The organism is Hymenobacter arcticus, from assembly GCF_054779975.1.
Genome location: NZ_BAAGXF010000006.1, coordinates 1 through 230,686, shown reverse-complemented (window position 1 = coordinate 230,686; position 230,686 = coordinate 1). Strand labels below are relative to the sequence as shown.

At 60.6% G+C, this 230,686-nt stretch carries 182 protein-coding genes and 1 tRNA gene (1 of these 183 cut by a window edge); 88 read left to right on the top strand and 95 right to left on the bottom strand.

Annotated features, from left to right (window positions below; genetic code table 11):
• The 4 genes from ACYVGC_RS12920 to ACYVGC_RS12905 all read left to right on the top strand — a co-directional run.
• Positions 1–949: the 3' portion of a HAMP domain-containing sensor histidine kinase gene (locus tag ACYVGC_RS12920; protein ID WP_460584242.1), read on the top strand. 497 nt of this gene lie to the left of the window's left edge; the window shows 949 of its 1,446 coding nt (coding positions 498–1,446); its start codon lies beyond the left edge, outside the window; it ends in the stop codon at positions 947–949.
• A 139-nt stretch (positions 950–1,088) separates the two neighbouring features.
• Complete coding sequence (locus tag ACYVGC_RS12915; protein WP_460584241.1) at positions 1,089–3,113, top strand: DUF4394 domain-containing protein; 2,025 nt, start codon at positions 1,089–1,091, stop codon at positions 3,111–3,113.
• Positions 3,114–3,498: 385 nt separating this feature from the next.
• The gene (locus ACYVGC_RS12910) at positions 3,499–6,726 is read left to right on the top strand and encodes a SusC/RagA family TonB-linked outer membrane protein (protein WP_460584240.1); all 3,228 of its coding nucleotides are present in this window, start codon (positions 3,499–3,501) and stop codon (positions 6,724–6,726) included.
• Positions 6,727–6,738: 12 nt separating this feature from the next.
• Entirely contained in the window at positions 6,739–8,238 is a 1,500-nt protein-coding gene (locus ACYVGC_RS12905) for a RagB/SusD family nutrient uptake outer membrane protein (protein ID WP_460584239.1), read from the top strand.
• Between the two features lie 179 nt (positions 8,239–8,417).
• On the opposite strand, the gene ACYVGC_RS12900 is transcribed toward ACYVGC_RS12905, so the two are convergent.
• Positions 8,418–9,188: an RDD family protein gene (locus tag ACYVGC_RS12900; protein WP_460584238.1), complete on the bottom strand. Its 771-nt coding sequence runs from the start codon at positions 9,186–9,188 to the stop codon at positions 8,418–8,420.
• A 96-nt stretch (positions 9,189–9,284) separates the two neighbouring features.
• On the opposite strand from ACYVGC_RS12900, the gene ACYVGC_RS12895 reads away from it, so the two are divergent.
• The 9 genes from ACYVGC_RS12895 to ACYVGC_RS12855 all read left to right on the top strand — a co-directional run bounded on the left by ACYVGC_RS12895 (position 9,285) and on the right by ACYVGC_RS12855 (position 20,693).
• Positions 9,285–10,235 carry a stage II sporulation protein M gene (locus tag ACYVGC_RS12895; protein WP_460584237.1) on the top strand — a complete coding sequence of 317 codons (951 nt, stop codon included), beginning with the start codon at positions 9,285–9,287 and terminating at the stop codon, positions 10,233–10,235.
• Between the two features lie 167 nt (positions 10,236–10,402).
• Positions 10,403–11,443 (top strand): DUF7544 domain-containing protein, encoded by a 1,041-nt coding sequence (locus tag ACYVGC_RS12890; RefSeq protein WP_460584236.1) that lies wholly within the window; start codon positions 10,403–10,405, stop codon positions 11,441–11,443.
• A 281-nt stretch (positions 11,444–11,724) separates the two neighbouring features.
• A complete protein-coding gene (locus ACYVGC_RS12885; RefSeq protein WP_460584235.1) occupies positions 11,725–12,549 on the top strand; it encodes a DUF4129 domain-containing protein in 825 nt (274 codons plus the stop codon).
• 123 nt (positions 12,550–12,672) lie between these two features.
• Positions 12,673–13,746, top strand: coding sequence for a glycosyltransferase family 4 protein (locus ACYVGC_RS12880; protein WP_460584234.1), 1,074 nt, complete (start codon positions 12,673–12,675; stop codon positions 13,744–13,746).
• Between the two features lie 11 nt (positions 13,747–13,757).
• The gene (locus ACYVGC_RS12875) at positions 13,758–15,104 is read left to right on the top strand and encodes a DUF4350 domain-containing protein (RefSeq protein ID WP_460584233.1); all 1,347 of its coding nucleotides are present in this window, start codon (positions 13,758–13,760) and stop codon (positions 15,102–15,104) included.
• A 212-nt stretch (positions 15,105–15,316) separates the two neighbouring features.
• On the top strand, positions 15,317–16,348 hold the full coding sequence (locus ACYVGC_RS12870; RefSeq protein ID WP_460584232.1) for an AAA family ATPase: 1,032 nt from the start codon (positions 15,317–15,319) through the stop codon (positions 16,346–16,348).
• A gap of 132 nt (positions 16,349–16,480) precedes the next feature.
• A complete protein-coding gene (locus tag ACYVGC_RS12865) occupies positions 16,481–17,824 on the top strand; it encodes a DUF58 domain-containing protein (protein WP_460584231.1) in 1,344 nt (447 codons plus the stop codon).
• A gap of 110 nt (positions 17,825–17,934) precedes the next feature.
• The gene (locus ACYVGC_RS12860; protein WP_460584230.1) at positions 17,935–19,872 is read left to right on the top strand and encodes a beta-N-acetylhexosaminidase; all 1,938 of its coding nucleotides are present in this window, start codon (positions 17,935–17,937) and stop codon (positions 19,870–19,872) included.
• A 605-nt stretch (positions 19,873–20,477) separates the two neighbouring features.
• The gene (locus tag ACYVGC_RS12855) at positions 20,478–20,693 is read left to right on the top strand and encodes a hypothetical protein (protein ID WP_460584229.1); all 216 of its coding nucleotides are present in this window, start codon (positions 20,478–20,480) and stop codon (positions 20,691–20,693) included.
• Between the two features lie 19 nt (positions 20,694–20,712).
• On the opposite strand, the gene ACYVGC_RS12850 is transcribed toward ACYVGC_RS12855, so the two are convergent.
• From ACYVGC_RS12850 to ACYVGC_RS12835, 4 genes are read right to left on the bottom strand one after another with little or no spacing between them, the layout of a single operon-like run.
• Entirely contained in the window at positions 20,713–21,672 is a 960-nt protein-coding gene (locus ACYVGC_RS12850; RefSeq protein ID WP_460584228.1) for an XdhC family protein, read from the bottom strand.
• Between the two features lie 7 nt (positions 21,673–21,679).
• Entirely contained in the window at positions 21,680–22,264 is a 585-nt protein-coding gene (locus ACYVGC_RS12845; protein ID WP_460584227.1) for a hypothetical protein, read from the bottom strand.
• Between the two features lie 11 nt (positions 22,265–22,275).
• The gene (pucL, locus tag ACYVGC_RS12840) at positions 22,276–23,124 is read right to left on the bottom strand and encodes a urate oxidase (RefSeq protein WP_460584226.1); all 849 of its coding nucleotides are present in this window, start codon (positions 23,122–23,124) and stop codon (positions 22,276–22,278) included.
• Between the two features lie 42 nt (positions 23,125–23,166).
• Entirely contained in the window at positions 23,167–23,616 is a 450-nt protein-coding gene (locus ACYVGC_RS12835; RefSeq protein WP_460584225.1) for a hypothetical protein, read from the bottom strand.
• Between the two features lie 116 nt (positions 23,617–23,732).
• Here ACYVGC_RS12835 and allB point away from each other — a divergent pair, with 116 nt between their 5' ends.
• From allB to ACYVGC_RS12790, 9 genes are all read left to right on the top strand, one after another.
• Positions 23,733–25,067, top strand: coding sequence for an amidohydrolase family protein (gene allB, locus ACYVGC_RS12830; RefSeq protein WP_460584224.1), 1,335 nt, complete (start codon positions 23,733–23,735; stop codon positions 25,065–25,067).
• A 126-nt stretch (positions 25,068–25,193) separates the two neighbouring features.
• Entirely contained in the window at positions 25,194–26,444 is a 1,251-nt protein-coding gene (locus tag ACYVGC_RS12825) for a M20 family metallo-hydrolase (protein WP_460584223.1), read from the top strand.
• A 134-nt stretch (positions 26,445–26,578) separates the two neighbouring features.
• On the top strand, positions 26,579–27,325 hold the full coding sequence (gene allE / locus ACYVGC_RS12820; protein WP_460584222.1) for a (S)-ureidoglycine aminohydrolase: 747 nt from the start codon (positions 26,579–26,581) through the stop codon (positions 27,323–27,325).
• A 260-nt stretch (positions 27,326–27,585) separates the two neighbouring features.
• Positions 27,586–28,089, top strand: coding sequence for a 2-oxo-4-hydroxy-4-carboxy-5-ureidoimidazoline decarboxylase (gene uraD, locus ACYVGC_RS12815; RefSeq protein ID WP_460584221.1), 504 nt, complete (start codon positions 27,586–27,588; stop codon positions 28,087–28,089).
• Positions 28,086–28,424, top strand: a complete 339-nt coding sequence (uraH, locus tag ACYVGC_RS12810) for a hydroxyisourate hydrolase (RefSeq protein ID WP_460584220.1) — start codon at positions 28,086–28,088, stop codon at positions 28,422–28,424. The genes uraD and uraH overlap by 4 nt, the downstream gene beginning before the upstream one ends.
• 72 nt (positions 28,425–28,496) lie before the next feature.
• Entirely contained in the window at positions 28,497–29,927 is a 1,431-nt protein-coding gene (locus ACYVGC_RS12805) for a DUF6986 family protein (protein WP_460584219.1), read from the top strand.
• 362 nt (positions 29,928–30,289) lie between these two features.
• The gene (locus ACYVGC_RS12800) at positions 30,290–30,973 is read left to right on the top strand and encodes a hypothetical protein (protein WP_460584218.1); all 684 of its coding nucleotides are present in this window, start codon (positions 30,290–30,292) and stop codon (positions 30,971–30,973) included.
• 70 nt (positions 30,974–31,043) lie between these two features.
• Complete coding sequence (locus ACYVGC_RS12795; RefSeq protein ID WP_460584217.1) at positions 31,044–32,072, top strand: hypothetical protein; 1,029 nt, start codon at positions 31,044–31,046, stop codon at positions 32,070–32,072.
• A 67-nt stretch (positions 32,073–32,139) separates the two neighbouring features.
• Entirely contained in the window at positions 32,140–33,159 is a 1,020-nt protein-coding gene (locus ACYVGC_RS12790; RefSeq protein WP_460584216.1) for a hypothetical protein, read from the top strand.
• 256 nt (positions 33,160–33,415) lie between these two features.
• On the opposite strand, the gene ACYVGC_RS12785 is transcribed toward ACYVGC_RS12790, so the two are convergent.
• From ACYVGC_RS12785 to ACYVGC_RS12680, 22 genes are all read right to left on the bottom strand, one after another.
• Positions 33,416–33,949: a DUF5063 domain-containing protein gene (locus ACYVGC_RS12785; RefSeq protein WP_460584215.1), complete on the bottom strand. Its 534-nt coding sequence runs from the start codon at positions 33,947–33,949 to the stop codon at positions 33,416–33,418.
• A gap of 14 nt (positions 33,950–33,963) precedes the next feature.
• Positions 33,964–36,252: a xanthine dehydrogenase molybdopterin binding subunit gene (locus ACYVGC_RS12780; RefSeq protein ID WP_460584214.1), complete on the bottom strand. Its 2,289-nt coding sequence runs from the start codon at positions 36,250–36,252 to the stop codon at positions 33,964–33,966.
• A gap of 129 nt (positions 36,253–36,381) precedes the next feature.
• Positions 36,382–37,914, bottom strand: coding sequence for a 2Fe-2S iron-sulfur cluster-binding protein (locus ACYVGC_RS12775; RefSeq protein WP_460584213.1), 1,533 nt, complete (start codon positions 37,912–37,914; stop codon positions 36,382–36,384).
• A gap of 84 nt (positions 37,915–37,998) precedes the next feature.
• The gene (locus ACYVGC_RS12770; protein WP_460584212.1) at positions 37,999–41,790 is read right to left on the bottom strand and encodes a hypothetical protein; all 3,792 of its coding nucleotides are present in this window, start codon (positions 41,788–41,790) and stop codon (positions 37,999–38,001) included.
• A gap of 226 nt (positions 41,791–42,016) precedes the next feature.
• Positions 42,017–42,466, bottom strand: a complete 450-nt coding sequence (locus tag ACYVGC_RS12765; protein WP_460584211.1) for a hypothetical protein — start codon at positions 42,464–42,466, stop codon at positions 42,017–42,019.
• 157 nt (positions 42,467–42,623) lie between these two features.
• Entirely contained in the window at positions 42,624–46,391 is a 3,768-nt protein-coding gene (locus ACYVGC_RS12760; protein WP_460584210.1) for a sensor histidine kinase, read from the bottom strand.
• Positions 46,392–46,562: 171 nt separating this feature from the next.
• Positions 46,563–46,808 carry a hypothetical protein gene (locus tag ACYVGC_RS12755; protein ID WP_460584209.1) on the bottom strand — a complete coding sequence of 82 codons (246 nt, stop codon included), beginning with the start codon at positions 46,806–46,808 and terminating at the stop codon, positions 46,563–46,565.
• A gap of 35 nt (positions 46,809–46,843) precedes the next feature.
• Positions 46,844–47,425 (bottom strand): DUF420 domain-containing protein, encoded by a 582-nt coding sequence (locus ACYVGC_RS12750; protein WP_460584208.1) that lies wholly within the window; start codon positions 47,423–47,425, stop codon positions 46,844–46,846.
• The gene (locus ACYVGC_RS12745) at positions 47,409–48,101 is read right to left on the bottom strand and encodes a hypothetical protein (protein WP_460584207.1); all 693 of its coding nucleotides are present in this window, start codon (positions 48,099–48,101) and stop codon (positions 47,409–47,411) included. Before ACYVGC_RS12745 ends, ACYVGC_RS12750 begins: the two co-directional genes overlap by 17 nt.
• A gap of 10 nt (positions 48,102–48,111) precedes the next feature.
• A complete protein-coding gene (locus ACYVGC_RS12740; protein ID WP_460584206.1) occupies positions 48,112–48,465 on the bottom strand; it encodes a cytochrome C oxidase subunit IV family protein in 354 nt (117 codons plus the stop codon).
• A 92-nt stretch (positions 48,466–48,557) separates the two neighbouring features.
• Positions 48,558–49,334, bottom strand: coding sequence for a cytochrome c oxidase subunit 3 family protein (locus tag ACYVGC_RS12735; RefSeq protein ID WP_460584205.1), 777 nt, complete (start codon positions 49,332–49,334; stop codon positions 48,558–48,560).
• 44 nt (positions 49,335–49,378) lie between these two features.
• The gene (locus ACYVGC_RS12730; protein ID WP_460584204.1) at positions 49,379–49,969 is read right to left on the bottom strand and encodes a cytochrome c oxidase subunit 3; all 591 of its coding nucleotides are present in this window, start codon (positions 49,967–49,969) and stop codon (positions 49,379–49,381) included.
• 93 nt (positions 49,970–50,062) lie between these two features.
• Positions 50,063–50,914, bottom strand: a complete 852-nt coding sequence (gene cyoE / locus ACYVGC_RS12725) for a protoheme IX farnesyltransferase (protein WP_460584203.1) — start codon at positions 50,912–50,914, stop codon at positions 50,063–50,065.
• A gap of 91 nt (positions 50,915–51,005) precedes the next feature.
• Entirely contained in the window at positions 51,006–52,142 is a 1,137-nt protein-coding gene (locus ACYVGC_RS12720) for a COX15/CtaA family protein (RefSeq protein WP_460584202.1), read from the bottom strand.
• Positions 52,143–52,265: 123 nt separating this feature from the next.
• On the bottom strand, positions 52,266–54,134 hold the full coding sequence (locus ACYVGC_RS12715; protein ID WP_460584201.1) for a cytochrome c oxidase subunit I: 1,869 nt from the start codon (positions 54,132–54,134) through the stop codon (positions 52,266–52,268).
• A 30-nt stretch (positions 54,135–54,164) separates the two neighbouring features.
• A complete protein-coding gene (locus tag ACYVGC_RS12710; RefSeq protein WP_460584200.1) occupies positions 54,165–55,262 on the bottom strand; it encodes a cytochrome c oxidase subunit II in 1,098 nt (365 codons plus the stop codon).
• 90 nt (positions 55,263–55,352) lie between these two features.
• Positions 55,353–56,660, bottom strand: coding sequence for a quinol:cytochrome C oxidoreductase (locus ACYVGC_RS12705; RefSeq protein WP_460584199.1), 1,308 nt, complete (start codon positions 56,658–56,660; stop codon positions 55,353–55,355).
• Between the two features lie 7 nt (positions 56,661–56,667).
• Complete coding sequence (locus tag ACYVGC_RS12700; RefSeq protein WP_460584198.1) at positions 56,668–57,423, bottom strand: c-type cytochrome; 756 nt, start codon at positions 57,421–57,423, stop codon at positions 56,668–56,670.
• A complete protein-coding gene (locus tag ACYVGC_RS12695; protein WP_460584197.1) occupies positions 57,423–58,007 on the bottom strand; it encodes a DUF3341 domain-containing protein in 585 nt (194 codons plus the stop codon). The genes ACYVGC_RS12700 and ACYVGC_RS12695 overlap by 1 nt, the downstream gene beginning before the upstream one ends.
• Entirely contained in the window at positions 58,000–59,478 is a 1,479-nt protein-coding gene (gene nrfD / locus ACYVGC_RS12690; protein ID WP_460584196.1) for an NrfD/PsrC family molybdoenzyme membrane anchor subunit, read from the bottom strand. Before nrfD ends, ACYVGC_RS12695 begins: the two co-directional genes overlap by 8 nt.
• A 49-nt stretch (positions 59,479–59,527) precedes the next feature.
• Positions 59,528–62,593 carry a Fe-S-cluster-containing hydrogenase gene (locus ACYVGC_RS12685; protein ID WP_460584195.1) on the bottom strand — a complete coding sequence of 1,022 codons (3,066 nt, stop codon included), beginning with the start codon at positions 62,591–62,593 and terminating at the stop codon, positions 59,528–59,530.
• 112 nt (positions 62,594–62,705) lie between these two features.
• On the bottom strand, positions 62,706–64,013 hold the full coding sequence (locus ACYVGC_RS12680; RefSeq protein WP_460584194.1) for a cytochrome c3 family protein: 1,308 nt from the start codon (positions 64,011–64,013) through the stop codon (positions 62,706–62,708).
• Positions 64,014–64,441: 428 nt separating this feature from the next.
• On the opposite strand from ACYVGC_RS12680, the gene rpsF reads away from it, so the two are divergent.
• The 6 genes from rpsF (at position 64,442) to priA (ending at position 72,683) form a co-directional block, all read left to right on the top strand.
• Complete coding sequence (rpsF, locus tag ACYVGC_RS12675; RefSeq protein WP_283564000.1) at positions 64,442–64,825, top strand: 30S ribosomal protein S6; 384 nt, start codon at positions 64,442–64,444, stop codon at positions 64,823–64,825.
• Positions 64,826–64,844: 19 nt separating this feature from the next.
• The gene (gene rpsR, locus ACYVGC_RS12670; RefSeq protein WP_283563999.1) at positions 64,845–65,114 is read left to right on the top strand and encodes a 30S ribosomal protein S18; all 270 of its coding nucleotides are present in this window, start codon (positions 64,845–64,847) and stop codon (positions 65,112–65,114) included.
• A gap of 9 nt (positions 65,115–65,123) precedes the next feature.
• The gene (gene rplI, locus ACYVGC_RS12665; protein WP_283563998.1) at positions 65,124–65,567 is read left to right on the top strand and encodes a 50S ribosomal protein L9; all 444 of its coding nucleotides are present in this window, start codon (positions 65,124–65,126) and stop codon (positions 65,565–65,567) included.
• Between the two features lie 77 nt (positions 65,568–65,644).
• Positions 65,645–67,954 carry a GSCFA domain-containing protein gene (locus ACYVGC_RS12660; RefSeq protein WP_460584193.1) on the top strand — a complete coding sequence of 770 codons (2,310 nt, stop codon included), beginning with the start codon at positions 65,645–65,647 and terminating at the stop codon, positions 67,952–67,954.
• Positions 67,955–68,013: 59 nt separating this feature from the next.
• Complete coding sequence (locus tag ACYVGC_RS12655; RefSeq protein WP_460584192.1) at positions 68,014–70,065, top strand: thioredoxin domain-containing protein; 2,052 nt, start codon at positions 68,014–68,016, stop codon at positions 70,063–70,065.
• Between the two features lie 71 nt (positions 70,066–70,136).
• A complete protein-coding gene (gene priA / locus ACYVGC_RS12650; RefSeq protein WP_460584191.1) occupies positions 70,137–72,683 on the top strand; it encodes a primosomal protein N' in 2,547 nt (848 codons plus the stop codon).
• Between the two features lie 113 nt (positions 72,684–72,796).
• Here priA and ACYVGC_RS12645 read toward each other — a convergent pair whose 3' ends face one another.
• Positions 72,797–73,465 carry a hypothetical protein gene (locus ACYVGC_RS12645; RefSeq protein ID WP_460584190.1) on the bottom strand — a complete coding sequence of 223 codons (669 nt, stop codon included), beginning with the start codon at positions 73,463–73,465 and terminating at the stop codon, positions 72,797–72,799.
• Between the two features lie 208 nt (positions 73,466–73,673).
• Between ACYVGC_RS12645 and ACYVGC_RS12640 the strand changes: the two genes are divergently transcribed.
• Positions 73,674–74,459, top strand: coding sequence for a class I SAM-dependent methyltransferase (locus ACYVGC_RS12640; protein WP_460584189.1), 786 nt, complete (start codon positions 73,674–73,676; stop codon positions 74,457–74,459).
• A 150-nt stretch (positions 74,460–74,609) separates the two neighbouring features.
• Here ACYVGC_RS12640 and ACYVGC_RS12635 read toward each other — a convergent pair whose 3' ends face one another.
• On the bottom strand, positions 74,610–75,899 hold the full coding sequence (locus ACYVGC_RS12635; RefSeq protein ID WP_460584188.1) for an aminopeptidase P N-terminal domain-containing protein: 1,290 nt from the start codon (positions 75,897–75,899) through the stop codon (positions 74,610–74,612).
• Positions 75,900–76,064: 165 nt separating this feature from the next.
• Between ACYVGC_RS12635 and ACYVGC_RS12630 the strand changes: the two genes are divergently transcribed.
• The gene (locus tag ACYVGC_RS12630) at positions 76,065–76,742 is read left to right on the top strand and encodes a phosphatase PAP2 family protein (protein ID WP_460584187.1); all 678 of its coding nucleotides are present in this window, start codon (positions 76,065–76,067) and stop codon (positions 76,740–76,742) included.
• A 66-nt stretch (positions 76,743–76,808) separates the two neighbouring features.
• On the opposite strand, the gene ACYVGC_RS12625 is transcribed toward ACYVGC_RS12630, so the two are convergent.
• Complete coding sequence (locus ACYVGC_RS12625) at positions 76,809–77,879, bottom strand: fatty acid desaturase family protein (RefSeq protein WP_460584186.1); 1,071 nt, start codon at positions 77,877–77,879, stop codon at positions 76,809–76,811.
• A gap of 361 nt (positions 77,880–78,240) precedes the next feature.
• Here ACYVGC_RS12625 and dnaE point away from each other — a divergent pair, with 361 nt between their 5' ends.
• Together dnaE and trxA are read left to right on the top strand one after the other, a co-directional pair.
• Positions 78,241–81,957, top strand: a complete 3,717-nt coding sequence (gene dnaE, locus ACYVGC_RS12620) for a DNA polymerase III subunit alpha (RefSeq protein ID WP_460584185.1) — start codon at positions 78,241–78,243, stop codon at positions 81,955–81,957.
• A gap of 50 nt (positions 81,958–82,007) precedes the next feature.
• Entirely contained in the window at positions 82,008–82,406 is a 399-nt protein-coding gene (trxA, locus tag ACYVGC_RS12615) for a thioredoxin (protein ID WP_460584279.1), read from the top strand.
• Between the two features lie 106 nt (positions 82,407–82,512).
• On the opposite strand, the gene ACYVGC_RS12610 is transcribed toward trxA, so the two are convergent.
• A complete protein-coding gene (locus tag ACYVGC_RS12610) occupies positions 82,513–82,695 on the bottom strand; it encodes a hypothetical protein (RefSeq protein WP_460584184.1) in 183 nt (60 codons plus the stop codon).
• A 203-nt stretch (positions 82,696–82,898) separates the two neighbouring features.
• The gene (locus ACYVGC_RS12605; protein WP_460584183.1) at positions 82,899–83,201 is read right to left on the bottom strand and encodes a hypothetical protein; all 303 of its coding nucleotides are present in this window, start codon (positions 83,199–83,201) and stop codon (positions 82,899–82,901) included.
• 188 nt (positions 83,202–83,389) lie between these two features.
• On the opposite strand from ACYVGC_RS12605, the gene ACYVGC_RS12600 reads away from it, so the two are divergent.
• Complete coding sequence (locus ACYVGC_RS12600) at positions 83,390–83,752, top strand: hypothetical protein (protein ID WP_460584182.1); 363 nt, start codon at positions 83,390–83,392, stop codon at positions 83,750–83,752.
• Between the two features lie 96 nt (positions 83,753–83,848).
• Positions 83,849–85,768, top strand: a complete 1,920-nt coding sequence (locus ACYVGC_RS12595) for an SPFH domain-containing protein (protein WP_460584181.1) — start codon at positions 83,849–83,851, stop codon at positions 85,766–85,768.
• 162 nt (positions 85,769–85,930) lie between these two features.
• On the opposite strand, the gene ACYVGC_RS12590 is transcribed toward ACYVGC_RS12595, so the two are convergent.
• Positions 85,931–86,416 (bottom strand): Lrp/AsnC family transcriptional regulator, encoded by a 486-nt coding sequence (locus tag ACYVGC_RS12590; RefSeq protein ID WP_460584180.1) that lies wholly within the window; start codon positions 86,414–86,416, stop codon positions 85,931–85,933.
• 627 nt (positions 86,417–87,043) lie between these two features.
• On the opposite strand from ACYVGC_RS12590, the gene ACYVGC_RS12585 reads away from it, so the two are divergent.
• Together ACYVGC_RS12585 and ACYVGC_RS12580 are read left to right on the top strand one after the other, a co-directional pair.
• Positions 87,044–88,372, top strand: coding sequence for a hemolysin family protein (locus tag ACYVGC_RS12585; RefSeq protein ID WP_460584179.1), 1,329 nt, complete (start codon positions 87,044–87,046; stop codon positions 88,370–88,372).
• A 101-nt stretch (positions 88,373–88,473) separates the two neighbouring features.
• A complete protein-coding gene (locus ACYVGC_RS12580; protein ID WP_460584178.1) occupies positions 88,474–88,845 on the top strand; it encodes an RDD family protein in 372 nt (123 codons plus the stop codon).
• An 821-nt stretch (positions 88,846–89,666) separates the two neighbouring features.
• Here ACYVGC_RS12580 and ACYVGC_RS12575 read toward each other — a convergent pair.
• From ACYVGC_RS12575 to accD, 7 genes are all read right to left on the bottom strand, one after another.
• Entirely contained in the window at positions 89,667–90,182 is a 516-nt protein-coding gene (locus tag ACYVGC_RS12575; RefSeq protein ID WP_460584177.1) for a gamma carbonic anhydrase family protein, read from the bottom strand.
• Between the two features lie 22 nt (positions 90,183–90,204).
• Entirely contained in the window at positions 90,205–91,194 is a 990-nt protein-coding gene (locus ACYVGC_RS12570) for a radical SAM protein (protein WP_460584176.1), read from the bottom strand.
• Between the two features lie 123 nt (positions 91,195–91,317).
• A complete protein-coding gene (locus ACYVGC_RS12565; protein WP_460584175.1) occupies positions 91,318–92,097 on the bottom strand; it encodes an endonuclease III domain-containing protein in 780 nt (259 codons plus the stop codon).
• 155 nt (positions 92,098–92,252) lie between these two features.
• Entirely contained in the window at positions 92,253–92,966 is a 714-nt protein-coding gene (locus tag ACYVGC_RS12560; RefSeq protein ID WP_460584174.1) for an OmpA family protein, read from the bottom strand.
• 187 nt (positions 92,967–93,153) lie between these two features.
• Positions 93,154–93,429 carry a YMGG-like glycine zipper-containing protein gene (locus ACYVGC_RS12555; RefSeq protein ID WP_460584173.1) on the bottom strand — a complete coding sequence of 92 codons (276 nt, stop codon included), beginning with the start codon at positions 93,427–93,429 and terminating at the stop codon, positions 93,154–93,156.
• Positions 93,430–93,584: 155 nt separating this feature from the next.
• On the bottom strand, positions 93,585–94,331 hold the full coding sequence (locus ACYVGC_RS12550; protein ID WP_460584172.1) for an OmpA family protein: 747 nt from the start codon (positions 94,329–94,331) through the stop codon (positions 93,585–93,587).
• A gap of 144 nt (positions 94,332–94,475) precedes the next feature.
• On the bottom strand, positions 94,476–95,321 hold the full coding sequence (accD, locus tag ACYVGC_RS12545) for an acetyl-CoA carboxylase carboxyltransferase subunit beta (RefSeq protein WP_460584171.1): 846 nt from the start codon (positions 95,319–95,321) through the stop codon (positions 94,476–94,478).
• Between the two features lie 244 nt (positions 95,322–95,565).
• On the opposite strand from accD, the gene ACYVGC_RS12540 reads away from it, so the two are divergent.
• The 3 genes from ACYVGC_RS12540 to ACYVGC_RS12530 all read left to right on the top strand — a co-directional run bounded on the left by ACYVGC_RS12540 (position 95,566) and on the right by ACYVGC_RS12530 (position 98,053).
• Entirely contained in the window at positions 95,566–96,570 is a 1,005-nt protein-coding gene (locus ACYVGC_RS12540; protein ID WP_460584170.1) for an OmpA/MotB family protein, read from the top strand.
• 79 nt (positions 96,571–96,649) lie between these two features.
• Complete coding sequence (locus tag ACYVGC_RS12535; protein WP_460584169.1) at positions 96,650–97,192, top strand: hypothetical protein; 543 nt, start codon at positions 96,650–96,652, stop codon at positions 97,190–97,192.
• 6 nt (positions 97,193–97,198) lie between these two features.
• The gene (locus ACYVGC_RS12530) at positions 97,199–98,053 is read left to right on the top strand and encodes a hypothetical protein (protein WP_460584168.1); all 855 of its coding nucleotides are present in this window, start codon (positions 97,199–97,201) and stop codon (positions 98,051–98,053) included.
• A gap of 81 nt (positions 98,054–98,134) precedes the next feature.
• Here the strand turns inward: ACYVGC_RS12530 and ACYVGC_RS12525 are convergent, their stop codons facing one another.
• From ACYVGC_RS12525 to ACYVGC_RS12505, 5 genes are all read right to left on the bottom strand, one after another.
• Positions 98,135–100,939, bottom strand: a complete 2,805-nt coding sequence (locus ACYVGC_RS12525; RefSeq protein WP_460584167.1) for a TonB-dependent receptor — start codon at positions 100,937–100,939, stop codon at positions 98,135–98,137.
• 541 nt (positions 100,940–101,480) lie between these two features.
• Positions 101,481–102,476, bottom strand: coding sequence for an MBL fold metallo-hydrolase (locus tag ACYVGC_RS12520; RefSeq protein WP_460584166.1), 996 nt, complete (start codon positions 102,474–102,476; stop codon positions 101,481–101,483).
• A 42-nt stretch (positions 102,477–102,518) separates the two neighbouring features.
• Positions 102,519–103,139, bottom strand: a complete 621-nt coding sequence (locus tag ACYVGC_RS12515; protein WP_460584165.1) for an SGNH/GDSL hydrolase family protein — start codon at positions 103,137–103,139, stop codon at positions 102,519–102,521.
• Positions 103,140–103,305: 166 nt separating this feature from the next.
• Positions 103,306–104,019, bottom strand: a complete 714-nt coding sequence (locus ACYVGC_RS12510) for an SIMPL domain-containing protein (protein ID WP_460584164.1) — start codon at positions 104,017–104,019, stop codon at positions 103,306–103,308.
• An 88-nt stretch (positions 104,020–104,107) separates the two neighbouring features.
• Positions 104,108–105,247 carry a trans-sulfuration enzyme family protein gene (locus ACYVGC_RS12505; protein WP_460584163.1) on the bottom strand — a complete coding sequence of 380 codons (1,140 nt, stop codon included), beginning with the start codon at positions 105,245–105,247 and terminating at the stop codon, positions 104,108–104,110.
• Positions 105,248–105,432: 185 nt separating this feature from the next.
• On the opposite strand from ACYVGC_RS12505, the gene ACYVGC_RS12500 reads away from it, so the two are divergent.
• The 5 genes from ACYVGC_RS12500 (at position 105,433) to ACYVGC_RS12480 (ending at position 108,316) form a co-directional block, all read left to right on the top strand.
• Positions 105,433–106,026, top strand: coding sequence for a DUF2167 domain-containing protein (locus ACYVGC_RS12500; protein WP_460584162.1), 594 nt, complete (start codon positions 105,433–105,435; stop codon positions 106,024–106,026).
• 1 nt (position 106,027) lies between these two features.
• A complete protein-coding gene (locus ACYVGC_RS12495) occupies positions 106,028–106,345 on the top strand; it encodes a DUF2167 domain-containing protein (protein ID WP_460584161.1) in 318 nt (105 codons plus the stop codon).
• 136 nt (positions 106,346–106,481) lie between these two features.
• Positions 106,482–107,141: a TVP38/TMEM64 family protein gene (locus ACYVGC_RS12490; protein ID WP_460584278.1), complete on the top strand. Its 660-nt coding sequence runs from the start codon at positions 106,482–106,484 to the stop codon at positions 107,139–107,141.
• Positions 107,142–107,264: 123 nt separating this feature from the next.
• Positions 107,265–107,338 (top strand) — tRNA-Arg (locus ACYVGC_RS12485).
• A gap of 438 nt (positions 107,339–107,776) precedes the next feature.
• Positions 107,777–108,316 carry an RNA polymerase sigma factor gene (locus ACYVGC_RS12480; protein WP_460584160.1) on the top strand — a complete coding sequence of 180 codons (540 nt, stop codon included), beginning with the start codon at positions 107,777–107,779 and terminating at the stop codon, positions 108,314–108,316.
• A gap of 186 nt (positions 108,317–108,502) precedes the next feature.
• Here ACYVGC_RS12480 and ACYVGC_RS12475 read toward each other — a convergent pair whose 3' ends face one another.
• Entirely contained in the window at positions 108,503–109,366 is an 864-nt protein-coding gene (locus ACYVGC_RS12475; RefSeq protein ID WP_460584159.1) for a DNA/RNA non-specific endonuclease, read from the bottom strand.
• 209 nt (positions 109,367–109,575) lie between these two features.
• On the opposite strand from ACYVGC_RS12475, the gene ACYVGC_RS12470 reads away from it, so the two are divergent.
• The 3 genes from ACYVGC_RS12470 (at position 109,576) to ACYVGC_RS12460 (ending at position 112,729) form a co-directional block, all read left to right on the top strand.
• The gene (locus tag ACYVGC_RS12470; RefSeq protein WP_460584158.1) at positions 109,576–110,592 is read left to right on the top strand and encodes an NAD(P)/FAD-dependent oxidoreductase; all 1,017 of its coding nucleotides are present in this window, start codon (positions 109,576–109,578) and stop codon (positions 110,590–110,592) included.
• Between the two features lie 82 nt (positions 110,593–110,674).
• Positions 110,675–110,998 carry a 2Fe-2S iron-sulfur cluster-binding family protein gene (locus ACYVGC_RS12465; RefSeq protein ID WP_460584157.1) on the top strand — a complete coding sequence of 108 codons (324 nt, stop codon included), beginning with the start codon at positions 110,675–110,677 and terminating at the stop codon, positions 110,996–110,998.
• A 228-nt stretch (positions 110,999–111,226) separates the two neighbouring features.
• The gene (locus ACYVGC_RS12460; RefSeq protein ID WP_460584156.1) at positions 111,227–112,729 is read left to right on the top strand and encodes a glycoside hydrolase family 28 protein; all 1,503 of its coding nucleotides are present in this window, start codon (positions 111,227–111,229) and stop codon (positions 112,727–112,729) included.
• A 153-nt stretch (positions 112,730–112,882) separates the two neighbouring features.
• On the opposite strand, the gene ACYVGC_RS12455 is transcribed toward ACYVGC_RS12460, so the two are convergent.
• From ACYVGC_RS12455 to ACYVGC_RS12430, 6 genes are all read right to left on the bottom strand, one after another.
• Positions 112,883–113,536, bottom strand: coding sequence for a hypothetical protein (locus tag ACYVGC_RS12455; protein WP_460584155.1), 654 nt, complete (start codon positions 113,534–113,536; stop codon positions 112,883–112,885).
• A 140-nt stretch (positions 113,537–113,676) separates the two neighbouring features.
• Positions 113,677–119,826: an alpha-2-macroglobulin family protein gene (locus ACYVGC_RS12450; protein WP_460584154.1), complete on the bottom strand. Its 6,150-nt coding sequence runs from the start codon at positions 119,824–119,826 to the stop codon at positions 113,677–113,679.
• 303 nt (positions 119,827–120,129) lie between these two features.
• Positions 120,130–120,642: a hypothetical protein gene (locus ACYVGC_RS12445; RefSeq protein ID WP_460584277.1), complete on the bottom strand. Its 513-nt coding sequence runs from the start codon at positions 120,640–120,642 to the stop codon at positions 120,130–120,132.
• An 11-nt stretch (positions 120,643–120,653) separates the two neighbouring features.
• Positions 120,654–121,685 carry a rod shape-determining protein MreC gene (mreC, locus tag ACYVGC_RS12440; RefSeq protein WP_460584153.1) on the bottom strand — a complete coding sequence of 344 codons (1,032 nt, stop codon included), beginning with the start codon at positions 121,683–121,685 and terminating at the stop codon, positions 120,654–120,656.
• A gap of 167 nt (positions 121,686–121,852) precedes the next feature.
• A complete protein-coding gene (locus tag ACYVGC_RS12435) occupies positions 121,853–122,878 on the bottom strand; it encodes a rod shape-determining protein (protein ID WP_283563957.1) in 1,026 nt (341 codons plus the stop codon).
• Positions 122,879–123,057: 179 nt separating this feature from the next.
• Positions 123,058–124,650, bottom strand: a complete 1,593-nt coding sequence (locus tag ACYVGC_RS12430; RefSeq protein ID WP_460584152.1) for a cation:proton antiporter — start codon at positions 124,648–124,650, stop codon at positions 123,058–123,060.
• 160 nt (positions 124,651–124,810) lie between these two features.
• Between ACYVGC_RS12430 and ACYVGC_RS12425 the strand changes: the two genes are divergently transcribed.
• The 4 genes from ACYVGC_RS12425 to ACYVGC_RS12410 all read left to right on the top strand — a co-directional run bounded on the left by ACYVGC_RS12425 (position 124,811) and on the right by ACYVGC_RS12410 (position 127,117).
• Positions 124,811–125,134 (top strand): ArsR/SmtB family transcription factor, encoded by a 324-nt coding sequence (locus tag ACYVGC_RS12425; RefSeq protein WP_460584151.1) that lies wholly within the window; start codon positions 124,811–124,813, stop codon positions 125,132–125,134.
• Between the two features lie 68 nt (positions 125,135–125,202).
• Positions 125,203–126,009, top strand: a complete 807-nt coding sequence (locus tag ACYVGC_RS12420) for a sulfite exporter TauE/SafE family protein (protein ID WP_460584150.1) — start codon at positions 125,203–125,205, stop codon at positions 126,007–126,009.
• Positions 126,010–126,139: 130 nt separating this feature from the next.
• Entirely contained in the window at positions 126,140–126,703 is a 564-nt protein-coding gene (locus ACYVGC_RS12415; protein ID WP_460584149.1) for a YeeE/YedE family protein, read from the top strand.
• A 6-nt stretch (positions 126,704–126,709) separates the two neighbouring features.
• On the top strand, positions 126,710–127,117 hold the full coding sequence (locus ACYVGC_RS12410) for a DUF6691 family protein (RefSeq protein ID WP_460584148.1): 408 nt from the start codon (positions 126,710–126,712) through the stop codon (positions 127,115–127,117).
• 343 nt (positions 127,118–127,460) lie between these two features.
• Here ACYVGC_RS12410 and purH read toward each other — a convergent pair whose 3' ends face one another.
• Entirely contained in the window at positions 127,461–129,008 is a 1,548-nt protein-coding gene (purH, locus tag ACYVGC_RS12405) for a bifunctional phosphoribosylaminoimidazolecarboxamide formyltransferase/inosine monophosphate cyclohydrolase (protein ID WP_460584147.1), read from the bottom strand.
• 232 nt (positions 129,009–129,240) lie between these two features.
• On the opposite strand from purH, the gene ACYVGC_RS12400 reads away from it, so the two are divergent.
• The 3 genes from ACYVGC_RS12400 to ACYVGC_RS12390 are packed head-to-tail and all read left to right on the top strand — an operon-like array spanning position 129,241 to position 131,853.
• Positions 129,241–130,476, top strand: coding sequence for an acyl-CoA dehydrogenase family protein (locus ACYVGC_RS12400; RefSeq protein ID WP_460584146.1), 1,236 nt, complete (start codon positions 129,241–129,243; stop codon positions 130,474–130,476).
• 29 nt (positions 130,477–130,505) lie between these two features.
• Positions 130,506–131,237: a PIG-L deacetylase family protein gene (locus tag ACYVGC_RS12395; protein WP_460584145.1), complete on the top strand. Its 732-nt coding sequence runs from the start codon at positions 130,506–130,508 to the stop codon at positions 131,235–131,237.
• 10 nt (positions 131,238–131,247) lie between these two features.
• A complete protein-coding gene (locus ACYVGC_RS12390) occupies positions 131,248–131,853 on the top strand; it encodes a class I SAM-dependent methyltransferase (protein WP_460584144.1) in 606 nt (201 codons plus the stop codon).
• A gap of 24 nt (positions 131,854–131,877) precedes the next feature.
• On the opposite strand, the gene ACYVGC_RS12385 is transcribed toward ACYVGC_RS12390, so the two are convergent.
• From ACYVGC_RS12385 to ACYVGC_RS12350, 8 genes are all read right to left on the bottom strand, one after another.
• A complete protein-coding gene (locus tag ACYVGC_RS12385) occupies positions 131,878–133,113 on the bottom strand; it encodes a glycosyltransferase family 2 protein (RefSeq protein WP_460584143.1) in 1,236 nt (411 codons plus the stop codon).
• A gap of 226 nt (positions 133,114–133,339) precedes the next feature.
• The gene (locus ACYVGC_RS12380) at positions 133,340–134,614 is read right to left on the bottom strand and encodes a BamA/TamA family outer membrane protein (RefSeq protein WP_460584142.1); all 1,275 of its coding nucleotides are present in this window, start codon (positions 134,612–134,614) and stop codon (positions 133,340–133,342) included.
• A 129-nt stretch (positions 134,615–134,743) separates the two neighbouring features.
• Complete coding sequence (locus ACYVGC_RS12375; RefSeq protein ID WP_460584141.1) at positions 134,744–137,212, bottom strand: outer membrane beta-barrel protein; 2,469 nt, start codon at positions 137,210–137,212, stop codon at positions 134,744–134,746.
• Between the two features lie 305 nt (positions 137,213–137,517).
• A complete protein-coding gene (locus ACYVGC_RS12370) occupies positions 137,518–138,477 on the bottom strand; it encodes a geranylgeranylglycerol-phosphate geranylgeranyltransferase (RefSeq protein WP_460584140.1) in 960 nt (319 codons plus the stop codon).
• A 112-nt stretch (positions 138,478–138,589) separates the two neighbouring features.
• Positions 138,590–138,784, bottom strand: a complete 195-nt coding sequence (locus ACYVGC_RS12365) for a cold-shock protein (RefSeq protein ID WP_223651647.1) — start codon at positions 138,782–138,784, stop codon at positions 138,590–138,592.
• A gap of 106 nt (positions 138,785–138,890) precedes the next feature.
• A complete protein-coding gene (gene iscX, locus ACYVGC_RS12360) occupies positions 138,891–139,127 on the bottom strand; it encodes a Fe-S cluster assembly protein IscX (protein ID WP_460584139.1) in 237 nt (78 codons plus the stop codon).
• A 106-nt stretch (positions 139,128–139,233) separates the two neighbouring features.
• Complete coding sequence (locus tag ACYVGC_RS12355; protein WP_460584138.1) at positions 139,234–139,566, bottom strand: 2Fe-2S iron-sulfur cluster-binding family protein; 333 nt, start codon at positions 139,564–139,566, stop codon at positions 139,234–139,236.
• A gap of 106 nt (positions 139,567–139,672) precedes the next feature.
• Entirely contained in the window at positions 139,673–140,494 is an 822-nt protein-coding gene (locus tag ACYVGC_RS12350) for a DUF2520 domain-containing protein (RefSeq protein ID WP_460584137.1), read from the bottom strand.
• 230 nt (positions 140,495–140,724) lie between these two features.
• Between ACYVGC_RS12350 and ACYVGC_RS12345 the strand changes: the two genes are divergently transcribed.
• Positions 140,725–143,493: a T9SS type A sorting domain-containing protein gene (locus tag ACYVGC_RS12345; RefSeq protein ID WP_460584136.1), complete on the top strand. Its 2,769-nt coding sequence runs from the start codon at positions 140,725–140,727 to the stop codon at positions 143,491–143,493.
• 217 nt (positions 143,494–143,710) lie between these two features.
• Positions 143,711–145,657 (top strand): T9SS type A sorting domain-containing protein, encoded by a 1,947-nt coding sequence (locus ACYVGC_RS12340; RefSeq protein ID WP_460584135.1) that lies wholly within the window; start codon positions 143,711–143,713, stop codon positions 145,655–145,657.
• A 201-nt stretch (positions 145,658–145,858) separates the two neighbouring features.
• On the opposite strand, the gene ccsA is transcribed toward ACYVGC_RS12340, so the two are convergent.
• Complete coding sequence (gene ccsA, locus ACYVGC_RS12335; RefSeq protein WP_460584134.1) at positions 145,859–148,441, bottom strand: cytochrome c biogenesis protein CcsA; 2,583 nt, start codon at positions 148,439–148,441, stop codon at positions 145,859–145,861.
• Positions 148,442–148,556: 115 nt separating this feature from the next.
• Between ccsA and ACYVGC_RS12330 the strand changes: the two genes are divergently transcribed.
• The gene (locus ACYVGC_RS12330) at positions 148,557–151,325 is read left to right on the top strand and encodes a response regulator (RefSeq protein WP_460584133.1); all 2,769 of its coding nucleotides are present in this window, start codon (positions 148,557–148,559) and stop codon (positions 151,323–151,325) included.
• A gap of 85 nt (positions 151,326–151,410) precedes the next feature.
• Here the strand turns inward: ACYVGC_RS12330 and ACYVGC_RS12325 are convergent, their stop codons facing one another.
• The 8 genes from ACYVGC_RS12325 to ACYVGC_RS12290 all read right to left on the bottom strand — a co-directional run bounded on the left by ACYVGC_RS12325 (position 151,411) and on the right by ACYVGC_RS12290 (position 160,091).
• Positions 151,411–152,163: a LytR/AlgR family response regulator transcription factor gene (locus ACYVGC_RS12325; protein WP_460584132.1), complete on the bottom strand. Its 753-nt coding sequence runs from the start codon at positions 152,161–152,163 to the stop codon at positions 151,411–151,413.
• 354 nt (positions 152,164–152,517) lie between these two features.
• On the bottom strand, positions 152,518–152,958 hold the full coding sequence (locus ACYVGC_RS12320; protein WP_460584131.1) for a cytochrome c maturation protein CcmE domain-containing protein: 441 nt from the start codon (positions 152,956–152,958) through the stop codon (positions 152,518–152,520).
• A 42-nt stretch (positions 152,959–153,000) separates the two neighbouring features.
• On the bottom strand, positions 153,001–153,252 hold the full coding sequence (locus tag ACYVGC_RS12315) for a CcmD family protein (protein WP_460584130.1): 252 nt from the start codon (positions 153,250–153,252) through the stop codon (positions 153,001–153,003).
• A complete protein-coding gene (locus ACYVGC_RS12310; protein WP_460584129.1) occupies positions 153,224–153,901 on the bottom strand; it encodes a cytochrome c biogenesis protein in 678 nt (225 codons plus the stop codon). Before ACYVGC_RS12310 ends, ACYVGC_RS12315 begins: the two co-directional genes overlap by 29 nt.
• A gap of 34 nt (positions 153,902–153,935) precedes the next feature.
• A complete protein-coding gene (locus ACYVGC_RS12305; RefSeq protein WP_460584128.1) occupies positions 153,936–154,559 on the bottom strand; it encodes a methyltransferase domain-containing protein in 624 nt (207 codons plus the stop codon).
• Positions 154,560–154,660: 101 nt separating this feature from the next.
• Positions 154,661–155,338, bottom strand: coding sequence for a heme exporter protein CcmB (locus ACYVGC_RS12300; protein ID WP_460584127.1), 678 nt, complete (start codon positions 155,336–155,338; stop codon positions 154,661–154,663).
• 164 nt (positions 155,339–155,502) lie between these two features.
• Positions 155,503–158,739: a hypothetical protein gene (locus tag ACYVGC_RS12295; RefSeq protein ID WP_460584126.1), complete on the bottom strand. Its 3,237-nt coding sequence runs from the start codon at positions 158,737–158,739 to the stop codon at positions 155,503–155,505.
• Positions 158,740–159,005: 266 nt separating this feature from the next.
• On the bottom strand, positions 159,006–160,091 hold the full coding sequence (locus tag ACYVGC_RS12290) for an NAD(P)/FAD-dependent oxidoreductase (RefSeq protein WP_460584125.1): 1,086 nt from the start codon (positions 160,089–160,091) through the stop codon (positions 159,006–159,008).
• Positions 160,092–160,172: 81 nt separating this feature from the next.
• On the opposite strand from ACYVGC_RS12290, the gene ACYVGC_RS12285 reads away from it, so the two are divergent.
• The 5 genes from ACYVGC_RS12285 to ACYVGC_RS12265 all read left to right on the top strand — a co-directional run bounded on the left by ACYVGC_RS12285 (position 160,173) and on the right by ACYVGC_RS12265 (position 168,617).
• A complete protein-coding gene (locus ACYVGC_RS12285; protein WP_460584124.1) occupies positions 160,173–160,817 on the top strand; it encodes an MBL fold metallo-hydrolase in 645 nt (214 codons plus the stop codon).
• A 47-nt stretch (positions 160,818–160,864) separates the two neighbouring features.
• Positions 160,865–161,593, top strand: coding sequence for a CDP-alcohol phosphatidyltransferase family protein (locus ACYVGC_RS12280; protein ID WP_460584123.1), 729 nt, complete (start codon positions 160,865–160,867; stop codon positions 161,591–161,593).
• 90 nt (positions 161,594–161,683) lie between these two features.
• Complete coding sequence (porU, locus tag ACYVGC_RS12275) at positions 161,684–165,793, top strand: type IX secretion system sortase PorU (RefSeq protein WP_460584122.1); 4,110 nt, start codon at positions 161,684–161,686, stop codon at positions 165,791–165,793.
• Between the two features lie 117 nt (positions 165,794–165,910).
• A complete protein-coding gene (gene porV / locus ACYVGC_RS12270; RefSeq protein WP_460584121.1) occupies positions 165,911–167,152 on the top strand; it encodes a type IX secretion system outer membrane channel protein PorV in 1,242 nt (413 codons plus the stop codon).
• Between the two features lie 154 nt (positions 167,153–167,306).
• Positions 167,307–168,617: a M16 family metallopeptidase gene (locus ACYVGC_RS12265; RefSeq protein WP_460584120.1), complete on the top strand. Its 1,311-nt coding sequence runs from the start codon at positions 167,307–167,309 to the stop codon at positions 168,615–168,617.
• A 152-nt stretch (positions 168,618–168,769) separates the two neighbouring features.
• Here the strand turns inward: ACYVGC_RS12265 and ACYVGC_RS12260 are convergent, their stop codons facing one another.
• Positions 168,770–169,726 carry a hypothetical protein gene (locus tag ACYVGC_RS12260; protein WP_460584119.1) on the bottom strand — a complete coding sequence of 319 codons (957 nt, stop codon included), beginning with the start codon at positions 169,724–169,726 and terminating at the stop codon, positions 168,770–168,772.
• Between the two features lie 277 nt (positions 169,727–170,003).
• Here ACYVGC_RS12260 and ACYVGC_RS12255 point away from each other — a divergent pair, with 277 nt between their 5' ends.
• The 4 genes from ACYVGC_RS12255 (at position 170,004) to ACYVGC_RS12240 (ending at position 173,389) form a co-directional block, all read left to right on the top strand.
• On the top strand, positions 170,004–171,068 hold the full coding sequence (locus ACYVGC_RS12255) for a glycosyltransferase family protein (RefSeq protein ID WP_460584118.1): 1,065 nt from the start codon (positions 170,004–170,006) through the stop codon (positions 171,066–171,068).
• Positions 171,069–171,170: 102 nt separating this feature from the next.
• Positions 171,171–172,442 carry a phosphopyruvate hydratase gene (eno, locus tag ACYVGC_RS12250; RefSeq protein ID WP_460584117.1) on the top strand — a complete coding sequence of 424 codons (1,272 nt, stop codon included), beginning with the start codon at positions 171,171–171,173 and terminating at the stop codon, positions 172,440–172,442.
• Positions 172,443–172,600: 158 nt separating this feature from the next.
• Complete coding sequence (locus ACYVGC_RS12245) at positions 172,601–172,915, top strand: FtsB family cell division protein (RefSeq protein WP_460584116.1); 315 nt, start codon at positions 172,601–172,603, stop codon at positions 172,913–172,915.
• A gap of 66 nt (positions 172,916–172,981) precedes the next feature.
• The gene (locus ACYVGC_RS12240; RefSeq protein ID WP_460584115.1) at positions 172,982–173,389 is read left to right on the top strand and encodes a hypothetical protein; all 408 of its coding nucleotides are present in this window, start codon (positions 172,982–172,984) and stop codon (positions 173,387–173,389) included.
• Positions 173,390–173,393: 4 nt separating this feature from the next.
• On the opposite strand, the gene ACYVGC_RS12235 is transcribed toward ACYVGC_RS12240, so the two are convergent.
• From ACYVGC_RS12235 to ACYVGC_RS12205, 7 genes are all read right to left on the bottom strand, one after another.
• Positions 173,394–174,194, bottom strand: coding sequence for a DUF2490 domain-containing protein (locus ACYVGC_RS12235; RefSeq protein ID WP_460584114.1), 801 nt, complete (start codon positions 174,192–174,194; stop codon positions 173,394–173,396).
• A 30-nt stretch (positions 174,195–174,224) separates the two neighbouring features.
• Positions 174,225–175,415, bottom strand: a complete 1,191-nt coding sequence (locus ACYVGC_RS12230) for an anhydro-N-acetylmuramic acid kinase (RefSeq protein WP_460584113.1) — start codon at positions 175,413–175,415, stop codon at positions 174,225–174,227.
• Positions 175,416–175,507: 92 nt separating this feature from the next.
• On the bottom strand, positions 175,508–175,840 hold the full coding sequence (locus tag ACYVGC_RS12225; RefSeq protein ID WP_460584112.1) for a nucleotide pyrophosphohydrolase: 333 nt from the start codon (positions 175,838–175,840) through the stop codon (positions 175,508–175,510).
• 9 nt (positions 175,841–175,849) lie between these two features.
• Positions 175,850–176,305 carry a D-aminoacyl-tRNA deacylase gene (gene dtd, locus ACYVGC_RS12220; protein WP_460584111.1) on the bottom strand — a complete coding sequence of 152 codons (456 nt, stop codon included), beginning with the start codon at positions 176,303–176,305 and terminating at the stop codon, positions 175,850–175,852.
• Positions 176,306–176,455: 150 nt separating this feature from the next.
• The gene (mltG, locus tag ACYVGC_RS12215; RefSeq protein WP_460584110.1) at positions 176,456–177,547 is read right to left on the bottom strand and encodes an endolytic transglycosylase MltG; all 1,092 of its coding nucleotides are present in this window, start codon (positions 177,545–177,547) and stop codon (positions 176,456–176,458) included.
• 76 nt (positions 177,548–177,623) lie between these two features.
• Positions 177,624–179,576, bottom strand: coding sequence for a peptidase associated/transthyretin-like domain-containing protein (locus ACYVGC_RS12210; protein WP_460584109.1), 1,953 nt, complete (start codon positions 179,574–179,576; stop codon positions 177,624–177,626).
• Positions 179,577–179,674: 98 nt separating this feature from the next.
• Entirely contained in the window at positions 179,675–180,856 is a 1,182-nt protein-coding gene (locus ACYVGC_RS12205; protein ID WP_460584108.1) for a ribonuclease D, read from the bottom strand.
• A 298-nt stretch (positions 180,857–181,154) separates the two neighbouring features.
• On the opposite strand from ACYVGC_RS12205, the gene ACYVGC_RS12200 reads away from it, so the two are divergent.
• From ACYVGC_RS12200 to ACYVGC_RS12185, 4 genes are all read left to right on the top strand, one after another.
• Positions 181,155–184,232 carry a SusC/RagA family TonB-linked outer membrane protein gene (locus ACYVGC_RS12200; RefSeq protein ID WP_460584107.1) on the top strand — a complete coding sequence of 1,026 codons (3,078 nt, stop codon included), beginning with the start codon at positions 181,155–181,157 and terminating at the stop codon, positions 184,230–184,232.
• Between the two features lie 46 nt (positions 184,233–184,278).
• Complete coding sequence (locus ACYVGC_RS12195) at positions 184,279–185,676, top strand: RagB/SusD family nutrient uptake outer membrane protein (RefSeq protein ID WP_460584106.1); 1,398 nt, start codon at positions 184,279–184,281, stop codon at positions 185,674–185,676.
• A gap of 347 nt (positions 185,677–186,023) precedes the next feature.
• Entirely contained in the window at positions 186,024–189,050 is a 3,027-nt protein-coding gene (locus ACYVGC_RS12190; protein ID WP_460584105.1) for a SusC/RagA family TonB-linked outer membrane protein, read from the top strand.
• Between the two features lie 21 nt (positions 189,051–189,071).
• Positions 189,072–190,544, top strand: a complete 1,473-nt coding sequence (locus ACYVGC_RS12185) for a RagB/SusD family nutrient uptake outer membrane protein (protein ID WP_460584104.1) — start codon at positions 189,072–189,074, stop codon at positions 190,542–190,544.
• A gap of 55 nt (positions 190,545–190,599) precedes the next feature.
• Here the strand turns inward: ACYVGC_RS12185 and ACYVGC_RS12180 are convergent, their stop codons facing one another.
• From ACYVGC_RS12180 to ACYVGC_RS12170, 3 genes are all read right to left on the bottom strand, one after another.
• Positions 190,600–191,076, bottom strand: coding sequence for a hypothetical protein (locus ACYVGC_RS12180; protein WP_460584103.1), 477 nt, complete (start codon positions 191,074–191,076; stop codon positions 190,600–190,602).
• Positions 191,077–191,240: 164 nt separating this feature from the next.
• Positions 191,241–193,421: a ferrous iron transporter B gene (gene feoB, locus ACYVGC_RS12175; protein ID WP_460584102.1), complete on the bottom strand. Its 2,181-nt coding sequence runs from the start codon at positions 193,419–193,421 to the stop codon at positions 191,241–191,243.
• 11 nt (positions 193,422–193,432) lie between these two features.
• A complete protein-coding gene (locus ACYVGC_RS12170) occupies positions 193,433–193,714 on the bottom strand; it encodes a FeoA family protein (protein WP_460584101.1) in 282 nt (93 codons plus the stop codon).
• A gap of 263 nt (positions 193,715–193,977) precedes the next feature.
• On the opposite strand from ACYVGC_RS12170, the gene ACYVGC_RS12165 reads away from it, so the two are divergent.
• Both ACYVGC_RS12165 and ACYVGC_RS12160 read left to right on the top strand, forming a co-directional pair.
• Complete coding sequence (locus tag ACYVGC_RS12165; RefSeq protein WP_460584100.1) at positions 193,978–194,865, top strand: carboxypeptidase-like regulatory domain-containing protein; 888 nt, start codon at positions 193,978–193,980, stop codon at positions 194,863–194,865.
• Between the two features lie 441 nt (positions 194,866–195,306).
• The gene (locus tag ACYVGC_RS12160) at positions 195,307–196,206 is read left to right on the top strand and encodes a peptidase associated/transthyretin-like domain-containing protein (RefSeq protein WP_460584099.1); all 900 of its coding nucleotides are present in this window, start codon (positions 195,307–195,309) and stop codon (positions 196,204–196,206) included.
• Positions 196,207–196,466: 260 nt separating this feature from the next.
• Here the strand turns inward: ACYVGC_RS12160 and ACYVGC_RS12155 are convergent, their stop codons facing one another.
• The 3 genes from ACYVGC_RS12155 to ACYVGC_RS12145 all read right to left on the bottom strand — a co-directional run bounded on the left by ACYVGC_RS12155 (position 196,467) and on the right by ACYVGC_RS12145 (position 201,507).
• A complete protein-coding gene (locus ACYVGC_RS12155; protein WP_460584098.1) occupies positions 196,467–197,120 on the bottom strand; it encodes an OmpA family protein in 654 nt (217 codons plus the stop codon).
• A 239-nt stretch (positions 197,121–197,359) separates the two neighbouring features.
• Positions 197,360–198,760, bottom strand: coding sequence for an alpha/beta hydrolase (locus ACYVGC_RS12150; protein WP_460584097.1), 1,401 nt, complete (start codon positions 198,758–198,760; stop codon positions 197,360–197,362).
• A 143-nt stretch (positions 198,761–198,903) separates the two neighbouring features.
• Entirely contained in the window at positions 198,904–201,507 is a 2,604-nt protein-coding gene (locus ACYVGC_RS12145) for a type III PLP-dependent enzyme domain-containing protein (RefSeq protein WP_460584096.1), read from the bottom strand.
• A gap of 139 nt (positions 201,508–201,646) precedes the next feature.
• On the opposite strand from ACYVGC_RS12145, the gene ACYVGC_RS12140 reads away from it, so the two are divergent.
• The 10 genes from ACYVGC_RS12140 to ACYVGC_RS12095 all read left to right on the top strand — a co-directional run bounded on the left by ACYVGC_RS12140 (position 201,647) and on the right by ACYVGC_RS12095 (position 209,298).
• Positions 201,647–202,492 carry an endonuclease/exonuclease/phosphatase family protein gene (locus ACYVGC_RS12140; RefSeq protein ID WP_460584276.1) on the top strand — a complete coding sequence of 282 codons (846 nt, stop codon included), beginning with the start codon at positions 201,647–201,649 and terminating at the stop codon, positions 202,490–202,492.
• Positions 202,493–202,845: 353 nt separating this feature from the next.
• Entirely contained in the window at positions 202,846–203,019 is a 174-nt protein-coding gene (locus ACYVGC_RS12135; RefSeq protein WP_460584095.1) for a hypothetical protein, read from the top strand.
• 194 nt (positions 203,020–203,213) lie between these two features.
• Positions 203,214–203,519, top strand: coding sequence for a hypothetical protein (locus ACYVGC_RS12130; RefSeq protein ID WP_460584094.1), 306 nt, complete (start codon positions 203,214–203,216; stop codon positions 203,517–203,519).
• A gap of 322 nt (positions 203,520–203,841) precedes the next feature.
• Positions 203,842–204,033, top strand: coding sequence for a hypothetical protein (locus tag ACYVGC_RS12125; RefSeq protein WP_460584093.1), 192 nt, complete (start codon positions 203,842–203,844; stop codon positions 204,031–204,033).
• A 113-nt stretch (positions 204,034–204,146) separates the two neighbouring features.
• A complete protein-coding gene (locus ACYVGC_RS12120; RefSeq protein WP_460584092.1) occupies positions 204,147–204,338 on the top strand; it encodes a class I lanthipeptide in 192 nt (63 codons plus the stop codon).
• A gap of 49 nt (positions 204,339–204,387) precedes the next feature.
• Positions 204,388–204,576 carry a class I lanthipeptide gene (locus tag ACYVGC_RS12115; protein ID WP_460584091.1) on the top strand — a complete coding sequence of 63 codons (189 nt, stop codon included), beginning with the start codon at positions 204,388–204,390 and terminating at the stop codon, positions 204,574–204,576.
• Between the two features lie 27 nt (positions 204,577–204,603).
• Positions 204,604–204,807 carry a class I lanthipeptide gene (locus ACYVGC_RS12110; RefSeq protein ID WP_460584090.1) on the top strand — a complete coding sequence of 68 codons (204 nt, stop codon included), beginning with the start codon at positions 204,604–204,606 and terminating at the stop codon, positions 204,805–204,807.
• A 115-nt stretch (positions 204,808–204,922) separates the two neighbouring features.
• Positions 204,923–205,120, top strand: a complete 198-nt coding sequence (locus ACYVGC_RS12105) for a class I lanthipeptide (protein WP_460584089.1) — start codon at positions 204,923–204,925, stop codon at positions 205,118–205,120.
• Positions 205,121–205,208: 88 nt separating this feature from the next.
• Complete coding sequence (locus tag ACYVGC_RS12100) at positions 205,209–208,406, top strand: lantibiotic dehydratase (RefSeq protein ID WP_460584088.1); 3,198 nt, start codon at positions 205,209–205,211, stop codon at positions 208,404–208,406.
• Positions 208,396–209,298 (top strand): efflux RND transporter periplasmic adaptor subunit, encoded by a 903-nt coding sequence (locus ACYVGC_RS12095; protein ID WP_460584087.1) that lies wholly within the window; start codon positions 208,396–208,398, stop codon positions 209,296–209,298. Before ACYVGC_RS12100 ends, ACYVGC_RS12095 begins: the two co-directional genes overlap by 11 nt.
• Positions 209,299–209,352: 54 nt before the next feature.
• Here ACYVGC_RS12095 and ACYVGC_RS12090 read toward each other — a convergent pair whose 3' ends face one another.
• The 9 genes from ACYVGC_RS12090 to ACYVGC_RS12050 all read right to left on the bottom strand — a co-directional run bounded on the left by ACYVGC_RS12090 (position 209,353) and on the right by ACYVGC_RS12050 (position 221,844).
• Entirely contained in the window at positions 209,353–210,072 is a 720-nt protein-coding gene (locus tag ACYVGC_RS12090) for a LytR/AlgR family response regulator transcription factor (protein WP_460584086.1), read from the bottom strand.
• Positions 210,063–211,178, bottom strand: a complete 1,116-nt coding sequence (locus ACYVGC_RS12085; RefSeq protein ID WP_460584085.1) for a sensor histidine kinase — start codon at positions 211,176–211,178, stop codon at positions 210,063–210,065. Before ACYVGC_RS12085 ends, ACYVGC_RS12090 begins: the two co-directional genes overlap by 10 nt.
• A 95-nt stretch (positions 211,179–211,273) precedes the next feature.
• Positions 211,274–213,460 (bottom strand): peptidase domain-containing ABC transporter, encoded by a 2,187-nt coding sequence (locus tag ACYVGC_RS12080; RefSeq protein WP_460584084.1) that lies wholly within the window; start codon positions 213,458–213,460, stop codon positions 211,274–211,276.
• Positions 213,461–213,532: 72 nt separating this feature from the next.
• Complete coding sequence (locus tag ACYVGC_RS12075; RefSeq protein ID WP_460584083.1) at positions 213,533–214,480, bottom strand: LLM class oxidoreductase; 948 nt, start codon at positions 214,478–214,480, stop codon at positions 213,533–213,535.
• Between the two features lie 63 nt (positions 214,481–214,543).
• Positions 214,544–215,548, bottom strand: a complete 1,005-nt coding sequence (locus ACYVGC_RS12070; RefSeq protein WP_460584082.1) for a hypothetical protein — start codon at positions 215,546–215,548, stop codon at positions 214,544–214,546.
• Between the two features lie 198 nt (positions 215,549–215,746).
• Complete coding sequence (locus tag ACYVGC_RS12065; RefSeq protein WP_460584081.1) at positions 215,747–216,970, bottom strand: glycoside hydrolase family protein; 1,224 nt, start codon at positions 216,968–216,970, stop codon at positions 215,747–215,749.
• The gene (locus ACYVGC_RS12060) at positions 216,967–218,196 is read right to left on the bottom strand and encodes a glycoside hydrolase family protein (protein ID WP_460584080.1); all 1,230 of its coding nucleotides are present in this window, start codon (positions 218,194–218,196) and stop codon (positions 216,967–216,969) included. The genes ACYVGC_RS12065 and ACYVGC_RS12060 overlap by 4 nt, the downstream gene beginning before the upstream one ends.
• Positions 218,174–220,582 (bottom strand): outer membrane beta-barrel protein, encoded by a 2,409-nt coding sequence (locus tag ACYVGC_RS12055; RefSeq protein ID WP_460584079.1) that lies wholly within the window; start codon positions 220,580–220,582, stop codon positions 218,174–218,176. The genes ACYVGC_RS12060 and ACYVGC_RS12055 overlap by 23 nt, the downstream gene beginning before the upstream one ends.
• A 419-nt stretch (positions 220,583–221,001) precedes the next feature.
• On the bottom strand, positions 221,002–221,844 hold the full coding sequence (locus ACYVGC_RS12050; RefSeq protein WP_460584078.1) for a Rossmann-fold NAD(P)-binding domain-containing protein: 843 nt from the start codon (positions 221,842–221,844) through the stop codon (positions 221,002–221,004).
• 101 nt (positions 221,845–221,945) lie between these two features.
• On the opposite strand from ACYVGC_RS12050, the gene ACYVGC_RS12045 reads away from it, so the two are divergent.
• The 3 genes from ACYVGC_RS12045 to ACYVGC_RS12035 all read left to right on the top strand — a co-directional run bounded on the left by ACYVGC_RS12045 (position 221,946) and on the right by ACYVGC_RS12035 (position 226,341).
• Positions 221,946–222,239, top strand: a complete 294-nt coding sequence (locus tag ACYVGC_RS12045; RefSeq protein ID WP_460584077.1) for a hypothetical protein — start codon at positions 221,946–221,948, stop codon at positions 222,237–222,239.
• Between the two features lie 471 nt (positions 222,240–222,710).
• The gene (locus ACYVGC_RS12040; protein ID WP_460584076.1) at positions 222,711–225,296 is read left to right on the top strand and encodes a YfhO family protein; all 2,586 of its coding nucleotides are present in this window, start codon (positions 222,711–222,713) and stop codon (positions 225,294–225,296) included.
• A gap of 139 nt (positions 225,297–225,435) precedes the next feature.
• A complete protein-coding gene (locus ACYVGC_RS12035; RefSeq protein WP_460584075.1) occupies positions 225,436–226,341 on the top strand; it encodes a 1-aminocyclopropane-1-carboxylate deaminase/D-cysteine desulfhydrase in 906 nt (301 codons plus the stop codon).
• 17 nt (positions 226,342–226,358) lie between these two features.
• Here the strand turns inward: ACYVGC_RS12035 and ACYVGC_RS12030 are convergent, their stop codons facing one another.
• Positions 226,359–227,579, bottom strand: a complete 1,221-nt coding sequence (locus ACYVGC_RS12030) for a hypothetical protein (RefSeq protein ID WP_460584074.1) — start codon at positions 227,577–227,579, stop codon at positions 226,359–226,361.
• 104 nt (positions 227,580–227,683) lie between these two features.
• On the opposite strand from ACYVGC_RS12030, the gene ACYVGC_RS12025 reads away from it, so the two are divergent.
• Positions 227,684–228,319: a DUF4230 domain-containing protein gene (locus ACYVGC_RS12025; RefSeq protein WP_460584073.1), complete on the top strand. Its 636-nt coding sequence runs from the start codon at positions 227,684–227,686 to the stop codon at positions 228,317–228,319.
• 102 nt (positions 228,320–228,421) lie between these two features.
• Here the strand turns inward: ACYVGC_RS12025 and ACYVGC_RS12020 are convergent, their stop codons facing one another.
• Positions 228,422–228,910, bottom strand: coding sequence for a regulatory protein RecX (locus ACYVGC_RS12020; RefSeq protein WP_460584072.1), 489 nt, complete (start codon positions 228,908–228,910; stop codon positions 228,422–228,424).
• A 139-nt stretch (positions 228,911–229,049) separates the two neighbouring features.
• Between ACYVGC_RS12020 and ACYVGC_RS12015 the strand changes: the two genes are divergently transcribed.
• Positions 229,050–229,904, top strand: a complete 855-nt coding sequence (locus ACYVGC_RS12015) for a DMT family transporter (RefSeq protein ID WP_460584071.1) — start codon at positions 229,050–229,052, stop codon at positions 229,902–229,904.
• Between the two features lie 96 nt (positions 229,905–230,000).
• A partial coding sequence (locus ACYVGC_RS12010) for a ferritin-like domain-containing protein (protein WP_460584070.1) occupies positions 230,001–230,686 on the top strand: 686 nt, incomplete at its 3' end.

Here is a 230,686-nt window from a genome sequence, read left to right as displayed (position 1 = left end):
CCCCGCCGCGCCCCTCAACCAAGCCGTGGCGCGGGTGCGGCGCACGCTGCTGCTGGGGCTGCTGGGCAGCCTGATGCTGGCGGGCGCGCTGGCCCCGCTGGTGGCGGGCGTGGTGCTGCGGCCGCTGCGGCGCATGGCAGCGCAGGCCCGCCGCATTCAGCAGGCGCAGGATATCCGGCCCTTGCCGGTGCCCGCCACCGGCGATGAAGTGCAAGAGCTCGCCGAAACGCTCAATCAATTATTAGCCAGATTATCAGAGCAGGCCACGGCGCAGGCTAATTTTCTGGCGGCGGCGGCCCACGAGCTGCGCACGCCGCTGGCCACCCTGCAAACTGGCCTCGACGTGAGCGGCCGCGACCCGGCGCTGCCCGCCGCCACCCGCGCCGCCCTGGCCGGCCACGATGCCGAGCTGGCCCGCCTGGGCCGCCTGGTCGATGACTTTCTATTGGTAGGCCGGCTGGGCGCGGGCGCGGCCCCACCCGTGCGCCGCCAGCTGCTGGCGCTTGATGAGCTGGTGCTTACCCTGGCCGACCGCGAGCTGCCGCGCTTTCGGGCGGCCGGGCGGCTGCTCACTATTGAGCTGCCCGAGGAAGCCGACGCCGCCAGCCTGAGCGCCGACACCGATGCCGACCAGCTGACCACCATCCTGCTCAACCTGCTTGACAATGCCCGCAAGCACGGCGCGCCCGGCACCCCCGTGGTGCTGCGGCTGCGGGCCGCGGCGGCCGGCTGGGGCCCCACCGTGGAGGTAGCCAATACCCTGGCCGCGCCACTGGGTTCGCGCCTGGCGCAGCTCACCACCGCCTGGTACCAAGCCGACCCGCTGGCCCCCGGCACCGGCCTGGGCCTCTGGATAGCCGGCCGGCTGGCGCAGGGCCTGGGCCTCAGCCTGCGGCTGACGGAAACCGGCGCGCAGCTAGCTGCGCTGGTTGGGTTCGGTAAGCAGTGAGAAGCAGCGCATTAAATTCGAATTAAAATTCATAAAGTGTTCATCCGACCTGGTATGTTTTGGCGTAAGTGGGACTAAGTTTAAGCTCAGTTAGCTGGGCAACTTACTGAATTTCATCCTTTCCCCCTCTTACCAGTTCATGCGTACACTTTCTACTTTCGATTTTGGGGCAGCTACCCGCCGCGGCTTGGCGCTAGGCTTGCTACTAGCCGGGGCCACGGCCCTGCCCGCCGCCGCCCAAACCGTTTATGGCCTCTCGGTGGGCACGGCAGGTGCTGTTAGCCTGGTTACGTTTAGCGCAACGGCCCCCGGCACGTTCACGGCTACGCTGCCGGTGACGGGCCTCACTACCGGCCAAACCCTGGTGGGCCTCGACACCCGCCCCAACACGGGCCAGCTGTTTGCGCTGGGTTACAACCCCACCGGTACGCAGTCGCAGCTTTATAGCCTGAACGCCACTACCGGCGCCCTCACGGCCGTGGGTGCCGCGCTCACCACCCTCAACCTGGGTACCACCACCAACCGGATTGGCTTCGACTTTAACCCCACCGTGGACCGCATCCGGGTAACGGGCAGCAACAACACCAACTACCGCCTCAACCCCAACAACGGCGCGCTGGCCGCCACCGACTTACCACTCAACTACAACCCCGGCAACCCCACGGCTAACCCCGTGGTGCCTGCCGACGCCAACGCCGGCCAAACGCCCGTTATCGGGTCGGTGGCCTACGGCAACTCGTTCATTGGGGCTACTACTACGGTGCTCTATGACATTGATGAGGCCAAGAGCCTCTACACGGTGCAGAACCCGCCCAACGATGGCACCCTCAACAGCCGCACGGCGCTGACGGTCAACACGTCCACGGCCCTGGCTACCGACCTAGACATTTACTTTAGCCCGACCACCCGCGCCAACGCGGCCTACCTGACCATTGCCAGCGGCACGGCCGCCGCGCCTACCACTCAGTTGTACACCCTCGATTTTATCACGGGGGCCAACATGGTGGCCGTAGGAGCCGTGGGCCCGGCCGGTACGCTGGTGACCGACATTGCGTTTGCTATTGACCGCCCGGCCACGCTGCCGGCCGTAATGGGGCAGTTGGCCTACGCCCTGGCCGGCACCAACCTGCTCACGTTTGATACCGCCGTGCCTACCACCATTCGCACCTCAACGGGCATCACGGGCATGGACGCTACCCAAACCCTGGTAGGCCTGGATGTGCGCCCGCTCACCAACACGCTGTATGCCCTGGGCTACAACAGCGCCGCCGCCGCCGGCGTGGCCAACGCGCAGATTTATACCCTCAACGGGGCTTCGGGCGTGGCTGTACCAGTAAGCGCCGCCATTCGCCTGGAGCTGGGCACGGGCAGCATTGGCTTCGACTTCAACCCCACCGTGGACCGCATCCGGGTGGTGGGTGCCAATCGCACCAACTACCGCCTCAACCCGATTGATGGCACGATTGCCGCCACCGATGGCCAGCTGGCTTACGCCACGGGCACGGCTACGCCCAGCATCGGGGCCGCGGCGTATACTAATAGCTTCATGGGGGCTACTGCTACGTCGGGCACCACGCTCTACGACTACGATGAGCTACTTAATACGCTCAATACCCAGCTGCCTCCCAACGATGGTACGCTCAACAACGTGGGCACCTCGGGCATCACGGTGAACGCCACTGCCCCCAACGTAGACCTCGATATTTACAGCACCGGCGTGGGTGTGAACACCGCCTACCTGGTGGCCAACACCGGCACCTCGGCCAGCACGTCGCTCTACACCGTGAACCTGACCACTGGCATGGTCACGTTGGTGGGAGCCATCGGCAACGGCATTGCCGCCCGCGACATTGCCATTGCCGGCGCTACCGGCGTGGTTACGGCCAGCCGCCCCAGCGAGCTAGCTACCACCTTCACCCTGTTCCCCAACCCCGCCGCCAGCGCCACCAGCCTCAGCTTTGGCCTGCCCCGCGCCGCCCACGTGGAGCTCACGGTGACCGACGCCCTCGGCCGCACGGTGGATAAGGTGGACGCCGGCCAGCTCGCCGCCGGCCCCCAGACCCTGCGCTGGAGCCGCCACGGCCAGGCCCCCGGCCTCTACCTCTTCCGCCTCAGCTTCGATGGTCAGGCCGCCGGCACCCGCCAGGTTGCCCTCACCGAGTAGTCGTTCGGCTCAAGAAATAGATACTATAAGAAAGGCCGGCCCCGTGTGGGGCCGGCCTTTCTTTTTGGGTTAGGGCGTTGCTGACTAACCAAAGCGGTCCTAAAAAAGCTTTTAAACATAGCGCTATAACCCGTGATTTCACCCTGACTGATAGCACTTTACTGGTAAGCGTTCACTTACTCCTTCATTAAGTAACTTTTTTCATTACTTAGTACAAAGTTATTTTTCCAAGATTAATTTATTGTTAATCAATTTGTTACACATCATCCACATCTATAAAAGCCTTAGTAAAAGACCTTTATTCAACAAGAATACGTGCAGATGCCCAAATTACGCCAGTATATTCGCCGAGTTAGTTTTCACTTTACGTTCACAAAACCTACCCATGCAAAAACTCTTACTTTTGTTTTTCTCACTGGTCTTTGCACTGACGGCAACTGACCTAAAAGCGCAGAACCGCTCCGTATCGGGAACGGTAGCCGGGGCTGATGGCGCGGGCATTCCCGGCGTTACGGTATTGGTAAAAGGCACCAGCCTGGGTACCTCTACCAATGCCGATGGCAAGTACGACTTATCGGTACCTACCTCGGCCACTACCCTCATTTTCTCCTACGTGGGCTACGATACCAAGCAGGTAGCCATTGGCAACCAAGGCACTATCAATGTGGCGATGGCAAGCACCGAAACCGGCCTCGACGAGGTGGTGGTGGTGGGCTACGGCACGCAGTCGCGCCGCGACCTTACGGGCTCGGTGGCTACCATTTCGGGCAAAGAGATTGCCACGGCCCCAGTGCAGAGCTTCGACCAGGCTTTGCAGGGCCGCGCGCCGGGCGTGAACATCACCACTCCCAACGGCGTGCTGAACAACCCACCCGTTATCCGCATCCGGGGCGTGAACTCGATTTCATTGAGCTCGTCGCCGCTATTCGTTATCGACGGTATTCCTACTTACTCGGGCAATAACTCGGCCGTGGGCAACGTGCCCAACAACCCACTCGCCAGCATCAACCCCGAAGACATTGAGAGCGTGGACGTGCTGAAGGATGCTTCGGCCACCGCCATCTACGGCTCGCGGGCCGCGGGCGGTATTATCCTGGTAACCACCAAGCGGGGCAAAAAAGGCCAGGGCCACATCTCCTACGATACCTGGGTGGGCGTTACCAAGCCCGTGCGCCTCTACGACGTGCTGAACGCGGCCGATTACATGACCATTAAGAACGAGGCCGTTGCGAACCTGAACGCCAACCGCCGGGCAATTGGGCAACCCGCCACCAATAATGAGAACAGCTTTAAGCCTACCCTGGACGCCAATGGCAACGTGGTGGACACGCGCTGGTACGACTACATCTACCGCACGGGCGTGTCGACCAACCACAACCTGAACTTCTCGGGCGGCACGGATAAGACCACCTACTACACGTCGGTGAACTACTCGAACCAGAAGGGCATGTTGCAAAACAACGACTTCCGCCGCTACGCCGCCCGCGTTAACGTGGACCACACGCTGTTCAACCGCTTCACCACGGGCGTGCGCTTCAACTACTCCAACTCGCGCAATGCGGCCCCCAACTCGGGCTCGGTAGCCGATGGTGCTTTCGGCACGGCCGGCCTGGGCCGCCTGCCCCTGGTGCTGCCCCCCAACATCTCGGCCTACAACCCCGACGGTACCTACAACACGAGCGGCGCGGGCGTTGGCCCAGGGGCTAACATCAACCCCACCAGCGCCACGCAGGCGCCCCTGCTGCCCGGCTACTACAACCCCGTAGTGGATCTGGACAACAACTACTTCACTTCGGAGAACAACACCATTCAGGGCAGCGTTTATGCTAACTATGAAGTTATCAAGGGTTTAAACCTACGCACTATGTTTGGTATCGATAACATCTCGTTTGAGGATAAGTCGTTTGCCACGGCCATCGCGGGCGACGGCTTCTCGACTGGGGGCTCGGCCAGCAACTACTACCGCACCAACAAGCGCTGGAACTGGCAGAACACGTTGCAGTACGACCACACCTTCAACGAGAAGCACAACCTGTCGGTACTGCTCGGCAATGAACAGCAGAAGACCGACGTGCTGCGCTGGGGTGCCACCCGCACCCAGGTAGCCGACCCGTTCTTCACCACCTTCCAGGGTAACTATACCAACATTGCGGCTTCGGGCAACTCGCAAGGCACCAGTTACCTGGTATCGTTCTTTGGCCGCGTCAACTACAACTACGCTCGTAAGTACCTACTAACCGTTAACGCCCGGCGAGACGGCTACTCGGCCTGGGCCAAAAAATTTGGTAACTTCTACGGCGCTTCGGCGGGCTACGCCGTGTCGGAAGAGGACTTCTGGAAAAACTCCGGCGTGGGCCGGATAATTGATTTCCTAAAAGTGACGGGTAGCTTCGGCAACGTAGGCAACAATCAGGGTATTACAGACTTCGCCTCGCTCCAATTATACGGTTCAGGCTTGTACGGGGCCAATGCCAATATCTACTACGCCAACGCGGGCAACACCAGCGTAACTTGGGAAATAAGCAAAAAAACGGATGTCGGCCTCTCGTTTGGCCTGCTCCAGAGCCGCCTGACGGGCGACTTCGCTTATTACCACAACTTGGTGGATGGCCTGATTCTGGACGTGCCGCAGTCCCCTTCCAAGGGCATTCCCAATAACGGCCCGGCCAACGTGGGTACCATCATCCCGATCAACGTAGGCGTCATGTCGAACGAGGGTGTCGAAATCAGCCTGCGCTTTAACGCCATCCAGAACAAGGCCCTTACCTGGACGGTGAGCGGCAACATTACAACCCTGAAAAACCGCATCCGCTCGCTGGCCTACGAGGGCCAGCCGGCCATCGGCACGGCTACCTCGGGCCTCGAAACGGTGAACTACACGCAGGTGGGCCACTCGGTGGGCGAAATCCTGGCCGTGCAGTCGCTCGGCGTGAACCCTGCCAACGGCCAGCGCATCATCAAGAAGCTCGACGGCACCCTGGTGCAGTACAACTACCAGGGCACCACCGGCGCCGGCTCGACGGGCTGGACCAAGGTATCGGATGGCACCAACACCACGGCCCCCACGCAGCTCGGCGACGGCCTGTACTATGGCCCCGTGTTGCCCACCTGGTACGGTGGCCTGGATAACACCTTCCGTTACAAGGGCTTAGACCTGGGTGTGTTCATCCAGTTTTCGGGTGGCAACTATATCTACAACGGCACCAAGGCCGGCCTGCACGACCAGCGCTTCTGGAACAATGCCACAGACATCAAAAACCACTGGACTTCGCCCTCCGAAACACCCAACGCCACCTACCCCCGCGTAGTGTATGGCGACAACGTATCGAATGGCTCGGCCCTGATTATGTCGTCCAACGTGGAGCGTGGTGACTTTGCCCGCCTGCGCAACGTGCAGTTGGGTTACACCTTCGCTTCAACTTTGCTCAGCCGCCTGAGCGTGGCCAGCGCCCGCGTATATGTGCAGGTGCAGAATGCAGCTTTGGTGACCAAGTACTCGGGCATCGACCCCGAAATCTCCACCAACGGGGCCAGCAACACGGGCGCGGGCGTTGACCGCAACTCGGTGGGCCAGGCCCGCACCTACACCGCAGGCTTCAACATCGGCTTCTAATCGTATTCTATAATGAAATTCGCACTAAAAAAGACGACGGCCGTCGTATGCACCGCTTTGCTGGCGTTCGGTACCTTCTCTTGCCAGAATGACTTGCTGAGCCCCTCGCCCCAGATTCAGTTTTCGGACCAGGTGGTGTTCAGCTCACCCGACCGGATTGCCTTGCAGGTCAACAGCTTGTATAGCTTCGTGAAAACCGGTAACTTCCTGGGAGGCCGCATGCAGATTTACGGCGACATCCGGGCCAACGACTTCATCAACCGGACGTCCAATGCCGTGACGGGCCTCAGCGTGTGGAACCACACGGAGACCGAGCAGTCACAGAACGACGTGACCAACGCCTGGGCCTACGGCTACGGCGCTATCAACCAAGTCAATGTGTTTTTGGCTGGCCTCGATGCCAACACCAGCAAGTTTGTAGCGCCCACCTTTCCCAGCACCTTTGCCACCACAGTGCTCAGCTACCGGGGCGAGGCGCGCCTGCTACGGGCGCTCTGCTACTATTCGCTGCTCCAGCTCTACGCCCGGCCCTACACCGATGGCGGAGGCACGCGCCCCGGCCTGCCCCTGCGCCTGAAGGCCGAAACCGGCTCCGATAACAACAACCTGGCCCGTAGCACGGTAGGCGAGGTATACGCCCAGATTTTGGACGATTTGACCTTTGCCGAGCAAAACCTGCCCCTGACCTACGGCGCCTCGGCCACTACCCTGAACGTGACGCGGGCGCACCGCAACACGGCCATCGCCCTCAAAACGCGGGTGTACCTGAGCATGGGCCGTTACGCCGACGTTATCACGGAAGCCAATAAGATAGTGCCAGCTACGGCCCCATTTGCCGCCCCCACGGGCGTAGCCAATGCGCTAAATGCTTCGGTAGCAGCCGTATTTGCTACGCCGCAGGAAACTACCGAGAGCATTATGGCTTTCCCCTTTACGGCCCAAGATGCCCCCGGCACCCAAAACCAGCTGGCCTATTACTACTTACCTACCTCTTTGGGCGGCAACGGTGAATATGGCCTGAACACTACCACCGGGGGCCTCGTAGCCGATACCCGCTGGGAAGCCACCGACGCCCGCCGCACCAATTTTGTGGTTCGCTCGGGCACGGAGACGTTCCTGCGGAAATACCCCACCGGCACACCCTATACCGATAAGGCCCCGGTTATTCGCTACGCCGAAGTGCTGCTCAACCTGGCCGAGGCCCGCGTGCGCTCTACCAACAGCGTAGATGCCCAGGCCCTGCTGCTACTCAACGCCGTGCGCAGCCGCTCAGCGGCCACGGCCTACACGGCCACTGGCCTGGGCTCGGCAAGCGCTGCCGCCGATGCGCTGGTACTAGAACGCCGCATCGAGTTTTTGGGCGAAGGCCTGCGCAACAACGACCTCATGCGCCTCAATGCCACCATTCCGGGCAAAGGCCCCGTGGGTGCCGTGGAGCCCAACAACTCGCTGTACGTATGGCCCATTCCGGCCAGCGAGCTGGCTACCAACCAGGCTATGACCCGCAACTAAGAAGTAGCGCTAGCGCTTCAAGCAAAAAGGCTTACCCACATGTGGGTAAGCCTTTTTTTATCGGGCTATCCCGTAGCGTAGGCATTAACGGCAGCCGGAGTAATATGCCGGCCTGAGGTTGCCGAAGCTCGGCGTTTTATTCCAGTTTTCATTACCTCAATAGCTTCATTAGCAGCCCACTACGCCTGCGTTACCAGGTGCGCGTGGTCGCGCAGAATAGTGCGCAGAAAAGCTTCATCGGGCAGGTCGCTGCTCACGTGCAGCAGCTGCTTGATTTTGGTGGCCGTTTCGTGCAGCAGCAGGTAGTTTTCGTGCTGCAGGCTGCGGCCCAGCAGCTGGCGCAGCAGGGTCACGTCGTGGTCGCTGAGGTCGGCGGCCTGGGCGAATACCGGTTGGTAGCCCACCGGCGCTATGGGCGCGGCCAGGTCGGTGAGCTGGCCGGGCCGGGCGCGCAGGCTGATAACGCTGGTGCCGGCGGCCAGGTCGCCGAGGCGCTGGCCCTTGCCGTTGAGGGCAATGGTGATAACGGCAATAACGCCGTAGCCAAACCCAAAATCGACGATGCGCAGCAGCCAGCGCAGGAAGTAGTCGCCGAGGCGCGGCGCGGTGCCATCCAGGCGCACCACGCGCAGGTGCTGGGCCTTTTTGCCCAGGCTCTGGCCGTTGAAAAATATCTCACAAGCCAGGTTATAGAAGATAAACGGGGCCACGATGATGATGCCCAGCAGCACGGCCAGGGCCACGCCCAGCAGCTCGGCTGGGTTGCGGTAATTGAGGTCGCTGTGCTGGCCCCCTTTGATACCCACGGCCACGGCAATGGCCACCCAAAGGCCGCCCCAGGCCAACAGAATCAGGTAATCGAGCAGCGTGGCCACGATGCGGCTGCCGATGCTGGCCACCTCGTATTCGAGCGTTACGTTTTGGGTGGTGTGAATGCGAATGGTTGCCATAAAGCCCGCTATGCTGAAATGAGCCGAAAAATACGCCTTTCTACCTAAGTGCGTATTCGGCCGCTGCCTACCTTTAGGCCCTAACCCCGCCAACTTATGCGCGAAGCCGTTTTTTTGCGTCAAAACCAGGCGCGCTGGCAGCAGTACGATGCCCGCCCGCCCGCCACGCCCGACGAGCTGGCCGCCCGCTTCGTGGCCCTCACCGACGACCTGGCCTACGCCCAAACTTTCTATCCCGGCTCGGATACCACCACGTATCTCAACGCGCTGGCCGGCCGGCTGCACCAGTCACTGTACCGCAACAAGGCCGAGCAGCCGCGCCGCATTGCGCAGTTTTGGGCGGTGGAGGTGCCGCTGGTGGTGGCCCGGCACCAGGTGGCGCTGGCCTGGGCCATGGGCTTATTCGTGCTGTTCACGGCGCTGGGGGCGCTATCGGCGGCCTACGACGCCGATTTTTTGCGCGTGGTACTCGGCGACGACTACGTGAACCAGACGCTGGCCAACATCCGGCGCGGCGACCCCATGGCCATTTACAAGTCGGGCGGCTCGGCGGCGATGTTCGTGGGCATTGCCATGAATAACCTGCTGGTGGCGCTGCGCACCTTTGCCCTGGGCCTCACATTGGGGCTGGGCACGCTGTATTCATTGGTGAATAACGGGCTGATGCTGGGCGCGTTCCAGTATTTTTTCTATCAGCAGCACGTGCTGCTGCCCTCGCTGCTCACCATCTGGATTCACGGCACGCTCGAAATCCCGAGCATTGTGCTGGCCGGCGGGGCGGGCTTCATTTTGGGCGGCGGGCTGCTGTTTCCGGGCACCTACTCGCGGCGCGAGTCGCTGGCCCGCGCCGCCCGCGACGCCGTGAAGCTGGCCCTGGGTTTGGTGCCCGTCATTGTGGCGGCCGCCTTCCTCGAAGGCTTCGTGACGCGCCACACCGAAATGCCGCTGGCTCTGAGTGTCAGCATCATCGGCGGCTCGGCGACGTTTATAGGCTGGTACTTTGGTATTTACCCGCGCCGGGTGCAGCGCCTGGCCCGCAATAGCTAGCGCCGGGCTGTAGAGACGCATCTTTGCGTCTCGTCGTTGAACAGCTTGTTGGTGAACGCTTAAACAACTAAACAACGACGAGACACAAAGATGCGTCTCTACAGCGCATTTACCAATTTCAACTAATTCTCTGTCAATAAGTTGTCACTACTTTTTCTGCTCTCTCCATGAAAAGCACTTTTACCAGCCCGGCCGACTTTTGGCAAGAGCGCGACTTTGGCGCTAAGATTTCGGCGGCCTTCGATTTTATCGGGGCGCACTGGCGAACACTAGGTAAGTGCCTGATTTACTTTGTGTTGCCCGGCACCCTGCTCATGGGTATTGGGCTGGGCATGTTCACCAATTCCATGTTCGACTTTACCGGGCACACCCTTGCCGCCCAGCGAGCCGGGGTTGTGCCCAGGACTACCAACCCGTTTGCCCAGTTTGGTGCGCTGGGTTTTAGCGGGCTGGGGCTGGCCATGCTGGGCGGTATGGTGGCTTTTTTGCTGCTTGTAGGCACGGTGCACGGCTACGTGCGGGCGCGGCTGCGGCTGCCGGCCGCCGTGCCCGTTACGCCCACCGAAGTGTGGGCCGAGCTACGCGCCCGCATGGGCCGCATGCTGGCCATTATTGGGCTGCTCATGGGTAGCTACGTGGCGCTGGTGGTGGGCGTGCTGGCGCTGATAGGCGGGGCCGTGGGCCTCAGCAAAATGCTGGGCACCGGCTCTTCGGGGCTGGCTTGGGGGTTTTTGCTGATACCAATTATTTATTTTCTGGTGATTTACGCCGCCATTGCGCTGAGCTTATTTTTTCCGGTGCTGTGGTTTGAAGACCGGGGCGTGTTTGCGAGCGTGGGCCGGTGCTTTCAGCTTATTCGGGGGCGCTGGTGGGCCACGTTTGGCCTCATTCTGGTGGCCACGCTGCTGCAATCGACGCTGGCCGTGGTGTTTGCCATTCCGCAGTACGCCGTCATGTTTGGCAAGATGTTGCAGCTACCGGGCCTCAACTCCGACGTGCTGGGGCTGGTGGCCCAGTGCTTTTACGCGGTGGGCATCGTCATGACCTATACCCTGCCCATGCTGGCGCTGGTGTTTCAGTACTTCAACCTGGTAGAGCAGCGCGAGGGCCACGGCCTGCGCCTGCTCGTGGGCCAGCTGGGCCAGCCCCAGGTGGCACCGGTGGCGCAGTCGGGCCACTACCGGCCCGACGAGGAAGGCGAATACTAAGTTGCCAGCCGTTGGCTGTTAGCTGTTCACTCCATTAACAATGAAGCTGTTTAGGAAGTCGTCAGGCCATCATGCTCATCTGGCGTCCACGCAGTGAAGCATCTCTACCGCTTCATCTGGACCGTTCAACGAAGCGGTAGAGATGCTTCACTGCGTGGACGCCAGATGAGCATGACGGTCAATTTTAAATTTTCAGACTTCCTAAACAGCTTCAATGTGTTATTGCCTACGCAATACGCGTTTAGCTTTGGATAAGCACTTAATTATTGATTGCTAAGTAATTGCAAACCATTATCACTTTAGCTAAACGCGGCCGGCGCACCCTGCTGCTGCTGGCCCTGGCGGCCGGCGGCCCGCCGGTAGCCCGGGCGCAGGGGCCGCCCGCGGTGCTGCGCCGCCTGGCCCAGGCGCGGGCCGATACCACCACCGCCCCGCCCCTGCCGCCCGAGGTGGCGGCCCCCGCGGCGGTGCGCCGCCCCGCCGCCGCCCGCCTGCGCGAACTGCGCGGCCAGCGCGATTTCCAGTACACCGAGGTGGCCGAGGAGCCGGCCACGGCCAGCTGGTGGCAGCGGCTGTTAGCTTGGCTCTTTCGGCTGCTAAACGGTGTGCAGAGCACCACGGGCGGCCGCGTGGCCTGGAACACCATCATCTACGGGCTGCTGGGCGCGGGAATAGTATTTGCGGTGCTCAAGCTGCTGCAAGTGGATATCACGCGGGTGTTTGGGCGCGCGCCGCGCCGGGGGCCGCTGGCCTACGATACCACTCAGGAGAACATTCACGAGCTGAATTTTGCCGAGGCAATTGCCCAGGCCGAGGCCACCGGCAACCTGCGCCTGGCCGTGCGCCTGGGCTACCTGCACCTGCTCAAGCAGCTCACCGACCGCGACCTCATTGCCTGGCAGCCAGACAAAACCAACCAGGCCTACCTACTCGAATTGGCCGCCAGCTACCCAGCCGCCCACCCGGCGTTTGCCCAGCTCACGCGGCAGTTTGAGTACAGCTGGTACGGCGAGCTGCCGGTGTCGGCCGCCGGCTACCAAGCGGTGCGCGCCGACCAGCTTCGGCTGGGCCAGCAGCTGAGTGGGGCGCGCGCCCAACCCGCCTGATTTTTCGCGTTGCTTTTCCGACAAGGTTTCGGCCGAAAACACGCTGACCTCATCTACTACACAACTCCTTGTTTGCCAACACGAAAGCTAACAGCCATCAGCTACTAGCTAACAGCTTACCAAATGTCGCTTCCCCGAATTTTGCTTGACTGTGAGCCGCTTAGGGACCGCAACAGTGGCTTCAGCCACTTTGTGGTGCCGCTGGCCCACGAGCTCATTCGCCAAAACCACCGCTATCAACTCACCTGCTACGTGCCACCCCGCGAGGTGGGCGGCCTGGGCCGGCAGGGCGTGCGCTACCTCACGCAGCGCAGCTTCCACAAGTACGTCAACCCGCCCAGCTACGGCTACCAGCTGTGGCACACCACCTCGCAGTTGAGCTGGTACGTGCCCACCAGCCCCTTCACCAAGGTGGTGCTCACGATTCACGACCTCAATTTTCTGCACGAAAACGCCGATGAGCGCACCTACACCCGGCAGCTGGCCATGGTGCGTCGCAACATCAAACGCGCTGATTACTTGGTAACTATCTCCGACTTCGTGCGCCAGGACGTGCTGCGCCACGCCGACCTGCTGGGCTACACCGGCCGCCAACCCCTGCGCTACGTGCGCCGCGGCGTGGAGGCCCTGGCGCCCCTGCCCACCGGCCACGCACCGGCCTACGTGCCGCGCCGGCCGTTCTTCTTCGCCCTGGGCACCATCAATGCGAAGAAGAACTACCACGTGCTACCGGCTCTTTTGCAAGGCAATGACAATGAGCTGCTTATTGCCGGCAGCTTTGCCGAGGCCGACTACGTGGCGGCCATCCGGGCAGCGGCCGCGCAGGCCGGCGCGGCCGACCGCGTAACGGTGCTCACCGGCATTAGCGAGGCCGACAAAACCTGGTATTACCAGCATTGCCAAGCCTACTTGCAACCCTCACTGGCTGAGGGCTTTGGCCTGCCAGTGGTGGAGGCCATGCAGCTGGGCAAGCCCGTGTTTTTGAGCCGCCTCACCTCGCTGCCCGAGGTGGGTGGGGCGGCCGCATATTACTTCGACGACTTTGCGCCCGCCGCCATGCGGCAAGCGCTGGCCACGGGGCTGGCCCGGCACTCGCCCGCCCGCGCCGCCGAGGCCCGCGCGCAGGCCGGGCAGTTTAGCTGGGCGCAGGCCGCGGCCGACTATCTGGCTATCTATCAAGACTTACTGGGCCGTTAACCTTCTCGCACGTGACTACTTTTCGCTGGTATTTGGTGGGGCTGCTGACGCTGTTTGGGGCCTACGTGGCGCTCGAATACTACCGCCCCAAGCCGCTCGACTGGTCGCCCTCGCTCAGCAGCAAGGACAAGATTCCGTACGGCACCTTCGTGCTTTTCGACGCCCTGCCCCAGGTGCTGGGCACCGACTCGGTGGCCAGCGTGCGCCAGCCCATCTACAACCAGCTGCTGGGCGCGGAGGAGCCCCGGCTGGAGGGCGGCCGGCCCACCAACGTGACTTTCGACAACGACTCGGCCGATGCCGCCAACGACCAGGCTGCCGCCGAGCTGGAGGCCGCCGCCCTGCCCCTGGCCAATACGCAGGCACAGTATATCTTTATCAATCAAAATTTTAGCGCTAGCGCACTGGAAACCAATGCCCTGCTGCGCTTCGTAGCGCAGGGCCACAACGTGTTCATTGCGGCCGAAAGCTTCGAGCGCACCAGCCGGGGCACCACCCTGGCCGACTCGCTGGGCTTCCGCACCTACCCCACCGACTCCTCCTTTACGCACGTGCTGGCCCCCCGCGAGGGCCGGGCCGACTCGGTGCCGCTGCACATGCTACGCGCGCGCACTGGCAATCCGCCCACCTACTGGTTTGGCCAGGCCGCGGCCAGCTACCGGCTGGCGCTCACGGCACGCCGCGCCCACCGCGGGGCCACCCTCGCCGCCGATGCCCAGGGCCGGCCGGTGCTGCTGCGCCTCGACCACGGGCGCGGGCATTTTTACCTGTGCTCGGTGCCGCTGGCCTTTGGCAATTACTGGGTGCTGCGGCCCCGCACCGCCGACTTTGCGTTTGCGGCGCTCTCCTACCTGCCCGCCGGCCACCCGGCCTGGTGGGACGAGTACCAGAAGCAGGGCCGCGCCGGCGAGCAGTCGGTGCTGCGCGTGGTGATGGCCCACCCGGCCCTGCGCACGGCCTACTACTTGCTGCTACTCACGGGGTTACTATTCGTGCTGGTGGAGGCGCGCCGCCGCCAGCGTATCATCCCCACCCTTAAGCCATTGCCTAATACCACACTGCTGTTCACGCGCACCGTGGCGGGCCTCTACCAGCAGGGGCGCAACCACAGCCGCATTGCCGAGAAGAAAACGGCGCTGTTTCTCGACTATCTGCGCACCCGCTTCCACGAACCCGCCCCCAACCTAGCCGACGAAGGCTTCCGCGAGCGCTTGAGCCAGAAGTCGGGCGTGGCCCGGCCCCGGGTCGATGAGCTGGTGCGGCTCATCAACTTCGCCCGCACCGCCCCCGCCGTCACCGACCGCGAACTCCTTACCTTGAGCCGCGCCATCCAGGATTTCAAGCACGAATCACGGTGAAAATTGACTTTTGCACTGTACCGGGAAACAGCTTTTTTGGTGAATTGCACTTTTCTAATAAAGTGCCTTTTAGATGCGTAGAGGGCTATTTTTCAGAAGCTTTTGACTCGTTTAAGCTTTCGGCGAGCTGGCAAGTTAACCCGCTGGCGAATAGACTTCGTTGCTTCGCCTCAATTTTTAAGTAGCTTATCGGCCCACCCGGCCCCTCACTAATGGAAAACGAAACGCCCCTTTCACCCTCGGAAAACCAGGTGCCCGCCGCGGTCGTCCCCGAACCCACCCTGGCCCCGCGCACCGACCTCTCGCACCTCACGGCCCGCACCGAAGCCGTGCGCCAGCAAATAGGTCAGGTAATCGTGGGCCAGCAAGATTTGCTGGAGCTGCTGCTCACGGCCCTGCTCGCCGATGGTCACGTGCTGCTCGAAGGCGTGCCCGGCGTGGCCAAAACGCTTACGGCCAAGCTCCTGGCCCGCACGCTGGCCGTGCCGTTCAGCCGCATCCAGTTCACGCCCGACCTCATGCCGGCCGATGTGCTGGGTACCAGTATTTTCCGGCCGGCGCAGGGCGATTTTGAGTTTCGGCCCGGCCCCATTTTCGCCAGCGTGGTGCTGATTGACGAAATCAACCGCGCCCCGGCCAAAACGCAATCGGCCCTGTTTGAGGTGATGGAGGAGCGCACCGTAACCCAGGATGGCACCACCCACCACATGACCACGCCCTTCGTGGTGCTGGCCACCCAAAACCCTATCGAACAAGAAGGTACCTACCGCCTGCCCGAGGCGCAACTCGACCGCTTTCTCTTCAAGCTGAACGTGGGCTACCCCACGCTGGCCGAGGAAATCCAGATACTCCAGGGCCACCACGGCGGCTTCGGCGGCACGCCGCTCGACAAGGTGCAGGCCGTGCTCTCGGCCGAGGACCTGGCCGCCCTGCGCCAGCAAGTGGGCCAGCAGCGCGTGGAAGCCAACGTGCTCGAATATATTGCTAAAATCGTGGGCCAAACGCGGGCGCACAAGGCGCTGTACCTGGGGGCGTCACCCCGCGCCAGCATTGCCCTGCTCAATGGGTCCAAGGCCCTGGCCGCCCTGCGCGGCCGCGACTTCGTGACGCCCGAGGACGTGCAGTTTCTGGCCGCGCCGGTGCTGCGCCACCGCATCATGCTCACGCCGGAGCGGGAGATGGAAGGCGGCACGCCCGATGAGGTGGTGCGCGCCATTGTGCAATCGGTGGAGGTGCCGCGGTAAAATCGTTTGTCATGGCGAGCCTGCGAAGCAAGCGCACCAGAACGATACCCGCACGACTCGCTCTGGTGCGCTTGCTTCGCAGGCTCGCCATGACAAACGATTGTTTTGCAACGCGATGCACAAGTCAAACATATGAGCCTTTTCCTCACCCGTCGCTTCTTCTACCTCTTCGCCGCGCTCATCGCCGGCTTCGTAGTGGCGTTTTTCCTACCCTGGCTGCTGGGGCCGATGACCATTCTACTAGGTGCGGCGGGGCTGCTAACCTTGCTCGATGCGGCGCTGCTGTATGCGCCCACTGGGGGCGGCAGCCCGGTGGTGGGCCGGCGCACGCTGGGCGATAAGCTCTCGAATGGCGACGACAACGAAATCCGGCTTTTTCTGGAAAGCCGCTATCGCTTTGGTATCCAAGTAGAAGTGATTGACGAGATTCCGCACCAGTTTCAACGGCGCGATGTGCTGTTTATCACCAGCATTGAGCCAGGACGCACGCAGGTTATCACCTACCAGCTGCGGCCCACCAAGCGAGGCGAGTACGAGTTTGGGGCCCTAAATGTGTACGCGGCCTCGCCGCTGGGGCTGGTGCGCCGGCGCTTTCGCTTCGACCAGAGCCGGGTGGTGCCCGTGTACCCCTCCTTTTTGCAGATGCGGCAGTACGAGTTGCTGGCCATCCACAACCGCCTCACGGAAGTAGGCATCAAGCGCATTCGGCGGGTGGGGCAGAGCACGGAATTTGAGCAGATACGGCCCTACGCCGCCGGCGACGACCCACGCACCATCAACTGGAAGGCCAGCGCCCGGCGCGCCGGCGGCGGAGCCGATACGCTGGTAGTCAACCACTTTCAGGACGAGCGCGCTCAGCAAGTGTATTGCCTCATCGACAAGGGCCGCGTGATGCGGATGCCCTTCGCGGGCCTGAGCTTGCTCGACTACGCCATCAATGCCACGCTGGTCATGAGCAACATCGCGCTCATTAAGCACGACAAGGCCGGCCTCATCACCTTCGCTAATAAGCCCGGCGCGGTGGTGGCCGCCGAGCGCCGGCCGGGCCACCTGCGCACCATTCTGGAAGTGCTTTTTCACCAGAAAACGCAGTACCTCGAAACCGACTACGAGCGCCTCTACGCCACGGTGCGCGCTAAGATTAAGCAGCGCAGCCTGCTAATTTTGTTTACCAATTTCGAAACCTTGCAGGGAATGGAACGGCAATTGCCCTACCTGCGTGGCCTGAGCAAGGCGCACTTGCTGCTGGTGGTTTTCTTCGAAAACACCGAGCTGCGCACCTTTCTCGACGCGCCGGCCAACACCACGGCCGACGTGTACAACCAAACCATCGCCGAAAAATTTCAGCAGGAAAAGCGCCAGATAGTGCTGGAGTTGCAGCGCTACGGCATTCAGGCGCTGCTAACGCCGCCGCACCTGCTGACGGTAAACACGCTAAATAAGTACCTGGAATTCAAAGCCAGGGGGTTAATATGAGTTTTTTAACGCGAAGTTTCGCGAAGGACAAAGCGAAGTTTAATAAAGCCAGTCCTAGTGCCGTACGCGCGGCTTTACCCAACTTCGCTTTTCCCTTCGCGAAACTTCGCGTGTTCCTTCTGCTTTTGCTGGTGCCGCCGCCCGCCCACGCCCAGCGCCCGCTGCTGCCGGTACCGGCGCAGGCCACCTGGCAGGCGGGCCACTACCGCTTCACCGCCGCGCCGCTGCTAGCGCTGCGCCGCCAGGTAACGGGCCCGGCTGGCTCTACCGATGAAAGCTACCGGCTGCGCGTGACGGCCACGGGCGCGAGCCTCACGGCCGTATCGGCGCTGGGCATTCAGCGCGGGCTGGCTACGTTTCGGCAGGTGCTGGAGAGCACGCCACGAGGCTGGCGGGCGCAGTTTTGCGACATCCAGGACCGGCCGCGCTTTGCCTGGCGCGGGCTGCTGATTGACCCGGCGCGGCACTTCCTACCGGTGGCCGTCGTCAAGCGCAATATCGACGGTATGGCCGCCGTGAAGCTCAACGTGCTGCACTGGCACCTGAGCGACGACCAGGGCTGGCGCGTAGAGAGCAAGCTATTTCCGCGCCTGCACACCGTGGCCGGCGCCACCGGCTACTACACCCAGGCCGAGGTGCGCGAGGTGGTGCGCTACGCCGGCCGGCTCGGCATTCGGGTGGTGCCCGAGTTTGATTTGCCCGGCCACACCGGCGCGCTGCTGGCCGCTTACCCACGCCTGGGCAGCAACGACTCCATCAAGGCGGTGCCCACGCGCTGGGGCACCAGCCAAAACTGGGCCCTGCTCGACCCCACCCGCGAGAGCACGTACGCCATGCTCGACTCGGTGCTGACTGAAATGAGCGCATTGTTTCCGGATAAGTATTTCCACATCGGCGGCGATGAGAACGACGGACGGCAGTGGCGGCACAACCCACGCATCGTGGCCTTTATGCAGGCCAAAGGCTTCGTGAAAGCCGGCACCACCGTGCCCGACAAGCACCAGCTCCAGAACTACTTCAACCGCCGCATGCTCACCACCATCCAAAAGCTGGGCAAAACGATGGTAGGCTGGGATGAAGTACTGGGCCCCGACCTGCCCGTGCCCATCGTGGTCGAAACCTGGCGCGGCCCCAAGGGCGTGCTCGATGCCGTGCGCCTGGGCCACCCCGCCCTGCGCGCCCACGGCTACTACCTCGACCTCAACTACTCGGCCGCCAGCCATTACGCCGCCGACCCGCTGCAAGGCGTGCCCGACTCGCTGGCTGGCCGCGTGCTGGGCGGTGAGGCCGCCATGTGGAGCGAATTTGCCGACAGCGTTATCTACGAAAGCCGGGTGTGGCCCCGCGCCGCCGCCGTGGCCGAGCGCCTCTGGAGCCCCGCCGACCTCACCAAGGATGTGCCCGATATGTACCGCCGCCTAGCCTTCGTGAGCGAGGAGTTGGAGGCGCTGGGCCTGCGCCACCGCCGCGCCCCGGCCGCCCTGCTGCGCCAGTTGGCCGCGCCCTATTCCGCCGGCCTTCCCGCGCTGCAAACCCTGGCCGCCATTATCGAGCCTGTAAAAGACTACAAGCGTCATTTTCAGGGCCTTATATACACTACTGAAACGCCTCTGACGCGCCTCGTCGATGCCGCCCCGGCCGAGTCGGACGCCGCCCGCCGCTTCAGCACCACGGCCGATAGCCTGTTGGCCAGCCTCAGCATTGGGGTGCCCACGTTTCCGGCCGCGCCGCCGGTTTTGTCGCCCGCCGCCAAGCGCCAGTTGGCCAGTCTGCAAGGCCAGGTTGCCAGTTGGCAACGCGCTACCGAGGCCTTGCCCGCCCTGTTTGTAGTGAGCCCTAGCCTGGCCGAATACGCGCCGCTCGCGGCCCAGCTCAGCATTGTCACCGATTTGCTCAGCCAGCGTCTCACGCAGTTGGCGCAGGGCCAAGCCCCGCTACCCGCTTGGCAGGCTGCCGCCAAGCTTCAACTCGACGCTGCCCAGAAGCCCGCCGGCCAAGCCGAGCTGGCGATTATTGGTGCGGCGCGACGGCTGGTGGCACAGCCTTAGCCTATCAAAGTAGCTTGCAAGTACCACTTATACAGCTGACCTACAAATTATTAAATTACGACGGCAATTCTGCGCACAGTAGCTGACCTGGGATTTCTCACAAGTTGCACGGCATCCCCCAAAGCCGTTTTACCCAGGTTTTCTTATAACCATCGACCTCATAATTCCTGGATTGTAGGCTGGCGACCGCAGTACGGCGATGGGCAGCCCGATGGCTGCGTGGTTGGCCTTGGTCAAAAGGTTGGTTCAACTGTTAATTGGCGAGCTTGTCAACCGCCACTTTTTACACGAGAACAGGTACTGACAGTGCGTGCTCTATGCCCACGACGGGCAATTCAATTAGCGGGCTTTTCCAACAAGCTGCTAGCGCTGAGCCACTTTACTATGCCCAGGTTAGGGCGCGGCACGTCGCAGTTGCCATTGCCTTGCACACAAACCCCGCGGGTTATTTTAGCTTCAGCCGCTCCCAAAGCATGCAGCGCTTTACGGTTACTTGTATTGGCTCCAGAACGCTGACGGTGAATCTTGCCCCAAAAGTGCGCAAACCGCACGGGCCTTCCCCGTCTTCAACTAACCGGTAACCAACCTTCTTACGTAGAAATCCTATGCAAACGAACCCCTCCCTGCCGCCCCAAGATGCCGACAAGCCCGCCGATGACCACCTGCTGGAAGAACTGGCAGCCTTAACCGGCCTCTTCAGTCCATCGGTGCTTTGGCACAACGAGGAAAAGCTCGATGCGTTGCTTGAGCAGGAAGCGCTTGAGAAGAAAGCCAAGCTGCACCAGTCAGCACCTAACCCCGCCGAACCAACATACGCATAACTACTTAATAGGCAGTTACTTATAGTGCATTACGCGTTGCAATCAGCTCAGCTGCTACGCTCACGGCAATTTCTTCGGGCAGGCGGCTATTGATAGCCACCCCGATGGGACCGCGCAGCCGGGCCAGGTCAGCGGCCGCAAAGCCTTCTTCAGCCAGCACCCGGCGCAATTCGGCTACTTTGGTAGCACTGCCCATCACGCCGAGGTATCGGTACTCGTGGCCCAGCAAGCGGCGCAGGGCCACGACATCGGTGCGGTAGCCCACGGTCATAACTACCACGTAGCGACGCGGGCCAATTGGCACGCTTAGCACCTCATAATCAACCTGTTGCTTGTAGTGCGCGTAGTGGTTGGCAGCCAGCGTGGGCAGGTCGGCGCGGTCATCGAGCACCGTTATCTCAAACCCCAGATTACTAGCTATTTGCGATAAAGCCAAGCTCACGTGCCCGCCGCCCACAATGGTGAGCTGGTCGCGGAAGCCCAGCTGCTCAGCGTAGCGCCAACTGGGGCCAGGTTGGTAAGCGTAAAAGTCAGGTGGCAGCTCGCTGGCCAGTTGCAAGTCCGCAGCTACACTTACCTCCCAGGCCCCAGCGGCAAGCTGCTGCAAAGCCGCTTCAATAGCCGCCACTACTGGCAAATCACTGGTTTTCAAGGGCCACAGCAGCACCTCCTGTTCGCCAGCACACATCATACCCGAGCGGTCGGCCGGGGCCTCCCGCCGGTGAATCTGGGGGCGCAGCAGCGGCGAGTAGTCGCCCGCCCGCAGGCGCTGGCGGGCCAGCTCCACCCACTTATGCTCCATAATGCCCCCGCCAATGGAGCCGGCTACCGCCTCAGCCGTCACCACCATTTTGAAGCCTTGGCGGCCGGGGCTGCTACCCTCACTGCGCACCACGCACAGCAGGGCGGCCGGCTGGCCGGCGCGCAGGGCGGTGGCAGCTAGCGTCCAGGTGGGGAGGTCACGGGGGGCGTTGGGCATTAGATGATTACTCAGCCATTGCGGCTACGATTTGTCGGTGAGTAAGCGTACCAGCCTCATCCAGCCAATGATAGCTACCAAAAATCTCAACGCTAATTGCCTCTTCCATTATCAGTTCAAACTGTTTTGGTATCCAACAAAATAAATTAGGTACTCTTCTATCCTGCCGCCTAATATCGTGGTCTAAATAAAACCAAGTATCAATAGGCAGAGCATCACTCCCGTCTATAAAGCCGTTAGTCTGAAATTCGGCTGCACCGTCGCAGGTGGTAATCTGGGTTTCAAAGTAAAGTATTCTACCTAGCCCCTGAAAATTTGAAAAGGTGACATTTTGCTTTATTACTTCTTCGCGCTGCTTGATAGATTGTTGCAGGGCCTGTTCAAACTTATCAGGTCCATAGTCGTCTACGCTCCAGCTTATGCCATTTTCATTGTACGTATACAAAGGCTGACCGTAAATCACAGGATTGATTTGGCGAAATATTGCACTATTTTCCAAGTCATTATACTGACCATTAAACTTTTGCATTAGGTGTTCAGTCCAGGCTATCACCTGCTTCAGGCGCGGCACAAAAACGGCTAAATCCAGCATATCCTTCGCAATTACCCCCGCACCACCGTGCCCGTGATATAGCCAAACGGCGCGTCGGTCGCCACAAATACTTCATTGGTATTCTCCTGGCCGAAGGGCGTAAGGTTGAACGGGATATGGTGCTTATTGGGCATGATGAGGCTAACCTCTTTTACCTCAATGTTTTCCTCCAGAATATTTTCACCAATGGCGTAGAGCGTGTGCTGCACCGAAAGGCTCTGGTGCTCGGAAAACGTGCGCAGTAAACAGGTTCTGGCCTTCTGGTACAGCGCCTCAAAATCGAGGTCGGCCCTGGTGTACTCCCACTCGGCTTCGCACTCGGTAGCCAGGATGCGGTCGGTGGTTTCGGGCAGCACTGTGTACTCGTCTTTAGGATAGCCCACGAAGCCGGAGTCGGCAGTTTTGAGCAGCATTAGGCCCTTGAGACCAGCCCAAACGGTGCAGGTGCCGTCGGCGCGCAGCACTACTACGGCGCGGCGCTTCTCCGAGCCGCCGCCGGTGAAGGCGTGCGCGTGCGCTTGCCCATCAAAACTCATGCGCTGCCACAGGTGCTCGATGATTTCGATGCGCACCTGGCTTATCTGCGGGTTGCGCGTGATGAAATGCCGCGCCAGCACCAGCGCGTAGGCCTCGATAGTACCCGTAAAATGTTCCTTCGCCAGGGCGTACACAGTGTTCTTCTGGGTGTCGGTAGGCAGGATTAACGCATTGTCGCCCAGCGTGTGGGCCGCGTCGAAGTTACCCGTCAGCTGCACGCTCACCGACACCTGCCGAAACTCGTGGTGGTCGGCGTGGCGAATGACGCGCGAAAGGTTGACGGCGTTTTTACCGTAGGCGTTGGCAGCGAGTTTGATGGGCATTTTGTGCGTAAAAAAAGGCGATTACTTTCGGGGAAATCAGGGTTAAACGTCGTTTTCTTCTTCGGGCTCAGCGGCTTCCATCTCTTTGATATAGCGGCCGCAACCTACTAGCAAATCGAGTAACGTGGCGTATTCATCGGCGGCGGAATACGACACGTTGCTGGCATCACCCACGCAGAACTTACCTGCTGACCAGCGAATTACATCCATATGCCCTAAGCTCAGCCACAACTCTTTCTGCGGCCACCACTCAAAAATCAGCACATCATCGCACGAAAAAAAGCCCAGGCAGAACTCATAGGAGAAGGCATTAGCGACTTCATAAAAATCCGCTAATTGCTGTATCACCTCTGCTGGCACGCCTTGCGCCGCGGCCCGCCGCTCAAACGTGGCGAGAGCTAGCTCGCCGGCCGGGCGAATGAGGTAGTAATCGGGCTGTTCAGCCACCAAATCAGTCAGAAGCACCTGGATGATTTGCTGCGTGGCATTCATAAAACAGCGGAGCTTACTGCCACCAGTGGGCAAGCTACCGGCTGTGTCAAAGGCTTATCGGCGCGTAGCTTGCGGGGCAAAAAAAGAGCGGCAAGATAGTCGCCAGTCGCTTCCCTATGGCTCCTTTATTCCTGAAAAGCACCGCTGTCGTCACGCCCGCCGGCCAGCGCCCGGCCCTGCTGGTGCTGCAAGCCGGCCGCATCGCCGACGTGCTACCCTACGACGCGGCCGTGGCCGGCCCAGTGCTCGACCTGGGCGATGCGGCCATTCTGCCCGGCGTCATCGACCCGCACGTGCACCTCAATGAGCCCGGCCGCACCGAGTGGGAAGGCTTCAACACGGGCACCCGCGCCGCGCTGGCCGGCGGCCTTACTACGCTGGTAGACATGCCGTTGAACTCGTCGCCCGTTACTACTTCGGTTGAGAATTTACGAATAAAACAAGCCGCCACCCAGGGCCAGCTGCACACCAATGTCGGCTTTTGGGGCGGCATTGTGCCTGGCAATGCCGCCGAAGTTGAGCCGCTGATTGCGGCCGGCGTGCTGGGGTTTAAGGCGTTTTTGACGCATTCGGGCATCGACGATTTTCCGAATGCCACGGAGGCCGATTTGCGGCGCGTGATGCCCATGTTGGCCCGCCACGGCCTGCCGCTGCTGGTACACTGCGAGCTGTCGCAGAACAACGACGAGTGGAAAAAGGGCGACACCCGCTCGTACCGCAACTACCTCGCTTCGCGCCCCAAAAGCTGGGAGGATGAGGCGATTAGCTTGATGATTCGGCTGTGCGCTGAGTACCGCTGCCCGGTGCACATCGTGCATTTATCATCGGCCAACTCGCTGGCCGCCATTGCCGAAGCTAAAGTGCAGGGCCTGCCCCTAACCGTGGAAACGGGCCAGCACTACCTGTTTTTCAACGCCGAGGACATTGCCGACGGCCAGACGCAGTTCAAGTGCGCGCCGCCCATTCGGGAGCGGGCCAACAACGAGCAGCTGTGGCAGGCGCTGCAAAGCGGCCTCCTCGACTTCGTAGCCACCGACCACTCGCCCGCCCCGCCCGACCTCAAGCAGCTGGCCAGCGGCGACTTTGCCAGCGCCTGGGGCGGCATTGCGTCGCTGCAACTGGCCTTACCCGTGCTCTGGACCGCCGCGCGCGCGCGCGGCGCTACCCTTCCCGACCTGGCCCGCTGGCTCAGCAGTAACCCCGCCAAGCTCATCGGCCAGGCGCACCGCAAAGGCCAGATTACCAGGGGCTACGATGCCGATTTGCTGGTGCTGGCCACCGACCAAACGTTTACCGTGACCGAGGCGCTGCTGCACCACCGCCACAAGGTATCGCCCTACCTGGGCCGCGAGCTGGCGGGCGTGGTAACGCATACTTTCCTAGCGGGCGAGGAGGTTTTTCGGCACCCCGATTTTTTGCACCTCAACAAAGGGCAGCTGCTGACACGCTAAAAACTCAGCGCACCTCAGCGCTTTACCACCGCGCACCTCAGCGGGAACTTCTTGGAAGCTGTTCGGTAAGTTACCGCTGAGGTGCGCCGTAGTAAAGCGCTGAGGTGCGCTGAGCATATTTACACTATGATTACCTACCAAACCCGCACTGCCCATATCCTCAGCCGCATCGAGCAGCTGGCCGCCATCAGCGAAGACGCTACGGGCGCCACCGTCACGCGCCGGTTCGGCACACCGGCTTTCCTAAAGGGACGCGACCTGGTGCAGGGCTGGTTTGAAGCCGCCGGCCTGCCTACGCGCCTCGATGGTATTGGCAACCTGCGCGGGCGGCTGGCCAGCTCCCGGCCGGGGGCCAAAACCTTCGTGCTGGCCTCACACATCGACACGGTGGTGAATGCCGGCAAGTACGACGGGCCGCTGGGCGTTTTGATGGGCCTCGATTTGGTGGAAAACATTATTAACCAACAGGTTGACCTACCCTTCAACCTGGAGCTGATTGCCTTCAGCGACGAGGAAGGCGTGCGCTTTCATACCACCTACCTGGGCAGCAAAGTGGTGACCGGCGCTTTTGAGCCCGACCTTTTGCAAAGAACTGATGCCGAAGGCATTACCCTGGCCCAGGCCATTGCCGAAATGGGCGGCAATGCGGCCACGCTCACCACCGACGCCCTGCCGGCCGCCGAGTGGCTAGGCTATTTTGAGCTGCACATTGAGCAGGGGCCGGTGCTGTGGGAAAGTGGCCAGCCGGTGGCGCTGGTCACGGCCATTGCTGGGCAGCAGCGCGTGGAGCTGACCTGGCAGGGCATGGCTGGCCACGCGGGCACTGTGCCCATGCCCATGCGCCAGGATGCGCTGGCCGCCGCCGCCGAGTTTGTATTGGCCGCCGAGGCCTTTGCGCTGGCGCACGGCCGGGGGCTGGTGGCCACGGTGGGCCAGCTGCGCATTCCGTACGCGGCCAGCAATGTTATTCCGGGCCAGGTTATCCACAGCTTCGACCTGCGCAGCCCCGACGCCGGCCAGCTGGCCACGGCCTACGCCGATTTGCAGGCCCAGGCCGAGGCTATTGCTGCCCGGCGCGGCGTGGGGCTGGGTTGGCAGCTGGTGCAGGCCACCGCGCCCATCACCTGCGATACGGGCCTGAACGACTTGCTAACCCAGGCCATCGCCGCCAGCGGCCACGAAGTGGTGCGCCTGGTCAGTGGCGCGGGCCACGACGCGGTGCCCGCTTCGGCCGTAGCGCCGGCCACCATGGCCTTCATCCGCTGCTACAAAGGCATCAGCCACAACCCGTTAGAAGCCGTAGAGGCGGCCGATGTGGCGGCGGCGCTGGAAGTGGCCGAGCGGTTTTTGCTGGAATTAAGAATGCTTCATGACTAAATCGTCTGTCATGCTGAACGCAGTGAAGCAGCTCTACCACTTCATCTGCATCGTTCAATGAAGCGGTAGAGCTGCTTCACTGCGTTCAGCATGACGACCTACTTTTAACCTTTCTGCTACCCTTTCACCGCCCTATGGAACTAGGCTCCCTCACCCGCTCGGTCGTGCGGCGCAACCACGCCATTATCGCGCCCGATGGCTACATCAACAGCAACGTGCCCGGCTGGACGGGCTGCACCACCAACGTCATCATCAACGAGCAGATGGGCGCGCGCCTCTGCCAAACGCTCGTTACGCTCACCGACGCGGGCCAGTTGACGGGTGCCACCGAGGCCAGCCAGATTTTTTTCTACGTGGTGCAGGGCCAGGTGCAAGCCACCATCGGCGACGACAGCCGGATTCTCACGGTCGGCAAGTTTGTGTACGTGCCTATTGGCCAAAGCTATACCTTCAAAAACCCCACGGCCGGCACGCAGGTGCTCACCTTCCACAAAGTATATGAGCCGCTGGCGGGCCAGGCCACGCCGGGCGTGCACTGGGGCGAGAAGGACGACAGCAAAGCGCCCATCTATCTAAACGACGACGCGCTGCGCATCCAAGAGCTGCTGCCCAATGAGCTGGGCTTCGATATGGCCGTCAACATCTTCACCTACCAGCCCGGCGGCCAGTTGCCGATGGTGGAAACCCACATCATGGAGCACGGCCTGCTCTACTTGCAGGGTCAGGCCATTTATATGCTTGACCAGCAGTGGTATCCGGTAAAAAAAGGCGATTCCATCTGGATGGCCCCGTTTTGCCAGCAGTGGGCCGCTTCCATTGGCAAGGAGCCGTCGGTGTACATCTATTATAAGAACGTGAACCGGTTTCCGACGGTGGTGTGATGAGCTTACCTGACCGCCTAGTAGCAACAGCAGCCTGGTTGGAAATTGCCGCTTCACCTACCCTTATTGGGGTAGCAGTAGGGAGCCTTGCAGCACTAGCATTGGGCGGCATGATGGGGATAGGTACCGGGGCAATGATAACTGGCCTTGGCCTGATAGTCGGGATTAGGCTAGCTGAAAAAGCCCGCCGCCAAACCGGCACCGTAGCCTTTATTTCTAGAATTCGGGCGCACCCTGAATTGCGCGAATTTCCTAATCCGATGACGCTCCACACCCTCAACGCCCTTCCGCCCACCGCCCGCGCCGAGGCCCTGGCTACCTGCTGCGGAGCCACCGCCTGGGTCACGGCTCTGAACCAGCAGTTTCCCTTTGCCACAGCCGAAGCGCTGTTTGCTGCCGCCGACCAGGTTTGGCAAAACCTGGCTGAAGTCGACTGGCGCGAGGCATTCACCCACCACCCCAAAATCGGGGATGTGAACGCCCTGCGCGAGAAATTTGCCAGCACCGCCACCTGGGCGGCCGGCGAGCAGGGCGCGGTAAAGCAGGCTCCTCAAGCCACTCTGGAGGCTTTGGCGGCGGGCAACGACACCTACGAGCAGAAATTCAGCTACATCTTCATTGTGTGCGCCACCGGCAAGTCGGCCGCTGAGATGCTGGCGCTGCTGCAAGCCCGGCTGCCAAATGAGGACAGCCAGGAGATTAAAATTGCCATGAGCGAACAGGCCAAAATCACGCGCCTGCGCCTCGAAAAATTACTCGCATGAGCCAAATAACCACCCACATCCTTGATACTACGCTGGGCCGGCCCGCGGCCGGCGTTACCATCGTGCTGCACGACTGGACGCACGACGGCTGGCGCGAAATTGCCCGTGGCCTCACCGATGCCGACGGCCGCCTGGCCGATTTGCTGCTGCCGGAAGAGCGGCTGGCGCACGGCGCGTACCAGCTTCGCTTTTACACCCAGCAATACTTTGAGCAGCACCACATTACCGGGTTTTATCCGTTTGTAGACATCTGCTTTGTGGTGACGGACGACACGCACTACCACGTACCGCTGCTGCTCAATCCCTTCGGCTACAGCACCTACCGCGGCTCGTGAACCTCTGCGTTCCTTTTGCGAAACCCGCTGCGTCTTCTGCGGTGAAACCATCCGGCACCTTCCCCTATTCTCATGAAACTTAGCCTTCAAGATACCGATACTACCGCTTTGCTCGACCAGCTTGGCACGGCCAACCTGGCTTTCCAGAAAACCTACCCCGGCGACCGGCCCGACCGCCAGCCCGTGCACACTGTGTACGGCGGGGCCAACCTGTTCAAGGCTGATACCTGCGTGCGGATGGGCGAAATTGCCCTGCGCAACCTCCAGACCTACGCCCCCAACTTCGTGGAGCTGGCCCGCGTGCTGCAACTGGCCGGCCATGAACAACTACCTGTCTTAGAGAAAGATATCCACGCCCTCACCGACTACCTCGACAAGCTGCCCGCCGCCGAGCGCCGCCAGGAGCCCGCCTGGCTGGCCTACACCGTGTACAACAAGATTGTGCAGAAGCTCAAAACCGAGGGCGTCGAGGACTTCCGCGTCGATTTTGAGGACGGCTTCGGCAACCGGCCCGATGCCGAGGAAGACGCCACCGCCGTGCAAGCCGCCCACGAAGTAGCCAAGGGCATGGCCCAAGGCACGCTGTCGCCATTCATCGGCATCCGCATCAAGCCCTTCACCGAAGACCTAAAGGCGCGCGGCGTGCGCACGCTCGACATTTTCCTGAGCACCCTGCTCGAAGCTACTGTCGGTAAGCTGCCGGCCAATTTCGTCATTATGCTGCCCAAGGTGACCATCCCCGAGCAGATGACCACGATGGTGCGCTTGTTGGAACTACTAGAAAAAGCTAACAACCTGGCTCCCAACACGCTCAAAATGGAAACAATGGTGGAGGCCACCCAGATTGTGATGGACGAGGAGGGTCGCAATCCGCTCATGCGCATCATCCGGGCCAGCGAGGGGCGCTGCATTGCGGCGCACTTCGGCACCTACGACTACACGGCCTCGGCCGGCATCACGGCCAAGTACCAGACTATGGCGCACCCCGTCTGCGACTTTGCCCACCACATGACCAAGGTAGCGCTCGGCGGCACCGGCATCTTCCTCAGCGACGGCGCTACCAACGTGATGCCCATTGGCCCGCACCGGGGTGATAACCTGAGCTTTGCGCAGCTGCGCGAAAACCAGAAGGCCGTGCACAGCGGCTGGCGCCAGGCCTACCACCACACCATGCATTCGCTCATCGGCGGCCTCTACCAGGGCTGGGACCTCAACCCCGCGCAGCTGCCCATGCGCTACGCGGCCACCTACAACTTCTTCCTCAACTCCTACGAAAGCGCCGTGCACCGCCTCAAAACCTTCGTGGACCGGGCGGCCATCTCGACCCTCACCGGCGATATTTTCGACGATGCCGCCACCGGCCAGGGCCTGCTCAATTTCTTCCTGAAAGCCCTGAACTGCGGCGCCCTCACGGAGGAAGACATTGTGCCCACCGGCCTCACCATCGAGGAAATCGAGACGCGCTCGTTCTACCGCATTCTGGCCGGGCGGCGCAAGGCCTAGCGGGGCACTAGTATCCTGGTTTTATGGAAAGGCCCTGGTTGCCGGTTGCTACCCAGTTTGTGGGGTGGCAACCGGCAACCAGGGCCTTCTTATTGATGATGAACACATCGCGCTATCAACCAACCAAATGACACCGGGTAGGCTATCATCTTGCTGCTAATCAAGTACTTAGTATAATAATGACAGGCTACAGCACCCCATGCGCATGACGCTTTTTTGGCTGATTGCCGGCCCGCCGTGAGGCAAGCTGCCAGCATAACCCAACGCGGGGGCCGGCCGAGTTGCTCAGGCCGCAAAGGATAAGCTCCTCTTATATCCTTGCAACTTTGTAACATTGTGCCCGCTACCTTGCTCCCGACGCCATGCCTGAACCAGATAATCTCGGCCACAAGATTCTCAGCTTTTTCATTAAAGACGCTGAGCCTACTAGTTCGACCCCACCCCAGGGCAACGCGGCGCCCCGGGTACCGGCGGGGACCATGCCCCCGGCCCCGAGCGCGCCGCCAGCCGGCGGGGCCCCGCCGGCCCCGGATGCCAAGTTTGCTGAGCACCTGGCCGGCGTGCTGGCCCAAAACAACCCGCCCGGCCCCGACTACTTCGAATTCAGCGAAACGCTGCGCAGCCTGGCGGGGCTGGGGCTGACGGAGGAAAAGCAGTTTCAGGCGGCCTGGGCCAGCTATAAGGCCATGGGCGGGGCCCCGCAGGTGGCCGCCCTTGCTACCACCGGCCAACACTACCTCACGGTGCTGGCGGCCGACCGCGATGCGTTTGGCAAAAGCGTAGAAAAGGCCATTGCCGAGCGCGTGGGCGGCCTGCAAAAAGAACAGCAGCAGCTGCAAGCCGACAACGAAGCCCTGGCCCGGCAGCTAGCCGAAATCGAGCAAAAGCTGGCCGCCAACAATGCCCGCCTAGCGGCCATCGGTGGGGAGGTGACCGAGCAAAGCGGCCGCCTCAACCAAAACCGGCAGAACTACGAGGGCACCTACGCGCACTTCACGCAGCGCATTCAAGACGACCTCCGCAAAATCGCGCAGTACTTGCAGTAGGGCCGCCGGGCCGGCGCACCGGTACCCAACGCCTATCTTGGCTTCCTCATTTCTTCTTCACCTTCTCCGTATGGCAACTCCTGATTTTACGCAGCTCGGCGGTACTACCGATGCCGAGCGCCGCTCCTTTTGGGCGCGCCCCGAGGGGGTGCTGGGTTTGGTGGTGCTGGCGGCCCTGGTGGGCGCGGGCTTGTTTTACTTCAACGAGGTAGTGAAATTCCTCATCGAGGTGGCGGCCAATACCCTGCACCTGGCCTTGCTGCTGGGGGGGCTGGCGCTGCTGGTGTTTCTGGCCACGAGCCGCGACATCCGCACCGGGCTATTCTTTTTGTTTAAGACGCTGATGCGCAAAATCACCGGGCTTGTTATTCAGCTCGACCCCATTGCCATCCTCAAAATCTACATTGAAGACCTCAAGCAGAAGCGCCAAAAAATGCAGGGCCAGATTGATACCCTGGCCGGGCAAATGGTGAAGCTCAACAAGAAAATCAACGAGAACAACGACGAAATCAAGCAGAAATTTGCCGAGGCCAACAAGGCGACCAGCCTGGCCGACCGGCCTGGCATGAAGGAAGCCGCGCAGCTGGCCACCATCGAGGGCGCGGGCTTGCAGCAGATGAACGAGAAGCTGCTGCCCCTGCAGCGCAACATCAAAATGGTGCTGGCCTTTATGGAAAAGGTAAACCGGAGCGCCGACTACATCATCAAGGAAACCGAAATCAAGGTGCGCCTCAAAGAGGTCGAATACAAGATTGTGAAGGAAAGCTCAAGCGCGCTGCGCACGGCGGTGAGCATTTTTAAGGGCAACCCCGACAAGAAGTTTTACTTCGATGAGTCGCTGGAGTACATCCAGGACGACATGAGCCAGAAGCTGGGCGAAATGAAGCGCGCCATGGACATGTCGATGGATTTCATCAATTCGGTAGACGTGCAAAACGGTATTCTGTCCGACAAAGGCGAGGCCATGCTGCAAGCCTACAACCAGGGCGCGTTTAAGCTGGTAAGCCTCGAAACCCAGCCCGAAGCCACCACGCTGAGCTCGCGCGGGGCCACGCCCTTTCCGGCCAAAGACGCGGGCTACCAGGACCTGCTGAACTAGCCCCGCCGCCGGGCGGCACCCACGCCCCGAACCTGCCCATTCTTCCCTTTACCTTACTTCTTTCTCCATGCAACGCATCACCCTGGCTGGCCGGCTCATCATCACGCTTCTCGTGGTGGCCGCCGTGTATTTTGGCTTCCGCTACTTCGCTGGCTCCCGCCTCGCGCCGGCCGTAGTCACTACCACGCGCACATCGCCAACTGCCGAAACCGCTACCGACACGGTAACTGAAACCGATGCCGAAACGGGTGGCACGCCGTTCAGCAAAGGCAGCCCGGTGGCGGCTTTTGCCTACGAAGCGCCGGCACCCGTCAATGGCAAGCTCAAGGGCGTGGTGGAGCTGGGCGCCAGCGGCTTCAACTCGTTTATCGTGCGCATCGACCAGGACCGCCGCTGGAAGCTGGAAAAAGCCGACTTCGGCAACAGCCTGGTAATGGAGAACATGGCCTCCGACGAGGATGTGCGCAAGGGCCTGAAGGCCTACATCGGCCAGATGCTGGACTATGGGGTGAGCGGCCGCGACATTCACTTCGTAGTGAGCTCCGGGGCCCAAAAGGCCGCGGGCACGGCCAAAATAATCAAGGCCCTAAAAAGCCTGAACTACGTGGTAAACACCGTGACGCCCGAGAAGGAAGGCGTGCTGGGGCTGCGCTCGGTGCTGCCGCCCTCCTACGCCGGCAAGGCGTTCGTAACGGACATTGGCTCGGGCAATACCAAGATTTCGTGGCTGGCCGGCGGCGCGCCCACATCGGTAGAAACCTACGGAGCCAAATACTTCGAGAAAAGCACGGCCGATGCCACGGTGGCCACTGAAGTGAAAGCCAAAGCCGGGCAGGTGCCCGCCACCCTGCGCCAAACATGCTTCATTATCGGGGGCGTACCATTTGAAATGGCCAAGAAAGTGCGCAACGGCAAGGAGCGCTTCACCGTGCTAAAGGCGGCTGACGCGTACCAGCTGGATAATGCCAAGTCGAAGGCCGGGCTGAACATCTACAAGTCAATTGCCGAGGCCACCAGTTGCAAGCAGTTCGTGTTCGACTGGGATGCCAACTTCACCATTGGCTACCTGCTCACGCTGCCCCAGTAAATTGATATAATGGGCGTAATGCAGAAAAAGGCGGGGCGTATGCTCCGCCTTTTTCTATGTGCTAAAATTTCCGACTTTCAGGCAAGTTGGCACTACTGCTTACTTTCGTTGAGTAGTTAATGCACTTACAATCAGCACTATAATTCGTTATAAGCAACAGCTTGCATGGTAGCGGCTGGTATTGCTGAGCGACATGAGCCCACCGCACCTAGGAAGAAGCCAGGGGTGGGGCTACCCACCTTCATCCCGCGCAGTTTTACGGGTATTGTGCCGCCTCCATTTTCTGAATGAAGTAATGCAGCGCTCTTATCGCATTGACGCAGTGGTCACTCCAATGGTGTACGAAATCAAACTTGAATCGCCAAACCGCATCTTCCTGGCTGTCTATAGTCTGTAAATCAAAGACTATCAACGCGTGGCTTAAGTCCTTGTAGATGTCACCTAAATCATCGAGCAAGTCACCACAGACAGCTTCCGTATCAACCTCACTCGTCGGGTCAAACACGCTCCAATAGTATCGACTATCACCTATTTTTTCAGCTACAACTCGAAGAATTTTCGGCAGGTCAATCTCCTCGGTTTTGTGGTCAATATTACTTTGCAAGTCTATCCAATCCAGATTCAAAGCAGCGGTATATAGGTCGAGTAATAGTAACTGAACCTGCGGCAGAAATACCGCTGGCGTCACTGGTTGTTGGTTTTCTATAAGCAAACAATAACGTCTGGCTATTAGAATAAACTTCTGAAAGATCTCAGCAGCAAGCGCTTCTGCTAGTCTAACTGTTTTCATGGGCAAACAACTACCTAGCTAGCTGACACTTGCTCAACCTCCTCCGCCACAAACGCCGGGTATAGCCCGCCGAGCACCCGCTCGGGCGTCATAGGAGCTACTAGTGGCAGGGCCACGCCGGGCTGGAACGCGCGCACGGCGTCGCGCAGGGCGAAGTACGCTCCGATACCGTACATGAGGGGCGGCTCGCCCACGGCTTTGCTACGCAGGATGGCGTTGGGGTGGCCGGGCGTGTCGAGGAAGTGCACGTCGAGCACGGCGGGCACCGAGTAGAGGTCAGGTATCTTGTAGCTGTTCAGCGAGTTACTGAGCAGGCGGCCTTCGTCGCTGTAGCTCACCTCTTCCAGCGTCATCCAGCCGATGCCCTGCACCGCGCCGCCTTCTATCTGGCCGCGGTCGATGGCGGGGCTGAAGCTCTGGCCGAAATCGTGGGCGATGCGCACGCTGTCGATGGTGTAGGTGCCGCGCAGGCAATCGACGGTGGCCGTGGTGAGGGCCGTGCCGTAGACGTGATAGGCGAAAGGGTGGCCTTGCTCGACGCTGGCGTCGAAATGCACGCCGGGCGTGGCGTAGTGGGCGTTTTCGGTGAGGGCCACGCGCCGCACGAAGGCGCTGCTTACCAGCTTCTCCCAGGTGGTTTCGGCCGGGATGCCAGCGGCCAGCACCTGCTCGTTTTCGATGGTAATGCCTTCGTAGTCGGTGGCAAACTCGGTGCTGGCGTGGCGTAGCAGGCGCTCGCGCAAGGCTTGGCAGGCCAGTTGGGTCGCCTTGCCGTTGAGGTCGGCGGTGGCGCTGGCGGCGCTGGGTGAGGTATTGGCCACGCGGGTGGTATTGGTAGTTTCGATTTTGATGCGGTTAATCGAAATGCCCAGCGTGGTCGCCGCCACCTGCGCGATTTTAGTGTTCACGCCCTGCCCCATCTCCACCGCGCCGGTGCTGATGCCCACTGAGCCATCGGTGTAGATGTGCACCAGCGCCCGCGTCTGGTTCATAAAGGTTTTGGTGAACGAGATGCCAAAGCAAATAGGCATCATCGCCAACCCTTTCTTAAACAACTGGTTAGCCTGGTTGAACTTCGTAATCGCGGCCCGCTCGCCGGCCAGGTCAAACAACTCGGCGGCCGTGTCCCAGGCCTGCTCGGCGTGGCACATTTCGGCCGGCTGGCGGTACGGAAACAGGTCGCCCTCGCGCAGCAAATTGCGCCGCTGAATCTCACTGGGCAGCACGCCCAGTTCCTCCGCCGCTTTGGTGATGGCCGACTCGATGACGAACATCCCCTGCGGTCCACCGAAGCCCCGAAACGCCGTATTGGGCGGCAAGTTGGTGCGGCACGAGTTGGCCGTGGCCGTCACGTTGGGGATGCAGTAGGCGTTGGTGGTATGAAAGAGCGTGCGCTCCAGCACGGCCGGCGAAAGGTCGGCCGAGGCCCCCGCGTTCTGGTAGTACGTGACCTCGTAGGCCATAATTTTCAGCTCCTTGCTCAGCCCGATTTTGAAGTCGGACGAGTATGGGTGGCGTTTGCCGGTCATGCGCATGTCGGCCATGCGGTCGAGCACAAGCTTCACTGGCTTTTTGACAACAAACGCGCCTAGCGCAGCCAGGCAGCCCCAGGGCGTAGCTTGGTCCTCCTTGCCGCCAAAGCCGCCGCCGAGGCGCGTCACGTCCACCTCAATCTGATGCATCCCGATGCCCAGTACCACGGCGCAGTGCCGCTGCACGGCCGTCGGCCCCTGGGTCGAAGAAATGATTTTCACACCCCCTAGCTCAGTCGGGAAAGCATACGCGCCCTGCGTTTCAATGTACAAATGCTCCTGCCCGCCGCTCTCGGCTACCCCCTCAAACACGTGCGCGCACTCCGCAAAGGTGGTCGCCGAATTGCCGATGCGGAAGGTGCGCGGCGGCACAATTAGCTCGTCCTGCGCGGCGGCCTGGCGCGGGTCGGTGATGATGGGCAGCGGCTCGATAGCAGCCGTGATGAGCTTGAGCGCAGCGTACGCCTGCGCCTCGGTGCGGGCCAGCACCAGCGCCACCGGCTGCCCCCGAAAATGGACGTGGCCCTCGGCCAACAGCGGCTCGTCGGGCACGATGCCGCCGATTTGGTTGCGGCCGGGAATATCGGCCGCCGTGAGAATACGCACCACACCAGGCGACTTTTTTGCGGCCCCTAGGTCGAGACTATTGAGTATGCCGTGGGCCAGCGGCGACTCGTACACGGCCGCGTAGAGCGTGCCCTGCTGCGCGGGCACATCGTCGAGGTACTGCGATTCGCCGCGCACGTGGCGCTGGGGGTCGAGGTGGTTCATGGCTTGGGTATTACTTTTTGCCACCTGTCATGCTGAGCTTGCGAAGCATCTTATCCCCGTCGAACTACTTTGTTCTAGCGTGATAGGATGCTTCGCAGGCTCAGCATGACAAACGATTTTATTTCCTTCTTAAATCAATTCGGCCAGCGTCATTTCCGGCGCAAAACGCAGGAAGTGCGCCCACAGCAACTGCCTCAGCAATAGCCGTTTATAAGCCGCCGTGCCGCGCACATCGCCGATGGGACTGATTTCTTCCTGCATCACCTCATTGGCGCCGGCCACCGTTTCGGCGCTCAACTCGCGCCCCAGCAGGTACTCGCCCGTGCGGGCGAGCAGCAGTGGCACCGGCCCCACCCCACCGGCCGAAAGGCGAGCAGCGACAATAACGCCCTTTTCAACCCGCAGCCAAGCGGCGGTATTCACGCTGGCAATGTCGAGGTGGGTGCGCTTAGACACCTTTTCAAAATTGAAGAAATCGTCTGAGCGAGGAGCCGGGAAGCTGATTTCGATTACTTGCTCGTCGGCCGCTTTGGCCAGCTTCTTATAACCCAGGTACAGCTCGGCCAATGGCACGGCGCGGGTGGCACCGCTGGCATCGGCCAGCGTCACGGCGGCCCCCAGCGCCAAGAACAGAATGGTTAAATCACCAATGGGTGAGGCGTTTACGAAGTTGCCGGCTACGGTGCCCATGTTGCGAATGGGCGTGCTTGACACCAGCTTGAGGTAGTCGGGCAGACGCGGCAGCAGGCCAAGCATCAGCTCCGATTCGAGTAGCTGGGTGGCGGTGGTGGCGGCCCCCAGCACTACGCGGCCGGCCCCGGCTTCGTGCCGAATGCCGCGCCGGCCATTTTGGTCAAACAGCAGGCGCACGGGCTGCTGGCGCAGCTCATCAAGGCGCTGCACCAGCAGGTCGGTGCCGCCGCTGAGCAGCGGGTGGGTGGCGTGTGGGAAATGGTTGCTATCGTGGCCGTTCTGGCTTTGAAAGTGGCCGTTGGGCGAGGTTGAAACGGCGCTGCCGTTGCGGAGATGGCCGTTGCTGCTGGCGGCAACTGGCGCTTCGGCGGCGGCAGTGTCGGCGCGCAGGGCGGACAGCTGCGCCGGCATTTCGGCAAAGTAAGCGGGCACGAACTGCTTGTCCATGAGCCACTTTACGCTATTGATGCTAGGGCGCTCGGCCAGCTCGGCAGTGAGGGCGGCGGCGGCACGCTCCAGCGACTTGTAGCCCGTGCAGCGGCAGATATTGCCGTCGATGGCGGCGCGGGTGTTTTGCTCGGTGGCGGGCTTTTCGGCCAGGCTGTGGCCGGTAAGCGACATCACGAAGCCAGGCGTGCAGAAACCGCACTGTGAGCCGTTGTGGGTTACAATGGCCTGCTGCACCGGCGTGAGCTGGCCGCCGGCCTGGTTGATGCCTTCGACTGTGACCACGTGCTTGCCGTGCACGTTGCCGAGCGGCGTGAGGCAACTCGTCATACTTTGATAGGCAATGCGTTGGCCATCGGGGATTAGCTCGCCCACCAGTATGGTACAGGCCCCGCAATCGCCTTCGCGGCAGCCGATTTTGGTGCCCATCAGGTGTTCATGGTAGCGCACAAAGTCGAGCAGCGCGCTGGCGGGCGGCTCGGTGGTGTGCACGGGCTGGTCGTTGAGGAAGAAGGTTATCATTGGCAAAACCCAGTTAGCCAGGTGGTAAAAGGATTTCCAAGTTACTGCCGGCGCTGGCTTTGGGCAACGGGGCCGGGCTTTTTCTCAAAACAGCACCGCTACCTGCATGCGCCCAGTGTGCACGATGCCCAGGCCGCTGGCCTTACGGCCATCATAGGCCACGTTGATATTGAGGCCATTAGCCAAACGCTGCTCCAGGTTGAGGTTCCAGGTATAGTTGGTGCCGGGGCGCAGGGCTTGCAGGATTTCGAGGCCTACCACCGATGCTAAATCACCCTCGAAAGTCACCCGCGTGACGTGCGTGGCGGCCGTGACGGTGCGCTTGCTCACCTGGCTCACGCGGGCTTCGAGGCCCAGGTCGTCGAAGGTGGCGTTGCTGTCGGCGTCGCGGGTGGCCAGCGTGTTGGCCTTGCTGGTGTGCAGCAGGGTGCTGGTGAGGCGCAGCGCCGGGCTGGGCTGGTAGCTGATTTCGGGCTGCGCGGTGTAGATGAGCAGCCGGAAATTGCGGGTGGCCGAGTACGTGGCCTGGGCCTCGCGCACGTCGCGGGCCACGTTGAAGCGGCCCGTAAACGACTGCGCCAGCGTGCGGCGCAGCAGCAGGCTTTGGGTGGTGAGGTTGCGCAGGTCGAAGCCCTGCACGAGCAGCGTTTTCTGCTGGGTTTGCTGCACCGTCAGTTCGGCCCCGAAGATGGGATTAGCCCGGTTGAGGTACAGCGTATTGCGTAATAATTGATTGAAAGCCAATAATTTATCATCTTCCTTGCTGAAGCTGAATGGGCTGAGGCGGGCGGCCACGTTGGGGCTGGTGGTGCGGCGGTCTACCGTTACGCTGCTTACGCTGCTGAGGCGGGCTAGGGCGGCGCGCCAGGCGCCGGCTTCGCGCCAGCCGCGGGGCGCGTTTACAGTGAGGCGGTAGCTGAGGCGATTTTGGTAGGCGGTGATGTAATCGGCGGTGGGTAGGTACACCTTGATGAAGGTGCGGTACTGGGCATCAGCTGTTTGTGCTTCCAAAAACTCGTCTTTGTCCTGCACATTGTTGCCGTTGAGGTCGCCGGCGTAGTAGTGGGTGCCCTGGCCGGCGGGCACGGCCAGAAAGGAGAAGTCGCGCCGCAGCTCGCGGCCGGTTTGCACGCTGTAGCTCAGCTCGGAGCGAATCTGGTTTTGGAGCAAACCCAGGGTGTGGTCGAGCTTGCCCAGGATGTTGCGCTGGCGGGCGCTATCGGGGGTGCTCACCAGATTTACGTCGCGGTAGGTGGCGATGAGGCGCAGGTCCTGGTACTTGCTGAGGCGGGTGCTGAGGTTGCCCTGCACAGTCTGCGACTGGTTGTGCACCTGCAAGTTGTTCTGCTCGGCGGTGGGCGTGCGGTCCTGCCGGAAGGCGTAGCTCAGGCCGTAGCGGGTGCGGCCGGTGTCGGGGCTTTGCAGCGCAAAATTGTGCTCGTCAAAGTAGTTGGCCGAGCGAATGGTGTCGCCGCGGGGCGAGATAACCCGGTTTTTATCAAAGCGATAGGTGTAGCTCGGAATGAGCCGGCCGCCGCCGTAGCGCACGCTGGCCTCGCCCCGCGCCCAGTTCGACTGGTAGCGCCCGGCCTGCGAGTTGAGCACGAACAGCGAGCCGCGCAGCTCTACCCGGCCCACTTGCTGGGCCACATCCAGCCACTGCTGCACGCCGCTCACCTCGCCGGGCCGGTTGCGGCGGCTCACGCGGTAGTTCACGGCGTGGTTGGCGTCGCGGGTGAGGCCGATAGCGAAGTTGAGAATATTGTCTTCACGCGGGGTGGCGGCCGTGGCGTTGGCCGTGCTGGTGGCGCTCCAGTTGCGGTCAAACTCGATGTCGCGGTAGCGGTCGATGGGCGCAAACTTGGGGGCCGTATGCTCGAAGTCGAGCGCCGAGCGCAGGCGGTAGTTCTGCAAGGCATTGGGGGCCCATTTGGGCAGGGCGCGGTCCTGCACGGTGTAGCCCAGGCGCACGGCCCCGCCCTTGTCCTCGGTGCCCAGCGCAAAGCGGTTGCGTTGCAGTTGCGAGCTGGCCACGTCCACAAACACGGCGGCCGTGGGGTCGAGCTGGTAGGTGGCCCCGCCGCTCACCATTTGCTTGAGTAGCGGCGTGGGCAGGGTGCGCACGGCCTTGTAGCGGCCCAGGCCCAGCCCGACGTATAGGTACACCCGGCCGTTGGAGTTTATATCACTGGTGCTCAGGTTATAATCGCCCAGACCCTGGCCCACGTCGGTGAAGCGCACGGTGTACACGGCACTGAGCGAGTCGCGCGCAAACACGAATATCGAGTCGAGCCCGCCGGTAGTGGGGCTGAGCCGGGCCACGCGGTTGTACTGCACAATGGTGCGGTTGAAGGCCGCCCGCTCGCCGCCCGGCGCCTGCACCACCGACACATTGCCGGCCCCGCGCAACAGTTGCTGCTCCTGAAACGAGAGCGTGAGGTTGGCGGCGTTGTCAGGGTTGTCGGCCTCCTGGTAGTAGTTGGCGCGCAAGTTGAGTTTGCCCACCTGCTGGTAGTGGCTCGCCGTGTAGAGCGAGCGCGCATAGTTGAGGTCGGAGTACTCGAAGTCAACCTTGATGCGCGAATTGGCGGTGATGAGGTGGCGGGGCGAAAACGTAATTTCCGCCAGGTTGTAATCCACCACGTAGTCAAAATCGAAGCCCCGCGTCTGGAGCCGGCCATCGAGGTATACGCGCTCCGAGCCCGCCAGCACAATAATAAACTGCTCACCATTGGGCCCCGTGAGGCGGTACGGGCCCTGCACGTTGTCGAGGGGCGCAATGTCGATACTGGCAAACTTGCCCTTGGCTACGCCACCCGCCACCAGCGTGGACGAGCGCACCTGGCCCAGCTTGTCGAGCACCGTGACGCTGCCAGTGCCGGCCACCGGCGCGCCCGGCAGCGGCTGGCCACCCGGCACGGCGGCGGTGGGCGCCACCAGCGGGGCCACGCCACCCGCGCCGGGCGGGGCGGCGCTGTTGTTGGTCACGCCGTTGGTGTAGGTCGTGAACGACGAGGGTGGCGCGTTGCTCACGCTGTTGTTGGTGGCGCCGGCTTGCAGCGGCTGGGGGCCGGGCGCGCCCAGGTTCAGCTCCACGGCCGCGCCCTGAATGTTTTTGTAGTAGCGCAGGAAGTAGTCGGGCTTGTTGCGCAGCACCACGTCGCCGGCCGTCAGGTTCCACTGCGGGCCGGTGAGGGTGATGTAGATTTTATCGAACTGCTGGAGGGTCTGCGTGTTACCCTCGGGCTGGAAAGGCACGTTCTGGTCGGAGATGGCGGCCGTGAGCCGAATTTTATCGGTCAGCTGCCCTTCGAGCTGCAAGTTGAGCGCCGAGTTCACAAACACGTTCTGGGTGTTGCCAAAGGAAATTCCCCGGCTCAAGTTACCCGTTTTGCTGATGCCCGGCGTGCTGAGAATCTGCTCCTGCTGCGAAAAATCTTCGAGTCGCAGCATGGGCCGGTCCCGAAAATCGAGGCTGTCCATGAGGCGGCGCGGGCGGCGGTAGCGGGCCCGCAGCAGTGGTAACGGCAGCACCCGGTAGCAGAGCAGCACCGAGTCGGGCAGGGCCGCGCCACTGCTGTCGCGCCGCGCCGGCTGCGCCCACTGGTAGCGGTCGAGGCGCGGGTCGTAACCCACCGATTGCCCATTGGCCGTTACCGACGATGGTACCACCGTCAGCGTATCGCTGATAGCGAAGCTGGTAGTATCGCGGCCGACCGCGAGGCGCAGGTAGCGGCAGCGGCGGTTATTGGGCGGCTCGGCATTGGGAGCGCCCGCCGGGTTAGGCGCTTGCTGCGCCCGCGCGCCAGAAGCCAAACCCAACGCCGCCACGAGCAGGGCCACTAAGGCAAAGCACAAACGGTAGCGTTGGGTCATAGGGTAAAGTTCGGCAGCGGCGGGGGCACAACGCTGCGCTGGCCCACTTTGGTGCCTGGGCCGGCACGGTTATGGGCGCACCAAGCCGCTATTTTTATCCATATGCCCGGGTCACAGCAGCTGTCCACCAAGTTAGCTCCACCCAAAAGCCCCCAAACGAAGCGGCAGCGCGACCGTTGGGTCGCGCTGCCGCTTCGTTTGGGGGCTCGCCAGATAGGGTAATCGGTTAGTGACTGCGTAGTACCATGGGTGCTTCAGCCTGCGCAGAAACCTTCTCATCGAGCAGCAACAGCTTATGAAACTGACTTGGCGTGAGCACTTTACCCATGGTAGCGTAGTAGCGGTAGTCGATGGCATCGAACGCGGCGGTGGCCGCCGGCGGCGAGGCAAACAGCAGGTGGCTCAGCACTTCGGCCGCATCGAGCCGCGCCTGCAAGGCGGCCCGCAACGTAGCTACTTGCCGCGACTTCAATTGCAGCGCATCGGCTAGGTAATCGAACTGCTGCTTGGCCCGCTGGGGCATCGCTACCTGAGTGGGTTCAGCCGGGGCCGCCGCCCATAGCTCGGGGGCGGGCAATTCGGTGAGTTGAGGCGTAGGAACAGATTGGGCCGAGGCACCGAGGCTGCACAGCAGCAGCCCCAGGCCAAGACCAAGAATTTGTAAGCGGATTGACATAGCTGGTAATTAGAAGCGGAGAGCGGCGTGTATTTATTTTAGGTAAAACTATATTATCCCGATGCCACCCGGCTAACCCACTTACTCAGTGTATCAGTTCAATAGCCGAACACCTCTTTTTACGGGTTGAACCATCCTGGTTTCTCGCCCAACTGCTTTAGCCCGCCAGTGGCAGCTCAATAAAGAACGTGGTGCCCACGCCTACTTCCGTTTCAAACCAAATGCGGCCCCCCGCGCTCTCGATGCCGCGCTTGGCCACCGCCAGCCCAATGCCCGAGCCAGTGGCCTTGGTGGTGAAGTTGGGTCGGAAAATACTGTCGCGCACTTCCTCGGCAATGCCCGCGCCGTTGTCGGCAATGGTGATGAGCACGCTGCCGGGGGCGCTGGCGTACAGGCTGATTTCCTGGCGGGGTGCCTGGCCGGGCGGCACGGCTTGCTTAGCATTGAGCAGCAGGTTGTTGAAGGTGCGCACCAGCAGGCTTTCATCGGCAAAAACGGTGTAAGTGCCGTCGGCGGGCAGGTGCAGGTGCAGCGCCCCGTCCTCGTCGCCATCACTCTGGCGAAACAGGTCGGCGCAGTGGCGCAGCACGGCCGTCACGTCGAGGCGGGCGGGCCGCATGGTGGGCAGGTTGGTGAAGGTGCTGAACGAGGTAGCAATATCCGAGAGCACATCAATCTGGGTGATGAGCGTTTGGGAAATGCGGCCAATCAACTCCTCGGCGTTGGGCCGGCGCTCGGCAATGGCTTTCTGTAAGTACTGGAGGCTCAGCTTCATGGGCGTGAGCGGATTCTTGATTTCGTGGGCTACCTGGCGGGCCATTTCGCGCCAGGCGGCTTCTTTTTCCTGGACGGCCAACTCGCGCTTGCTGGCTTCGAGCTTGCGCAGCATGGCGTTGTACTCGGTTACCAGCAGGCCAATTTCGTCGTCGCTGCTGCGGTAGTCGAGCACTTCATTCTGGCCGGTGAGCGTGGTGCGCATCAGGCGCTGGGTCAACAGCTTGAGCGGGGCCGTGAGCTGGCGCGTGGCCACAAAGGCCAGCCCCAGAAACACTAAAAACATGAGGGTGAAGATGTTAAGAATTGTGGTAAACAGCTCGGTGAGCTTGCTATCCAACTCCTTTTGCGAGTCGAAAAACGGAATACCCACGTAGCCCAGCACTGGCCCGGCCGGCCCATCAATGCTGGCGGCCCGCACCGGCAGGTAAAGCGAGCTAAACGAGAGCGTGCCGGCCCGCTCGATGAGCAGCGTGCGGCTGAGGCCCCGCACGCGCAGGTCGACCAGCGCCTGAGGGTTGAGCAGCGGCCCCAGTAGGCCCGCCTCAAAAATGAGCGGCTGCGAGCTCACCAGCAGCTGCCCGCGGGCGTCGTAGAGGTTGAGGTCGGTTTCGGTGAGGGCGGCCACGTTGCGGGCCAGCGCCGTGAGCACGGGCAAGGCCGTGGTATCGGTGAGCTGGTCGCGGCGGCGCAGCAGGCTTTCGAGGGCAATGTGGCCCCGGCGCTCATAGGTGCGCAGCAGGTCGCGGCGGTAGCCCGAAATAACCTGGCTGGCCGTGGCGACGCTCACCACCAGCAGCGGAATGAGAATGCCCAGGTTGAGCAGCAGCTGAATGCGAGCGCTGAAATTGAACCGCAACCCTAGCCCGCCGCGCCGCGCCAGCAAGTAGCTGCCGCCCGCCAGCAGCCACACCAACACATTGAGCAGCAGCTGAAAAGAGAAATTGGAAAACCAGTCGGCCAGCGAATAGGTGCTGGTGGTAACCACCACCACGCGCCGGCCGCTGGCGTCGGGCAGGGCCAGGTGATGAAACCCGCCAATTATCAGGCCCTCTTGCTTCATGCGCGGGTCGTCGAGCAACGCGACCGGCAGGTTGTTGGCATAGTCAAAATCACCCTCACTGTACACAAGCTGGCCTTTCGCGTAGCCCGCGTAGCTGAGGTCGGCAGCCAGGCCCGGCTGAAAAAACTTTTGGTCTACCAGCAGTTCGGGCAGCACACTATAGCTAGCCAATTGCTTGAGGCTCAGCATAAGCAAAATAGTGCCCGCCGGCGCGGGTGGCCCAATGCCGCCCGGGGCCGGCTGCGTAATGGGCACCACCGCCACGTAGCGCCGCGAGCTAAACGAATTATCCGATTTCAGCAAGTACACGCCGGCCTGGTCGGTGGGCGTGGCCGTGCGCGAGAGGCGCACGCGCATTTGGTCAAAGGTGAGCGTATCGTCGGCCTCGCCACCCACCGGCTGACCATGCGGGTCAAAAAGGTCTACCGACTCTTCATATTTATCGAAGTACGTGCGCAAGTACTGGCGCTCGATGCGCCGGCGCAGCACCTCGGTGCGCACCGGCACCGTGGTGAGGAGGTGGGCAATAACAGGGTCGGCCGCCAGCTGGCGCAAGCGCTGGCCCAGCAAAAACTCTCCCTGCAAATCATTGTCAACCAGCAAGTTGCTAGCAAGGCGCTGCTTATCTAATAATAGCTGCCGCTCAAACTGCCCATACAAAGCCATGGCCCCAATAGCCGAAGCCAGGCCCAGCAAGAGCAGCAGCAACAGGTAGCGCGGCCCCACGCGGCCCGCCAACCGGCCGGCCTGCACCAGCACTAAGTACAGCAGCGCCACGCCCGGCAGCAGCAGCAGCACTTGGTGCAGCAAAGCCCCCGCACCCAACAGCAACACCGCCAGCAGCGCCCCCACCAGCAACGACCGGCTAGGTAAGCGGCTTATATCGGGCACCACCAGCTCGGTGCACAGGTAAATGCCCACCACGAAGGCGGCCGTATGCAGCACCACCGCCAGCAACAGTACCAGCCGAAAGCTGCTCACCTGGATGCTCTGCGTAATATCCAGGCTCAGCTGGTTGTTGCTGAAGGCGCTTGAGTAATAGTTATGCAGGCCAAAAACGAGGAGCCCCAGCGCCAGCAGCGCCGCCGTGCCCCAGCTGCCCGGGCGTGCCCGCAGGACACGGGACGGCAGTTGATACTGGCGGCTCGCCAGTACGGCCAGCGCGGCCAGCAGCACCGCCAGTAAGCCGTTGAGCAGCAGGTCGCCCAGCGAAGGCGCCAAGCCCGACACAGCATAGACACGGGGGTCGAACAGCGGGATTTCCAGCCAGGCGTACGGCAGGCCCAGGTAGAGCAAGGCCAGCCGCAGGGCCACCGGCGTAACCGCCAGCACCGTAAGGGCCGCTGCTACATACCCGCGCTGCCACCATCGGCGCGCCACGCCCAGCCACCCAGCCGTGTAAAAAGCGATGCCCAGTAGCAGTAGCAGCAACGGCAGGATACGGCCCGTTAGGGCATCGCCCGGCAATTGCACCACCGAAAACAGGTAGTGCCCCTGCGTATCGACCAAGGCGGCTACCAGGCCATGCGTTTCGCGGGCTCGCACTGGGGTGCGGCGCACCTGCACTTCCATGCCTTGCAAGAGCGCCGGCTCGGCCCCCTCCCGCAAGTAGCGGTTGCTGATGCCGTAACGCCGAGCCAGCGGTACGTATACTAGTACCACCACCTCCCCCCGCGCCCGCCGCACTACCAAAAACTCGCCCAGTGCCGTCTGTGATAGTCGCTCGGCGCTCGAGTCAGTCAGCTCGGCTTCAACGGGGCCCGGGCCGGAAGCCGACCAGCCCACTAGCACCCCATTCACCGCCACAAAGGTGGGATACGAGCACTCGGCTACGAGCTGCCGGAAATCGGGCGCGGCCGGAGGCTGGCATTGCCGGACTACCTGCTCGGCCTCGGCCCCGGCCGTAGTAGCCGCTTGGTTCACCAGTCGCTGCAAACGCGCCGCACTCGGGTAGAGTGGGTTCGTGCCGGGCAACTGCCAATAGGTGTTAGCCAGCCAGCTCGCCCCAAAGCTTAGCAGCGCCAGCACCAGCAACGTAATAGGCCAAACGCGGGCTAAGGAAAAACGGGTAGCAGTTTGGGCAGCCAAAGGAGCGGGTTGAAATAAGAAAACAGGCCGGACAAAAACCAAGCCGGCCGCGCCTCCCCTACTCAAATCGCAGCAAGGGGTGAAGCTAGCTAAAAACAGAAACCGCCGGCGTTCCGCATTGCGCGGAGCCGGCGGCTCACTTTTCAAGGAAAACTAGCTCGATCTAACAGCCTAGAACTTGGTAGGGCGCTTGGGGTGCGTGCGGCGGTACCAGAAGAAGCCCACGGCACCCATCAAGATGTAGGGTACGGTCATCATGTACACAATGCCTTTGTTGAGGCCATCCACATCGTAGTCGTCGCGCTCCTGGCGGGCAGCTTCTACCTGGCTTTTGCACATCACGCACTGTGCCTGGGCAGGCGAGAGCGTAGCGAGCGTCAGAATGCTCAGTAACAATCCAAAAATCAGCTTTTTCATAGTAATAGAACGGTCAATAAGTCAGAATGTTTGGCTTAACCCGCCGGGTAATACGGCGCAATCATAAAGTAGACGATAACGCCCGTTACCGAGACGTAAAGCCAGATAGGGAAGGTCCAGCGCGCAATTCTTTGATGCTTAGTATACTGTCCCGTAAGCGCAAAGTAGAGCGTAAACAGCACCAACCCCACCGTTACAATGGCCAAGCTGATGTGCGTGAGCAGCAGCAGAAAATACGCCATCCGCATGGCTCCTACTCCCCCAAAATGCGTGCTCTCTACCTGCGAGTGATAGGCCACATAGGAAATCAAGAACAATCCGCCCAAGGCGAATGCCGTACCCATGGCGGCGCGGTGCGCCAGCACATTTTTCTGCTTGATGAAGTAGAAGCCCACCAGCAGCGCCACGGCCGTGGCTGAGTTTAGCGCGGCATTGACCGCCGGCAGCGCGTGCAAATACACATCGGCACCCGCTATCCGAAAGATGTTCTTGTAGTAGAAAATAACGGCTACCAGCAAGGGCACCACCGCTCCCAGCGTCCCCAGGATAATCTTGTACTTGGTGTAATCACCCGGCTCCAGAACGGGCGGATGCAGCTGCTCAGTCGCGGTTGTCATAAGTATAGAGCAAAACGTTGATTTCGGTAATGAGCCGTTCGACCTCATACTTGTCGGCGGCATCATAGTAGCCACGCACGTGTTGCGCGCTATCTATCAACAACAACCGACCGGGCAGCAGGTTCCCCGGCTCCGTGGCCGGCCGAAACGGCAGCCGTTCGGGGCGCAGTGTCGTTTGCCCAAATTCCGCTTTTGCTAATTGATTTAACGTGTCGGCGGGCGCGGCTCCTAAAAACCATTTGCCATTAATCGTCCCGTACTGTTCGTTCAGCTTGGTAAGCTGCGTGCTGGTCGCAGCCGAGTTCTCCATTGCCGGCACCAACGTTAGTATTCGCACCCGCGGCTCGGGTCGAAAGTGCTCCTGCAAGCGGGCCATCACCCGGGCCCCTGGCTCACCAACAACACCCGGAGCGTAAAACTGCACCACGTATATTCCTTTGCCAAGCTCCGCACTGGTTAAAGTTTGTCCCGTAGCCATGCGCACTTGAAACGGCCGGACCCTGTGAAAAACAGTATCGCGCTGCCACCCTCCCACCGAAGTGCGGACGGAGTCCGCTCGTTCGGGTAAGTAGGTTGGCAGCGCGTAATGATTGCGGCCGAAGCCGTAGAGGAAGAGAAACGCCAGTACCGGCACCAGCAGTAGCAGGCCCAGTAAAATAGTCTGGCGCGGTCGCATTCTATCTGATTTAGCTACTGAACATGTGGGACAATGCTTCGCCTACGTACGAGCCTTCCGTTACGAGGGCCACTACCAGCCACACCAGCAAAGCCGTAGGAATCAGGATAGTCCAGATGAGGCTCTTAGCCTCGTGCTTCAAGTGCATAAACTCGCCTACAATGAAGAAGGCCTTCAGTATCGTCATCACGATAAAGATGCTGTTGCGCAACGTACGCAGGCCCGGCGAGGTCATGGTGAAAGCAATTGCAAACTCCACAGCCGTGATGATAACCAGAATCCAGAACGTCTTCCAAATCCAGGCGGTATTAGGCTTGGCGATTTCGCCAGGGTGCAAAGCGAGTTCTTCCGCGTGATTAGACATAACTACAAAATTAGCAACTAAGTGATTGAGTGATGATTAGTTGAGTACCAGCAGCAAGTATTAGCATACTACTGGTGCTCGTCTATACACCATTACACCAAGTAGAAGAACGTGAAAACAAACACCCAAACCAAGTCTACAAAGTGCCAATAGAGACCGATTTTTTCAATCATCTCGTAGTGGCCACGCTTTTCAAACGTGCCATTGGTGGTAGCGATAAAGCACCACACAAGCAGGCAAACTCCCGAGAACACGTGCGTACCGTGGAAGCCCGTGATGAAGAAAAACAAGTCGGCGAACAGCGGCGGGCCGTATTGATTCATAGTCAGATTAGCACCGTGCATTACAGTACCATCAGCCATCAGTGTGCCTTCGCCTTCTCCACCAATAAAGTGAGTCCACTCAATTGCTTGGCTGCACAAGAACATCGAACCGAATAGGATGGTCCAAAGCAGCCATTTCTGCACATCAGCTTTATCCATGCGGTGCCCAGCCTCCACTGCCAATACCATCGTTACGGAGCTGAAGATGAGAATCATCGTCATCAGTGCCACGAAGGCAAGCGGCAAATCCATGCCGTGCAAACCGGGGAAGGAGTTAAATACCTTCTCCGGAATAGGCCAATGCGCCGTGCTGAAGAAAAAGTCTTTAGCCTGGCCCGTAAATACTCCGTGCTTGTGGCGAATGAGGCCATAAGCAGTCAAAAACGCCCCGAAAGTAAACGTATCGGAAAGCAGAAAGAACCACATCATTAGCTTGCCGTAGCTTGCTTTAAAGGGTTCATTGCCGCCATCCCAAGTGCCGGTGCGCGGAGCATCGACGTAGGCGGCGGGGGCAGCGTTAGGCTGCAAAGTAGTGGAGTGGGCCATAACGGACAACAGATGGACAGGCGGGCTTTACGCCAAATTCCCGTTTAGTGGTTCAAAAGTAGGAACAAATAAAGGTACAGCCAAAGCCCACCCAAGAAGTGCCAGTATAAGGTAGCGTTGCCAATCGAGAGCGTAGCGCGCGAATGCACCTGATAATTAAGGCTTCGCTTCAAAACCACGGCTACAAAAATGAGTCCCGTAACTAAGTGGAAAGCGTGCACGCCCATCAGCACGTACACGAAAGAGCCAGAGGGGTTAGCATCGGCCCCGCCAAAAAACGTGCGGCCTGAAACCAAGTCCCCCCACGAGTGTAGCTGTCCAAAAAGAAATACGATTCCCAGCGTAATTGTCAAAAGCAAGCCGATGTTGACGCGCTTTACTTCATCGTGTTTGGCTGAGTAGTAGGCCCATTGCATAGTGGCACTACTCAGCGCAATAATGATAGAATTGAAGAGCATGCTGGCGGGCAAGTCAAACTCGCGCCAGTTGCCTTCGTCGCGCCGTACAATGTAGCCGCTGGTAAAAGCCGCAAACATCATTACAATGCTGAAAATCAAAAGAATAAGTAGCACGCGCTTAGGGTGCCAACCTAGTCCTATTTCCTTTTCGGGCAATAGTGCTTCGGAGGTGTTCATAAATAAGTAATTATCAATTAGTAATCGTTCGTTTTGCGTCTGGCCACAGCCTTGCGTTCCACGTGTAAGCAACAAATGATTAACAACTAAAAATCAAACTTTGTCTAAAAGCAACGCAATTTGTACGATGGGCAAATAGAGAAAAGAAGCAAACATGATGCTCAGGGCTGACTTGCGGTCTTGCGTGCGCATGAGGCGCACGGTGAGCAACACAAACAGCACTCCACACACCAGCGCAACTCCCGCCGACACACGCCCCGAAATGCCTAACACGAGTGGTAGCAACGACACCGGAATGAGCAGTACGGTGTAGGTCATAATCTGGAAAGCCGTGCGCAAGTCACGGTTACCAGGCGTCGGCAGCATCTTGAAGCCCGCCCGCTTATAATCCTCGTCGGCCACCCAGGCAATGGCCCAGAAGTGTGGAAACTGCCACATAAACTGGATGCCAAATAGCACCCAGGCCGCCTCCCCCACAAAACCAGTGGCCGCTACCCACCCAATAAGCGGCGGCAGCCCCCCTGGAATGGCCCCCACCGCTACGCATACCGGCGATACTGTTTTGAGCGGTGTGTAGATGAACCCGTACAGAATAAGCGATAGTAGTGACAGCGCCGCCGTGAGGGGGTTGAAATAGTAGGCAAGAAGCCCGAGCCCCGCCACCGCTAGCACCACGCAAAACACCCAAGCCTCGGCAGAAGAAATTCGCCCGGTTGGCAAAGGCCGGTTTTCGGTACGCTTCATCAGCTTATCAAGGTCTTTCTCGAAGACTTGGTTGATGATGTTAGCCGCTCCCGTTACAAGGAGGCCACCTAACAACACTAATAAGGCGCGTCCCCAGTTTGGTGTAGCTAAACCTAACAAATATCCTAGCGCGCTAGAAAAGGCTACCGTGAATGAAAGCCGGAACTTGAGTAACTGAAAGTAGGCGCGGGCCTTATTCATTAACCAGATAAAATTGCTAGCGCAAAGGTACGCCTAGCGCGTACCATAAGATTTAGCCGATTGGGATATTGGGTAGCAGAATACTAATAAGCTACAACGTGGTTTGCGCTACCATTGAAGCCCTGACTGGCTTTATACTTACGCGCGACAGCCGCCGCAATGCTAAAACCGCTAAAAACTGAATGCCAAAGAGCAGGGTAGCCAAGGTGAGGTGGATGGGCTGCATAAAAGCTGGCAGCGCGAAATAAGCTAGGGTAATTCCTGCTACCATTTCCAGGCCTAGCACCGCCCAAATGCCCACAACTAGCTTCCTCAAAGCAGGCACTGCCAGTTGCCATAACTGATAACCCACAAAAACGTTGGCCAGCACCACAATGGCTGACAAAGTCCGGTGCGTTTCAAAAATGCTTCCTAGCATGTCAACCCATGCTGGCCGATTGCCATAGCCAGCGGCCGAGGCGATGTGGTCTATTTCCTCCCGCACCTGAGTGCCTATAATAATCTGCCCAAATGTGAGAAGCAGCGTACCCCACAGCAGCCAACGCAGGCCAGTAGTAGTGGCTATCTCTCCATCTTGCTCGCCTAAAGTCTCTAAGGCTACTTGAGTCCCCAGTAGCACCTCTTCTTTAGGCCAGCGCGCCCGATGCGCAGCATAGAGCAGTAGCGCTACAATAAGCAACGCCAGCCCCATGTGAATAGTGACCATTATGGGAAGCAGATTGGTAGATACTACCAACGACCCAAGCCAACCTTGGAAGCCTGTAAGCAACCAGCTAGCTACTGCCAACCAGAACACCAGCCGGTCGCGTTGCCAATAAGGCCAGGCAACTACTGCGGTTACAAAAACAAAGATGCCAATAAGTACGCCAAGCAAGCGATTCAAATACTCAATCCAAGTCTTTGTAGCATTGAACTCAGTCTCAATGTATTGGGTAGGGTGTGCGAAAATATCTCCAGCTACCTGCCTAAAGCCGAGGCTAGACAAGGTGCGCGCCAGTTTCTGGTTTTTGGCAACGCGTTGTGCTAAGTAAATCTGCTTATAGCCTGCTGGTAGCTGGCTGGCTTCCGTAGGGGGTATCCATTGACCAAAACACTTCGGCCAGTCGGGGCAGCCCATTCCTGAGCCGGTAGCCCGCACTATGCCACCCACAAGTATTAATAAGTAAATGCTACTAACGGTAAGCACGCTCCAAAAGCGAAAATGCCTTGCAAACCCATCTTTTCTCATAGTACTCAATAAACAGTTGAAGGCAGTAAATTGCTTCTGCGTATACTATTAATTAGAAGCTAAAACAAAAAAAACGGGCCGCCGCAATGCGGCGGCCCGTTTAGGCATGTTATGGCTAACTGATTACTCAGCCAACTCCCGCTCATAAGGCAGGTTCGAAGATGGCGTCTGCGAGTAAGGCACGTTCTGCGGAATAAAATCCTGCTCAGCGCCTGGCTTGCTGTAATCATAAGGCCAACGGTAAACAGCCGGAATCTCACCAGGCCAGTTGCCGTGGCCTGGTATGATTGGCGTTGTCCACTCCAAAGTGGTCGAATTCCAAGGGTTCTCCGTAGCCCGACGACCACGGAAAATGCTGTAGAAGAAGTTGAAGATGAATATGAACTGCGCAAAGAACGCCAGAATAGCAGCTGCCGATATAAACTTGTTCAAATCAGCAAATTGCGAGAAGGCATCAAAACCAGTCCACGAGTAGTAGCGACGGGGGAAACCAGCAATACCCACATAGTGCATCGGCATGAACACCAGATATACACCCGCGAAAGTCAGCCAGAAGTGGATGTAACCCAGCTTCTCATCCATCATGCGACCAAACATCTTCGGGAACCAGTGATAAACACCAGCGAAAAGACCAAAGAATGCCGAAGAACCCATTACCAAGTGGAAGTGAGCTACCACGAAATAAGTGTTATGCATCTGAATATCCAAGGTAGCATTACCGAGAATAATACCGGTCAAACCACCTGAAATAAACAGGGAAACAAAACCGATTGAAAACAGCATAGCTGCCGTGAAGCGGATGTTACCACGCCAGAGCGTTGCGAGCCAGTTAAACACTTTTACCCCAGAAGGCACAGCGATAATTAGCGTCAAGAACATGAACACGGAGCCCAAGAAGGGGTTCATGCCCGTTACAAACATGTGGTGAGCCCACACTACGAACGAGAGCAACGAAATGCCAATCAGTGAGCCAATCATTGCGCGGTAGCCAAAAATTGGCTTACGAGCATTAGTTGCTAATATCTCCGATACCATGCCCATTGCTGGCATGATTACGATATAAACCTCGGGGTGACCGAGGAACCAGAACAAATGCTGAAATAAAACTGGCGAACCACCTTGGTTGTGCAAGGCCTGACCGGCTATGTATATGTCTGAAAGGAAGAATGAAGTACCGAACGAGCGGTCAAAAACCAACAGTAGCGCTGCTGCAAAAAGAACCGGGAACGAAAGAATACCCAGAATAGCAGTAAGGAAAAACGCCCAAATAGTGAGCGGCAGCTTACTCATGCTCATGCCCCGAGTACGCATGTTGATGACGGTAGTAACATAGTTAACACCACCCAACAACTGTGATACAATGAAAAAGACCATGCTCACTAGCCACATCGTCATACCCATACCCGAGCCAGAAATGGCTTGAGGGAGTGCGCTGAGCGGAGGATAAATAGTCCAGCCTGAAGCAGCAGGGCCAGTCTCCAAGAAAAGGGAGGCAAACATTATAATGCTCGATACAAAGAAGAACCAGTACGAGAGCATGTTCATAAAGCCGGAAGCCATATCGCGGGCTCCTACTTGCAGAGGAATCAAGAAGTTTGAGAAAGTACCTGATAGTCCGGCTGTTAGCACGAAAAACACCATGATAGTGCCGTGCATCGTAACCAACGCTAAGTAAAACTCAGGGTTAAGCTTGCCACCTTCTATCCATTTACCCAAGATAGGTTGTAACCAGTCGAGCGTAGCCTCTGGCCAGCCCAATTGCAAACGAAAAAGGCTTGAAAGAGCACCACCGATAATTGCCCATACCATGCCAGTTATTAAGAACTGGCGAGCAATCATTTTGTGGTCCTGACTGAAAACGTACTTCCACATCCAATGCTGGTCATGGTGGTCGTCATGTTCGTGCAAGTGGTCGTCGTGCTCAATGTGAGGCACCGGCGCGGTACCTACTCCACCTTGCGACTGCGAAGAAACCGGGATACTAGTAGCCATAAGTAAGGGTAAAACTGCTGAAAATTAAACTTAAAGCGACGCTTGAGCGGCAAGAGGAGCAGGCGTTTCACCAGCTTCTTCAGTAGCTGCTTCCTTTGCACCTTTGCTACCACCTTTACCTAAACCCGTTTGCTGACTCATTTGCTTAAAAGAAGCCATCAAATCAGCATTTTTCGAGATAGGGGCTTGAGCAGCAAACCAAGCTACATAGTCATCCGGCTCATCAACTACTATATTAAGCTTCATAGCAAAGTGACCTTTACCACAAATTTGGTTACAGGCCAGTTCGTACTTAAAGTTAGGATTGCCAAGCTTAGCACGCATCTCATCTGTAGTAGTAGTAGGAGTAAACCAAAAGCGGGTTGGCATACCTGGCACTGCATACATCTGCACACGGAATTGAGGCATATACACTGCGTGTAATACATCGCGTGAGCGAATCTTAATAAGCACCGGGTGGCCTTTTGGCACGTGAATTTCCGATGCTACAAAATCATCACTAGCTGCTTTATCACTCAAGTCAAAACCAAAATCGTTTGCAGCATCAATCAAACGATAGTTTACTACACCTAACTTCATATCGCGACCCGGATAACGAACAAGCCAGTTGAACTGCTTACCCATTACTTCAAGCACAATGGCATCTTTGGGAGCTGGACCAGTGATGCGTGTCCACGCTTTCCAACCGGCAAAAATCAATGCAGCCATTACGATTGCAGGAATAATTGTCCAGATAACCTCAATTTTGTTATTGTGCGAAAAGAAGTAAGCACGGCGTCCTTCCTTGTGCTGGTACTTGTAAGAATAAATAAATAACAGTGCCTGGGTAATGACGAAGGCAATCCCAATAACCGTCATCGTAGTCCAAAACATCTTCTCCATGGCGTGACCATGAACAGATGCAATTGGAGGGTTCATTTTGCTGAAGTTATCAGCAAAGGACCAGAAAAATGCTGCACCACCAACTACCATGAACACTAGCATTAGCAAAGCGTTGATGCGGTTGCTAGTACCAATCTGCTTCACATAGGAACCAGAGAAAATGGCCGTCAGTATCTGAATACGAAACAACAGGCCGAATACGACCAGCAGTAGCGCCAGAACCAGCAGAATAGTTAAAGTAGACATTGGATAAAAAGTAGGATTCTGAGCTTAGAGCTAATTGCTTGTATACAACCCGCCAGTGAGCTCTAAGTTCTAAAAATCTAGGCTTTTGATTTAGGTGGCGTGGTGGACGCTTTCTTCCACAAATGGATGGTTAACTGGAACCAAAGAAGCTTCGGCCAAGCGACGAGTAACCAAAATCAAAAATGTTCCTAGGAAGATTAAGGCGATACCAATTTCAATCAGAAACCCGTTATCTCCTTTCATAGTGCCCGGCATCAGCATTAAATAAAAGTCTGACCAATGCCCCACTAGAATAGCAATACAAACGATTTTCATAATAATCATCTGCCGCTTTGCATCCCGGGTCATAAGAGCTAGGAAAGGGAAGGCGAAGTTGATTATTAAGTTGAAATAGAAAATCCAAGTATAGCGACCTTCAAAACCACCTAGACGCTGATTAAAATAAACAGCCTCTTCAGGAAGGTTAGCGTACCAAATGAGCATGAACTGTGAAAACCAGACGTAGGTCCAGAAGATACTAAAACCAAACATCAACTTGCCCAAATCATGGAAGTGGTTGGCGTTCATGAAACGCAGATAACCCGCCTGTTTAAGGAAGATGGCAATCAAAGCAGTAGCTGCGATACCCGACACCCACCAAGAAGCAAACACGTACCAACCGAACATGGTGCTAAACCAATGCACATCAACTGACATGACCCAATCCCAAGCTGACATGGAAGAGGTCACAGCAAACAGCACTAGAAATAGTGCGGCCGTTTTGATGCTAAGATGGAAATAGCTTGTACCACCATTGAGGTCCTCTAGCAATGAAAGCTGCCGCAGTCTCCAAGTAAATACTGCCCATATCGTGAGATAGGACACCATGCGTACCAAGTAGAATCCGAATGTTAAAAAACCGGCTTTGCCAGCGATGATTTTATCATAAGTGGCTGACCCTTTGGTCATTACACCATCATGAGTCCAATGAAACAGGTCATGGCGACCAATGACAAATAGAACTACTAACAGCACACCGCCTGGAATTAGCCAAGCACCTAGTGCCTCGTTAATTCTCTTCACAACTACTGACCAGCCAGCGTAAGCAACGTACTGGATAGCCATGAAAACAGTACCTACTACGGAGATACCAATGAAGAATATGTTGCTATGCCAAAGGCTAACAACTATGCGGCGCCATAACACAGAATGCTCTTCAGCATGGTTACCAGCATTAAGGTGTGCAGCAGCGCTAACACCCTCATGGCTTTCGCCCCAATGCATTAGAGAGGCAATGACACCGATTATTAACAGGAGTATACCAGCTCCAATAATGGTCATGAACGTCCGTTGAGCCTTGGCGCTAGGTGCCAGTTGCTCAATAGCGGCGGGTTCGTGATGATGAGTCAGAGTTGCCATAGGTCAATTAGTTCATCGAGCCATTACGGCCTTTAGTGCCCTGGCCGGGCGTTTCGGCGCCAGTGCTAGCGTTTGCTTTGCCCTCAGCCTTTTGATTAGTTCCATCAGTCATTGCCGAAGCGTTACCACTAGCAGCGCTGTTTACTTCCGCCGGAGCGGTAACCTTCACGATTTTGGGTAAATCAGCTGGGTCATTGTTCAATTGTAAAACATGAACATACATAGCTATTTTCCAACGCTCTTCGGGATTAACCTGTGAACCATGCGGCATCATCCGATTACGACCCCATTCGATGACATGATAGATGTGACCATCATTCATCGTTTTATAGGTGCCAGCCGAATAGTTTGGCACGCCCTTATACTTAAGCCCTACTGGTCCTTGGCCGTTACCTTGTTCGCCATGGCAATGCAGGCAATAACGCGAATAAAGTACTTGACCTTCTTCGATATTAGCCTTGGTGTAAGGGTAGGGATTGCTGAGCGTACGCTCAGCAATCCCTACGCTATCTTTAGGAATATGGTCAAAATAAGCTAGTTTGCCACGTGGTACAGTTCCTTCAGCTGGCGTCCGTTGGTTGATACCAAACGAATTGATAGTGTTGAAGGTAATTTGACGCAGTGGCTCATAAGGAATCGACTCGTACATCTCCGGTGCGTACTCGACACCGGGATTATTAGGGTCGGGGGAGCAAGAAGCTACGCCAAGACTCAGAGCTAGAGAGGCCGCGGACAGCCCGTATTTGAGAGAAGGCGCCATCATTAAAATTTAGTCATTTCCTTTTGATTGACTTCGCTTGCACCGTTCTCACGAAGCAATTGGGTCAACTGTGGCATTTGCGAGCTTTGCTCATCCAATAGAATGGCCATCACGAATTTGTCGTCCGTGGAACGCACATCTAATACCGGCGTTTTGAAACGTGGGTAGAGCTTGGAGATAGTATAAAATGTTATTACCATGCCGTGGCAGGTGAAGAACACTGTCAACTCAAAGCTTACTGGGATGAAGGCTGGCAAAGCAATATTAGGCTTACCACCAATAATCATTGGCCAGTCAAAACCCAACATGTAAATCTGCATCCAGAGCGCAAAGGCTAGGCCGCACATGCCATAAAAGAAGGCAGCAATAGGTAAGCGAGAGCGCTCAATACCCAGCGCATCATCGATTCCATGGACGGGGTATGGGGAGAAGACATCGTATATCTTAACGCCTGCCGCACGTACATTGTCTACAGCGTGAAGCAGAGTGTCTTCGTCGTCGAATATACCGAGTGCAAAGCGCTTTGTGGAGCTGCTTGCGGCCGGGGCAGTTGCAACTGGCGCGGCGGTGAGTGCTGGGCTAGTCATTTTGCTTATCGTAGTTTACGGGTGCCGAAGCCGGTACACCGGGCGTAGCATGTGGAACAGGAGAAGTATGGCGGCTTGGCGTACGGCTACCGTCGTTAGAACCACCATAAGTAGGACCATCGTTGACAGTGTACTTCAAAATAGTTTTCACCTCGGCCATGTTGATAACCGGGAAAAACTTAGCGAAAAGCAGGAACAGCGTGAAGAATAGGCCGATAGTACCTACATACACACCTACGTCAATTCTTGTTGGCGAAAACATCGCCCACGAAGAAGGCAGGTAATCACGGTGCAGGGAGGTTACGATAATTACGAAGCGCTCGAACCACATCCCAATATTCACGATAATCGACAAGATGAACGTCATCGTGATGCTGTAACGAATGCGGCGTATCCACACAAATTGTGGGGAAAGCACATTGCAACTCATCATGCTCAAGTAAGCCCACCAGTAAGGACCAGTTGCCCGGTTGATGAACGCATACTGCTCGTACTCAACCTGCGAATACCAAGCAATAAAAAACTCGGTGATATAAGCAACGCCTACAATTGAACCCGTTACCATCATGATTTTATTCATCAAGGCAATGTGCTCCAACGTAATATAATCCTCCAATTTGAATACTACACGCGTGATAAGCATCAGCGTTAGTACCATCGCGAAACCGGAAAAGATAGCGCCAGCTACAAAATAGGGAGGAAAGATTGTTGTGTGCCAACCTGGTACAACCGAAGTTGCAAAGTCCATTGATACGATAGTGTGTACCGAGAGTACCAAAGGGGTCGAAACACCCGCCAGAATTAAAGATACTGTTTCATAGCGTGACCAATGCTTGGCGGAACCCGTCCAGCCCATGCTCAGCATTGAGTAGCTGAACTTAGCAATCTTGCCTTTGGCGCGGTCACGAATAGTGGCGAAGTCGGGTACTAAACCGGTATACCAGAATACTAAGGATACCGTGAAGTATGTCGAGATGGCAAATACGTCCCACAGCAAAGGGGAGTTGAAGTTAGCCCAAAGGGAACCAAGCGTATTCTGCAAGGGAAATACGTAGAAGGCCAACCAAGGACGACCCATGTGCAATACCGGGAACATGGCGGCGCAGATTACTGCGAAAATCGTCATGGCCTCTGCAGCACGGTTAATGGACGAACGCCATTTCTGCCGGAACAACAACAGTACTGCTGAAATTAGTGTACCGGCGTGACCAATACCTACCCACCAAACGAAGTTGGTAATGTCCCACGCCCAACCAACTGTTTTGTTTAGTCCCCATTCGCCGATACCATACCAAAGAGTACGATAGACAGAGTAGAAGAAAACACCCAGTAGGACCAATGCCACGCCCAAGGCGCCCATCCAGCGGATGTTAGGAGCTGCCTCTACTTGGTAGCAGATGTCCTGAGTGACGTCGTGGTACGTCTTACCGCTCGTTACGAGTGGTTCGCGTACTGGTGATACGTACTGCATAGTGATGAATATTAAAGGCTTAACTCTTTTTGTTCAAGCAGTTGGTAATCTATGCGTTCTCTTCCGCTGGGAAGAACTCGGCAGCACCATTGCGAATCTTAGTCAGGTACGTGATGTTGGGCTGCACGTTAATGGAATCCAACACGTGGAAGGCGCGTTCACCGTCCTCACGTCGCAACAGTTGGCTCAAGCGAGTAGTTGGGTCACGCATATCACCGAAAACGATAGCCTCGGTGGGACAAGATTGGGCGCAGGCAGTTACAATTTCACCATCTTTAGGACGACGCTTCTGCTTCTTAGCCTCCAGCTTGCCAAGTTGGATGCGCTGCACGCAAAGCGAACACTTTTCCATTACGCCCCGAGCACGTACTGTTACATCTGGGTTCAGCACCATACGGCCTAGGTCAGTAAACATGTGACCGTTCACATCCTCAAACTTCTCGTTAGAGTAGTAAGAGAACCAGTTAAAACGACGGACCTTATACGGACAGTTGTTGGCGCAATAACGCGTACCTACGCAACGGTTGTAGGTCATCTGGTTCAGGCCTTCCGAACTGTGCGTGGTAGCTAGTACAGGGCACACAGTTTCGCAGGGTGCGTGGTTGCAGTGCTGACACATCATCGGCTGAAAAATCACCTGCGGGTTGTCCGAAGGGTCCTCCATTGCCGCGTACGTTTTCAGCTTGCCTTCTTTCTCAAACTCGTCTTCGTGGTGGTCTGAACTGTAGTAGCGGTCAATACGCATCCAGTGCATTTCCCGGCGGTTGATAACCTGCTGCTTACCTACTACGGCAATATTATTTTCAGTCTGACATCCAATTACGCACGAGCCACAGCCGATGCAGGAATTGAGGTCTATAGCCATACCCCAGTGGTGGTCATTGTATTGGTAGTCCTGCCATAGAGAAACCTTATTTGGTTTCTCTAAGCCATCGGGAGTGGCAATCAGTTCGTACTCCGTTACTTCTTTGGGATTTTCGCGGTACTTGGCCAGCGTATTCTCCTGCACTACCTCATGGCGGTCCATGATGGTATGGTGAGTTTGCGTTTGGGCAATAGGATTAGTAGCACCCGTTGCCTCCAGCGTCACTACGTTATGATACAGAACAGCTGTAGGGGTTGACTGAGCCAGTACAAAGGCATTAGCACCAACCGAATCACCTACCTTACCCGTTTTGGTGCGTCCATAACCGACTGCAATGCTAACAGTGCCGTCTGCTTGACCAGGCTGCACGAGTACGGGTACTTCAATGCTTTTGCCATTGGCAGTAGTTACTTTAAGCACATCACCCTGCTTCCACTTGCGTTCTTCAGCCATTCTACGTGGTACGGCCACATAATTGCCCCAAGTTGCTTTCGAAACAGGGTCGGGCAACTCGTGCAAGAAAGGATTGTTTGCTTCTACCCCACCTTCACCAATACCGACTTTTTCATACAGCACGGCTTCAATGCCTGCTTTGCTACCACCGCTTAAACCGTTGGTAGCAGCTGCGAGTGCGATTGGTTGCGCAGTAAACGCAGTAGTAGTCAGGGCTGAGCCAGTAGCTACGCCGTCATGCACTGCCTTATCCCAGGCTGCTTGGAAACCACCGTTAGCGCCAAGCACAGTGCGCCAGCCGTCCTTGAGGAAGTTGTAGTACGTTTCGTTCGAGCCAGCCCAACGCAGGAAAGTTTCTTGAGCTTGACGGGTTTTAAAGATTGGCGTGATGGCTGGCTGAGCTAAGCTGAGCGAACCACGCTTGGGCTCATAGTCATTCCACGACTCCAGCCAATGATGGTCGGGAGCCTGATATTGGCAAAGCGAGCCTGTTTCATCGAGGCGGTCATTGAGCGAGATACTCATTGCAGCCTTATTGGCCTTCAATGCCTCTTCTATTTCTTTACCACGGGGATGGTTGAAAACCGGATTGGCGTGGTAGAAAATCACCGTACCTACTGCCCCATTCTTCAGGTCACTGACGAATTGCGCCATACGGCCATCTTCGCCCTGGCGAACAAACGATGGCTCAGTAAGACTTAGCGTAGTGCCTACGTTGCCTAAAGACTGATTGATAGCCGCTACTATCGTTTGTACTGCCGGGTCGTTGGAACCCGACACTACCAAGCCAGCACCTCGGTTAGCTTGCAGTTCCTTTACAGCCTGTGTGACCTGCTTCTGCGCACTTGGAGACAAACCGGCAACTGAGCCACCGCCAGCTACACCATTGTAGATAGCTAGTGCTACTGTCCCAAGCTCTGATGGCTTGATGGGAACACGTACGTCAGCATTGGAGCCGGTGAGCGATAACGCAGTCTCGAACTGGAAATGCCGCGACATCGTGCGCTTATCGGTGCTCACCTTGCGGTTGGTCACGTACTGGCGTGAATACTCAACAGGAGAAATCCAGGTACCCAAAAAGTCAGCACCAAGACTCACAATTACGGTAGCCTTGCTGAAATCATAGCCGGGTAATACACCACCGTTCGCTTGAAGTAGCCCCGAAGCTGAGTTCACATCATACATGATGTGCTCGAAATTGCGGGAAGCGCTAGCCAGCGTCGCGATAGCACGCTTAGTGCTTGGGCTAATAATAGTGGGTGATACGAGAACAGTTTTGCCTGTGGTGCTAGCTAAGCCAGCACGCACAGCTTTATCAAGCTCAACGTAATCGACTTGCTTACCCTTAATCATAAAGTGCTGCAAACGAGCACCATCATAAAGGTTAAGCACAGCAGCTTGCGCACGGGCTGAAAGACCACCGCGCGTTACGGGCGACTCGGGGTTGCCTTCTAACTTAATAGGCCGGCCGTCACGGTTTTTGACCAGTACGGCATTGTAATCTGAACCCGTGAAATACGTCGAAGCGTAGAAGTTGGATATAGTTGGGTCAATTTCCTCCGGCTTGTTAAGGTAGGGGATTGCCTTATGAACTGGCGTTTCGCAGGCAGCCAAAGTAGCCGCTGCTACGCCAAAACCCATGAGCTTCAGAAAGTCACGCCGCGGAGCCACCGACGAGTCGTCGGGGCTACCTGCGCGGCCTTCTTTGACCGGCAAAAAGTCAGGAAACTCAGCAAAGGCATTCTTTGCAAACTCCGGCGAGTTGTCCAGCTCTTCAATTCCCTTCCAGTATTTCATCTTATCAGTAATGAGACATTTGCAGTGAAGCAAGGCTGGGGCAGCAACAACATATAGTTGACTACCTCCAGCCTCAATTCATGTCTTTTATAAAAAGCTTAGCTAAAAAAACTTAGTAGTGGCACTTCGAGCACTCGGTACCGCCGTTCGACGACACGGTGAATGGCACTGCGCTATTTGACTTGTCGTGCAGTTTCACGAGGTTATCGTAGTAAGCGTTGCCCTTTGTGTTGAGGGGCGTTTCGCGGTGGCAGTTGATGCACCAGCCCATGGTAAGGGCCGAGTACTGGTAAACAACCTCCATGTTCTGGATGGGACCGTGGCAGGTCTGGCACTGAATGCCACCAACTTGCGTGTGCTGCGAGTGGTTGAAATAGGCCAAGTCGGGCAGGTTGTGCACCCGCACCCATTGAATAGGCTGCTTGCGCTCAATAGCGCGGTAGATTTTCTTGATTTCGGGCGACTCTGTCTTAATCTGCGAGTGGCAGTTCATGCAGATGTTGGCCGAAGGGATGTTGGCCGACTTGCCTTTGTACACCGAGGTGTGGCAATAGGCACAGTTGATTTGGTTTTCGCCAGCGTGAATCTTGTGGGAGAATGCGATGGGCTGAGTAGGCTGGTAACCCTGGGTCAGACCTACTGCCATTACACTTTGCACACCAGCGTAAAGTAATACCAAGCCGAATACGACACCTACACTACCGCGGAGAGCGGCAGACTGGTAAAGTTTGTTCCAGTCGAAGCGTTGGTCGAGAATCTCAACATCGCGGCCATCAAGGTCTTTGCGGCCTTGTAGCACATCCTTCATCAGGTTGGCAATGATGGCAAGCGTCACCACAAGCACAATCAGCACTACTACTAGGACAATGAGGAGAACATCGGTATAACCACCAGCACTGGCAGAAGCACCGGCTCCAGCAGCGGCGCTACCATCGGCCGCCGCAGCGTTACCAGCGGTTACACCACCTCCAGCAGGGGCTGGGCCGCCTTCCTGCGAAGTCACCCAGGCAACAATGCTCTTAATCTCAGTATCCGACAACTGTGGGAAAGCGGGCATCTGCTGCTTGCCATAATCATTGAACAGCTTCACAGCATACTCGTCGCCACCGGCAATTACCTTGGCTGAGTTGTGAATCCACGGGATAATCCAGGTGATGGGACGGCGCTTGCTGATGCCACCCAGCGCGGGGCCAACTACTTTGTCATTAACAGCATGGCACTGGGCGCAGTTGTTTTTGAACAAGGCATCGCCGGCGGCAATGGCAGCGGCGTCGCCACCCCCAGCACCTGGAGCACCGGCGGGCGCAACGGCTGCAGCCGTTGTAGCGCCTGCTGCACCACCGGGAGCCACGCCCTCTTTAGTGACGGTGGCAGTTTGGGCCAGGGCCGGAGCCGCCACGGCCAGAAATAATGCGAGCACCCATGAGCTGGTGCGTGATAGAAAGCTATTCATCATCCAAACGAACCGGTAAAACGGATTGCGGGCGTACCCTTTCCGGGGTACAAATGTAGGCTACGAATTGCGGGCGGCAAAGGTAGAAAGGCCATTTTAGGAGTGCCTCAAGTTATTTGGAAACATCCTAAATAATGAAACTTGCCTGTTTTTGCAGCTTATTTTAAGGTAAAGCGCTAGCTGTTTGACCAACCTACTTTGAACGGTTTTGGTTTTCCTTTTCGCCAGAATATTGGTGGGCTGAGCAAACCATTTTGCACGATGCAGCGCGCTACGGCTCAGCTTTTTAGCAGTGGCTTAAAAGCAATTAAGTCAAGGAGTTGCTAATACGCTATGAAACCCGTACCTTTGCACCCCCAATTAATTTTTTTCACTTTCATAAATCAACCCCGTCAATGGACGTAAGAAATTACGAGACGGTCTTCATCCTCACTCCCGTGCTAAACGAGGGCCAGGTGCAAGAGACGGTCGAGAAGTTCTCGCAGGTGCTTAAGGAAAATAGCGCCGACCTCATTTCTACTGAAGCCTGGGGCTTGCGCAAGCTGGCTTACCCGATTCAAAAGAAATCCACTGGTTATTATTTCACGCTGACTTACAATCACAGCGCGGAAGGTAACATCGTAGACGTACTCGAGCTGGCTTTCCGCCGCGACGAGCGCGTCATTCGTTTTCTGACCACAGTGCTTGATAAGCACTCGGTTACGTACAACGAGCGCCGCCGCAATGGTGAGATGAACCAGCAGAAGGCGCCCCAGGCGGCCGAAGCCGTAGCTCAGTAACCCTCTAGCAAGCAATACGATGGCTACGCAGAAACGCAATAATGACCGCAACAACGGCAACAAGCCCGTTGACACCCGTAACAAGTACTGCCGCTTCAAGAAGAACGGCATCAAGTACGTGGATTACAAAGACCCGAACTTCTTGCTGAAGTTCGTGAACGAGCAGGGCCGCTTGCTGCCCCGTCGCATCACCGGCACCAGCCTGAAGTTCCAGCGCAAAGTGGCCCAGGCCGTGGCAAAAGCCCGTCACCTGGCCTTGATGCCTTACGTAGCTGACGCTCTTAAATAGACCTAGGACATGGAAATCATTCTGAAAGACGACGTTAAGGGTCTGGGTTACAAAAACGACCTCGTAACGGTGAAGTCCGGCTACGGCCGCAATTACCTGTTGCCCCAGGGCCTGGCCATGCTGGCTGACAAATCGGCTAAGAAAATCGTAGCTGAAAACGTCCGTCAGGCCGCTCACAAAGCTGAGAAAGTGAAGGCTGATGCGCAAGCAGTAGCCGACCAAGTTGGTAGCCAGGTATTTGACCTGCCCGCTAAAGTGGGTGAAACGGGCAAAATCTTCGGCCGCGTAACTACGCTTCAGTTGGCTGAGGCCTTGAAAAACAAGGGTATTGACATCGACCGCAAGCGCTTGAGCTTTGACCAGGAGCCCGCTACGGCTGGTGACTATACTGCTACTTTGAACCTGCACAAAGAAGTGAAACACACGATTAACTTCCGTGTGGTAGCTGCTTAATTGCTGGTTACTAGCAAATTGATTGGACGCTCTGCCGCAAGGTGGGGCGTCTTTTTTTGGGCCTACCTTTGCGATTCATGTTTCGGACTGAATTAACTATTGCGCCGCAGGAGCGGCAATTGGCGCGCACGGCGCGGGTACTCACCATGGGCTCGTGCTTTGCGGAGAGCCTCGGGGCCCGGCTGCGCCTGAATAAGGTAAATGCACTGGTCAACCCCTTCGGGACGGTGTTTCAGCCGCTGGCGCTTGCGCAGTTGCTGCGGGCCGCGGCCGGGGAAGAGCAAGACTGGCAGCAGCACGTGGTGGAGGCGCGCGGCCGCTGGCAGAGCTACGACCTGCACAGCACGATTGGCGCGGAATCGCCGGTGGAGCTATTGCAAACCATTCAGGAGACGGTGCGGCGCGTGGGCGACTTCGTGCGCACCGCCGATGTGGTAGTGCTCACGCTGGGCACGGCCTGGGCCTACCGCCTGCGCGAGACCGGTGAGCTGGTGAGCAACCTGCACAAGCTGCCCGCCAGCCTGTTTGAAAAGGAACTGCTGACGGCCGACGAGATTGTGAATGGCTTAGCAGAGGTGCACGCGCTACTGCGCCGCATCAACCCGGAAATTCGCATTGTATTGACCGTTAGCCCGGTACGACATATTAAAGATACGCTTCAGCTAAATGCGGTGAGCAAGTCGGTGCTGCGAGTGGCTTGCCACTACCTAAGTGAGCTGCTGCCGGGTGTGAGCTACTTCCCGGCGTATGAGCTGCTGACAGATGAGCTGCGTGATTATCGCTTCTACGCGAGCGATATGCTGCACCCTTCGGAGGTAGCGGAGGACTACATCTGGGACAAGTTTACGCGGGCGTATTTTGACGCAGACTTTGGGCGCTTCCGCAAGGAATGGGCGGCGGTGCGGCAGTCGCTGGGCCACCGGCCGCTGCACTTGGGTGCCCCCGAGCATCGCACTTTCCTTGACCAGACTGCGGAGCGCTTAGAGCGGCTCATTGGCCAGGGAGTGGATGTGCGCCAGGAAATACGTGACGTACAGCGCCAACTAGTAGCCTTGCCCCCACCCAAGCCCGCGCGCACGGCAGAGGCTATGGCGGATGACGGCGAGGAGCGCGTTGACATTGGCGAGGATATGGCTGCGCCAGCCATACTTAGTGAACAGCCAGCGGACGACTCGGAGCAGCCCAACCGCCGCAATGAGAACCGCCGCAACGGGCGGCGTAATGAACGCAGCGGCCAGGACCGCCGCAACAACCGTGACCGCAACCCAGTGGCTGCTAATGCGCCAGTAGAGCCGGTAGAATTAGCAGTAGCCAACAACTATTTGCCCAAGCCCGCTGACGAAACGGCAATAGCTGCCGTGGAAGCCGTGCTGGCTGGTGGGGAGCCCGAGCTACTACTCACCGAAGAAAGCGCTGCTTATCCGGCTAAAAAGAAGAAGCGTCGCTCGCGTGGAGGTGCCAAGCGCACGGCGCGTAAGCACGCTGCCCGCTTAGCCACTGAACAACCGGAAGCAGAAGACCAGCCCGAAGGCCTGGCAGTGCAAGAGCTACGCGAAGAACTGGCTCAGGAGACAATCGGCGTAGTGCTACCCGAAGAGGCAGCTATTACGCCGAGCGAACCCGCGGTAGTTAAGAGGAGCTTCGTGGGCGATAGCCCCGCTACCGACCCGATGGACCAACCGTTGCTATCGATGCCACCCGTGCGCAAGCGCGGCACGGGCCCAACGCCCAAAAAATCGACGGTTATCACGAAATCAGGCATCGTGAAGCGCGGTAAGCGCACGGACTTATACCGGGCTCCAGAGCCCACCGAGCAGGAAAACCCTACGTCGGAAGCAGCCAGTGCGCCCCAGGAGGTTATCCGGACAACTGCGCCCATCATTTCGCCACCCATTATTCCGATAGCACTATTGGAGCGGCCGGCCGTGTCGGAAGCCATGCTGGCAACCCCAGTACAAGCGCTTGTTTCGACTACGCCAAGCACCACTGAATCAGCTACGCCAGCCAAGCCCCGCCGGGGCCGTCCCAAAGCGGCGGCTACGCCAACGCAGGCAACGCCCTCCGAAGTAATAACTACTCCAACAGTAGGGGAAACCCCTGCAACATCTTCCGAAGTGGTGGCCACGCCCGTAGCTAGCCCTGCGGTAGTGGAGGCAACCGGCGAACCAGCGGCCATACCCGCAAAACAAACCACCGCCCGCACCGCCAAGTCGGCAGATAAGAAAGCAGTAACCAAAAAGCCCACCAGCGCGAAGCCGACGACTGCGAAAGCGGCCACCGCCAAAAAGCCGGCGGCCAAGAAAGCAGCGGCCAAAACCACCGCGCCGCGCCAAGCCAAGCCGCCGGGTACCGGCACGCCGCCGGCCGGTGATTCGCCTGCTACCTGATTTTTTCAAAACCCAGCCCCGCCGGCTGGGTTTTGTTTTACCCGGTTTATTCAGCTCCTATGTCCGCTACTTCCTCCCTGCCCGCCAACCGCCTGGCTCACGAAACCAGTCCTTACCTACTGCAACACGCCCACAACCCCGTAGACTGGTACCCTTGGGGGCCGGAGGCGCTGACGCGGGCCCAGGCCGAGCAGAAGCCCATTATCGTGAGTATTGGCTACGCGGCTTGCCACTGGTGCCACGTAATGGAGCGCGAATCGTTTGAGAATGAGCAGGTAGCACGGGTGATGAACGAGTACTTCGTGTGCATTAAGGTAGACCGCGAGGAGCGGCCCGACGTGGACCAGGTGTACATGGAGGCCGTGCAGGCAATGGGCGTGCAGGGCGGCTGGCCGCTCAACGTGATGCTCACGCCCGAGGCGAAGCCGTTTTATGGCGGCACCTACTTTCCGCCGACCAACTGGGTGAAGCTGCTCGAAAACATTGCCCAGGCCTACGCGGGCGAGCACCGCGCTGAGCTGGATGGCTCAGCCGAGCGGTTTGCACAAGTGCTGCAAACCAGCGAATTAGAGAAATACGGCGCCCTGAATGAGCCAGTGGGCCCCAGCGTTAACGACGAGGAATTCAAGCTATTAGCGTATAACATAGCGCAGCGCTACGACCGGGAGCGGGGCGGCACCAACCGCGCCCCCAAGTTTCCGATGCCCAGCATCTGGCGGTTTTTGCTACGGGCGCACCACATTTCAGGCAGTCAGCAGATTCTGAGTCAGGTGAACCTGACGCTACGCGAAATGGCCTGGGGCGGTATTTACGACCAGGTGGGCGGCGGCTGGGCCCGCTACTCGGTAGATGCCGAGTGGCTGGTGCCGCACTTTGAGAAAATGCTATATGATAACGGCCAGCTGCTCAGTCTCTATAGCGAAGCATTTCAGGTGACGCAGGACCCGCTGTACCGGGAAGTAGTGTACCAGACGGTGGCCTGGGTGCGGCGCGAACTCACCAATCCGGAAGGCGGCTTCTATTCGTCGCTGGATGCGGATAGTGAGGGCGAAGAGGGAAAGTTTTACGTCTGGACCCGCGAGGAACTCCAGCAGCACCTGGGCGACGAAGAGCCGCTGGCTGCTGCCTACTATAACTGCACGGGCGTGGGCAACTGGGAGCACGGCAACAACATCCTGCACCGCCGCCAAGCGGATGCCGACTTTGCCCAGGCCCACAACCTGGAGCTGCCCGTACTGACCAAGCTCGTCCAGGGCTGGCAAAAAACGCTGCTGGCCGCCCGCACCCAGCGCGTACGGCCTGGCCTCGACGACAAGGTACTAACTGGTTGGAACGCCCTCATGCTGAGCGGGCTGGTAGCCGCCTACCGGGCATTCGGCGACGCGGATTTTTTGGAGCTGGCCCTGCGCAACGCCAAGTTTTTACAACAAAACTTGCGCCAGGGGCCGCGTCTCTTCCGCACCTGGAAAAACGGCCGCGCCACCATCAACGGTTTTCTGGAAGACTACGCGCTGGTGATTGAGGCCTACCTCGCCCTCTACGAAGCCACTTTTGCGGAGAATTGGCTGCGCGAGGCCGAGGCGCTGACTACTTACGTGCTCGCCAATTTCTTTGACCCCGCCGAGCAACAGTTTTTCTACACCGACGCCAGCGCCGAGCCGCTTATTGCCCGCAAAAAGGAGCTATTTGATAATGTGATTCCCGGCTCCAACTCGGTGATGGCTAATAACCTGCTACGCCTAGGCCGCCACCTCGAAAACGTTGACTACCAGGCCCTGGCGACCGCCATGCTGGGCCAGGTGCAGGCGCTGGCCGCCAAGGAGCCCCAGCACCTCACCAACTGGGCTAGCCTCTACGTGGCGCTGCTGCGGCCGGGGGCGGAGGTAGCCATTACCGGGCCGCAGGCCGAAGAATTTCGGCAGGAACTTAGCCGTCATTTTCTACCCAATAATGTACTAGCGGGCAGCCTGACTACCAGCGACTTGCCGCTGTTGCAAGGGCGCGGCCACGACTCCCAGACTACGCTTTACGTGTGCCGCAACCAGACTTGCCAGCTGCCGGTACGCTCGGTGGCCGAGGCGCTGGCACAGCTGGCGCTGGCCACGCGATAGGCAGCCGGGCGGGAATCACCGGGCCCCGGCCGGGGTTATCTTTACTATTCGCCTGCCGCTAGTTTTTTGCCGTGTCGCTTACCTTCGAATTTGCCTCTCCTACCCCCGCGCCAGCGGCCACGCCCGACCGCGTGACGCTGTTCGTGGATGTGATTTTGCCCCTGCCCCTGCCCAAGCTCTACACCTACCGGGTGCCCTACGAGCTGAATGACAACGTGGTGGTGGGCGGCCGGGTTATTGTGCAGTTTGGGGCCAAGCGCACGCTGAGTTGCATTGTGGCCGCCGTGCACGAAACGCCGCCCAAGGACTACCAAGCCAAGTACATCCTCGAGTTTATCGATGATGCGCCCGTGGTGACGCAGCCGCAGCTCAAGCTATTTCGCTGGATAAGTGAATATTATCTCTGCACGCTGGGCGAGGTAATAAATGCCGCGCTGCCGGCCGCACTCAAGCTCAGCTCCGAGTCGCGCATTCAGCTACACCCGGCTTTTGTGGCCGATGGCAGCCCCTACCCGCTCGACGAGAAAGAAACGCGCATTGTGGACAACCTACGCAGTGAGGATGGCAAAGCCCTGACCTTCACTGAGGTAGGAGACCTGCTGGGCGTGGCATCTTTTCACAAAGTGATTAAGTCCTTGATGCAGAAGGACATCGTCTTTCTGTTTGAGCAGCTTTCCGATAAGTACTCGCCCAAGGTGCTGAAGAAGGTGCGCTTGGCGCATCACCACTTGGCCGCCGGCTCGGTCGAGAAGCTGTTTGAGGACTTGGCCAGCAAGCCCAAGCAGGTAGATGTGCTGCTCAAGTATTTGCAGCGCGTGCCGGTGCACCACGATGAGCACCTCAACCACCTGGGCATTGAGAAAGCGTACCTCACCAGCTCGCCCCACCTCTCGGCCTCGGCCGTGAACACGCTGATAAAGAACGGGATACTGGAGCAGTTCGACCAGATTGTGTCGCGCTTCCCGCTCGATGAGAACCCGGTGGCCCAGATGCCCTTTCAGCTCAACGAGGCCCAGGTGGTGGCTCGCGATGAGGTGATGAGCTTATTTGGGCAGAAGGATATTGTGCTGCTGCACGGCGTCACGGGCTCGGGCAAAACGGAGATTTACATCGACCTCATTCGCAATGCCCTGGATGGCGGCGGGCAGGTGCTGTACCTACTACCCGAAATTGCGCTCACGGCCCAGATTGTGACCCGCCTCATGCGCGTATTTGGCTCACGGCTAGGGGTTTACCATTCCAAGTTTTCGGATAACGAACGGGTGGAAGTCTGGAATGGCGTGCTCTCGGGGCGCTTCCAGGTGGTGGTGGGTGTGCGGTCGGCGGTGTTTTTGCCGTTCGATAACCTGGCGCTCATCATTGTGGATGAGGAGCACGAAAGCTCCTACAAGCAGTACGACCCCGCCCCGCGCTATAATGCCCGCGAAGTGGCCCTGATGATGGGTAACTTTCAGGGGGCCAAGGTATTGCTAGGCTCGGCCACGCCGGCCGTGGAGACCTACTACCAGGCCCGCATGGGCCGCTACGGCCTCGTCACGCTCAGCAAGCGGTTTGGGGAGGCGGGGATGCCGGAGATTGAGCTGATTGACACCCGCAAGCTGCGCACCGAGAAGAAGATGCACAACCACTTCTCGGCCGACTTACTAGCCGCGATGGAAAGCAAGCTGGCGCAGAACGAGCAGATAATCCTGTTTCAGAACCGGCGTGGCTACGCCCCGGTCACGGAGTGCAACGACTGCGGCTATATCCCGAAGTGCCAGAGCTGCGCCGTGAGCCTCAGCTACCACAAGCACGCTCACGAGCTGCGCTGCCACTACTGCGGCTACCACGAAGGCATGCCCAGCCAGTGCCCGGCCTGCGGCTCGCGGGCGCTGCGCACCCAGGGCTTCGGCACCGAAAAGCTGGAAGACGACCTCAAAATCATGCTGCCGCAAGCCAATGTGCAGCGCATGGACCTGGACACGACCCGCGCCAAAAACGCTTACCAGCAGATTATCGGCGACTTCGAGCAGCAGAAAACCAACGTACTCGTAGGCACCCAGATGGTGACCAAAGGCCTCGACTTTGAGAACGTGAGCCTAGTGGGCATCGTCAACGCCGATGCCATCATTCATTACCCCGACTACCGGGCGCACGAGCGGGCCTACCAGATGTTTGTGCAGGTGAGTGGCCGGGCGGGCCGCAAGGGCAAGAAGGGCAAGGTGTTAATCCAAACCGGCGACCCCACGCAAGTGATTTTCGACAAGGTTATCCGCAACGACTACCTGGAGTTTTACGAGTACGAGATAACGCAACGGCGCGAGCACGAGTATCCGCCCTTCGCCCGAATTATCAAGCTGACGGTGAAGCACATGGACCAGGAGCTAGCCCAGAAGGCCGCCATCCTGCTCACCCAGGAGCTGGCCGACCGCCTGGGCCGTGGGCCGGTGCTGGGGCCGGAAGCACCGTATATCTTCCGCATCCGCAATTTCTTCTTGCAGGAAATCGTCATCAAGCTCAGCCGCGAGCACACGGTGCTGAAGGCGGCTAAAATGGCCATTTGCGCAGCGCTCGACGTGGTGCGCGACCAAAAGGAATACCGTCAGGCGCGCTTAGTGGTGGATGTGGACCCGATGTAATTCGCAAGCCCGCAGGAGCACTGCCAGTCTGGCTAAGTTGGTTCAACAAGAAAAGCCCCCACTGCTTGGTAACAGTGGGGGCTTTTCTTGTTATGACGTTTTGAAGACTCGGCTTAGATGGAGTCCAGCAGCCAGAGAATGATAAACACCAGGCCGATGATGGCGATGATGGTACCAATCAAGCCATTGAGCAGGCCCACCAGCAAGCCCACGAGCAGCAGAATGATACCGGTGCGTAGGTTGCCATCAATGCGCGACGTGCTGGCCGTGTTATCGCCCTGCTTGAACTGCGACTTGGCGACGATTTTGTTGATTTTCTTGGTGACTTTGGCTACTGCCAGGCGCTGAACCAAGCTAAGCTTTTGCGAAGCGGCGGCCGGCGCGGTGGCGATGGTAGCATCTGCTACCAAGGCCTGGGGCTGGGCAGCTACTGGCTTAGCTACGGCCACTGGGGCAGCAACCACTGGCTTAGCTACGGCCACTGGGGCAGCAACCACTGGCTTAGCCACGGCCACTGGGGCAGCAGCTACTGGGGCGGCTACGGCTACTGGCGCGGTAGCAACTGGGGCTTCGGGCACAACGGCTACAACTTCGGCGGTGGGGGCAACGGCTACGGCCGGCGTGGCGGCTACGCGGCGGGCTTTGGGGGCCGCCGTGGTGGTGCCCAGGTACGAGGCCGACTTGGGTAAGAAGGCATACTCAGCGCGGCTGCAAGAGCCGAGGGTAAGGGCACCAGCAATAACTACGGCGAGGCGGCCCAAAGTAGTGGTCAGGTTTTGCATAAGGCGAAAAGTGAAAGGGGGTTAATGAAAGAATTGTGCTCCGATTACGTTAGGAAGAAAATTTTAGCTACTTGCCAAACTACTTTTTTTGATTATGGCAACTTGCTTGGGTGCGTAGCTTCACCGCTCTTTGCCGAACGCCAGCCCTTGCTGAGTTGTTGTTCTGGGTAGAAAAAGCTGGTTACGAGTAAGACTGATTTTGCTGTTTATGAAGAATATCGTTGTGTTGTGGCTGAGCATCGGAACGGCAGCAGTAACTGCCGCCTGCACCCAGCTGCCCATGGAGTCGAGCATCGCCAACCGGGCTGGGCTGCGGGCGGCTACCATCGCCCCGGGCCCGCCCGACTCAGTGGGTTACCAGAGCCGGCCCCCGCGCGACCCCAACGGCATTGCCCGCTACTACCAGGGCCGCCAGATAGCTCACGTAATGGGCCATGAAGGCGCTAGCTGGCTGGAGCGCGACGACCGCAGTCAGGAAGAAGGCACCGAAATCCTGCTGAAAGAGTTGCACCTCAAGCCCACCGATACTGTGGCCGACATTGGGGCGGGCACGGGCTTCTTCTCGTTTAGGCTGGCTCCGCTAGTGCCGAAAGGCCGCGTGATAGCCGTTGATATTCAGCCTGAAATGATAGCCGAGCTCAAGCAGCGCCAGGCCCGCAACGGCCTGCGCAACGTGGAGCCCGTGCTGGGCACTACCGCCGACCCACACCTGCCGGCTGGCAAAGTGGACCTCGTGCTCATCGTGGATGCCTACCACGAGTTTGACCACCCGCGCGAAATGGGCCTGGCCATTAGGCAGGCGTTGCGGCCAGGCACCGGCCGGCTGGCGCTGGTAGAGTACCGCGCCGAGGACCCCAACGTACCCATCAAGGAGATTCACAAAATGACTGTGGAGCAGGCCAAAAAGGAGATGACGGCCATCGGGCTGGAGTTTGTGGAGGTAAAGGAGACGCTGCCGCAGCAGCACCTGTTGCTGTTTCGCCGGCCGGCGTAATCTGTAGTTGAGCAACGCATAAAAGAAAACGTCATGCTGAGCTTGCCGAAGCATCTCTACCGCGCCGTTGGGGTTACTAATCCTATCGGCGTGGTAGAGATGCTTCGGCAAGCTCAGCATGACGTTCTTTCTTATCAGACAAACGTGGGGCTACTTCTTCATCAGCCGCTCGATATCGGCTAGCTCTAGCGGAATATCCGCCATGAGGTCCTCGTTGCCGGTGGCGGTGAGCAGGAAGTCGTTTTCAAGGCGAATGCCCAGCTTCTCCTCCCGAATGTAAATGCCTGGTTCAATGGTATATACCATACCGGCTTCAAACTTGCGGTACTTGTAGCCCACGTCGTGCACGTCGAGACCCAGGTAGTGGCTGGTGCCGTGGGGGAAGTATTTCTTGTAGAGCGGCGCGTCGGGGTCCTGGTTCTTGACGTCGCTGATGCTGAGCAGGTCGAGCTTGATAAGCTCCTGCTCCATGGCCGTGCCGATGGCTTTGTGATAGGTTTCAATCTCGTTGCCCACTACCAGTTGAGTTTTAGCATACTTGAATACCCGCAGCACGGCCTCGTACACCTGGCGCTGGCGCGGGCTGTAGGTGCCCGATACCGGAATGCTGCGCGTGAGGTCGGCGGCGTAATTGGCGTATTCGGCGCCGAAGTCCATGAGCAGCACGTCGCCGGCCTGGCACTGGCGGTCGTTGCTGATGTAATGTAAAATGGTGGCGCTTTCGCCGCTGCCAATGATGCTAGTGTAGGCCGGCCCGCGCGAACCCGAGCGCACAAACTCGTGCAAAATCTCAGCTTCTACCTCGTATTCCCACACGCCGGGCTGCACAAAGCCCAGCACCCGCCGGAAGGCGTTGCCTGTAATTTCGGCGGCGCGGCGCATCAGCCGGATTTCCTCGGGGCTTTTGATGGCGCGCAGTTGGTGCGTGAGCCGGGCGGCGCGGCGGTACTGGTGTAGCGGGTAGCGGCGCTGCAAGTCCTGGATGAAGCGGGCGTCGCGGGTTTGCACCTCCACCACCGAGCGAATGTGCTCGTTGGAGTTGAGGTACACGTACTCCGCCTCGTTCATGAGGGCCGCCAGCACCGATGGGAACGCGTCGAGCCACATGATGGTGGGCACGCCCGACACCGCCTTGGCCTCATCCTTGGTCAGCTTGTAGCCTTCCCAGACCAGAATGTGGTCGGAGGTTTCCTTCAGAAACAGGATTTCGCGGTGCTTGGGCAGGGCCGCGTCGGGGCAGATGACGAGGATGCTCTCCTCCTGGTCTACCCCGCTCAGGTAGAAGATATCGGTGTTTTGCTTGAGGGCCAGCGTACCGTCGGCGTTGGTGGGCAAGATATCGTTGGCGTTGAAAATGGCCAGCGACTGCGGCGGCAGCAGTTCGCGGAAGCGGCGGCGGTTTTCAACAAACAGCTCGGGGGCAATGGGACCGTAGCGCATACGAAGAGACGGGGAAAACGGGTTAGGGGCGCAAGTTACGGCCGGCTTTACCCCGCGCCCGGCGGTAGTTTTGCGGAGTGGCAAGCGGTGGCTTGCCGTTTCAGAGCAGCGGCTTGGCCTGTTTTATACCAACGACGGCAAGCTGAAGCTTACCCTACACTTTCTATGCTGCACCTGCTCCGGCAAACCCGCACGTTTTTGCTTCCCTACGCCGTGCTGCTGCTTTTGGTGGGCACCGTGCTGCTGGCCACGCCCAAGCAGGAGGCCTTCTTCTTCGTGAATGGCCACCACTCGCCGTTTTTCGACCAGTTTTTTCGGCCCTTTACCAACGTGGGCGACGGCCTATTCTACGTACTCGTTACGCTGGCTCTGCTGTTTGTGCGCTTTCGCTGGGCGCTCATCAGCCTGGCGTGTTTTGCTGCCACCTCGCTGGCCGCCCAAATTGGCAAGCAGCTGATTTTCACGGGTCACCCGCGGCCCTTTCCGTACTTCAACGAACACCCCGGTTTTCCGCCGCTGCACGTGGTAGAGGGCGTGGTAATGGGCACGCTTAAGAGTTTTCCGTCGGGCCACTCTACGTCGGCCTTTTCGGTGTTTCTGCTGCTCACGCTGCTGGTGAAAGACAAGCGCTGGGGCTACTTCTTCCTGCCGCTGGCGGCGCTCACGGCCTACTCGCGCGTGTACCTGGCCCAGCACTTTGTAGAAGACGTATTCGCCGGCTCCGTGCTGGGCACCCTGGTAACGCTGGCCGTGCTCCACTGGCTCCTACCCTACCTCGACCAGCACCCCCAGCCCTGGCACAACTGGCGCCTGCGCCGCCCGGGCAAGCGCAGCGATAAGTAGCGTGGACTCTGTAGAGTCCGCGCGTAGAACGACCTACGCGCGGACTCACAGAGTCCACGCTACCTCCTAAGCCAACTCCGGTACCATCGCCTCGCGGCTGATTCGCCGAGTACGGCTGCGCAGTAAGCCGGTCACCTCCAGCTCCGTACGTTCCGTACCGTCGAGCAGCACGAAGTGGCGAGCTAGCAGGTCATAGCGTTTGGCCATGAGGTAGAAGAAAATATGCAGGAAGTGAATACCATCGAACACAATGGCTTCATTACTAGCATATTGCGCTAAGTTGTTGCGAAAATGCGCCGGGTGGTCGCTCCAGTGCAGGGCGGGCTTGAGGTGGTGGCTGATGTGGTAGCCATCGTTCCAGCACTTGTGGTTGTAGTTGGTGTTGATACAGGTCACGCTGTTGCGGTAGCAGTTTTCGGGTGCCTCAGCATCGATGAAGGCGTGCTGCGCCCAGTTGCCCAGCATCATGATGACGCGCGAGAGCACAAACGGCACCACAAACACGGCCAGGGCGGCCGGCAGATTCACAAAGCAAAGCACCGCCGTGACTACGAAGTACACCACCTCACCGCGCAGCAAGCGGTAGCGCAGGGTGGTTTTGTTGCGGCGCGAGAAGTAGCCTACTAAGCGCGGCACGCCCACCACCATAAAATCGCTCAGATAATGCAAAAACCCGCGCACTGAGTCGCGCTGGTAGAACATGGTCGAGCTTTCATCATCCGGCAGGTTGTTCTCGGGGTGGTGCATGCCCATGTGGTGGGTGAAGTACGACTCGGGCGTTTGCCCAAACAGCGGTCCCAGCACCCACGGAATGTAATTGTTCATCCAGCCGTATTTCTTCTTGAAGAGCACGCGGTGGCTGGTGCAGTGCAGCATCAGGCCAAACGGGCCCTTGAAGCGGGCATTGCTGAGGTAGAAGAACACGCCGTAAATGGCCCACCACCAAGCATTTCCGCGCAGAGCGGGCACAAACAGCAGTACCGCCAGTGGCAGCATGGTAGCCGTTATCTTCAGCATGAGGTAGGCGAAGGGCAAGTCGCGCTCGTCTTGCAGGTAGCGGCAAAACCAGGTATCTAAGCTAGAGGGGGTGGCCGACCGGGTGTATACCGGGTCAGTGGAAATGGCCAATAATTTCATAGAGCGAGCTTCGGCGGGAGAAGCGCTACCCCCGGCGGGCAGCCTGCCTCGGCCCCCAGCAACTGGGAGCCCTGGCAAAAATAGGCGCGGCAGGCAGCTAAGAGGAACTGGACGCAGCCCTGGCGGCGGGCCGATGTGACCCATTTTGGCAAGGTAACCCGAAGCCCCTTCCCACAGTTCGACAGTAGTTTAAAATACAACGCTCATTTTCAGTTAAGAAAGCGCACTAACTCAACTGAAGTGCACCGCTAACCCCCAACAGGCGGTAACTTTAGGGTCAAGGAAAAAACGTGAGATTTCGATGAAAAATAGTTTTCTGCTATCATTCATTTTTCGCTCGCGCCTCTAAATCACCTGTGTTATGCCCACGTTCTCGCACCTCCACTCGCACACCCAATACTCACTGCTCGACGGCCAGTCCAGCATCAGCGGGCTTATGAAAAAGGCGCAGGCCGACGGCATGCCCGCCGTGGCCCTCACCGACCACGGCAACATGTTTGGGGCGTTCAACTTCGTAGCCGAGGCTAATAAGTATAACGTCAAGCCCATCATCGGCTCCGAGTTTTACATGGTGGCCGACCGCCACAAGAAAACGTTTTTGCGCGAAAAAGGCGAAAAAGACAACCGCTACCACCAGCTGCTGCTGGCCAAGGACCAGGCCGGCTACCACAACCTAAGCAAGCTCAGCTCCATGAGCTTTATCGAGGGCGTGTACTCCAAGTTTCCACGCATTGACAAAGAGCTGATTCTTAAATATCACGAGGGCCTGATTGCCACCAGCTGCTGCATCGGGGCCGAGATTCCGCAGGCCATCCTGTTTGAGAGTGAGCACCGGGCCGAGGAGCTGCTGAAATGGTGGCTCGACGTGTTTGGCGACGACTACTACATCGAGATTCAGCGCCACGGGCTCATGAACTTCGACGGCACTGGCAAAAGCCAGGAAGACGTAAACCAGGTGCTGCTGGGCCTGGCTAAGAAGCACAACGTCAAGGTTATCTGCACCAACGACTCGCACTACGTCAACCAAGACGATTACGCGCCCCACGACCTGCTGCTGTGCGTGAACACGGCCGAGGAGCGCAGCATCCCGGTCGGTGATTTCGAGACGAACTACTATACTATCCTCACCGCCGACCAGCGCGTGCACTACAACACGCTCGACAAGCTGCGCGCCGACCACAGCAACGACGAGCACGCCCGCCGCATGCTCTCGCGCATTGACGAGGAGCTGCAAAAGCCGCCCAAGCAGCGCAAACGGCGCTTCGGCTTCGCCAACGACCAGTTCTTCTTCAAGACCCAGGAGCAGATGAACGCCTTGTTCATCGACGTGCCTGAGAGTGTGGATAACACCAACGAAATTGTGGATAAGGTAACGCCGCCCAAGCTGGCGCGCGACATCCTGCTCCCCAACTTCCCGCTGCCGCCCCAGTTTGCCACCGCCGACGCCTTTTTGCGCGAGCTGACCTACGTGGGGGCCTTTGGCGCCGGAGCCGGCAACGGCACCGTAACCATGACCAAGCCGCCCCGCTACTCCGAGCGCACGCCCGAAATTGAGGAGCGCCTGGACTACGAGCTGCGCATTATCGAGACGATGGGCTTTGCGGGCTATTTTCTTATCACCCAGGACTTTATCAATCACGGCCGCTCGGTGGGCGTAGCCGTGGGGCCGGGCCGGGGCTCGGCGGCGGGCTCGGCGGTGGCCTACTGCGTGGGCATCACCAACATCGACCCCATCAAGTACTCGCTGCTGTTTGAGCGCTTTTTGAACCCCGAGCGAGTGTCGATGCCCGATATCGACATTGATTTTGACGACGTGAACCGCCAGAAAGTCATTGACTACGTGGTGGGTAAGTATGGCAAGACGCAGGTAGCCCAGATTATCACTTTCGGCACCATGGCCGCCAAGTCGAGCATCAAGGACGTGGCGCGGGCGCTGGAGCTGCCCCTACCCGCCGCCAACGAGATAGCCAAGCTCGTGCCCGAAAAGCCCGGCACCACCCTCGATGGGGCCTTCCGCGACGTGCCGGAGCTACGCGCCCTGCTCGAAGACCAGAAGGACCTAAAAGGCCAGATTCTGGGGCTGGCCCGGTTGCTCGAAGGCTCGGTGCGCAACACGGGTATCCACGCGGCGGGCGTCATCATTGCCCCCGACGACATCACGAAGTACATCCCCGTCTCAACCTCCAAGGACTCGGACCTGCTCGTGACGCAGTTCGACGGCAAGGTGATTGAGAGCGCGGGCATGCTAAAGATGGACTTTCTGGGCCTCAAAACCCTAACCATCATCGTAGATGCCATGAACCTGATTGAGCGCAACCACGGCGTCAAAATCGACATCGACAACATTCCGCTCGATGATGAGAAGACCTACGCGCTGTATCAGCGCGGCGACACCATCGGCACGTTCCAGTTCGAGTCGGAAGGCATGCGCATGTACCTCAAGGACTTGAAGCCCACCAACATCGAGGACTTGATTGCCATGAACGCGCTGTACCGGCCCGGCCCGATGCAGTTCATCCCCGACTTTATCAACCGTAAGCACGGCCGCGAGCCCGTGGAGTACCCGCACGAGCTGCTCAAGCCCATTCTGGAGTACAGCCAGGGCATCATGGTGTACCAGGAGCAGATTATGCAGACGGCGCAGATTCTGGCCGGCTACTCGCTCGGCGGGGCCGACTTGCTACGCCGCGCCATGGGTAAGAAGGACATGAAAAAGATGGCGATGGAGCGTGAGAAGTTCATCAAGGGCGCGGGCGAGCTGCACAAGATTCCGGCGAAGAAGGCCAACGAAGTCTTCGACGTGATGGAGAAGTTTGCTGAATACGGATTCAATAGAAGTCACTCGGCCGCCTACTCGGTGGTAGCGTATCAGACTGGTTACCTGAAGGCTAACTACCCCGCCGAGTACATGGCCGCCGTGCTCACCAACAACATGGGCGACATCAAGAAGGTGACCTTCTTCATTGAGGAAGCCCGCAAGCAGGGCGTGGCCGTGCTGGGCCCCGACGTGAACGAATCAGAGCAAAAATTCAACGTGCCCCGCGCTAACCAGATTCGCTTTGGCCTGGCCGCCGTGAAGGGCGCGGGCGAAGCTGCCGTATTGGAACTGGTGGAAGAGCGCCAGAAGAGCGGCCACTTCTCCGACGTGTTCGACTTTGCCAAGCGCGTGAACCTGCGCTCGGTTAACAAGAAAACCTGGGAAAGCCTGGCGCAGGCGGGCGCGTTCGATGGCTTCGAGAAGTATAACCGCCGGCAGTTTATGGATGCCCCGGCTGGCGACCAGAACCTCATCGAAAAGGCGATGAAGCTGGGCCAGCAGCACCAGGCGGCCAAAGAATCGGCGCAGCACAGCCTCTTCGGGGCCGGCGCGTTTGGCGCGGTGGCCGCCCCGCTGCCCAAGGTGCAGGACCTGGAAGAGTGGAGCGCCCCCGAGAAGCTGCGCCGCGAAAAGGAAGTGGTGGGCTTCTACCTTTCGGGCCATCCGCTCGACGCTTTCCGCATGGAAATCGACGCCTACTGCACCTGCGCCCTCGACAAGCTGGAGCTGCAAAAGGGTAAGGACGTGAACATCGCTGGTCTACTCTCGGCCGTGACGTTTCGCACCACCAAAAGCGGCTCGGCGATGGCCTCGTTCAACGTGGAGGACTACGATTCTAGCATCAACCTGGCGCTGTTCCGCGATGACTACACGCGCTTCAGCGCGCTCATCAACCCCAAAAACTACCCGCAGGAACAGGTGCCGCCCATGTACATCCGCGGCAAGATGGAGTTGCGCTACGGCACCCAGGACCAGTGGGAGCTGAAGATAAAAACCATGGAACCCCTGGCCCAGGTGGCCGACAAGCTCAGCAAAGGCGTGCGCGTGAAGCTCGACCTGCGCACCGTAACCGGCCCCATGATTGACCGTTTGCAGGAAGCCATTGAACATTCGAAGGGCTCAAAACGGCTGGAAATTCAGTTTGTGGAGCCCCACGAACGGCTGGCGGTAGATATGTTTTCGCGCCGCTTTCAGATTGAACCTAAGACGTTTATCGACAAGATGCATGAATTTGAGCTCGACGTGTGCTCGCTGATATGAGCCGCGTGAACGCCGGCTGAACTTTCCGGTGGCCACGTTGTTTTACTCCCATTCCGCTACCTTGCAGCCGCGTTGGCCGTACACGCCGGACGTTTTTTCACTTAACAACTCTTAGCGTCATGGCGCATAAAGCAATTGAAATAACCGATGCCAACTTCGAGGAGATAATCAACTCGGACAAGCCGGTACTCGTAGACTTCTGGGCCGAGTGGTGCGGCCCCTGCCGCATGGTAGGCCCCGTAGTAGAGGAGCTGGCCGGCGAATACGAAGGCAAAGTCATCGTAGGCAAGGTTGACGTTGATGCTAACCCCCAGACTTCCATGAAGTTCGGTATCCGCAGCATCCCGACGCTGCTAGTATTCAAGAACGGTCAGATTGTAGACAAGCAAGTGGGTGCCGTGCCCAAGCACGTGTTAGCTCAGAAATTGGAAGCGCAGGTTTCCGCCTAGCTTTAAACTAGCTGTTTAACAATGCTCCTCGGAGCGTTAGTAAACACGAAGAAGCCCCACGCTAGTCTTAGCGTGGGGCTTCTTCATGTTTAGTAGTATTCAGAATTTAGCGCGACCGTTTGTTCTGGCGCACGCGCAACTGCGATTGGTGGTGCAGGCGCTGCATGTGCCGGCGGTGCCGGTCGGGCGATGCTTTTTCGCTGGCGGTGGCAGTGGAAGAAGCAGCAGTAGCGGTTTCTGCGAAGCACAGGCCGGTGAGCACGAAGCCCAGGAGTAGGAGATTTTTCATGGGGTGTGAATAGTTGGGTGTGCAAATGAAGCTGTGCTTACTCAAACTCCCTAGCAAAGTTTCACAATTAGTATAATTTGCCGTGACTGTGGGCTGGCTAACAGAAAAATATTTTTAAAATAACTCGTTATTAATTAGATATTTATGCAAAAAATCCTTCTACTGATAGCAGTAGAAGGATTTTGCTGCTAATAGCAGAATTCTTAGCGCACCTGTCCGTCGTGCTTCTGGCGGTAGATGGCGCGGCTGGTGCGGCGCTTATCACCCCGTATTTCGTGGCGCTCGCCGCGGGTTACTACGCCATCGGCGCGGGCGGCGCGCTTATCGGCGGTAACGTTGGCTTCCCGAGCTCGCAGGCGGGCGGCCTCGGGGCGCGTGAGCTCACCCGAGCGGGCTCCTTGCCGAATGCGGGCGCGCTCGGTGGCCTGGGCCCGCGGCCCCACCTGGGCAAAGGCCGTGGAGGTAACGGCCAGGAAAAGGGCCGCGAAAAACAGATTTTTCTTCATGACAACTTGGAAATAGAATCGAACAGAAACACTTGCCCAAACAGAGTGGCCCGGCTTTGACTAGCCGCCGCCACCGAAGTTTAAGTCGCGCACACATGGCACTGGCTGTGGCAGAAAATCACCTATATTTCGGCACAATTACTGCCTGGCAAGGCAGTGTTTTCCCTCACCAATTTTCCCACCGTTTTATGAAACGCCTCCTCGGTTTCTTCACCGCCTTGCTAGTAGCTGGCAGCCTCTCGGCCTCGGCCCAAACGGCCCCGGCCGCCAGCACCATGAGCAGCAGCTCAACCAAAATGACGACGACTAAAATGGCCCCGGCCACCACGTCGCACACCACTACCACAACTGCCAAAAACGGCGTGATGGCCCCGGCCGCCACCACTACCACCAAAGCCAAGATGAAGGCCGATGGCACGCCCGATATGCGCTACAAGGCCAACAAAACCACGCAGTCCACGACCACCCAAACCGGCCCCATGAAGGCCGACGGCTCGGCCGACATGCGCTACAAAACCAACAAGACCACCACCACCAAGGTCAAGATGTAATGCTTGGCTCAGGCCAGCGATAAGGTCCTTCCCGGCACATTCGGGAAGGACCTTTTTGTGTCTTACTTCTCCATTTGCTACTTCTTACGTGCTCCAATGCTGCTAATAATTACCGTTTCTATATTTTACATCTTTGTGGGCGTAGTGGTGGGCCTGTTGGTGCTGCTGCTGCTAGCCAAGTCGCTACTGGGTATCGTCGTCATTGGCGAATTAGAGGTAGGCATTGTGGCCAAGAAATTTGCCCGCACCAGCCTGGGGCCGGGCCGGCTCATTGCCCTGGAGGGCGAGGCCGGCTACCAGGCCGACACGCTGGCCCCCGGCTGGCATTTTTTTCTGTGGCCCTGGCAGTTTGCCGTTACCAAGGAGCCGGTGACGGTGGTGCCGCAGGGCGAAATTGGGCTGGTAGTGGCCAATGGCGGCGCGGTTATTCCGCCCAGCCACATGCTGGGCCGCGTAGTAGAATGCGACGACTACCAGGATGCGCGGGCCTTTTTGATAAAGGGTGGCGAGAAGGGCCGGCAGCTTGGCATTCTTACGGCGGGCACCTATCGTATTAACACTGCGCTCTTTACCATTCTCACCCGGCGCAGTGCGGAGAGCCTGGGCATGGACCCCAACGAGCTAGTGGTGTACCGCGTGGTCCCCGACGCGGTGGGCATTGTAACTACCCTCGACGGCGTACCTATCGAGCCGGGCGAAATTGCCGGCCCCGTTATCCCCGAGCACGACAACTTTCAGGATGCCCAGCGCTTTTTGGTGGCGGGTGGCCGGCGCGGCCTGCAAGAACAGGTGCTGCTGAGCGGGGCCTGGAACCTGAACCCCTGGTTTTGCCGCGTCGAGCAGGTGCCCATGACCGAGATTCCGATTGGCCACGTGGGCGTGGTCATTTCCTTCGTGGGCCGCCCGGCGCAGGACGTGAGCGGCGATGATTTCACCCACGGCAACCTCGTGGAGGTGGGCCACAAAGGCATCTGGATTACGCCGCTCTACCCCGGCCGCCAGCCCCTCAACACCCGCATCATGCGCGTCGAGCTGGTCCCTACCACCAACATTGTGCTCAACTGGGCCACCCGCACCGAAGCCCACGGCTACGACAACTCCTTGAGCAGTATTACGGTACGCTCGCGCGATGGCTTTTCGTTTAACCTCGATGTGGCCCAGATTATCCATGTGGGGGCGCTGGATGCGCCCCGCGTTATCTCGCGGGTGGGCTCGATGCAAAACCTGGTAGACCACGTGCTGGAGCCGATTGTGGGCAACTACTTTCGCAATAGCTCGCAGGCGTATACGGTGCTCGACTACCTCACCAACCGGGCTGAGCGCCAGCACGATGCGGCTATGTTCATCCGGACTGCCCTGGCTACCTACAACGTGCAGGCCGTGGACACGCTCATTGGCGATATTGTGCCGCCCGCCCAGCTCATGACCACCCAAACCGACCGCAAACTGGCCGAGGAACAGCGCAAAACCTACGAAGTGCAGCAGGCCGCCCAAACCCAGCGCCAGGCGCTGGTGCGCGAAACCAGCATCGCCGATATTCAGAGTGACCTGGTAAAGAGCGAGCAAGGCGTAAATATTGCCGAGCTAAACGCCAACTCACAAGTGAAGAAAGTGCGCGGTGAAGCCGAAGCGGCCAAGCTGCGGGCCGGTGGCGAGGCCGAAAGCACTCGCCTGCGCGCCATCGCCGACTCGGAGGCCACACGCCTGCGCGGCGTGGGCGAGGCCGAAGCCATCCGAGTCATTGGCCAGGCCAAGGCTGAAGCCTACCAAGTGGGCGTAGCCAGCCTGGGTACCCGCGAGTTCACGGCCTTGCAGCTGATGCAGATAATTGGCGACAACCAAGTAAAAATTACGCCTGATGTGCAGGCCAACGGGGGCGGCATTGGTGCGGGCCCCGGCAGCGGTGGCTTAGTCGAAGCCCTCGTGGGCCTGCTGGTGCAGAGCCAGCGGCCAGCCGCCACACCGCCAGCTACCAACGCCCCCGACCCAGTAATCCCGGAAATGCCAGCGGCTTAGCTGCCCCTTTGCGCACCTGCATACGCCGCCGCATTGGCTAGCGCAATTCTCAAAATCTTGTGTTCTTTGACCAAGAGTCGGCAGTCAAGAGCAGTAGGTTAAAAACTTGATTAATAAGTTTTTAACCTACTGCTCTTGACTGCCGACCCTTGTAAATAAAGGCTAGGCCAAGAGTGGGGCCACGGCCTCCAGCTGCACGGCGCGGCTAAACACCTCCTCCAGCGAAATCAGGGTTTCGGTACGCTCCACGCCTTCTATCTGCTGCACCATGTCGTGCAGCACGTTGCGCAGGTGTTGGGTGTCGCGGCAGGCCAGCCGGGCAAACAGGTTGTAGCTGCCCGTGGTGAAGTGCAGGCTGATAACTTCCGGCACCTCACGCAGTTGCGCAATTACGCTGTCGCAGTAAGAGCTTTTCAGCAGAAATATCCCCAGGAAGGCCTGAATGCCGAAGCCCACCTTGGCCAGGTCGAGGTCGAGGGTAGCCCCGCGCACAATGCCCAGCTCCTCCAGCCGCGTCATGCGGCTGTGGATGGTGCCACCCGACACGTGCAGCTGCCGGGCTATTTCGGAGTAGGGCAATTTGGCGTCCTGCACCAGTAAGTGCAGAATACGACGGTCGGTATCATCTAATTCGTAAGGGCGGGACATTAGGGGCAGGATTTAGAATAAAAAGCAAAGTTAAGCCCCTATCTGAAGATTATTCAGACAATTGCCCTTACCATTGAGGATTAATTAATTTTTTAACCTTTTTTGAATAAAATTTGCATAACAACAAAATGCGACCTTACCTTTGACCTATCAAAACGCAAACGGCGCGGCGATACTAACCTTGTAGTGTGGTGAAACTGGCAGACACGCCCTCCTATCTCGGGGGTGAAGGCAACTGGACAAAGCAGCCGCTTTTCGGAGCAGCCGCCTAACTACTTCATGGAGGTTCAAGTCCTTCCGCTACAGCATTAAAAAAGGCGCATTCCCAATTGGGAATGCGCCTTTTTTGCGTAGTTAGCCCACCAACTAGCTGGCAGTCAGTGCTTACCTAGTGACGGGCAAAAGCCCTTAATTAATTGTAACTTCTTTACTATCAATAAAATATGTACTGGCGTGCGATAACGAAGGCACCTGGCTGCCTAGTGCCTTGATACCTGCCAGCCAGGTGGCTAGCGGGTACCTGCTGAGCCAGGTTATTTAGCTGAACATGAACTTGCCCCGCCAAAGTCCGTACTTTTGTAGTTATAAAGGTTGCCCGACCGTCCGCGTCTGAGGGGAACCGACTACATGGGCTTAAAAATACTGCTTACCCTGTTACTGGTTTTAGTCAACGGGTTTTTCGTCGCCGCCGAGTTTTCACTCATTCGGGTACGCCTTTCTCAGCTGGAGATTAAAGCCAAGGAGGGTAGCCGCCTGGCTAGCCAGGCGCTGGGCGTAATAAAACACCTGTATAACTACCTATCGGCCACGCAGCTAGGTGTTACCATTGCCTCGCTTATACTGGGTGCCGTAGGTGAGGAAGTAGCCACCGAGCTTATTCTGGACGGCGTTACGCACTTGGGCATTAACCTGGCACCGGCTACCGCGCACAGCATTGCCGTGGTTACCGGCTTGGTGATTATCACGGTGATGCACGTCTTGTTCGGGGAGCTTTTCCCGAAGGCACTGGCTATTCAGCGGCCCGAGGCAGTGAGCCTGGCGCTGGTGATACCGCTGCGCGCCTTTTACCTGGCCACGCTGCCCCTCAACTGGTTTCTTTCCAAGGCTTCCAACCTGCTGCTGGGGGCCGTGGGCATTGATAACGTGCACGGCACCGAGGCCCACACCTCTGATGAGCTGCGCCTGCTGCTCGACCAAAGCAAGGAGAGTGGCGAAATTCAAGACTCTGAGCACGAGCTGATTGAGAACGTGTTTCAGTTCAACGACCGCATGGTGAAGCAGATAATGGTACCCCGCACCAAGCTGGCCGCCCTCGACGTGAATGCCTCGGAAGACAAGCTGCTCGAAACCATCTTCAGCGAGGGCTACTCTCGCATGCCGGTGTACGAGGGCAACATCGACAATATCGTGGGCGTGCTCAATGTCAAGGACTTGCTGCCCATTATCCGGCGGGGCGAGCCGCTGGAGCTGGCGCGCATTATGCGCCCGGCCTACTTCGTGCCCGAAACCAAGAAAATCAACCGGCTGCTGCGCCAGTTTCAGCGCAAGCACATTGTGATGGCGGTGGTGAGCGACGAGTTTGGCGGCGTATCGGGCATCGTCACCATCGAGGACATTATGGAGGAGCTGGTGGGCGAAATCCAGGACGAGTACGACAACGAGGTGCCGGTGGTAGAGAAGATTTCGGAAACCGAATACCGCGTGAACACCTCCACGGCCATCCCCGATGCCAACGAATACCTCCCCTTCCCGCTGCCCGAAGGCGAGGACTATGAGAGTGTAGGCGGCCTGCTCAACGTGCTTTACGGCAACATCCCCGAGATTGGCGACGTGGCCGTGTTGGAGCCCTACGAGTTTCGGGTACTCAGCCGCACCGGCCGCGTGGTGGAGATGGTGCAACTGCGCGTTATCAGCACTACTACGCCTTCTGAGGAAGTAGACCCAATAGCTGCATAGTAAGCTGCGGGAAAATAATTATTTGCACATTGAGCTAAGCAGGCATCAGTAAGCACGTAGCTTTGCTTGCCGCTTGCTAAGTCCCGTGCGGTTTATTTTTTATGGAAGCTTCTAAATTGCGCCGTTTTGCTAACTGGGCAGTTGACATTGGCTGTGTACTATTCTTGTTCTTGGCGCTGTTGCGCATTTTGCCGGCTGGCTTGTTAAAGACTGAATACTACAGATTTGCCGTATTTGGGGTGATGTTTGCTTACTACGCAACTGCAGAAATGGCTTTCAAGCGTACGATAGGCAAACTATTAACCGGCACTCATTTGGTAACGCAAGATGACTCTGCTCCTAGCAGCGGTCAGTTGTTTATTCGCACGCTCTGTCGTTTCCTGCCATTAGAGCCCTTTAGCCTACTATTCAGCCGCCGCAAAATGGCTTGGCATGATAAGTTATCAGCAACAAAGGTCATTTATTTGGATTAGCAAAGTTATAGCCATAGCTTGCACGCGATTTGTATAAACTACTATACAATCGCCCTAACCCAATACTATGACTCGATTTCGACAAGCGGTAACCCTTGGCTTGCTAGCGGCAAGCCTTTCCTCATTAAGCAGCTGCGCCACTGTTTTCGGTGGCTCCGTATCTAGCTATCAAAAAACCAAGCCTGCTCCTGGCCAGCCGCAGCGCGACGTACGGGTTGGTGCCCTCATTGCCGACATTATCTTATTTTGGCCTGGCACCATCGTTGATTTCGCAACGGGGGCCATCTATAAGCCTCAGCCTGCGGGCAAATAATTTGCGCAACGCTCCCTGATTGAGAAGCCGTGACTTTACCATCAGTAGTGGAAAGTCACGGCTTTTGCATGAAACATTGGTTGGCACTGCCTCCCCTACGCTCCCCCATCTTTCCTACTTTCTGCATGTTTAAACTTCGCCAGTTACTGGCCTTCGGGCTTATCGCCACTACACTCTCTAGCTGTGCCACGGTATTTGGCGGGCATATTACTGAATATCAACGCACAAGGCCCCTACCCGGACAACCACAACGGGAAGTACGGGTAGCTGCCCTAATAATTGATGTGTTTTTGGTTGGCTTGTTAGGAGTAGGCGTTGACTTTGCTACGGGGGCTATCTATAAGCCTCACCCACGCATACCGCCTAGTACGGCGGCAGCACCTACCATGCCTACGACCGAGCCCACAGTAAAATAAACGCACAAAAAAGCCTGAATAGCTTAGGAGCTACTCAGGCTTTTTTGTGCGTTCTACGCACTGGGAGCCCGGTGATTCAACTAACCAACTTCCTACTGCGAAAACCAACTGGCGTACCGCTGGTAATTAGCCGCCGTGCGGCGCAGGCCGGCGGTCTGGGCTTCGCTCACGGGCTTGACTTTGCGGGCGGGCACGCCGGCGTAGAGGTAGCCGGGCTCGCAGACGGTGTTTTCGAGTACCACGGCCCCGGCCGCGATAATGCAGCCCGTGCCCACCACGGCGTGGTCCATCACGATGGCCCCCATGCCGATGAGCACGTCGTCCTCCACAGTGCAGCCGTGCACCAGCGCCCGGTGCCCGATGCTCACGCGCGAGCCGATGGTGAGGGCCGCCTGCTCGAAGGTGCAGTGCAGCACCGCGCCGTCCTGCACGTTGGTTTCGTCGCCGATGCGGATGCTGTTCACGTCACCCCGAATCACGGCCGTGAACCACACCGTGCAGCCACGCCCCAGCACTACATCGCCAACGATGGTAGCGTTGTCGGCCAGAAAGCAGTTGGGGCCAATGGTGGGCGAAATACCGTGGACGGGAAGGAGGAGCGCAGGCATAGGAAGTGAAATAAGTCGTTCTTTAGCCAAACATCGGGAGTAACCGCTTCCAGGTGCCTTTTTCCCAGTTGTATTTCAAGGTGCTGGGCAGGGCTTGCCAGAAATACTTGCTGGTTTCGACCGCGAAGCTGGGCTGCATGTAGCAGTTGATGGTGCAGCCCTCGCACTGGGGTAGGCGGCCTTCGAGGGCGGCGAGGCGCTGGGTTTCGGGCGCGTGGTAGAGGTCGAAGAGTTGGCCAGCGATGGGAAACTTCTGTTGACCCAAGTGGTAGCAGGGCAACACTAGCTCATTGCTGGGCGAGATGACGAGCGTGGTGCTGGCGGCCCGGCACACGGGCGCGGCCACGTGGTTGCCCCCGTCGCGGCGCAGCGCAATAAAGCCTTCGTTGAGGTACACGCCCTTGCGCTTGCCGAAGGCGGAGAGGAAATCCAGCTCCTCCTCAGTAAGCTGCTCGCCGGCGGCTACGTCGCCGTACTCGAAGGCCGGGTTAAGTAAGAGAATCAGGCCGTTGGGCTGGGTTATTTCGCGGTACACGCGCTCCAGCTCGCTCAGGTTGTGGCGGAAAACGGTGAAGATGATGTCGGGCCGCTCGCCTAGCTCCTTGGCCACGCGAATGCTCTCCATCACAAAGTCGTGGCAGGCTACGCCGCGGCCCCGGTCGTGGGTGTCGCGGTCGATGCTGTCGAGTGAGAAGTGCAGCATATCGACCAGCCCGCGCAGCTTTTCGGCATTCTTGGGATAGAGCAGGCCGTTGGTCGTTACGGTGGTGATGAAGCCCATTTGCCGAGCCAACGCCAAGAACTCGGGCAGCTGCCGGTGCAGCAGCGGCTCGCCGCCGGTAAAGTCTATCACCTTCACTCCCAGCCGCTTAAGGTCACGCAGGTTGGTTTCTACGTCGGCCAAGGTGATATAGGGCGAGGGTTTTTCCCAAATATCACAGAATGAGCACTTTGCGTTGCAACGGTACGTAACGTAGTAGTTGCAGAGAACAGGGTGCTTGACGAGGCGCATGTATAAAGGTAACGTAGGAGTGTAGGGTAAGCTTCAGCTTGGATATGCGGTAAGCTTTAGCCTGCCGTTTGCTAAGCGACCAACCACTAACTGGTACACGGCAAGCTAAAGCTTACCGCACACTCAATGCGGCAGCTTGCCCCAGGCGGCGGCGTCCCAGTGCGCGGGCGTGGCGGCCAACGCTTCCGGCGTGGCTTCGCCAAACTGCTCTTGGTAGTAGTTGCAAAACCCTTTAAGTGGGCAGCGCGGGCAGTTGGGGCGCTGGAAAAAGCAGATTTGCTGGCCGTGCCAGTAATTGTGCTTGTGAAAGTTGAATAATCCTTCGGGGTCGAGGTGCGGCTTGAGCAAGTCGAGTAATAGGCCGTGGGCCTTCTCCACCGTCACCTTAGGGCCGAGCACACCCAGGCGCTGCATCACGCGGTGCACGTGGGCATCGACGGGCAGCACGGGCTTGCGGAAGTTGAATAGCAGCACCAGCGAGGCCGTTTTCAGCCCGATACCGGGCATATCGGTGAGCCATTCCATGGCGCGCTCGGTAGTCCAGTCGGCCAGGAAATCGAGCGAGAAACTGCCGCCCGTTTCGGCCTTGATGCGGGCCAGAATATCGTGGATGCGCGGGGCCTGCGTGGCCGGCCAGCGCGTGGTGCGAATGGCGTGAATGAGGTCATCGAGCGGCGCGTGCAGCACGCCCTCCCAGTCGCCAAATGCTTCGAGCATGCGGTCGTAGGCCAGCTCTTCGTCGGCGTGGGTGGTGCGGTGCGAGAGCAGCGTCGAAATGAGCTCACGCATAGGCGTGCGGCGCGGGGCCGTCGGCACCCGGCCGTAGAACTTGTCCAACAGGGTGTGGTCCGCCAGGGCCTTATCGGCCGGCGGGGCGGAATAATCAATTACTGGCTGTGCCACAGATTCAACGGATTTTTCGTTTTTAAAAGCTATTGCTGCTAAACGAAAAAAGCCGCCCAGCAGGCGGCTTTTTTTACAATCTACTTGCTTTGAAAAGAAGCTGAACAGCTGTGAAATCCGCTGCGGCTACTTCAGTTCGTACCAACCAATGGTTCTTACAGTTGGCCACGCTTGGCGGCTTTCTGCATCTTCTCGTTGGCGAAAATGGCTACTTCCACGCGGCGGTTGGCGGCTTTGCCGGCTACCGTGGTGTTATCGCCCACGGGCTGGGTCGAGCCGTAGCCGGTGGCAGTGATGCGGCTGGTTTCTACCCCTTTGGTGGTCAGCTCATTGGCTACGGCCTGGGCGCGGCGCTGGCTCAGGGGCTGGTTGATGGCATCGGAGCCCGACGAATCGGTATGGCCATCAATGGTAACGTTGGTATCGGCATATTTCTGCAGTGTAGTGGCCAGCTCATCAATGTTGCCGGCGGCAGCCGAGGTCAGGGTCGAGGAGTTGCTACCAAACAGAATGCCCGAGGCAAACGTGATTTTGATACCTTCGCCCACGCGCTCTACGGTGGCCCCTTCGAGGTCGCGGCGCAGCTCGGCGGCCTGCTTATCCATGCGGCGGCCAATGAGCGCACCACCCGCACCACCCACCACGGCTCCCAAGATGGCCCCCTTGGCCGTGCCTGACTTACCGCCAATCACGCGACCCAGAATGGCTCCGCCGGCAGCCCCACCCAAGCCGCCGATGATGCCGCCCTTCGCAGTTTTACTCATACCCTTGGGCTTATCGGTAGTAACGGTAGTCTGCGCCTGCGCAAAGTGACCCAGTAGCAGCAACACGGCCAGCAAATAGGAAAAAGAGAGTTTCAGGGTTTTCATGGGATGAAAATAAAAAGTCGAAATGACCACGCGGTAATAATGCAGCGGCAAGTTCGGCAATTGCAACCACCTTGCCAAACTTAGTCAATCTGCCAGCAGCGGTGCGTACCGCTTAGCTCCGAACCAGTAGGACGCAAAAAAGCCCGGCCAAGGCCGGGCTTCCATAGTATTGCAGCATTTATCAGCCCTACTTGTTGCGGTAGCGGTTGTAGCGAGCCGGGTCTTTTTTCTTGTCTTGGTTGCGGCCTACCAGGCCGCCACCTACTACGCCAGCACCAGCGCCGATGAGGGCACCTTTGCCACCGCCCAGCAGGCCGCCCACTACGGCTCCGCCACCGCCACCGATGGCAGCGCCTTTGGCCTTGCGGCTCCAGCCCTTAGGCTTATCCTGGGCCTGGGCGGCCGTGCCTACTAGCACGAAAAATAACAGCAGAAATGCGAAGAGCTTCGAGAAGGATTTCATAAAACAGCAGAGAGAAAGTTAGTAGAATAGGATGAGTTGGCACGCGTGTGAAGCGTGATTATTTAACGCGGCAGCTCTAGAGAGAGTTGCTACTTAGAGCAAAAAAAAGCCCGGAGCTACCGACTCCGAGCTTTTTATATTATTGGCTAACTGACTTACAATGTGCCGTTTTGAGCAGCCTTCTTCATCTTTTCGTTGGCGAAGATGGCTACTTCCACGCGGCGGTTGGCCTGCTTGCCTTCGGTGGTCGAATTGTCACCTACGGGCTCGGTCGAGCCGAAGCCTTTGGTGGTCACGCGGCTGCTGGCCACGTTTTGAGCGGTGAGGGCACTGGCTACCGATTGCGCGCGGCTTTCGCTCAGCGGCTGGTTGATGGCGTCGGTGCCCGTGTTGTCGGTGTGGCCTTCTACCAGCACGTTGGTATCGGGGTATTTTTGCAGCGTGGTGGCCAGCTTGGCAATGTCGGCCTGCGAAGCAGGGCGCAGCGCGCTGCTGTTAGTGTCAAATAGGATGCCCGAGTCGAAGGTTATTTTGATGCCCTCGCCCACGCGCTCTACTTTGGCGTTGGCCATGTCGCGCTGCAGCTCCTGCGCCTGCTTGTCCATTTTGCGGCCGATGAGCGCCCCCGCGCCGCCGCCCACGGCAGCCCCCAGGATGGCGCCGGCCGCCGTGCCTTTGCCACCACCCAGCAGGCCACCGATTACGCCGCCTACTACTGCCCCACCACCGGCCCCAAACAGGCCGCCTTTGGTGGTTTTATTCATGCCGTCCTTGCGCACGCCGGTGCCGTTGTTGCTAGACAGGTCGGGCTGGGTAGTGGGTTGGCGCGTCGAGGCGCACGAGCCGAGTAGCATAATGAAGGCCAGTAGGGCGGCCACGAAAGACTTAGAAGAAGTCATCATCTCTGAGTGATTTTGGTGATTAAGCTGATAACTCAGCCGGGCCTTATACGCAAAAGCCCGCTCTGGTTACCAAAGCGGGCTTTCCCAAAGTCGTGCCAGAGGCAATGAGTGAATGACTTATCTCCTCATTCACTCATTCACAACTCACCCATTCACCATTGAAAGTAGGTCGGCGAGGCGCTGCTTGAGCTCGCGGCGGTCCACGATGAAATCGAGGAAGCCGTGCTCCAGCACAAACTCGGCGCTCTGGAAGCCTTTGGGCAAGTCTTTGCCGATGGTTTCTTTGATGACGCGGGGGCCGGCAAAGCCGATGAGCGCGCCCGGCTCGGCAATGTTGAAGTCGCCGAGCATGGCAAACGAGGCCGTAACGCCGCCCGTAGTTGGGTCAGTCAATAAGCTGATATACGGCACTTTAGCCTCCGAAAGCAGCGCGAGCTTGGCCGAGGTTTTGGCCATTTGCATGAGCGAGTAGCCGGCTTCCATCATGCGGGCCCCGCCCGAGCGCGAAATCATGAGGAAAGGCACGCGGTGCTGGCGGGCGTAGTCGATGGCGCGGGCAATTTTTTCGCCCACCACCGAGCCCATCGAGCCGCCGATGAAGCGGAAATCCATGGCCGCGATAACGAGTGGCTGGCCCGCGCTTTGGCCGTGGGCCGTGCGCACGGCATCCTTGAGGCCCGTGTTTTTTTCAGTGGCCTGCACGCGCTGCGGGTAGGCCTTGGTATCCACGAAGTGCAGCGGGTCGCCGGAGGTGAGGTTGGCATCGAGCTCCGTGAATTCGCCGCCGTCGAAGAGCAGCTCGAAGTAGGCGCTGGCGTCGATGCGGTCGTGGTAGCCGCAGTTGCCGCACACGTAATGCAGTCGTTTGTGCTCGGCCATGTTGGCCACGGTTTTGCACTCGGGGCACTTATACCACAGGCCGTCGGGCGTTTCTTTTTTTTGCTCGGTGGGGGTGATAATGCCCTTTTCCTGGCGCTTGAACCAAGCCATAGTGGGAGGTACTGGTGGGATGACGAATTTGAGAAGCCCAGTAGACCGCGCAGGCCGGTGGGTTGGCGTTGGCAATTTTAGGCAATCTACGGGCTGGTAAAATTACGCCACAGTTACCATCGGGCCGAAAGTTGGCGGCCGGGGCGGCGGCGGCCGGCCGAGCTAGTGGGCCCACGGGCAAGCCTACGGCGGCCGTAACTTGCCCCCACCACCACTTAGCCCGCCACTGGCGGCATTTTCTGCGTTGAAAAAGTCTTTTTCCGTTACCTCTCCCCTGCTCGGGCTGGCGCTGCTGGCCGCCGGAGCCACCGGCCTCACTAGCTGCGTCACAGCCAAGCGCTACGAAGACCTGCAAGCCCGGCAGCAAACCGAGGCGCAGGCCCACACCGCCGCCGAAAACCAGCTGCGCCAAACCAAGGTGGACCTCCAAAAAACAACCGACGCCCTGGCCGAAGCGCGTCTCGACCAGAAGCGCCTCACCGCCGACTCCGCCCAAACTGGCAACGCCCTGCGGCGCACCCGCACCCTCTACACCCAACTCACCGACAGCTACGACAAGCTGCTCAAAAACAGTGACCGCGCCCTGGCCGACCGCAACGCCGACTACGGCAAGCTGGCCAAGGACCTCGCCACCCGCGAAAGTGAGCTGGGTACCCTCGACCTGAGCCTGCAAAAAACCAAGGCCGACCTCACCGCCCGCGAAGCCAAGCTCACCGAGCTTACCCAGGCCCTGGCCGACAAGGACAAGGCCGTGAACGACCTCAAGACCCGCGTGAGCAATGCCCTGCTCAGCTTCAACTCCAAAGACCTGCAAGTCAAGCTGAAGGACGGCAAGGTGTACGTGTCGCTGTCCGAGCAATTGCTCTTCAAGTCGGGCTCCAGCCGAGTGGACCCCAAGGGCCAGGAGGCTCTCAAGAAGCTGGCCACCGTGCTGCAAGAGCAAAAAGACGTGAACGTGGTAGTGGAAGGCCACACCGACAACGTGCCCATGCGCCCCACCGGCGGCATCCAGGACAACTGGGATTTGAGCGCGCTGCGGGCCACCGACATTGCCCGCCTGCTCACCACGGCCGGCGTGGAGCCCAGCCGCATCACGGCCGCCGGCCGCTCGCAGTACGTGCCCGTGGCCGCCAACGACTCGCCCCAGGACAAGGCCCTCAACCGCCGCACCGAAATTATTCTCACGCCCAAGCTCGACGAGCTGTTTCAGATACTGGACGGTAATAGCGGGAACGCGGGAACGAAGTAGACGCAAATCAGTTTGTCAACAATTTTTTAATTATCTTAAAATTAACTACTTATGTAAAAAAAAATTACTCTTTCGCTGGTTGGTAGTGGTCCTGTTGGGGCTGGGTGTGCAGCCGGCGGCGCACGCTTCGCATATTTTGGGCGGCGACATCTCTTACTTCCCCATTGCGTCGCCTACCGGGGTGCCGCGCTACCACATTACGGTGCGGCTCTACCGCGACCCCAGCGGGGTGGACCAGCCAACCAGCACCCTGCGGTGCAGCCGCAACGGCTGCGATGCCCCGGCCACTGGCAGCTTCTCGCGGCTCCTGCCGCTCACCGAGCGGCGACTGGGCACCTCGCTGAGCTGCACCAGCGGCAGTAGCTTTTCCTACGAGATACTTCTCTACGAAACGGATGAATACTTGCCGGCGGGCCAATGGACGCTGAGTGTTTTTGCCGAGAACCGGGCCGCCGGTATTCGGAATCTGGTAAATGCTGAGCAACAATCTTTTTACATCAACTCGTTTCTGGATAATACGACGGTGAGCGCCAACTCCTCCCCCAAGTTTTTGTCGACGCTACTGCCCTACCTGTGCGGCAGCAATGCGCAGCGCTACAGCTTCAGCGCCTTCGATAGCTAATATAACTTGCTGACTTACAACCTATTGTTGACGCAGGGGGGCGTGCAGCCTCTGGGCCAGTGCGGGGTGAATATGTCGGGCCAGCCGGCCCCCTACTTTCAGCTGGATAAGGCCACCGGCGCGCTCACCACCCAGGCAACTACGGTGCAGGCCGGCCGCTACGCGATGGCCGCCCGCGTGAGCGAGTATCGCCGCGTGAGTGGAGTGTGGCAGCTGATTGGCGGCATCACGCGCGACATATCGTACGTGGCCTATATCACCACCAACGGCAGCCCGCACTTCATGGGCCTCACGGTGGGTGGCAACGCTACTTCGCAGCCCGTGGAGCAGCTCATTCGGGCAAGGCCCGGCCAGGCTATTTCGCTGCTGCTGAGTGCTACCGACCCCGATGCTGGCCAAGCGCTGAGCTTTAGCAGCCAGGCTCCGGAGGTGGTGCCCGGCCTGAACCTGACCACCGTGAGCGCTACCCAGGCCCGCCTCACCTGGCGCGTGCCCACCGACCTGCCTCTGGGCCGCTACACCCCCACTGTGGCCGTGCTCGACAATGGCTGCCTCCTGCACGCCAGCGAGGAGCAGACTATTTCCTTCCTGGTAACCAACCAGGTGCTGGCCACACGCCCTAGCAACCCGGCCGATACCGCGGCTTTTCCGATGCCCTTCCGCAAGCAAGTACAGTTTCAGGCTACTGCTGGCCAGCTCATTAGTATAGTCGATGCGCTGGGGCGCGTGGTGGCCCAGCTCACCAGCCCGGCCGATGGGCGCGTGGTGTGGCAGCCCGCCAGCACGCTGCCCGCCGGCCTCTACGTGGCCCGTAGCGCCGAGGGCAAGCTGCTGGCCCGCCTGCTGCGCGCCGCCGAGTGAGGCCGCATTTACTCCTAAAAAAAGGACCCATGCGGCTAGCCGCATGGGTCCTTTTTTTACAATCTATTAACTGGCAATTAGTTACAGCGTCACATTAAAGCGGGCGAAGTAGTAGGCCCCGTTGAAGCCAAACTGGTTGGCGTTGTAGAGGTAGCGGCCGCGGTTGGAGTTGTCCTGGTTGGAGGCGTAGCTCAGGTTGGGGTCGGCTGAGAAGTTGTTGGGGTCGTTGCGGGGGCTGATGGCCACCTTGTCGGGGTACACGTTGAAGATGTTGCTGGCCCCGATGGCCAGGTTTATCTGTTTGGTTAGCTGGGCATTAACGGTGAGGTCGCTTATCCACTTGGCCGAGTAGGTCTGGTCGAGAGCCGAGCGGGCGGGGTCAGCATCGGCGGTCTGAATTTCGCCAAAGCGCACGCTGCGGGCTTCAATGCCGAAGATGCCGTACGTGTAGTTGCCCGAGAGCACAATTTTGCTGCGCGGGTTGCCGCTTTCGAGGCGCACGCGCTGCTGGCGGTTGAAGAGCGTGTTTTGCAGGCCGGCCGTGCCGGGAGTCGGGTCGTCGTTGATGGTGCTGGAGGAGCTGTTGAAGCTGCGCACCGTAGTCTGGTTGAAGTTGGCGGCCGCCGTGAAGCCGATGGTGCTTTTATCGGTCAGGCGCTGGCGCTCGTTGAGCACAATGTCGAGGCCGCGGGTGCGGGTGTTCACGGCATTGGCAAAGAATTGGATGGCGCTCACCGGCGTGTTGCGCAGGATGGTGGCCACCGTGGGGTTGCTATTGGTGAACTGCGACGAGAGCACGATGCGGTCGCGGATATCCACCTGGTAGAGGTCGGCCGTGAGGGTAAACGTGCGCAGGAAGCGCGCCGTGAGCCCCAGGCTGTAGTTGGTCGATTTCTCCTGCTTCAGCGACTCGACCCCGAAACCGGGCTGCGTGGCGTTGCCGATAGCATTGCGCACCAGCGGATTATCGTTGTTGGCGGTGAGCACCTGGCGCGGGTCGCTGCCGCTCACCACCTGCGTGGCCGTACTGGTGAAGTACCGCTGTTGCAGCGAGGGCGCCCGGAAGCCATTGCCGATGGAGCCGCGCAAAGCCACGCCCTCGGTAATGCTGTAGCGCGCGCCGGCCTGGCCGCTCACATTACCGCCAAAGTCGCTGTAACGCTCGGCGCGGCCGGCGGCGTGCACCAGCAGCTTTTCGGTGATGTCGCTTTCCAAGTCGACGTAGCCGGCCACGTTGGTGCGCGATTTATTCACTTCATCCTGCGGCTGGTAGCCGGGAAACACCTGCGCGCCAGGGTTGGCCGGCGTGGTGCCGATAACGCGGCCCTGGTAGGCGTAGGACGAGTATTCGCCACGGCCGATGAGGAAGTTATCGTAGCGAAACTCGCCGCCAAACGCCACGTTCAGCGTGGCTAGTGGCCCTACTTCCGTGAAGCGGCGCGTAGCCCCGAGGTTCACGGTGTTTTGAGCAAAAGCCAGCCGCCCGGCGTAAAACTCGGTGGGGTTGCGGCTGCTCACGCTCTGCGGAATGGAGGCGTTAACCGAGTTGCTCACGTCGTAGCGCAACTCGTTGCGGCCGAACGTGTTACTCAAATCCACGGCAAAGCCACCGTAGGTTTTGCGCAGGCCCACGATGGCCGACTGGTCGTAAATCGTGGTGTTGATGAACGGCAGGTAGCCATTCGGGTAGATGGTGGTGTCGCTCGACGTGGCTTGGTTGGGCAGGCGGTTGAAGCCCGAGCCCTGGCCCGTGCGGTAGGTGGCCCCGCCCGATACGTAGGCCTCGTAGCCGGCCCCCAGCCGGTAGCCGCCGTTGATGAAGCCGCCAAAGTTGCGCGACGCCGACTGTCCCACGCGTAAGTCGTTGCGGTCGAAGCCACGCTGGGTTACCAGCGCATCGTCCTGCGCCTTGAGGGCGCGGCGGCCAGCCTCGTCGAGGCCGCTGGGGAAGTTGCCGCTGTTGTTGCCCAGGTAAATGAGCGGCGCCCGGTCGGCAAAACCGCGGTTGGTGTAGCCCCGGTTGAGCAGCTGCCCGCTCAAATCGAGGAAGCCGCGCTTGTTGAGGCCGATGCCCACGTTGAAATCGACTTGCTCAGTTTTGCCATCGTTCTCCACCGTTTGGCCATACAAGGCACTGCTGCTCACGCCAGTAGAGTCGTCTTTCAGCTGAATGTTGATAACGCCCGCAATGGCATCGGAGCCGTAGAGGGCCGCCGCGCCATCGCGCAGCACCTCAATGCGCTTGATGCTGGCCGTGGGTATCACGTTCAAATCAGTGCCCACCGAGCCCCGGCCCACCGTGCCGTTGATGTTGACCAGCGACTGCTGGTGGCGGCGCTTGCCGTTCACGAGCACCAGCACCTGGTCGGGGCCCAGGCCGCGCAAACTGGCCGGGTCGATGTGGTCGGTGCCGTCGGCCATGGTTTGGCGCGCCGACTGAAACGACGGAGCCTGGAAGCTCAGTACCTGGCTCACATCAGTTTGGGCAAACGCCTTGATGTCGCGGGCCGAAATCACGTCCACGGGGGCCGTGGTCAGGATGCGGGAGCGGCCTTCGGTGGCGCGCGAGCCCGTTACCACCACGTCGCCGAGGTCGGTGGCTGAGGCCACTAGGCGCACTTCCAGGCGCGTGCGGCCGTTCAGGGCCACTTGCTGCGTGGCGTAGCCAATGGCCGAAATAGTTAGCGTGGCGCTCGTGGGCACGGCCAGCGAGAACTCGCCGCTGGCGTTGGCCGCCGTGCCATTGCTGGTGCCGCTTTGCAGCACCGTGGCACCGGGCTGCGCTTCGCCGTTGGCGCTCAGCACGCGGCCCGTTACGGTGACAGCTTGCGCGTGGGCCGCCAGGGCAGCCACCACACACAAGGGCGTAAGTAAGGTCTTTTTCATAAAAATAAAATCTCACCCAGTATAATTTTTAACTACTTAACTAATAATGCGTTAGCCGCTAACGGCCAGAGCCGATAAGGAGGCAGCAAAGCCCATAACTGGCTTTAGAGCAATACCCGCAAAAGGATGAAGAAAGTGGCCCGCCGCAGTGGGCCTGAAAGCTTAGGCGCAACAGCAACTCCCGCCTGCCGGGCGGCAACAACACAAACAGCAGGCAACAAGGTGACGCATAAACAAAGCCGGGTGCAGCCGCAAACTAGTGGCTGAACTCAACGAACCACCAACTGCGATGCCCGAATTTTGTTCATTGCAGCAGGTTGGCTTATTACGCTTCTTAATGTATCAACTAAATGAAAATCAATGAGATAATTTTAAAAAATAATTTTCACTGGCTTTCAGATTGAAGTGCGTGAAGCACATGGGGCGGGCTGCCGGGGTTGAGTCGGCTGTCCGCTCGCTAGCAGAACAAGCGGCCTGAACGACGGGCGGACAGCCGGCTCAACCCCGGCAGCCCGCCTCCCATACTGACCTAAAACCTACCCTATTCCCACCAGCCAGAGTTAAGGGGGCCGGCCGCCACGTCTACCCGCTGCCCAGGGGCCGGCAGCAGCAGTGGCACCTCGGGGCCGGCGGCTTCCAGCAGACGCTGCACCGGCTGCCGCCAGGCGTGCAGCGCCAGGTTAAACGTGCCCCAGTGAATGGGCAGCAACGGGCCACCACCCAGCAGGCGGTGCGCCACCAACGCATTATCGGGACCCAGGTGAATGTCGGCCCATTCGGGGTCGGCCTCGCCAATCTCCATCAGTACCAGGTCAAACGGTCCGTGCGCCGCCCCTATCTGCCGGAAGGCCTCGTCGAACGGCCCTGAGTCGCCGCTAAAAAACACACGGTGCTGCGGCCCCCGCAGCACCCACGACGCCCACAGAGCACGGTCGCGGTCGAGCATGCCCCGGCCAGTGTAGTGGCGAGCCGGCGTAACAATCAATTCAAAGTCAGGTGCTAACGCTATTTTTCCCCACCATGTGGCTTCCGTAATCTGTTGGGCTGCCACGCCCCAGCGGCGCAGGTGCGCCCCCACGCCCAGCGGGCAAAAGAACCGCTCGCCCCGCCGGGCCAGCACCCGAATGGTAGCGGCATCGAGGTGGTCGTAGTGGTCGTGCGAGAGGATAACGCCGTCGAGGGGCGGCACGTCGGCCAGGGCGAGCGGGGGCGCAAAAAACCGCTTCGGCCCCACCAGCTGCGAAGGTGAGGCCCGCGCCGCCCACACCGGGTCGGTGAGAAAGCGGCGGCCATCCAGTTCCAGCAGCACCGTGCTGTGGCCCAGCCAGGTAGCGCGCAGGGCAGTGGCGGGCACGGCAGTGGCCAGCGCGGCCGCATCGGCCCGAAACGGGCCCAGCGGCTGCGCGGGCTCGCGCTCGGCCTTTTCAAAAAGGTAGCGCCGCAGCAGCGCCCCGTAGCCCGAAGGTGGGCTTATGCTGGTAGGCAGCACGTTATGATATTTGTTGCCGACGCGGCGGGGCTGGAGTGGAAGTGGCATGGCGAGTAGCAGGAAAGCGCCGCAGACGCAACCGCTCTGCCTTTATTGCAGCAGCCCTTGCACCACGGGTAGCGCCCGCGTGGCCCACTGCCGCATGTGCGGGCCCGTGTAGTGCAGGCCGTCATCGGTAAACTGCTGGGCGTCGCCCGCGGCAGCGCGCGTCAGGTCGGTGATATCCACAAAGGCCACGCCGGCGGCCTGGCAATCGGCCTGCGCCACGGCATTGAACTGGTCGATTTCGTGGGCCACCTGGGCGGGGGCGCGGCCTTCCTTTTCAGCAAAGGGCGTTAGGCCCCAGTCGGGAATGCTGAGCACTACTACCCGGCCCGCCTGGCCGCCCGCGTAGGTTTGCGCCGTGGCCAGCAGCTGCCGAAACTCGGCGCGGTACAGCGCCAAGCTTTGGCCCCGATACTGGTTGTTCACCCCAACAAGCAGCGATACCAGGCCGTAGTCGTGACGGTGGTTGCCGCTGGCGGCAATAGCTTCTTGCAACTCGGCGGTTGTCCAACCGGTTTTAGCAATGATATCGGGGTCAGCAAGCTGCAAGCCGTGCGCGTGAGCCAGGGCGGCCAGCTGCACCGGCCAGCGGTCGGCGTGCGCAGCACCCTCGCCAATGGTATAGGAGTCGCCCAGGGCGAGGTAGGCAATAGGATGCGTAGACATAACAACGGAGGGGGCCGGGCCGCCCAAACGCGGGCCACCAGCGGCGGAGCTAGCGAAAAACCAGCTGACAAAAGTAGCCAGCCCGACGAGGCAGCTTAACAAAAAACGAGTTGGGCGCATGGCGCGCCCCTACGCCAGCGGCCGCAGCGCCGGTTTGCGGCGCAGGTCAGGGCTTTATCTCAAACACCACATCATAAGTTACTTGCACCTTAATTTTGCGCAGGCTGAACGGGGCCATTTCCGCGGCGTGCCCTTCGCGGGCCTGGTACATTATGCTGGCCGACTGCTTGTCGCGCAGCACCGTTTCCGAGTAGCTGCCCTCGGGCAAAACTTCTACCATCGCCACCACGCTACCGAGCTGGCTGCCAGCCGCTTTTACTGCTAACGCGGCTTTTTGGCGGGCATCGGTGGCGGCCTGGGTGGCTAGCTCGGCCTGGGTGGCAGCCAGCTTGCCATTTTGCAGATTTACGAAGCGCAGGTTGTCGGCTCCCGTTTGCACCAGCTGGGGGATGAGGGTATTGAGCTGCTGCGGGTTATCGAGGGTGAGGCGGTACACTTTGGTGAGGGCCACGTTGGCGTTACCCACCTTCGAAAGGCCGCCGTAGCCGGTGGCCGACAGCTCTTCCAGCACCAGCTTATCGGGGCCGATACTGGCCTTGGTGAGCACCTGGCGCAGGCTTTCTTCCTGGTTTTGAGTGCGCTCGCTTTCCTTCACGTTATCGGAGAAGCGGTAGGTGAGCAGCAAGTCCAGCTTTTCGGGGTCCAGCTCGCGCTCGGCGGTGCCCCGCACCAAAATAGTGTGCGGCATGGCGGGCGCGGGCGCCTGGGCAGCCGCCACCTGCGCAACCAGCAGCAAAGACAATAAAGTTAACTTATTCATAAACAACGTTTTACAAATAGGGTTAATGCAAAAGCGCTGGGCCAGCCCAACGGCCAACCCAGCGCTTTCAAATATAGCCTAATGCTTCTTACCCAATGGCTTGGGCCAAGTCGTCAATCAGGTCCTCAGCGTCCTCGATACCCACGCTCAGGCGAATAAGCGAGTCCGAAAGGCCCGACTTGCGGCGCTGCTCGGCCGGGATGCTGGCGTGCGTCATGGTGGCGGGGTGGCCGCTCAGGCTTTCGACGCCGCCCAGGCTTTCGGCCAGGGTGAAGAGCTGGAATTTTTCGAGCACCGCAATGGCGTCTTCCTGCTTATCGCCCTTGAGCACAAACGAAATCATGCCCCCGAAGTCGCGCATCTGCTTGGCGGCCACGGCGTGGTTGGGATGGCTCTCGAAGCCGGGCCAGTACACTTTCTCCACCTTGGGGTGCTGGCGCAGGTACTCGGCCACGGCGCGGCCGTTTTCGCAGTGGCGCTGCATGCGCAGGTGCAGGGTTTTGAGGCCGCGCAGCACCAAGAAGCAGTCCTGAGGGCCAGGCGTGCCGCCGCAGGCATTCTGGTAAAAGCTGAGCCGCTCCAGCAGCGTGGCATCGTTAAAAACCAGCGCGCCCATCACCGTATCAGAGTGGCCGGCCATGTACTTGGTGAGCGAATACACCGAGATATCGGCGCCCAAATCCAGCGGCGTTTGCAGATAAGGCGTTGAGAACGTGTTGTCTACCGCCAGCAGCGCGCCCGCTTCCTTGGCAATAACCGAGGCCGCCGCAATGTCGATGATGTTGAGTAGCGGGTTGGTGGGCGTTTCGACCCAGATGAGCTTGGTCTTAGGGGTCACTTTTTCGCGCACGGCGGCCATATCCCCCATCGGCACAAAGTGAAATTTGATGCCCAGCGGCTCGTACACCTTGGTCATGATGCGGTAGCTGCCGCCGTAGAGGTCATCGGTCGAAATCACCTCGTCGCCCGGCTTCAGCAGGTGTAGCACGCAGTCGATGGCGGCCATGCCCGAGGCAAAAGCCAGGCCGTGCTGGCCGTTGTCGAGGGCGGCCAGGGCGTCTTGCAGCTGGGTGCGGGTGGGGTTGTGGGTGCGCGAGTACTCGTAGCCTTTGTTGTCGCCGGGCGAGCGCTGGGCGTAGGTCGAGGTCTGGTAAATGGGCGTCATGATGGCCCCCGTGGTGGGGTCCGGGTGCACGCCGGCGTGGATGGCTTTGGTGGCAAATTTCATCGCAGATTCAAACGGATTAAACGGATTTCGCAGATACGCCCGCTGCGCGGGCTGGCTGTTGGGTGGGGGGTGGGAATGCGGGGTAAAAATACGGGCTGGGTAGTGGGAAATGGTTGGGGGACGGCAGCGGGCCCGGTGACTGAGCTTATATTAGCGGCGATATTCTGTTTTACCTTTTTTACTGCATGAAAAAACTACTACTTCTAGTTGGAGCCCTTTTAAGCCTGGCGGGCCCGGCGCTCGCGGCCCCGCCCAAGGCGCGGCTCAAACCTAAGCCGGTGGTCGTGGACTCGGCCGCCCGGTACCAGGCGCAGGTCGATTCCGTCAACGGCACCTTCGTGTACCAGAAGGGCCTCATCAACTTACCCGGTGGCGTGGGCAAGCTCACGGTGCCGCCCGGCTTTCTGTACCTCGACTCGTCGCAGGCGGCCTACGTCATGCACAAGCTCTGGCGCAACCCGCCGCAGGAAAGCCTGGGCATGCTGTTTCCCGAGGACCGCGGCCCCATGAGCGACGGTACCTGGGCCTACCTCATCAATTTTGACCCCATGGGCCACGTGAAGGACGACGATGCCGACGACATCAAGTACGACGAGTTGCTGGAGGAAATGCAGAAGGACACCGAGGAAGACAACCAGGACCGCACCCAGCACGGCTACGAATCGGTGCACCTCCTTGGCTGGGGTGCCCCACCCTACTACGACAAAAACCAACATACCCTGCACTGGGCCAAGCTCTTACGCTTTGGCGATGGCCTCGACGAAACCCTGAATTACTAACGTGCGCATCCTGGGCCGCAAGGGCGTGCTCGTGTTCAACGCCATTGCCGTGCCCGGGCAGCTACCCGAAATCAAGGCCAGCATCCCCGCGTTGCTCGCCAACGTGACGTTTGTTAAAGGCCAGCAATACAACGACTTCAGCTCCGGTATCGACGAGGTGGCTATGTACGGCATTGGCGGCCTCGTAGCCGGCAAGGTGCTGGCCAAGGTGGGCTTGTTCGTCGTCGTCGTCAAGTTCTGGAAGCTGGGCTTGCTGGCGCTGGCCGGAGCCGGAGCGGGCCTCAAGCGCTTCTTCGGCTTCGGGGCCAAGGACGAGTAGCGCCGGCCCAGGCGCGGCGGCGGGGCCGGCTTTTGCGTAGGTACTTTCGCCTCCTCATTGGCCGGCCCCCGGCTTTTCCCTCTCAATGGCTTTTTTGCGCGAGCTTTTCCAAAAGAATTTTTCCACCTTGCTCACTATGGGGTTGCTGCTGGCGGTGCCCCTGCTCGGCTCGGCGGCGGTGCTGGGTTTGCTCTACGAGCAACCCGATTTGCTGCGCAACCTCACTCTGGGGCAGAGCCTGCTTTACTTCGCCGTGGCGGGCCTATTGATGGCTACGGCCCTCACGCCCACCACGTTTGTAGCCATTATTACGGGTTTCTACTTTGGCTGGGGGGGGCTGCCGGGCATGGTAGTGGCCTACGCGCTGGCCTCGGCCATCGGCTACGAGCTGGCGCGCCGCCTCGACCACGGCAAGCTCCGCGCCGTGCTCCACCACTTTCCCAAAGCCGATGCCGTGCTGGCCGAGCTGCAAAACCAAAGCTGGTCGCTCATCCTGCTCACGCGCCTTTCGCCGGTGCTGCCGTTTGCGCTCATGACGTTTGTGCTGGCCATTGTGGGGGTGCCGCGCCGACGCTTTCTGGCGGCCTCCGTCATTGGGATGCTACCGCGCAGCCTGTTTTTCTACTGGCTCGGCACCAAGGCCCAGGACGTGCTCGCTCTCCTGCACGACCCTGAGCAGGGCTTGGCCAGCAAGCTGGTGCTCATTGGCCTAGTGGCGGCCTCGCTCTTCGGCCTGTTCGTGGTATTCAACCGGGCTTTGCAGCGCGTATTGCGCAACGGCACCCCGGCCAGCTAATATTTTGTGCCTGATTATTACCGTCTTGCCCGCTGCAAACCAATTTTTACCCGAAAAACTTGCCGCCACATTTGCGCAGCCGAAAATTTTCTTGCTACCTTTGCACTCCCAACACGGGACAACGGTTGTATAGCTCAATTGGATAGAGCATCTGACTACGAATCAGAAGGTTTAAGGTTCGACTCCTTATACGACCACGAAAAAGGCCCCCACAGCAATGTGAGGGCCTTTTTTTATTTAGCTGTGGCAGTTTTGGTGGCATCTTTTACAGAATGAGCCCCGGCCTACGGGCGGCGGCCAGCTTAATGAGCTTTTGATCCGGCATCGGGGTTTTGCCCCAGTGCTACTGCACGCAGGCGGAAATGCTACGTTTGGCTATCTTCAACAACAGAATTTTAGGTATGCCTGCCACTTAGCCAGATTACCAAAATCATATGTAACTTCTTGGCCAATAGTATTTTTTGGCTGGTAATGGCCGGTTTAAAATCTTGCCCAGGAACTTTAACTGGTGGCTAAGAAAGGGCCTGATTTCATCGAAAAAGTTCCAAAAAGCAGCACTATTTATTATTGGTAACAGCTCAATCCAAGGCATTTGGTAGCGGCGTAGGTGGGGCGCGCTCTATCCTTTTCCGCTAATGAAACTCCTTGAACAAGAGGCCGAGAACCTCCTCATCCGGCGCCTGCATGCCAAGGATGAGCAGGCCATGTCGTTCTTCTACAAGAATTACAAGAAGTCGCTGTACCAGGTAATTCTGCGCATTGTGCGCCAGGAGGAGTTGGCCGAGGACGTGCTGCAAGAAAGCATGTTGAAATTTTGGCTGGCCTTCCCGAGCTACGATGCCAGCAAGGGCCGCCTCTTTACGTGGGCGCTCAATATCAGCCGCAACCTGGCCATCGACCGCCTGCGCGAGCAGCGCCGCACCACCCAGCGCACGCAGCCGCTCAGCGACAGTGATGCGCACCGGCTGGCGGCCCCCACCACGTTTCGGCCCGAGCACATTGGGGTGCGCGACTGGCTGGTACTGCTTGCGCCCAGCGACCAGCAGTTGCTGGAGCTGCTCTACATGCGCGGCTACACCCAGGCCGAGGTGGCCGACGAGCTTCAGCTGCCCCTGGGCACCGTAAAATCACGCGGCCGACGCATCATCCGCACATTGGCCCAGTTGATGAAGTAAGTGATTCAGGATTTACGCAAAAAAAAAAATTTGTCATTGCGAGCGCAACGCAGTGGAGCGCGGCAATCTTTCCTTGCCGTTCGCTTCATCGGGTTAGCAACCCCAACGTGAAGGAAAGATTGCCGCGCTCCACTGCGTTGCGCTCGCAATGACAAACAACTTTTGTATAGGCACTTACCCTATTTCTCAGTTAGTTAGCCCAGTATCCTTTTTTGCCTCAATGCTGCGCTGGATGGTGCTGGACACCGCCGACAGCAAGTCGTAGCCGGTGGCCGTTTCGATGGCGTTGACGGTGGTGCGGTAGCCGCCCCAGTCGGGGTCTACCGAGTTGGTATTGGGGGTGTTGATGGCGATAACGCGGGTGCTGGCCATGATGCGGCTTACGTCGTTGGTGCCCACGGGCAGCACCACTACCACTTTCCAGCAGCGGCTGGGCACGGTTACGCGGCCGCCGTCGAGGGTGCTGGCAGAGCCGTTGCTGCCGGTGCCGCCCCGGCCGTAGCTACCCGCGATAATATAGAGCTCGTTGCCATCGCCCACTAGGCTGCGGCAGTAGTTTTCGAGGCCGACCCAGGTTTGCTGATTGTTTTGCGGGGCCTGGGGCATCATATTGGTCATGAAGAAGGTAGCTGTGTTGTCGGCCGCCGAGCCGGTGCGGTCGGCGCTGGGGCAGTTGTGGCCCCGGTCGAAGCCCGAGCCGGTGTAGCTGCTACTCGTTACCTGGTACCAGCTGCCGAGCAGTTCGTCATCGGCGGCAAAATTATCTTGCCGGGGGGCCGCGCCCAGCCAAGCGTTGCTAAGGTGCCAGCTCACCCAGTTGGGCTTGCCCTGGTCGCGGTTATATGACAGCGCGTACTGAGCCTTGATTAGCAGGTAGTTAGTGGGCGAGCCCGTGGCATCGGCTTCGGCGCCGCTGGGATTGCCGAGGGCCATATTGTCATCGCGGGTGCTGCCATCGGTGGTGGGCGTGGGGTCGTGGGAGGTGGAGCAGGCAGTAACGAAAGCCAGCAGCAACGCGCTGCTAACCAGGCGGATAGTCGAAAAATTCATAAAAGGCAGGCGCAACGAAAAAAAGGGGCGGAATGGGCAAATGGAGAACTAGCAAAGTTCTTTTGTTTCAGAATCTTATCGGGCAGCTACTTGTTGACTACCCGGGGCGCAAAGGTCGGCAGCCACTGCCCAGGCAACCGGCGCTGGTGACCGCGCCGGGCCGGCCGTACCTTTGTACTCATTCTAAATACTAACGCAATTTCGCCTGCATGTCTGCTGTAATTTCCACTGATATCTGCATTATCGGGGCTGGCCCGGTTGGTTTGTTCGCCGTTTTTGAAGCTGGTTTGTTGAAGCTGCGCTGCCACGTGGTGGACGCCCTGCCCCAGCCGGGCGGGCAGCTGTCCGAGATTTATCCCAAAAAGCCGATTTACGATATCCCCGGCTACCCCGAGATTTTGGCCGGCGACCTGGTCGATAATTTGATGAAGCAGATTGCCCCTTTCCACCCCACCTTCACGCTGGGCGAACGGGTCGAAAGCTTCGCCAAGCTCGACGACGGTTCCTTCCAGCTCACCACCACCGACGGCACCGAAGTACAGTGCAAAGCCGTGGCCATTGCGGGCGGCCTGGGCTCGTTTGAGCCGCGCAAGCCCGCCGTGGAAAACCTGGAGCGCTTCGAAGGCGGCAAAGGCGTGCACTACATGGTGCGTGACCCCGAGCACTTCCGCGGCAAGAAAATCGTGATTGCCGGCGGCGGCGACTCGGCTCTCGACTGGACCAACTTCTTGGCCAACGTGGCTTCGGAGGTGACGCTGGTGCACCGCGGCACCACCTTCCGCGGCGCGGCCGACTCGGCCGAGAAAGTGCAGAAGCTGCACAAAGCCGGCAAAATCAAGCTCGTACTGAGTTCTAATGTGACGCACCTGCACGGCAACGGCCACTTGCAGGAGGTCACCATCACGGGCAATAACGGGCAGGCCGAAACCGTGCCGCTCGATGCCTTCGTGCCGCTGTTTGGCCTCACGCCCAAGCTCGGGCCCATCGGCGAGTGGGGCCTGGGCCTCGAAAACGACGCCGTGCTGGTAAACACCGAGGATTATAGCACGTCGGTACCCGGCGTGTACGCCATTGGCGACATCAATACGTATCCAGGCAAGCTCAAGCTCATTTTGTGCGGCTTCCACGAGGCGGCGCTCATGTGCCAGGGCGCGTTCAAGTACATCTACCCCGACAAAAAATACACTCTCAAATACACCACCGTGAACGGGGCACCGTCGCTGTAAGTGAGTAAATGAGTAAGTGAGTAAAGTGTTCAGGATGAGCATTTTACTCACTTACTCATTTACCCATTTACTCATTTACCCAATGGAAAACGATATCAGAATTTACGTTGAGGACGCGCCCGGCCAACGCCGCGAGCTGCAAGCCCCCACCGATATGGGCCTGAGCCTCATGGAGTTGCTCAAAGCCAACGACTACCCCATTCAGGCTACCTGCGGCGGTATGGCGCTGTGCGCCACCTGCCACGTGGAGGTATTAGCTGGCCCCCCGCTGCTGGAACCCAGCGAAGATGAGTGGGCGATGCTCGATACGCTGCCCGTGCTGCACGAAACCAGCCGCCTCAGCTGTCAGATTCGCCTCCAGCCTAATCTTGATGGGTTGGTAGTGCGCGTGGCCGACCCGGCTTAATGAGGTAGCGTGGACGCTGTGAGTCCGCGCGTGGTGGCATTGCCCAACATTCCTACGCGCGGACTCGCAGCGTCCACGCTACCAGCGCCCGGCGCGGCATTTCGGCGGCCACCTTCTTGGAGGTGACTGCCGAAATGCCGCGCCGGGCGTTTCGCAATCGTTGCCAGAAGGCTGGCCCGCCTATTGCTGATTTAGCAGCTTCTGACAGAACTGCTTATCCCGGCTTTCATGAAATCCCTTTTGCTGCTACTGGCCACCGCGCCCGCCCTGGCCCAAACCCCCAGCGTGAGCGCCAGCCCGCCGCCGGCCCATGACGTGGCCTGGTACACCCAGCGCGCACCCTTCGCAATGCCTACCGTGCCCGACCCGGTGATTCCGGCGCGCACCTTCTCCATCAGGGATTTCGGGGCCTTGGGCGATGGCAAAACCCTGGCTACGGCGGCCTTCGCCAAGGCTATTGCGGCCTGCGCGGCGGCCGGCGGCGGGCACGTGCAAGTGCCGGCCGGTACTTGGCTCACCGGGCCCATTGAACTGAAAAGCAACATTGACCTGCACACCGAGGCTGGCGCGAAAGTCGTGTTCACCTCTGACCGCACCCAGTATCCGCTGCAAGCGGCCGGCAAGGGCCAGTATGAGGTAACGCCGCCCATCTGGGGCAACAAGCTGCGCAACGTGGCCATCACGGGCGCGGGCACCTTCGACGGCTCGGGCGAGGCCTGGCGGCCGCTGAAGAAGGGCAAGGTGACGGCCAGCGAGTGGGACCGCGTGGTGAAGTCGGGCGGCGTACTCAGTGCCGATGGTAAAATCTGGTGGCCCAGCCGCGAAGCCATGGGCGGTGAGGCGCTGGTTAAAAAGCTAAAGGCCAACCCCAACGCCACCGAGGCCGATTACCTGCCGGCCCGCGACTACCTGCGCCCCAAGATGGTAGTTATTACCAACAGCCAGAACCTGCTGCTCGATGGGCCCACGTTTCGCAACTCGCCCATGTTCGTCATTAACCCCAAGGGCATTACGAACCTCATTATTCGCAACGTGCAGGTGCACAACGACTACTGGGCCCAGAATGGAGATGGTATTGACATCAGCGCCAGCCACAACGTGGTGATTTACCACTGCACGGTGAGCGCCGGCGACGATGGCATCTGCATGAAATCGAGCGGCAACAACGCCCCCGACAACCCGGCCCTCACCAACGTGCTCATCGCCGACTGCACCGTGCTGCAAGGCCACGGCGGCTTCGTAATCGGCAGCAACACCGACGGTGGCATGCGCAACATCTGGGCCACCGACTGCCGCTTCATCGGCACCGACATTGGCGTGCGCGTGAAAAGCAACGCCGGCCGCGGCGGCCTGGTGCGCGACATTTACGTCGATAACATTCAGATGAGCAATATCTTACACGAGGCCGTACTTTTCGATACCTCGTACGAAGATGTGCCCGCCGGCAAGGAGAAAGGCAGCGGCCTGCCCGTAGCCGCCACCAAAGTACCCGATTTCCAGCAGTTCTACCTGAAGAACATCACCTGCAAAGGTGCCGAAACGGCCATCTATTTCCAGGGCCTCCCCGAGCAGCCCGTGCACGACCTGCACTTCGACAACGTGACCATCACGGCCACCAAAGGCGTGGTAGCCAGCGACATCCGCAACATCGAGTTCAAGAACGTGCAACTGACTACTGCCACGCAGCCCGCTATTCCGGCGGCCGCCGCCAATGACATTAACGTATTGTAAATCAGCACTTTAATTTAAGGATACTTGCTCCGGTCGGCCGGCTTCGCCGGCGGACCGGAGCAAGTATCCTAACGAGAATACTATCCGTAAACCTTACCAAACGAAATAGGCCCGGCATTGCTGCCGGGCCTATTTCGTTTGGCGCGCTGCGGGTTAGCGGCGGCGCTTGTGCTTGGTGGTAGTGGCTTTCGCCTTCACCTTGGTTTTCACCTTTTTAGCGGCGGTATGGTGCACGACTTTTTTGGTAGTGGTCTTTTTGGCCGTATGCGTAGTGGCTTTTTTGCTGCTACGGTGGGTGGTGGCTTTAGCAGCGGTGTGGCGCTTGGCTTCGCGGGCTTCCTTGGCGCGGCTGGCTTTAGTCGATTTGCTGCTGCGGCTCGACTTGGTGGCTTTGCTGGTGTGGCGGGCGGCGCGGCGGGCGGCGGCGCGGCGCTCGGCGCGGGCTTCGTCGGCGCGCTCTTCGCGGCGGGCGGCCAGCCAGGCGGCGTGGCGGGTGGCGCGCGAGCGGGTGGCGGTGGCTTCGTGGGCGGCTACTTCCTCGGTGCGGGGCTCGGGGGCGGCGGTGTAGTGGGCGGTGGCGTCGGTTTCGGGCGAGGCGCTGGCCAGCTGCTCGGCCGAGGCCGTGGGCTTGGGCGCTTCGGCGGCCTTTTTGCGGCGCACCGGCATCAGGAAATCGCGCTCGGCGCGCTCGCGGTTACTCAGGCTTTCTTCGCCGGGCAGCTTGGTAACGACTGGGGCTTTTTCGGCTTGAGCCCAGGCCGCCGAGGTGCTCAGCGAAAGGGCTAGTACAACAAGTAGCTTCCTCATCAATAACTTACTGGATAATTTACGAAAAACAAAAATAGCTCGCAAGGCCCGACTACGCAAGGCGGCCGGTCCGCAAAACGTGCTAAATGGGCGGCCCCAGTTCTTCAAAATCGGAGCCGGGACCGCCCATTACGCGCCACCTATTGCGGGGCGATGGTGAGGCGCAAACCGGCCGAATTGGCCCCAAACTCGGGCGCATACAGGCATTGCGCCTGGCTGAGGCCGCCCGAAAAGTTGCCGGCCTGGCTGGCCCGTAGTCGGTACTCAAACACGTGGGTGCCGCGCGGCACGGCGCTCAGAAAAAAGTTGGTGGCCGCGTCGCGCGGGCTCTCGTAGTAGCCCAGCCCGTTTTGGTAGCGGTAGCCGCTAAGCGGGCTGATGGGCTCCAGGCCGGCGGCGCGCTGGTCTTTGAGGTGCACGTATTCGAGGGCACGGTCGGTGCGCAGCATCAGGCGCACCACCAGGGCATCGCCCACGCGCAGCGGCGTGGTGGCGCTAATTTTTTCGAGCTGCGGGCCGGCGGCGGTGCGGGTTTCGCGGTAGAGCTGGCGCTCCAGGCTAAGAGGCGTGGCGACGGGCATCACCTTGTCGATATCCTCAAAATACTGCCAGTAGAGCGCGCCCCAGGCCACGCCGGCGTCGGTTTTGGTCACGGTTACCTTACCCTGGGCGGGCTGGATGGCGGCGGCGGGCCAGCTGGTTTTGTAGTAGCCGGTGCCGGCCTGGGTGGCCTCAGGCTGCACGGGCTGGCCGCCCACCGCCACTTGCAGCGGCGCGGCTGCGGCCAGCCAGTCGGTGCCGCGCAGCAGCAGGGCGTAGCAGGCATCGGCGGTGGCGCGGGTGCTTTCCCAGTTGTAAGTTTGCTTCTGGGTGAGTAGCCACAGCTTCAGCTCGTCCACCGATTTTTGGTCATTCTTGACTTCATCGAACGCTTCGATGAGCGTGGCCTGGGTTTCGGTGCGGGCCTCGCGCCAGTAGTAGCCGCCGCGCACGTCTTTCCAGTACATGCCTAGTTCGGGGCTGTGCAGGGCGTTTTCGCTGAAGGCGCGCAGGATGGCCGCGGCGGCCGGAGCCTTGGCATCGGCGCGAAACAGGGCCAGTGCCAACTGCGCTTGCAGGTAGCGCGTTTGGCCGGGCCAGTAGGTGGCTGCCTGGCCCCGGTAGTAGGCGGCGGCCGGCTGAGCCGCCGCCGCCCCGGCGGGCTGCGGCCAGAAGCTGCGGGCATACAGCGCCTGAATAGCGTTGTCGCTGAGGTGGTTGTCGGCCAGCTTCACGGCCTTTTGCCGGCGCAGGTCGGCGTACTCCTTGGCCAGGGCTGCGTCGAGGTAGCGCAGGGCGTTTTGCAGAATGTCGCGGGCGGCGGCGTCCTTGCTGGCATCGAAAGCCCCGAGCTTTTTGAGCTTGCCGAAGCCGGCCACGATGAGCTGGGTGATGTAGCGGTCGGCGGGCATTTGCGCAAACCAGGGGAAGGCCCCGTCGGGCTGCTGCATTGCTTGTAGCTTGGCCAGGGCACGGGCGGTTTCGCCTTTTAGGCGGGTTTCGTCAAACAAGGTGCTGAGGCGGGCCAGGCGCTCGTTTTCGCCCTGAGCGTCGCGCACCCACGGCGTTTCTTGCAACAGCAGGTTTTTAAGCTCCTGGTTTTGAGCTAGTTTGCTTTCGAGCGCGTTGCGCTGGGCGGCAGTGCCGCTCTGGGCCTGGCGCGTCCACTCGGCCAGCACGGTTTTGAAGCGCGGGTTGGCTTTGAGAATCTGGGCGGCCAACAGGTTGGCGTAGAGGCGACTAAATATTTGCTCGGAGCACTCGTAAGGGTACTCCATCAGGTAAGGCAGGCTCTGCACGGCGTACCAGGCGGGGTTGGCCGTCATTTCGAGCGTGAGCGAGTAGTTGCGCCGGGTGGGACTGCTGGTACTGGTCAGCTTTTTCAGCTCAAACGTGCGGGTGTCGGCACCTACGATGGGCAGCGGCAGGCTCTCGGTTATCAAAATCTGGTTGGGCAGCACCGGCAAGGTGTTTTCCTCGCCATCGGAATAGGTAGCGCCTGGGTGGAGATGCCCGGCAATTTGCTTTTCGCGTCTTGTTTTTGGACTGGAATCAGCTTCACTGTCGCCCGTCTGGGCCACCACGCGGTAGGTGACGGCGACCGGCGCGAAGTCGGCGGGCAGGCTAAGCTCCCAGACCACGGCGGCGCTTTGGTGGGCGGCGGCGCTCACAGGCTGCTGGGCGTTGCCGCGCAGCAGCTGGCTCGTAATATCCTGGCCAGTAGCGGCATCGAGTAAAAATAACTGGGCCGTGCCGTTGGTGGCGTGGTCGGTGAGGTTGGAGAACTTGGCGGGGAACGTGAACGTGTCGCCGGGCCGCAGGAAGCGCGGGGCGTTGGGCGTAATTTGGATTTCCTTCTGCGTCACGAGCTGGCGGGCAAGCTGGCCGGTGCGCAGGTTCTTGTCGTGGGCCAGGGCCAGCAGCTGCCAGCGCGTCACGGCTTCGGGCATCTGAAATTCGAGCACCACGCCGCCGTTTTTATCGGTGCGCAGGGCGGGCTGCCAGAAGGCCGTTTCGCGGAAATCGGTGCGGGTGGGCACGGCGGTGAGGCCGGGGGCCGGAGCAGCAGGCTTGGCAATCATACTTACCGCCCCAGTTATATCGGAGCGGGTTTGAGTGCCATAGCCAGCTACCACTACCTCGTTCAATGCCATCGACATAGGGGCCGAAGCAGCAACTCCACGAATCATTACTCTTGGGCTACCACCAATAGCCATGCCTCTCATTCGCACTCCATCCAGGCCGCCTCTTATTTGGGCTTTATACTCTGTGTACCAGTTTTTTAATTGAGGGTATTCTATACTCACTTCATTCACCGAACTGGCAAGCTGACTGAGCAATTCTGAATTCAACTCCCCAAACTCACCCTGCCAGCCAAACCGCGCCGGGTAGTAGTTGCCGCCAAAATTCAGCCCCATAAAGCTGTGGGGCCGGAACACATCCAGGCTCTGGTCATACAACGTGGCTAGCAGCTCGGCCTCGGCAGGCTTGCCGTTGGCCTGGCGGATGGTGACGCGCCAGGTTTCCTTTTGGCCGGGAGCCAGCTTGTCGCGGAAAGTGCTGATGGCCAGTGTGAGCGGCTGGGGCTTGTCGGCTACCTGCACGGTGGCGTCGTGGCGATAGAGCTGATTAGCACGCACCTGCGTGGTGTGCACGTAGAGCGGGCCGCGGGCCGTGGCCGAGCCACTTTCTAGGGTTAGGCGGCGCTGCTCGCCGGCGTTTAGCGTCAGCCACTCGTGGCGCAGCAGCTGGCCGCCGCGCTCTACTTCGAGCAGCACGCGGGTGTCGGCCTCGCTGCTACCCAGCAAAATGCTGGCGGGCTGGCCGGGGGCTACCGAGTCGGAGAGGGCCACAAACCAGTCGGGCGTGGCGTAGGGCACGGTGGCCACCCGCGCGTCGTAGAGCGTGAAATCGAGCTTAGCCCGGGCCGAATCGGGGCCGGTGGCCTGGGCTTCGAGGCGGTAGCGGCCGGTGGGCAGCGCCGCCAGGGCGGCGCTCAGGTCGAGCGCGGGGCCGGCTTTCGTGTCGAACGCCAGGGTTTTGACCAGCACGGCGGGCGCTTCGTTATCCTCAGTTTCGGGCGTGGGGCCGGGCACGCCGGCCGGACTTTTCTTATAACTAATTGTCAGCAAGCGCAATACCCCAGCGGTTGGCAAGGGCTCGCCGGTAGCGTTGGTGCTGAGCAGCATGAAGGCGGGCAACTTGGCTTTGTCGGCCTGACTGGGCCCCACGAGGCGCAGGCTAAGCGGGTTGCGGCCGATGGCCACATTACGGGTGCCGGTGCGGGTTTCGCCGGCCGCGTCGGTCACGTCGGCGATTATTTCGAAGAGGTAGCCGGGCTCCCAGCCGCGGCGGCCCGGCTGCCGGGGGGCCAGCGGCGGCGTGAAGGTGATAGCGAAGCGGCCCTCGGCATCGGTAGTGGTGGTGCCGTGGGCGATTTCCTGGTTGCCGCCGCGTGGGCCGGGCCGCGAACTGCCGCGCCCACCGAAGCTGTAGTCGAACAGGGGCCACAGCTCACGGCGCGTAATGCGGTACTGCACCTTGGCCCCGTCGGTGGCCTGGCCGGCGTAGGCGCGGGCGCGGCCACTCAGGGTCAGCGGCTGGCCTAGCTGCGGCCGGCCGGGCACCGAGTCGAGCGCCACCAGAAACGTGGGGCGCTTGTAGTCCTCCACCGCGAAGCTGAGGCTACCGTGGTCGGTTTGCAGCTGCATCTGGCCGTTGAGCAAGCCGGCGGGCAACACCAGTGAGCCGTGGAAACTCCCGAAATCGGAGGTAGTGAAGGGCAGCGTTTGCACGGTTTGGCCGTTCACGTCGAGCAGGCGCACGCTCACTGGCTGGCCGGTGAGCAGCTGGCTTTTGGCCGCCCGGCTTTCGGTCAGAATTCCTTTGAAATACACCGTTTGCCCCGGCCGGTAAATGGCGCGGTCGGTGAACAGGAAGGCGCGTTGCTGCGGCCGGTCTACCTCTTCGTAGCTGGGGTAATAGGAGCCGTTGAGCATGGTCAGCAGCGTATCGCGGCCCCGCCACGAGCGCACGCTTTGCAGCTGCTCGCGCCCAAACGAAGCACTGTTGCCGAGGGGGGCCGGCAGCTCGGCTTCGCCCGTCGGGCCGGTGGGCAGCACAGCACGCAGGCGCTGGTCGTTGCGCGATTTTTCGCGGTTATACACGTTAAACGCGGCCTGGTTATTCACCCCCGCCAGCGGCGCGCCGCTTTGGCGGTCTAGCAGCAACAGCGCGGTGGCGCCGGTGGTGGCCTTAGGGCGGTGCACCACGCTCAGCGCGCTGGCCCCCAGCAGGGCGTAGCTCGTTACGGCCCCGGCTTGCGGCGCGGTGGGGTCGGTGGCCTGGCTGCTGACGACCACCACGTAGTAGCCCACGGGCAGCGCCGCGCCGGCCGCCGTCAGCTTCTGCTCCTGGTAATTGAGCGGCTGCGCGGGCACCGCCACCGGCCAGCTAGCGGCCGGCGCGGCGCGCAGGGCGCGGGTGTAGCGCTTGGCAAAGGGCCGGTTTTGCGGGTCATAAACAGCCCCTTTCTCCCACTCCTTCAGCGTGATGCGGTAGGCCCAGGCGTGCAGCGCAGTTACGTTGCGGGCCGTGAGGCTGAAGCGCCAGGGCTGACCGGGCACCACGATGGCAGCGGCCGAAAACGCCAGCTCGGGCTGCTCGATTTCGGCGCGTAGCTGCCGGGCCCGCGCCGCCCCGCGCGACTTTGGAAACCGGGCTTCGGTTTCGCGCGTCAGGGCCACGGCGGCTACCGGGTTGGCAGCGCGCCGCGCCTCGGCCCGGCGGGCAATGAACTCCGTGCTGATAGGCAGGGCCTGATACGTGTCGGCCAAGCGCGCCAGGGCAGGTTCGTATTGGTCAGCCAGGTCGGTATTTTGGGCGATACCGTGCAGGTAATCAATTCGTTGCAAGTCCACATCGGCCAGGGCCGCCAGGTTTTGCGGGGCCAGCTGCTGGCGCGAGGCCGTGAGGCGCTGCAACAGATGCAGCACGTGCAGCTGGCCATTGAGCGAGTCGCCATCCGGGGCCAGCAGGCGCAGCGCGGCAAACTCCTGGGCGCTGCCAAATAGCTTGGGGTCAGTGGGTTGCCACTGTTGCTCGGGCTTAGTGATGTACAGCTCCTGGTTTTGCAGGCCCGCAATGGCGCGCTGGGCCAGCAGGTCGTAGAGGGTGGGGCGCAGCGCCCGGCCTTCGGCGTTGCCGCCGGTGGCCAGGTCGCCGAGGTCGGCCAGAGTGGTTTTGAGCTGGCGGGCGGGCTCATCCTCTACCGACTGGTAGTAGTGCCGCACAATGGCCGCGCCCAGCCGGCCGGCATCCCAGGTGGCCAGGCTGGTGCCGCCATCGGCCGCGCCGGGCGTGGCCGCGTCGGCGGTAGGGGCGGCCCCGTTGGTGCGCTGGTACAGCTGGTAGCGATGCTCGTTGTAATAGGCAGTGTATAAGCCCCCTAGCAACGAGTGCAAGATGGGCCGCGCCGGAAACTGCGCCGTCTTTAAGTCATTCTCCAGCAAAGCGATACCTTTTTCATCGGCATCGTTCTCCTTGTTATCAAGCAGGCGAATCTTGTAGAGCAGCGCCCGCACGTAGGCCAGGGCGTTGTTTTCGCGGCGGGCCTGCTGGTAAATTTTCTCTACCAGCGGGGCGGCGGTGGCCGTTTGCTCTTTCTGGAGCAGCGCATCAATCTTTTTCCACTGCGCCGCGAGTGGCGCGGGCGAGCCGGGAGCGGCCGAGTCGGCAAGTAAGGCGGTCATCAGCAGGCAGCAGCAAAGCAGTAAGTAGCGCATGGGGCAAGCCGGTCGGCCAAGGTTGATACCCCAAAGATGCCGGAACCATGCCAATTGCACATTTTTCAGTGAGCAATGAGCGGCAAGTTAGCGCAAGCCCCAGTCCGCCGGCGCAAGCCGGCCGACCAGTTGTCATTGGCAAACGCGGGTGGCACAACGACAACCGGCGCCTGAAGCCGGACTCCTGCGCCTTTCTGACCGTCGAGGTGGCGCAACGACAACCGGTCGGCCGGCTCGCGCCGGCGGACCGGCCCCTAACTTACTATCTGTCTAGCTGCGGCCGCGCCGCACCGGGTAAAACAGCAGCTGCACAATGAGCAGCGCCACGCTCGTAAACAGGATGCTGACGCCCACCCGGCCCAGCGTACGCAGCGGGTACTGAAACGAGCCCAGCTCCAGAAAAAAATATACCACGTGGTGCACGCTCACCAGCAGCAGCAGGTACACCGAAAACCACTGCCAGCCCATTTGGTGCACGTTCACGGTGTCCTGGGCGTCGTAGCCGTCGCGGGGCGTGAGCAGGCGCAGCACCCAAGGGCGCAGGTAGGCCAGCAGCACGGCGGCGGCGGCGTGCAGGCCGCCCGTGTCGTAGCTGATATCCATGGACAGGCCCATAGCAAAGCCCAGCAGCAGCTGCAAGGCAATGGGCGTGCTCAACGGTAAGAACAGGATAAAGCCCAGGTACAGAAAGCACCAACCCAGCCCAAAGAGCGAGAGCTGCCCCACCAGGAACACCTGCACCCCGGCGTAGACACCAAACCGCAGCAGCTGCCGCACAAGCATTGCCAGCACACTCATCGCGGAACGTGGGTGGGCTTACTGATGGGTTTCACGGGCACGGGCTCGGGGGCCGTGGCGGCGGTTTCGAGCGAGTCGCGCTCGCTGCGGGGGCGGTTGTGCACTACGTACACGTAGGTGAGGCGGCTAAAATCGACGCTCAGCTTCAGGTGCACGGTCCAGAAATTCTTGTCCGGCTCCTTCACAAACGATTCGATGAGGCCGACCAGCACTCCCTCCGGAAACACGGCGTTGTAGCCCGACGTCACCACCGAGTCGCCCACCGCCAGGCGGTTCTGGCGCGGAATGTAGTCGAGCAGCGCGTGGCTGTAATCTTCACCGGGCCATTTCACGCTGCCAAAGGTACCGTCGCGCTTTATTTTGGCCGCTATCGCCATCTTGGAGTGCAACAGGGAAAACACCGTGGCGTAGTGCGCGCTCACCGATTTCACCTGGCCTACCACGCCGGTGGCGCTCATCACGCCCAGGCCGGGCTGCACGCCATCGGCCTCCCCTACATTCAGGGTCAGGTAGTTATCCACGGCCCGCAGCGAGTTGTTGATAACCCGGGCCGGAATAAGTGGATAGGCCACGTCGCGGGCGGCAAGCCGCGCACCGCCCAGCAGCAGCGTATCGGGCCGGGCCAACACTTTGGGTAGCTTGTCTTTGGGCAGCGGCTTGGGCAGGCCGGTGGTGGCCAGCGCCTGGCTGGGGTCGGGCCGCAGGTGGCGGTAAATGATGTGGCCCAGCGTGTCGCGCCCCACGGGCAGCGAGTCGGCCTCGCGGTGCGTAAAATCGGGTGGGTACAGCTGCTGGCGCAGCCGCGAGTTATCTACCAGCAGCTGGTGGTTTAGCTCGTCAAGCTTAAAGTAGTCAGTTACTTGCGTGCGGCGCGCCAGCACCACGCCCGCGTAGGCATTGGCCGAGTTGAAAAACGCCGCCCGCTGGTACGAGCTGTTGGTCACGAACAAAAACAAACTCGCCACTTCCAGCAGCACGAAGAGCATGACCCCCTGGAAGCGCAGCAAAAAAGCAACGAGGTTACGCATGGATTGCTAATAGAGAGGCTCAAAACCGCTGGCCATTGCGGGGAGGAACGACGAAGCAATCTCTCCTCGCGCGCGCACCGGTTCAATGGGGCGAGCGTCAAGGAAGGATTGCTTCGTCGTTCCTCCTCGCAATGACCAGCGAATTGGGTAGTAAGCTAATTAACTGATTAAGTGAGTAGTACGCCCCGGTAGGCCTGAATGTCCTTGATGGCCTTGCCGGTGCCGCGCACCACGGCGCGCAGCGGGTCTTCGGCAATGTGGATGGGCAGCTTGGTTTTGGCGGCCAGGCGCTTGTCGAGACCGCGCAGCAGGGCACCGCCGCCGGTGAGGTGAATGCCGTTTTCGTAGATGTCGGCCGACAGCTCGGGCGGACTGATTTCCAGCGCTTTAAGTACGGCTTCCTCAATCTTGGCCACCGACTTATCGAGGGCAATAGCGATTTCCGACGACGTAACCTTAATCACTTTCGGGATTCCCGTCATCAGGTCGCGGCCGCGCACCTCGTAGTCGGGCGGCGTCACGTCGAGCTCGGTGAGGGCCGCGCCTACTTCGATTTTGATGCGCTCGGCCGAGCGCTCGCCGATGAGCAGGTTGTGCTGCCGGCGCATATAATCCAGAATGTCCTGGTTGAAGACGTCGCCGGCCGTTTTAATCGACTGGTCGCACACGATGCCCGAGAGGGCGATAACCGCAATCTCGGTGGTGCCGCCCCCAATATCAATAATCATCGAGCCCACAGGCTGCTCCACATCAATGCCGATGCCGATGGCCGCGGCCATGGGCTCCTGAATCATCCACACTTCCTTGGCCCCGGCGTGCTCGGCCGAGTCGCGCACGGCGCGCTTCTCCACTTCGGTGATGCCGCTCGGAATGCAGATAACCATGCGGTGCGAGGGCTGAAACAGCCGATTGCGGGTGTCTATGAGCCGGATGAGGCCCTTTATCATCTCCTCCGCCGCGTGGAAGTCGGCGATAACCCCGTCCTTAAGCGGGCGGATGGTCTTGATATTGTCGTGCGTTTTCTCGTGCATCTGCTGGGCCTTGGTGCCCACCGCGATGACTTTATTGGTGGTCCGGTCTTTGGCAATAATGCTCGGCTCGTCCACCACAATCTTGTCATTGTGAATGATTAGCGTATTGGCAGTGCCCAGGTCAATGGCAATGTCGCTGGTTAGAAAATTGAAGAAACCCATTTAGATAGCTCAGCGCGGAATAGTAGGCTGGTAGTAATAAACAAAGGTACAATAGAACGCCGTGGCAGGAAGTAATGGGAGTAGTTTGAGTAGTGGGCGTAATCTGAGTAATGAGAGTAATGTCGTTCAATAGTGAGGACGACATTACTCTCATTACTCAGATTACGCCCACTACTCAGCTACTGCGCCTTGTCGAGGGCCAGGCGGCCTTCTTCCAGGTCCAACTCGTTTTCAAGCTTGCGTAGTACTTCTTCGCTAATGCTTTGCTCCTTTCGCAGCTGGTCGAGCAGGGCGCGCTCGAAGTGAATGAGGACTTCCTGCAACTGCTGGAAGGGCGTGAGGGTAACGGGCTGCACGTCGGCGGGACTGCTGGCGCGCTGGCGCAGGCGCGCTAGGCGCTGGGCGTAGCGGTGCTGCATGCGGGCCAGAATTTCGGGCGGGGCCTGGCTGGCGGCTTCGGGGCCACCCAGGTACTCCACAATGCGCTGGGCCATGCTGATGCGTATCTGCTGCTCCTCGTGCTCGGCCTGGGTGTCGGGCGCCAGGCCCAGCCAGCCAATGAGAGGCCGCAGCGTGAGGCCCTGCGCCAGCAGCGACACCAGAATGATGGTGAAGGTGAGCAGCAGAATGGGGTTGCGCTGCGGAAAAGCCGCGCCCGAGGGCAGCGTGAGCGGCAGGGCCAGCGCGGCGGCCAGCGAGAGCACCCCACGCATACCACCCCAGCTCACAATCGTCACCTCCTTCACCGACAGGCCCGGCTGAATAGAGTCGCTGACCCGCGCCAGCAAGGTCGTCAGGTACGTGGTGGGGAAGGCCCACAGCATACGGGCCCCGATGATGGCCACGCTCAGCAGCAGGCCGTAGCCCAGCAGCGGCCAGCGCAGGTCGGGGGCCACGCCCAGCAGAATGGCCGGCAGCTGCAAGCCTATCAATATGAATACCAGGCCATTGAGCAGAAAGGTAAGCGAGTTCCACACGGCCAGCACCTGCAAGCGGCCCTCGTGGTTGAAGATGCGCGCCGAATACTGGCTCACAAACAGCGCCGCCACCACCACGGCCAGCACCCCCGAGCCGTGGGCGGTTTCGGCCAGCAGGTAGGCGGCGTAGGGCGTGAGCAAACTCAGGCTGGTATCGACGGTGACGCTGGTGCGCGAGAGGCGGTGGACCACGTAAAACACGAAGCCCACCACTAGCCCTACCCCAATGCCCACGCCCGCCACCAGCACTAGCTGCCCCGCCGCCTGCCCCAGCGCAAACTGCCCCGTGAGCACCGCCGCCACCGCGTAGCGGTAAGCAATGAGGCCGGTGGCGTCGTTCACCAGGCTCTCGCCTTCCAGAATGGTGATGATGCGCCGCGAAATGGGCAACCCCTTGGTAGCCACGGCCGCCGATACCGCATCGGTGGGCGAGATGATGGCCGCCAGCACGAAAGCCGGCCCCCAGCCAAAGCCCGGCAGCACATAGTGCGTGGCGGCGGCTATCAGCACCAGCGAAAACAGCACGCAGCCGATGGCCAGCATGGAAATAGGCCGCAACTCGGCCCGAAAAGCCGACCATGACAGCTGCCAGGCCGACGCGAACAGCAGCGGCGGCAGAAACACGAAAAACACCAGGTTGGGGGCCAGCGACACCGGCGGCAGGCCCGGCAACAAGCTCAGCCCCAGGCCCGCCAGTACCAGTACCACCGGGTAGGGTATATTCAGCCGGTTGGCCACTTCGGCCAGCGCCGTGGTTACGGCCAGTAAGATTACCAGGAGTTCGACTTCGTGCATAGCAGTAGCTTGGGGCCGGGGGCAGCAGCGCGGAGCACTTGCCCCACACTGCTGCCCCCGGCAAACGTGACATCCAAGATAAGGCCACTCCCAAAACCCCAGCGAGCCAGCCAGATTGATGGCCTACACATGATATTTTCTTCATACGTTTGCAGCCCACATGGATTCCCTCCCCCCTACCCCGCCGATTGACCTGGGCCTCGACATCGAGAAGATGCAGAAGATGGCGTTTATTCTCAAAACCACGGCGCACCCCACGCGCATTGCCATTGTGCAGCTGCTGGCCGCCCACGAGCAGCTGGCGGTAACCGACATCTGCGAGCGCCTGGCGGCCGAGCAGTCGCTCATTTCGCACCACCTGGCCACCATGAAGAGCAAGGGCATCCTGGGCAGCTCGCGCAGCGGCAAAAACATCTACTACTCGCTGAAAATGCGCGAGGTTATCAACGTTATTCAGTGCCTAGCCGCGTGCACTTTTTTGTAGGTACGCCGCCTTCTTTTGCCCACACCCATGAACTCTTGTTCATTTTTTCATACAGCCACCGGGTCGCTATGCAGCACGCGCTAGGGTATTTTGCCGCCATTTTTATTGGCCTGGCGCTGGGCATTATGGGCGGGGGCGGCTCCATTCTCACGGTGCCGGTGCTGGTGTACCTCATGGGGGTGAGCCCGGTGCTGAGCACCGCCTACTCGCTGTTTGTGGTGGGTACTACCGCGGTGGTGGGGGCCTGGCGCTACGCCCGCCAGGGCCTGGTGGCGCTGCCCACGGCACTGGTATTTCTGGGGCCTTCGCTGGCCGTGGTATTCCTAGCCCGCAAGGTGCTGCTGCCGGCCGTGCCAGCCGAATTATTCGTGCTATATAACTTTCACGTTACCAAAGACTTACTTATCTTACTGACTTTTGCGGTGCTGATGGTAGCGGCGGCTACCTCCATGATTCGCAGCCGGGCGGAGGCCGCGCCGGCCACCCCACTACCCGCCCCCAACTACCCGCTGGTGCTGGGCATTGGGGCGGTGGTGGGGCTGCTCACGGGCCTGGTGGGGGCGGGCGGCGGCTTTCTCATCATTCCGGCGCTGGTACTGGGGGCGCGGCTGCCCATGCGGCTGGCCGTGGGCACGTCGCTGGCCATTATCGCCCTCAACTCGCTCATTGGCTTTGCCGGCGACCTGAGCGCGGGCCGGGTCATCGACTGGCCGTTTTTGCTGGGCTTCCTGGCGTTTGCGCTGGCGGGTATTGGCGGGGGCACCTACCTGGCGCGCTTCATTCCGGGGGCGCGGCTGCGGCCGGCGTTTGGCTGGTTCACGCTGGCCATGGGCACGTTTATTCTGGTGAAAGAGCTGCTGTTGCGGCCGGCGTAATTTGATTCTCAAGTTGGCAGCCGTGCTGATTTTTTCTTTTTTGTGAAACCTCTTTTCTTATTGCCATGCAAATAGCGCCATTTGAAAACCAGGGCCACTACTTATTCTTCCTCTTGATAAGCTGCTAGTTATGCTTGATTTTTTTCGGCAATCCTGGCCCTGGTACGTGGCCGGGCCGCTCATTGGGCTCACGGTGCCGACACTGCTGCTCGTGGGCAATAAGGTGCTGGGTATCAGCAGCTCGCTGCGGCATATGTGCGCGGCGTGCGTGCCGGTGGGCATCCCGTTTTTAACCTACAACTGGCGCGCCGAGGCCTGGAACCTGTGGTTTGTGCTGGGCATCACGCTGGGCGGCTTCCTGGGCTACCGCGTGCTGGGCCACCCCAACGTGGTGGCCATTTCGGCGGCCACGGTGCACGACTTGCGCACGCAACTGCACCTCACCGACTTCTCGGGCCTGCTGCCGCGCGAGCTGTTTGCGCTCGACAACCTGGCCAACTGGCGCGGCTGGGTGTTTCTGGTGCTGGGCGGGTTTTTGGTGGGCTTTGGCACGCGCTACGCGGGCGGCTGCACCTCGGGCCACGCCATTTCGGGCTTGTCCAACTTGCAATGGGTGTCGCTGGTGGCGGTGGTGGGCTTCTTCGTAGGTGGGCTTTTTATGACCTGGGTGGTGTATCCGCTCCTCTTCAGCTAAACGCGCATGAAAAACCTTAAATACCTGGTGCTGGGCACGTTATTCGGCATTATTCTCACCAAGAGCGAAGTCATCAGCTGGTTTCGGATTCAGGAAATGTTCCGCTTCCAGGCCTTCCACATGTACGGCGTCATTGGCTCGGCCATCGTGGTGGGGCTGGTTTCTATCCAGCTCATCAAGCGCTATAACCTCCGGACTATCAACGGCGAAGCCATTACGCTGACCGACAAAAAATACAGCCCCGGCGTCTGGATTGGCGGCCTGCTATTTGGCCTGGGCTGGGCGCTCACGGGCGCGTGCCCCGGGCCCATGTTTGCCCAGCTGGGCAGCGGCGCCCCGGCGGCGGCCGTGCTCCTTGTGGCGGCGCTGGCCGGCACCTGGACGTACAGCGCCCTGCGCGAGCGCCTGCCGTAAGCAATGCGTAGCGCCTAACGAGCAACTGACCGTCGATTGCTCCTTACTCCTTGATGAAGCGGCTCAACCACCTTTTTTCAGTTTGCTGGTGGAGCAGGTGCGGGCTTTTACCGGGCCACGCTCACGGCGCGGCGCGGTAAGAACCCGGCCTGGGGCGGCCACCGCGGGCCACCACGGATAGTTGCGCCGCACTGGCGGGCACTCTTTTGCGTGATTCAGTGGTCCTTAACCATACGCCCGAACGCAAGGAAGCAGCTCATTCGCCCGTATGATTTAACGGGACGAACGAGCTGCTTGTTTATGCTCAGCTTAAAGCACTATCTAACAGATAGTTAGCTGCTTGCTAGTGCTTAAAGTGGCGCACACCGGTGAGCACCATGGCCAGGCCGAGGCGGTTGCAGGCGTCAATCGAGTCCTGGTCTTTAATGGAGCCGCCGGGCTGCACCACGGCGCGCACGCCGGCGGCGGCGGCAATCTCCACGCAGTCGGGGAAGGGGAAAAACGCATCAGAGGCCATCACGGCCCCCTTCAGGTCGAAGCCGAAGCTGGCGGCCTTCTCGATGGCCTGGCGCAGGGCATCCACGCGCGAGGTTTGGCCCACGCCCGAAGCCAGCAGCTGGCCGGGGCGGGCCAGCACGATGGTGTTGCTCTTGGTGTGCTTGCAGATTTTGTTGGCAAACTCCAGGGCGGCCACCTCATCGGCCGTGGGCGCGGAGGTAGTCACGGTGCGGAAGTCGGGGGCCGTTTCGATTTGCAGGTCGGCATCCTGCTCGATGATGCCGTTGAGCAGGGTTTTAATTTGCTTTTTCGGAAACTCTACTGGCTTCTGCAACAGCAGGATGCGGTTCTTCTTGCTTTGCAGCACGGGCAGCGCCTCGGCGGCAAACGCCGGCGCGATGAGCACCTCAAAGAACAGCTTGTTCAGCTCCTGCGCGGTGGCCAGGTCCACCTCCTGGTTCACGATAATCACGCCCCCGAAGGCCGATACCGGGTCGCAGGCCAGCGCGTTGGTATAGGCGGCGTGCAGGTTTTCGGCCTGGGCCACGCCGCAGGCGTTGGTGTGCTTGAGGATGGCCACGGCGGGCGGCCCGCCCGCAAACTCGCGCATGAGCTGCACGGCGGCATCCACGTCCACCAAGTTATTGTAGCTCAATTGCTTGCCGTGCAGCTGGTCGAACAGCGCCGCCAGGTCGCCGTGGAAAGCGCCGGCCTGGTGCGGATTTTCGCCGTAGCGCAGCGGCGTGGTGGGCTGGTCCTGGCGGCTGGCGGCTGGCGTAGCGCTCGTTGCCAGGCTGGTGCCCTGGCTCATGTACTTGAAAATCTCGGTGTCGTAGTGGCTGGTGGCGGCGAAGGCGGCGGCGGCGTAGTGGCGGCGGTCGTCGAGGCTGGGGCTGCCGTTGGTGGCTTCCAGGAGCTGGGCCACGGCCTCGTACTGGTCGCGCGAGCTGATTACCAGCACGTCGCGGTAATTTTTGGCGGCGGCGCGCAGCAGGGCAATGCCCCCGATGTCGATTTTCTCAATCACGTCCTGCTCGGGCGCACCGCTGGCCACGGTTTCCTCGAAAGGATACAAATCAACCACCACCAGGTCGATGGGCGGAATGCCGTGCTGCTCGGCCTGGGCGAGGTCGCCGGCTTCGTGGCGGCGGTGCAGGATGCCGCCAAACACCTTGGGGTGCAGCGTTTTCACACGGCCACCAAATACCTCGGGGAAACCCGTCAGGTCTTCTACGGCAACTACTTCAGCACCTTGCTCTTCGAGAAATTTTTGGGTGCCGCCCGTGGAATAGAGTGTGACACCGAGACGGCGCAGGGTAGCAACGAGCGGGGCCAGGCGGTCCTTGTGGTACACGGAGAGCAGGGCGGCGCGAATGGGGCGAGCGGCAGACATTGGCAGGGAAAGTTTGGGGGGTAAAATGCTGTGCGGAGCGCAAAAACTGCCTCCCCCCTACCCGGCCAACCGCGGTAAGGGCTTGGCGCTGCAAAGGTAGGCCCGGCTATTCGGGGGGCCGGCGGGCTTTTTCAGAAAAAGTCAAAAACCCGCTGGTTAGGTCTGCTGGTAACTCCCAGCCCTAGTTTGGAGTTATGCTAGCTTAATCGTCTGCTCACGCACGCGCTCCCCGATGCTCGACTTTCCTGCCGCCAACCCGCTACTCATTCCTTCGCCACCTAAGGCTACTACGTTATCGCCCACTACACCCGCGGCCATAATAGCGGCGGCGACGCGCCTGGCCCCGCGCCTGCTGGCCCAGGCCGCTAGCACCGACGAAATCGGCGGTTTTCCTACCCAGGAAATGACCTGGTTGCACGAAGCCGGCTTGCTCACGGCAGTATTGCCCGGCAGCCTGGGCGGCGTGTGCCTCGGCGAGCCTACTACGGCGCTGCCCCTGCTGCAAGCCCTCTACCATGTGGGGCGGGGCAACCTGGCGGTGGGCCGCCTCTGGGAAGGCCACGTAAATGCCTTATTATTAATACGTTGCTTTGGCAGCGCAGCGCAACTGGCCCGCGCCGCCGCCGATGCGCGCGCCGGCCACGTATTTGGCGTGTGGAACACCGAAAACCCCGCCGAAGGCGTGCACCTGGACGCGCGGCCTATGGTGCCGGGCCACTACCGCCTGCGCGGGGCCAAAACGTTTGCCTCGGGCGCGGGCCACATCACGCGGCCCGTGCTTACGGGCGCGCTGCCCGATAACAAAGGCTGGCAATTGGTGCTGCTGCGCGCCGACCAGCAGCCACCCCAGCTTGACCGCAGCTTTTGGCGGCCCTTGGGCATGCGGGCCACGGCCAGCTTCCGCGCCGATTTTACGGGCCTCGAAATTGGGCCCGATAACCTAGTGGGTGCCCCCAACGACTACTACCGCGCCCCGTGGTTCGGGGGCGGGGCGGCGCGCTTTGCGGCCGTGCAGTTGGGCGGGGCCGCGGCCGTGCTCGACGAAACCCGCCGCTTTCTGCGCCGCCTCGGCCGCACCGACGACCCCTACCAGCGCCAGCGCCTGGGCGAGCTGCTTGCCCTGCACGAAACCGGCCAACGCTGGCTGCGTGGCGCCGCCGAGCACGCCGCCCTGCCCACTACCGCTGCCGAGCCGCTGCCCCTGCCCCGGCTGGCAGCGCTCACGGCCTACGTCAATGCCTTCCGTGGCACTACGGAAGACATTTGCCTGCAAACCCTGCGCCTGGCCGAGCGTTGCGTGGGCGCGCGTGGCCTGCTCCAGCCCGAGCCCTTCGAGCGCCTGCACCGCGACCTCACGCACTACCTGCGCCAACCCGCCCCCGACGGCGCGCTGGCCGATGTCGGGCGCTTCGCGTTGGATTCGGACCTGCCGGCCTATCAGCTTTTTGGGCAATCATCTATTTCGTAAATTATTATTTAACAAATAGTTGCGCCTCAATGAGTGACTTGCCTTTTGACTCTTATCCGTTGCGGCCGGCCAGCTACGCGGCCACGCTGGGCCGCACCGTCATCGTCATTCCGCACCCCGATGATGAAGCTCTGGGCTGCGGCGGGCTACTGGCGCTGCTGCGGCAAGCGGGCCAGCCGGTGGCCGCCGTGCTGGTGAGCGACGGCACCATGTCGCACCCGCATTCGCACGATTTTCCGGCCCCGGCTCGCCGCGAGCTGCGCTACGCTGAGCTGCGCCACGCCCTGGCCGTGCTGGGGGTTGACGAAAACCAGGTGCTATACCTGGGCCTGCCCGATAGCCAGGTGCCCAGCGCCGGCCCAGCCTTTGAGGCCGCCGCCGCGCAATTTACCAACTTCATCACTGAGCAGCAAGCTGATACAGTACTCACTCCCTGGCGGCGCGACCCCCACCCCGACCACCGCGCCAGTAGCCAGCTCACGGCCGCCGGGCTAGCTCAGCTGCCCCAGCCCCCGCGCCGCCTCGAATACGTGGTATGGGCCTGGGAGCGCGCCGCCTCCGCCGACCTGCCCCAGCCCGGCGAAGGCACGGGCTTCCGGCTAGATATTGCCGCGGTGCTGCCCCAGAAGCAGCGCGCCATTGCGGCCCACCGCTCGCAGCTCGCGCCCGGCACCATCACCGACGACCCCAGCGGCTTTTTGCTGTCCGAACATATGCTGGCCCACTTCACCCAGCCCACCGAAGCCTTTATCGAAGCCTAAGCCAACGCTTATGAATACCAATCAACCTAATACGCTGGGCACTAATTACTTTGATGACGTGTACCGGGCTAATACGGACCCCTGGGCCTTCGCCAGCAGCCCCTACGAGCGCCAGAAATATACCGACACCCTGGCCGCCCTCACCCGGCCGCGCTACGAGCGGGCCTTTGAAATAGGCAGCTCCATTGGGGTGCTCACGGCGCAGCTGGCGCTGCGCTGCGGCCACCTGCTGAGCGTGGACGTGAGCGAGGCCGCCCTCACCCAGGCCCGGCAGCGCTGCGCCGCCCTGCCCCAGGTGGAATTACGTAAACTACAAGTACCCAACGAGTTCCCCGAAGGGCAATTCGACCTCATCCTGCTTTCCGAAGTGGGCTACTACTGGTCGCCCGCCGACCTGGCCCGCGCCGCCGACCTCATGCTGGCGGCCTTGGCCCCCGGCGCCCAGCTCCTGCTGGTGCACTGGACGCCCGTGGTACCCGACTACCCACAAACGGGCGATGAAGTACACGATTTTTTTCTACAAAAAGTTAGCGAAGAAGGCATTATAAAACACCTGCACGGGCACCGCGCCGACAAGTACCGGCTCGATTTATTCGAAAAAGTGGCAACTACCTAGCTGTTTGCCGGGCTAAGAAACGCGCTATGCCCCCGCAACCCCGGCGCGCAAATACGCGCGCAAATCGCGCATGGCCCCGGTGAGCGGCACGGGCAACACCGCGCCTCGGGTAGCCTCTATCCATTGCCACAGCTGGCCAAATGAAGTGGCCTGCCGCGCCTGTTGCAGCAGGTCGGTGGTGGGTACTTCTACGGCGCGGGCCAGGCGGGCCAGTTCGGGGCCGGGCGCGTGGGCCCCTTGCTGCCACCAGGCCCGCAGGCGGCGGCGGGCGCGCCACACGCGTACCAGCTCGTGCGGGCAAGGTACCTGGGGCTCAGCTTGTTGGGTGGCCAGGTTTTCCCACTCGCGCAGCTGCCACGACAGGCCTACTTCGACGCGGCCGCAGCGGCGGGCCGAGGTATATACTTGCACGTGCGGGCTGTGGCGCACCGGCAGGTCGTGTTGCAGCAGCAGCTGCCACAGGGCTTCATCTTCCAAAAACGGCACTACCGGCAAGCCCCCTACCCGGCGGTAGGCGCGCACCGTGAGGGCCAAGCTGGCCCCGTAGTGCTGGTGGTGGCAGGGCCAACGGTCGGCGGCGCAGGGGTCTACCAAGTCTTCCAGCTGGCGCAGCAACACGCGGTAGGCCGCATCGCGCAGCTGAATGCGCCGCACGGGGCAGGGTTCCACGGCGGCGGCCGTTTGGGTGAGAATGCGGCCGCCCACGGCTTCGGCTCCATTCTCCATTTCGCGCAGCGTGGCGGCCAGCCAGGTGGAGGCCACCAGCGTGTCGGCGTCGGTACTCAGCAGCACGCCGGTGCCGCCAATAGTGGCTTCGAGGCGCTGGGCAGCCACATCGAGCAGCAAGCGGCGCGCCCGGCCCACGTGGGCCTGCGGGCGTGGCAGCTGCACCTCAGCCACGTGCAGCACCAAGTTGGGGTGGCGGCGCGCGGCCTGGCGCACAGCGGCAGCCGTGCAGTCTAAGCAGTTGTTGGCCAACACAATAACCTCCAACATACCAGCCGGCACCGTTTGCCCACTAAGGGTAGTTTGGGCAGCAAGGGCGGCCAAAGTAGCCGGCAGCGTGGCCGCTTCATCCTTGGCCGGAATGATGACGCAGGCTTGCAACGCCTCCCGGGGCGGGGGTAGCTGGCGAGCCAGGGCACGCTCGACTTGGTGCAGCAGCTGCTCTTCGGTGGGCGGCGACAAGAGGGCCGGTGGGGCGGTCGCCGTAGCTTCGCGCGTAGCGTGGAAGCGAACTGGCTGGGCTAGTTGGTCCATAAGGAGGAATGTGTACGCCCAAGCTCCGGGGAGGATAACTACTTCTTGTTTTATTTTTGTTTTTACTGCAAATATTCACCAATCTTTCATCTATAAATTTTTACAACTTACTTATAATCAATCAAATAGTTTATTCAAAGGTTAAGCTATTTATTTTAGCCAAAAAAGCGGGGCCGCGCCACCAGTTGGTGACGCGGCCCCGCTTTTTTGGCTAAGTCCAGTCTGCTTAGAAGGCCTCGCCGATGGCGAAGTACAGCCCGGGGTCTTTGCCAAAGGCGTAGTCGAAGCGCAGGTTTACCCGGTCGCGGCGAATGAGGTTAAAGCGGGCCCCAATGCCGCCGGCCGTGTGCAGGCCGCCGAAGCTATAGTCGCTGAGGTTGTAGCCCACCTGGCCCACGCCGAGGAAGGCAGCCCCGTCGATGCGCCAAAACAGGTGCTGGCGCAGCTCGGCCTGGGCCGACACCATCTGCCGGTCGCGGTAGCGCTGCTCATAAATGCCGCGCATCAGGTTGGCGTTGTTATAGAGCGTGCCGCCCAGGTTGGCGCCCAGGCCGGCCAGCCCGTACCACGGCACATCACCCGAGTGAAACTGCCCCGAAAATTGCAGCGCCAGAATAGTTTTGTTGCTGAATATCGGCTGGTAGTGCCGGGCATCAATCTGGTAGCGCACAAAGTTGTAGTCGGAACCCACGTACTTGCCGTTGAACATCACCTGCAAGTCGAGCAGGCTGCCTTTGGAGGCGGCCAGGGCCACGTCGCGGCTATCGTAGGTATACACCGGCCCGAGACCCGAGAGGCTAAAATTCAACGTCTGGCGCAAGTCCGCGCGGATGCGCTGGTCTTGCAGAAAGAAGTTGCGTTGCGCCAAGTTGTTAGGGTCGGTTATGGCAATGTTGTCCCCGTTATCATCTACGCGACCCTGTTCCTGGCTGAGGTTATACACCCGCGATAAACGATACTGCAAGCCCAGAAACTGATTTTTAGCTATGCTCTTCTGAAAGCGCTGGTTGATGATAAACAGCTGAAAATCAAGAAACGAGCGATTACTATTTTGGGTTTGCGGCGCGTCATTGCCAATTCCAAAGTAGTAAAGCCGGTTTTTATACGAGCTGATTTCGCCGTTCAGGTAATATTTCTCGCCCGGCGAATAGATAGTGTGCACAAACTGCAAGAGCGACTGGCTTTTCTGGGTGGTCCAGAACTGCACCCGGGCGTTGGAGGCGCGGGTGGTAGTATCGGTACCCAGCCGACCGCTCAGCAGGCCGCCCAGGCCGTAGCCAGCCCCGGTTTCCTGCTGGTAAAACAGCACGGGCACGGGTAGGATAGTAATCTTATTACCAGACTTGGCTTCCTTGACCGGGCCGGTAACGGGTGGGTTAGCGACGGGTGGGTCGGTGGCCGGCGGGCTAGTGACGGGCGGGCTGGTGGCCGGTGTATCCTGGCCATAGCTCACCAAAGCACTGCCCAAAAAGGCAGCTACTAGTAGCGGAAAAATGCGCATAAAAACGATAAAATGGAAGCGTGTGGGAACATCAACGAATTTTAACTGCTAGCGGTTGGCTTCACGGCGCATTACAAATCAGTTAGCTGCATGTAGCCAGGCAGTTACGCTGCTACATCCGCTATTCATCTACTGCCCGGCTGCGCGGCGCAGCTCCTCCTCGGCCCCGGCGGCGCGGCGGCGGGCGGCGGCCACCTTGCCATTGCCAAAGCGGTAGCTAAAGGCGGCCGTGACCACCCGCGTATCCTCGCGCCGGTAGTAGCTCTCCGTAAAGTTGTCGTAAGTAGAAGCCACGCGGGTGGGCACGGTGTAGAAGATGTCGGCTACGTTCAACCGCAGGGTAGCTTGCTTGTTCCAAAGGCTTTTTTGCACGCCCGCCGTCACCTGCCCGCGGGGCTGAATGACCTGAAACTGAAATACTTCGCGCGACTCGTAGAAGCCGTTTACCTCGGCCACCCAGCCGCGGGGCAGCACAAAGCTGTTGTTGAGGGTGAGGTTGGTGGCAAAGCCGCCGCGGTCGAGGGTGGTGCCGGCCAGCGCGCCCTGGTAGCGGTTGTAGTAGAACAGGCCGTTGGCGTAGAGCGTCCACCACTTGGTGAGTTGCAGGGGCGCGGTGAGCGTGAGGGTGTAGAAGTGCTGGGTGCTCAGGTTCACGTCGCGGTTCACCACCAGCTGGCCGCCGTCGGGGGCGGGCTGCACCACGTTTACGAGGGGCTGGCTGGTGCGGGCGTAGGCCAAGGCAGTGGTGAATTTCTGCTTGTAAGTGTGGCTCACCTCCACATTATAGCTAGTGGCGGGCACCAGGTCGGGGTTGCCGGCGCGGTACGAGGTAACGTCGAGGTACGAGCGAATGGGATTGAGCTGCACGTAGCTGGGCCGGTCGATGCGCCGGCCCGCCGCCAGCGCCAAGGCGTGCTGCTTGCTCAGCGTGTGCTGCACCAACACATTGGGAAACAGCTGGATATAATGACGTTCGTTGGCGGCCCCGCCCAGCGTTTCGGCCCGGGTGTTAGCTTGCTCGGCGCGCAGGCCGGCTTGCAGCGTGGTGCGGGCCCGCGCCTGGCGCAGGCTCACGTAGGCGGCGTTCACATTTTCACGGTACCGAAACTGGCTGGAAATGGCCAGCGCCGGGGTCGTCACGCCGCTCACGGTGTTGGCAAAGTCCACGTCGCTGTCCGACGCTACCCGGGTCACTTTGGCCCCAGCATCGAGCCGCGCCCGGTGGGGTAGCGGCTGACTAAAATCGGCCTTCAGCGCCCCAATATCGAGGTTGCTGCGCTGGTCGCCACTGAGCAAACTGGTAGGCTGCGCCGGTGCCTCAAAGTAGGTATTGAGCGCCAGCAGCCGGGTGGTGTGGTAGCGGGCGTAGTCGGCATCGACGGTCACGAAGCCCGCGTTGGCCGAGTCAGCCAGGGCGTGGCGCAGGTTGAGGTTGAGGCTGCCGCTGGGCCGGTTGATGTCCTGGGCGGCGTTGCCCGAATAGCGACCGGTGGGCTGCCCGGCCCCGTCAAACACCTGCGTCTGGCTGGGCGTGTCGGAGGTGGTGCGCGCCACCAGCGTGCTCACCGACATGCCCAGCAGCGTGCGCTTGCTCAGGTTAAGGTCGAGGCCCACCTTGCCGGTGTGCGAGCGCAGCTGCGAGGCCTGGTCGTTGTATTGCAGCGTGCGGCGGGCCGGCATTTGCGGCGTGGCGGCAAACTGCCGGTCAAAATCGAGCCGCAGAAAATTACGGCGGTCAGCATAGGCGTAGTTGGCGTACAGGTTGAGCTTCTGGCGACGGTAGTTGAGACTACCGCCGCCCGTAAACTTTCCCAGCTCACCGCGGCCGTAGCTGGCATTGGCGCTGCCGTTGAGCCCCAGGCGCTGGTCCTTCTTGAGGTTGATGGCAATCACGCCCGCCCCACCCTGCGCATCATAACTAGCTGGTGGATTAGTAATTAACTCCAGACTTTGCACTTGCTGGGCGGGCAGGGCGCGCAGGTAGTCGGCTAGCTCCTGGCCGGTGAGCGGCACGCGCTTGCCATCCACCACCACCAGTACGCCCTGGCGGCCGCGCAAGCTCAGGTTGTTGCCGGCATCAAGCGTCACGCCCGGCGAGCGGCCCAGCACGTCGAGCGTGGTAGCCCCGGCCGCCAGGGGGCTGTCGGCCACGTTGGCCACGGTGCGGTCGGCCAGGCGCTCGTAGGGCGGCTTGCGGCCCGTCACGGTCACTTCCTTGAGGGCCGTGGCCTGGCTGGCAGCCAGTTGCAGGGGCGCCAGGGTTAGCCCGGTGGCCGGCAGGACAAACGCCGGGCTCCAGGCGCGGGCAAAGCCCACCTGCGCCACCGACACCAGGTAGCGCGGGCCGGCCGCCGCATCCAGCCGAAACGCGCCGCTGGCGTCACTAAACTCCGTTTTTACCACCACTGAGTCGGTGGCGCGGTGCAATGTGACGGTGGCAAATTCGAGAGGGCCGGCCGGACCAGTAACCTGGCCGCTCACGGCGGCCCGCGTTTGCGCCCGGGTGGCTAGTGGCCCCGCCAGCGCCAGGCAACCAAAGGCGGCGCGCACTGGCCAAAGACCTAACCGGGTACGCTGCACTAGGGTAAAAATGAGCATATAAGGAAACGAATAGAATAAAAAACCGGCCACCTACTCTTCACAGCGCACTATCTTCCCCTAGTATGAAGCATTAAAGCTCCCTTACTTTATTCTACTTAATTATTAAGGTCTGTGTAGTGGCTGCAAAGATGAGCCCCACACCACAAGAAACCAAGCGAACTGGCCGGCTCGCCGGCTATACTAGTTGAACAGCCGGGCAGGCCCGCAACAGGCTGACCCAAAAACTTCTCCCCCGCGACTTTCACCGGGCTCCACGCCCAGCACGTTCGCCTTGCTTCGTTGAAATATAATATGCAGATGCTTTATACCAGCAGCATACTCAAAATGCCCGCCAGCATAATGCCCTTGCACCACGCGCTGAGCTGCCGGAAGTGCCGCCGACGGTCGGCGCGGGCCAGCCGGCGCGCCAGCTCCAGCAGGGGCAGCAGCACCAGCACCAGCAGCCAGGCGGCCAGCGGCCAGCGGCCCCAGGCCAGCAGCTGCCCGGCCGCACCCAGCACCAGCGCCAGCAGGCAGGCCAGGAAAAACCCGGCCACCCACTTGCTGCGCGCCACGCCCCACACCAGCGGCAGGGTGCGGCAGCCGTGCTGCGCATCGCCGCGCATATCCTCCAGGTCCTTCACTATTTCGCGCACCACCGTCAGCAAAAAAGCCGCTAACGCATAGAGCCACACCGCTTTGGGCAAGTTAAAGCTGCCGATTTTGGGGAGCAGGGCCGGCAGCAGCACCAGCGCCGCCGTGAGCGCCGCAATGCTGAGGTTGCCCACCAGCGCCAGCCGCTTGAAGCGGGCCGAGTAGCCCCACAACAGCGCCGCTGCGCCCAGCGTCACCGCCCCCAGCCGCCACGACAGCATCAGCGCCAGGGCCACGCCCAGCCCGCTCAGCACCACGTGGGCCAGCATGGCGTGGCGCCGCCGCAGCAGCCGCCCCACCACCAGCCGGTCGGGCCGGTTGATGGCGTCAATCTTCACATCGTAGTAGTCGTTGATGATGTAGCCGGCCGCCGCCACCAGCAACGCCGCCAGCACCAGCAGCCCAAACCGCGGGGCCAGCAGCACCGTACCTAACGGCTGCCCCGGCAGCAGCATGGTGCGCACCAGCCCCAGGCTCAGCAGCATAATGGCCAAGTTGGGCCAGCGTACCAGGCCCGGCAGTGCCCGCGCCAGGTGGCTGCCCCGGCCGGGGCCGGGCAACAGCTGCTCCTCACCGCTCCCGGGCGGGGGCGGGCCGGCGGTGGGCGCAGGCAGCGGAGCGGTGGGCATGGGGCGGGCGAAAGCTGCCGAAGATACGGCGGCCCCTACCCCCACCACGCAAAACGCCCCCACCGGCAACCGGCAGGGGCGTTTGGGCTACTTACGCAGCGAGGTCAGTGGTTCACACGCGGCGCACGTTCACGGCATTCACGCCCTTGCGGCCTTCCTGCGTTTCGAACTCCACGCGGTCGTTTTGCTGAATCTGCCCGCCGTTGAGGCCGGTGATGTGCACGAAGAAATCTTCCTTCGTGGTGTCGTCGGTGATGAAGCCGAAGCCTTTGGCTTCGTTGAAGAATTTTACAGTCCCGGTTTTCATGTGTTCGGCCAAAAAAAGAAATCACTACCGGCCCCTTGCTAGCCTGTGGCTACTAGCGGGGCCTTGGTGGTGTCATACGCAGGCCCGCGCGTGGGGTTTAGCCAGCTTATTGGTGGTCACGCCACTCGTACACCCACTTGGCCTGAATCTGCTCCAGGTGGCCTTCGTTGGCCTGCTCGCGGGTGCCCTCAAAGTTGGGCAGGCTCAGCACCCAGTCGATAAGCTCGGTGAAGCGGATGCGGTAGATTTTGGCCTCCGTGAAGTCGGCGCCAAACTTTTCGTACAGGGCAATGGCCACATCCTCGTGGTCGGCCCACTGAATGGGCGGCTCGTAATGGTTCATCTCTTGATTGGGTAGGAGGGTATGGGGGTAGGCGGATAAGAGGGGGCAGGCGGGAGGCATTAGTCCCTCTTACCCACTTACCCTCGCACCCGCCTACCCTTAAAAATTAGTGTCCCAGAAAGTTTTGGGGGGGCAGCGTTACTACCAGTTGCAGGCTTTCGTTGGGCAGCACGCACTGGCAGGCCAGGCGCGAGCTGATGCGCGGGTTGATGGCGCGGTCAATGAAGTCTTCTTCCTTGTCGGAAATCTCGGGCAGGTCGTGGCCGCCTTGGTCCACGTAGATGTGGCAGGTGCTGCACCCGCACACGCCGCCGCAGTTGTGCTGCAGCTGAATGCCGTTGTTGAGGGCTACGTCGAGCACCGACTCGCCGCTGGCCGCCACGTGCGTTTGGGCGGGCTGGCCGTCCTGAAACTGAAAAATAATAGTCGAAGGAGTCAAAATAAAGTTGCCCGCTGGGCCTGATGCAAGGCACAAAGTTAAGGCCCCCTGTTTGGGAATTAAGAATTGGGAAAGCGGAAAGGAGAATTACCTGGCCCGCAATTCTTTACTGTTTCGGCTCCACGCTCATTGCTGCCGCCTCCCCAATGCTCGCCGACAGCTGGGTATAGAGGGCCTGCCAGGCGGGGTGGGCGGCCAGGGCCGCCTCGTGGGCGGCCAGCGTGGGCGCATCGTGGCGCACGGCGGGGCCCGTTTGCACGCCAAAGGGCGAGGGCTGGGCCGCCAGGGCCTTGGCCACGGTTTCGCGCACCAGCGGGTGCAGCAGCTCAAAGGGCAGGCTGGCTTCGGCCAGCAGCGCCTGGGCCACGCCCAGCAGGTGATTGGTGAAGTTGCTGGCCCACACGGCCCCCAGGTGCAGCCGCAGCCGCTGGGCCGAGCTCAGCAGGGCCACCTGCTGGCTGAGGGTGCGCGCCAGCGCCAGCAGCCGGGCTTCGGCCGCCGGGCCGGTTGCCTCCACAAACAGCGGCACCGCGCGCCAGTCGATAACCCGGCCCGCGCTAAAGGTTTGGAGGGGGTACAGCACCCCACCCTGCACGTGCGGCGCGGCCGCAAACACGGCCAGCGGCACGGCCCCGGCCAGGTGGGCTACCACGGCCCCGGCGGGCCAGGGCACGGAGGTAAGTAGCTCGGGCACGGCCGCATCGGGCACGGCCAGCAGGTACACATCGGCGGGGGGCAGGGGGGCGGGGGTGGCCCACGCCTGGCAGGCGGGCAGCTGCGCGGCCAGGGCCTGGGCCAGGCCCGGCGTGCGGCCCGCCACAAAAACCACGTGGTGCCCGGCCGCCGCCAGCGCGGGCCCCAGCGCAGCCGCCACGCGCCCGGCCCCGAATAACCCAACCCGCAACGCCGTAGAAACAGAAGGTAGCATAAGAAGCCAAAGGTCGGGGCCAGCGCGGCCGAGGCCAAATACGCCTGAGGCTAGCCTACTTAAAGCGAGAAGTTTGTCAATTACACGGTGGGAGTTTACCAAAAAAGTAGCATCTTGTGGGCGCAAATGCCGGGCTTTAAGCTAGGCTTAGAATTAGTGCCTACCAACTGCTTTACGTTTGCTTTAAAAATACTTTTTCGCTTTTTCCTTTTCACTTTCAATTTCCTCAGATGACAAACCCTTACACTCGGGTAAACTCCTGGAGCCACCGCTTGCGGCAGCTGGGCCTAACGGCTGCGCTGCTGGGTGGGGCTACGGTAGCAGCCCAGGCACAGACGCTGAACTACTCACCGCTTTCAACTACCAATATAACAGGTACCTATACAGATTTAGGCACCACTGGTAATGTCATCGAAACAGCTAATACCGACGATGCCAATTCGGCAGCGAAGGATATTGGTTTCACGTTTTCCTACAACGGGACCAACTTTACTCAGTTTGTTTTTAATACCAACGGGGTCATTCGCCTGGGTAGCGCGGCGCCTTCTACCGCAGCGCTGTATTACGATAACAATACCTCGTCGACAACGTGGACCGACCCACTAGTGAGCACCAATGCGGCCGACGTCAACCTGTTGATGCCGCTCAACATCGACCTGGTGCCCGGTACCGGCACGGGCGGGGCCAACTACCAAGTGCTGACTACTGGTATCGCGCCCAACCGCGTGTGCACCATTCAGTGGCGCAACGTGGCTGACAAAGCCGGCGCAGGTACCGATGTGGCCAACGGTACGCAGTATGGCAACATCAGCTTTCAGATTAAGCTGTATGAGACTACCAATGTCATTGATTTTGTGTACGATGGCGCAGTGGCTGGCAGCGGTGCGGCCGGCACGCGCTTTCCCAATGTGGGCTTGAAAGGCTCGGGCCTCACGGCCGGCCAGTTGACGCTGGCACAAAAAGCCGCCAGTACTGCCTGGAGTGGCACCACCTTTCAAAACACCAACTATGGTAATGCAGCTCATAACATTACCAAGACGGTAACGCCCGACGCGGGCCGCACGTACCACTTTGTGCCCTACGTGACGCCAGCCAACGATATCGCCATTCAAACGGTGTATACCCTAGGCAAGATTGCTACGCCCAGCGCGCTACCCCAGACCGTGCGGGCGTTTATCTCCAACAACGGCACGGCCGCGCAGACCAACGTGCGGGTAACGCTCAACATCACGGGTGCCAATACCTTCACTTCGGCAGTTACGGTCGCTTCACTTGGCGTGGGAGTTCGTGGCACAGTTACGGTAGGCACCTTGCCCGCCACGCTCAACCCCGGCACCAACGTAGTGACGGTGAGCGTGGCCGACGACGGCAACAATACCAATAACTCTGCTACGGTTTCGCAGCTGGTTACCACCAACCGTCTCACATACATCGAGCCGGGCAAAGCATTCACCGGCACGCTTGACGGTTTTGCCAACTCAACCACGGTATTCAACGTCAAGTACACCGTACCCGGTACCGTCGTGCTTTCCGACGCCATTGTGTCGCTGGGCGCTCAGACCCCAACTACTACCACGCCCTTCCAGGTAGTGGTGTACGATGCCACTGGCACGGGCGGCCTGCCGGGCAAGCTGCTCTTCACGTCGGCGGCCCAAAACCGCCCGACTACTGCGGCTGACATCACTGTGCCCCTACCAGGCATTCAGCTCACCGGCTCGTTCTACGTAGGCGTGAAGGAAGCTGGTAACACGGGCATCAGCGTTGCTACGCAGGCCGAAACTCCTCTGCGGTCCGCTACTTTCTACTACTCCTCTGATGGAGCAAACGGCTGGACTGATTTGGCCACTACCACCCTCGCCATTCGCTTGGGTATTGAAGTAGGTTTTGCGGCGGCCCCTGGCTGCGCGGCTCCTACCGCCCTGACCGTAACCAGCACCACATCTAACACAGCTACCGTGTCCTTCACCGATGCCAGCGCTTCGGGCAGCTACCAGATTATCTACGGCCCGGTTGGCTTCCAGCCCGCCACGCAGGGCACCACCGTTACGGCTACCACTAACCCCTTTACCATCAATGGCTTAGTGGCTGGCAGCCAATACCAGGTGTATGTGCGTACCAACTGCACTGGCGGTGGCACCAGCCTGCTTTCGGCCCCCGTTACCTTCAATACTGGTTGCGATGCCGTTACGACCATCACGGCCTTCCCGTATTCGCAGACCTTCGACAACATTCCGGTGGGTGGCTTGCTGCCTTGCGGCATCACCACGCTCGACGCCAACGCCGACGGCGCTACCTGGCGCGTTTCGACCGAGAACCCCAACTCGGGCACCAACTCTATCCGCTACAACGGTATTGTGGTGAACAACGTGGCCGCTGACGACTGGTTCTTCACGCCCGCCCTGACGCTGGCCCCGGCCACTACTACCACCCGCTACCAGGTGGCTTTCCGCTACCGCACCTCGGGCGTGGGCGCTACCGCCACGGGCATTGAGAGCCTGGAAGTGAAGTCGGGCACGGCCGCTACCGTAGCCGCCCAGACCAACCTGCTCTACACCAACGCCGCCATCACCAACACGACTTATGCGCTGGCCAATGGCACCTCTACTCCCGCAGTAGCCTTGCTGCCCGCCGGCGCAGGCACCAGCTACGTGGGCTTCCACATCAAGAGCGCGGCCAACCAGGGTAACCTCTACATTGATGATGTAGCCGTAACCACCGTAGTAGTAACCGCCACCACCTCGGAGGCCTTGCTGCGCGCCGTAACGGTGTTCCCGAACCCTTCGACGGGTGTGTTTGAGCTAGCTATCCAAGGTGCCAATGCCAAGGGCAACCTCGGCGTGTTGGTAACCAACACCTTGGGCCAGCAGGTGTACACGGGCAGCGCCCGCGACAACTACACCACCAAGCTGGACCTGAGTAACCTGGCCGCCGGCCTCTACCACCTGCAAGTACGCAACGGTGACGAGACTATGACCCGCCAGATTGCCATTGTGAAGTAAGCTGCGCCAGGCCCGCCCCGCCTCTGCTATGAGGCTGGCAACTGCCCTGCACCTGCCCAAAGCCGGCTGCCCTACCTGGGGCGGCCGGCTTTTTTTTGGCCTGGTCCGGCGGCTTTCAAATAGGCACGTCTTTCTTTGTAGCTATTCAACCGTCCCGGGTTGGTAGACGGCTTCCCTTCCTCTTTTTTCAGCCATCGTTTCTTACCCTTTTCAACCCATGAAATACTGCTACCACCTACCTGCGCAGGCGGCCCGCCCCTGGCTGCTGGCCCTGCTGCTGGGGGGCGCGGCCTGCCGGCCAGCTGGGGCCCAGGCCCTTAACTACTTTGCCGTGAATGCGCAGCCTACCAACACCACCTACACCGACCTCGGCACCACGGGCACGGCCATTGCCACCGCCAACACGGACGACGCCAATTCGGCGGCGCAGCCGCTGGAATTTGCGTTTTCCTACGGCGGGGCCAGCTACTCGCAGTTTGTGCTCAACACCAACGGCTACCTCAAGCTGGGCGGGGCGGCCCCGGTGGGCCCGTACTTCAGCAACGGGGCGCAGGATATCGGCGGCGGGCCCCTCGGCTCGGTCGATACCAACCTGCTGCTGCCCTTCAACACCGACCTAGAGGCCGGCACCAGCCCCACCGAGTACCGGGTGGCTACCACCGGGGCGGTGGGCAGACGCATCACCACCATTCAGTGGAAAAACGTGAGCGACAAGGCTCGCGCCGCCAGCCTTACCAGCCCAACGGTGGTGCCCAAGCAGTACACCAACTTCAGCTTTCAGGTGCGGCTGTACGAGGGTAGCAACGCCATTGACTTTACGTATGGCCCGGCTACTTCCTCGGGCAACACTACGGTGAATAGCGTGGTAGGGGTGGGCCTGAAAGGCAACGGCACGGACGCTACCCAGCTCACCACGGTGGGCAAGCAGGCTACTTCCTCGTGGATATTTCCGGTGTTTCAGGATGGCGGCTACCCGGCCGGTGGCGGATTTGGCATTCGGAGCACTACGCTGCCCGATGCCAACCGCACGTACCACTTCGACGCGGCCGTGCCCAACGATGCGGCGCTGACCGCCCTTTACGGCATTGAGCAGCTGCCGGCCGGCCAGGCCTACGCCTACCAAACCCTGGTGGTGAACAAAGGCAACACGCCGCAAACCGACCTAGTGGTGACGCTCAGCCTGAGCGGCGACAACCAGGCGGCCCTCAGGCAAACCGTTGCCAGCCTGGCGCCGGGGGCCAAAACCCTGCTGACGTGGCCCCGGCTGACGCTGCCCAATGCGGGCCTGACCACCATTGCGGTGGCCCTACCCGCCGACGCCACGCCGACCAATAACAACCTGACGGCCACCACTGCCACGGCCCTGAGCAGCGCCACTACGCCGGCCGTTTTCTCCTACCTCAAGCCGGGCAGCCCCGTGAACGGCGGGTACGGGTTTGGCCCTATCGCCTCGCCTTTCACAGGTATTTGCTACGCGGCCTATGGCCCGACCAGCGCCTTCACGTTTACGTTTGTGCGGGCGCTGCTGGGCCGCAACGCCGTCAATGTGGGCCAGAAAGTGTATGGCGTGCTGGCCGATGCCAGTGGCAGCGTGCTGGGCCAGTCGGCCGAGTATACTATTCAGACCAGCGACCTAGGCACCCTGCACACCTTTGCCCTGCCCACTCCCATTGCGGTGCTAGCCGGTACCGCCGTGCTGGCTGGGCTGGCGCAGCAGGTGACTACGGTGCTGTTTTTTGCCACCGGTACCCAGCCCGAAACGCCGGGCCGCTCGGGCACTTACTATACGTTTAGCAACCCGTACTCGTCGGGTCGGCTCAGCGACATCAACGCGAGCGGCTTTAACAACCTGCGCTTTCTGATAGAGGCCGGCAACGGGGGCGGGGCGCTGGCCACGGCCACGCCCGCCCTGGCGCAGTCCCTCACGGTGTTTCCCAACCCCTCGGCTACCGGGCAGGTGAGCCTAGCCATTGGGGGGGCCAACGCCCCGGCCGGCCTCGCCGTGACGGTGCTCAACCCGCTGGGCCAAGTGGTGTACACAGGCACCGCCCGCGACAACGCCACCACCCCCCTCGACCTGGGCCCGCTGGCCACCGGCCTCTACCGCGTGCAGGTGCGCCACGGCAATACCTTCGCCAGCCAGCCGCTGAGCATTGTGCGCTAAGCGGCCCGCCACACGGTTTTTCTCAAAAGGCTGCCCCAGTGGGGTAGCCTTTTTTGGCCCCATTCCCCGGCGCAGACTATTTCCCCTTACGAAAGAGACGACAAGCACCTCGAAGCCTTCAGGGTACTATGCAAGAGAGGCGACAAGCGCCCGACAACGTGTCGGGTACCTGTCGCCTCTCTTGTAAAGGGCTGCCGGGGGCTAGGCCACGGCCTGCGGGCGGGTGGCCCCGGCGCGGCCGGCGGGCTGGGGCACGGCCACGGCGCGGGCGGCTTTGCGCTGACGCATGCTCAGCACCAGGCCGAAGCCCATGAGCAGGGTGCCGCCCCACAGCAGGTTGATAAAGGGCTTTTCGGTGGCTTTGAGGATGATATAGTCCTTGCCGGTGGTGCTGATGGCGAAGGTGAACTTGCCCTTCACGGGGTCAATTTGGTCGAGGGTGAGCTTAAGGCCCAGGTCTTCCACAATTTCGGGCACGTGGCCCACCTGGCGGTCGCGCAGCAAGAACACGGGGTGCGCGTGGTACTTCTTGCCCTTCTCGCCGGTCACAATCATGTCGGCCTGCAAAGCAATATCGCCGGGCAGCAGCTTGATGCCGGGCACCTCGTGCGCCTGCTCAATGGCCCGGAACACGGCGAAATAGTCGTTCAGAAACAGCGTATCGCCCACGCTCAGCTCGTGCGGAATGGCGGGGCTCCACGGAATCTCCTTGCGCGGGTCGGGCACCGACGAGATGTGCGAGTAGATGTCGTGGTCCCAGAAGCGCTGCAAGGCGGGCGAGGCCAGCAGGCCGCCCATCTCCTCGTTTACCTGGGCGCGGGGGTAAAGGGTGAACTGCTGGCCCGTTTTCTTATCGTTGTAATCAACGCGGTAGTACGTGTTCTCGGGTAGGATGCTGAGCGTATCGCCGGTGTGGTAGTAGGTCTTGTCACCAGACTTTACCTCGCCGCGGGCCACGGCCTTGTACTCGTCGTCGGTGCGGTAGAGCAAGGTGGTGTTCACGTAGCCGGGTACGCCGGGCACGTCGAGGTACTGGCCGGCGTAGGTCACGTCGTAGCCGTTCATGGCCCCAGTTTCGTTGCGCCACAGCAGCACGTTGTTCTCATTGTCGGTATCCGACATCTCCTTCGAGATGAGCTTACCACTCACGTTGCGCGAAATGGTGTTGGAGTAGCCCGCCGAGGCCAGAATACCCAGCAGCATGAGCGCAATACCCAAGTGGGCCACTGCGCCGCCGCTCAGCTGCACCCCACGCCGCCAGAGCCCAAAAATGGCGCTCACGTTGGTCATAATGGCGAACAGCCCGGCCAGCAGCAGCACCACGTAGGGCACCGACATGGCGTGGCCAAAGTAGCGCGTGAGCAGCACGACAAGCGCCGTAGTCAGCAATGCCAACATGGTCGGCGTAGCCAACGAATTGATAACCGGCTCTTTAGCTGGCCGCCACCACAGCACCTGCGCAATACCTGACACGATGCCAATGAGCACGCCGGCCCACAGCTGAATGCGGGTGTAGTGCTGAATCTGGTCGGCGGGCAGCGCCAGGTTAGACTTGATGCCGATGAAGCCCAGGAAGGCATTGTACACCGGAATGCTGGTAGTAGCCACCACCTGGAAGGCTGCCAGGCACAGCACCGTAGCACCGATAAACACCCACAGCTCAGGGCTGTAAGCAGTTAGCTCTTTTTCCGAAATCGGGATGCTTTTCCAGCGGTATGCCAGCAGCGCGATGGCTCCTACCGCAAAGAAAACCAGGTAGATAATGAGCTGGCCCGACAGGCCCAGGTCCGTAAACGAGTGCACCGAGGCGTTGCCCAGCACGCCGCTGCGAGTGAGGAACGTGGCGTAGAGAATAAGCACGAACGTGGCTACCACCAGCGCGAAGGCAGTGCGCAGGCCAGTGCGGCGGCGCTGCCACAGCACCATGCCGTGCAGGGCCGCAATCAGTACCAGCCATGGAATGTACACGGCATTCTCCACCGGGTCCCAGTTCCAGAAGCCGCCGAAGTTCAGAGTTTCGTAGGCCCAGTAAGCACCCATCATAATGCCCACGCCGAGCACCGCGCCGCCGAGGGCGGTCCAGGGCAGAGCGGGCTTTACCCAGGTGGTCAGCTCCTTTTTCCAGAGGCCGGCAATGGCGAAGGCAAACGGCACCAGCGTGAGCGCAAAGCCTAGAAACAGCGTGGGCGGGTGAATCACCATCCAGTAGTTTTGGAGCAGCGGGTTGAGGCCCGAGCCATCCTTGGGCACGAAGTTGGGGTTAGTTTTCCACACGGGCAGGTCCACCATAAAATCGCGCAGCAGAATAAAGGGCGACGAGCCGATTTTTACGCCGGCCACCACCACGCCCAAAATCATGCTCACCAGGAAGGTTTGCACCGTGGCAAATACGGCCAGCACCGGGGCTTCCCACTGCTTGTTGAACTTCATAATGCCCAGCCCCAACACCACGTGCCAGAATATCCAGAGCAGGAAGCTACCCTCCTGGGCTTCCCAGAAGCAGGAAATCATGTACTGCACCGGCAGGTGGTTGCTGGAGTGCGACCACGCGTAGTAGTACTCGTAGCGGTGCAGGTAGATAATGTTGAACAGGCACCCCACTACCGTGAGCACGGCCGCGCCGTGCACGAAAAACGCGCCCCGCGCCAACCGCAGCCAGCTGGCATCGGCCTCGCCCAGCGCCCGGCCTCGCGCGGCCTGAAAGTAGCCGTAGGCCGCCACGGCCGCCGCTACGAATGCCAGGATAACGCCGGCCTGACCCAGATTTCCAACGATTAAATTCACGGGCTTATTAATTTTTTGGCAAAGGTACCGCCTGGCGGGCGGGCCGGGTGGCGTGGTTACGACCCGGTGGCGGGCTTTTTTGTTTACCTTGACAGCCCTTTAACTGCTACATTCCATGTCTGCTCCTGGTTCCTTGCCTGGTATTGATGCCCCTGCCCTGGCAAGCCCCGACCCCTTGGCCCACCTCACGCGCGAAGTGCAACAGGCCCGCGCCGAAGCCGACCTGGCCCGCCAGCACCTGAACGTCCTCACCAACTACCTGCGCGAGGGCCTGCTGCTACTCAGCACCGAGTTGCGCATACTCCTCATCAACGACCAGTTTTGCCGCCTGCTGGGCCTGCCGCTGCCCGCTAGCCAGTGGCTGGGCATGCCCTTGCAGCAGCTAGCCGAGCCCATGCTGGAGCAGGTAGCCGACCCGGCCGCCTACGCTGCCGAAGTAGCCAACGGGCCAATGGGCACAGCGGCCAACACGCTGCTAGCCCTGCGCGATGGCCGCACCCTGGAACGCAACATGCGGCCTGTTACGCTGGGCGACGCCGCCGGCTGGCTCCTCAGCTACCGCGACGTAACGGCCCACCGCGCGGCCGAAAGCCAGCGCGACGCCCAGCGCAAATTCTACGAAACCATTCTCGACGAAGTGCCGGTAGAGATTGCCGTGCTCGACGAGCAGCGCCGCTACGTGTACACCAACCCCCAGGCCGTACCCGACCCCGCACATCGCGAGTGGCTGCCGGGCCGCACTCTGGCCGAGTACTGCGCCCGCTACGGCTTTCCGCTGGAGTTGGCGGCGCACCGCGACCGCATGTTTGAGCAGGCCGAGGTGAGCTCACTCCCCATTTTTTGGGATGACCGCACGCCGCTACCCAGCGGCGGGGCCGTGTACCACCAGCGGCAGTTCAAGCTGCTGTCGGGGGCCGGGCGGGGGCTGCCCTACATGCTGGGCAGCGGCCTCGACGTGACGGCCCGCGTGCAGGCCGAAGCGCGCAGCCAGGCCAGCGAAGCCGCCCGCCGCGAGCAGCAGGAGTTTATGCAGCAGGTGCTCGACACCAACCCCAGCCTGGTATTTGTGCGCGATGCCGCGGGCGAGGTAGTGTTTGGCAACCGGGCCATGCTGCGGCTCGAAGAGCAGGCACTGGTACCCGCTTCGGCAGAGGTGCAGCAAGCTAAAGCCCGCGATGCGGCCGAGTATGCCGCCGTGGATGCCCGAGTGCTGGCCACCCGGCAAGAAGTAACGGCCGAAGAGCGCTCGACCTCGCCCACTGGCGAGGAGCGCTGGTTTTATACCATCAAGCGGCCCCTGGTACGGCCCGATGGCAGCGTGCAGGTGCTGGGCGTGAGCACCGACATCACCGACCTGAAAGCCGCCCAGCTGGCCGCCGAGCAGGCCGCCCAGGCCCGCGAAAACTTTTTGGCCAACATGAGCCACGAAATCCGCACGCCCATGAACGGCGTGCTGGGCATGGCCGCCCTGCTGGCCAAAACCCGCCTCAACCCGCAGCAACAGGAGTTTGTGCGCACCATCCGCAGCTCGGGGGCGCACCTGCTGGGCGTGCTCAACGACGTGCTCGACGTGTCGAAAATTCACTCGGGCAAGCTGGAAATAGAGGCCGCCCCCTTTCACCTGCACGACTCCATGAAGCAGGCCGTGGCCACGCTGGCCATGCAGGCCGAGGAAAAGGGTCTGACGTTCGGCTTCAAGCCCTTCGCCACCGACGAAGCACCCTGGGTACTGAGCGACCCCTTCCGACTTAATCAAGTACTGCTCAATCTTTTATCTAACTCTATTAAGTTTACTACCAGCGGCAGCGTGTGGCTGCGCAGCTTTTTGGTGGGCGAAACCGAGGAGGAATTGCTCGTGCGCTTCGCGGTGCAGGATACTGGCATTGGCATTGGGGCCGATGCGCTGGAGCGCATTTTTGAGAGCTTCACCCAAGCCTACGCCGACACCACGCGGCGCTACGGCGGCACCGGCCTGGGCCTCACCATCAGCCGGGCGCTGGTGACGCAGCTGGGCGGCGAGCTGGGCGTAACCAGCACCATCGGCAAAGGCAGCACTTTTTCTTTTACCCTGCCACTGCGCAAAACCGAGGAGCCCGCCCCCGTGGTGGCCGACGCCTTCGATACCGGGATGCTGCGCGGCGTGCGTGTGCTGCTGGCCGAGGACAACCCCATCAACCGCATGGTAGCCCGCCTGCACCTGCTACAATGGGGCGTGGTGGTAGATGAGGCCGAGGATGGCCTAGTGGCCCTGCAGAAGCTGCGCGACAACCCCTACGACGTGGTACTCATGGACATTCAGATGCCCGGCATGAGCGGCATCGAAGTCACGCAGCACCTGCGCCAGTTTGCCGACGCCACGCAGGCCACCCTGCCCGTGCTGGCCCTCACGGCCAACGTGTTCAAAAGCGACAACGAAAAGTACTTGGCCGCCGGCATGGACGACTACCTTGCCAAGCCCTTTGCGGAAGAAGACCTGTACACCAAGCTGTTGGCCCTGCTGCGCCAGCCCGCCCCCGGTCTGGCCCTGGCTCCGCCCCCACCGCCGCCCGCCTACGACCTCGCCCGCCTGCGCCAGGATGCCAAGGGCCACACTGCCTTTATCACGGGCATGATTACCTCGTTTTTGACGCACATGCCGCCCATGCTGCAAAAAATCCGCGAGGCCACCGCCGCCCACGACTGGCTAGCGGTAGCCGACCTGGCCCATCACATCAAACCCAACCTGCTCACTCTAAGTATTGAAGCAGCTATTCCGGCCATGCATACCCTGGAGGAACTGCCTACCCTACTGCCTACCCCCGACGAGCCCCTGCGGCAAGTGGCCGTGGCCCAGCTGCTGGCCGCCGTAGAAACCGCGCTGCGCGAGCTGCCAAGCGAGCTATAAGTAATTATCAATCAGGTATTTATGAAAAAGGGGCGGCAGTGCATAACGCAGTGCCGTCCCTTTTTCATAAATACTTGATTAACTACTAAATACCACGTAAGCGTTTAAAAAATGCTTCCTGGTAGGCCTTGGCTACCGGTACCTCGTGGCCGCCGGGCAGCTGCAGCTGGTTGTCTTCCACGGCCTCTATGAGGTCGGTATTGACCATGTATGAGCGGTGCACACGCACAAAATTGGCGAAGGGCAACCGCTCCTCAAAGGTTTTGAGCGTGGCGTACACAATGTGCTTGTGCTTGGGCAGCACCAGCACCGAGTACATCGACATGGCCTCGATGTAGAGTACCTCGTCGAAGTTGACGCGGGTGAGGCGGTTGTTGATTTTCAGGAACAGCGTGTGGCCTTCGGCCCCAAACATGGCTTCGGGACCTTCTTCCAGCGCGGGCACGGCCAGGGCCGCGCGCTGGCTGCGAATGCGGTCCACGGTGCGGCTGAAGCGGGCGTAGTCCAGGGGCTTCACCAGGTAGTCGGTCACGCGCAGTTCGAAGGCGTCCACAGCGTAGTCGCGGTGCGAGGTCACGAGTACCACTTCGGGCAGCGGCTCGGGCAAAATGCGCACCAAATCGAGGCCCGTAAGCTCGGGCATGCTGATGTCGAGCAGCAGAATATCGGCGGTGCCGCCCGCGCGGAAGTAATTGAGGCACGTCACGCCGTCGGCGAATGCGCCGGCCAGCGTAAGGCCATCCGTGATGCCAACGTAGTGCTCCAGCGTGAGCCGGTTCATCTCGTTGTCATCCACCACCACGCAGGTCAGCTGAGACAAAGGAGCGGCGGGACTCATAAAAAGAGACAAGCGAGTTAATTAATAGAAACAGCCTGAAAGATAAGTGGGAAAGCTAGTACACCAAGCCCTCATAATGTGCTAACTACGCGGGTTGCTTACGCGGCAACGGCTACCGCAAGCCAGCCCGGTTAGCCAGCGGGTTTTTCCGGTTCCACAACCGACTCACTAGGTTTCACCCAACTAGCTTACTAACAGCGCAATGACCAGCGGCAACTTTTGCAGTAACACCCGATTACTATTTATTATCAAAAAACTGCCATTTAATTTCTTCCAGCAAGCTATTCATCACCCGCAGCAAAAAGCCCGCCGCACCTGATTAGGCACGGCGGGCTTTTGCAGAAACGGGTACGTCTAGTTATTCATGGCCGTAGCCGGGGGGCCGGTTTTACCCAGGTCCTTCTCCACATACTTGCTGGGGCACTTGGTCAGAATCTGGTCGGCTTCAAACACGCCGTCCTTCATGGCGCCCACAATCACCACCTGCTCCGACTTATCCATGTCCTGGGGCTTAGGGTTGCGGTACACCACGCGCTGGGCCACGTGCAAGGTATCTACCATGGTGAAGGCGAAGTAGTTGGGGTTCACCATCGGGTCATATTCCAGGCCCACGGGGTGCTTGTCGGCGTCGCGGGGCAGGGTACCCACCACGTGCACCTTGGCCGCGTTGCCGGCCGCCGCCTGCTGCCGAGCAATGGCAAAGGTCGAATACGTGCTGGCATCCGACATGGTGCTGATGATGATGCCTACCGCGGCCGCGATGACGACCAGGATGAAGATGTGCGACTTTTTCATAAGATATGTAGCTAACAAATTTGCTGCGAAAGAGGTGCCGGCTTAGCGGCCTTCCACTTCACGCTCCAGGCGGCTTACCTTGCGGTCGAGGCGCACCAGGTAAGCCAGTAACCCACTGATAATGATAACGATAACTAATACTACCACGTAGATTTTGCCGCTGGCGCGCAGAGCATCGGCCATTTCGGGCTGGTCGGCGGCGTTGGCTTGGGCAAAGGCAGCGCTGGCTAGCAGCAAGAGCGGTAGCAGCAGGACCACGGCCCGGCTAAGCAAGTTGTTTGTCTTGTTTTTCATAAATCTTTTCTTTCACAAAGGCAAAGCGGCAAGCTACTTCCGTAATCCAAACGCCGAGCAGCGTCCAGCCGATTACGGCCGGGTAAAAAACGAGACGCATGGCGCTGTCAAGGTCGTACTTCGAGAAGCCGGGGTTGCCGCCCATGCCGGGGTGCAGCGACGCCGACGCCAGCCGCGGCATGATGAACAACAGCGGAATGGCCGCCGCAAAGGCGAAGATATTGTAGATGGCCGACAGCCGGGCGCGCTGCTGTTCGTCCTGCACTGCCCCGCGCAACACCAAGTAAGCCAAGTAGATAAGCATGGTCACGGCCGCGCCGTTGAGCTTCACGTCGGTAGTCCACCAGGTGCCCCAGGTGTAGCGCGCCCACAGGCTGCCCGTCATTAAACCCAACACCCCCAATAGGATACCCGTCTTGGCCGACTCGTGGGCCAGGGTGTCGAGGCGCGGGCTAGGGTCGCGCAGGTAGCGGATGGAATTGACCACCGAAGCCAGCAGGATGATGGTCATACCAAACCACATCGGCACGTGGAAGTACAGGTTGCGCTCCGTTTCGTTGAGAATAGCCAAGCGCGGCACGTGGCCCAGCAAACCCATTACCGCCGTGTAGAGCAGCAGCACAATGGTCATGTATTTCCACCACTTCATAGCAAGTATCAGTTAACAGGGTGTGAGTATCAGTTCAGTTGGCGGGCACGTGGCCGACCACCCCAAAGAGCGGGTCGCCGTAGGGCGGGCGGTGGGCGTATACTTCGGCGGGGCCGAAGCCGGCGGCCTCAAAGTAGTGCTTGACCAGGCCGGCGTGGCCCGCGTCGTCAAGCGCTTGCCAGGCGTACACGGCTTTGTCGGGAAAGCAGCGGTTAGAGAACGTGACCACCAGCGGCGCGCCCGGCCGTAGCACCCGCGCCAGCTCCTTAAAAACTTCGACCGGCTGCGTGAGGTACTGCACCGACACGCAGATGCCGGCCGCATCGAACTCCGCATCGCCGTAGGGCAGCTGCGGGGTTTCGTTGAGATTCTGGACGATGCCCGGCTCGGTGAGGCGGGGGTTGTGGGCCAGCTCCTTGGCATTCATGCCCAGGGCGGCCACGCGGGCGTAGGCTACTTCGGCGGGCAGGTGGCTCACCCAGCTACTCATGAGGTCGAGGATGCGGCCACCAGCCGGAAAATGCTGCCGGTAGAGCTGCGTAACGGCCGCCACGGCCGCCGGGTCGATGTGCGTTACCAGGCGCTCGAAGATATAAAACTCGCTGTCGGGCGCTTCGTCGTGCCGGGCAAACGCCTGAGGGGGAAGGTCAGTTATCATTTAACAATTATCAGTTATCAGTCAGCTAATTATCAATTAAAAACAAGTCGTTAATGCGCTCCAAAAAGCTGATAACTGCTACTTGATGACTGTTAACTGACCTAACTGCGCCACAGGAATGGAAACAACAGATAAGACACCGCGCCCACGATAAAGTTCAGCGCCACCAGCGTGATAACCGAGCTTTGGCTGGCGTCCCAGGGCAGGCCATCGAGGGCGTTTTTGCTCACCTTCACCAGTAGCAGCAGCACCGGCACCAGCACCGGTAGGCCCAGCACGGCCAGCAGCGTGCCGCCCCCCGCCTGCCCCGCCCGCGCCGCAATACCGGCCACCAGCGTCAGCGACGAAGCCAAGCTCACGGCCCCCAAGCCAATGCTAAGCAAATACACCGGCCAGTCTTGCACCGGGTTGCCCAGTAGCAGCGTGTAGAGCAACAGCCCCGGAATAGCTAATGCAATGAGCAGCAACGCATTATATAGAATCTTGGCCAGTACCACCGCCTCGGGCCGGGCTACCGTATAGTAATACAGCCGAAGGCCAGCCGACTCCTGAGCCAGGCCACGCCCAGCAGCGCCCAGCGCCGCAAACAGTAAAATTATCCAGAACAGCGCGTTCCAGGCCGGGGCCGGCGGTGCGCCCCCACGAAAGCTGAAGCTGAGGTAGCTCACGTACACCGTGCCGCCCACGTAGAGCAGCAGGCCACCCAGCGCGCTACGCTGCCGCCATTCCAGGCGCAGGTCTTTCAGCAATAAAAGCCAGATTTCAGCGGGCAGCGACACGGAGCAAAGGTACGCTGAGGGGAGGGAGTGAAAAGAAAGAACGTCATGCAGACCGAAGGGAAGCATCTCGCTCGAATCGTTGGGTTATTAATCCAATAATGCGAGCGAGATGCTTCCCTTCGGTCTGCATGACGTTCTTATTGCGCTACTTCATTTCAACTCCGCTAAAAGTCGTGGCCCAGCGTGAAGTAAGGTTTGGGCTTCGAGGTTACGTAGTTTTCCTGGGCCCAGGCCAGGTCAAACTTGGTGTAGAAGCCCAGCACCGTGGAGCGGATGCCCACGCCGTAGCCAATGAGGAAAGGGTTGGTGAAGTTGGTTACCGTACCGTTGAAAATGTTGCCGTTGCCGCCAAATTTGATGGTGGTGTTGGAGTTGTTTTCACCGAAGGGGTTGCTACCCTCGTAGGCCGTGCCGGCGTCGAAGAAGCCGATAATCTGCAAGTTGCGGAAGAAGCCCGAATAGATTGGCTTATTGGAGAAGTACTGCACGATGGGCAAGCGCAACTCGCTGTTTAGCAATACGTAGCGGGTACCCTTTTGGCGGCTCAGGTTGAAGCCCCGCAGGTTGGTGACGAACTGCTGGTAGAAGATGCTGGTGGGGTCGGGGTTTTGGCCGGGCGGGGCCAGCAGCTGCTGGTCGGCATAGCTCTGGCTCACCCAGTTGTCCATGCCGCCGAGGCGGAACACCTGCTGTGGATTGCCGCCGCCCTCGGCTGCGCCGAAGAACTGGCCGTAGCTCACGCGGTTGGCCCAGACAAGCTGGCGGTGCAGCTTCTGGTAGTGGCGCAGGTCGATGTAGAACTTGCCGAAGGCATTGGCCTTGTTGGCCACATCATTCATTTGTAGCACGCCCACCTTCATGCGGGTACCGAGCAGCATGTTGACGCCCGTGGCCCGCGAGTTATCAAACACCAACTCGGCATTGAAGCCGGCGTAGTTGCGGGTAATATCTTCACTAGTAGACGATACGCCGGTGAGCGAGCGCGAGATGTTGTCGTAGCGCGGGCCGCCGCGCAGGCTCAGGCTGTGGGTGAGCGGGTAGGCAATGGTGGGCGCTACCGAGTGGCGGCCGTAGCGAAACTGCTCGCCCGCGCCGCCCGCATCGAAGAAGTAGGCCTGCTTCTGGTAAGCAATTGTCCAGTCGAAGCGCCGCGTCACGTTGGTGTACGACACGTTGATGTTGCTGGTGCGCAAGTCGAGCTGCCCAAACAGGCTGGCCTGAAAGCGGTGATTCTCAAAGGCATCCGACAGGTTGGCTTGCAGCGAGAAGCCGAAGCCCAGCAGCGGGTCGATGGCGATGCCCGTCACCAGGTTGTCGGCCATAAAGCGCGTGTCGTAGCGGTACGGGCCAGCAATGGTGCTGGAGGCCGTGCGGGCGTTGGTCGCCGCGGCGGTAGTGGCCTTGGCATTGCGCCGGGCGCGGGTGGGCGTCACGTCCTCATCTTCCTCAAACTGGTAGTTGTTGGGATTGAGTGGGGCCGTGCTGCGGCGCTTAGCGGCCGCCGCGGCCGTAGCTGGGTCAACGGCAGCAGGAGCAGCGGCGGCCGGTGCGGTAGGCGTAGTAGCGGCCGGGCGCACGGGGGCCGGGGCGGGCTGCGAGCGATTTTCCAGAATGCGCTGGCGCGACGTTTTGCCCAGTACCAGGTCGGTGGGCAGCGGGAACTGCGGGTAGAGATAGAGCAAATCGCGGGCCTGCACCTGCGGAATGAACGCCAGCGTGCCCTGGGCGGCACCGTAGTCGAAGTCCTGCATGTTGGTGGCAAAGCTGCTCACCGGCTGGTGCTGACCCGTTTTGCGCGAGTAGCGGTAGAGGCCCCGAATACCGTTTTCTTCGCCCAGGTACAGAATCTCGTCGTCGGAAATCGGCCGGGGCCGGGTTTCGTTCGAGATGGTGCTCACCAACGACTCGATGGGGATGGCCCGGCCATCGAGGTGGCAGATAAACAAGTCGTAGTTATTCACCACGTTCGGGAACGTGGCGGGGCGGGCGCGGCCCGTGGAGTCGAGGTAGCGGTTGGAACTAAAGGCGATTTCCTGGCCGCTGGGCATAAACACCGCCTGCTGGTCGTCAAACAGGTCGTTGGTCAGCTTTTCGGGCTGCCGGCTACCGGCGCGCAGTAGGTAAATGTCGTTCTGCCCATTCTGCACTGCCGTAAATACCAGGGCTTTGCCATCGGCCGAGTAGTTCATATCCAGCACCTGGTCATAGGGCGCGAAGATGGTAGTGGGCGGCTTGAGGCGCAGCGTGCGGCTGAAGCGGCCAGCCAGGTCCAGCGTCAGGGCCTCACGCAGGCGCAGCACCATGCGGCCGCGCAGCAGCTCGGCTACGGCCAGCTGCGAGTTGCCGCGCCAAGCCAGCACGGGCAGGCGGGTTTCGATTTGCTGATCGGGGGTGCGGTAGCCGCCGTGCAGCAGCGTGCGCTGGTGGGTGCCGTCGCGGTTGGCCACCACCACGCGGTAGCGGCCCTGGTCGTTCTCAGCAAAAGCCAGGTGCTGACCATCGGGGCTGAATACGGGCTGCGAAAACACGTCGAGCCCGCGCTTGTTGCGGCCGCTGATGCGGTTGGCTTCGGTTGGCACCGTGAGGGAAGCCAGCGAGGCCCCCGTATTAATATCGCGGTAGTAGCCCACCCAATTGCGTAAAAACACTTTGAACGGCACGTTCAGCGACGACGAGATGCCCACTTCCACATCGCGGGTTATGCGCGTGAGGTTCAGCACGTTCTGCACCGTGCCGTAGCCGTAGCGTTCGGCAATGTAGTTCCACACGCTGTGGCCCGCCAAGCGCGGGTTGCGCAAGAAGAACGGGGCCGTGCGGTTGCCGGTGGGGTACTGGCGCACCATGTCGCGCATGTAGGCGTCCATATCCACGCTCCAGCCCTCGGCGGCGTAGGAGGAAGCGCCGTCCACAAACCAGCCGGGCAATTGCAGCAGGTAATTGCTTTGCAGCACCTCGCGCAGCGAGCCGCCGTACATCATATCATCGAGCAACACCTTGGTTATCTGGTAGCTGAGCTCGCGCTTGAAGTCGGTTTGGCGGCCCGTGAAGGACACTTCTACCTTGGTTTGGCGGGCCAAGTTGGCCTCGCCGCCGCTCACGGCGTTGGCCACGGGCAGGTTGATGTTGCTCTGCCGCAGGTCGCCCACCGAGTTATACAGCATCAGCGTGGTCTTGCTGTAGGGGAAATACCCCACCAGCGCCGTAATGCGCTGGAGTTCCTGCTCGGCGTAGGCGGCCGTGCGGCGGGCGCTGGCCTCACCCCCGGCGTAGAAGTAGACGTTGAAATTCTGGGTGGAAAACTGCTGCCAGTCGAATTTCTTGTACTGAATGCGCACCCGGCCAAACGGCTCCTGCGCGGTTTGGGCGCGGGCGGGCCCGGCCACCAGCAACCCCCACACCATTAGCACCAAACCTATGCCCCGCCCTACCCGGGAGCCAGCCGGATGCCGGCCTACCAATTCAAGAAAATTCACAGCAAATAGCGTCAGATTATGGAGGAACGAGGGGTCTTTCTGCGTTTTTTGGTACTCGTTTTGCAATACTCGTTTTTTTGTTTACAACTCATTGATTAACAAATAATTATCAACAAAAAACAGGCAACGGACAACGGAAAGCAAACAACGGACAACTTTAACGCCGGCCGGGGCCGACTTGGTATCCGGCCAAGTTATTGTGCCGGATAAAGCTCGTAGTAGCGGGCTAAGTTAACATCGGGCCACAGCTCGCCGCTGCCAGCCAGGTGGTCGGCAAGCAGCGGGGCCAAGCGTGGGGCCATGCTCACGCCCTTCGAGCCAAAGCCGCCGAAAAGGCTAAGCCAAGGTAGGGCAGGATGGCAGCCCAGCAGCGGGCGGCGGTCGCGCACGGCGGGCCGCACGCCGCGCTGCTCGCCCAGCACCTCAAACGGCAGCGCCGTGAGGCCCGCCAGTCGCCCGGCCAGCTCGCGCTGGTCGGCATCGCCGGGCTCAGTAGCAAAAGGCGGCCAGCGGTAGGTAGCCCCCACCCGAAACTGCCCCGGCACCACGCCCGGCACCACGTAAGCCCCCCGATTGAGGACCTGCGCCGTACTCAGGCCGGGCACCGCTACATCGAGCACCGCGCCCTGGTTGGGCGTGAGGGGCAGCCAGGCAAAGTGCGGGCAAACCAGCGCCGCTGCGCCCTGGCAGCATACCACATGGCGCGCCCGCAACTGGCCCGGCGCGTAGGCTACGCCAGTGCCGTCGCTAACGACGTGCTCCCAACTAAAAGTTTCTTCGCGCAGCCAGCCTTCGGCCTTTCCTTGCCGGGCCAGGGCGGCCAGCAGCATAGCCACACGCAGGTGGCCGCCGCCCCGCAGCCAGGCCCCGCCAAACGGCGCCAGCAAACCCGGCCGCTCAATGGGCGTTGGGTCAATTTTTTCGACAAAGCCCTGCCAAGGGTCTTCGGCGGCGCGGGCCAGCATTTGCTCCTGCTCTTGCGGCGAGCCGAACACCTTGAGAATGGGGCTGGCTTGAAAAAAATCTTCGCCCAGCTCTTCGTTAAGCGCCTGGTAATAAGCCACTGCGGTGGGTAGCGTTTCCTGGGCGCGCCAAGTGAGGGCAAAGCGCTTGCCGGCCACGGGGTTCATGAGGCCGGCGGCCACGCGGGAGGCCGCCTCGGGCCGCGGCTCGTCGTAGACGAGCACGCGGTGGCCGCGGCCGCGCAGCTCGCGGGCCAGCACCGCCCCGGCAATGCCATGGCCGATGAGCAGGTAATCGCAATCAGTATAATCAGTCATTCGTAGGGACAAAGTACGGGCGGGCAGCCGGGTCGCCGCCCGTGGCCCCCGCACCGCCGCCCCTGCCGTTACCTTTGCCACATGCTGCGTATTGTCTCCTTCACCTTCAACGGCTTCGCCGAAAACACCTACCTGCTCATCGACGAGGCCACGCGGGCCACGGCCATTGTGGACCCCGGCATGTACTCGGCCGCCGAGCAGCGCACGCTAAGCGCTTACATTGACGACAACAAGCTTGATATCAAGTATTTACTGAATACGCATGCGCACATCGACCACGTGCTGGGCAATGCCTTCGTGCTGCGTACCTACCCCGGCGTACCGTTCTGGCTGCACGCCCTCGACCTGCCCACGCTGCGGGCCGTGGCTACCTACGCCGGCCCCTACGGCTTTCCGGCCTACGAAGGTGCCGAGCCTACGGGCGAGCTGGCGGCCGGCCAAGTTATTAAGCTGGGCGAAAGCGAGTTGCAAGTGCGGTTTGCGCCGGGCCACGCGCCGGGCCACGTGGTGCTGTATAATGCGGCCAGCGGGCAGCTCATTGGCGGCGACGTGCTGTTTAAGGGCAGCGTGGGGCGCACCGACCTGCCGGGCGGCGACCACGCCACGCTTATCCAAAGCATTATGAGCGAGTTACTTACCCTACCCGATGCCACGGTGGTGCATCCCGGCCACGGCCCGGCTACCACCATCGGCGCGGAGCGGCGCAGCAATCCGTTTTTGACGTAACCCACTCGATAACTCGCCTTTAGCGTAACTATAAAGCAGCCAACCACTTGAAACGACACCTTCCCAACGCCGTCACCTGCCTCAACCTGCTGTGTGGGTGCCTGGCGCTCACGTTTATTTTTCGGGGCGAACTGGTGCTGGGGGCCTACCTGGTGGGCGCGGCGGCCATCGCCGACTTCTTCGACGGGCTGCTGGCGCGGGCGCTGCGCGTATCGACGCCCATCGGCAAGGACCTGGATTCGCTGGCCGACATGGTGTCGTTTGGGGTGGTGCCGGGGGCCATTATGTTTAAGCTGCTGGAACAAGTGGGCTTACCCACCAGCTTACAGTTGCTAGGCGGCTTAGGCTTTATTATCAGCATCTTCTCGGCGCTGCGGCTGGCTAAGTTCAACAACGACACCCGGCAGACTACCTCGTTTATTGGCCTGCCTACGCCGGCCTGCACCTTGGTGGTGGCGTCGCTGCCGCTCATCTTGGCCTACGACAACTTTGGGTTGAGCCCGGTCATTCTCAATCCGTGGCTGCTGCTGGGGCTCACCGTGCTGCTCTCGGGCCTGTTGGTGGCCGAGCTGCCGCTGTTTGCGCTGAAATTCAAGAACCTGCGCTGGCTCGGCAACCGCCGGCGGTTCATTTTCGTGGCCCTCGCGCTGGTGCTAGTGGCTACGCTGCGGGCGGCGGGCATTCCGGTGGCGGTGCTGCTGTACGTGCTGCTGTCGGTGCCGGGCCGGGTGCGCAGCCGCGACCCGCTGGAGCCCAACCCTGCTGCCCCGCAATAACTTGGGCCAGGCGACAGTTAACCTGCGCGGGCGTGAACCGAAGGCGACGTATTTTTGATTGGTGCCTGCGGGCCTTAGCTGGTTGTATTTATGCGAAACCTTTTCTCGATGTGGTGGCTGGGGCTGCTGCTGGGCGTTGGCCTGGCCGCGCACGCCCAAAGCGGCTCCCAAACAGTACCCGTTAGCCTCAGTTGGACCACCTACGCCAGCCTGCGCAACCCCGCCGCCCGCCCCGATGCGGAGCCGCGCCGGGTGCCCAGCTTCCGGGGAGCCTACCATGGCCCCAACGACGTACTGGGCACCTTCACCCTGCGCCTGCCCGGCACCGTAGCCAGCGGCGAGCTGCGCGATGCGGTGTACGAAGCCTTTCCGGCGGCTGATGCTAAGTTATTGGGCAACACTACGTTACCTAACAACCCGGAAATCCAGCTTCGCACTGGCATTGAGGCTCGCCAGGCTTACTCCTACGTGCTGCTGAAGCCCGTGCGCCGCAACCCCCAAACCGGCCAGGCCGAGCGGCTGCTGTCGTTCAGCTACGCCTACCAGGCGGCGGCCGGGGCCGCGGCTACCCGTACCACGGCCCGCAGCCACGTGAACACCTCGGTGCTGAACAGCGGCGACTGGTACAAAATCGGGGTGCCCCATAATGGTATGTACAAGCTCGATATGGCCGCGCTGCGCAGCCTGGGCTTGCCGGTAGCCACCCTCGACCCGCGCCGGGTGCAGCTGTTTGGCAACGCCATGGGCTTGCTGCCCCAGGCCAACGCTACGCCCCGGCCCGACGACCTGGCCGAAAACAACCTGCACTTTGTGGGTAATAACGACGCGACTTTTAGCTCCGACGAGTACTTCCTATTCTACGCCAAGGGGCCGCACACGTGGCGGGCCAGCCAGCCGGGCCGGGCAGCGCGGGAAGTGCAGCCGGGCCTCTACGACTTGCTGGGTGAAGGCGGCCGCTTCAAGCACATCAATAACTTCTTTTCGGATACGGCTTACTATTTCCTGACGGTGGGCAGCCGCGATGGCCGGCGCGTGCCCACGGTAGCCGCGCCGACGCGGCCCGCCACGGGCGCGCCCATTACCACGTTTCTGGACCGGCGCTTTTATGAGCACGACCTGGTAAATATCCTGCACTCGGGCCGGCGTTGGCTGGGCGAGGCTTTTTCAAACAGTACTCCTTCGCGCGACTTCGTATTCAGCGGCGACGGCAACCAGCCGCTGGCCGACCTCGTGGCCGGTGATACCCTGCGCCTGACCGTGGCCACCGCCAGCACCGCCCTGCAAAGCAGCACCTTCGATGTGACGGTGGGCGGCGCCAGGCTCGGCACCCAATCGCTGCCCGGCCTGCCCAACGGCTCCTTTACGACGGTGGCCAACAACGACTTCCGCACCTTCACGGCGCTCACGCCGGCCGGCCTCACCGACCCCAAAGTGACGCTTAGCTTCGCGTCTTTCGACCCCAGTGGCACCGGCTACCTCGATTACCTGGAGCTGGTGGTGAAGCGCCAGCTGCGCCTCAGCGCCGCGTATCTGGAGTTCAACTCGCTGAATTACAAGCGCGGGGCCAATACCGTGGGCACCTTCACGGTGGGTAACGCTGCTGGCGCGCTGGTGTGGGATGTCACCAACCCGCGCCGGCCCCAGGCCCAGGCGCTGGATGCCAGCGGCAGCTTTGCGGCCGCTACCGATTCGCTGCGCGAGTTCGTGGCCGTGCAGCCCAGCGGCACGTTCGAAGCGCCCCGGCTCTTTGGCAAAATCGCCAATCAGAACCTGCACACCCTCAACACCGATGGCAAGCTGGACCTGGTAATTGTGACCTACGCGCCCTTCAAGGCGCAGGCCGAGCAGCTGGCCCAGCACCGCCGCGACTACAATGGCCTGAACGTGGCCGTGGTAACCACCCAGCAGGTGTACAACGAGTACAGCTCGGGCGGGCAGGACGCCACGGCCATCCGCGACCTGATGAAGCAGGTGTACGACCGCAACCCCGACCCTGTAAACCGCCGCGGCTACCTGCTGCTATTGGGCGATGCGTCGTTCGATTATAAGTCGTCGCCATTCAACGACGCCAGTAAGGAGCCCACGTGGTGGGCTACCCGCCGGCCCTTCGCGACTAACGTCAACTTTGACGCGGCCAACCAAAATTTCGTACCCACTTACGAGTCGCGCGAGTCGTTTTTTCCGGTGCAGCAGTTCGGATTGGGCCGCAACAATACGGAGGGTGAAAGCAGCTATTCGTCAGAGGATTACTACGGTCTGCTCGACGACAGCGAGGGCGACTGGACAGAGTCGTACGGGGCCACGTTTGAGGCCACCGATATTGGCGTGGGCCGCCTACCGGTGCGCACGGCGGTAGGCCAGCGGGCCGATGCCAGCCAGGCCCAGCAGGTAGTAGCCAAGCTTATCGACTACGATGCCACCACCAGCTTTGGCAAGTGGCGCAATACCATCGCTCTCACGGCCGACGACACGGACCAGGAAAAAAGCAACGAGTTTGCCACCGAGTCGGAAACGATTTTTGCCGCCAACATCAAGCGAAGCGAGCCGGCCTACAACATTCGCAAGGATTACCTCGACCTGTTTCCGCAGGTAAGCCAGGCGGCCGGGCAGCGCTCGCCGGCGGCCGTAGCCGCCATTGATGAGGCCCTGGAGCAGGGCTCGCTGCTGATTGGCTACACCGGCCACGGCGGCCCCCGCGGCCTCACCGACGAGCAGGTTATCAACAATGCGTCGCTGCTGGCTCTGCGCAACCAGCACCGCCTCACCTTCCTGGTTACGGGCACCTGCGACCTGAGCACCTACGACAACCCCGACCTGACCTCGGCCGGTGAGCAGGTGCTCACCGACAACGCCACCGGTGGCGCGGTGGGGTTGTTTACCACCACGCGGGTGGTGTACTCCAACTTTAACACCGAGGTAGTCAACAACTTCTACACGCAGGTGCTGGCCCGCAGTGCGGCCGGGGCCCTGCCCTACCTGGGCTTTGCGGCCAGCACGGCCAAAAACCAGTCGCCCAGCGGCGACCTCAACAACCGCAACTACACCCTGCTCGCCGACCCTACCACCCGCCTGGCCTACCCCCGCCAGCGCGTGGTGCTCGACTCGATTCGGGTGGACAGCAACGTCAACCGCACCTTCACCAGCGTTGACAGCCTGCGCACCCTCAAGGCTCTGAGCCAGGTGCGGCTGAGCGGCCACATCGAAAACAACGGCGTACTGAGCACCACCTTCGGCGGTACGGCCGACGTCACTATCTACGATAAGCCCGTGACGGTGACTACGTTGGGCGACGCTGGCTCGGTTCAAATTCCCGTGGAAACCCAGGAGAACGTTATCTACGGCGGGCAGGCTACGGTGAGCGGCGGGCGCTTCGCGGTGAAGTTTGTGGTGCCCAAGGACATTGCCTACAACGTGGGGTTGGGCAAAATCAGCCTCTACGCCCAAGACTTGGCCAATAAGGTGGATGCCCAGGGCTACCAGCCGGCCCTCATTGGCGGGGCTTCGCGCCTGGCCCCCACCGATACTACCCCGCCGGTGGTGCAGCTCTACATGACCGACGAGTCGTTTGTGTCGGGCGGCAGCACGGACCTGAGCCCGCTGCTGTTGGCGCGCCTCACCGACAAGTCGGGCATCAATACGTCCAGCGCCGGCATCGGGCATGATATTACGGTGACGCTCGACAATGACCCCAGCAAGCTGGTGACCGTCAACGATGCCTATACTTCTGACGTTGACAACTTTATGGCCGGCCGCCTGCGGTATTTGTACAAAGACCTGACGCCCGGCCCCCACACAATTCGCCTGAAAGCCTGGGACACCTACAATAATTCGGCAGAAGGCACGGTTGACTTCATTGCGGAGCAATCGGCTCAGCTGGCCCTCAACCACGTCTTGAACTATCCGAACCCGTTTAGCAACATCACCACGTTCCATTTCGACCAGTCGCGACCAGGCTCAGAGCTGGATGTGCAGGTGCAGATATTCACGGTGGCGGGCCGCTTGGTAAAAACCCTGCGCACCACTATCCCCGTGAGTACCAGCCACGTACCCAGCACCATTCAGGACGGCACGCTGAGCTGGAATGGGCGCGACGACTACAACGACCAGCTGGCGCGGGGCGTGTATGTGTACCGCGTGAGCGTGCGCACCCCCGACGGCCAGGCCGCCACCAAGTTTGAGAAGTTAGTTTTGCTAAACTAATCCGGGCTTCATTTTCGTAGGTCCTATCGAAATAGTATTTTCTAGTTACGCGTCGCTTCTTCTTGCAACGCTTTACCAGTAGCCAACCCTCTTGCAATTAGCACTTTACTAAACCATATGAAGTTTTTTCGTACGCTAAGCTTTGCGCCGGCGTTGCTGTTGCTGGCGGCCCCGGCCGCGCTGGCTCAAAACCAGACTGCTACTCCCGAGCTGCACACCATCACCACGGCGGTGCCTATTCTCACGCTGAGCCCCGACGCCCGGGGCGCGGCCCTCGGCGACGCCGGGGTGGCTACCTCGCCCGATGCGAATGCGGCCTTCTACAACCCCGGCAAGCTGGGCTTTGTAGATTACAAGTACGCCTTCTCGCCCTCTTACTCGCCCTGGCTGCGCCAGATTACCGATGACATGAGCCTGAGCTACCTCTCGGGCTACGGTAAGGTGGGTGAGCGCGGGGCCATCGCGGCCTCGCTCATGTACTTCAGCCTGGGCCAGATTGACTACCGCGACGGCAGCAACCTGCCCAACGGCTCGTTCAACCCTAAGGAATACGCCTTCACGGTGTCGTACGGCCAGAAGCTGGGTGAGAACTTCGGCGTGGGCATCTCGGCCCGCTACGTGCGCTCCAACCTGGTGGGCAACTACTCGGGCAACGACGCGCAGGCTGGCAACTCCTTCGCCGCCGACCTCGGGGCCTACTACAGCAAGGATGCCACCATCGGCACCGGTGTGTACAACCTAGCCTTTGGCGCCGCCATTTCCAACATCGGCAACAAGATGGTGTATGGCAACTCGCTGAACCCCAATAGCCCCAACTTCCTGCCCACGCAGCTGCGCCTGGGTACGGCCATCACCCGCGAAATCGACTCGTACAATAAAATCACGCTGGTATTCGACGCTACCAAGCTGCTAGTACCTTCTGCTTACTACGAGGACCCTTACGACCGCACCAACCTCACGCAGGTGAACCGGGTGAACCAGACCAATCGCGAGCGCCAGCAGTCAGGCATCGTGTCGGGCATCTTCAACTCGTTTAGCGATGCACCGGGCGGCTTTAAGGGCGAAATGCAGGAAATCAACCTGCACGGTGGCCTGGAGTACTGGTACAACAATACCATCGCGGCCCGCGTGGGCTACTTCTACGAGAACCCTCACACCGGCGACCGCCAGTACCTGAGCTTCGGCCTGGGCGCCAAGCTCTCGGTATTCGGCGTCGATGGCACCTACCTAGTGCCCAACTCGCAGGCCAACCCGCTGGCTCAGACCATCCGGGTTTCGCTGCACTTCAACCTCAACAAGCTGGCCGACGCCTTCGATGAGCAGGGTGCCGGTGGTACCCGTGGCTCGCTACCTAACTAACTTATTACCAAGCAAGTAACAGGTTGTCATTGCGAGGGCAGCGAAGCAATCGCACCAGAACGGGGCCGGTCGGGTTTCGGGCTGGTGCGATTGCTTCGCTGCCCTCGCAATGACAACCTTTGTGTTTCAACCTAATCTAGCTTTTCCTTCCTCCGTGCTCAACCGTCTTTCGCCCCCGCCTACCCACCCGCTCACCAACATTGTGCTGCCCACGCCTACCGTGCAGCACCTGCCCAACGGCACGCGCCTACACCTGCTAGCCAACGATGCCCAGCCCGTGCTGCGCCTGCAAGTAGTGCTACCGGCCGGCAAGCGCCAGGAGCCGCTGCCCGGCCTCTCGCAGCTCACGGCCCGCATGCTCACGGAGGGCACTGCCACGCGCACCGCCCGCCAGATAGCCGATAGGGTGGCCTTCTACGGCGCGTCGCTCGACTGCGAGGCCGGCCCCGACCGCGCCACGCTCACGCTCTACTGCCTGGCCCGCCACCTGCCCACGCTGCTACCGCTGGTGGCCGAGGTACTGGCTACGCCCACTTTTCCGGCCGAGGAAATGCGCCAGATGCAAACCCGCATCAGCCAAAACATGCGCGTGGAGCGCCAGAAAATCAGCTACCGCGCCAGCGAGGAAATGAACCGTCAGCTATTTGGCGAAGACGCGGCTTATGGCAAGCCATTTGACGAGATTGCATTTAACCAGCTTACCTACAATGACTTGCGCGACTTTCACGCGGCAGCCTACGCTCCGGCCGGAGCCGAGCTGTTTCTGAGTGGCGACATTAACGCCTACGCCGAGGAGGTAGCCGCTACCTTAGGCGCGTGGCAGCCGGTAGCGGGTGCCGCTTCGGTAGCGACTGCGCCTCCCGCAGCTGCGGCGCTCGCGGCTGCGCCCAGCGTTATCACCGTGCCCATGGAGGGCAGCCTCCAGGCTTCACTACGGGTGGGGCGACGCTGGCCGGCCCTCACCGAAGCCCAAACGCCCGAGCTACTGCTGCTGGTGAAGGTGCTGGGCGGCTACTTCGGCTCGCGCCTGATGCGTAACATTCGGGAAGACAAGGGTTTTACCTACGGCATTCAGGCCAGCGTGGTGGCCCGTGAGCAGGCCGCGTCGCTGGTTATCGGCACCGATGTGAATGGCGAAAGCGCCGACGCCACGCGCCGGGAAATTGCCTTTGAGTTGGCCCGCCTCCAGGCCGAGCCGCTGGGCGACGACGAGTTGGAAACCGTGAAAAACTACACCCTGGGCAAGCTGCTGGGCGAAACCACCACCGTATTCGAGCAGGCCGACCGCTACCGCTACGTGCTGCTGCAAGGCCTACGCCCCGACTACTACGCCGAGCTGGTGCGCCGCACCCAGGCTGCCACCGCCGACGAGCTGCTGGCCCTGGCCCGCACCTACCTCAGTCCCGCCGACATGCTCACCGTAGTGGCTGGCGGTGCGGTGAGTGAGGCAGCTGTAAATGAGTAAGTTGTGAACGAATGGGTGAGTGAATGAAAAAGAACGTCATGCTGAGCTTGTCGAAGCATCTCTACCGCGCCAGTTGGGTTAGTAATCCTCACGGCGTGGTAGAGATGCTTCGACAAGCTCAGCATGACGTTCTTTTTCATTCAACTACTCGCTTAGCGCGACAAATTAGGAATTCGGAACTGCACGCCCAGCGAGGGAATGAATGTAACCCCGCTGAGCGAGGACATGCTGCCATCGAGCAGGGTGTAGTCGCCGTAATTCTGATAGTATACGCTCACGGCCGGCACCACGTACACGTATTTGTAGCCCAGCTTGAGGTTGAGGAACAAGCCGTAAGACGAAAAATTACGGCTCTGCTTGGGTAAATCGGCCAGCTTGGTGCCGCCCGTGCGGTTGTATAAGTTACTAGGTGTGAAGCCGTAGCTCACCCACGAGTGCGAGTACACCGCGCCGTAGCTGATGGCCCCAATGCTCTCCTCGGGCCCAAACGACTGGCTGACTGTGAGCGGGATAATCACGTCGTGGCGCGAGGCTGACAGCCCCAGCAGATTATTGAGGTCACTCAGAAAAGAGATATTGGGCAAAGACGCCCGCTGAATGGCGTATTGCAGGCCGATGCTGGCGTAGGTGGTGCCGCTGGCCGCGCCCCGCTCGGGGTTTTCGATGGAGCCCGTGGGGCCCAGCAGTTGGTACTGCGTATCGAACACGTGCGAGCCAAAGGCGTACTTATAGCCCACATCGAGGCGCGGCACCACGCCGTAGCGGATGCTGAGGTCGGCGGTGGGCTGCAAGGGGTCGAGCAGGTAAGCCAGGGCGGCCGTTTGCAGGCTGCTCACGGTGCCCGAGTAGCGCACGGTATCGCCGCGGGCGGCTTGGCTGCCGAGCTGGCCCGCCGCGCTTTTCACTGCCGAGCCGGCCTTGCTGATGGGTGCCGAGCCCACGTTGAACCCCTGGTTGTAGGCCAGCCGAAACTCGCCCTGGGGCGTCACCTTGCCCGAAGTAGTGATATTGCGTGGGGCCGTGCAGGCCCCAGCGCCTACCAAAGCCAGCGCGCCCAGGCCAGCCAGCAACCGGCGCCGGCGCGCCACGGAGAGAAAAGAAATCAGCATAAAAAACGGGTTAAACAGCGATGAGGACGTGAAAACGAAAACCGGGCCAACCACCCTAACCAGGCCGCAAGAAACGCCCGGCGGCGGCTCCAAATTGCATTTTAATCGGCCAACGCCGCCTTCGTATCGACCCAGGCAGTGATGTAGCGCGGACTTTTAGTCCGCGAGTACCAAGCCTACTTAACTCGCGGACTGAAAGTCCGCGCTACTGGGCAACGGCTACGAAATCACTCCGGGGGCGTACTTGCCGCTTGTTACGCCCTTTCCCACTCTTCCCATGACTATCCTCTACGGCGTGCCGGGCGAAGGCCTCGGCCACGCCACCCGCAGCAAAGTTCTCATTACCTGGTTGTTAGCCCAGGGGCACGATGTGCGCGTGGTCAGCAGCTCGCGGGCCTTTACGCTGCTTGATAAGACGTTTCCGGGCCGGGTGCTCGAAATCGCCGGCTTTCACATTGCCTACGAAGGGCTGGCGGTGTCGAAGTCGCGCACCATCGGCCTCACGCTGCGCAGCGCGCCCGAGGCGCTGCAAACCAACTTTCGGCAGTACCGGCAGCTGCTGCACGGCTTCCGGCCTGAGGTGGTAATCAGTGATTTTGAGTCGTTCAGCTACTTCTTCGCCAAGCTATTGCGGGTGCCAGTTATCAGCATTGATAATATGCAGATTATCAGCCGCGCCCACCTCAACGTGACGGTGCCCGCCGACGAGCGCGAGTCGTACGACGTGGCGCGCTACCTGGTGCGCGCCAAGCTGCCGCGCGCCCGGCACTACCTGATTACTACCTTTTTTGAGCTGCCGCTGCGCCTGCGCTACGCTGAGCGCACTACGCTGGTGCCCAGCATTATCCGGCCCGAAATTCAGGCGGCCCAGCCCACCAAGGGCGACTACATCCTGGTGTACCAAACGGCTACCAACCAAACCAACCTGGTCGAGATTTTGCAACAAATGCCTGAGCAGGAGTTCCGGGTATACGGCTTTAACAAGGATGAGGCGCACGGCAACGTGCTGCTGCGGCCCTTCTCCGAGGCGGGCTTCATTGCCGAGCTGGCGGGCAGCCGGGCCGTGCTCACCAACGGTGGCTTCTCGCTGATTTCGGAGGCCGTGTACCTGCATAAGCCGGTGTGCGCGGTGCCCATTCCGGCGCAGTTTGAGCAGTGGCTGAACGCGGCTGAGATTGAAAAAATGGGCTACGGCCGCCGTTTCGAAGAAATCACGGCCGAGAACGTGCAGGCCTTTCTCACTGGCTTACCGCAGTTTGAGGCGGCGCTGGTCGGGTATGCGCAAAATGGCAACGAGGTATTGTTTGCCCGTCTGGCCGAGCTGCTGGAAGATGTGCAGTAAGCTTTAGCTTGCCGTAAACGATGTGCAGTGCGCCGTACCCACGGCAAGCTAAAGCTTACCGCACAGCCCTACATTTGCAACTCTCATCTCCCTTTCCAACACATGAGCTACATCGCAGCCATCCATGCCCGCCAGATTCTGGACTCACGCGGCAATCCAACCATTGAAGTTGACGTAACCACCGATTCGGGCACCGTAGGGCGCGCTGCCGTACCGAGCGGCGCCAGCACCGGCGTGCACGAAGCCGTAGAGCTGCGCGACGGCGACAAGGCCATTTACCAGGGCAAAGGCGTGCTGAAGGCCGTCGAAAACGTAAACACGACCATTGCCGAAGAGCTGATTGGCTTCTCGGTGTACGAGCAGAGCCTGATTGACAAAATCATGCGCGAGCTCGACGGCACCCCCAACAAGGGCAACCTCGGCGCCAACGCCATCCTGGGCGTGAGCTTGGCCGCCGCCCGCGCTGCGGCGCAGGAGCTAGGCCAGCCGCTGTACCGCTACGTAGGTGGCGTGGGCGCCAACACGCTGCCCGTGCCGATGATGAACATCCTGAACGGCGGCTCGCACGCCGACAACAAGATTGACTTTCAGGAATTTATGGTAATGCCCGTGGGCGCTAGCTCGTTCAGCGAGGCGCTGCGCTGGGGCACCGATATTTTCCACACCCTCAAGTCGGTGTTGAAAAAGGCCGGCCTGAGCACCAACGTGGGCGACGAAGGTGGCTTTGCCCCCGACATTCAGAGCAACGAAGAAGCCATTCAGCTGGTGCTGCAAGCCATCGAGCAGGCGGGCTACAAGCCCGGCGAGCAGGTGATGATTGCCCTCGACCCCGCCGCGTCGGAGTTCTTCGAAGATGGCCACTACCACTTCAAGAAGAGCACCGGCGACAAGCTGACGCCCGAGCAAATGGTGAGCTACTGGGTTGACTGGACCAAGAAATACCCCATCATCAGCATCGAGGATGGCCTGGCCGAAGACGACTGGGCGGGCTGGAAGAGCATCACCGACCAGGTGGGCAAAAAAATTCAGCTCGTGGGCGACGACTTGTTCGTGACCAACGTGGAGCGCCTGCAACGCGGTATTGATGAGCACATTGCCAACGCTATCCTCATCAAGGTAAACCAGATTGGCACGCTCACCGAAACCATCGACGCCGTGAACCTGGGCCGCCGCAATGGCTACAAGTCCATCATGAGCCATCGCTCGGGGGAGACGGAAGACAACACTATCGCCGACTTGGCCGTGGCCCTAAGCACCGGTCAAATCAAAACCGGCTCGGCCTCACGCTCCGACCGCATGGCCAAGTACAACCAGCTGCTCCGCATTGAGGAGGAGCTGGGCGAAACGGCTTACTTCCCCGGCAAAAAAATGTAGGTTGTAACGGCGTAGTCGTTAGCTACTTATTAGAACGTCATGCTGAACGCAGTGAAGCATCTCTACCACGCCACGAGGGGTACTACCCCACGCGGCGCGAGCAAGATGCTTCACTTTGTTCAGCATGACGTTCTTTTGTAAGTAGTTACTCCATCCTCATGCAGCTTCCTCCTTTTCTCACGCCCGTGTTGCGCGTGCTACGCAACTTCTATTTCCTCACGGCCGCCGGCTTTGTGGTCTGGATGGCCGTGTTCGACTCCAACGACTTCGGCAAGCAGTACGACATGTACCACAAATGGCGCGAGCTGAAAGCGGAAAAAGAATACTACGAAGCCAACATTGCCAGCGTCAAAAAGGACCGCGCCGAGCTACTCAGCTCGCCGGCCCTGCTCGAAAAGTTTGCCCGTGAGAAATACCTCATGAAGCGGCCCGGCGAAGACGTTTTCGTGCTGGTACCCAAAGAAGAAGAATAAATACTTATCAACCAAGTTATTAACTTATCAACAGTTACTAAGCTGCGCTTCCTTTTTCTCCTGCTCGTGGTAGCGGCCGGCCTGGCCGCCGCTGGGCCGCCAACTCATCCGCCGCGTCAGCCGCGCCCTACTCAGGCGCAGGTGGCGCGGCGGTTTTTGCTGGAGGTGCTGCGGGCCGAGTACCCCGCCGCCTACCGCCGGCTGGCCCCCGAGGTGCGGGCCGCCGTGCCACTGGCAGCTTTTAAGGTGGCAGCGCAGCCACTGTGGCAAGCCGGCCAGGTGCGCGGCGTGGCCGTGGAGCTATACCAGATTGGGGCGCGGCTGGGCACCGGCCGGGGCGGCAACCAGTGGTTTTGCCGGTTCTCGTTTGCCAGCGACTCGGCGCGGCGGCCGCCACCGGTGCTGCTGGAAGTCACGTTTCGCGATACCGCGGCGCGGGCCGTGCTGGGCTTTGGGCTGCGCCGGCGGCCATAGCGCACTACTTGTTCTTATTCTTGGTGAAGTCGAAGCCGTAGACCACGTTGAGCCGGAAGCCGTTGTTGTTTTCAAACACCTGCCGGCTCGTAGCGGCGTCGAGGCTGCCTTGCAGCGTCCACTGGTTCAGGTAATTAAGCTCCAGCTGAAAGGCTTCGGTAAACTGGTAGCCCAGGCCGCCCGAAATCCGATTCTGGTTGTACACGTTCTGGTTCACATTCGGCCCGAAGCCGATGAACAGCTCATCGAAAAACGTGAAATACCACTCGCGGTCATCGATGGTGGGGCCTTGCAGCGGCACCTCACCGGCCAGCTGGTAGCGAATGCGGTTCTGGTACTGCCAGCTTTCCACGCGGGTGGGCTGGGCGGGGTCCAGCTGCCCCAGCCAGCGCTGGTCGAGGCGCAGGCGGTGCGCCAGGTGCAGGCGGCCGTAGTCGGCGCTCAGCGTCACGTCTTCGTAAATGCGGTGCTCGGGCGTGGGCTCGCCCAGCTTGGCCGAGGGGTGTTCGCCGTAGGTGTAGGTGGTGAAATTGGTGTAGCCACCGCCAAATTTCACATCCTTTTGCAGCTTATAGATGCCGCCCAGGCGCAGCAATAGCTGCTGCGGGTCGGCCCCGAAATGCACGCGGCGCACCTGGGCTTCGGTGTGGATTGCCCACTTCTCCGCCACTTTATGGTCGCCGTTGTAGGTGAACCAGGCCAGCGAGTTTTGGTCAACCAAGCGGGTATTTTGGGCCAGGGCGGGCGCGCTGGCCAGGGCCAACAAGCTGGCCGCGGGCAAGCAATAGCGTAGTAGAAAGGTCATCTGCGGTGCACCTACGAAATTTCGAGTGAATCAGCCAGGTAACGAGATTTTGCCCAGGCTGAGGGCCGGGTTGCCCGCCAGCGTTTCATTGGCCAGCACCGCGAACAGCACGGCTTCCTTGGCATCGGGCGGCACGCCAGCGGCGGCGGTGCTACCCAGGTGGGCAGCGGGCAGGTGGTGGGCCAGGGCCGCCAGCAGCTTGGCGTTGTGCGCACCGCCGCCGCTCACGAGCACTTCAGCGGCCGGCTGAGGGCCGAGGTAGTGGCGCGCCGCCTGGGCTACCGCGCCGGCCGTGAGTTCGATGAGCGTGGCCAGCACGTCGGGCGCGGGCAGGCTTTTTGTACCCGTAGCTTGTTGATTTTCTGTTAGATATACTGGGGAGAACAACTCAGGGCCGGTGGTTTTGGGAAAAGGCGCGGCAAAGAATGGGTGGCTGCGCAGCGCGGCTAATAGGCCCGCGTGCGGCTGGCCCTGGGCAGCAAGCTGACCGCCGGCGTCGTAGGCGCGGCCGGGGTAGTGCTGGCGCACCACGGCATCGAGCAGAGTATTGGCGGGGCCGGTGTCGGTAGCCTGGATGGGGCCACCATCGGCGGGCAGCAGCGTGAAATTAGCGATACCGCCCAGGTTGAGCAGCAACCTGTTAACGCCGGGCTTGCGAAATAATAACTCGTCGGCAAATGGGGCCAGCGGCGCGCCCTCGTAGCCGGCGGCCACGTGCTTCTGCCGAAAATCGGAGAGCGTGACAATGCCCGTGAACCGGGCCAGGTGGTCGCCATCGCCGATTTGCAGCGTGGCGTGGTGCGGGAAGTCGGCCCGCCCGTGCTGGTGGCGCGGCGCGTGCCAGATGGTCTGGCCGTGGCTGGCCAATACATCTACTTCACTGGCAGCTATTTGCCAATCATCCAGGCAGTTAAGCACCAGCTGCGCGTGGTAGCGGGCTAGCTCGGCGTTAAGCAGCACTAAGTCTTCCAGCCGAATGGTAGGCTGGCTCAGCGCCCGCAGCCGCGCCCGAAAATCCGCCTCATACGGCACCGTAACAAACTGTTCCAAAGCTACTTGCAGCGTAGCGCCGTGGCCGGTGCAGTGGCACAGCGCCACATCGAGGCCATCGAGGGAGGTACCCGACATCAGGCCGATAATGCGGCGGCTGGGCTGCGCGGCAATGGTGAAGAGTTTGGCTAACTGCGGGTTCACTAGGGTAATAGTATGGGTGTAGAGCATGCTTTAGCTTGCTGACATAATAGTTTGTAAAGCTTTGTTATTTAACTAGATGCGTGACCATTCGTTCCGCTATCGGCAAGCTAAAGCTTACCCTACAAGCCCTTTAGCTTGGGGTTGTCGCGGTGGCGGGTGGCGTCGCGCTGGGTTTTCTTGGCCAAGTTGCGGGCCAGGGCCTCGGTGAGGTTCACGCCGGTTTGGTTGGCCAGGCAAATGACCACGAACAGCACATCGGCCAGCTCGTCGCCTAGCTCGCGGCCTTTGTCTGACTCCTTGAATGACTGCTCGCCGTACTGCCGGGCAATGAGGCGCGCCACCTCCCCCACTTCCTCGGTGAGCATAGCCATGTTGGTGAGCTCGCTGAAATAGCGCACGCCAGTGGTGTTAATCCACTCATCTACCGTGGCTTGGGCTTGTTCAATTGTCATCGTAGTCAATTAGTTAGCTGGGGTGGGTGAGTCGAGTACAATGGTAACCGGGCCGTCGTTGAGCAGGCGTACCTGCATGTCGGCCCCGAAGATGCCGGTGGGTACGGGCAGGCCCAATTCCTGGGTTACCAGCGCCACAAAGCGCTCGTAGAGCGGCTTGGCCACGGCGGGCGGCGCGGCCCCAATGTAGCTGGGGCGGTTGCCCTTGCGGGCATCGGCCAGCAGCGTGAACTGACTCACTACCAGCACTTCGCCCGATGCATCGCGCACGCTGCGGTTCATTTGGCCGTGGTCGTCGTTGAAGATGCGCAGGCCCACCAGCTTGCGGGCCATCCAGGTGAGGGCGGCTTCGTTGTCGGTGGGGGCGCAGCCGGCCAGCACCAGCAAGCCGGGGCCAATCTGGCCGATAATGGTGCCCTCGACGGTGACGGAGGCTTCGCGGACGCGCTGAATAACGAGACGCATTTTTCAGTTTAAGAGGCGAATGGTTAAAAATTCATCTGTCATTGCGAGCCTGCGAAGCAATCGCATCAGCACGAAATCGTTCGGGTGTGATTGCTTCGCAAGCTCGCAATGACAGGCGTTCTCTGCGCAAACTCTATTAAAAATTGGTAGTTACCGCTTGATTTTCAGGCTATCCAAATGGTGCTGAAAGCGGCGGGCGTTGAGCTTATGCTCGGCAAAGGTGACGGCAAAATCGGAGAAGCCGCTGCCATCGGGGCGGGCGCAGAAGAACACGTAATTGTGGTGGGCGGGGCGCAGCACCGCATCGAGGGCCTGCGGGTAGGGCGTGGTGATGGGGCCGGGCGGCAGGCCCTTGTGGCGGTAGGTGTTGTAGGGCGAATCCACTTTTTTGTCCACGTTCAGCACGCGCTTGCGGGTACCCAGGCCGTGCAGGGGCCACAGCAGCGTGGGGTCGGCTTGCAGGGGCTGGCCGCGACGCAGGCGATTGAGGTACACACCGGCGATTATAGGCTTGTCGGTGGGCTGGGCCGTTTCGCGCTGCACAATGCTGGCTAGCACGGCCACCTGCACCTTGCTCATCCCCAGCGAGTCGGCTTCGGCCAGGCGGCGGGGCGTCCAGAAGCGGCGGTGCCGCGCCGCCACGGAATCGAGGAAAACCGGCGCCGGCGTGGGCCAGAACAGCCGCAGCGTGCCGGGGATAAACAGCGTGCCAATAGTGGCCGTGTCGAGGCCGTAGCGGCCCACCAAATAGGCATTGCTAATCAATAACTTATGCAGCTGAGCGGTATCCAGGTTGAGCTGGCGGCCGGCCTGGCGCGGCAGCTGCGGCAAGTAATTTACGGGCTTGAGCGTGAAGGCCAGCGTGTCTTGCCGGCCGCTGGCCAGCAGCTGCACCAAGGCCAGGTTACCCAGGCCCGCGGGCAGCGTGTAGCGGCCGGGCTGCACCGGGCGGGCGGGCGTGCCGTAGCCGCACCAGCCCGCCACGCGGGCAAAGGTGGCGGGGCGGCTCAGCTGGCCGGGCCGGGCTAGCGAGTCGAGCACGGCATTGAGCCCCACCCCACGCCGGATGTAGAGGTAGGCGGGGCCATCCACGGCGGCTGGCACGTTGGCCCGGTACAGCAGATGCCAGGCCAAGCCTACGCCTGCTAACAATAAGATTATAAGCCCACTAGCCACCCACCAGCCCCAGCGGCGGCGCTTGGGGCCCAGGGGCGCGGGTAAGGCTATAAAGGGTTCGGTCATTGACTGGGTAAAAGCGCAGCTACCAACCGGCGGCGCTTCGTCAAAATTAACGCCAGCCGGCTGGCCCGCGCCGTACCTACTGCCCCAGCCGGTACAGCACGCCCACGCTCAGCAGCAAATGCCCTGGCTGCCAGGGGCCCGCCGCTGCGGGCTGGCCATTCACAAATACCTGCGCTTCGGCGGCAGGCAGGGCCAGCTCGGCCGCGTGCTGATTGAAGCTAAAGAAGCCGCGGTTTTCTTCAATAAGTAGTTGATTATGATTATTCAACAAAAGCAAATAGCCTAGGTCGGCCACAGCTTCCCAATGGTGGCTGATTTCCAAGCCCAGCCCCAGCTTGGGCAGCAGCGCGCTGGTTACGCGTTGGAGCGAGAGCGTGAGCTGGTCGGCGGCCAGCGGGGTGCCGGCCAAGCGCAGGCTGGCGTTGGGGTTAGCCACGGTGCCCAGGCGGCGGCCAGTGGTTTGGCGCAGGTAGCTCAGACCCACGCGGGCCAGCAGCGGTCGGCCGGGCGGGCGCAGGTTGCGGGCGTAGCCCAGGCCCGCTTCCCAGCCCGCACCAGCCAGCGGCCCCAGCAGCTGGCGCGTGGTGGCGTAGGCGGCCAGGTGCGCCGGCAGGTCGAGCTGGATGCCGAAGCCATAGTGCGCGGCTACTTGCTGATTACTAGTAGTGACCTGAACATCAGCCCGCAACGCACTACTACCGGGAACCAGTACCGCCCGCAAATTGGCCTCTTCGGCCGCTAGTGCCAGCACACCGCCGGTGTAAGCATACCGCAAATGCTGAAGCGGCCGCCACTTTTTGGGAGCTGGCGTAGCGGCCAGGGCCACGGCCACCGGCCGGCGCAGCAGCGTATCGGCGGCGTGCTGGCGGGCCTGGTCGAGCAGCGCCTGCGGGGGCAGCAGCGTGGTAGTGCGCTGCCAAAACGCGGAATCATACGCCACCGGGCTTTGCAAAAAAACGTCGGCAAACTGGCTGCGCGCCTGGTAGCTGGGCGGCGGAACCTGCGCCGTGTCGATGGCCGTAGTCACGAACTCGGCCAGGTGGTGGCGCACATGCCCCGCCAGCGGCCGGCCCAGGGTGTTATACCAAATACTTTTCAAGTAATACCGGCCCGCATAGAGCTGATAATCGGCACGATATGCCCGCTCAGCAGCCTCAAAAACCAGCACCCGCTCTCGCCGGATGCCGGCCGGCGTGCGGTGCCACCGCGCCCCCAAAAACGCGTAGCTGCGCTCGTCAATGTACACCTCGCCTGCAAAACTGGCCCGCTCAGTGCCCGGCCGGGGCGCGAAAGTGATGACATACACCGCCCGCCCCTGAAACGTGGTTTGGGGACTGAGGCGATACTGATACTCCTTGAAGCGGGCCGGGTTGATAAACTCGGCCCTAGTGTGCACAAAATCAAAGCGCTGCGGCACTAACGCGCCGGCCACCCAATCGATGGGCGCCAGCACCGCGCCCGGCTGCGCGGGCCGCAGGTCAACCCGGCGCGCCTCCAGCACCTGCACGTAGCCGAGGTCGCGGGGGTGCTGGTAGCCGGGCTTGGTCACGCGCAGCTGGCCCTCGGCCAGGTAGTCGTAGCGCCGACCGGCAGCCTCGTCGTCCGACTCGCGGTAGAAGCCGGTGAGCTGCACCGGCTGCACTGGGTAGTTGCGCGGAATGCGCGCCACCGCCTCCCGGATAATACCCTCGGCCGACGCCGTGACGCTCACATTGCTCAAGCTGGCCGGGCTGATTTTCAGCTCAATAACCAGCTCGGGGCCCGGCAGCGGCGGCAGCGGCCGGCTGAACTTTTGGTAGCCCAGCAGCGCCACTTGCAGCGCGCTGGCCTGGTAGGCAGCCGGCACCCGCAGCGCAAAGCGGCCATCGAGGTTGGTGTTGGTGCCCAGCCGGTTATCGCCGATGCCGACCTGGGCATTCGGGATGGGCTGGTGAGTGGCGGCATCGAGCACGCGGCCGCGCAACAGCGGGCTTTCCTGGGCCAGCGCGGGCAGGACCAGTAGGATTAGCAGCAACGAAAGCAGCTTCATAAGCGCAAGGTTACGCAAGGTAAAAAGAGGTTTCGCAAGGTGTATCATTACCGACACAACCTGACGAAACCTCTTTTTACTTTGCGTAACCTTGCGCCCTAGCCTTGCAGCGGCGTTTCCAACTCCCCGATAGTTAGGCTGTGCTGGCTGGCGGTTTCGCCCAGCAGCTGGCGCTGCCAGGGGCGCAGGGCAGCCAGGCTACCCTGCTCCACCACGTCGCCGATGAGGCGGTTGCTGAGCACGGTATTGGCCAGCGTGGGGTTGTAGTCGGCGGCCAGGTGGTTTTTGAGGGTGGTGAGCAGCAGCTCGCGGGCTTCGGCCTTGGCAGCAATGGGGCCGCCGAAGCGGCGCTTGAAGGGCGTGGGCCGGCGCTGGTCGGGAGGTAAGGGGCCATCGGGGGCGAGGTCGGCGGTGGCCAGGGCCAGCAGCTCGTCGGCGTAGGGGGCGCGCCTCAGCTCGGGGTGCAGGCCGCCGGCGGCGCGCAGCTCGTTGGGCGTGCCAATGGGCTGGTGCGTGATTTCGGCCAGCCGGTCGTTGCTGAGTACCATGTAGCTGGGGCGGTCGAGCTGCCGCGCCAGGCGGTCGCGCAACGCGTACAGCTCTCGGAAAAGCGGTAGCTCAGCCGGGCCAATGCGAAACTTGCCGGCCAGGCGCAGGTGCGGGCGCAGCTCGTCGCGGCCGTAGCGCACGGCTTCGAGGGCGTGGTTTTCTTCCTGCGCCCACTGGGCGCGGCCCTGCTCTTGCAGGCGCACGGTGAGGCGGTCGGTGAGCTCAAACAGGTAGAGCACGTCGTTGGCGGCGTACTCCTTCTGGGCTTCGGTGAGGGGGCGCTTCAGCCAGTTCGACTTCTGCTCGCCCTTATCCACTTCAAAGCCTAACTCACTCTGAATGAGGCGACCCAGCGAAATATTATTATCCTCCAGGGCCAGCAGCGTGAACTGCACGCTGGTGTCTACGATGGTGCGGCAGGTGACGCCAAACAGCTCGTCGAGCAGCAGGATGTCCGACTTGCAGGAGTGAAACACCTTGGCCACGGCGGGGTCGCGCAGCACGGCAAACAGGGGCTCCAGACCGGCGGCCATCTCAGGCTCCAGCGGTAGCGGGTCGATGAGGTAGACTTCAGTGCCATCAAATACCTGAATGAGTGCCACATGCCGCCCGTAGCGGTAGCGGTTGTCATCAAATTCCAGGTCGATGCCGATGCGCGGCAGGGTGGCGAAGTGGGCGGCCGCGTCGGCCACCTGGGCCGCCGTGGTAAGGTAGTGAATGGTTGGCTTCATGCGTGGCGGCAAAGGTACGGGGCGGCCGGTAGTGCTGGCACGTAACTACTAGGCTTACCTAATAACCAGCAGCCCTAAGTAGACAAAGTATGGCTTTTTAAATCTTACCCTTTATGACAAGGGTGTGCTGAGCATAAATAACTTATTTTTCCTGTAAATTAGGTGAATTTTTTAGGCAATTTCCTCAACTAATGATATTTTTCTCCGATTATGCCCTTTTATTTGCAACCCCTCCTTATACCCACCCTTACTTCTCTTCTTACCGCTTCGCTTCACCAACCTTTCTACCAGTTACTGTATGAGGAACATTTTTACTCCATTGCTCGTGCTGGCTGCCTTGCCGGCACTAGCCCAAACGCAGGCCGTGAGCGGCCGGGTGCTGGCCGCCGATGGCAGCCCGGTGCCGGGGGCCACGGTAGTTGAGCGCGGCACCACCAACGGCGTAAGTAGCAACGCCGATGGCAGCTTTACGCTGGCTGCGCAACCTAGTGCTACGCTGATTATCAGCTCGGTAGGCTACGCTACTCAAACGGTAGCCCTAGGCGGCCGCAACACCCTAACCATCACGCTGGCCGCCGATGCTACCAACCTAGACGAAGCCGTGGTAGTGGGCTACGGCACCCAAACCAAGGCCGAGCTTACGGGCTCAGTGGCGCAGCTGGGCAGCAAAGACGTGGGCAACCAGCCGGTGCAGTCACTGGAGCAGTCCATTCAGGGCAAGGCGGCGGGCGTGTTTATTGAAACGGGCAGCGGCAAGCTGGGCCAGGGCATCCGGGTACGGGTGCGTGGAGTATCGAGCGTGAGCGGCGGCACGCAGCCGCTGTACGTGGTAGATGGCGTGCCAATAGCCGCCGACAACCTATCGTCGACCACGGCCGCAACCAACCCTATTGCCGATATCAACCCCAATGATATTGAGAGCATTAGCGTACTGAAAGACGCGGCCGCCTCGGCCATCTACGGCTCGCGGGCCAGCAACGGGGTGGTACTCATCACCACCAAGCGCGGCAAAGCGGGCGGCACGCGCTTCAATTTCAACATTCAGGGCGGCTACAGCGAGCCGACGCACAAGCGCGAGTTTCTCAACAGCCAGGAGTACGTGACGCTGCTCACCGAGTCGCTGGTGAACCGGGGCGGGGCGGTTGCGGTGCCGGCCAACATTGCGGCCCGCCTCAGCGGCTACGCCGGCGGCGCGGCCGACCCGCTCACCTACGACACCAACTGGCAGGACCAGGTGCTGCAACGCGCCGGCTTTCAGCAGTATGACTTCAACACGAGCGGTGGCACCGACAAAACCCGGTTCTTTCTCTCGGGCCAGTACAGCAAGCAGAAGGGCATCATCGTCAGCAACCAGTACGAGCGCATTGCCTCGCGCTTCAACATTGACCACCAGGCCAACAGCTGGCTCTCGTTTGGCCTGAACCTGACGGCCTCGCGCTCGGTCAACAACCGCGTGCCCAACGACAACGCCTTCAGCACCCCCATGCAGATTGTGGCGCTGGCCCCCATTACGCCCCTCATCGACCCGCGCTCGGGCCAGCTGAGCGGCGCACTCGACCCCGCCACGGGCCTGCCTAACAACGGTACCAATGCGTTTCCGTTCTACTACAACCCGCTGCTCAGCATTCAGGGCGGCTCGTACGTGGCCACGGTGTACCGGCTGCTCGGCAACGTGTATGCGCAGGCGCAGCTGGCCAAGGGGCTGCTTTTCCGCTCGGAGCTGGGCACCGATGTCATCTCCCAAACCGAGGAGCAGTACCTGGGCCGCGTGACATCGCGCAACACGGGCAATACCAACGGCTTCGGCCTCAATGCGGCTACCAACAACACGAAAGTGGTGGTTAACAACTACTTCGCTTACCGCAACACGCTGGGCGAAAACCACGCCCTAGATTTTACCCTGGGCACGAGCTACGAGGCGGCCAACATCAGCGGCAACAGCGTGACGGGCACCCAGTTTGCCTCCGATTCGTACCGCACCATCGACAACGCCTCGCAAATCACGGCCGGCACCTCGTACACCACCGGCAACACACTGGTGTCGTACTTCGGGCGGGCTTCCTACGCCTTTGCGGGCAAGTACCTGCTGGGGGCCAGCGCCCGCCTCGACGGCTCGTCGCGCTTCGGCGTAGAGCGGCGCTTCGGCCTGTTTCCGGCCGGCTCGGTGGGCTGGGTAATTTCGGAAGAAAGCTTTTTGAAGAATAACCGCACCCTGAGCCTGCTCAAGCTGCGGGCCAGCATCGGCAAAACCGGCAACAACAACTTCGGCAACTTTGCCTCGCGCGGCCTCTACACGGGCAGCGGCGCGGGCTACGTGGGCACCCCCGGCCAGCGGCCTTCCCAGCTGGGCAACGACTTCCTGAACTGGGAATCGACGGTGCAGTACGACGCGGGCCTGGAATACGGCTTGTTTGACAACCGCATCAGCGGCGAGGTCGACATCTACCGCAAAAACACGACCGGCTTGCTGCTGGCCCAGCCGGTGCCCGGCACCTCGGGCTTCTCGACCTACAACGCCAACGTGGGCAGCCTGCGCAACCAGGGTATCGAGCTGACGCTGACCACGCGCAACCTGGTGGGCGCCTTTACCTGGACGACCAGCGTGAACGCGGCCCTCAATAAGAACAAAATCATTGACCTGGCCGGCCCCGACATTCTGGGTAGCTTCCTCAACCGGGCCCAGGCCGGGCAGCCGCTGGGCGTGTTTGTGGGCCCCGAGTACGCGGGCGTAGACCCCGCCAATGGCAACGCGCTCTACTACCTGAATACGGCCAACGCCGACGGCACCCTCAACCGGGGCACGACGACCAATATCAACTCAGCGGCCAACGTGCCCATCGGCAACCCCAACCCGACCTGGACGGGCGGCATCACCAACACGCTTTCGTTCAAGGGCTTCGACCTGACGGCCACGCTGGTGGGCGTGTTTGGCAACCAGATTTACGACGGAGCCGCACCGTTCTTCTCGGTGGGCTTCAACAATGGCTACGACAACCAGACGCGCGACCAGCTCAACCGCTGGCAGAAGCCGGGCGACATCACCAACGTGCCCAAGGCCATTTATGTCGGTGGCAACGGCACCGGCCAGTCGTCGCGCTTTGTGCAAAACGGCGACTACGGCCGCCTGCGCTCGGTACTGCTGGGCTACAACCTGCCCGGCACCCTGGCCAAACGCGCGTTTCTGCAATCGGCCCGCGTATTTGTGCAGGGCTATAACTTACTCACGTTCACCAAGTACACTGGCTGGGACCCCGAAGTAAGCGCCGATTATACCACTGGCGGCGGGGCCACTTCGAGCAACATCAGCCAGGGCATCAGCTTCTACACGGCGCCCCAGGCCCGCACCTACACCATTGGCCTCAACCTTGGTTTTTAGGCCCGCGGCCCGCTCCTTCCCTCCCCTCTTAGCCTTTAGTAACGATATGAAAAAGATAGTACCCGGCCTTTTGGCCGCCGCGCTGCTGGCCACCGGCCTGCTGCCCGGCTGCAACAGCAAGCTCGACGTGCAGCCCGTGACCTTCATCGACTCGGCCAATGCCTTCAACAATGCCAGCGACGTGCAGGCGGCGCTGGTGAGCTGCTACGCGGGCCTGCAAAGCGGCAACCTCTACGGCGGCTACCTGCAAATGATGACCGACCTGCTGGCCGACAACGGCGACGAGAGCTTCGTGGGCACGTTTACGCAGCCCCAGGAGGCCCAGCGCAAAACCCTACTCATCACCAACAGCCAGGTGAGTGCCACCTGGCTGAGCGCCTACGACGTCATCAACCGCACCAACGGCGTACTGGCCAACCTCACCAAGCTTACCACGCCGGCCCAGCAGGCCAGCGCCGAGGGCGAGGCGAAGTTCATTCGCTCGCTGGTGTATTTTGACCTGGTGCGCATGTTTGGCCGGGCCTGGAACGATGGCACGCCCGCCAGCAACCCCGGCGTGCCGCTGGTCCTCACGCCCACCAACACCATTGCCGATGCCGTGCCCCAGCCGCGCAACTCGGTGGCCGAAGTTTACGCCCAGGTCGTCACCGACCTTACCGCGGCCGAGGCGCGCCTCACCACAAGCGGCGGCTTCAACACGTTTTCGGCCACGCGCTACGCCTGCGCGGCGCTGCTGGCGCGGGTGTATTTGCAGCAGGGCGACTTTACCAATGCCGCCGCCGCGGCCAACCGGGCCACGGCGGGCTCGTTTCGGCTCAACGGCTACTATGGCGACAACTTTGGCTACAACCTGACTGCCAACACCACCAGCGCGCTGGTAGCCAACACAACGGAGGATATTTTCGCCATTCAGATAACCGCTCAAAGCGGTACTAATCAGCTCAATACCTTCTACGCCCGCAACCGCCGCGCCGACGTCAACGTGCTGCCGCAATTCACGAGCCTGTTCGAAACCGGCGATAGCCGCGCCACGCTCTACACGGCGGCTACGGCCACTACGGCCTCCTTCACCCGCAAGTACGACGCCCAGTATGGCAACGTAAAAATGCTGCGCCTCGATGAGGTGCTGCTCACCCGCGCCGAGGCCAACTTCCGGGCCGGCACTACGGTGGGTGCCACTCCGCTGGCCGACGTGAACACGGTGCGCGCCCGGGCGGCCCTGCCAGCCCTGACGGCCGTTACGCTGCCCATCATCCTGAAGGAGCGCCGCCTGGAATTAGCTTTTGAGGGCTTCCGCCTCGGCGACCTCAAGCGCAACCAGCAAAGCACCACCGACCCACTCACCGGCACCGCCATCGCTTGGAATGCCAGCCGCCTGGTCTTTCCCATTCCATTCCGCGAAACCAACGCCAACCCACTACTAGTGCAGAACGCCGGCTACTAAACTGGTGCTCACAAGTAAGACTACGCAATTAGAAGAGGCTTCCAACGCACGTTGGAAGCCTCTTTTTTTGACCGGGCGGCAAAGCCACAGTAGGGCTGACTGGCGTTTTCCTGACTTCTGCCAGGTGAGGGGGTCATATCTGAAAACCGTTTTTTTACCCATTAAACAGCATTATTCAGCCCCTCAATACATGAAGGAATGCTGTTTTTCGAGCAAAGCATCCGATTTTGAAGGTCATTTGCTTAATGTGCGCTTTATTTGCGGCTGGCTATTTTGCCTATCAATGGCAATTGTCATTTTTTAGCTGCGCTTTCCACCACCACTTCTTTTAACCTTTTCCTTACCCTATGAGAAATATTTTAATACCAATGATGGTGGTGGCGGCCCTGCCGGCGCTGGCGCAGACCCAGGTGGTCAGCGGCCGCGTGGTGGGGGCCGACGGCAATGCCATTCCGGGAGCCACGGTAGTGGAGCGCGGCACCACCAACGGCGTAAGCAGCGGGGCCGACGGCAACTTCTCGCTGTCGGTAAAGCCGCAGGCCACGCTCATTATCAGCTCCATTGGCTTCACCACGCAGAATGTGGCAGTGGGCAGCCGCAGCAGCGTAAACGTGACGCTGGCCACCAGTGCCACCACCCTCGACGAGGCCGTGGTAGTGGGCTACGGCACCCAAACCAAGGCTGACCTAACCGGTGCGGTAACCCAGATTTCAGGTAACAGTATTCAGAACCAACCGGTTACCAGCTTCGAGCAGTCCATCCAGGGCCGCACGCCGGGCGTGGTTATCAACCAGGGCAGCGGCAAGCTGGGCCAGGGCATCAACATTCAGGTGCGCGGCACGTCGTCGGTAACGGCATCCAACCGCCCGCTGTATATAATTGACGGCGTGCCGATTACGTTTCAGGACCAGTCGTCGGCCGGTGATGAGCCGCTCAACCCGCTGGCCGACCTCAACCCCAACGACATCGAGAGCATCAGCATTCTGAAGGATGCCTCGTCTACGGCCATCTACGGCTCGCGGGCCTCGAATGGCGTGGTACTCATTACGACCCGCAAAGGCAAGCAGGGCCAAACCAAGATAACGGCCGGCTACTACTACGGCACCAGCGCCCCCACCCGCTTCCGGCAGTTTTTGAACGCCGACCAGTACAAAACGCTACTGGCCGAGTCGATTACCAACGCGGGCTACATCGACCCGCAAAACGGCTACGCCGACCTCACGGAAGCCTTTGCGCAGGAAGGTGGCCTCGATTACAACTCAACCTACAACACACCCTGGGACCGGCTGGCGTTCCGCAACAATGGCAAGTACAAGCTTTTTGGCAGTAACGCGGCCAACGTGGCGCAGTACGATTTTAGCGCCGCGGGCGGCGATGCCAAAACGCGCTTCTTTTTGAGCGGCACCTTTAATGACCAGAAGGGCATTATCGTGGGCAACCGCTTTCGGCGCGGTAGCCTGCGCCTCAACCTCGACCACAGCATCACCGATAAGATTCGCGTGGGGCTGAACAGCTCGCTGGCGCGCACCGTGAACGAGCGGGTGGCGGGCGACAATGCGTTCTCTAACCCCTTACAGCTCAACGCGCTCACGCCGATTCAGCCGCAGTTTGACCCCACTACCGGGCTGCTAAATGCCGCAACCATCTACTACAACAACCTGATTGACCAAGAGCTGGGCTCGAACCGGGCGGGCACGTACCGCTCGTTTACCTCGGGCTACCTCAACGTGACGCCCGTGAAGGGCCTGACGCTGCGCTCGGAAATCGGGGGCGACTTCCTCAACCTCAACGAGGACCTGGTGCGTGGCGCGGGCACCCAGGACGGCGGCGCTACCGGCTACGCCTTCAACGCCCAAACCCAGACGGTTAACTACACCAATACCAACACGGCGACATACAACTACGACCTCACCGACGACCACCACTTCGATGTGCTGGTGGGCGAGTCGTACCAGCGCTCCGACACCAAGATAACGAGCGCCGAGGGCCGGGGATTCCCCACCACCGAGTTTACCCGCATTGCCAGCGCGGCCATCAAAACCGGCGGCAACTCGTCGTTTGGCACGGGCTACTCGTTCCTCTCCTACTTCGCCCGCCTCAACTACAACTTCCAGGGCAAGTACCTGGTGTCGGGTAGCGTGCGGCGCGATGGCTCGTCGCGCTTCGGGGCCAACAACCGCTACGGCACCTTCGGGGCTGGCTCGGTGGGCTACCTCATTTCGGAGGAAAGCTTCCTGAAGGGCAACACTACCCTTAACCTGCTGAAGGTGCGCGCCAGCTACGGCGTAACCGGCAACGGCGAAATCGGCAACTTCAACTCGCGCCGCTTCGTGTCGGCCCTGCCCTACGCCGACCAGTCGGGCATTGCCCCCGATGCCAACATCGGCAACCCTAACCTGAGCTGGGAAACGACCAAGCAAGTGGATTTGGGCGTGGAGTTCGGCTTCCTCAACAACCGCATTTCGGGTGAGGTGGACGTGTACCAGAAAAACACCACTGGCCTGCTGCTCAACCGCCAGCTGCCGCTCACCAGCGGCTACACCACCATCACCGAAAACGTGGGCGCGCTGCGCAACAAAGGCCTCGAAATTGCGCTGAACGCGCGCATCTTCGACGGTGACTTTAAGTGGAGCATCGGTGGCAACATCTCGTTCAACCGCAACCTCATCACCAACCTGCCGCAGCCGATTATCCCCACCGGCAACACCCTCAGCCGCGTGATGCAGGACCAGCCGCTGGGCGTGTTCTACGCCAAGCGCTACGCGGGCGTAGATGCCGCAAATGGCGATGCGCTCTACTACAACGCCGACGGTTCGAAGACTAATAGCTACGCGGCGGCCCCCATCCAGAAGGTGGGCAACCCCAACCCCAAGTACACGGGCGGCGTGAACACCAACTTCAGCTACAAAGGCTTCGACCTGAGCGCGCTGGGCCAGTTCACCTACGGCAACGACATCTACAACGCGGCCGGCGTGTACCAGTCGGCCAATGCTGATTACTTTGATAACCAGACCGTTGACCAGCTCAACCGCTGGCAAAAAGCTGGCGACGTTACCGACGTGCCCCAGGCCCGCTACCTGGAAAGCAACGGCACCAACACGTCGTCGCGCTGGATTCAGGACGGCTCATTCTTCCGCATCAAGAACGTGACGCTGGGCTACAACCTGCCCGGCGACCTCGTGAAAAAAGGCTACCTCCAAACCGTGCGCGTGTACCTCACGGCCCAGAATCTGGCCACCTTCACCAGCTACACTGGCTACGACCCCGAGGTGAGCACCTACGGCTTGGGCACGGCCAACTACCTGCTAGGTCACGACTTCTACACCCCGCCGCTGGCCAAAACCTTCCTGCTGGGCGTGAACCTGGGCTTTTAATCAGTTGACTTACTACGCGATATGAAAAATAAATTTATTTGGCCAGCCTGCGCGCTGGCATTGGGCCTGAGCCTGGCGGGCTGCAAAGACGCGCTGGACATTGCGCCCCTGCAAAGCATCGACGCCGCCACCGCCTACAACACGTCGCAGAAAGTAGCGGCCGGCGTGGTAGGCGCCTATGCCCGCCTCGACAACCCCCGCCTCTACGGCACCGACTTGGTGCTGGTGCCCGAGCTGCTGGGCGGCGATGGCTACCTCAACTGGGACGGCTCGTTTCAGAACTACCGCCAGATTCGGGCGCACACCCAGATTGCTACACTCTCAAACGCCGAAGGCATCTGGACACAGGCCTACGCGGCCATTACCCAGTGCAACCTGGTGCTCGCCAACCTGGATGTCGTAACCGACCCCGGCCAGAAAAGCCAGTATGAGGGCGAGGTTTCGTTTATTCGGGGCGCTATGTACTTCGAGCTGGTGCGCCTCTACGCCCAGCAGTACCAGGCCGGCGGGGCCAACGCCCAGCCCGGCGTGCCCATCAACCTAGTGCCCGTAACCACCACTGAGCAGGCCGACACCAAGCTGGCCCGCAGCACCGTGCAGGAAGTGTATGCGCAGGTTATCAAGGACTTGCAGAACGCTATTGCCAAGCTGCCGGCCCAGAACATCTCGCGCGCTTCCAAGTACTCGGCCGAGGCCATGCTGGCCCGCGTGTACTTGCAGCAGGGCAACTACGCCGCCGCCCGCACCGCAGCCAACGACGTAATCGCGAACAGCGGCGCGACGCTGGTGGGCTCGGTAGCCGCCGTGTTTGCCAACCGCAACAGCGCCGAGAGCCTGTTTGAGATTCAGCAAAACGACCAAAACAACGCCGGCACCAGCAACGACGGCTTGGCCACCTACTTCGCCGGCTACAGCCCCAACGGCGACCAAACCGTACTCTACGGCCGCGGTGACGTGCGCGTACTCCCCGCTTTTTCTAACTTGTATGGGGACAGCGACGTGCGCGGCACTGACTCCCTATCGGCCATTACCACCAAAAAGCTGATTTACCTCAGCGACGGCAACAACCGTTCGGGCCGCCTGCGCACGCTGAAGTGGCGCACCTACGGCCAGAACATCCCCGTTATTCGCCTGGCCGAGATGTACCTCATCCGGGCTGAGGGGGATGCCCGGGCCGGCAACTTCGCCACCGCCACCCGGGACGTGAACTTGGTACGGGCCCGCTCGGGCGCGTCGGCGCTCACTACCGCTAGCGTCAACGACATCTTGCGCGAGCGTCAGTTGGAGCTTGCTTTCGAAGGCTTCCGCATCCACGACCTGCGGCGCACCAACGGTATCGTGATTGCCGCCGTACCCGCCAGACCTGCTACGGCCGATACGCCCGCTACACCCTTCGTACCCGCCGTACTGGCTAGCGACCAGCGCTTTATTCTGCCCATTCCGCAGCGCGAAATCAATAACAACTCGCTGCTGACGCAGAACGCCGGCTACTAGCCCACGTTGAATTCGTCATAAAAAAGGCCGCCCCGATTACCGGGGCGGCCTTTTTTTATTCGTCGTGGTCGTCTTCGTTGCGAGCCTCAAGGTCCAGCTCGCGGGCGAGGTCCACGGCCTCGTATTCTATCTGGGCCAGCAGGTCGGGCGCGTCGGCATCGAGGGTGCGGGCGAAGAGGTCGAGCAGCGCCTCCCCTTCATCGTTGACGTAGAGGTTGGTATAAATCTGCTCGAAGAGCTTGTTTTCCTTGTGAATCTGCTTGTCGATATCGGCCGGCGACTGGGCCGTGTTGAGGGCACGGTGTAGCACAGCGGCGGCGCGGCGGGCCTCCTCGTGCTCGCCCAGGTCGGCCAGTAGGCGCAGCAGGATGGTCGCCACGCCCAGCCGCCACTGCTCGAAGCGGAAGGGCTGCTCGCGCGCCGTGGCCCGCTCAAAGCCGGCGTGCACGCCCAGCGTGGCCGGCGTGAGGTAAGTAGCCTGGTCATCAGGCGTGCGGAAGGCGAGGCGGAGCAGGGTTTCGTAGGTTGTCATAAAAGGATTTAGAGTTTAGAAATCGGTTGTCATTGCGGGCGCAACGCAGTGGAGCGCGGCAATCTTTCCTGCACGGCCGGGTTACTAATCCATTGAAAGCAAGCGACAAGGAAAGATTGCCACGCTCCACTGCGTTGCGCTCGCAATGACAACGATTCTTAAACTCAGGAAAATACTTGCCACACGAACAGCGAGGCGGCGTAGGCCAGGCCGGTCATGTACACGAGCTGGCCCAAGGGCCAGCGCCAGCTTTTGGTTTCGCGGTAGGTCACGGCCAGCGTGCTCATACACTGCATGGCAAATACGTAGAACACGAGTAGCGACAGCGCCCGCACCGGCGTAAAAAACGGGCGGCCCTGCGCATCTTTCTCGCTGGCCAGCTTCTGCTGCACCGTGCCGAGGTCGGCGTCCTGGCCCACGCTGTAAATGGTGCTCATAGTGCCCACAAATACCTCGCGGGCCGCGAAGGACGTGAGCAGCGCGATGCCAATTTTCCAATCGAAGCCCAGCGGGCGGATAACCGGCTCGATAACGTGGCCGAAGGTGCCGGCGTAGGAGGTTTCGAGGCGGGCCGAGGCCACGCGGCGCTCGGTTTCGGCAGCGGGCCAGCGCTGGGCGGTGGCTTGCTGCTGCACCTGGGCTTCGGCCTGGGCCTGGCGCTGGCCGGGGCCGTAGCTGGCTAACACCCACAGCAGCACCGAGATAGCAATAATAACCTTGCCCGCCTGCGTCACGAAGGCCTTCACCTTCTCCACAATGGTGAGGCCCACGTTTTTCCAGCGCGGCCAGCGGTACACCGGGAATTCCATGATGAAGTAGCTACGCTCGCGGGCCTTGAGCACCGCCTTCAGCACCAAGGCCGAGAGCAGCGCCGAGCCCAGGCCCAGCAGGTAAAGGCCCATGAGCACCAGCCCGCGCATGTTGAAAATGCCCAGCCAGCTGGCATCGGGCACCACCAGCGCCACCAGCACCGTGTACACCGGAATACGCGCCGAGCACGACATCAGCGGCGTCACAAAAATGGTGAGCATCCGGTCCTTCCAGCTCTCGATGGTGCGCGCGCCCATGATGGCCGGCACCGCGCAGGCCAGCCCAGAAATGAGCGGCACCACGCTTTTACCACTGAGGCCAAAAGGCCGCATCAGCTTGTCCATGAGGAAGGTAACGCGGGCCATGTAGCCCGTTTCTTCCAGCACTGCCAAAAAGGCGAAGAGCAAGGCAATCTGCGGAATGAAGATGAGCACGCCGCCCAGGCCAGCAATGATACCCTCGGTGAGCAGGCGCACCAGCGGCCCGCTAAAGCGCGCCTGAATGGCCCCGCTCAGCGCCGAAATGCCCTGGTCAATCAAATCCATTGGGTACTGCGCCCAGGCAAAAATGGCCTGAAACAGCAGAAACAGAATGGCCAGAAAAATAGCGTAGCCAAACACACGGTGCGTCAGCACTTTGTCAATGCGGTTGGAGGCCGGCTCGCGGCGCTCGGTGCGCGTCACGGTCACCACCTCCAGCAGCAGCTCGTTGATGTGGGCGTAGCGGCCCACGGTTTCGGCCGCCTGCTGGGCCGTCGAGTCAAATTGATATTGCGCAGTGAGTTGCGCCAGATACTCGCGGTCGGCCTCGCTCAAAAAGTGGAGCTGCCGAAACTGGTGCGCGTAGTGCAGCGCCAGGTAGTCGTTGGGCAGTTCAAAGTGCTGCCGAATGCTGGCAAGCAGCGGTTGCAACTCGGCGGTGGGCTGCCAAAAGCGGCCGGCGGGCGGCGCGGCGGCCAAGCGGTCGGCCATCAGGATGCGGAGGGCGGCCAGGCCCACGCCCTTGCGGGCATTCATGGGCACCACGGGCACGCCCAACTCGCGCTCCAGCGCCACCGTGTCGAGCTGAATGCCGCGGTCGGCGGCCACGTCGGTCATGTTCAGGGCCAGGATGGCGGGCAGGCCTAGGTCGGCGAGCTGCGAAAACAGCAGCAGGCTGCGGCGCAGGTTGCTGGCGTCCACGGTCACCACCACAAAATCGGGATAGTCGGCTGAGAGCGGGTTATAGAGCAGGTCGGCGATTACGCGCTCGTCGAGGCTTTTGGGGTAGAGCGAGTAGGTGCCGGGCAGGTCCACTACCTCAGCCCGGCGCTGGCCCCCAAGCTGGGCAATGCCCGTTTTGCGGTCCACCGTGACGCCCGGAAAATTGCCGACCTTCTGGTTGAGGCCCGTGAGCTGGTTGAAGAGCGAGGTTTTGCCCGAATTGGGGTTGCCGATGAGGGCCAGGCGGGGCAGGCGGCCAGCCGGGGGCACGGCGCTCCCGGTGCCGGGTTGCGGCAAAGTCGGCCGCTCGTCCTGCTGGATAGCACCCGCCATAAGCTTGATAATTAATCTTTTAACTGGATAGTAAGTGCCTCGCTCACGCGCAGCGATAGCGTATATTCCTCATCGCCGAGCACCAGCATCAGCGGGTCGCCGAGGGGGGCGCGGCCGGCGAGGCGCACCTGCGTGCCGGGGATACAGCCCATTTCGAGTAGTTTGAGAGCCATTTCCGGGTCTTTGAGGCAGCACACGGTGGCGGTTTCACCGTGGCGCAGGTCGTTGGCGGTGCGGCGGGCAGGTGCCGACTGCGGAGCAGCCACGGCGGCGGAACGACGAAAAAGAGCCACGAGCGGAACGGGTTTAGTTATTTAGATTGAATTCAAACAAAGATACGGCCGTTTGGTTGGCGGGGCCACAAAACCGGGATATTTTCGGCATTTTTCAGCCCACAAATGTGCAATCTGAACCAATTGCGGGCTACGTATTTGGGGCCGCCGCAATTAGCCTGGCGCGGCTGTATTAATACTTGCTTTTTCACCCTTAGTTTTGCACTAACTACGCCTTTTTCTACCAACAAATGTTTAAACGTTTATTTTATTTTGCACTATTCGTGTGTGCCGTCGGCGGAAATGCCCAGGCGCAGACAACCACTCCGGCGGCTCCCGCGATGCTGGCGGGTAAAATCATCGACAAGGCCACGAAAGAGCCGCTGCCCTTCACCTCCCTCAGCCTGAAAGAAGACCAGACGGGCGCACTGAGCAACGAGTTTGGGGTTTTTCAGCTGCCCGGGCCGCTGAAAAACGAAACCGACTCGCTTATTGTGATGGCGCTGGGCTACGAGCACCTGGCCATTGCCGTGCAGCGCGGCAAGCCCATTGCCAATATGGTACTCGAAGTGAGCCGCCGCGCAATTGCGCTGGGCACCGTAACCGTGAAGGGCGGCAAAGTGAAAAACCTGGAGTTGGGGGCCAATGGCAACCGCCCCGGCGAGGGCCTGCTGCAAGGCCAGCCCGGCGGCCAGTACGCCTTCTTTGTGAAGAATGACAAGAACAAACGCCTCGGCAACATCCGCTCGGTGTCGTTCTACATCGGCGAAAACGGCTTCCCGCGCGAGCCGTTCCGGGTGCGGCTGTACAAGCCCGACGGCAACTACAGCTCGCCCAATACCGACATCCTCACCGACAACGTGGTGGTATCGGCCCCCAAGGGCGGCCAGTGGTACACAGTGGACCTGACGCCCTACAACGTAACGGCCCCCGAGGAAGGCTTCTTCGTGGCCATGGAGTGGATTGTGAGTGGCGATAAGTTCTTCAATACCAACTTTATGGACGACAGCTACACGCCCTACGGCCAGATTATGCGCCCCACTTTCGAGTTCAAAGAAAGCCGCACCTGGACATACAGCATTGCCAAGGGCTGGACGCTGCTCACGATGGCCACCGCCGCCGGCCAGCACTACAACGCCATGATTAAGGCCGAGGTAGATATGATTAAGTAAGCAACCAGGTGCCACAAACTACCTGAGGGCCAATGCGTTAGCCAATTCACGTTACTGAATAAGCTAACGCATTGGCCCTTAAGCAGTTTAATTCCAAATCAAGTACCAGGTTTCGCAGCCACGCTTCAGCTCCCCGAGCGAAGCGACTTGAGCTACGGGCGGGGCCGGGGTAGCTAAGGCACCGGCCCCGCCCAGTGGCCATAGCTTGTGCCAGCGCTACTGAGGAAAACCAGTGGGTGCATGTGGAGACGGTTTTGACCTCTGTTACATACAGCAAGTTAGCGGAATAATACTAGTTCAATAACCACTAGCCGAAAAGGGGCTACATGTGGAACTTTTTGCATCAATTTGCTTGAAATTTTTATCTTAAAGCTACCTGACATGCGCCCGGCAACGATTAAATTTGTGGGCTAGGTCCTTGTTCATTTTCTTTTTTCTGTTATGATTAAGCGTTTACTATTCTTACTAATTATGGGCAGCCTACTGCCGGCGCTGGGTTGGGCGCAGCAGGAAGGCCGCATTACGGGCCGCGTGGTGGACGAAAAAACGCAGGACCCCATCCCTTTTGCGTCCATCAACCTGCGCGAAGAGCAAACCGGGGCCCTCACCAACGAGTACGGCTACTTCCAACTGGCCATGCCTACTAAGGTGACCGAAGACTCTATTATTGTGATGGCGCTGGGCTACAAGCGCACGGCGCTGTTTGTGAAGCGGGGCACCAACATGGAGGAAGTTATTCTGCAGCTGCCCAGGCAGGCCATTGCGCTGGCCAACGTGGACGTAGTAACCAAAGGCCTGAAGCCCACCATGTTGGGTGCCCATTCCAACTCGCCGGGCGCGGGCATGATTCAGGGCATGCCGGGCAGCCAATACGCGTTTATGTGCAAAAACGAGAAGGCAAAGAAACTCGGTATTATTCGCACGGTATCATTCTTTATTGGCGAGAATGGCTTCCCGCGCGAGCCGTTTCGGGTGCGCATCTACCGGGCCAACGGCAACTACAACGCCCCCAACGAGGATATGCTCACGGAGAGCGTAATTGTGTCGGCGGCCCGCGGCGGCGAGTGGTTCACGGTTGACCTGTCGCCCTACAACTTGGTGGCCCCCGAGGAGGGCTTTTACGTGGCGATGGAGTGGATTGTGAGCGGCGACAAGTTCTACACCACCAATTTTATGGACAACTACACGCCCTACGGCCAGATTTTGCGCCCCACCTTCGAATTCAAGGATAGCCGCACCTGGAGCTACGCCATCGGCCGGGGCTGGAACCTGGTAACACTCGCCAACAACGGCTCACGCTTCAACGCCATGATGCGCGCCGAGGTAGACGCGTACAAATAGACCGCAGATTCAAACGGATTTAACGGATTTCGCAGATACGGGGCTGCGTCCCTGACTACGCAGGGGCCTTTTTTGGGCTACGTTAGCAGTAAAGCAAAAGAGCCGGCTACCTTATGAGGTAGCCGGCTCTTTTGCTTCAATTAACGAAAAGCATAACCCGAGGCCGAGGAAGCCCGGCAAAACCGGCAACCGAAAGCCCAGATAGTCAGGGGCGCAGCCCCGTATCTGCGAAATCCGTTAAATCCGTTTGAATCTGCGGTCTATTTGACGCGAACGGCAATTTCTACGCGGCGGTTTTCTTTGCGGCCGGCGGCGGTAGCGTTGGTGGCAGTGGGCATTTCCTCACCGAAAGCCTCAGTGCTGAGGTGGTCGGCGGGCAGTTTGTCGGTAGTGATGAGGTAGTTTTTAACGGCCTCGGCGCGCTGCTTGCTCAGGTCGCGGTTGTAGCTCTTGTCGCCGCGCGAGTCGGCAAAACCCAGTACGCGCACGTCTTTACCAGCATAGCGCTTGGTGATGGATTCGCTGATTTGCTTCAGAGCGGCGGCGGCGGTGGGCTTGATGGTGGTCTTGTCAGTATCGAACAGCACTTGCTCATCTACGCCATATACCTGGTAGTCAGCATCGCCACGCACCGTAATGCCGCTCAGGTTCACCTCGGGCAGCTTTACGTCGGCCAGCTTGGCCTTGGTCATGTCGAAAGTATTGCTGATGGCGGCACCGGTTTTGCTGGCTGCGCTATCAACTGCATTGGCCGCGTTAGCGGCTACATCACCCGCGGTAGCACCGGTGCGGGCTACTACGGCCGTGTCGGCCGTGGCTTCGCCGAGGGTGTTTTTTTCGTCCGACTTTTTCAAGTCGTTGCACCCGCCTAAAAGTACGGCGGCGGTGAGCAGGGTGTAGGGAAGAATGCGCATGGAAAGAAGGGTGAGTTGGTAAGCCTGCTAGCATTGGGCCAGCAGTAACTCCCCCTTACGGCAATAAAAGCAGCGAGTTGGCTAAATCGGCCCTACTACCAGTTGCGAGCAAGCACCGCAACCCCGACCGTAGGGCGGCGACCTCGCGCCAACGTGCACTGCCCCAGCTACTGAGTGGCTGGGGCAGTGCACGTTGGCGCGAGGTCGCCATTTGCACGTTTTGGTGCCGCAAGCAGCGCTTACTTTTTAGTTTGCTCCACAATCCAAGCCCGGATGTCTTCCTGGGCGGCGGGCGAGAAAATGGGGTGTGCCTCGCCCCCCACGATGGGCCACTGGCTGCGAGCCGCCTGGAAGCTGTGGTTGGTACCTGCCACCTTATGGCCTGCGGCCAACTTATTGTTTTTCAGACCTTTGAGCAGCGCCTCCAAGTTGGTGTCGGGATTGAGAAACGCATCGTCGGCCCCGTAAAGTAGCAGCACGGGGCAGCTCACGCCGGCAAGCTTTTCGGTAGGGTCAAACTTGAGAAACTCGCGGTAACGGGTAGTCACCAGCGCCGCCGCGCGGGCCTGAGCGGCGGCGGCGCTCAGGCCCGTGCTGTCCTGCTTCAAGATGGTGGCCACAATGGTTTGGGCCTGCGACTTCACCACGGTTTGGCGGATAACCTCCAGTATCTGTTGCTGACGCTTTAGGCTGGCAGCCATCACTTTAGGGTCTACCTTTTGGGCGCGCAGGTTGGCTTCGCGCTGCTGCATGGCCAGGCTGGTACCCGGCTCGCCGTAGGCCGAGAGGCCCACCAGAAAGGCGGGGGGCAACGGCTGCGCAGCGGCCAGCAAGGCTACGTTGCTGCCCTCGCCCAGGCCAATGAGGCCCAGGTGCGCGGCATCGACCTCGGGGCGCTGGCGCAGGTAGGTGAGCGCCGCCTGGGCATCGCTTACTAGGCTAGCCGGGGTGGCCGGGGCGGGGCCAGTGGAGTGGCCAGTGCCGCGGTCGTCGAAGCGCAGCACGGCCACGCCGCGCCGCGTGAGGTAATCGGCCAACTGGCCCAGCGGCCCAAACCCACTAGCGGTGCCGTTGCGGTCGTGCGGCCCCTCATCAGAGAGCAGGGCCACGGCCGGAAACGGACCCGGCCCGGCCGGCACCGTGAGCACGCCCGCCAGCTGCAAATTGGCCACGGGGTTGGGGAAGGCAATTTCTTCCTCGCGGTAGGGCGGGGCAAAGCGCGACTTAACGGCGCTAGCTGCCTCCACGGGCAGCGCGCTGTGCGTGAGCGTGAGCGGCACCTGAAAGCCCGTCTGCCGCCACACGCCTTGCAGCGTCTGGCCATCGGCCGAGAGGCGGCCCACGTAACGGCTATCGGCTTCGGCGGAGGTGAAGATGACGGTATCGGCGCGGGTTTCGACCGTTACAGCCAGGTGACTCGCTTTTTGCAGGGGCACGTCGAGGTTAGCGAAGTATTCGCCGCTACTGAGCTTGACTAACCGAAATATCACTTCGAGCTTGCCGCCAGGCATTTGCAAAGGGCCTTTCCAGAGGCCGTCGAGCGGGGGCACCGCCGCCGCGTGGTGGGCCGCCCGGCCCGGCAACACCAACACTAGCAGCAACGCCAGGCACCCATAAACCGCATTTCGAGCCACTTTCATTTTCGTGTAATCCTGAATAAAATGCGCGGCGCCAAATGACCGGGCACTAACAAAAACGCTAAGTTATCGCCGGCTGCCAGCACCTGCTTGCTACTGCCCCAAAAACTTCACGTTGACCTCCCTTTTTTTAACCACCAAGCCGTTTACTCGCTTATAAATACGCGCTTCACCCGCTCACTCACATTGGTGAGCAGCTCGTAGGGAATAGTCCCGATGCGATGAGCCAACTCACTGGCGCTCAACCCTTCGCCAAATACCACGGCCACGTCGCCGGCCCGGGCCTCAGGCACGTCGGTCACGTCCACCATCACCATGTCCATGCACACCGAGCCCACCACCGGCGCGCGGCGGCCGTGCAGCAGCACCAGCCCCTGGCCGTTGCTGAAGCGCCGGTCGTAGCCGTCGGCGTAGCCAATGGCCAGGGTGGCCACGCGGCGCTCGTAGTCGGTGGCGGCCCCACGGCGGCCGTAGCCCACGGTGCTGCCGGCGGGCAGCGTTTTTATTTGCGAGATGGTGGTTTTTAACGTGCTTACTGGCAACAGATTATGGCCATCTTCGGCCCCGGCTTCTACGCCGTAGAGGCCCACGCCCAGGCGCACCATGTCGAGCTGCGCCTCGGGGAAGCGCCGGATGCCGGCCGAGTTGAGCGCGTGCTTGAGGGCTGGGTAGCCCAGCACAGCCTCGATGGCGGCGGCCATGCGCCGGAAGGTGGCCAGCTGCTGCCGCGTAAAGTCGTCGTGGGCGGGGTCGTCGGCGGCGGCCAGGTGCGTCATAATGCCGGCCACCGGCAGGGCGGCGCGATGGGCGGCCAGCAACGTGAGCAAGCCGGGCAACTCATCTTCCGAAAAGCCCAGGCGGCGCATGCCGGTATCGAGCTTGAGGTGCAGGGGCGGCAGCGGGCCGGCCCCATCGGCGGCGGCTTCTTGGGCGGCTTGCAGGTAGTCGTGCAGGCGCTCGAGCGAGTAGATTTCGGGCTCCAGGCGGTAGCGCCGCAACTGGCCGAAGCTATCGGGCCCGGGATTCAACACCATGATGGGCAGGCTAATACCATTGTCGCGCAGCTGCTGGCCCTCATCGGCGTAGGCCACGGCCAGGTAGGCGGCCCGCTGAAACTCCAGCAGGCTGGCCACCTCGTACGAGCCGCTACCGTAGGCGAAGGCCTTCACCATCACCATGAGCCGGGTGCCGGGGCGCAGCTGCTGGCGGTAGTACTGGAGGTTGTGGGTGAGCGCATCGAGGTTCACCTCCAGCACTGTGCCGTGCTGGGGCTGCTGCAAGGCCGCTACCACCCGCTCGAAGCCAAAGCGCCGCGCACCCTTAATAAGAATGGTTTCGTTTTGAAAATCGCCGGGCCGCAGGTCGGCCAGCAGGGCTTCGGTAGTTAAATAATGAGCAGTGAGCAATGAGTAGCGAACAGTTGGTTGTGCGTCATCAATTGCTGACTGCTCATTGCTCACTGCAAATTGACTTATTGCCTCCCCCACCCCAATGAGGCGCGTGACGCCGTGGGCCTGCACCAGCGCCGCCACGCGGGCATACAGCTCGGGGCCGCTGAGGCCCGATTCGAGCACGTCGCTGAGGATGAGGGTGCGGCCGCCGGGGCGGGACTGCCGGCTGAGGGCATCGAGGGCCAGCGAGAGGCCGGCGAGGTCATTGTTGTAGGCGTCGTCGAGGAGGTAGCAGCCGTGGCGGCCGGCCTTCATTTCGAGGCGCATGGCCACGGGCTGGAGACGCAGCAACCGGCGCTGTATTTCGGCCGGGGCCAGGGCGGTGGCGGGGTCAAGCTGCCGGGTGAGCAGCACGGCCAGGCAGTGCAGGGCGTTTTCTAGAGAGGACTCATCGGCGAAGGGCAGCGTAAAGCGGGCCGCTGCCCGCAGCGCTGGCTGGCTGAGGGACAACGGGCTGGCGAGCGCCCCTTCGCCCAGCCGCACGCGCACGCTGGTGCTACCCGTGCCCGTGGGCCGCAGCCGAAAGCGCAGGGCCGCGCCGGGCGCGTCGTGCCGGGTCCAGGCCAGGGCGGGCAGGCCGCGGGCGCGCACAGCAGCCGCTACGGCGGCGTGGTCGGCGCAGTAGATAAGCTGCTTGAAATCAGCGACTTCAAACAGGCGGAGCTTTTCGGATAGCTTCTCGGCCTCGGAGGCAAAACCGGCGTCGTGGGCGGTGCCCAGGGTGGTAAAAATGCCGTGCGTGGGTTGGATAATGGCGGCCAGGCGGGCCATGGCCCCGCTTTCCGAAATACCGGCTTCAAAAATGCCCAGCGTGTGGCGACCGGGCGCCAGTTCCCACACGCTGAGCGGCACGCCCACCTGCGAGTTGTAGCTCTTGGGCGAGCGGCAAATATCCTCATCGGGGGCCAGCAGTTGGGCCAGCCACTCCTTCACAATCGTTTTGCCGTTGGAGCCCGTGATGCCCCACACCGGCCCGCCGAACGCGGCGCGGTGCGCCGCCGCCAGCGCCTGCAATGCCACCAGGCTATCCGGCACTTGCACAAAACCCGCTTCGGCAAACGGGGCCAAGCTGGCCGGCGGATGGCTTACCACGAATAGCCGCACGCCCTTGGCGTAGGCGGCCGCTAGGTGGTGGTGGCCGTCGTGGTTGGGCCCGCGCAGGGCGAAGAATACCGCGCCGTCGAGCAAGCCCACGCGGCGGCTGTCGAGCAGCAGCGTGGCTACGGCGGCTGGGTGGGCAGGGGCTTGTAGTAGCGTACCGCCGAACAGGGCGGGCAAGTCAGAAAAGCGAATAGGCATGGCCCGGCAAAGGTCGGGTGGAAGCTGTGTTGGGCACGGTGCCAACCCCGCCGGGCGCGGCGCTGGCACCGTGGCATTGCGGCGGGCAACGCTAATTTCGGCCATGACCCAATGCTCCGCCTCTTTCGCTGCCCGCTTCATGCGCCTGATTGTCTGCTTATTAGTCGGCAGCCTGGGGCTCAGCCAGTCGGCGTTGGCCCAAAAAGCGGCCGTGCCACTGCGCGTGGCTACCTACAACCTGCGCATGAACACGCCCAGCGATGGGGCCGATGCCTGGCCCAATCGTAAAGAAATGGTTAAGAATCTGGTGCGCTACCACGACTTCGACGTGTTTGGGACGCAGGAGGGCTTTCGGGGGCAGCTCACCGACCTCACCGAGCTGCCGGGCTACGCCTTCGTGGGTAAGGGGCGTGACGATGGCAAGGCAGCCGGCGAGCACTCGGCCATCGTATATAAAAAAGCGCGGCTCACGCTGTTGCAAACCGGCGACTTCTGGCTGAGCGAAACGCCCGACCGCCCCTCCCTGGGCTGGGACGCCACCTGCTGCAACCGCATCTGCACTTGGGCCAAGTTTAAAGACGCGCATACCCAGCGCGAATTCTTCTTTTTCAGCGTGCACTTCGACCACCAAGGCGTGGAAGCCCGCCGCCAGTCTGGTAAGCTCATGGCCCAAAAAATAAAGGACATCGCCAAGAATGCACCCGTTATCTGCGTGGGCGACCTAAACTCTACGCCTGACACTGAGCAAGTTAAAACCCTGCAAGCGCTGCTGCACGACTCGTATTTGGCTACCAATCAGCCCGCCTACGGCCCGGTGGGCACCTTCAATGGCTTCAAGCTCGATGCCGCGCTGGCTGACCGCATCGACTACATTTTCGTGAGCGCGGGTTACCAAGTGCTCACCTACGCTGTACTCACCGACTCGCTGCGCGGCCACTACCCGTCCGACCACTTCCCCGTGGTGGCCGAGGTAGTACTGAAATAGCGACCAGCCTATCTATTGCAGAATAGAACAAAAATAATCAGCACGTTATACTAGCAGGTAGCTAGTATAACGTGCTGATTGTGTTTAGTAGCTTTCCCCACAAGGCTAACCAGCATGAACTAAACCACTGACTGTCTTGATAATATCTCAGCAAATTGAGGCGAAGTAGAATTAGTTAGCACCCCTGCGCCCTACTTAAGCTAAGCAATACTTCCGCATTCTGCTCGCGGTCCACCAGTGCTAAAACGTCGAAACATTAGCGCAGTTAGTCGAAAAATAGCTGTATTCTGCTCTTCGCTACGTTGCTTTGCTCAACCTTGTTTCATCTCTCACTCCTTTTTTAGTTTTTCAGCATGAAAAAAATTGCTACACTCGCCGCCAAGCTTGGTTTTCAGAAAGAAGTGATTTCACACTTGAGCCCCCGCAACGCAGGCGGCCAGCCCAATGCCAACCAAACTACCGACGGCACCACCAGCGGCACCGGCGGCCAGACCACCGTATACTGCTTTATTACCAATTTACTGTAGTATATTGATTTTAGCAATTTACAGGACGGCCTTGATTGGGGCCGTCCTGTACCGTGTAATTCGCTTTAGCCAGGCAAGCTGGCTGCGCCAATTTGGAATGGCTTGCCTACTAACCCCACTACCTTATTTTATTGCCCTGCAACGTGTACACTTGCGGAATAATCGAAGATGAGCACCTAGCCCGCCGGCTGTTGATGAAGTATATCAGGCAGTACGGCGCGCTGGATGTGCTGTGGGCCTCAGAAACGATTTTTCCTCCTGGCGCAGCAGCCCAGGTAGACCTTGTTTTTCTTGATTTGCTGGACGTTTCATCCAATAAGTTTGGCGTGAGCGAAGGCATTAGTGAGTTTGCAGCCCATTTTGCCAACATTATCATCACGACTGCTTATCCGGTAGAATACATCCAGCGCACCGGATTGCCTCATAGTCAACTACTTATCAAGCCCTATACGTATCCTGATTTTGAAGCGGCCGTAACGGCTGCTTTACGCAGGCCTTAGGGCACTAGCTGCTGTGCTACCCGCCAAAAGCCCTCATCACTTGCTGTGGTGGGGGCTTTTTGGCTGATAAGCCTCCACCATAGCGCTCCGCAGCAAGCTGTTTGGCGAGCCTTACCGCGCTGGATTGGTCGGCCGGCTGGCCGAGGCAGGCGGCGGCTTATTTCGGCAGGCGGCGCGCCCGGCATACCTACTTATTCTATTAGTCGAAAAATAGCGAATGGTTGGACTGCATAATCAGCTTGTTTGTCTAGTTTATTTCTGCGCGGCGGCGGGCTAGTATTCATTTGTAGCATCAGTCAGCCACCACTAGACAAGGCATCTTATGCAACCTATCAAGCACGTAATCAGCTTGCTAACTGGCAAGTTGGCGCAGGCCGTTTTGCCTACGCAGGCCCTCTCGCCCACCGAAATGGACCACCTCTTTGGGGGCAAGCCAGCCGAGGCTGTTGCGGAGCTCGCCTACTGGTGGATTGACGACGAGGCCGAATTGCTACCAAGCCCAAAGCTGGATTAGCCCGCGCCTCTCCTAGCCACTACTCTCCCCGGCTTTTGCCGGCCCCAACTACACAGCGGCCAGGTGCCGGCCCGACCCGCTGTTTTTTTCCCCAATCCCCATTTTCCCTTTTTATGAAGAAGAAAGTCATTAAACTCGACAAAGCCCTGTCGCTGGACAAGGAAACCATTTCCAAGCTCAACGACGAGCAGCTCGGCGCGCTGGAAGGCGGCAGCAACACCTGCAATGGTGGTGGCCTGGAACCCCAAGCCGCCGAGGCCTTCCCTACCATTGGCTCGTGCCAGGGTTGCTCGTGCAACAAGTAGTTAACCTTCCTTTTCCCAAATCCCAACCCTCTTCATTTTTTTCAATAACATGAAAAAGAAAATTATCAAACTCGACAAAGCCCTCTCACTGGACAAGGAGACGGTTGCCAAGCTCAACGACGAGCAACTGGGTGCGCTGGAAGGCGGCAGCAACACCTGCAATGGCGGCGGCAAGGAAGTGCAGGCCGCCGAAGCGTTCCCTACCATTGGCTCGTGCCAGGGTTGCTCGTGTAATTAGTAGCGCTGGGCATTCTCTGTCAAGACGATGAAGAAGCGCATCACCAAAATTGACAAAGCCTTGTCGCTGAGCAAGGAAATCATTGTCAAGCTCAACGACGAGCAGCTGGGCGAGGTAGGTGGCGGCTTAGCCGACGGTAGCCTCACCTGCAACGGCTCGGAAACTGAAGCTGAAGCTGCGCTTCTTGGTGGGTCGTGCATGGCTTGCTCCTGCAACGACCGCGTGCGCTAACCCAAACGGTCAGCTAGACTGCTAGACTACGAAGAAGAAAGTCGTCCGGTGTGGTGACTTTCTTCTTCCTATTTTTTCACTTACCAAACTGGTAGCCGCCCACCAGGCAATCATCATGAAAAAGAAGGGCATTAAGCTAAACCGATTGCTCCAGCTGGACCGCGAAATCATTATCAAGCTTAATGAGGAGCAGCTGGGCGACATTGCAGGTGGCCAGCAGGCCAACCAAGCAACCCAGACCCAAACCCTGTCATCCTGCCCCGCCTTTAGCTGCAACCCCGCCGACTGCCGGGGCCAACTCACTGTGGAATAAATAATTAGGGCGGCTGGCTGTGCATCATACCGCAGCCAGCTGCCCTAATTTGGCTTTTTATTCTGAGGCTATTTTACCAGCTCCCACTATGCCCAGCCTACCTGTACTTCAACTAGCCGCCGAATCGTACTACCTGCTGCGGCGGCCCTTACTGCCCGTGCAAACGGTGTGGCAGCTGCACGCCAGCACCACCGAGGTGGCGCAGCTACTGCCGGCGCTGCTCACGCTCTTCAGCGACCCGCTGCTGCAAGAAGCCATTTACACGGCCTCGCCGGCCCTGCACGCCGAGCTGCTAAAGGCGCTGGCCACCGGGGGCACCGAACCCAAAAGTGCGGAGAAACTGGCACTTACGCTCTATAAGTACACCCTGCGCATGAGCACCCGCTGCACGCCCTACGGGCTGTTTGCGGGCTGCGCGCGTGGGCAACTGGGGGAGCAAACTGACATCGCGTTTGCGGCGCAGCCGCTGCGCGCGCAGTCGCGCCTGGATATGAACTACGTGAGCGAGCTGGTGCAGCACCTGCTGGCCTCCCCCGCCCTGAAGGAACAGCTGCGCTACTACCCCAACAATAGCCTGTACCGCACCGGCGATACCTATCGCTACGTCGAGTTTCAGGTAAAAGACAAGCGGCGCTCCTACACCCTTACCTCCGTGGCCCACGCCCCGTACCTGGAAGCGCTGCTGGCAGCCGCCCAGCCGGGGGGCAGCTTTGCGCAGCTGCTAGCCCTGGTGTGCGAGGCTGAGCCAACCGCCACAGAGGAAGAAGCACGCGCTTATTTGAATCAACTTATTGATTCACAAGTACTTATTAGCGAGCTTGAGCCCACTATTACGGGGCCCATCTACCTCGATGAGCTGCCGGGCCGGCTCGCGGGCAAGCTACCGGCCGAGCAGGTGGCCCCCCTGCACCAATTGGTGCAACTGCTGAAGGCAGGCGGCGTGGCCAACTTTGCGCAAACGCACCAGCTACTTGAAGAAACCTATGGGCAATCCAATTCTAAGGACCTAATTCAGACCGACTTATTCTTTAATACCGAGCGCAACCAACTCAGTGCCACGGTGGCCGCCACCATTGCGCAACAAGTGAGCGAGCTGTACCGGCTCACGGCCCGGCTGCACCCGGCCGACCTGGCTAGCTTTGGCAAAGAGTTCAGCGAACGCTTTGAGGACCAGGAAATTTCGCTGCTGCTAGCCCTGGATAGCGAGTCTGGCGTGGGCTACGGCACGGCGGGCCCCGGCAGCGGCGACCACCTACCCGTGCTGGAGGGCATCAAGCCCCGGGGCGAGGCCGCCAGCCCCAGCACCAACTGGAAAAAAACGGTGCAGCTCGCCCACGAGCTCTACCACCGCGCCCTGCGCGACGAAGCCACCACCGTGGAGCTGACCGATGCCGACCTGGCGGGCCTCGACGAGCAGCCCGACCTGGTAGCGGCCACCCCGGCCAGCCTCTACGCGTTTGGCACGCTGCTGTCCGGGTCGGCGCAGCAGCTGGACGCCGGGCAGTTTGAGTTTGCGCTCGGGTCGTGCTCGGGGCCGTCGGCCGCCAACTTGCTCGGGCGCTTTTGCTACGGTGATGCGCAACTACTTGAGGATGTGCGCACCACGCTGCGCCGCACCGAGCCCGACACCGAGGATGTGGTATACGCCGAAGTGGTGCACCTGCCCGAGGCCCGGGTGGGCAACATCCTGATGCGCCCCAACCTGCGGGCCTACGAAATTCCCTTTCTGAGCCCGGCTACGGTGCCCACCGAAAACCAGATTCCAGTGCAGGACCTGCTGGTGTCGGTGCGGCAGGGGCGCGTGGTGCTGCGCTCCAAGCGCCTCAACAAGCAGGTTATTCCGCGCCTGTCTACGGCGCACAACTACGCGACCGGGCTGCCCATCTACCGGTTTCTCTGTGATTTACAGAATGATAACGCGTACACCGGTATCAACTGGAATTGGGCTACGCTAGGCGAGCAGGCCTTTCTGCCGCGCGTGCAGTACAAGCGCATCATCCTGGCCAAGGCCCGGTGGCTGATTCGGCGCGAGCGCCTGACGCCCAACCCGGCGCAGCCCGCCGACAAGTCGCTCGACGCCCAGCTGCGCTGGTACCTGGCCAGCCACCGCCTGCCCCGCTACTTCTGCCTGGCCGAGCACGACAACGAGCTGCTGATTGATAGTGAGCATCCAGCCGCCCGGCAGGTACTCTTGCAAAAGCTCGAAAAGACTGGCCTGCTGCGGCTAACGGAGTTTCTGGCCGTGCCTGACCAGTGCTTTGTGGGCACGGCCACCCAGCGCTATACCAACGAGGTACTACTACCGCTGCACAACCCCGGCGGGCGGCGGGCGGCGGCGCTGGCCCCGGCAGCCACCGAGCTGCCCACCCGGCAGTTTGCGCCGGGCAGCGAGTGGGTGTACTTTAAGCTGTATGGCGGCACCAAGTCGCTGGATAAGCTGCTGCCCGAAGTCATTTTGCCGCTCGCCGAAGCCTGGCACGCGCGGGGCCTCATTCGGCAGTGGTTTTTTATTCGCTACACCGACCCGCGCTTTCACTTGCGTATTCGCTTCCAACTAACTGCTGATGAATCGAATAGCTTATCCACGCTTATGCAGGAGCTAACGGCCGCGCTGGCCCCGGCGCTGGCGCACGGCCGGCTGCACAAGGTGCAGCTCGATACCTACGTGCGGGAACTGGAGCGCTACGGGGCCGCCACCATGACGCTGGCCGAAGAGCTATTCAGCCACGACAGCCTAGCCACCGCCCGGGTGCTGGACCTGCTGGGCGGTGACGAAGGCGAAACGTACCGCTGGCTGCTGGCCCTGCGCGGGCTCGACGAATTGCTCACGGACTTCGACTTTTCGCTGCCGCAAAAGCAAACGCTGCTCGACCGGCTGAGTAGCTCGTTTTTTCAGGAGTTCAACGGTGATAAGCCGCTGCAAGTGCAGCTCAACGAGAAGTACCGCCAGGAAAGCCGCCGCATTCAGCGCTTCCTCAACCCGGCCGAAGATGCCGCGCACGGCATCGAAGAAGCCACGCAGGTATTTGCCGACCGGCGCCAGCACTGGCGCGCCACCATCGCGGCCATTCAGGCGCACCACCCGGCTGGCCACCTGGCCACCGAAGCGGGCTACTCGCTGATGTTCAGCTACGTGCACATGTACCTGAACCGCTTCATGTTGTCGCGGCCCAGGCTGCATGAGCTCACGCTCTACTCCCTGCTGGCCAAGTACTACACTGCCCAGCTGGCCATGCAGAAAGTTAAAAACCCCTCGCCTACTAAAGCCCCCAGCTATGCCTCCTGAAGCCTACCTCCACAGCGACGTCCAGGAAATAATGGTTGCCAAGCCCAGCCTGGCTTTGCAATGGGGCAACGTGGTTGTTACGGGCCTGGCCCTGCTGCTGCTCACCTTCACCGCTTGGTTTCAGTACCCCGAGTTTATCACGACGGAGGTGTCGCTGGCCGCCCAAAGCCCGGTTGATTCGCTGGTGGCGCCGGCCGGCAACCGGGGCGCCCAGCTGCTGGTACCCAATGGCGCGTCAGTGCGCCGGGGCACCCCCCTGCTGGCCTGGCAAGATGCCGACCACACTGATTACCACGAAGCGCAGCGCCTCAAGCAAGCGCTGGCTACGATGGCCTCATCTAGCTTATCAGCCAAGGAGTTAGCTCACCTACTAGCGCCTATTCGGGAGGAGCACCTGGGGCAGCTGCGGCCCATTTACCAGGGCCTGCTGGCCACCAGCGCCCGGGGCGCTATGCCGGGGGCGCAGCAGCTGGCCAGTAGCCGCCAACTGCTGGCCAGCTGGGAGCAGCGCACGGTAGCCCTGGCCCCGCAGGATGGTATTGCCCAGGTGAGCTACCCGGCCTGGTCGGCCGGGGCCCCTGTGCCAACGGGGCGGGCGGCGGTGTGCCTGCTGCCCCAGCAAGCCGCCTACGTGGCGCTGGGCACCATCAGCCGCGAGCAGTATGCCACGGTGCGGCAGGGCCAGCGCGTGCTGGTGCAAGTACGTGAGCTAGGCGATAATTTACTTACAGGCAAGGTGTTGGAAGTATCACCCCTGGCCCACCAGCAGCACCACCAGGTGGTGATTGCCCTAACTCCACCGGCCCGGCAGCGCCTGTACCCGGCCTTCTCGGGCAGCGCCCGCATCCTGCTGCGGCAGCAGTCACTGCTAGCCAAGTTTCTCGCTCGCTAAGCCCTAAAAGGCCTGCCTTAGTTATTGACCCAGCCCGATGGGTGCGGCGAATGGCTAAAGCAGACCTTTTTCGGTCATCTTCCGGATAGTCTCCCGGTAGTTTACGCCAATGGGAAGTTCGGCATTCGTCACGGTCTCAATGACGTTGCCATTGATAGCCCGAATGGCCGCTTTCTGCACGATATACGAGCGGTTGACGCGCATAAAGCTGGCGTCATCCAGCATGCTTTCCATCTTGGTCATGGTCATGTGCGTGATAATAACCTTGGCCTTGGTGTGGATTTTGAGGTAGTCCTTCATGCCCTCCACGAATAATATATCGTCGACGGCCACCCGAATAAATCGTTTGTTTTCTTTGATGAGTAGCATGCGCTGAAGCTCCGACACCTCAGGCAGCGAAGTGCCTATTTTGTCGCGGGCCTTGTTGATGGCTTTCACAAAGCGCTCAAATACAATGGGTTTGAGGATAAAATCGGCCACGTTGTGCTCGAAGCCTTCGAGGGCGTACTCCGAGTAGGCCGTGGTGAGAATAACGGCGGGCTGAAAGCTGGAGAAGGTCTTCAGAAACTCGATACCATTCATCTCCGGCATGTTCACGTCGAGCAGGATGATGTCGGGGCGCAGGTCTTCCAGCCGGCTCAAGGCCTCCACCGCACTATCAAAAATGGCAATCAGCTCCAGAAAACCCAAGCGGCTCGTGTACTTCTGCATCAGGTCCTGGGCCAGGGGCTCGTCATCGATAATGACGCAGGACAGCCGTTTCTCTATTGCCATATGCGGAGCATGACTTCGTATTGCGTCTCGGTGTGACTGATTTGGAGCGAGTGCGCGTTGGGGTACAGGATGTTGAGGCGGCGGCGCGTGTTCTTGATGCCGATGCCTTCGGTGGTTTCTTCGCCGGGCCGGGCTGACTTCGAGTTGGCCACCAAGAAGCAGAAGTCGCCGTTTTCGTCGCGGTAGGCCTGAATGCGAATCCAGGCCTTTTTGAGCAGCTTATCGACGCCGTGCTTGATGGCGTTCTCGATAAAGTTGATGAGTAGCAAGGGCGGAATGCGCTGCGAGCCAAGCTGATGCGAGATACTAACGTCTACATCGAGCCGGCGGCGGTGCCGGATGCTTTGGATTTCGAGGTAATTCTGGATAAACGCCAGTTCCTTGTCAATCTCGACCTCCGTGGTGGCCGAGTCGTAGAGGGCGTAGCGCATCATGTGCGAGAGCGACAGCACAATGGAGGCGGCCGTTTTGTCTTTGTCTTCAATCAGTGAGTAGACACTGTTGAGGGTATTAAACAAAAAATGCGGATTTATTTGCGACCGCAGAAAATCCAGTTCCAGCTTCAGGTTGTCTTTTTCGAGGGCAATACTGCGAATGCGGGATTGAAATATCGTGCGGAAAATCTTGACGGTGAACGGTATAAAGAACGCAATGATAAGCTGAATACCGTGCAAATACAAGATGCCCGGGTCGTAGATAAACGTCCAGGGCCCGCGGCGCGAAATGCTGGCCACCAGGTTGTGGAAGTAGGGCGGCATATCGGGGTAGGCCACCGCAATGTAGTTGTAGAGGTAGTAGGCCAGCAGGCAGTAGCCCACCATGGAGAGCAGCATGATGCCGCCCACGGCCAGCCAGGTGAGCGATGTGTAGCGTCGTGCATCAATGAAGTAGGAAACCAGGTAGAAAGTGACCAGCACGCACACGTTGCGGCTCAGGGCGAGCAGGGTAGTTACCTCGGGGTGCTTGTTGCCGCTCAGCCACCGGCTCTGAAACACAAACCAGTAGTAGGCCACCACCCAAAAAACCACGTGCAGCAGCACCGTGGCGCGCCGGTCGGTGTTGGTGCCGGACAGCAGAGCAGATAGCCCGCGTGATTTATTGAGCATGGGAAAAACAGCTGCCTCGGCACTGGCAGCGCGAATGGTATTGGGTGCTACAAGTTATAACAAAGCTCGAATACTTACTTACTGACAGGCGCAAGTTAGTTGCCGAGCTCCAATTGGTTGCGTACTAAGTGGTAGTAGGGGCCCTGGCGCTGCACCAGCTCCTCATGGGTGCCGCGCTCGGTAACGGTGCCTTTTTGCAGCACAATAATCTGGTCGGCGTGCTTAACCGTGCTCAGGCGGTGGGCCACCACCACCACGGTGCGGCCCTTGAAAAACTGGTTGAGGTTTTCCATTATCACCTTCTCGTTGTTGGCATCGAGGGCGTTAGTGGCCTCATCCAGAAAGATATAGCTCGGATTTTTGTAGATAGCGCGGGCAATGAGGATGCGCTGCTTCTGGCCCTGGCTGAGGCCGTTGCCCTCGGCCCCGATTTTGGTATTGAGACCCAGGGCCGACGTTTTGACAAAGTCCTCGATGTTAGCCATGCGAATGGCGTGCAGCAGCCGGCGCGGGTTTTTGTCCTCACTGCTCACCATAATGTTGTTGGCAATGGTATCAGAAAAGATGAAGCCATCCTGCATCACTACGCCGCAATCTTTGCGCAGGGCCGCGTGCGAGAGGCTGTTGTAGTCGGTGTCCTCGATGGCAATGCGCCCGGTTTCGGGCTGCTGAATCTTGAGCAGCAGCTTCAGCACCGTGGTTTTGCCGCTGCCGCTGTCGCCCACAATGGCCGTTACCTTGCCCTGCGGAATGTCCAGGGTCAGGCCTTGCAGCACGGCCTTGTTGCCGGCCCCCGGATACGTGAAGCCCACGTCGCGCAGGGAGATGGACTTATCGTCGGGCAACGTGGTGAGCAGCATTTTATCCTCGGGCTCCTCGTCCGTCACGCGGTGCACGTCGTTGAGGCGGTCCACGCTGATTTTGGCATCCTGCGCACTCTGGGTGAACTGGATAAGCTGCTCGACGGGCAAGTTGAGCTGCCCCACAATGAACTGAATAGCCAGCATTTCGCCCAGCGAGAGCGTGCCTTGCAGCACCGCCTGCGCGGCGTAGAAGATGATGAGAATATTCTTGGTCTGGTTAATAAAAAAAGCCCCCACCTGCTGGTACTGGCTCAGCGAGAGCGACTCGGTATTGTAGTGAAACAGCTTGGCCTGAATGCGCTCCCACTCCCAGAGCTTGTAGCTGCCACAATCGTTGAGCTTAATCTCGTGCACGCCGTTGATGAGCTGCATCATGTTGTTGTGCGAGCTGCTGCTCACATCGAAGCGCTTGTAGTCCAGCTGCTTGCGAAACCGCAGAAAGAACACCACCCAGCCCATATATAACAAGCTGCCCGTGAGGAAGATAGTGAAAATGGTGCGGTTGAAGCTAAACAGCACGCTACCAAACACCGCCAGGCTCACCAGCGAAAACAGCGTGTTGAACAAGGTGCTCGTGAGAAACAGTTCGATGCGCCGCTGGTCGTTGATGCGCTGCATGATGTCGCCGCTAATGCTGGCATCAAAAAACGACAGTGGCAGGCGCAGCAGTTTCATCAGGAAATCGGACAAAATCGCGATACTGATGCGGGTGCTGATGTGGAGCAAAATCCACCCCCTGATAAACTCTACGGCCGTTTGGCCCACCGACAGCAGCAGCTGCCCCGCCAGCACCGCATAAATGAAATGCACATCGCGCGTGCTGATGCCAATATCAACAATGGCCCGGGTGAAAAACGGCAACAGGCCCTGAATAAGGGCCCCCACCAGCATGCCCAGCACCAGCTGCGCAAACAAGCGGCGGTGGCTGCGCAGGTAAGCCAGCACCTTGGCCAGCCCAATAGAGGAATCGATTTCCTCCTCTACTGAGTAGAAGGAAGGCGTGGGCTCGATAAACAGCACAATGCCCTCCTCGGTCGTGTTTTCGCCGATGCGCCACTTCTCCAGAAACTCCTTTTTTTGGTACGAGAGCAGCGTGCGGCTGGGGTCGGCCACGTACACCCGCCCGCGCTTCACCTTGTAGATAACTACGAAGTGGTCCTGGTTCCAGTGGGCAATGCAGGGCAGGTTGGTGGTGCGCTGCAACGAGTCGAAGCTGACCTTGGCCCCCACGGTGCGAAAGCCAATTTGCTCGGCGGCCTTGCTAATGCCCAGCAGCGACACGCCGCTGCGGCTGCGGCGGGTTTTTTGGCGCAAGGTTTCCAGGCTGAAGTTTTTGCCGTAGAACCGCGCAATCATGCGCAGGCACGTCGGCCCGCAGTCCATGGACTCCAGCTGCCGGTAGTGAGGGAAAGCGGCCATAAAAAGAGCGTAAAATATTTTCAATCAATACCTTATCAGCAATACATTAGTAGCCAATGCGCTAGCTACCGGCTAGGCTACCGGCTTGGCAATAGGCAGCAGGGTACGGTTTTGCAGGCCAAACGCCTCGCTCCACAGCTCCAGGGCCAGGGCGCGGTCTTTGGGCCGCAGGGCCACGTTGTGAATGATGATTTCGTCGTAGCCGTAGTCGGCCTGGTATTGCAGGGCCGTTTCGTGAAACTGGGCGGGCGTGCCCACAATGTTGAAGTCGTAGCCTTCTTCGCGCAGGTTCACGGCGGCGCGGGCCTTGGCCGTGGTGTGGTGCACCACCCCCGAAATAACCAGGTTGGTATGCGGATACCGCTGGTGGCGAGCATAATACGCTTCCTTAAACGCCAGCAGCGCCTCCTTGTGAAAGCCCCGGTCAGCCCCCTTGTGGAAGATGGAGCGCGAAAGGTGCAGCTGGTAATCCAGGGCTCGCTGCAAGCTCTTGCCCATGTTGGTGGTGAGGGCCCAGGTGGCGGGCAGGCTGCCCTTGTAGGGGGGCAGCACGGTGCCGGCTTGCAGCAGCTCGTCCTCCTGCTGAAAGCAGTGGAACAGCTTCGCCAAGTTTTGCTCAAAGGCCTGGGGCATATTGAGCTGGGCTACGCCGGTGGCTAGCTCGGCCACGGCGGGCATGACGCCGCTGTTGGCCAGGCCCAGGTCGATGCGGCCCGGAAACAGGTTGTGCAGCAGCTTGTACTGGCCCGCCACGTGGTAGGGCTGGTGAATGCCCAGCAGCACCCCCGCCACCCCCACCTTGATGCGGCTGGTCATGCCGGCCAGCAGCGGTAGCAGAATGGTGGGGTTGGTCCAGGCTTGCCGCGGGGCCGCAATGTGGTGCTCGCTGAGCCAGAAGCGCGAAAAACCCAACTGGTCGGCCCGCCCCGCGTAGTCGAGCAAGTCGTTGACGCGCAACAGGCTATTCATGGAAGCCCGGCGCACGCCGAAGTCCAGCAGGCCGATAGCTAGCTTTTTCATGGAGCAAGAGAGTGGAAAAGGAACGGGTTGGAAAGGAGAGTAGGTAGTAGCGGCGGGGCCGCCTCACGGCGTGAGGCGGATGCGGTTGCCCAGCCAGTCGGAGTAGTTGGCGTCGGAGAACTGCTTGACTTGGGCGGTGAGCTGGGCATCGTGCGGGCGCTGCTGCCGAATGCTCCAGCTCACCTGGGCCAGCAGGTTGACCTTGTAGATGTCGTAATCGCGGGTGATGGCGGGGTCGGTGAGAAAATCCAGCGTGTTGTCGAGAAACGCCCGCAGGCCTTCTTCCTGGTAGGAGGCCTTGGCGTGCATCCAGTTGTAGAGCACCACGCGGTTGTAGGTTTCGGCCTCCATTTCGTGCAGCAACTGCTTGAAAAAGAACTGGTAGTAGTAGGCATTGCCATACTGCTCGTGGGCCATGAGCAGCGTGTTCTGCCGGGCCAGCTGGCCAAAAAGCTGGTCGAGGCAGCTTTCTTGCAGCACGCGCACCTCGCCCACGGCCGGGCCCGGCCAGTCGTCGATGAGCAGGTCGGTGGCCCGGCCCGAATACGTGAAAACCAACGAGTTGCGCAATAAATGGTGCGCCCGCTCCAGGGCTTGCTGCTTGTATAGCACAGTGGTCACATTAAAAAGCTGCCCAATGCGCCAGTACAGAAAAACGGCATAGCCCCGCCGCTCCAGGTCCGCGCTGATGCGGAAGCCTTCCCGCAACACCTCAATGGCCTGCTCGCCGCGCTGCACTTTGTAGTAGTAGTTGCTCCAGGCTCCGGCTCGCGACAGCAGCACGAAGGCCGACGCCTCGGCGGGCAGGCTGCGCAGGCGCTCGTCGCAGTGCAGCAGCTGGGTTTCGGCGGCGGGCAGCTGGTGGGAACGGCACAGCTCCACGGCCTGGTAGTAGCTGTTGACCAGGTCGGCGGCCTGGTCGATGCTTTCGGCTGCTACCCGCGCGCGCAACTCGTTTTTTACCAACGCCCCGAATAAGCCTTCGGAGCTGATGCTGGTACCCTTGGGGGCGACGTGCTTATCCAGCGTCACCAGGTGTTCGACAAAGGCTGACAGACAGTTATCCATGGGCAAGAGGTTTTGCAAGGGCCTTGAGGTGACGTAAAACACGGCATTTGCGGGTTGGTAATTTTGGATTTTCGACCAATTGACGCTTAGCAATTCGACCAAGTAGCGCCGGGGGCAGACGTGCTGGCCGGCGGCGCTACTTGGTCGAATTAGCTGGGTGTTTTAACAGAGCCGGGAGCTTCGGCTTGGGGCAGCGGCCTACAGCAGAAATAGCTCGGGCCAGGCCAGCGGCGCATCCAGCTCCTCGGTGAGGAGGACCAGCAGCAGCCCGGGCAGCCCCATAAGCAAGCCCGAGCTTTGGAAAGCGGTATCAACCTGAGCATAGGTGGCCGGCAGCTGCGCCAGGGTGCGCTGCACCCAGTAGGCCTGGGCCTCGCGGTAGCACGGCAGGGGCTGCAACTGGTGCAGGCGCCGGTAGCACAGCGCCAGGCTACTGGAGCCGTGGCAGAGGTGCGGACTATCGACGCCCGACTCGGCTTCGGTGCGGCGCGTGCAGCTATACTCGCCCACGCGGTGGGCAATGGCCAGCAGCTCGGGCCGGCCCAGCACTTGGTGGGCCCGGTAGAGCACCTGCACCACGTTGAGGTCGCCGTAGCACCAGCCCATGCGGGTGCCGTAGCACTGGCGGTTGCGCGCATCGTGCAGGGGCAGGTCGTCGTGGTGCCGCAGCGGGAAGTGTGACAGGCGGCCTTTAGCGGGCTCGGGGGTTATTTCGAGGCCCAGCAGATAGGTAAGCATGCGGTCGACCAGGGTGGTGAGCTCGGGTTGGAGCAGCCCGGTTTCGTGCAGCTGCAGCAGCACCAATAGTAGGCCGCAGTGCCCGTGGGCCAGCCCGATGTTGAGCTCGTCGCTGCCGTTGGCGCGGTTGATGTGGGCGTTGTAGAAGCGAACGCCGCGCTCGTCTTCGATTTTGGTTTGCAGCAGCGCATCGAGTAATTGGTGCAGGTAACCGGCCACCTGGGGCCGGGCGGCGGCCCGGGTACCCAGGTAGTGCATGGCCCCGGCCGCCCCATACAGAAAGTCGGTGTTGCGCGCCCGCAGGTACGTCAGGGCATGCTTGAAGATGAGGTCATCGAACTGAGCCAACGTTTCCTCGCCCAGGTCAATCTCCACAATATCATCGCGTTGCAGCAACTGCAGCACGTAGCCAAGCTTGGGCAGCAAGCCGGGCTGGGTTAGCAGCGAGGCGGTACGGGGGTCTTGCAGCTTGCCGAGCACGTTATCCAGCGCGCCCATCATGCGCTTCCAGTGGTCGTCGTCGCCGGTGAGTTTGTAGGCGTAGGCGTAGGCGAGCACGTGGCCCACCTGCCCACTGTAAAAGGTGACGTCGTCCGCGTTGGCGGGCAGGGTGCCGAGCAGGCGCAAGCCGCTGAGAATAGCGTCGGACAAGGCCGAGGTGGGGACAGCAGGGGCAGCAATCATACGTAGGAAGGGTAGCCGAGTAGCGGCAGTGGATTAATGGTGTCCAGTTCAAATTCGAGTAGCACCAGGCCCAGCCCCGCCAGCCCCTCAAACAGGGAGTAGTGGGCGCTGGGCACATGCTGATTGTAGTGGCCCTGGTAGCCCGCTACTTGCCCGGGGTGCTGGCTCAGTTCCTGGGCCTGGTCGTACCAGTAGGCCGCCGCCTCACCGAATACCAGCTGGCCAGGCTCCGCTTCCTGCAAATACTTGAAAAACAAGGCGTTGCCACTAGCCCCGTAAATCAGCGACGCATCGAAGACGTTGCAGTGGGCGGGGTCGCGGCGGGCGGCGGCCTGCGTGAGGGTGCGCAGGGCGTGCTGCCGCAGCCCAGCGTCGGCCAGGGCGTGGGCCGCTTGCAGCAGCGCGTAGCCAATACCCAGGTCGCCGTAGCAGAGGTTGAGGGTATTCGACGGGCCGGGCTGGCCCACAATGTCGGGGTACTGGTTGTGGCCGGTGCAGGCGTGCGGCAGGGTGAGGTAGCGCGCGGCCCCGGCTAGGGCTTGCCGCAGCTCGGCCCGGCGGTAGCCCACCTCAGTAGCCAGCAACTGCGTGATAAACAGCAGGATGCCGGCCAGGCCGTGGCTCCAGCCCAGGTACACCTGGCGCTTGCCAAAAATGCCCGAGTACCAGTAGCCCGCCTCGCCATTGGGCTGCGGCTGGTAGTCGCGCAGCAGGGTATCCACTACCAGCCGCAGCGGCGCCAGGCTGGCCGGGGCCGAGTGCCGGCGCGCCAGAAAGTACTGGGCCAGCGGCAGATACCCTATAAACGGGTCGAACTGCTGCTGCTGGGTTAGCACCGCCAGGCCGTGGCCCACCCGCAGGTCTACTTGCGCCAGCAGCGGGTCAAAGCTTTCGTCGAGGTAGTCCTGCTCGCGCAGGTACAGCAGCACGGAGCCAAACTCGGCCAGCTCGCGGTAGTAGGTAACGCACGGGGCCAGGGTAAGAAAGTGCCCCACCGCCATGTGCAGCAGCCGCTGGGCAGCCTCGGCCGACTCTACATTTTCGGTGTGGGCCGCGTGGGCATACAAGAACAGAAACGGCCCCAGCTGCCCACCCGAAAAGCCGGGGCGGTCGGACAGCGGCTGCGGCTGCTGCAGATGCGCCACAATCTCGGCCAGCTTGGCGCGGGGCGCGGGGCGGGCGGGGGCCCCGGCCAGCGGCGGGCTACTTGATGCGTCCTTCTTCATCGCCGGTCACGTTACGGTTTTTATTGGTAGCCTTTACCTTCTGGTTGCCAAGCTGATAAGTGAGCGTGACCGAGAAGAAGCTGGAGTCCCAGCGGTAGGTGTCGCGGCTGCGCAGGTTGTCGAGCTGCAGGATGGAGACGGCGCGCGCCGTGCGCAGTACATCGTTGTACACTGCGCGCATGGCCAGCCGGTTGTCCAGAAATTTCTTCTGCGCCCCCAGGTTCAGCGAGTATTGCCCCTGCTGCCGGGTCACGCCGTTGGGCATGGCGCTTTGGAAATAACCCGACAGGCTCAGGTGCCAGTCGTGCGGGAGGCTAAGGTCGTTGGATATGCCGTACACCCCCGACCAGCCCTGCACCGTGCGCGGCGCACTGGCCACCGAGTGCAAAAAGTACGTAGTGTAGTTGGCATTCAGCGCGTTGGTGATAGTCCACCACTTCCAGGGCGAGAAGGGGGCCGTGGCCGTGAGCGACCACTGGCGCTGGCTGTCCAGGTTGCGGGCCTGGGTTTGGGTTACCAGCGAGCCAGGGTTTTCGCGCTGGGTAACCCAGGAAATCACGTCGTTGGTCTGAGAAAAGCCGGCGGCCAGCACATAGGCGCTGTTGACGGTGTAAGTCAGGTCAACCGAGTGGCTGTAGGCGGGCTGCAAAAAGGGGTTACCCTGCGTATACGTATACACATCCTGAAAATAGATAAACGGGTTTAAATCCTGGTAGCTAGGCCGTTGAATACGGCGGTTGTAGGCCAGGCTGAGGTAGTCGTCCTTGCTCACGGCCTGGCTCAGCAGCAGCGAGGGAAAAAGGCTGGTGTAGTTGCGCCGGGTTTGCACCCCGGTGGTTATCAGCTGCCCCAGGGAGGCGGTGTGCTCCAGCCGCAACCCCACGCGGTACTCCAGCTGGCGGCGCTTGCCGGCGTAGGTGGCGTAGGCGGCCGTGATATTTTCCTGATAGGTAAAGAAATTGGTACGATTCACGTCGTTTTGCCATTCGCCGTAGTGCAGCAGTTCGTAGCGGGCATCGTTGGCCGAGCTCACGTAGCTGTACTTGGTACCGGCTTGCAGGGTGCCGCCCCGCAGCCGCCGCTCGTAGTCGACCTGGCCAGCTACAATAGCAATATTAGTTGGCAAATAATTGTGCAGCTGCAAGTTAAGCCCCGGTACCACGCCCTGCGCAGTGACGAAGTCATTGACAATGCGGTTGTCGCCCGCCGACCGGTAGTTGGAGTAGTCCAGGTCAGCCGTGAGCGTACTCGTAGAATCGAGCACCTGCCGCAGGCCCAGGTTGCTGGCGTACTGCGTGGAGTGGTAGCGGGTGTTGGTAAAGCTGGTCAGGGTAGAGTCGGGCGCAGTGGGGTAGTGCAGCAGCTGCGTGGCCGCATCGGTGGTGCTGGTGCGGTCGGTGCGCAGGGCCCGCAGGTAGAGGTTGAGGCTGGTTTTGGGGCTAAGCTGCCAGTCAAGCCCCGCCTTGGCATTGTGCGCATACTGGCGCGTGGGCTTCACCGACGTGAGCAAGTGGGTGGCCAGCACGGGGCCGTCGGTGCCGCTGAGGTAGTCAATCTGCGCTTGGTCGGAGGTCACGGTTTGGCGGCCCGAGAAGGTGTAGCCCCCGTAGAGCGACACGGCCCCTTGCTTGTGGTTGAGCGAGAAGCCGGCCGTTTGGCGGCTGTTGGTGGTGCCGCCGCCGCCCAGGGTGAGGCTGCCCTTGGTGCCGTTTTGCAGGCTCCTTTTGGTCACGATGTTGACAATGCCCCCCGGCCCTTCGGCGTCGTACTTAGCCCCTGGGCTCGTAATCAGCTCTATCTTCTGCAAGTCCTGGCTGGGCAAGCCTTTCAGAAACACGGCTAAGTCGCTGCCCGACATGTAGGTACGCTTGCCATCTACCACCACCACCGTGCCCTTGCCATTGAGCGAAATGCTTTCGGAGCGCGGGTCTACGTACACGCCGGGGGCTTTTTGCAGCACTTCCAGCGTGGTGTAGCCGGCGGCCAGGGGCGTGCTGGCCACGTCCATCACCAGGCGGTCGGGCAGCTGGGTAATGCGGGGGCGGTTGGCGGTTACCTGCACCTCGCCCAACTGCTGCGGCGCGGCCACCAGTTGCAGGTGCACGGGGGCCGGGGGCGGGCCCGCCCGCACTTCCAGCGGCTGGGTATGGGGCAGCAGGCCAATAAACGAGCCCCGCAGCCGGTAGCTGCCCGGCGCCACCCCGCGCAGCACAAAGGCCCCGCTGGCATCGGCCACCGTGGCCTGCACGCTGGTAGAGTCCTGCGGGCGCAGCAGCACCACGGTCGCAAACTCCACGGGCTGGTGAGTACTGGTGGTTACCGTGCCGCGCAGGTCTACTACCTGGGCCTGCAACAGCGACACCGTGTTCCACAGCAAGAAAGACAAGCAAGTAGTGCGTATCCACATAGCTTTAGTTGGCTTAGTACACCACTAAGTAAGAGGGACTGCCAAGCCATGGGAAATTTTTTCGACCAGCTTTCATCAGTCATAGACGTACTGAAGCCCGCCGGGCAATGGGGCTACTGCGCGGGGCACGTAAGGAGCAAGCAAGTACCTGCCATGGCTCTAAGCCAAATGCCAGGCTGGCCTACCGTATCAAGTAGGTCTTCGTACGCGCGGGCTACCTACGTCCTCCCCCACGCCCACCTTACCTATTCTATGGGCGGCCACTACCCATCCGGCCTCTTCCCGCAATGACGAAGGTGGCGCTAGAACAGCGCTAAAGTATACGCGGCCAACGTGTTAGCGCAAGCGCTAGTGCTTGCGCTAACACGTTGGCCGCGTTCAGTACCTTTTCTTCGCTGCTACGCTTCGTAATCGGTCGGCTCGCCGAGGTAGGCAAAATCGTCGATTTCCTTGCTGATGGCCGCAAACTTGTCGCGCACCAGCTTGTAGGCAAACGCGCCGAGCAGCAGGTGCACCGGGGGCTGGGGCAGGCGCACGAGCTGGTACATAGCCTCGGCGGCTTTCACGGGGTCGCCGGCCTGGTTGCCGTCGCGGCCCAGCGAGTTTTTCAGGCCCACGCCCACGGTGGCGGCGTAGTCATCAATTTTGGTTTCCGAATACGTGGCTGATTCGCCGGCCCACTTGGTGCGGAACGGGCCCGGCTCCACGTTGGTGACGTGGATGCCCAGTGGCGTGAGCTGCGCGGCCAGCGACTCGCCCAGCCCTTCGAGGGCAAACTTGGAACCGTTGTAAATACCGGCGTGGGCTAGGCCCAACATCCCGCCTACCGAGGTGACGTTGAGGATGTTGCCCGACTTGCGCGCCCGCATGTGCGGCAGCGCCGCCCGCACCACGCGTAGCGGCCCAAACACGTTCACGTCGAACTGGCGCTGGGTTTCTTCCTCCGTAATTTCTTCGATGCTGCCCAGCGAGCCGTAGCCGGCGTTGTTTACCACCACATCGAGGTAGCCGAAGGTGTCGATGGCCTGCTGCACGGCCGTTTTCACCTGCTCGGCGTTGGTCATGTCGGCCAGCACGCCCAGGCTGTGGCCCGGCTTCTTGTTGGTGAATTCGGCCACCTGCGCCGGCTGGCGGAAGGTGGCGGCCACGCGCTCGCCCTTGGCAAGCAGCAGCGTAGCCAGCGCCTCACCAAGGCCGGTAGATGCGCCGGTAATAAACCAGGTTTTTTGGGTATCAGCCATGAGAATGGGACTTGTGGAAGGAGGCGGTAAGACCCGCGGCGGGGGCAGATTGTTTAGCGATACTGCGCACCTGCCAGAGGCTGTTTACGCAGGTGGCTAGAATGCGCTCGTCATTAGAGCCATCGCAAGTAATCCTCCTTACTACTTTACCTTTACCTGCTAAAAAGCTGCTGCAGTTCCACTTCATGAATGAATTTCCGACACAGCCATCTCTGCAGCTTGCCACCGTTGTTGCAGTAGCTTTCCTGCTGTTGGGTATTTCGCTGCTCTTTGTCGGGCACCTATTTGCCCAACTGGGCTGGCACGATGCTTTTCGAGGTACGGTAACCGGCTTGGTCGTAATTGCCGCCGCAGTTTTGGGCTTCCTGGCTTTTTGCTTATCCAAATCCTTTTAGGTTAATAAGCAGCCCTTACCTGCTGGCACAAAGCGACTGTCCAGCAGCCTAACTCTATTTGTCAGGTTTTTCAGTCCTTATTACTTGTTGGCCGCTGGCTTATTTGCGTTAGTATGCACGTACTTCTCAGCCTACGCGGCGGATATTTTCTGGCCACTGTTTTTGTTTTTCCTGTTTCTACTCCTGCTGAGCTGTTACCTCAGCTTCAGAATTTGCGACGTTTTTGAAGGTCCCGATTCCTTTGTGACTTCCGGCTTTGGGTCAGTGAGCACCCTGCTCAAAACCGACCGCCTGGTCGTTAGCGATTACCTGCTAGTAGCCAGCCTGGGAAGCTCCGCCAAAACCTATTTTTATTTCCCAGCCCTGTCTTCCAGGCTGAGAAGGGGCTAGCACAGCTTGCGCCCGTATCTGCCATCCCCCGCCCCAGCGCTACCTTCGGGCTTCATTTGCCTACTCGTAGTTAAGCGCCCGATGGCCGTTTCCACTTCCTATTCTTCTCCTCCCGCGCCGCTGTGGCAGCGGGCCTGGCCGCACGTGCTGGCCGTGTTGTTCTTCGTGGTGCTGGCCGTGGCCTACTTCGCGCCCATCGTGTTCGACCACCAAACGCTGGCCCAGCACGACATCACCCAGTTTCAGGGGGGCGCGCGCGAAACCCAGGAGTGGGCCGCCCAGCACGGCCACGAGCCGCTGTGGACCAACTCCATGTTTTCGGGGATGCCCACGTACCTGATTTCCATTCACTTTCCCGGCGACCTGTTCGTGTACGTGCAGAAGGCCGTGGCGCTGGGTTTGCCCGGCGTAGTGAGCAATCTGTTTGTGGCGCTGCTCTGCGGCTACGTGCTGCTGGTGGCGCTGGGCGTGCGGCCGCTGGTGGCGGTGGCGGGCGCGGTGGCGCTGGGTTTTTCGAGCTATAACCTCGCCATTTTGGCGGCCGGGCACAACACCAAGTCGTGGGCCTTGGCCTACGCGCCGCTGGTGCTGGGCGGGCTGCTGCTGGCCTTCCGGCAAAACAAGTGGCTGGGCGCGGCGCTCTTCACGCTGGGCCTCACCATGAACGTGCGGGCCAACCACCCACAAATTACCTATTACCTTGGCTTACTGGTAGTTATCTACGGCATTATTGAGCTAGTGGCCGCCATCCGGGCCGGCCGCCTGGGCGATTTTGCGGGCCGCGTGCTGCTGCTGGGCGTGGGCGCGCTACTGGCCATTGGCGTCAGCTTTGGCCGCCTCTACACCACCTATGAGTATAGCAAATACAGCAACCGCTCGCCTTCGGAGCTGACGGCCCTGCCGGCTGCCCCCGGCCAGGCCGCCCCCAACGCCAAGCAGCAGGACCGCGACTACGCCTTCGCCTACAGCTACGGCGTGGGCGAAACCATGACCCTGCTGGTGCCCAACTTCTACGGCGGCAGCAGCGCCATGCCGCTGGGCAAAGACTCGCATATTGCCGCCGCCGGCCTGCCCGAGGAGTACCTCGCCAGCCTACCCACTTACTGGGGCGACCAGGCCTACGTGGCCGGCCCCGTGTACGTGGGCGTGGTGGTATGCTTCCTGTTTGTGCTGGGATTGTTTGTGGTGGATAAGCGCACGCGCTATTGGCTGCTGGCGGGCACGCTGGTATCGTTCGTGCTAGCCTGGGGCAAAAACTTTGAATCGATTAACAACCTGATTTTTGATTACTTACCGGGCTACCGCAGCTTCCGGGCCGTGAGCATGGGCCTGGTTATTGCCCAGCTGGCCATGCCGCTGCTGGCGGCGCTGGCGCTGGCGCGCATCCTGCGGCCGCGCGCGGTGCTGGTGCCCGCTGGCACCGCTCCAGCCACGGCTACCGAGCCCCTGCACCCCGCCCTGGCCAAGGCGGCGCGGGCGGCAGCCGGCGCCCCGGCCGTGGTGGTTGACTCGCCCGATAACCTCTTGCGCACCAAACAGTTGCTTTACGCCGGGGCCATCACGGCGGGCTTCCTGCTGCTGACCTGGGTGGCCAGCCTAAGCTTCGACTATGCCTCGCCGCAAGATGCCAGCCTCACGCAGGGCGGCTTCACGCCGCAGCTGATGAGTGCCCTGCGCGCCGACCGCGCCGACCTGCTACACAACGACATCTGGCGCGGGCTGCTCTTCGTGGGCCTCACGCTGGCCGCGCTCTACTTCTACCTGAAGGGCAAAATTGCTGCCACCCCGGCCGCCGCGCTCGTAGTGGCGCTGGTGCTGCTCGACCTCTGGACGGTGGACAAGCGCTACCTCGGCGAGAAGAATTTTCAGACCGAAACCATTGCCGAGAGCTTTCAGGAAACGCCGGCTGACAAGCAGATTTTGCAAGACAGCAGCGCCGATTTCCGGGTGCTCAACCTCGGCAACCCGTTCAACGAAGCCCGCACCTCCTACTTCCACCACAGCATTGGCGGCTACCACGGGGCCAAGCTGCGCCGCTACCAGGACCTGGTAGAGCGCCAGATTTCGCAGAACAACACCGGCGTGCTCAACATGCTGAACACCCGCTACGTGATAGTACCGCCCCAAAAGCAGGGCGAAACCGAGCAGGTGCAACGCAACCCCGGCGCCCTCGGCAACGCCTGGTTTGTGCGCGAGCTAAAGGCCGTGCCCAGCCCCGACGCCGAAATGGCGGCCCTCACCAACCTCAATGCCAAGCAGGTAGCGGTGTTCGACAGCCAGAAGTTTCCGGCCGTGAAGCCCGCCACCTACGCCGACTCGTCGGCTACCATTGCGCTCACCGACTATGCGCCCGACGCCCTCACCTACCGCTACTCGGCCGCTCAGCCAGCCACGGTGGTGTTCTCCGAAATCTACTACGCCGATGGCTGGCAGGCTACGATAGATGGCCAGCCGGCACCTCATTTCCGGGCCGACTGGGTGCTGCGGGCCATGCAGGTGCCGGCCGGCTCGCACGAGATTAAATTCGTGTTTGAGCCCAAGGAATACAAAATCGGCAACACGGTATCGCTGCTCTCCAGCATCGGCGTGCTGCTGGCCGTGGTGGCAGCCGGCGTGTTTGGCTTCCGTAGTAAGAACGACGAAGCTGGAGCAGACCGCGCAGCTTAGTACCATCTAGCGCAATTTGTGATTGCGAGCGCAACGAAGTGGAGCGCGGCAATCGCACCAGAACGACTAACCCAAACGTAACTATTTGCGCGGGTATCGTTTTGATGCGATTGCCGCGCTCCACTTCGTTGCGCTCGCAATGACAGCCGATTCTCCATTTCTTCAAGCCATTCCGCACCCTGCCGCCCAGCGGGCCGGCGTGCGCCTGCTGCTCTGGCGCGACGACCTGCGTTACCCTGACCTGCCCGGCAACAAGGCCCGCAAGCTGAAGTATAATCTACTGCAAGCTAGGAACGAAGGCCACGCGCACCTGCTCACCTTCGGCGGCGCGTACTCCAACCACCTGGCGGCCGTGGCCACCGCCGGCCGGCTCTACGGCTTTGCCACCACCGGCCTGGTACGGGGCGAGGCCCACGAGCCCCTCAACCCCACCCTGGCCCGCTGCCGCGCCGATGGCATGGCCCTGCACTACCTCGACCGCACCACCTACCGCCGCCGCGCCGAACCCGCATTCCTAGCCGACGTGCAGCAACAGTTCGACCCCGCCTACCTCATTCCCGAAGGCGGCACCAACATACTGGCCCTAAAAGGAGTAGCTGAGTTAATAGCCGAGCTGCGCCAGCACACCGACTTCGATGCCGTAGCCGTGGCGGCCGGCACCGGCGGCACGCTGGCCGGCCTTGTGCTGGGCCTGGCCGAGGAAAAATACCCCGCCCGCGCCCTCGGCGTGGTAGCCCTCAAAGGCGGTGATTTTCTGCGTACTGAGGTTGATGCGCTGACGCTGGCCGCCACCGGCCAGCCCCTACTCAATTACGAACTGCACACCGGCTACCACTTCGGCGGCTACGCCAAGCTGCCCCCCGAGTTGCGGGCGTTTATTCGACAATTTGAAGTGGATTACGGCGTGCTGCTGGACCCTATCTACACCGGCAAGCTGCTGTTTGGCGTGCTCGATTTAATTGAAAAAGGCCACTTTGCTGCCGGTAGCACCGTGGTGGCCGTGCACACCGGCGGCCTGCAAGCGTGGCAGTCAATGGGTGAATGAGCAACTGGGTGCGTTTGCTAAACAGCCTTCCCCTCCTTCACCCAGCCACCTATTGCCAGCGCCGCCAGCGCGAATACAAATGGCAGCACCGGGGCCAGAAAACGCACGTCGTAGTCGTCCACGGTGAACATGACCACGCCGGCTTGCAGCAGCGGCACGCCCGCCAGAAACGCCCGCGCCGGCCGCCATACTGCCGCCTGGCGCGCGCCGCGCACCGCCAGCCAGTAGAGCGGCCACAGCACTAATACGCTCATCAGGCGGTGGCCCAGCGAGTAATAGGGCTTGACGCTGCTGAAGAAAGCCAGTAGCCGGGCCAGCATCAGCTTACTCATAAACAAGGGGTTGTGGGCCGCAAAATACAGTGCCCGCGTCAGTTGGCCCAGGCCGGCAGGCGGCAGCACCAGCGGCCCGCTCGGGTGAATAGCCCACACCGGCGTGGCAAACATCACCTCGCCACGTTGGTACGTTTCGACGATTAAGAAGCTAACCAGCTGGTAGTTGAGCAGCGCCACCAGCAGCGGCAGCGCCAACACACCACCGCCCATCGCCACCCAAAACAGCCGCCGCCGCCCCGCGTAGAGCTGCACTAGGCCCGCCAGGCCCACCCCGACCGCCACCACAAAGCCGTTGGGCCGCACCAACGCCGTGAGCAGTAACAGCGCCGCCAGCAGGGCGCCCGCCCCCCAGCCGCCGCCGCGCACCCGCCCCAGCGCCCAAAACGACAGCACCGACAAGCTAATAAACAGCGACTCGGTGAGCAGGTAGCAATTAAACTGCTGAATATCAGGCCAGATAATGAACAAGCCCGCCGCCAGCGCCGCCGGGCCGGGCCGCCCGCCAGCCAGCCGCCGCACCGCCGCGTAGAGCGCGGCCGCCGCCAGCCCCGCAATGGCCAGCTGCCCCAGCACAATGCCCCACCAGCCAGCCCCCAGCCGTAGCCACACGCTCTCAAACCACGGGTAGAGGATGTAGCGCTGGTTGTGCACGTACTGGTAGTTGTCGCCGCCGTTGTTGGCGATGGTGGCCACCACCGCGCCGGGCTCCTGCTGGTAATAGCCGTGCTGGGCCAGGTTGGTGGCGTAGTTGAGGTAGCGGGCGCTGTCGTTGGCGTAGTGCGGGCCGTGAAACTTCACCAGGTAGGCGGCTTGCACCAGCAGCCACAGCCCCGCCAGCAGCCACCGGTGGCGGGGCCACCAGCGCCGCGTCAGGGTCAGAAAAGGGGAAACAAGCGCACGCATCACCCGCCAAAGCTACGCGCCGGCCAACCCCAGGCCGCGGTTTGGGGTATTAGCGACAAGCTCCGCCTCACTTGCTGGCCGGGGCCGGCTCACCTTCGCTCGCTATGCTGCCCCGCCTTATTCGCCGCCTCATTCCGTTGTTTATTCTGGTAGCGCTGGGCGTGTTTTTGTGGCAGAAAATTGCGCCCTCGCTGGCCGCCTTCAACCCACTGGCCCCGCGCGAGCCGCAGGTGACCGTGACCCACAACACGGTGCTCACCCAGGTAGAGGCCCTGGGTAAGCTGGAGCTGGTGCGCTACCGCTTCAAAGACGTGGTGGAGTACAAGCGAACCGCCAAGTACCCGTTTTTACCCGATGCCAAGGCCGCCCTCATCGTGGGTGGGGAGGCCGTGGGCTGCCTCGACCTGCGCAAAATCAGGCCCCAAGACGTGACGTTTGAAGGCGACTCGGTGGTGCAGGTTATCCTGCCCGACCCCGAACTGTGCGCCTTCCAGGTAGACCACAGCCAGAGCCGGGTTTTCAGCACCGAAAACGGCTTTTTTCAGGATGCCAGCCTTGTCGATGAGGCCTACCGCTACGCCGAAGCCCAGGTGCGCAAGTCGGCCCTGCAAAGTGGCATATTGGCCGAAACCCAGCGCAACGCCCAGCAAATACTGGTGCCCATGCTGCATACCCTCACCGGGCGGCGCGTGGTGGTGGGCCAGCGGTTGGTAGCGCCGGGGCCGGCCCGCAAGCTGTAGCCAGTAAAAAGTTAAAAGGGAAAAGTTAAAAGGGAAGAGTTAAAAGCCTTTCAGATTGACTTTTAACTCTTAACGCCTCCCTTTTAACTCTTTAGCCGGCACCTACTCGCTTAGCTCGCCCAGCGCCTCCTGAATAAGGTCCGACTCGTAGCCTTTTTGGATGAGGTAAGCGATGAGTTTCATCTTGCGCTTCATGGGGTGAGTTTCCTTTTCGCGGGCGTCGCGCTGGCCCAGCAGCTGCTTGAGTTTGTCGTAGTATTCGTCGCCATCCAGCTCCTTGAGGCCGCTTTTGATGCAGTACTCGCTCAAGCCTTTCGCCTTCATTTCCAGCTTGATGCGGCGACGACCCCAGCCGTTGGTGCGGTGCTTGCCGCGGGCGTACGACTGGGCGTAGCGCTCCTCATCGAGCAGCTTTTCGCGGCTGAGCCGGATGATGATTTCGCCGGCTTCGTCCTCGTCGAGGCCGTAGCTTTTGAGCTTTTCGGCCACCTCTTTGTGGGTGCGCTCCTGGTAGGCGCAGTAGGCGGCAATTTTGGGCAGGGCCTCGCCGGGCGTGTAGCTTTTGGAGGCTTTGTCGGGGTTCTTGAACATGGCGTAGGAACGGAGCGGCCGTAAAATACGGGAACGAAGCGGCGAGCGGCCCGTTGTAGAGGCAACCCACCGGCGCTAGCTAACGGCCGGCGGGGGCCAAACGTGCCGTTGCGCCGGGGCCGACCCCGTTTTTGCCCCTATGCCCATCTCGCCCGGAATCCGCTACATGCTGGCCTCCACGGCCCTGCTGGCCATCGTCAACGTAGCCGTGAAGGAGCTTGACGACCTGCCCACCGCCGAAATCATTTTTGCCCGCTGCCTCATCTCGCTCAGCCTCACGGTGTGGCAGTTGCGGCGCACGGGCGTGCCGGTGTGGGGCCCGGCCCCCGAGCGGGGCAACTTGCTGGGGCGTGGCGTGTTTGGGGCCGGCTCGCTGGTGCTGGGCTTTCTGGCCCTCAAGGCGTTGCCGCTGGGCGGGGCCAGCGCCCTCAGCTACCTGGCGCCGGTGGTAACGGCGGTGGCCGCCATTTGGCTGGTGGGCGAACCGCTAAAACCCTGGCAATGGCTATTTTACGCGCTGGCCGTGGCGGGCGTGCTGCTGGCCAAGGGCACGGCAGGGCTGCTATCAGCGGGCGTGCTGCTGGGCGTGGGGGCGGCCGTGTCGTCGGGCCTGAGCAGCGTGTTTTTGCGCCGGGTCAAGGACGATGTGCCGCCGTTGGTGCCGGTTTTTTACTTCAACCTGGTGCCGCTGGCTATCTCGGCCGTCTGGATGCTGTTTGATTTGCAGTGGCCCCAGGGCACCGACTGGGCCTGGCTGGCGCTGGCGGGCGGGTTTACCCACGTGGCGCTTTGGTGCGTCACGCGTGCCTTCAACGAACACCAGGCCAACTACTTAGCTACCCTCGATTACCTAGGGCTGATTTACGCCACGGCCTTGGGCTACTTCGTGTTTGGCGATGCCATCAAGCCCACCGTGTACCCCGGCATTGCGCTGGTGCTGCTGGGTGTGGGCCTCAACGCCTGGTACACGGGCCGGCAGGAGAAGCAGGGCTAAGTGAGCAGGAATTTATTTTAAGGCCTCCTTCTATTTAGCTACTTGTGCTACTGTACATTTGAAGAGTTGTTGCCCCCCTTTCATTTTGCAGTTTTTATGACTTCTTCCCTACCAGGTATTCGGGTACAGCCCGCAGGTAATGCGCCCTCCCGGCGTTCGTTTTTGCGCTATACCGGCGCTAGCGCAGCCCTTGGCAGCCTGTGGCTGGCCAGCTGCAAAAAAGACAATGAGCCAGTTGCCCGGCCCACTATCACCAGTTTCACGCCTACCAGTGGCATGGCGGGAACTACCGTTACCGTTACGGGCAGCCGCTTCACGGGGGCTACTGCCGTGCAGCTAGGTGGGGTCAGCACATCGTATACTGTGCTGAGTGATACCAGCCTTACGTTTGTGGTGCCCACCGGGATTTCGAGTGGCCTTATCGTAGTAGGTACGCCCAGCGGCCCCGTTTCTACGGCCGACCCCTTTATCGTTACAACTACGCCCGTTCTAACTGCAGTAAACGTAGGCACTGGTGACGTTGGCGTCCTCAACTACGCGTATGCCTTGGAGCAGCTCGAAGCCGCTTTCTACACTACCCTGCGCACCGGCACCTACTATACAGGGCTATCAGCCACCAGCGCCGAGCGCCAGATTTTGGATGACCTGTACTACCACGAGGTTATTCACCGCGACTTCTTCAAGACCGCTATCACGGCCGCTGGTGCTACGCCCATCAAGGCGCTGACACCCAACTTCGCAGCCATCAACTTCAACGACCGTACGTCAGTACTGAGCACGGC

Coding starts and splice junctions, on each gene's coding strand:
- ACYVGC_RS12330 (WP_460584133.1), top strand. CDS start 148,557: ATGTCTGCTCCTGGTTCCTTGCCTGGTATTGATGCCCCTGCCCTGGCA.
- ACYVGC_RS12395 (WP_460584145.1), top strand. CDS start 130,506: ATGAGTGACTTGCCTTTTGACTCTTATCCGTTGCGGCCGGCCAGCTAC.
- ACYVGC_RS12030 (WP_460584074.1), bottom strand. CDS start 227,579: ATGCGTGCGCTTGTTTCCCCTTTTCTGACCCTGACGCGGCGCTGGTGG.
- ACYVGC_RS12555 (WP_460584173.1), bottom strand. CDS start 93,429: ATGAAATCCTTCTCGAAGCTCTTCGCATTTCTGCTGTTATTTTTCGTG.
- ACYVGC_RS12610 (WP_460584184.1), bottom strand. CDS start 82,695: ATGAAAAATCTCCTACTCCTGGGCTTCGTGCTCACCGGCCTGTGCTTC.
- ACYVGC_RS12295 (WP_460584126.1), bottom strand. CDS start 158,739: ATGGTGTGGGGGTTGCTGGTGGCCGGGCCCGCCCGCGCCCAAACCGCG.
- ACYVGC_RS12135 (WP_460584095.1), top strand. CDS start 202,846: ATGAAAAAAATTGCTACACTCGCCGCCAAGCTTGGTTTTCAGAAAGAA.
- ACYVGC_RS12110 (WP_460584090.1), top strand. CDS start 204,604: ATGAAGAAGCGCATCACCAAAATTGACAAAGCCTTGTCGCTGAGCAAG.
- ACYVGC_RS12745 (WP_460584207.1), bottom strand. CDS start 48,101: ATGCGACCGCGCCAGACTATTTTACTGGGCCTGCTACTGCTGGTGCCG.
- ACYVGC_RS12320 (WP_460584131.1), bottom strand. CDS start 152,958: ATGAAAAAGTCGCACATCTTCATCCTGGTCGTCATCGCGGCCGCGGTA.
- allE (WP_460584222.1), top strand. CDS start 26,579: ATGGAACTAGGCTCCCTCACCCGCTCGGTCGTGCGGCGCAACCACGCC.
- ACYVGC_RS12020 (WP_460584072.1), bottom strand. CDS start 228,910: ATGTTCAAGAACCCCGACAAAGCCTCCAAAAGCTACACGCCCGGCGAG.
- ACYVGC_RS12600 (WP_460584182.1), top strand. CDS start 83,390: ATGAAACGCCTCCTCGGTTTCTTCACCGCCTTGCTAGTAGCTGGCAGC.
- ACYVGC_RS12785 (WP_460584215.1), bottom strand. CDS start 33,949: ATGAAAACAGTTAGACTAGCAGAAGCGCTTGCTGCTGAGATCTTTCAG.
- ACYVGC_RS12085 (WP_460584085.1), bottom strand. CDS start 211,178: ATGCTCAATAAATCACGCGGGCTATCTGCTCTGCTGTCCGGCACCAAC.
- uraH (WP_460584220.1), top strand. CDS start 28,086: ATGAGCCAAATAACCACCCACATCCTTGATACTACGCTGGGCCGGCCC.
- ACYVGC_RS12455 (WP_460584155.1), bottom strand. CDS start 113,536: ATGAGGAAGCTACTTGTTGTACTAGCCCTTTCGCTGAGCACCTCGGCG.
- ACYVGC_RS12365 (WP_223651647.1), bottom strand. CDS start 138,784: ATGAAAACCGGGACTGTAAAATTCTTCAACGAAGCCAAAGGCTTCGGC.
- ACYVGC_RS12880 (WP_460584234.1), top strand. CDS start 12,673: ATGTCGCTTCCCCGAATTTTGCTTGACTGTGAGCCGCTTAGGGACCGC.
- ACYVGC_RS12025 (WP_460584073.1), top strand. CDS start 227,684: ATGCTGCCCCGCCTTATTCGCCGCCTCATTCCGTTGTTTATTCTGGTA.
- rpsR (WP_283563999.1), top strand. CDS start 64,845: ATGGCTACGCAGAAACGCAATAATGACCGCAACAACGGCAACAAGCCC.
- porU (WP_460584122.1), top strand. CDS start 161,684: ATGCGAAACCTTTTCTCGATGTGGTGGCTGGGGCTGCTGCTGGGCGTT.
- ACYVGC_RS12465 (WP_460584157.1), top strand. CDS start 110,675: ATGGAAAACGATATCAGAATTTACGTTGAGGACGCGCCCGGCCAACGC.
- allB (WP_460584224.1), top strand. CDS start 23,733: ATGGCTCCTTTATTCCTGAAAAGCACCGCTGTCGTCACGCCCGCCGGC.
- uraD (WP_460584221.1), top strand. CDS start 27,586: ATGACGCTCCACACCCTCAACGCCCTTCCGCCCACCGCCCGCGCCGAG.
- ACYVGC_RS12040 (WP_460584076.1), top strand. CDS start 222,711: ATGGCCGTTTCCACTTCCTATTCTTCTCCTCCCGCGCCGCTGTGGCAG.
- ACYVGC_RS12090 (WP_460584086.1), bottom strand. CDS start 210,072: ATGGCAATAGAGAAACGGCTGTCCTGCGTCATTATCGATGACGAGCCC.
- ACYVGC_RS12480 (WP_460584160.1), top strand. CDS start 107,777: ATGAAACTCCTTGAACAAGAGGCCGAGAACCTCCTCATCCGGCGCCTG.
- ACYVGC_RS12160 (WP_460584099.1), top strand. CDS start 195,307: ATGATTAAGCGTTTACTATTCTTACTAATTATGGGCAGCCTACTGCCG.
- ACYVGC_RS12645 (WP_460584190.1), bottom strand. CDS start 73,465: ATGCAAAACCTGACCACTACTTTGGGCCGCCTCGCCGTAGTTATTGCT.
- ACYVGC_RS12560 (WP_460584174.1), bottom strand. CDS start 92,966: ATGAAAACCCTGAAACTCTCTTTTTCCTATTTGCTGGCCGTGTTGCTG.
- ACYVGC_RS12105 (WP_460584089.1), top strand. CDS start 204,923: ATGAAAAAGAAGGGCATTAAGCTAAACCGATTGCTCCAGCTGGACCGC.
- ACYVGC_RS12120 (WP_460584092.1), top strand. CDS start 204,147: ATGAAGAAGAAAGTCATTAAACTCGACAAAGCCCTGTCGCTGGACAAG.
- feoB (WP_460584102.1), bottom strand. CDS start 193,421: ATGGCGGGTGCTATCCAGCAGGACGAGCGGCCGACTTTGCCGCAACCC.
- ACYVGC_RS12580 (WP_460584178.1), top strand. CDS start 88,474: ATGGAAGCTTCTAAATTGCGCCGTTTTGCTAACTGGGCAGTTGACATT.
- ACYVGC_RS12205 (WP_460584108.1), bottom strand. CDS start 180,856: ATGAAGCCAACCATTCACTACCTTACCACGGCGGCCCAGGTGGCCGAC.
- ACYVGC_RS12660 (WP_460584193.1), top strand. CDS start 65,645: ATGTTTCGGACTGAATTAACTATTGCGCCGCAGGAGCGGCAATTGGCG.
- ACYVGC_RS12325 (WP_460584132.1), bottom strand. CDS start 152,163: ATGAGTCCCGCCGCTCCTTTGTCTCAGCTGACCTGCGTGGTGGTGGAT.
- ACYVGC_RS12125 (WP_460584093.1), top strand. CDS start 203,842: ATGCAACCTATCAAGCACGTAATCAGCTTGCTAACTGGCAAGTTGGCG.
- iscX (WP_460584139.1), bottom strand. CDS start 139,127: ATGAACCATTACGAGCCGCCCATTCAGTGGGCCGACCACGAGGATGTG.
- ACYVGC_RS12115 (WP_460584091.1), top strand. CDS start 204,388: ATGAAAAAGAAAATTATCAAACTCGACAAAGCCCTCTCACTGGACAAG.
- ACYVGC_RS12035 (WP_460584075.1), top strand. CDS start 225,436: ATGACAGCCGATTCTCCATTTCTTCAAGCCATTCCGCACCCTGCCGCC.
- pucL (WP_460584226.1), bottom strand. CDS start 23,124: ATGCCCATCAAACTCGCTGCCAACGCCTACGGTAAAAACGCCGTCAAC.
- ACYVGC_RS12415 (WP_460584149.1), top strand. CDS start 126,140: ATGCTTGATTTTTTTCGGCAATCCTGGCCCTGGTACGTGGCCGGGCCG.
- ACYVGC_RS12710 (WP_460584200.1), bottom strand. CDS start 55,262: ATGTCTACTTTAACTATTCTGCTGGTTCTGGCGCTACTGCTGGTCGTA.
- ACYVGC_RS12825 (WP_460584223.1), top strand. CDS start 25,194: ATGATTACCTACCAAACCCGCACTGCCCATATCCTCAGCCGCATCGAG.
- ACYVGC_RS12740 (WP_460584206.1), bottom strand. CDS start 48,465: ATGTCTAATCACGCGGAAGAACTCGCTTTGCACCCTGGCGAAATCGCC.
- ACYVGC_RS12290 (WP_460584125.1), bottom strand. CDS start 160,091: ATGACTGATTATACTGATTGCGATTACCTGCTCATCGGCCATGGCATT.
- ACYVGC_RS12910 (WP_460584240.1), top strand. CDS start 3,499: ATGCAAAAACTCTTACTTTTGTTTTTCTCACTGGTCTTTGCACTGACG.
- ACYVGC_RS12235 (WP_460584114.1), bottom strand. CDS start 174,194: ATGACCTTTCTACTACGCTATTGCTTGCCCGCGGCCAGCTTGTTGGCC.
- ACYVGC_RS12720 (WP_460584202.1), bottom strand. CDS start 52,142: ATGAGAAAAGATGGGTTTGCAAGGCATTTTCGCTTTTGGAGCGTGCTT.
- ACYVGC_RS12510 (WP_460584164.1), bottom strand. CDS start 104,019: ATGAATAAGTTAACTTTATTGTCTTTGCTGCTGGTTGCGCAGGTGGCG.
- ACYVGC_RS12350 (WP_460584137.1), bottom strand. CDS start 140,494: ATGCTACCTTCTGTTTCTACGGCGTTGCGGGTTGGGTTATTCGGGGCC.
- ACYVGC_RS12900 (WP_460584238.1), bottom strand. CDS start 9,188: ATGGCAACCATTCGCATTCACACCACCCAAAACGTAACGCTCGAATAC.
- ACYVGC_RS12130 (WP_460584094.1), top strand. CDS start 203,214: ATGAAGTATATCAGGCAGTACGGCGCGCTGGATGTGCTGTGGGCCTCA.
- ACYVGC_RS12425 (WP_460584151.1), top strand. CDS start 124,811: ATGGATTCCCTCCCCCCTACCCCGCCGATTGACCTGGGCCTCGACATC.
- ACYVGC_RS12630 (WP_460584187.1), top strand. CDS start 76,065: ATGCTGCACCTGCTCCGGCAAACCCGCACGTTTTTGCTTCCCTACGCC.
- eno (WP_460584117.1), top strand. CDS start 171,171: ATGAGCTACATCGCAGCCATCCATGCCCGCCAGATTCTGGACTCACGC.
- purH (WP_460584147.1), bottom strand. CDS start 129,008: ATGTCTGCCGCTCGCCCCATTCGCGCCGCCCTGCTCTCCGTGTACCAC.
- ACYVGC_RS12715 (WP_460584201.1), bottom strand. CDS start 54,134: ATGGCTACTAGTATCCCGGTTTCTTCGCAGTCGCAAGGTGGAGTAGGT.
- ACYVGC_RS12190 (WP_460584105.1), top strand. CDS start 186,024: ATGAGAAATATTTTAATACCAATGATGGTGGTGGCGGCCCTGCCGGCG.
- ACYVGC_RS12315 (WP_460584130.1), bottom strand. CDS start 153,252: ATGAAAAACAAGACAAACAACTTGCTTAGCCGGGCCGTGGTCCTGCTG.
- dtd (WP_460584111.1), bottom strand. CDS start 176,305: ATGCGTCTCGTTATTCAGCGCGTCCGCGAAGCCTCCGTCACCGTCGAG.
- ACYVGC_RS12410 (WP_460584148.1), top strand. CDS start 126,710: ATGAAAAACCTTAAATACCTGGTGCTGGGCACGTTATTCGGCATTATT.
- ACYVGC_RS12340 (WP_460584135.1), top strand. CDS start 143,711: ATGAAATACTGCTACCACCTACCTGCGCAGGCGGCCCGCCCCTGGCTG.
- ACYVGC_RS12595 (WP_460584181.1), top strand. CDS start 83,849: ATGCTGCTAATAATTACCGTTTCTATATTTTACATCTTTGTGGGCGTA.
- ACYVGC_RS12585 (WP_460584179.1), top strand. CDS start 87,044: ATGGGCTTAAAAATACTGCTTACCCTGTTACTGGTTTTAGTCAACGGG.
- ACYVGC_RS12095 (WP_460584087.1), top strand. CDS start 208,396: ATGCCTCCTGAAGCCTACCTCCACAGCGACGTCCAGGAAATAATGGTT.
- ACYVGC_RS12705 (WP_460584199.1), bottom strand. CDS start 56,660: ATGGCAACTCTGACTCATCATCACGAACCCGCCGCTATTGAGCAACTG.
- ACYVGC_RS12500 (WP_460584162.1), top strand. CDS start 105,433: ATGAAAAAACTACTACTTCTAGTTGGAGCCCTTTTAAGCCTGGCGGGC.
- ACYVGC_RS12865 (WP_460584231.1), top strand. CDS start 16,481: ATGAGCCTTTTCCTCACCCGTCGCTTCTTCTACCTCTTCGCCGCGCTC.
- ACYVGC_RS12550 (WP_460584172.1), bottom strand. CDS start 94,331: ATGATGACTTCTTCTAAGTCTTTCGTGGCCGCCCTACTGGCCTTCATT.
- ACYVGC_RS12805 (WP_460584219.1), top strand. CDS start 28,497: ATGAAACTTAGCCTTCAAGATACCGATACTACCGCTTTGCTCGACCAG.
- ACYVGC_RS12570 (WP_460584176.1), bottom strand. CDS start 91,194: ATGCGCCTCGTCAAGCACCCTGTTCTCTGCAACTACTACGTTACGTAC.
- ACYVGC_RS12075 (WP_460584083.1), bottom strand. CDS start 214,480: ATGAAAAAGCTAGCTATCGGCCTGCTGGACTTCGGCGTGCGCCGGGCT.
- mreC (WP_460584153.1), bottom strand. CDS start 121,685: ATGCGTAACCTCGTTGCTTTTTTGCTGCGCTTCCAGGGGGTCATGCTC.
- ACYVGC_RS12870 (WP_460584232.1), top strand. CDS start 15,317: ATGGAAAACGAAACGCCCCTTTCACCCTCGGAAAACCAGGTGCCCGCC.
- dnaE (WP_460584185.1), top strand. CDS start 78,241: ATGCCCACGTTCTCGCACCTCCACTCGCACACCCAATACTCACTGCTC.
- porV (WP_460584121.1), top strand. CDS start 165,911: ATGAAGTTTTTTCGTACGCTAAGCTTTGCGCCGGCGTTGCTGTTGCTG.
- ACYVGC_RS12780 (WP_460584214.1), bottom strand. CDS start 36,252: ATGAACCACCTCGACCCCCAGCGCCACGTGCGCGGCGAATCGCAGTAC.
- ACYVGC_RS12795 (WP_460584217.1), top strand. CDS start 31,044: ATGGCAACTCCTGATTTTACGCAGCTCGGCGGTACTACCGATGCCGAG.
- ACYVGC_RS12915 (WP_460584241.1), top strand. CDS start 1,089: ATGCGTACACTTTCTACTTTCGATTTTGGGGCAGCTACCCGCCGCGGC.
- ACYVGC_RS12060 (WP_460584080.1), bottom strand. CDS start 218,196: ATGAAGAAGGACGCATCAAGTAGCCCGCCGCTGGCCGGGGCCCCCGCC.
- ACYVGC_RS12370 (WP_460584140.1), bottom strand. CDS start 138,477: ATGCCCACCGCTCCGCTGCCTGCGCCCACCGCCGGCCCGCCCCCGCCC.
- ACYVGC_RS12210 (WP_460584109.1), bottom strand. CDS start 179,576: ATGAAGCTGCTTTCGTTGCTGCTAATCCTACTGGTCCTGCCCGCGCTG.
- ACYVGC_RS12245 (WP_460584116.1), top strand. CDS start 172,601: ATGCAGCTTCCTCCTTTTCTCACGCCCGTGTTGCGCGTGCTACGCAAC.
- cyoE (WP_460584203.1), bottom strand. CDS start 50,914: ATGAATAAGGCCCGCGCCTACTTTCAGTTACTCAAGTTCCGGCTTTCA.
- ACYVGC_RS12575 (WP_460584177.1), bottom strand. CDS start 90,182: ATGCCTGCGCTCCTCCTTCCCGTCCACGGTATTTCGCCCACCATTGGC.
- ACYVGC_RS12195 (WP_460584106.1), top strand. CDS start 184,279: ATGAAAAAGATAGTACCCGGCCTTTTGGCCGCCGCGCTGCTGGCCACC.
- rplI (WP_283563998.1), top strand. CDS start 65,124: ATGGAAATCATTCTGAAAGACGACGTTAAGGGTCTGGGTTACAAAAAC.
- ACYVGC_RS12755 (WP_460584209.1), bottom strand. CDS start 46,808: ATGAAAAAGCTGATTTTTGGATTGTTACTGAGCATTCTGACGCTCGCT.
- ACYVGC_RS12590 (WP_460584180.1), bottom strand. CDS start 86,416: ATGTCCCGCCCTTACGAATTAGATGATACCGACCGTCGTATTCTGCAC.
- ACYVGC_RS12380 (WP_460584142.1), bottom strand. CDS start 134,614: ATGCGCATTTTTCCGCTACTAGTAGCTGCCTTTTTGGGCAGTGCTTTG.
- ACYVGC_RS12255 (WP_460584118.1), top strand. CDS start 170,004: ATGACTATCCTCTACGGCGTGCCGGGCGAAGGCCTCGGCCACGCCACC.
- ACYVGC_RS12525 (WP_460584167.1), bottom strand. CDS start 100,939: ATGAAAAAGACCTTACTTACGCCCTTGTGTGTGGTGGCTGCCCTGGCG.
- ACYVGC_RS12890 (WP_460584236.1), top strand. CDS start 10,403: ATGAAAAGCACTTTTACCAGCCCGGCCGACTTTTGGCAAGAGCGCGAC.
- ACYVGC_RS12420 (WP_460584150.1), top strand. CDS start 125,203: ATGCAGCACGCGCTAGGGTATTTTGCCGCCATTTTTATTGGCCTGGCG.
- ACYVGC_RS12700 (WP_460584198.1), bottom strand. CDS start 57,423: ATGATGGCGCCTTCTCTCAAATACGGGCTGTCCGCGGCCTCTCTAGCT.
- ACYVGC_RS12735 (WP_460584205.1), bottom strand. CDS start 49,334: ATGGCCCACTCCACTACTTTGCAGCCTAACGCTGCCCCCGCCGCCTAC.
- ACYVGC_RS12845 (WP_460584227.1), bottom strand. CDS start 22,264: ATGCTGGATTTAGCCGTTTTTGTGCCGCGCCTGAAGCAGGTGATAGCC.
- ACYVGC_RS12045 (WP_460584077.1), top strand. CDS start 221,946: ATGCGCTCGTCATTAGAGCCATCGCAAGTAATCCTCCTTACTACTTTA.
- ACYVGC_RS12685 (WP_460584195.1), bottom strand. CDS start 62,593: ATGAAATACTGGAAGGGAATTGAAGAGCTGGACAACTCGCCGGAGTTT.
- ACYVGC_RS12080 (WP_460584084.1), bottom strand. CDS start 213,460: ATGGCCGCTTTCCCTCACTACCGGCAGCTGGAGTCCATGGACTGCGGG.
- ACYVGC_RS12470 (WP_460584158.1), top strand. CDS start 109,576: ATGTCTGCTGTAATTTCCACTGATATCTGCATTATCGGGGCTGGCCCG.
- ACYVGC_RS12180 (WP_460584103.1), bottom strand. CDS start 191,076: ATGACAACCTACGAAACCCTGCTCCGCCTCGCCTTCCGCACGCCTGAT.
- ACYVGC_RS12390 (WP_460584144.1), top strand. CDS start 131,248: ATGAATACCAATCAACCTAATACGCTGGGCACTAATTACTTTGATGAC.
- ACYVGC_RS12635 (WP_460584188.1), bottom strand. CDS start 75,899: ATGCGCTACGGTCCCATTGCCCCCGAGCTGTTTGTTGAAAACCGCCGC.
- ACYVGC_RS12800 (WP_460584218.1), top strand. CDS start 30,290: ATGCCTGAACCAGATAATCTCGGCCACAAGATTCTCAGCTTTTTCATT.
- ACYVGC_RS12310 (WP_460584129.1), bottom strand. CDS start 153,901: ATGAAGTGGTGGAAATACATGACCATTGTGCTGCTGCTCTACACGGCG.
- ACYVGC_RS12140 (WP_460584276.1), top strand. CDS start 201,647: ATGCGCCTGATTGTCTGCTTATTAGTCGGCAGCCTGGGGCTCAGCCAG.
- ACYVGC_RS12505 (WP_460584163.1), bottom strand. CDS start 105,247: ATGAAATTTGCCACCAAAGCCATCCACGCCGGCGTGCACCCGGACCCC.
- ACYVGC_RS12655 (WP_460584192.1), top strand. CDS start 68,014: ATGTCCGCTACTTCCTCCCTGCCCGCCAACCGCCTGGCTCACGAAACC.
- ACYVGC_RS12730 (WP_460584204.1), bottom strand. CDS start 49,969: ATGAACACCTCCGAAGCACTATTGCCCGAAAAGGAAATAGGACTAGGT.
- ACYVGC_RS12260 (WP_460584119.1), bottom strand. CDS start 169,726: ATGCTGATTTCTTTTCTCTCCGTGGCGCGCCGGCGCCGGTTGCTGGCT.
- ACYVGC_RS12490 (WP_460584278.1), top strand. CDS start 106,482: ATGGGGTTGCTGCTGGCGGTGCCCCTGCTCGGCTCGGCGGCGGTGCTG.
- ACYVGC_RS12150 (WP_460584097.1), bottom strand. CDS start 198,760: ATGAAAGTGGCTCGAAATGCGGTTTATGGGTGCCTGGCGTTGCTGCTA.
- ACYVGC_RS12695 (WP_460584197.1), bottom strand. CDS start 58,007: ATGACTAGCCCAGCACTCACCGCCGCGCCAGTTGCAACTGCCCCGGCC.
- ACYVGC_RS12015 (WP_460584071.1), top strand. CDS start 229,050: ATGCCCATCTCGCCCGGAATCCGCTACATGCTGGCCTCCACGGCCCTG.
- ACYVGC_RS12770 (WP_460584212.1), bottom strand. CDS start 41,790: ATGACCCAACGCTACCGTTTGTGCTTTGCCTTAGTGGCCCTGCTCGTG.
- ACYVGC_RS12050 (WP_460584078.1), bottom strand. CDS start 221,844: ATGGCTGATACCCAAAAAACCTGGTTTATTACCGGCGCATCTACCGGC.
- ACYVGC_RS12285 (WP_460584124.1), top strand. CDS start 160,173: ATGCTGCGTATTGTCTCCTTCACCTTCAACGGCTTCGCCGAAAACACC.
- ACYVGC_RS12775 (WP_460584213.1), bottom strand. CDS start 37,914: ATGATAACCTTCTTCCTCAACGACCAGCCCGTGCACACCACCGAGCCG.
- ACYVGC_RS12430 (WP_460584152.1), bottom strand. CDS start 124,650: ATGCACGAAGTCGAACTCCTGGTAATCTTACTGGCCGTAACCACGGCG.
- ACYVGC_RS12400 (WP_460584146.1), top strand. CDS start 129,241: ATGCTCGACTTTCCTGCCGCCAACCCGCTACTCATTCCTTCGCCACCT.
- ACYVGC_RS12520 (WP_460584166.1), bottom strand. CDS start 102,476: ATGCCACTTCCACTCCAGCCCCGCCGCGTCGGCAACAAATATCATAAC.
- ACYVGC_RS12070 (WP_460584082.1), bottom strand. CDS start 215,548: ATGGATAACTGTCTGTCAGCCTTTGTCGAACACCTGGTGACGCTGGAT.
- ACYVGC_RS12605 (WP_460584183.1), bottom strand. CDS start 83,201: ATGAAGAAAAATCTGTTTTTCGCGGCCCTTTTCCTGGCCGTTACCTCC.
- ACYVGC_RS12200 (WP_460584107.1), top strand. CDS start 181,155: ATGAGGAACATTTTTACTCCATTGCTCGTGCTGGCTGCCTTGCCGGCA.
- ACYVGC_RS12835 (WP_460584225.1), bottom strand. CDS start 23,616: ATGAATGCCACGCAGCAAATCATCCAGGTGCTTCTGACTGATTTGGTG.
- ACYVGC_RS12230 (WP_460584113.1), bottom strand. CDS start 175,415: ATGCTCTACACCCATACTATTACCCTAGTGAACCCGCAGTTAGCCAAA.
- ACYVGC_RS12065 (WP_460584081.1), bottom strand. CDS start 216,970: ATGATTGCTGCCCCTGCTGTCCCCACCTCGGCCTTGTCCGACGCTATT.
- ACYVGC_RS12305 (WP_460584128.1), bottom strand. CDS start 154,559: ATGATAACTGACCTTCCCCCTCAGGCGTTTGCCCGGCACGACGAAGCG.
- ACYVGC_RS12450 (WP_460584154.1), bottom strand. CDS start 119,826: ATGACCGCCTTACTTGCCGACTCGGCCGCTCCCGGCTCGCCCGCGCCA.
- ACYVGC_RS12790 (WP_460584216.1), top strand. CDS start 32,140: ATGCAACGCATCACCCTGGCTGGCCGGCTCATCATCACGCTTCTCGTG.
- ACYVGC_RS12460 (WP_460584156.1), top strand. CDS start 111,227: ATGAAATCCCTTTTGCTGCTACTGGCCACCGCGCCCGCCCTGGCCCAA.
- ACYVGC_RS12750 (WP_460584208.1), bottom strand. CDS start 47,425: ATGACAACCGCGACTGAGCAGCTGCATCCGCCCGTTCTGGAGCCGGGT.
- ACYVGC_RS12155 (WP_460584098.1), bottom strand. CDS start 197,120: ATGCGCATTCTTCCCTACACCCTGCTCACCGCCGCCGTACTTTTAGGC.
- nrfD (WP_460584196.1), bottom strand. CDS start 59,478: ATGCAGTACGTATCACCAGTACGCGAACCACTCGTAACGAGCGGTAAG.
- ACYVGC_RS12475 (WP_460584159.1), bottom strand. CDS start 109,366: ATGAATTTTTCGACTATCCGCCTGGTTAGCAGCGCGTTGCTGCTGGCT.
- mltG (WP_460584110.1), bottom strand. CDS start 177,547: ATGACCGAACCCTTTATAGCCTTACCCGCGCCCCTGGGCCCCAAGCGC.
- ACYVGC_RS12100 (WP_460584088.1), top strand. CDS start 205,209: ATGCCCAGCCTACCTGTACTTCAACTAGCCGCCGAATCGTACTACCTG.
- rpsF (WP_283564000.1), top strand. CDS start 64,442: ATGGACGTAAGAAATTACGAGACGGTCTTCATCCTCACTCCCGTGCTA.
- ACYVGC_RS12345 (WP_460584136.1), top strand. CDS start 140,725: ATGACAAACCCTTACACTCGGGTAAACTCCTGGAGCCACCGCTTGCGG.
- accD (WP_460584171.1), bottom strand. CDS start 95,321: ATGGCTTGGTTCAAGCGCCAGGAAAAGGGCATTATCACCCCCACCGAG.
- ACYVGC_RS12905 (WP_460584239.1), top strand. CDS start 6,739: ATGAAATTCGCACTAAAAAAGACGACGGCCGTCGTATGCACCGCTTTG.
- ACYVGC_RS12765 (WP_460584211.1), bottom strand. CDS start 42,466: ATGTCAATCCGCTTACAAATTCTTGGTCTTGGCCTGGGGCTGCTGCTG.
- ACYVGC_RS12145 (WP_460584096.1), bottom strand. CDS start 201,507: ATGCCTATTCGCTTTTCTGACTTGCCCGCCCTGTTCGGCGGTACGCTA.
- ACYVGC_RS12640 (WP_460584189.1), top strand. CDS start 73,674: ATGAAGAATATCGTTGTGTTGTGGCTGAGCATCGGAACGGCAGCAGTA.
- ACYVGC_RS12855 (WP_460584229.1), top strand. CDS start 20,478: ATGCAAACGAACCCCTCCCTGCCGCCCCAAGATGCCGACAAGCCCGCC.
- ACYVGC_RS12895 (WP_460584237.1), top strand. CDS start 9,285: ATGCGCGAAGCCGTTTTTTTGCGTCAAAACCAGGCGCGCTGGCAGCAG.
- ACYVGC_RS12375 (WP_460584141.1), bottom strand. CDS start 137,212: ATGCTCATTTTTACCCTAGTGCAGCGTACCCGGTTAGGTCTTTGGCCA.
- ACYVGC_RS12185 (WP_460584104.1), top strand. CDS start 189,072: ATGAAAAATAAATTTATTTGGCCAGCCTGCGCGCTGGCATTGGGCCTG.
- ACYVGC_RS12385 (WP_460584143.1), bottom strand. CDS start 133,113: ATGGACCAACTAGCCCAGCCAGTTCGCTTCCACGCTACGCGCGAAGCT.
- ACYVGC_RS12625 (WP_460584186.1), bottom strand. CDS start 77,879: ATGAAATTATTGGCCATTTCCACTGACCCGGTATACACCCGGTCGGCC.
- ACYVGC_RS12850 (WP_460584228.1), bottom strand. CDS start 21,672: ATGCCCAACGCCCCCCGTGACCTCCCCACCTGGACGCTAGCTGCCACC.
- ACYVGC_RS12445 (WP_460584277.1), bottom strand. CDS start 120,642: ATGCTTGTGCGGCAGCTGCTGCGGTTTGGTGTCTACGCCGGGGTGCAG.
- ACYVGC_RS12225 (WP_460584112.1), bottom strand. CDS start 175,840: ATGACAATTGAACAAGCCCAAGCCACGGTAGATGAGTGGATTAACACC.
- ACYVGC_RS12515 (WP_460584165.1), bottom strand. CDS start 103,139: ATGTCTACGCATCCTATTGCCTACCTCGCCCTGGGCGACTCCTATACC.
- ACYVGC_RS12435 (WP_283563957.1), bottom strand. CDS start 122,878: ATGGGTTTCTTCAATTTTCTAACCAGCGACATTGCCATTGACCTGGGC.